This window comes from Ornithinibacillus caprae (assembly GCF_009728145.1).
GTDB lineage: Bacteria > Bacillota > Bacilli > Bacillales > Amphibacillaceae > Ornithinibacillus > Ornithinibacillus caprae.
The window spans coordinates 115,344-283,874 of the sequence record NZ_WOCA01000003.1 but is presented as its reverse complement, the minus strand read 5'-3'; the positions used below and the strand labels follow the sequence as shown (position 1 = coordinate 283,874).

Here is a 168,531-nt window from a genome sequence, read left to right as displayed (position 1 = left end):
CTTACGAAGTAAATGATCTTGGGGTACTAAGTCTTCTATACTTACAAATTCCACTTCATTTTGAGTATTATTTCTAGTATGAAACACAGTTACCACCGCCTTATATTGTTACTTATATTATAACAAATTAACGCGGTGAATTGTTAAAGTATTCTAAATAAAAAACAGGCTGTCGAGGGTTTTTCGACAGCCTGAGACCGCAAAATAGCGGTCTAATTAAGATCTTTTACCATCGTCACATGTGGAATTCCAGCGTCCATGAATTCTCCAGATATGGTTTGGTATCCAAGACGTTTATAGAAGTCCTCTGCATGTGTTTGGGCATTTAATTTTGCTTTGGAATAACCTTTATCGATAATAACCTCTTCCATCGCTTCAATTATTTGTTTTCCAAATGATTTTCCACGATGTTCTTTTAACACGCATATGCGTTCAAGTTTACCGTAGCTATCAACGAATCGAAGTCTGCTGGCAGCAATCGGTACATCGTCTTGATAGCCTATAAAATGAATAGCTTCTGCATCATGTTCATCTAGCTCTTCCTCTGGTGGTACATGTTGTTCATCTACAAATACAATGGTCCTTACTTGAAAAGCATGTTTCTTTTCTTCGTTTGTTTCTACGATTTTTGTGTTCACACGGATTCCTTCCCAAAAACAAATGAATCATGTACAGTCCAAGACCCATTATCTAGTTGATATAAAAGTTGGAAACGATCGATGGTATCTTCGATTCTGAAGTCCTTCATTTTCAAGCTTCCAAATACATCCGAATACTCATCATCCAATAATTTTTGACCAATTGTAATGTGAGGAACAAAAGTGTACCGTTTATTATCAGGGAATTTACCAGCATGCATCTTCTTATATAAAGCTGTTAACGTGTCGTGTGGTTCTACTTTAAGATAAATGGTGTTTGTTACTGGTACAAACGAGCTAACCTTATTAATTTGAATCGTAAATGGTTTTGTTTCGTTCGCAATATGCTTTAACTCGACAACTAACTCATCTAATGTATCTTCATCTACTTCAAATGCTTCTTTTAAGGTAATATGTGGTGGAATTAGCGCGTAATGCGGATCGTATCGTTTTCTATACGAATTGGCTTCATCCTGTACTTTCTTAGAAGGAAAAATTGCAATACCATATTTCATTTTAAAACCTCCTACTCGATTTTTTCACTATTCGCTTAGCACGTATTTTTTCGTGTTCTTTTCATTATAACAAAAACAGCTTTAAATGAAGAGACTATTTTATGATTAAATGGAAAATTCTTTAAGTTTTTAAAACATTGTAGTCAATACTTCTGGCATATCCTTTTGCCAATACTTCCACGTGTGGTCACCATCGGGGATTTCTTTATAGTAATAAGTCGCCCCTTTCTGATCTAATACTTCTTTCAATTTACGGTTTGGCGTAACAAAATCAACTTCTGGATCAACCGTTGTTTTTACATTTGTCTCAGCGGTGCCAATGGTATGATAGATTTCTACACTTTGCAGATCCTTGGCATTATCTACAATTTCGAGTACCTTATCATCGACTAATGGGGACTGCATAATTACTTTCCCAAATGTGTTTGGATATTTGCTAGCGACTACAAGTGCAAGTGTTCCAGCAAGTGAATCTCCCATTAATGCACGTGAGCCTCCCATATGATAGGTTGGTAAAAAGTCATCGAGAAGTGGTACAACCTCATGTACTAAAAATTTAACATAAGCCTCATGCTGCTCGCCGTTTGGATGATATTTTTTTAATCGATCATGACGGTCTTTGTAATGAATTCCAACAAAGATTGTGTTTTCAATTTCATGGTCATCATGTAGCCGGTCACTAAGGGTAGCTATTCGACCTAATTGAAAATAATCATTACCATCCTGCATGATGCAAATATGGTATTTATATAACGGTGAAAACGATTCTGGCTGATATGTTTTTAGTGTCATGTTTTCCTGTAAATAGGTGCTATTGATCTCTTGTTCAATCATTTTTCCTTTACGTCCCAAAACGAAACCCTCACTTTCAAACTGCCTAATAATCCTAGTGTACCATTTTTCTTAACTACCTACCTCTTGTAACTGACCTTTGTATAGATCAAAATAATTTCTTCTAAGTTGCAATAATTCCTCGTGACTGCCTTGCTCCATGATTTCGCCATGCTTTAACAAGATAATCTTATCTGCTTCTTGGATAGTATTCAAGCGGTGAGCAATAATAAAGCTCGTTCTACCGTCCATTAATTTTTTCAGTGCTTCTTGAATTTTTAATTCGGTAATGGTGTCGATATTACTAGTTGCTTCATCTAACACAAGGATAGAAGGTTCCGCAATAAATGCTCGAGCAATGGTTAACAATTGCTTTTGCCCTTGACTGATACCACTACCTTCTTGGTCTAATACCGTATCATATCCATCAGGCAATTGAGTAATAAATTCATGTGCATTAGCTTTTTTGGCTGCTTCTGTTACTTCTTCATCAGTTGCGTCCAATCTTCCATAACGAATATTTTCACGAATAGTATCATGGAATAGGAAGGAGTCTTGAAGTACAAATGCCATATGTTTTCGTAGGCTAGATCGTTTTATTTTCTTCAGTTCTTTTCCGTCTAATGTAATTTTCCCACCATCGTAATTATAAAAACGTGAAATTAGATTAATAATCGTTGTTTTCCCAGCACCAGTATGACCGACAAATGCAATGGATTCACCAGGCTTCGCTTCAAAGCTAATATCCTTTAAAATAGCTTCATCCTCATACCCAAAGGAAACGTGCCTAAATTGGAAATGTCCTTGTGTTTCCGGTAATTCAATCGCAGAATGCTCATCCGTTTCTTCTTTCTCTTCATCGATTACATGAAACACGCGTTCTGCACCTGCAACAGCAGACAAGAGTACGTTAAATTGGTTTGATAGCTCATTTAGTGGTCGAGTAAATTGTCTAGCATACTCCGTGAAAATCACAATTATCCCAACGGTAACTAGTCCAGTTCCGTTAATTGCTAAAATCCCACCAACGAGTGCGATTAAACCAAAGCTCATGAAGTTAAGCATATTCATTACTTTAGGGATAAAACCAGCGATTGTTAATGCCCAAAACCCTGAGCGATTAAGCTTTTTATTCTTCTCTTCAAATTCGGCAATAACACGTTGTTCTTGTGAGTACGTTTTTACAACATGCTGACCAGAAACAATTTCTTCCACATATCCATTTAAATCACCTAAATCGTTTTGTTGTAATTTATATAATGGACCAGTTCTTCTAGTAATCCAGCGAGTCGCAAAGAACATAACTGGAATAATTGTCATCGTAACAACCGTTAGAATCGGACTCAAATAAATCATTACGGCTAATGTTCCAAGAAGGGTAAGCACACTTGAGAAAATTTGAATCACCGATTGGTTCAATGTGTTATTTATATTATCGATATCATTCGTAATTCTACTCATTAACTCTCCATGCTGTCGCTTATCAAAATAAGAGATCGGTAAGCGATGGAATTGATGAAATAGATCAGATCGTAAGTCGTAAACAGTATTTTGGGCAATCCCAACCATCCAGTAATTCTGCATAAAAATGGAAAGGGAATGGAATAGGTACACAACTAATAATCCGACAACGAGTGTCCCTAGACCAGCTACTTCTTTCTCAACAATATAGTCATCGATAGCCATACCAACCATAAAAGGGCCAAGTAAGCTTAAGCCAGAGCTCATGACCACCATTAAGATTACTAGCCATAGCTTTGCTTTTTCTCTAGCTAAATAAGACCAAATTCGTTTGATTGTTCCAGCTGTATTTCTCGCCCGTTTTTGTTTAATCTCATCTGATATGTTTTCAATTGGAATTTTTTTATATTGAAAAGGTTCTTTTAACTGTTTAATCGACATGAGGATACTCCTTTCCAAACTGAGATTCAACAATTTTTCGATATAAATCAGAGCTACGTATGAGTTCATCATGTGTTCCGATTGCAAGTATGTTTCCATAATCCATTAGCAAAATTCGATCAGCCTTCATTGCTGTAGATATTTTTTGCGTGATGATTAGCATGGTATGAACATCTTCTTGGATGGCCTCAAGTAGACGGGACTCCGTAGCTAAGTCAAGTGCACTTGTACTGTCATCCAGCATGAGGATTTTCGGTTTACGGATCAGTGCTCTAGCAATTGAAATACGTTGTTTTTGCCCACCGGAAAGATTAACACCTTTTTGACCAACCTTTGTATGATATTGGTCTGGTAAGTCCATAATGGTTTCGTGGATTTGTGCATCCTGTGCTGCTTTTAAAATCTCATCATGTGTTGCATTGTCCTTCCCCCAAGCGATGTTTTCGATGATTGGACCACTAAATAGCAGTGGACTTTGAGGTGCATAACCAATACTTCTTCGTAACGTGTCCAATGTATAGGAGGTGATTGGTTTGTCATCAATATAAATTTCACCTTTTGTTGTATCGTAAAGGCGTGGGATTAACTGGAATAATGATGTTTTCCCAGCACCAGTTGCTCCAATAATTGCTAGTTTTTCACCAGCATGAACAGTGAATGAAATATGTTTTAAGATAGGTTCCTCTGCCGTTGGATACGTGAATGATACATCTTGAAACTCAATTTTCCCAGCTGTAACAGGTTGAGTTTGCTGGGCATCTTTACGGTCTGATAAATCTACTTCTTCATTTAATACGTCACTGAGACGATCGGCAGATGCTTTTGTACGCGAGAAAGCCATGATAATAAATGAGAACATAGAAATTGCCATTGCCACACGCATTGCATAATTAACGATTGCTACGACATCCCCAACTTCCGTAGTTCCTGCTAGAGATTGCGCATTGCCAAACCAAAGGATCGCGATTAAGCTAACGTTCATGATGAACAGTAAAACTGGCATGGATGCCTCAACAAAACGGAATGTTGTACGGGTATTATTTTTTAAACGTGTATTTGCAGTCATAAAGCGATTTTCTTCGTAATTACGACGGAAGAAAGCCTTAATCAAACGCATTCCAGCCAAATTTTCCTGCATAACACGGTTTACATAATCGACACTACGTTGTACACGATCAAACATTTTTGTAGCTTTTTTGAGGACCCATAATAAAAATCCGATGAGAAGCGGAACGGTTATGAGGAAAATAACGGCTAATCGTGGATTTACGATGAAAGCCATAATAACGCCACCCGCAACTAGTAATGGCGCTTTTACCATAATTCGAAGTGCCATAAAAATCGTGTTTTGTATTTGGCGTACATCGTTAGTGAAGCGCGTCATTAATCCAGACGTTGGATATTTATTTAAATTAGCAAATGAAAATGCCTGAACCTTACGGAATAGTCTTTCACGCATATCATGAGCAAATCCCCAGCTTACGTGTGAAGCAAAGAATGAATTAATAATTCCAGAAATAAAGGAAAAGATCGCAAGCCCGATCATGATACTTCCCCACATGATAATATTATTTAAGTCCTGTGCCATAACCCCATTATTAATCATTTTCCCTAAGAAGAAAGGAAGTAACAGCTCGACTGCTAATTCAATCAGCATGAGACTAAAGGCAACAAAAGCCGGTAGTTTGTAGTTCTTTAAGGATGATAAGACTGTTTTCACGAATAAACCCCCGTTGTCAAAATTCTTTGTTTAAATAAAAAATTATTATTGTTTAATTATAATGGATATACAACTATATTTCCAAATATTTATTTCTGAACTCGAAATAAATTGGTGGGTTGTTTGGAAGGTTGTGTTTTTCTTGCCTGATTAGTTGTTTGAGGAATGATCTTTATTATTAAAAATGAAGTTTATTTTGAAAGAATTGTACGACAAATTATTCAATGAGATGCTTTTTATTTCTTATTGACAGATATTACTAGACTACATATAATTAAATCAGTTATATATTATTATACGATTCCGTAGCTCAGCTGGGAGAGCGCCACCTTGACAGGGTGGAGGTCGTTGGTTCGAGCCCAATCGGAATCATACTCAGAACCATTGATAAAAAGCCATTCCTTGTTAGTTAGGAATTGGCGCTAGTATCTTTTTACATTGTTTTTGCCGACGAAATGGTAATTTTAAGTCTTTCTTTTTTACGCTGCACTTCCAATTTTTTTATTGGTTCGATTAAAGTTTGCGAAATAACAACATTTCGATGATTTGCTGATATATTCCCATTTCTAATTTCTGAACCTGGTATCCATCATCTTTTGAATATGTCAGAGCCTGTTCAACATGTACAATACTTTTTTTGTAATCGAAATGTTTAAATTCCAAACCATACAACTTAGAACGGCGCATACCAGTAGTAATAGCAAGCTTAATGATTATTTGCCAGTGTGGAACTCTGACTTCTGATTCTAAATATTCCAATAAGTGTGAAGCTTCTTCAGCTATCGGGGTTAATGGTAGCGGGATATCAAGGGAAATTAAGTAGTAAGATTGGGTTCAACTGAATTGGAAAAAAGGTAATGATATCAGCACTTGTAGCTGTACGCACGCAATAGACACAGTATTAGGAGATGGCCACATGGTAAGAGATGCGGTCATCTTCTTTTATTTAGCTAACGAGTTACTGTAAATCAGATTACTATAAAGAGTTGGAATTTGTAGAACGGAGAATGAAGTATACAGATTGCTTACACGTTGATTCGACTTACACAACGATTGCACACCTATGGTTGATTAAACGCCTTGTACAAGCCTCAGAATGGCGTTTTGTGGCCGATGAGGACCATTCCCTTATTACTTCTGTCAATCGAGTCTTTTCGAAGGAAATTAGGCAATCTGATGCTCATCATTTTCTATGTCAAACCGATAAGAGTAAAACAAGGAAACAGCCTCGTGAAGAATTTGTACAAGCAAGAGTTGATTTGATTAATTGGAGAACGATGCGAGGACTTGGAACAAGGTCTCTAAGAAAATTGGCATTCTTACAACTACAAGAATTGTTCGAGAACCATTCATTTCACAAAGAGGTAACAACTGCTTTAGGAACGCATTTAGAATATGCTGATAATCCAATACATCACCCTCTTGCGACAATTGATAGAGGCTTTCGTTCAGTAGATTGTACAACAAACCTATCATCTCTAGAACCAAAAGATGTTGCTTCCTTAATATTGAATGTAAATGATAATGCTACAAACACCTTTATTCAACAGATTCGAAGAAGGCTATCCATATTAGAAAGACCTCTAATAACTGCTCGTGGGGATGGGAAAAGTTATATTTATTCAAACTTCAAACCGAGGTATGCTCAGATGGCTATTACTATACTAAGTACCTATTATAATTTTTGTTTTGCCTATAAAACAAACGGAACAATTAAAACTCCTGTACAACGATTAGGTTTAACCGAGAAAGTATTTGATTTGAAAGATATAATTTATTTAAGATAGTTCACTTTATCAAGTGAACTTATTTTTTTAAAAGGTAAATAAGAAATTAATGTTAAAATAAATATATAGATTGTGAAATGATATTCTTAAACTAAAGAGGCAGGAAAGTGTAAGAAGAGTTAATTCTAAATAAGTAATTTTAGGAAGAGGAGATACAAAAAATGAAAAAGCGAAAGGTCGGAATTTTACTGTTTGACTATGTAGATGTTTTAGATTTTACTGGTCCCGCTGAGGTTTTATCATTAACTGCAAATAATAAAGCCGAACAAGCATTAACCCTTTACAAAAAGAATTTATTACCAAAGAGACCATTTGAGGTATTTACTCTTTCAGAAACAGGAATGGAAATAAAAACTCATTCAGGGATAAAAGTACAACCTGATTTTAGCATTAATGATAGTCCTGATTTAGATATTCTAATTGTTCCAGGTGGTCCCTTAAGAGCGGTGCAATCTATGGCTAAAAACCAAAAGATAATAGATTGGATTATTAAACATAAAATTATTGAATATATATGTTCTGTTTGTACTGGAGCGTACATATTAGGAGAAACTGGCTTGTTAGATGGAAAGAATGCAACTACTCACCATTTAGCATTGAAATTGCTACAAGAAAAGTATCCTGAGATTCAAGTTTTATCCGATAGAAAAGTTGTACAGGATGACAACATCATATCTTCTGGTGGAGTTTCTTCAGGAATAAACATGGCACTATATATTGTTGAGCAAATTTTGGGAAAATCTACTGCTGAAAGAACTGCTAAAACTATTGAATTTACAATATAAATTTTTCACTAAAAGGTGCGTTAGTTCAATTATGTTAGTAAAATATATCATCAAAAAACGCTCAGAAATAATCTGAGCGTTTTTACTTGCCATTTATATTACCAATTTACTGTTGAAATATATACTACTTAGCCTGTTATTTATAGGGTAATTAGTATTTTTCTCCCCATCAACCGAACCCATTAAGGTTTTTCTCCAGCCTTTTATTTATAAGCTTCTTATTGCTAACGCCCCACTTTACTTCAACAAGAAAAGGCAAAAGCCTTATTCAGAATTCACACCCAATTGTAAGGAATAACCAACCAAAACGGTTTAATAAGCTATACTTAATGTACATTGCCGACCCATTAGGTCGGCTTAACTTCATATTACAGGATGTTTATTTTAGCAACTAAAGCAAGTAAAACTTGTAATAGCACTTGCGCATTTACTGCTACATCTGTATCTGTTGTAGAGACTTTAACCCCACGAGAATTTTCAATATACGTTTGTTGTCTGTTTACTTGATTGGATGTTAATCTAGATAGTAAATCTTGTGTTACTCTCTCAGCCTTATCACTATCAGCGATTGATAAGCTTATTACTAATGAAATTGCTGCTTGAAGGGCAACTTGCAGGTTGATAGCCGCTTGGGTATCAGTGCTTGTTACTTCAACATCAGCTGAATCCTTAATTATAATAGATTCAAATGACTGTTGGATAGATTTTATTATTTGACCAGCATCTTGTGTTTCGTTTTCTAAAGGATGAACACTTGTTGGGTCAAGTGCATTCCAATTACTTACCTGTCTACCACTTACCATAGGTTTTTCTCCTTCCCATACTCTACTTTCCATCATTTATTCTCCTCCCTAAAATAATAAATTTACATTACACTGTATGTGAATAGTCTAGGAAAAGGAAAGGCTTAAGACTAGTGCGTAGAAAATGTGCTTTTATCTATTTAAAAGAAAAAAAGAATGGAACATGCTGTTACTTAGCGCCCATTCTTTTTCTTTAAGGAACAATCATTTTTTCGTTGTTCTTGTTAAGGAGTTTACACCCTTTTGTAAGTCTCTGACTAATTTTTTTAATTCCTGCTTTTCCTTTAGATTGAGCCTTTGGGGTTTATCTAGGCTTATTCCATGTCGCTTAAATGTTGAGTTAATAAGCATATCTATACTCTTTTTAGAAATGTTATCAAATTCTCTATTATTACCCATTTGTCCAACCCTCCATATTTAGATTCGATTTTCTTTAATAGGTTATGCAGTTATAGAAGCTAGAGTGTTATGGATAATTGCCCTTTTAATTTGGTTATCAAATGTATCGCTTCGGCTTTTATGCCAATCAACCGATTTTTTTAAGTAAAGAGGCGTGCCCTGGCAAAGAGTATACGTAAAGAATCAAAATCATGAAATAACTGATGAATTGATACATCAATATCATCATATTGTTCAATAAAAAGCCTCATCTGGCCATATATCATAAACTGACTTATTTAACCTCGGGCAACTTTATATGCTGTACTAAGTTTTGGTTCGGTACCGTTTATTAAATCGGTTATTGTGTTTGGTATAACACCAGCTTTTTCTGCAATCCAACCCTTTAAACAGCCTTGCTCTTTTCGAATCTTTTCTAAATTATTTTTCATAATTAACACCTCACAATTTAAATTCTTAATAGTGAGCCGTTAATCCTTCAATGAAAATGCGCTACTTTTGACATAAAACAACCCTTTTAGTCGAAGGGTAGAGATAGGCTATAAAAGCTGTATCGCTCGCCTGCGCTATGCTACAGCATATGAGTTGATTTTCCTCTCACTCAATATTAGAGATAAACTCCCTTCATAAATGAGTGAAGTTCTATCTCTTTTTATTTTACTTCATTTAATGTTAAATATAATAAATAAGGGAAACGTAAAAATGTATTTAATAAATGAAAGGTAATGATGTAATGACAAATAAAAAGAATATAGGGTGGAACTTTGACAATACGTATTCGCAACTACCAGAAGCCTATTTCACCAAACAAAATCCAACACCAGTTCGTTCGCCACAATTAAGAATATTTAATGAACCGCTGGCAAAATCGCTAGGATTAGAAGCCCAGACTCTTCAAAGTCAAGAGGGAATAGAAGTATTTTCGGGGAACAATATTCCTGATGGTGGTTTTCCACTAGCACAAGCATATGCAGGACATCAATTTGGTCACTTTACGATGTTAGGTGATGGTAGAGCGGTTCTAATCGGGGAGCAAAATACGCCAACAGGTGAACGCTTTGATATTCAACTCAAGGGAGCAGGTGCAACTCCGTATTCCCGTGGGGGAGATGGTCGTGCAACACTCGGACCGATGTTACGAGAATATATCATTAGTGAAGCAATGCATGCACTAGGAATACCTACAACGCGTAGTTTAGCGGTAGTGACAACTGGGGAAGAAGTCATGCGTGAAACAGCACTGCCTGGTGCGATTTTAACTCGAGTTGCAGCAAGTCATTTACGCGTTGGTACATTCGAATACTCGATTCGATGGGGAACCGATGAAGAACATCAGCAGCTAGCTGATTATGCAATAAAACGTCATTATCCAGCTGTTGAAGCGGATGAAAATAAATATCTTTCCTTGCTTCGTGAGGTTAGTAAGCGACAGGCAGCATTAATTGCAAAGTGGCAATTGGTCGGCTTTATTCATGGTGTGATGAACACGGACAATATGACAATAAGTGGGGAGACCATTGATTATGGTCCATGTGCCTTCATGGATGAGTATGATCCAGAAACGGTATTCAGTTCGATTGATCGCCAAGGTAGGTACGCGTATGGAAATCAACCAGGTATTGGTAGATGGAACCTAACGCGATTTGCTGAAACATTGGTACCGTTCATGCATGAAGATCAAGATCAGGCAGTCGAACTTGCAAAGAACGTGCTTTCTGAGTATGCGGATTTATATCAGCAGTATTGGCTAGACGGGATGAGAGCTAAACTAGGGTTAGTTAATGAAGAAAGACAGGATGAATCCTTAATAAAAGTTCTTCTCCAAGTAATGAAAAAATATAATGCAGACTACACTAATACTTTTCGTGCATTAACGATCGATCAGCTGGAAGGAATGACCCTGTTCGCCTCACAAGAATTTAAACAGTGGCATGAACAGTGGAAGGATCGATTAAGCAGACAGCAGGAGTCGAAAGAACAGGTTCAAGAATTAATGCGAAAAAATAACCCATCAGTAATACCTCGAAATCACCGAGTAGAAGAGGCATTGGAAGCGGCAGTTGAACATGGTGATTATAGTGTTTTGAAGAAACTACTTGATGTTCTTTCGAAACCATATGCTTATTCTCCTGACCAAAAAGAGTATTGTAAACTTCCCGCGCCATCAGATAGACCTTATCAAACGTTTTGTGGTACGTGATATAAGAGTATTTAAAAAAAATGCTACCTGTCTTGCAACAAGGTAGCATTTTTAGTCCATTTATTTCGTCAAAAACATCTCCGTATAGTATGGCTGTGAATCCTGATTAAAAGCAACTCCTACACCTAATGCTCTAAAATCAGTGTGTAAAATATTTTCCCGGTGACCTAAGGAATTCATCAGACCTTCGTGAGCGAAAATACTACTTGATTGACCTGCTGCAAGATTTTCTCCTGCCATTTGAAAGGCGATATCGTCTTCTTCCATACGGTCAAACGGGGATTGTCCAGCAGGATTAGTATGGCTAAAATAGTTATTGTCTGCCATATCCTTACTATGATTTCGAGCAGTTTTCCTAACCGAGTCATCCCAGGATAAAACAGGAAGCCCTCGTTCAACCCTTGCAGCATTCGTTAAATCGAATAATTGATATTCAAATCCTTCCTTCAATTCATCACTTGGCTCTCCGAAGAATTCTTCCTTTTGCTGTTCGAGCTTTTCACTAATAATTTGTATAGCTGTTACTGTATTTTCTTCATGCTTATCATAAAAGATCGTTACATAATTTTGATCAATAAGAAATGTATCATATTCTCCGTTGCTTTGAACTTGATAATTTACAAACCCTTTTCGAATGCTTTTAAGTGGTTTACCTAGCTCTTCTAGAACAGAATCTCTTGAGCTATTAAATGTTACATCATGTGTAGAATTCATCAGACCTTGATTTGTATACAACCCAACCACTTTATCCTGGTTATCATAGGCAACCATGAAAAAGTTTTGGAAGTTTTCATGATACGTAACCCAGTTAACCCCATATTCATTTAATGTTGAGCGCTCCGGCTCACCTGCCTCTTCTTCAACCGTTGAACGATCATCACCGAGCTCCACATTATGAACTGAAAAAGATTGTTCTACAGGAGTATCTAGATCAGGCTTTTTTACATTAGGATGAATAGGTTGTTGTTCTTGGTCTTGATCGTTTTCTATAAATTTCCCAAACAGTACCTGAATCTCTTGATTGATTGTTTCCAGTGTACTGATAACTTTAGGGTTTTCTTTTATTTCATTAACATCGGAGCGAATATCTTCTATAACTCCATGAACACCAGAGCGATTAAATGAATCTCCGTAAAAATGCCAAAAAACACCAGCAATTATTAGTAACAATATAATATTCCGTACTTTTGGCATAATCTCACTCCTGTCTTGTTTCTATTATTTACATGTAAGATTCATAGATAACTGAACCAATTTTTAATTACTCGTAGAGAATTTTATACATTAATAATTTTATAGTATTCACGTTTACATGGCGAGTATATACCAATGAAATTCAACTAACAATTTTTGGGCTTTATAATTACTTCGTGATTTTGAAAATGTCAATGCCAAGTGAAGTTGATTAATGGAGTGGTGTAATAAAAGATAAAAAGGATGAAATCAATGATCCACGATTTCATCCTTTACATTAAACTCTATTCAACTTCTCACAATTACTTATCTCCATCATTCAATTTTCTAGCTTCTTCAGGACTAGACATTTTGGTTGAACCTTTATAACGAAGACCTACATCACGGTCTGACTCTACGCGTCTGCTTTGTTTAAGCTTCTTTTCTTGACGATCTCTTCCCAATTTTAGCACCTCCTGTCTTTAACATGAGATATTTTGGGAATAATATTCACATGTAATTAGGTCAAAATAAAAGTCTATGCTAAAAATTTAAATATAAGATGTTATGAAAGAAGAGTCTTCATAATGAATTGAATTTAGGAGGACTTTAGATGTGGTATGCGATTATGTGGGGAACGATTGCAGCATCAGCAACCTTGCTAGGTGCTCTCCTTGTTTTAAAGTTCTCCATTCCTAAACGATTAATAGCTTATATTATGGCACTTGGTACAGGTGCATTAATTGGAGCAACAACATTTGAGTTATTAGAAGATGCGGTGAAGTGGAGTGGGTTTAAAGAAACTGCCATTGGATTTCTTGGTGGAGCATTACTTTTTACCTTTTTTAATATCCTTGTTTCCCGTCGTGGGGGTCATAAACGGAAAAAATATGATCGTCAGGAGCAGTCGGAGGATGACGCCAAGCCGGAATCAGGGTTAGCGATTTTTATTGGAACCGTAATGGATACACTACCAGAGTCTGCAATGATTGGGATGAGCCTTATCGGTGGAGGTAGTGTTAGTTTAGCATTGGTTATTTCTATATTTATCAGTAATTTACCTGAAGGAATTTCAAGTACCGTTGGAATGCAAAAGAGCGGATACTCAAAGAAGAAAATAGTAGTCCTTTGGGTCTTGGTTGTATTCTTCTCAGCATTAAGTTCCTGGGGTGGGGCATTGCTTGAATCTGCATCAGATAGTATTAAGGCAATTATGAGTGCGTTTGCTGGTGGTGCGATAATTTCTATGATTGCTTCTACCATGATGCCAGAAGCATTTAAACAGGGAGGGCCAACGGTAGGATTTGTTACTGCAATTGGCTTATTTATTTCTCTGTGGTTACATCATTTATAAGTATTGGCCCTTCTTCTAACTTAAAAGTTAATTGCCATTCATTTTTCTCTGTATTACAATTAATAATTGTGATTCAAAGATGAGAGGATTTTTACATGGATAGAAAAATTGGCTTTATAGGTAGTGGGAAGATGGCAGAAGCAATTATTGGAGGGATCATCGATTCGGAATTTGTTGATCCAGAAAATGTTTTTGCTTCCAATCGAACGATGCCAAAACTATTAAATCTAAAGGCAACTTACGGAATACAGATTGCTGAAAATAATGTCGATGTAGCTAAGAAATGTGACATCGTGTTTCTAGCGATCACTCCTGATAAATATGCTTCGGTTATATACGAAATAAAAGATGTCATTCAGGAGGATGCGATTGTTGTCCTTATTGCAGTTGGGCAATCTATTGCGCAAAATGAAGAACGTTTTTCGAAAAACACGAAGGTCGTAAAGGCAATGCCAAATACGCCTGTGCTTGTTGGCGAAGGATTAACGAGTATTAGATTTAATTCATTTGTTACGGATGAAGAAAAGGAAGAAATCAAAGCGTTATTTGAGAGCTTCGGAAAAGCGGAAGTAATGGATGAAAGCTTAATGGATGCAGCAAGCGCAGTTGGAGGTTCATCACCAGCTTTTGTATATATGTATATGGAAGCACTAGCTGATGCAGCAGTATTACATGGGATGCCTAGAGAACAAGCGTATCGAATAGCGGCACAATCTGTGTTAGGATCAGCAAAAATGATGCTAGAAACTGGACTTCACCCAGGTAAGTTGAAGGATGATGTTTGCTCTCCTGGTGGTTCAACTATCCAGTCTGTAGCAAGTCTTGAGGAAAGTGGATTTCGCTCAGCAGTGATCAAAGCAGTGCAGGCGAATGTAAGTAAGTTGGAGAAAAAATAATCTTTTCCAAGCGTGAATTCCTTATATGGAATTCACGCTTTTCTTATGCTGAAGTAAAGAAAATACGATTATCATATGAAATGTATCTGAGAGTCATTATTTCAACTACTAGCCATTCGGCAAAAGCTGTTTACAGAGTAATTTTAGGGAAATTGAATAGCGTCTTGATTTATGACCGATACTTTTAATTACGGATAGTTATTGTACTTGAAGGAGTGGCTTGCTTGTGGTGACTCGGATCAAAGTCTGGATGATAAGAATTAGAGATAGTTTTTGGTTTGTTCCAGCAATCTATAGTTTTATTTCTTTGATTTTAGCTGTTGTATTTCATCACGTTGATGAATGGATGGTAGGAGAGGGAAATTATAAATTGCCTCGTATGTTGGTCATTAGTGATGAGATTGCTAGGGGATTATACACCTCATTAGTTACTGCAATATTAACAATGACAACAATTAGCTTTTCGGTAATTATGGTAGTACTCACGACGTACTCCTCACAATTTTCACCACGTACCCTACAGGATTTTATGCAAAGTAAGGTAACCCACCATGTATTAGGGGTGTTTTGCTTTGGGTTTATGTTTGCTTTAATTAATCTCGTTTTAATTGGAACCCACGATACCATTATAGGACCAATCCTTATGGTTATCATTTCCATTTTTTGTTTAGCTTTTTTTATTTACTTTATCCATCATGCTGCAAGGTGGTTGCAGGTTAGTAGCTTGATTGAATATATCCATTATGATAGCTCTCGTGTTATTAAGGATTTTTTTAATAAAAAAGAGTTTGGTGAATTCGAGATGTGGGATGAGTCTGAGCTGAGAAGACTTAAAAGGTTACCACATCATGTTTTACAGGCAAAAAATGCTGGATACATTCAAAAGATAGAATGGCAGTCCTTAGTGAATTGGGCTAGATTAAATGATTGTGTGATTGATCTACGCCAACAGATTGGTGATTATGTTACCAAGGATTTACCAATAGTAACCGTATATTCCGCTTATGATTCACTAGAATTAGAGCCCATTCGAGAATATATTATTATTGGAAGTGAACGTACAGACTTGGAGGATATTGAATTTAACATTCAAAAGCTAGTGGAAATAGCAGTGAAAGCAGTTTCTCCTTCCATCAATGATCCAGATACAGCCACTGATTGTATTAATAGGATTGGTTCGGTACTAACTGATTTAGGAAATGGATTTAAGGAAATTCCGTATCTAACAGACAAAAAGAACGATTTAAGAGTTATAAGGAAGACAAAACCTTATGAGAATTATTTATACAAGAGCTTTTACCAAATTCTTTATTATGGGAAAGAGGATGTTTCGATCTGTTACAGTTTGTTGGAAGTTTTATATAAGATGTCCATTTCGAGTAAGGATTATGCAATTAGAAGAAAGATATGGGCGTTTCATTATTATATAGTAAATTCGATTGATTGGGACTCATTACAGGATTTAGATCGTCAGCATGTAGAGTCAATTTATCGAAAGTTAAAAGAGGTTTCTAGAAAAATATAAATTTGAAGGGGTTCTATGAATGATTTGGAGCGTCTTTTAAAAAGTGATTATATTGGTCTTCTGATGTTTACGAAAATATATTAAAGGATGCTCTCTTCCTGGAAAAGTCATAGAAGGCTATAACGTCATATAGGCATGATGACATGCTTTAGAACAGGAACATCCTTTTATTAGCAGACAGGAAAGCCTAGACTTTCCTAACCTGCTTAAGTACAACTAAGGCATTCACTATAAGGGTTTGGTGAATGCCTTGTATTCTTATGATTGCTTATTACTTTCCAATATATAGCTTAAGGAACCGATGGCGGTGCCAAGCGCTGCACCACCAACAACTTCAATAGGCATATGGCCAAGCATTTCTTTTAGTTCTCTTTCACGCTTTTTATACGAATAACCTGGATGATGATCTGCCAATTTTTCTAATTGCTCGTACATATCATTTACAGCAATAGCAGTTTGGCCAGCCTGCCAGCGTATCCCCATTGCGTCATACATGACAATTAAGCTAAAGATACTGCTGACTCCAAAATCAATAGAGGGAACACCTTTTTTTAATGCTACATACGTCGTTAATGATGTAACGGCAGAGGAGTGAGAACTTGGCATATCGCCAGAACCAACAATTTTTTTCCAATCCCACTCTCCGGTTTCAAGATAATGTATAGGTACCTTAAGTAACTGTGCTGCTCCAATCCCTACTAAAGCAGTAGTTATCGCTCGATTTAACATAACGTCACCTCAAACTTAAGATGAAACACAACCCACTCTTTTATACATCTAATCAACCGAGTAACGACAAATTCCGACAAGTGACAGGCACTTGACAGAAAATTTTCTATCCACTAGTACTTTTGACTCGCAATATATGAACACCTCTATTATAATTGGTTCTTGGATTAGACATATTGTTCGACAAAATACCCTAGAATCTGACAAGTGACAGGCACTTGTTACTTAAATATTAAAAAAGTATGTAAATTTTGTGGCTTTTGTTGAACTTTGTTGATTAATATTTTAATATTAAGTGTGGAAACTTAATAACTATTGGAAATAATCAAATAAGAAGGATATTTTTAGGAGGAAGTAACATTGAATTTATTATCTAAAGCAAGAAGAATTAATGCTACGTTACAGAATTCAACTGGTGATTCAGTTGATTATAAAGAGCTTGCACAAACCCTACGTGAGGTTATCGATGCAAACATTTTTATCGTAACTAAAGAAGGTGACTTACCTGGATTTTCTATCGTTGAGGAAATTGAAAATGACCGTATGAAGAAAATGCTTGAAGAACGTCATTTTCCGGAGTCGTATACTGATGGTTTAATAAGAATTTATGATACGACTGCTAATCTGGATATCGATAGTGAACTCACTGCTTTCCCAGTAGAGAATAAAGAACTATTTAAGAGTGGCTTAACTACTATCGTACCAATTATTGGTGGTGGAGAAAGATTAGGGACGTTAATTCTTTCTCGACTTGATCAGGAGTTCTCAAGTGATGATTTATTGTTAGCTGAATATGGTGCAACTGTTGTTGGAATGGAGATTCTACGTGATAAAGCAGAGGAAAAAGAACTTGAAGTGCGTAACAGTACGGTTGTACAAATGGCAATGAGTTCTCTTTCATTTAGTGAGTTAGAAGCGGTTGACCATATCTTTGAAGAATTAGATGGTAAAGAAGGATTACTTGTTGCATCTAAAGTTGCAGATCGTGTGGGTATTACACGCTCAGTAATCGTTAACGCATTAAGAAAACTAGAGAGTGCAGGTGTAATCGACTCTCGTTCATTAGGTATGAAAGGAACTTACATTAAAGTCCTTAATGATAAATTCCTTGTAGAACTAGATAAAATCAGAAATAACTAGTAAGTACGAAATCCCCAAGTGAGAATTCTCATTTGGGGATTTTTACATGCATACATCATTTACGTTAATTTAGTCACACTAATACCAAAGGATAAAGGAGGATTTTCATTGAGTAATAAAGGGAAAAAAGAAAAGAAAAAGAACTTAAATAAAGAAGAAATAAACGAAATAAAGGGCGGTAAAGAAAGACATCGTCGCAACCGTTCTTAGTGGTTTTTTCGAGGAGTGCCTGTCACCTGTCGATTTTCGACAGGTGACAGGCACTTGTCATTTTTTGTCGAAATAAGAATGTTTTCTATGGATATAATATAGGTGATTGTAACTTTTTTAATATGGGAGGTTCATATCGTGTCTGAGGAAAATAAGAACAAAAACAAAGACAAGGGTAGACAACGAAACGTGCTTAAATATAATACAGAGCCAGAGCGTGGGAAAGACGATGTAGAGCTTGCTGAGGATCGTGAGTTTTTAAATATTGATGGTAAGCGTAATAAAAGAAAGAGATAAGAAAAAGGAGGCATACTCACAAAGAGCATGCCTCTCTTTCTTCAATGAAGTACTCTCCTTATACATTGCTTTCTAAATGCAACAAAAAATGTGGTAAAATGAAGCATAGCTTTTAAAATAAGGGAGTACGTATGTATGGAAAATTACCTTAGCTTCGCTGAAATACAAAATAGATGTGAAAAGTTAAAAGATAATTATCAAATAGATGAAGATAAGTTTTACGAAATCGTGGAAAACTGGGCAGAAGAAACAGAAATATCAACGGAACAAAAACTAATAGCTAGCTTTTTCGAGCTTTTACAGCAAGTAAGTAATGAGATTACTAGTATGGAAGAAGAAGTAGAACTACAAGCAACCTGCAGAATGGGTTGTGCCTTTTGTTGTTACTTCCCAATTATTGTAAATGGTATGGAAGCAAAGTTCATGAAAAAAGCAATAGACAAATTCCCTGTATCTAGAAGAAATGAGATTCAACAACATTTAACTAGATATTATCAAAAATATGGGGAAAAGCTGGAAGAATTAACAGTGGTTGATTTTGAAGAGGACGAGGACTTTAAGTTGAATTATCGAAAAAGTCTTGTTCCATGTCCGTTGCTAGACACGGAAACCAACAAGTGCTTGGCCTATGAGATTAGACCAATTCCATGCCGGACATACATGAACTATACAGATCCAAACGTCTGTGAGCAACATTTAATGCCAAAAGAAACTATTAGCTTTGAGTTCTTATACGGAGAATACATGGGTGCACTGAATGAATTTCTTCAGTTTTTATATGAAGAAGGAGATACCGCGTTTATCGAATATCCAAATGATGTGTACACGCATGATTACTTAGTAAACTGGCTAAAAGAAGAACAGTAAAGCTTTAGGTGAACTGGATGGGGATTCAGTTCATTTTTTTAAGCAGAAAGAAAAGTACACTTATCCTGCATAAGTGTAACGAAGGCTTTCACTATAAAGGCTTGGCAAATGACAAGTTTTCTAATAAAAGGGGAGATAGTGATGCAACCATTATTACACGGAATTGTTCTTGCCTTTGGATTAATACTACCTTTAGGTGTTCAAAATGTATTTATATTTAATCAAGGAGCAATACATAAAAAATTTCGTTATGCTCTACCAGCTATACTGACGGCAGGTGTAAGTGATACGTTATTAATAACTTTAGCTGTTGCAGGTGTTTCCCTAATTGTACTAAATTTTACTTGGTTACAAAGTGTTATGTTACTTTTTGGGTTTTGTTTTCTTATCTATATGGGTGTGGTGATGTGGAGAAGTTCATCTGAAAAACAAGTAGAGCAAGCAGAAAGCTATTCTCCTAAGCGACAAATTATCTTTGCTGCATCTGTCTCTTTACTGAATCCACATGCGATCATGGATACAATTGGTGTGATTGGGACGAGTTCGATTGTATATGAGGGATTGGATAAGTGGATTTTTGCACTTGCTTGTATTGTTGTATCATGGATGTGGTTCTTTGCCCTAGCAGTGGTAGGAAAGAAGATTGGTCAGCTAGATATATCTGGACGATTTTTAACTCGACTGAACCAAGTTTCTGCAATCATCGTATGGGTTATGGCGATATTCATGGGCTATCAATTTATGAATCTTACATTCTTCTAAAAATTCTTGAAACCTTTCTTAAAAATGTAACGTATATATAACTGTACATTTTAATCAATAAGGGGTTGAATTTTTTTTATGAAGAAATGGATGATTTCCATAGCTATGGTAATGTTAGCAACAGGTCTTGTAGCATGTGGAAGTGAAAGTGCAGAAGAGGTTTACACGAATGCAATGGAAGCAGCAGAGAACATGCAGAGTGCAGAAGTGATCATTTCCATGAACCAGGAAATGAATCTACCTAGTGAGAATGCTACGGTTCTAATGGAAAGTGATATGGAAGGATCCATTATTACGGATCCGGTTTCAATGCATCAAAAGGGTACGATGGCTATGAGTATGGAAGGGGATGGAATGGAAAATGAAATCCCTATGGATGTGGAAACAGAATTTTATTTAGTAGATAATGAAATTTACATGTTTGAATCTTTCTCAGGTCAGTGGATGAAAGCAGATGAATCAATGGTTCCAATCGATACATTAACGAGTAATCAACCAGATGTTTCCGAGCAGTTAGAAATGATGGAAGAATATGTAGAGGAACTTGATTTTGAAGAGAGTGATGATGAATTTGTTTTTAAATTAACAGCAAATGGGGAAGACTTTACAGAATTAACGAAACAAATGCTGGATGAGTATATGCCAGAAGATATTACAGCAGAATTAGGTGACATTACGGAAGTTCTAGAAGATATGGAGATTCATAATCTTGATATAGAAATGTATATTGATAAAGAAAGCTATGATTTAACGAAGTATAATATTGATATGGAAATGTCAATGACGATCGAAGGAGAGGAAATGAATATCATCCAAAAGGTTGATACTGTATATAAAAATATCAATTCAATTGATTCGATTGAAGTTCCTCAAGAAGTTCTTGATGCCGTTTAACCAAATGAAATCCGTGCCTTTAAGGTGCGGATTTTTTTACCTTGGCAATAGCCACGTTTTCTAAAAAGAATTCGGTGAATTCTAAACATATTGTCGATCTTGCCGATAGTTAGTAGGAATGAAAATATAGATAGAAAGAGAAGGTACGTATGATTAAATTAACTCGGTCTTTTATTGTTATTATTTTTATTTTTTTAATTGGGTGTAGCCCAGGTGAACTACTATCATTGGCATCCTCTTTTTCAACCGATACGTTACAAGAGTATTATGATGCAAAAGAGTACGAACAAGCATTGGAATATGTAGAAGAACAATTGGAGCAACATCCAGATGACTATGTATTACTTGCAGAACAGGGATATCTATTAATGGAAACAGGTCATCCCAATGAAGCGCTTGATGCAATAAATGCATCACTTGAGATTGAAGATGAAAATGAAGGAGCTTATAATAACAAAGCATGGGCATTAATTGAACTAGAAAGATATGAAGAAGCAGTGGATGCTGCCAAAATAGCCATTGAAATGAAGCCTGATGAAGAAGAAGAATTCATAAACATGGGAAATGCACTTTCGGGGATGTATCGAGATCAAGAGGCATTAGTTTATTATGAAGAAGCTCTAGAGATTAATCCTGAAAGTACATATGCGTTAATTGGAAAAGGAATTGCACATTACTATTTAGGTGAGCCGGAAAAAGCGCTTGAATCATTGAATGTATACTTGGAGCTAATACCAGAAGACGTGGATGCACTTTGGTATGTTGTGTATGCACATGATGATTTAGGTAACTTAGATGAAGTATTAAAGTATAGTGAACAAATGATTCGTGATTACAATGATCAGGATGCATATTATTACAAAGCTTCTGTTTTAGAGGAGCTAGAGCAGTGGGATGAAGCTTTAGTTGCCTATGATCAACTTATTGATCAATATCCTCAAGACGCAACAGCGTATTACTGGAAAAGTCGTGTGTTGATTCAACAAGATCAAGTAGAAGATGCATTTTCAGTTCTGGAAAAATCCATTGAAATGGACCCATCTTTACGAGAATGGGCTCTTGAAGATGAAGTATTCCAAGCATTTCAGGATGACAAAGCATTTCAAAACATAATCATTGGGGAATAAGGGAATCATAACGAACAACTAAATCGTAAAGTTGTTCGTTTTTTTTTTCAGATAGGAAAGTATTACTTTTTTATCCTGCATAAGTGCAACGAAGGCATTCACCATAAAGGCTTGGCGAATGACAAGTTTTCTAATATTTTCGATGAAAAACAATATGATTATGGAAAAAGTAAGGGGAATCCACTACATGAAGGTTAGATTAGAAATAGTTTATCGAACGAAAAAGGGTACGGAAACATCATTTGTTTCAGATTACATGCAATCCAGCAAAGCATTATTAATCGTAGAAGACCTGGAAAAAACAGGACGTTTGAAGGAAATAACGTTGATTGATAGTCATGATACGTCATGGACAACAAAGGAATTGAAGAAACAGCTTGAAGGAATTCAAACGGAACCACATGATGTAACGATATATTTTGATGGTGGATTTGATTTGAAAACCAAAAAGTCTGGATTAGGGTGTGCCGTTTATTATCAACAAAATGGAAAGTCATTTCGACTACGAAAAAATGCACATGTAGATGAATTAGATACGAATAATGAAGCAGAATATGCGGCATTTCATCTTGGGTTACAGGAAATCGAACAATTAGGTGTTCACCATTTACCTGTAACATTTGTAGGGGATTCACAGGTTGTTATTAACCAATTAAATGGAGAATGGCCAGTCTATGAAGAGGAATTATCAAAATGGGCGGACCGAATTGAAGCAAAATTACAGGACTTAGGGATTCAGCCAGAGTATGAGCTGGTTTCTCGTAAGCAAAATCGAGAGGCAGATCATCTTGCATCGCAAGCATTAAAGGGAGTTGAAATTTCTAGTGTGATCGAGATGGAAGAGTAAATTACTACATACGGTTAGTTAGGTACTGCACCAAATGATTTTTTCAATTAATTGCAACTTTTTAAAATTTAATTCGTAGGAATTAGTAATAATCTTACGAGGGGGAGTTTCATGTATAAAGGTTATGAAGCAAAGCATATGTTTATGGCTGCTGCTATCGGAATATTATTTTTGTCGCCAATCCTTCTGTTATTAATTCCTTCCTTTGTTGCTAATAGCATCCATCATACGGATAGCTGGTTTGTTATCGTTCCTGGAAAAAGTTATGCGGTATATGCTTTAGGTTTTCTCTTTCTATTTTTAGCCGCATTAATTCCTTTTTTGTTAGATGTTCGGAAAAAGTCGATTCTTATTAGTGTGATCTTTTTTCTGTTAAGTTCGACCTCCTTTGTAATTGCTTCTCAAGCTTATACTTCCTTATCTGATCAGTCTATTTCTTATAATTACCTACTATCTAATGAGCCCTATACCTACTCCTGGGATGAAATTGATCAAATTGTTTATTACGAAATACCTCGTGAAGAAGGTTTTTCTATCTATGAATTTCATTTCTATGATGGAAATCGGATTGAAATAACGGAGAATGGAATTATCTGGGGATTACGAGGCCAAATCCGAAACAGACTAGAAATAGCAAATAAATTCGTAGAATATGTAGTAAGGTAGGTGCCTGTCACTTGTCGAATTTCGACAAGTGACAGCCACTAGTAGTGTAGTTGACCGCCTTGTATATGGGTGGTTGTTTTAATTGTTTCTTTTGGGAAGATAAATGTCCAGGGTAAGCTGGTCTTTGGTTTTAGTGTAAAGTGTTGGATCGTAAATGAATGGGTTGCTATTCGGTTATCTCCTACAGAATACGTAAGCGGTTGTTGATGAAACATATAGTCCGTATCCCCAGTATTATGTATGAGAACGGTTACTAGTAATTCCTCTCTATGGTTGGTGGCCACTTGTAATGGTGTAAACGATATCTCTTGCTCTTTGGCTATCGTTGTCAGTTTAAAGACTTCCTCAATGTGTCTTCGATCTTCAGGCGCTATAGTTTTTTCCCACTTAGGCTCAAAAATTAATGTTTGCATATCATACACTCATTTCTATTATTGTTTCATACATAAAATTATAAGCTGAATTCATTGTTTAAGCAAAGTAATTCATGTGTTGAAACTATTTTAGCAGATAGTATAGACTTCCCTATCCTGCTTAAATGCAACTAAGGCTTTTGCCATAAAGGCTTGGCAAAAGCCAAGTTTTCAAATCATTTAAAATCTCTCAGCATACTACCTATCCGTAAACTTTTATGCATAAAAGTTGTAGTTTATGGAAAAGAGAAAGAGAGAAACTATTTTAATTGATTGAGGGTATGAGATGACCAGATCTTCTCTTATTAGGCGGTTAAAATTAAAAAAACAACAACAAATGAAACAATCTTCGAAGACCAGTAGCAAGCAAATCGAGATTACGAAAAACCTAGATGAAAATATAAAAAACTTAAAAGAAGTTTTGGGTGACCCAGGTGATTTGATTGTTCGTGAGCTTATTATTGGTGGAATCGAATCGAGAGCTGCAATTATATACATAAGTGGATTAACGGATGAAAATCTGATAAACAATAATATCTTAAAAGCAATTCAATTGAATTTAAAGGAATTTGAAGGGGAGATACTAGAAAAAATTCATAAAGAGGTAATTGCAGTTACCGATGTAACAAAAGCTGAAGCAATGGATGAAATTTCTTTTGCAATATTAAATGGAAATACAGCTCTATATGTAGATGGATCGGAAACGGTTTTATTATTGGGGACGATTGGTGGAGAAAGTCGCCCCATTGAAGCCCCTGCATCGGAAACATTAATTCGCGGTCCCAGAGATGGATTTGTTGAAAGTATTGAAACGAATATGGCACTCGTTCGTCGAGATATTAAAGACCCGAATTTACGATTCAAAGCCCATGCAGTCGGAAAGCGCTCCAAGCAAAAATTAGTTGTGTGCTATCTGGAAGGAATAACAAATCCTGAAATTGTTAAGGAAGTCAATCGTAGACTTGAAACAATAGATATCGATTATCTTTCCGACTCGTCCTATGTTGAACAGTGGATAGAAGATAGTTTTTTATCTCCTTTTCCACAATTACTCAACACGGAACGCCCTGATAAAGTGTCTTCCGATTTAATGCAAGGGAAGGTTGCTATTTTAGTTGATGGAACTCCTTTTGCATTACTAGCACCTATTACGATAGGTGATTCATTACATTCCATGGAAGATTATACACAAAGATGGTTAACCGCTAGTTTACTTAGATTATTGCGGTACCTCTCCGCATTTTTCGCTTTGTTTCTACCAGCTCTATATATTGCACTAGTATCTTATCACCCTGGAATGCTCCCTAGTACATTAGCCTATTCGATAGCTGCAACAAGAGAAGGCGTTCCTTTTCCAGGAGCTGTTGAAGCGATTTTAATGGCGATTACATTTGAGATTTTACATGAAGCGGGAATTAGGTTACCTAAGGCTATTGGTCAAACAATTGGAATTGTTGGTGGTTTAGTTATTGGAGAAGCTGCAGTAAGTGCGGGGATCGTTAGCCCTATCATGGTTATAGTCACTGCTTTAACAGCAATAGCATCCTTTAGTGTACCTTCTTATAGTGTTGCTATAACATTTCGAACATTACGCTTTGCGTTTATGGTAGCAGCTGCTCTCTTAGGTTTATATGGGATTATCCTTGTTTACATTATGGTTAATATTCATATTGTAAATTTAAAAAGTATAGGAGTACCTTATTCCACTCCTTTTTCACCAACGTTTACAAAGGATTGGAAGGATTTAATTCTTCGTTCTCCAATTACATCTTTAACGGAGCGTACTACATACTTAAAGCCAAAGGATCATCGTTCAAAGGATATTAAACCAGAATAAAAGGAAGGAATAGTAAATGAGTACGTTTAAATATGGTGATGAAAAAATAACAAGCCGTGAAATTATGATCGCTATTCCTTCTATGATAATTGCAGTAGGAATTCTCACGTTTCCAAGGCATCTAGCTGAATTAACAGTTGCATCTGATGGATGGATTTCCATTATTATTGGAGGTCTGATCGCTATTTTACTTACTTGGTTGGTAGCAAAAATAGCCTCTAATTTTCCAAATCAATCGTTTCTTTCCTATGCTTCAACATTAGCTACTCGTCCAGTAGCGATCGTATTGACGTGTTTTTATGTTATTCAAGGAATTTTGATCACTGCATTTGAAGTTCGAGCAATTACAGATATTTCTCATCAATTCTTGTTTAATGAAACCCCTGTTGAAATTGTTGGATTAACATTTTTACTAGTTGTTGTATATGCAGTTTCAGGCACGAGAGCGGGTCTATTTCGTCTTAATGCTATGTTTTTACCAATTATTTTTTTTACTACTTTATTATTAATCATATTTTCTATCGCATTTATGAAAGGGAGCAATTTGCTTCCTGTATTAAAAACCGATCTTCAAGGACATTTGCAGGGAACGATGAAGAGTACACTATCTTATACAGGAATTGGTATCCTGTTTTTTTACATATCACTTGTCAAAAACCCTAAGAAGGCACCTAGTCGAGCTGCATTTGGAATGGGGTTGGTTGTGGTGGTTTATAGTGCCATTTATCTAACTACTATTGCAGTATTCGGAGAAACTGCGACAGCAAACATTCGCTTCCCATTAATCGAGTTATCAAAAACAATTGAGATTCCAGGTGGTTTTTTTGAGCGGTTAGAATCGATATTTTTTGTAATTTGGATCATGGCTATCTTTACGACAACAGCAATGGCACTTGATATTGCTGTGATGGCATTAAACTCTATTTTTCCAAATGCTAATAAGCTTAAAATTATATTTTTGTTGTCCCCAATAGTCTTCTTTATTTCAGTCCTCCCGCAGGACTTTATGGACTTAGGGACATTTGGGGACTATGTAAGCTATACTGGATGGGGATTAACTGGAACAACGGCAATATTATTAGGTATATTGTATAAAGTAAAAGGAGCGAAAAAACGTGGTAAATAAAGGGTATCATCAGCTTTTTATATTTCTTGTGCTCACACTTTTGCTTTCTGGATGCTGGGATGAAATAGAGCTAGAGGATAGGGCATTTGTTTCAGGAATTGGTATTGATTTAGTGGAATCACAGGGGCAAAATAATATATTTGAATTAACGGACCAACTTGTTGTTCCAGCTGGACTTGGTTCTCCAACAGAACTTAGTGGGGAAAAAGCCTACCGTAATTTAACTCAACGTGGGGATAGCTTATTTGAAATTAATGCAAAAATATCAAAACAGGCAAATCGAGTATTAAATCCAGATCATTTAGAGGTAATTATTTTTTCAAAGGAGGTTGTGGAAAAAGAAAATTTAGTTGCTGATCTTCTCGATGCTTTCCTCCGTCATCAAAATATGCGAAGAGGTGTTTTGTTAGCGATCGCTGAAGGGAAGGCTAAGGATTTACTATACGTAGAAACCGAGCATGCGAAGCTACCAGCACAATATCTTAGTGAACTTCTTGTGAATAGAGAAATACCAGAAACGATTGAACCAATACGAATTGGAGATGTCCATGAAAAAATACTTAACAATCGCAGCTTTATCCTTCCTGAGTTAGCCGTTTATGCTGATAATAGTGTTAACTATCAAGGAATAGCAATTTTTCAAGGAGTATCGAAAAAGTTGGTTGATACCATAACTGGTGATGAAGCTAAAGGATTGAATTTCATTCGTGGAGAAAATCAAGAAGGGAGCATAACAGCAGATGTAGAAGGAAAGAAAACAACTTTCTCCGTTTTGGAGGGGGGGAGTAAAATCAAACTTACCAATAAGGATAAGAATAACCTTTCTTTTCAAGTGGATATTGAGGCTACTGTGCAAATTGCCGAGTATTTTGGAGAGATAGATTTTTATAAGAAAGAAAACAAGGCTAAGTTCGATAAGGCCTTAAAAGACAAGCTTACCAAGGCAGCTGAAGATGCAGTAAAAAAGGTAAAGGATGAGTTACAAGTTGATGTGTTTAAATTTGATGAATATCTTCGGATGCATCATTACAAATTATGGGAAGTGATTAAAGAAGATTGGGACCATGGTGAAAATTACTTTGCCAACAGTGATCTAAACATAAATGTGAAAGCAACTGTCCGGGAGCCAGGTAATACCATTCGAATTAAACAAGATGGAGGAGGAAAATAGCGAATGTGGCAGATGATTGTGGAGCGAATGCCGTCTTTACTAGGATGGTTTTGTACATTACTAGCATTTCTCGTACCATATGTAACCTACAAAATTAATCAACATTTACATCGTACAGCTGATCCGCCGTGGAAAAGGGAGGAGAACAGTTCAGGGGGATCTTCTTGACGTTTATTTTCTTTATATTAGTAGTAAAGGGCGGTATCCCAAACTATCTTATCTATACAACAAGAGGATTCTGCAGATATTCATATCGGACACGAATGATTTAGTTGATAAATAGTCGAATGATTGCAGCGATTGCGGTGATAGTGCTTAGCCCTGTAGCGCACAGCCATTTTATGATTTTTACTTGGCTCGCATGAAGTGCAACTTCCATTTTCTTGTGAAAGTTTTCTAGTTCAACTTTGGTAACCAACTCTTTCTCTCTTATTAATTCATCAATTTTAACAATTACATCATTCGCATCCATTTTTGTCTGTATAGATTGCTCCAGCATATCTATTTTGGTTTCCAACTCCTTTATTCTTAATTCATAGACCTCCTGTTTAGATTTTGAATCTCGTATAGTTATCACTCCCCTATACTATCTGCAAAATCCTCATACTATAAGCTATTCTCAGTCAAGAACATTTGGAAAGGCTATCCTATTATTTTTAAATAAAATTCTCTCTTTCGACGAAAGTAAACATAGATTTTACTTTTGTGGGAGAATATAGGAAGGAGGATACCAGAAAACAAGGTGAAACATAGATTTTCATTTTGTACCAATGCTCTGTATATTACTTGAGTATCTCCCAACTTACCCCCAAACTTCCTTCAAGACATTGCGAAATAATTGATTCAAATCTTCCGTACGGTTGACAGACTTCTTTTCTACTGATGTTACTTCCTTATGAAGTTGTTGCCATTCCAGATTTATGTAAGTAAGTATACGATCCATATCTATATGATCTATTACTTTATTTTTGGTAATTTTATTATGTGCTAACAGATGAATGGCATCTCTCAAAGAACTATTAGGTATAAGGGTATGGACCAGTGTATGGAACTTAACCGGAGGGAATTGTTCATAATTGTTAATCCACCTTGCGGCAAGAACAGGTCGTACCATATTGAGATAGAGTTTGATGTTTTTTTGCTGATCTATTTTTTTCATATTTGTTTTCGTCATATTTAGGTAATGTAGAATACAGGCTTTCGCATTGAAATAAATGGGCTGTAATTCGTTTACATAGTCAATAGCGGAAAAAGCTTGATAGTAGATAATATCAGAATGTAACCATTCCAGTAATGATGGGTTAGATTTTCTGAAAAGCCTTAATGCTTTCGTGAGTTCCCAACCTGTAATATCCAATTGTTTATTTACCGTTTTTTCTATGACATCACGCTTATTGATAACAGGATCAATACTTAAATAGTAGCTAGTAGGATGGACATAGATAAAACGAACATCATAATCACTATCACTAGAAGCAAGTCCCCATGCTCTGCTACCAGCTTCACATGCAAATAGTATTTTTATCTCATAGTCTTTTTCTAATTGTTTCAGCGTTCTTAAAATGGTGTCTTTCATAAGGTTTCCCCCTATTCTTGTTATTCGTATATACCATCATTATAGAGCTTGGCGAATACCAAGTTTTCTAATAGTTTGAAACAACTGGTAGACACTTATACTAATTGTCTATTTTTGGGACTAGGCTGAAGGTATATAAATACTTCAAAATAGGGTTTCGGATTCTCCGTCAGTACCAATGAGATGGATCCTATGATTGTCATTTTTTAATGAAGCTTAATTGCTTGTCATAATTAAGGCTTAACGAGAAAATATATATATAAGGTTATCAATATTACATATGGAGTTGATAAAGATGGATTTAAGGATAAAATGGAACGATAAAATGGCATTTTCAAGTACCACCCCATCTGGTCATGAAATTAAAATGGATGCAGCAGAAGAGGTTGGTGGTCAAAACACTGGGGCAAGGCCAACAGAATTACTGCTAAATGCAGTTGCAGGATGTACTGGAATTGATATCATTTCTATTTTGAAAAAGATGCGTTTGGAGCCGACTAATTTTCAAATGGACGTTCAGGGTGAACGTGCAGATGATCATCCGAAAAAATTTACAACGATTCATATTCACTATGCTTTAGATGGAGAGCTTCCAGAAGATAAGGTGGTACGCGCAATCCAACTATCTAAAGATAAATATTGCTCTGTATCGCATTCTTTAAGTGCAGAAATCAACGTTAGCTATTCGATAAACGGAGTAGAAGGGGAACAAACGATATAATTATTTTCTAGGAACCCAGTTGAAAGAGTTCCTTCATTTTAAGAGGAAATGCCCTATCTTGCATTAGTTAAGGTATATCCAAATATACGGATGTACGTTTTTAAAATTTGCTTACCTGAAACTTTTCATTCATAAATTCGTATATCATGTATAATATACTTTGGGTTTAAAATTTTACATAGGAAAGAGGTGAAAAGAATGACAAATAGTGATGATCGATTATTTGCGATGTTAATTTATCTAGTTAGTTTTTTCTTTCCAATTTTGGGACCGCTAATTATTTGGTTGCTAAAACGGGATGAATCAGAGTTTGTGGATTATCATGGAAAAGAGTACTTGAATTTCTTTCTTTCCTTTACGATCTATTCCATTATCAGTGGGATCTTAGTTCTCATTTTAATTGGATTTGTATTATTATTCGTTATAGGAATTTTGGCATTTATCTTTACGATTATTGCACTTATTAAAGCTTATCAAGGTGAGAGATACCGAATTCCTCTAGTTATTCGAATGATTAAATAGTATGGAAGGGCTGTCCGAATTTATTGGGCAGTCTTTTCTTTTGGCAAAAAGAAAAGTATAAACTTTCCTATCCTGTCTAAGTACAACTAGGGCATTCACCATGAAGGCTTGGCGGTTGCCAAATTTTCTAAACTTGAACAAGGTGAAATGTTTGAGAATGTATCAAATGGGAGAAAATAAAGGTTGAAAGTCATAGGCAATGAGAAAGGAGCCATGCTATTGATGAAGGAATTTTTACAGGAAATTGGTCAGGATAAACATGCTCTTATGAGCATGTTTGATTCTATTGATGATTTAGTATTTCTTTTAAAAGTAGATGGTAACTCCTTTCGTTATGTATATATAAACAAAAAAGGGAAACGTATTCTGGATTACCCAGGAGAGATCATAGGTCGAAAAATAGAAGACATAGTCTCGCGAAGAATGGCTCATTCATTATTGGAAAAGTATCAGCAAGCATTTAACACCCAGAAAGCTGTTTACTTTGAAGAGACGATTACTGGTAAAAATGGTGTTCCGATGATAGGAGAAACATCAATAAATCCGATTATTACAGAACGCGATAAGTGTGAATATCTTTTATCTATTGTACGTGATGTTACGGATAGAAGGACTCATGAATTTCAACTAAAGACAACACAAAGAAGGTTAGTAAGAAATCAAAAGCGGATCGAATCACTGTTCAAACATAATCATGAAGCAGTGTTTGAACTAGATTTACAGGGGAACTTTATAAGTATTAATGATGCAGGCGAGAGATTGATTGGTTATAACGAAGATGAAATTATTGGAAGATCTTCGTTTAGTTTTGTTAAAGAAGAGGATAGAAATCGTGTAGAAACTAATTTTGCAAATGTACTAAATGGACAGACTAGGGATTATGAAATCCGTACGTATCATAAAAGTGGTCGACAGCTTCTTCTTCATATTAGAAATATCCCGATTATTGTTGATGAAAGTTTGGAAGGGATCTTTGGAATAGCATCTGATATTACAGTAAAAAGAGAAATGGAGAAGGAACTAGAACGTATTAAAAATGAATTACAATTGGTTTGGGATAATACGTCGGATGGAATTTTTTTATTAAGTCAGAAGGGAAGAATTCTCACCGCAAATCCAAGTTTTTTAAACATGTTTAGATATAGTGCGGAAGAATTAAGAAATATAGCTTCGCCTTTTATTTTTCCACCTCATGATATGACGAATCAACAGGTTTTTTTAGAAAGACTTCGATCTGAAAAAGAGATATTAGAAATAGAGGTTCAAAGGTTTACTAAGACTGGAAAGGTACTTGATATTCTTGCTTCCTATCGGCCAATTAATGAAGGAGATATTCTTGCAGTTGGTATGTACAAAGATATTACAGAGAGAAAGAAAATGGAAAGACAGCTTGAAGAAAGTGAAAAGCGTTACCGGAAAATTGTAGACCTTTCACCGGAGGCGATTATGATCCTCAAAAGGAGAAAAATTTTATATGTAAATCAAACCGGTGAGGAATTACTTCAACAATCTCATAAAGATTATATCGTTAACCATTTCATTACTGATTTTATCCATAAGGAGGATCAGGGAAAAGCGGAACAATTTTTATCTGATATTGAAGAGCAAATGGTTGAAGACAGTGAATCTGATACGATTACGATAAGATTTATACGGCATGATGGCAAAGCTATTCATACGGAATTGACCGCAGCTTTGGTTGAAAATGGTGGAGATAAGGTGATACAAACCATTATTAGAGATATTTCAGAGCGAATAGAACATGAAAAACACCTTTCCTATCTGGCATATCACGACCCATTAACCGGACTACTGAATAGAAGGGCATTTAATGATCAGTTTAAAGACTCCATCATGGAAGCTAATCGAAATAATCAGATATTAGCAGTGTTTTATTTAGACATGGACAATTTTAAAGAAATAAATGATAAGTTAGGTCATGATGTAGGGGATCAGTTATTAAAGGAATTTGCAAATAGGCTCGAACGTACTGTTCGAGGTAAAGATCTTCTTTGTCGAGTTGGAGGAGATGAATTTTTAATTCTACTGAAAAATATTACGGACAAAAAAGATGTTATTGATATTGCAAGTCGTCTACACGAAATTGTTCAAAAACCATACGAAATTAGTGGTAAGAAAATTCAAGTTACATCTAGTTTTGGAATCTCACTCTATCCAGATGACGGAACAACACCAAGACGACTAATCCATCACGCAGACGTCGCCTTATACCGAGCAAAAAAAGAACGAAATAACTATAGCTTTTATTAAAAAAGAGGTGCCTGTCACTTGTCGAATTTCGACAAGTGACAGGCACCTGTTAAAAAATGTTATTTTGCGAATACGTGGTTTCCAATTGTGATTGTATGGTCTCTTGATTCAATCCAGTTACTTTGTGCTGTTTTTGGGTTATAGAAGAATAATGATCCATTTCCTTGGCCACGGAATGCAATTGCTTCATTAACTGCTTTCATGTCCCCATCAGTATATCCACCATTGATTGCACCATCTTGAACTGGTGAAAATGCATAGTATCCATTTGACCGTTCATAAATGACACTCTTAATTGTATTTGGAAAATCTTCATGATCTACACGGTTTAATATAACCGTTCCGACTGCTACTTTACCTGCATATGGCTCCCCTTTTGCTTCAGCATGAATTAGCTTAGCCATTAATTCTTTATCTTCTTGAGAAACAGAAGCGTCAGGAATATTAATAGTTTCACCTGCATATAAAAGACTTCCAGTCCGATTGTTTGTGTTTAATAGATTCAATACGGATACACCATTTTCGTTAGCAATAGACCAGAATGAATCACCTTTTTGTACGGTATATGGAGCAGCACCAGCTGCTACTGGTAATGTAATTACACTAATAGTTAATGTTATAGTTAGTAAAAGTTTTTTTAGTTTATTCATGAAAAAACCTCCTAGTTGTTTTCTTGCTTAACTAAGAGATTACTAGATGTAACATAGTTTTCCAGTATCCAAAATATTCCTATTACATTATGAATCTACCAACCCTAGAAACGACAAGACCTACAAAAATAGGTGGAAATATTATCCTTCTCAAAAAAATTAACAAATTTTAGATCCAGTGGAAGCTAAAGGAAGAAGTATGACATAGATTGCAAAAATATTACTCGACAAAAAATGAGGAGTGCCTGTCACTTGTCGAAATTTGACAAGTGACAGGCGCGTTTAAAAAATATTTAAATTATTGAATAATTTGCCGAATAATTATATGTGAGCATTTTAACAAAAATTGGAGGTTGGAGAATGAATAGATTATTTCGTTCAATTTTGCTTGTGGGGATAGTATTAGCTTTTATAACGTCTAATTATAATTATCTTCAAGCAGAAGAAAAGAACACGTATGACAAATTAGTTTTAGTAGATGAAAAGATTGAAAATGGGAACTTAGTACAAATATTTCTAGATGAAAATGAGAAAGAGGTAATCAATAGTGTAGAGCTTTTGCCGGAAGTGTTAGAAGCGTTAGTAGATAGTAATGATCATTTGTTAATGGCAAAACAATTCATGCTTGCTCACAGTATGAAGTTTGGACTAGACAACAAAAAAAGTGAACTCTTATTGAAATCCGTACATAAATCAGCTATGGAAGTTAATTCAATTGAAATTTCATCTGAATATGAAAAAGAATTCAATAGTACACAAATTCCAGCAATCGAATATGCAGAAAAAGAACTAGTAAAATTTGAGCAATTAAGTTTTGAAGATCAAGAGGCTTTGAGAGGTTATACGGAGTTTTATTCGGATTATGGAGATTTCTGGAATGGAGAAAACATCGAATTTTTAAATCGTTTAAATATAGATCTCAAATCAGAGCCTGATTCACTTACAATAGATTGGTCCGTCTATAATAAAGATATACCAGAAGGAATTGCATATATGTACGTTGGTGTTGATTCCAAAGTAGAAAGCTGTTCTCTAGAAGATAAAGATACACCATGCCTTACAGAATTAGATGAAGGAAGGGTAGTAATAGAAGATTTGGAGCCTTCCACTACATACAAATTGATATTTGCTGTTTATGATAGTTCAGGTAATTTTAAATCAAGTCTGGAACGGAATGTGAATACGCCATCGAAAAGTAAGGAAGATAATTCGTTTACTAAATTTAAACGATTGATAGTTGATCCAGAGACAATAGATAATGAATTTAATATAGATGCAATAAACCACTATTTAATTGAAAAAGGGACTTTAACTTATAACTTGGAGCAATGGAAAGATAAAGATAATATAACTGCACATTTTAAGCATGAAATGATTGAGGCTTTAGGTAACATCGATGGTATGATTCATATTGATAGGAAAGATGTTGAGTTATTTATCCCAACAAGTATATTACCCAGTCTAACGGCTACTGATGTCATGTTTAATAGGGTAAGAGGAGTAGAAGGTGCGGTAGGAACAGTCTACGACTTCACAATCTCCCAGGATAGTGACCCAATAACTCAATTCGACGCACCGGTAAGGATGGTATTTTTAGTAGATAATGATTTAGTTACGGACCCAAATAAGCTTGCAGTCTACTATTTAAATGAAAAAAACAATACATGGGAGCTTGTTGGGGGGACATATAATGATGGTGAAATTTCAGTAGAAGTAAACCACTTTAGTACGTATGCAGTTTTTGAAGAATACTCTAGTCGGGAAAACACAGAAGACGTTGTTGCAAATGTAGAAGATAAGTCTGATCAAGAAAACGGTATCGTTGTAGATAATAATAATAATGTTGATGATGAACCAGTGGGTAAGCCACTTCCAAATACAGCAACAAGCGTTCATGATTTACTCATGATCGGTGCAATAATTATCCTAATTGGAATAACATTGTTATTTCATCAAAAGAGAAACATAGTTTAGCTGAGGAGTGCCTGTCACTTGTCGAAATTTGACAAGTGACAGGTATTTTTATGTATAAATTTGGTAGTTGTGCATCATAATGGTTAATGTTTATTTTTTGGCAGATAAGAATAAGAAAAATAAGCATTTTATGATGCATAAGGAAACGAAGGTTTTAGCCATAAATGCCATAACAAAGCTAATTTTTCCATAAAGTATTTATCTTTGAAGGAGGTGTATCTAAATGGTTTCTGGTCCTGGTTTAAAGCAAGTTGATAGTCATGCTGCCATACATGAGGCCGCTTTAAGTGAGGCAAGAGAGTTAAATGATATTCTAACTCAACTACTAAAGGATGAGCAAAAGGAAAAAGCATTGGAAATAGCTTACATAACGGTTGAACACTGGGAGACCCGTACATTAAGACATGCTGAAGCGGAAGAGAATGGACTCTATAAAGACTTAGTTGAGGAATCCCCAGAGCTAGAGAATGACGTAATAGCCTTAACTCGTGATCATAACACGATGCGGTATTTCGTTAAGAAGATAAAAGAAACACTTGAGAATGAAGGTATCAATGATGAAGTACTTCAACAATTTCATGCCTTAGTTCATGTTGATATGTTTCATAATTTAGAAGAAGAAAGAATTCTACCACATCATTAACTATCTTCCATGGAGGTGAAGAAGGTGAGCGTCTCAAAATCGGAAAATCGCGTTCAGTCTTTGGTAATAGTTTCGCCAAAGTTATATCGATATATCACGACCGAATTGGAACATCTCTACCATATACATTCTTATGACGTTCAAATAGGGGCGATAAAGAAAAAGGATGGAATTCAAGTTATTGTTCGTTTTGGAAAGCATTTTTCCAAAAAAGAAGAACAATTTTTTTTACATGAACAGGTAAAAGAATTAAGTAAGGAAGTAAAGGAATTTGTAGAATCGACGGGAGAAGCATGTAAAAAAGCTTTAATCGACGACTACTTTAAAATGATGGCACCATAGTTTGTACATAAGGAGGAAAATGATTTGTTTCAATATGAACATGAAGCTGACTACGTTCAGGACCGTGAAGATTTATTGCATGTGTTACGAATGCGATTTGGCGATATTGCACCAGGAATTGTGGAGAAAATATATGAAATCAATGATTTGGAGAATCTCGAACGTCTAATATTAGTTGCAGCAAACGCTCCCACATTACGAATTTTTCTAGAGGAGCTAGAGTCTGGTAATGCTAGCTTTAAATTGGTTGGAGAAAGATTTAATCCAATTGATCCCATACTTGAAGGGAGAACTCCGTATGGCCAAGAGAAGTAATAAATTACTGGAATCGTTTAAATACTTAAAGCGAGGAAAAGAGATTAATGATGGATGGACTGAGGAAAGCCCTAGACCAAGAGACTCTGAAGAAATCTATCGTCAAAGATGGCAGCATGATAAAATTGTTCGTTCCACTCATGGTGTAAACTGTACTGGTTCTTGTAGCTGGAAAATCTATGTGAAGGATGGAATTATTACATCGGAAACACAACAAACGGACTATCCATCAACCGGAGATGATTTTCCAGAATATGAACCTCGTGGTTGCCCACGGGGAGCAAGCTTTTCGTGGTATACATATAGTCCAGCTAGAGTGAAGTATCCATATGTACGTAGCGACTTATTTGAACTTTGGAAGGCAGAAAAAAAACAAGGATATAATCCAATCCAAGCTTGGGAAAATATTCAACAAGATCCCGAAAAAAGAAATAAAATCGTAAAAGCACGTGGTAGGGGTGGCTTTGTCCGTGCAGACTGGAGAGAAATTTGTGAGATTATAGCTAGCTCACTAATTTATACGATCAAAAAGTATGGACCAGATCGAATTGTTGGCTTTAGTCCAATCCCAGCTATGTCAATGATCAGCTATGCTGGTGGTGCACGTTTTCTTTCCTTGCTAGGAGGAACTTTATTAAGCTTTTACGATTGGTATGCTGATCTTCCACCAGCATCACCACAAGTGTGGGGAGATCAGACGGATGTTCCTGAAAGTGCAGATTGGTATAATACCAAGTATTTCATTATTTGGGGCACCAATTTACCACAGACGAGAACCCCCGATGCCCATTTTATGGTAGAGGCAAGATACAACGGAACGAAAGTAGTTGGAGTTAGTCCTGACTATGCCGAATATGAAAAATTTGCTGATGTTTGGTTGCCTGCCCGTGCAGGAACAGACGGAGCATTAGCGATGGCAATGACACACGTTATCTTAACGGAGTTCTATGTCAAACAACAAACATCATATTTTATTGACTATGTAAAGCGTTTTACCGACCTACCATTTCTAGTGATTTTAAGAGAACACGGGGATGAATATCGAACCGACCGATTCCTTCGAGCTTCAGATATTTATGACTCTCACAAGCTCGGAGAATGGAAAACTGCTGTCTGGGATGAAAACGCTAACCAAATCGAAATTCCAAATGGTAGCCAGGGATTCCGCTGGGATAACGGAAATAAGTGGAATCTAGAAATGAAAAAAGATGATGGATCTCCAATTGATCCGAAGCTAAGCTTTATTGATGCATCTGATGAAATTACTCAAGTTACTTTTCCGTATTTTGCTGATGAAGAAGGTGGAGCAGTGACTAGAGGAGTACCAGTAAAGCATTTGAAAGATCATATTGGCAACGAATTAAAAGTTACAACAGTTTACGATTTAATGATGGCACATGTTGGGGTAGATCGTCAGTTACCTGGTGATTATCCGAAAGATTACAACGATGAAAAGCCATATACACCAGCATGGCAGGAAAGCATAACTGGTGTAAATCGAAATCATGTAATTAAAATTGCAAAAGAATTTGCCGATAATGCTGCCCGTACCAAAGGAAAATCCATGATTGCTATGGGTGGTGGAACCAATCACTGGTATCATAGTGATCAAATTTATCGCTCGATACTTAATCTTATTCTCCTTACAGGTTCACAAGGAGTGAACGGAGGAGGTTGGGCTCATTATGTAGGTCAAGAAAAAGTGCGTCCGGTAGAGGGCTGGAATTTAGTTTCTTTTGTAAGTGATTGGGGGAACATCCCAAGACTACAAAATGGTACCTCATTTTTTTATTTTGCAACGGAACAGTTTCGCTATGAAACAGAAAGTAATCAAAAGAAATCTGCATGGAACGGGAAATACAATCACATGCATCCGGCAGATGTAAATGCACTTTCTGCAAGATTAGGATGGCTTCCATCATTTCCACAGTTCTCACAAAACTCCATTGATATAGTGAAGGAAAGCAGGGAACAAGGTGCAAAAGATGAGAAGGAAATCATTGAGGATGTTGTGAAAAAAATTAAAGCTGGTGAGATTGAGTGGTCGATTGAGAATCCCGACGATCCAAGAAATTTCCCAAGAGTGTTCTTTAACTGGCGTTCAAACTTGTTAGGGGATAGTGGAAAAGGTCATGAATATTTTGCGAAACACTTAATTGGTGGAGATAATCAGGTCATGACGGATACCGAGCATTCCTGGCAACCAGAGGCCGTAAATGTATCCGATGTACCACCAGAAGGGAAAACAGATTTATTTGTTAGTATCGATTTTCGTATGACTAGCTCAGGCCTGTTTTCGGATATCGTTCTTCCTACTGCAACCTGGTATGAAAAATTTGATATTAGCAGTACGGACATGCATCCATTTATCCACCCATTTAATGCTGCGATTTCTCCACCTTGGGAAGCAAAAAGTGATTGGGATTCATTTAGAGAAATTGCCAAGGTGTTTTCAGAACTGGCGGAAGACCATCTACCTGCCAAGGAAGAATTGTTAATGCGACCACTTGGACATGATTCGCCAGATGAAATTGCACAAGTTCATGGCAAGATCAAGGATTGGCGAACAGGAGAAGTAGAGGCAATACCAGGAAAAACGATGCCCAATCTAAAAATTGTTACTCGTGACTATCCAAACGTTTATCAAAAAATGACGACAATTGGACCGAATATGAAGAAGGGGTATGGAGGAAAAGGAGTAAAACTTCCTGGAGATAAGGTTTTTGAAGAGTTAAAAGATCGTCTAGGTACATCTAAACGAGATGGAATCGGGAAAGGAAATCCAGATTTACTTACTGATAAAAAGGCAATCGACGCAATTTTGCTGATGTCAGGTGCAACCAATGGAAAGCGGGCAGTTGAAGGTTGGAAATCGATGGAGGCAAAAACAGGGCAAAAACTAACCGAAATTGCTGAAAATCGAGAGGAAGAGGATTTTACTCTACGGTCTTTAACGATTCAACCACGAACTTCTATATCTACACCAATGTGGAGTGGTATGGAGAAGGATGGTAGAAGATATTCCCCATTTACTGTAAACACTGAATACAACATTCCATGGCGAACATTAACGGGTAGACAAAGTTTTTACCTGGATCATGAGATGATGTTGGACTTCGGTGAAGCATTGCCATTGTATTTGCCACCACTTACAAAAGGGCCATTTATGAAAAATGAAAAAGGTATAGAAGATGATGGTCAATCGTTAATAGTACGGTATTTAACCCCTCACCAAAAATGGGGAATTCATACGATGTTCACCGAAGCAACGCCGATGGTCCAATTATTTAGAGGTTGGCAGGTCGTATGGATGAATGAAGAGGATGGTAAGTCCATTGGAATTAAGGATAATGACTTTATTGAAGTATATAACCGTAATGGGGTTATTGCTGCTAGAGCTGTGTTAACCTACCGAATTCCTAAAGGGATGGTTTACATGTACCATGCACAAGACCGAACGATGGGAGTACCAGGGACAACCATTAATAAAAAACGTGGTGGTACGCATAACAGTGTTACACGTATTACGTTGAAACCAACGCATATGATTGGTGGTTATTCACAATTAAGTTATGGATTTAACTACTATGGCCCAACCGGTCATCAGCGAGACACGATGGCTGTTATCAGAAAGCTGAAGGAGGTTGATTGGCTTGAGAATTAAGGCACAGGTTGCCATGGTCATGCATTTAGATAAATGTATTGGCTGTCATACCTGCTCGGTAACATGCAAAAACACTTGGACTAACCGTCCTGGTACGGAATATATGTGGTTCAATAATGTTGAAACCAGACCAGGACCAGGATATCCAAAACGCTGGGAAGACACAGACCGCTATAAAGGTGGTTGGGAACTGAATAATGGAAAGTTAAAACTTAGAGCAGGTGGGCCAATATCGAAGCTGGCAAATATATTTTATAATCCGAACATGGCAGAAATGGAAGACTTTTATGAACCATGGACTTATGACTACGATCATCTGATTCATAGTCCAAAAAGCGACCATCTTCCAGTAGCAAGACCGAAATCACAAGTTACTGGTAAATACATGGATAAACCAGAATGGGGTTCCAACTGGGATGATGATTTGGCGGGTGGGAGTGAAATTGTTCCACTCGACCCAAACGTAGAAAAGATGCAAGAACATATTAAGATGGAATATGAAAAAACCTTCATGATGTATTTACCAAGGATTTGTGAACACTGTTTAAATCCATCCTGTGTAGCTTCTTGTCCATCGGGTGCCTTGTACAAGCGTGATGAAGATGGAATCGTCCTAGTAGATCATGATGCCTGTCGTGGTTGGCGTTTTTGCCAAAATGGCTGCCCATACCACAAGGTTTATTACAATTGGAATACTCACAAGGCAGAAAAATGTAATTTCTGTTATCCACGAACAGAAGCTGGGTTACCAACGATTTGTTCGGAGACCTGTGTCGGTCGAATTCGTTATATTGGGGTTGTACTGTATGATGCGGATAAAGTGAAAGAAGCGGCTTCTGTAGAAGACCCGCAAGATTTATATGAAGCACAGCTATCTTGCTTTTTAGATCCATTTGACCCTAAGGTACAATCTGAGGCAAGAGAAGCTGGAATTAATGACGCTTGGTTAGAGGCGGCAAAGGAATCACCTGTGTATAAGATGGCGATGAAATGGAAAATTGCACTACCATTGCATCCAGAGTATCGCACCATGCCAATGGTTTGGTATGTACCGCCACTAAGTCCAATTATGAATCATATTACAAATGAGGATGAATTAAACACAGATGGTTATATTCCTGCTGTTGATCAAATGCGGATCCCAGTAGAATACTTAGCTTCTATTTTAGCTGCAGACGATAAGGAGGTCGTACGTAAGGTGCTCTTGAAATTGTCTGCAATGCGGGTATACATGCGAGGAAAAACTGTTGGTGGCGTTGATGAATTTAAGCAAAGTGAATTGGTAAAACAAGCGAATACTAGCCCCGAGGAAATTGAAGAGATGGCTCGCTTATTAGGAATTGCCAAATATGATGAACGTTATGTGATTCCAACTGGTAGAAGAGAAATGGACGATGACTTACATTACAAGCAAGGCACGTGTAGTCTAGAAGATTTAGCTCCACAAGAAGGTCTGCACCCAACATTTGGTTATATGAAAGCGAGAGAAAAAAATTATGAATCGGGATAAACGAATTTTATTAATAAGTGTTTCTCGTTTATTAGGTTATCCTTCAGACCATTTTAAAAGTGATCTAAAAGAATTAAATGCACTTGTTTACGAATCATTAGAATCTGAAAAGGTGAGGGCGGAATGGAAGAAAACCTTTCTCTCTTTTAAGCTGCTCTCACAAAAGGAAATTCAAGAACTATATGTAAACACATTTGATTTGAAAACAAAGACAGGATTATATTTAACTGCACATGAACTAGGTGACAGTTCAAGAAGAGGGGCTGCTTTGATTCGATTGCAAAATATTATTAAACAGGCTGGTTTTGAAATAGAAAACAAGGAGCTAGGGGATTATATCCCGATGCTCCTAGAGTTTTTATCTGTTGCCCCTCCTTCCAAAGATAAAGAAAGACTAATAAGTCGTATGGGGGTTGGTATCAAACGGATTATAAAAAATCTTGACTTGGCAAATCCATACGCTGGTCTTTTTAGTTTACTTATGGATCATGTGTTTCCAAACCCGACGAAAGAAGAAATAGAAGAATTGGAGAACAACCGGGAAGATGCAGACTTAGAAGAATTACCTTGTCCGATTATGTATCAGTAAGGTATCCAATTATATTTCAAGAGGAGGGGTGTTTATGACCGGGATTTTCTGGTGGGTCATATTCCCGTATATAACAGTAACGATCATGATTTTAGGCCTTCTTTATCGTTATGCCTTTAGGCAACTAACGTGGGCAGCACCTTCTACAGAGTTTTTGGAGAAAAAATGGCTTCGGTTTGGTTCCCCGTTATTTCATTGGGGGATTATATTCGCATTTATTGGACATGTAATGGGGATGGTTATTCCAATCGAATTTTATCATGCTCTTGGGATTTCTGATCATGCGTATCATTTTGGAGCAATATATGGCGGAGGACTTGTCGGTTTAATGGTTGTAGCAGGGGTGGTTATATTGTTAATTCGAAAAATAACGATTGATCCTGTTCGTATAAAAGCAACTTTTTCAGACTTTTTCGCTGTGCTAGCTGTGCTTTTTGTGGCAGCGACTGGAACCTATATGACCATTATTTATAATACAACAGTTGTAGAATATGAATATCGTTTAACTATTGGTCCGTGGTTTCGTAGTTTGTTTATGTTTCAACCTAGATATGATTTAATGGAAAATGTTCCTATGATTTTTAAAATTCACGTGATAGCTGCATTTGCTTTGTTTGCGTCCATTCCCTTTACCAAATTAGTACACATATTTAGTATCCCTATTAAATATCCAACAAGACCACCTCAGCAATATCGATCCAGGTCTAATTATAAAAGACAGGGATTATAATGGAGAATAAATTGACCTGACAACTTGGTACGTCAGGTCTTTTCATGTCTTTACTATGGTCTATTTACTGAAGAAGTATCATTAAAAATACCAACATAATACTTCGTAACACCAACATTATTTTTTACTGGGCTAATTGTAAGTAGCTCAGAGTATATTTCTCCATTTTTTCGTTTATTGTGTATTTCTCCTTCCCAAAATCCTTGCTCTTCCACTGTCATCCACATATTCTTATAAAAACCAGCATCATGCTTACCTGATTGAAGTAGACTAGGCGTATTTCCAACGGCTTCTTCCTTCGAATAACCGGTGATACGTGTGAAGGCAGCGTTAACATTCTTAATAACTCCATTTTTGTCTGTAATCATAATTCCTTCTGCTGTTCCTTCAATGATTTGTCTTTCAATATTCATTTGGTCTTGATAGTACATGAATATGACAATTACAAAGCTTACTAACGCAAATTCAGATAGTAGCATAAAGGCGATAGCATGTTGACCAGTTATATTACTAACAGCCGTTAGGAGTAGAGGAGGGAAGAATCCTCCTAATCCTCCCATTGCTGAGACGATTCCGTTTACAATCCCTGCTTGTTTAGAAAAGTATAGTGGTACTAGCTTAAAGACGGTACCATTACCAATCCCAACCGTTATAGCAACAGCAAGAGATCCAACAGTGTACCAGATAATGTCTGGGGAAAAAGACAATAGTATTCCAGATAGCGCGACACCAATAAAAACAAACATTAAAATAATAAATGCATTAAATTTATCTGCTAAGAGTCCACCAACAGGACGAAGTAACGTCGCAATGATTATAAAGATAGCTGTACGGATTCCTGCATCTACTGGGGTTAATTCAAAGTTTTCAACGAGAAAACTTGGTAAAAACATCGTAAAAGCAACAAATGCCCCAAAGGTTATAAAATAGAATAAACAGAGAAACCATAATGTTGCATTTTGATAAACCCCTTTAACCTGCTCAACTAAAGAATTTTTTGTTGTCGATTCTCTTCTGTCTCCGAATATGAACACAAGTGCAGCAATAATTATTAACAATATGATGAATGAACGTACAGCGTTTTGCCATCCGAATACTTCTGCAATCATTGGTGCACCGAATGTAGTGATAGCGGTTCCGATATTTCCTACTCCGTAAACGCCATTAATAAAGCCATGTTTTTCTTTTGGATAATATTTAGGTAAGGAAGTAACACCAATTGAAAAAGTGGCTCCACCAACACCAAGTATTAATCCACCGATTACTAAATCAACAAACGAAGTTGCGATACTAATATAAAAGACAGGAAATAGAAGAATGAGAAAGCTGATTAGGAACATGTTTCTAGCACCTAATCTATCCGTATAGAAACCTATCGGGATACGGGCTAACGAACCCAGGATAACTGGAATCGCAGTTACTAAGGAGGCTTGCCCTGATGTTAACGCAATATCGGTTTGTATATAGGACATTAATGATGAAATTAACACCCATATCATAAAACCAATAAAGAGGCCAGAAGTTTGTAATCCGAGCTGTAGTCCTGGTTTTTTCATATCTATCACCCTTTCAAGCTTTGTTTATTAGTGGTTGATAAAATTTATTAAGGACCATGTAGAAATAGTTTTCCCCTCTATATCAAGCCTTTTGGTTCCAGTGCTTTTTCTATTTCAGGTGTAAGTAAGCCTTTTTGTTCTAGTGTTTGTTTGATTGTTATGTTTTTTTCATCTGCTTCTTTCCCAATTTGTGATGCACGATCATAGCCCATAATGGGACTAAGTGCAGTAACAAGGGCTAAGCTTGATTCCATAAACTGTTTACAAATATTCTCGTTACCCTGAATTCCGCTTATACACTTGGAAATAAGTGTTGATACAGCATGATACATAATATCAATTGATTCTAGTAGGGTATAGGCAATTAGTGGCATCATGACATTTATTTCTAATTGACTAGCTGTTCCCGCTGTTGCAACTGCTGTTTCATACCCAATCACCTGACAGCAAACCATATGTGTCATTTCTAGAATTGCTGGATTTACTTTTCCAGGCATAATTGTAGATCCAGGTTGAACAGATGGTAAGGTTATTTCAGCCAAACCAGTTCGTGGCCCAGAAGCTAATAATCTTAAATCACTAGTGATTTTGATAAGGTGGACTGAGATCTCCTTTAGTGTGGTCATGACACGAATCGGAGCACCAGTATTTTGCATGAATTCAAAAATTACTTTCGGTTGACGGAAAGGTAGATTGGTTCTTCTGTTAATTTCCTCTATTATTTTGGCATGATAATCTGGGTGCACATTTCCTTTTGTTCCAATTGCATTTCCACCTAAACCAACTTCATATAATTTATCTGCAGAATGCTGCAGCTGTTTAATGAGAGAATGAATGGTTTCTGCATAGCCAGAAAATTCTTGTCCTAATCGCATTGGAACTGCATCATGTAGATGGGTACGACCGGATTTAACTATTGGCATAAATTCAGTTGCCTTTCTATCCAATTCCTTATATAGATCCTGCAAAATCGGAAGGAGTTTTTCATTGATCATTTCAATAGCGGCAATTTGCATTGCTGCATGAAACGTGTCATTTGTGGATTGATTCTTATTTACGTGATCATTTGGATGGATTCGCTCCACACCTGAACGTGGGTCCATTAGCTCCGTAGCCCGATTAGCAATTACTTCATTTACATTCATATTCTGTGAAGTTCCAGCTCCAGCTTGGTAGACATCTAATACAAATTGATCATCCCATTTTCCGTTGACAACCTCCTCAGCAGCCTGGATTATTGCCTTCCCAATCGTTGGAGGCAATATTTCCAAATCCATATTTGTTGCAGCAGCGGAAGCTTTTATTAATCCCTGTGCACGAATAATAGAACGAGGAAATCGTTTATTACTAATTTGAAAGTTTTCAATCGCTCGTTGTGTTTGAGCACCATAATAAGCATCTTTAGGAACTTTTATTGTTCCTAACGTATCTTTTTCCGTGCGAAAATTTTCGGAAAGTGACATGTTCTCTCTCCTTATATGTCATAATGAATATGTGGTTATTGTTACCAAAGTTTAGTGGAATAAACATGAAACAATGAGGTGACACAAAATGAAATTATTTAATATTATAAAAGGTAAAAAAGAGTATTGGTTAGTAGATCAGATAGAAAAAAATGATAGTAATCAAGAAGACTATCTGAGGCAGATTCAATAATTAAGTCAATACTGGAAGATAGAGAATGTATGTTTCCTTTCTGTATTAATGGGGGAGGAGTATGAGGATTGGATGTACGAAAGAGCTTTTCACAAGATATAAACTATTGTTGAATATCCATCGTTGCTTGATCATTTACCTGAAATAAAAATGGATATACGTAGTTATTTATTGGATGAAGGTAGAATAAGTGACCAACAATTTGCTGATTTATCCCGCATATAACGGGCTGTAAAACCGCCACTTCAAACTTACGAAGTGAAACCAAGGAGGTTAAGCGGGGGATCAACTGCCCGTAAATGTCCGATTCACTTTATATAAGCTTTGTAGGAATGGCACTGCCAATAAAAACGAGCAGCAGTCCATGGATCAAGTAATGAATTCATTAGAAGTAGAGCTTGGTGAAAAAATGGTGCACGCATTGTTATTATTTTATAAAGGACAATGGTTGGTATAAGTATTCCTCATATTGAAATGGGAACAGAGGATGAAGGTAGGTTGTTTTATTTGGGAATAACTCTTCCTATGAGAGGCAAAGGTTTAGGTACTGATACCCATAAGATCTCCTTGAAGATTTAAAAAATCACTTTCATGCTCATTATTATGTTGGAAGTACGGATATTCATAATAAAGGAATGATCCATAATTTTGAGCAAAATGGTTGTGTACTACGTATGCAGAAAGGGATTTTTAACCAGAAAAGATAAATTTGGTTATGCCCCAACCCTTTTTCTTACTGAGCCCGCAGATAGAATGTGACTTTTGCGAAATGTACGAACTTTTTTTCGGTAATAGCAAAAGGCTACAATAGATTCATCTTTAATTTCGACAACGCGAATAATTCGCTGGGTCACATTATTATTGCGGTCCATATAAAAAATCATGATTTTTTTCTTTTGTTCCTTTGATTGGATTAACCATCTATTCATACTACTCACCACTTATTAAGAACAAACGTTCTAGAATATATGTTCTTATTTTATCATAACCTTATTTCTGATGCAATATTATTTATCCTCATCTTCTTTTGCTTCTTTTTCGTCCTCGTCCTCTGTGTTATCATTGGTTTCAACATCTTCTAAATCTAACCAGGAAAGCATTTCACGTACAAGAGCGTTTATTTTCTCATCAATTGTATCATCGCCATATTTCTTTTTGGCTAGCTCAATATTTTCGATTACTTCCTCGTTAAAATTAATGATTGGAACGTCATCTTCAAGATTGTTAAAAAGATCGAGAATATCATCTAATGCTTTATCAAATTTTTTTCTTTCCAAATCATTTGCTTTCATAAAAATCACCCTATTTAATAGAATGTCCAAATTAGAATAAAATAAAGCTTTGAAATAACTTGTTGGAGGAAAAAAGATGATGGAGGAAATTATCAGAAGTACTGCTCATCGAGAGTATTCATTACCGAAAGTGCCTTGGTTGGTTATGCAGAAATGGGAAAAGCTATTGTTTTTGCATTGGCCGCTATCAACAGAAAAAGTTAAACGACATCTTCCTACTGATCTTGAACTTGATACATATAATGGGGAGGCGTGGATGAGCATGGTGGCTTTTAAGGTGAATGATATGCGATTTCGGAGAATTCCCTTGCCTCCTTATTTTAAGTCTAGTTTGCAATTAAATGTGCGTACATATGTGAAAAGAAATGGTGTTCGTGGTGTCTATTTCTTTCAGATTGATACGAATCATTTGCCCACTGTAATTGGGGCGAGGCTAGCTACATTACCATATTCTTACGCTAAAATGTCGATGGTGGAGAAAGAAGGTGAAGTGACGTTTTCTAGTTCACGAAAAGAAGAGGAAAGTGGATGGAACATACAATATTCAGTAGCGGAAGAAAAGGAAACGCTTGAGAAAGGAAGTATATCTCATTGGTTATTAGAAAGGTATTTTTTGTGGACCTTTACGAACGGAAAATTATATGCAGGGGCTATTCATCATAAACAGTGGAAAGTGCAAGATGCCAATGTTCACATTGACAACCATTCCATGTCAGATTTTCTTGATACTAATGTAGTGAATAAGCCCGCAATCGTTCATTACGCAGATTCAAAAAAAACCCTGATCTATCCGATGAAAAGGGTGTAGGTGTAGGTGCCTGTCACTTGTCGAAATTCGACAAGTGACAGGCACCACTCGAATAATTCTAACCATCACAATGTGTACTAGGGGAAGGTTGGTGTTGTAGGAATGGAAGGAGAAAAGAGGCCGATTTATAAAAACGTATTTTTTTGGTTTCTTGTCGTGCTTATTGGAGTAGTAGTAATTGGTATCTTCATGAATTTGTGATCAAGCCTAGGAATCAAAAAAGAATCGTTTTCCCATGAATGTGGATAACGATTCTTTTTGTGTTTGGTTCGATACATCATATCTTTTTTATTTTTTGTCTTTCTTGTTCGTAAATCCAACTCAACGTATGGACTACGATTGATTTCTGGATTTAACCTTCCTTCTCGAATTAGTTTTTGACGTTTCTTTTGTGCTTTTGATTTAGCCAATGTCTTCACTCTCCTTATATTGTCGGTGATAGACACTTGTCGATTTTCGACAAGTGTCTGGCACCGTATGAATTCTTAACCTAGTTTTAAATAGGTTTCTTTATCACAAATAATGTATAGCTCAGCGTTGTCTGGAATCTTTTCATCTAATCTTCTATTAATGTCAAGACGATCTCGATCAGCAATGAGAGTTGCACCTTGAGTTAATAAATCATTAAAGGCATCTCGATAGGTTTCCCACTTATTATTATTCGAAACTTTATATAGGTCGTCACCATACTGCCTGCTAATTAACTGTGAATAAACCTTACTCACTCCCTGGTACATTGCAGAACGTACAGCTAAGCTAGAAATGGTTTCTTGAGATAGGATAAATTCATCCACCTGGACATGGGAAAAGTTTGAAATATGCTCTTCATTTAATATTTCAACGGTAGTATGAACAGAAGGTGCTAATCGTTCCACGATGATTGCAGTTGTTAATGTTTTTGCGTCTCGTAATGAAGGATCTTTAATATTATCATCTGAAAAAATAATAACTGCTTTAGATTTTGAGATATTTGCCTTTTCAAACGTTTCCTCTTCTGTGGTAGTACCTTGAATATAGTGTATACGGTTATTTGAAACATCTATAGGTGAAGTTGATAATGAGTCGATCAGAACAATTTCAATTGTTTGATTCGAATTTAGTAGCTCTTTAATGGCAGATTCAGTTTTCTTTCCCCAGCCTATAATAATAATATGGTTCTCTTTTGTATAATTCATCTTACCTTCCTCTCTCTTCTTTCTAAAGATTGAAAAAGCATCGATAATTTTCCCTATCACAATACCTAATAGCCCGATTCCAATTAAATACATAACAATTGAAAATAGCTTGCCTGCTGAAGTAATGGGAGAATAATCTCCATATCCAACTGTCGTAAATGTGGTCATCACAAAATAAAATGAATTTAATAGACTTTCGAAGTTATCAGGCTCAAGAAAATATACTGTAAACGTACACAGGATAACGAAAATAGTCGTTGCTAGAAACAATGTTAAATTCTTCATCTTAATTAGATTTAATCCGAGCCGAAGAAAAAAATGCAATACAAACTCCCCCCTAACAAATAAAAGAAACTCTAGTAAAAGTATATATTATTTTACAGGTGCCTGTCACTTGTCGAATTTCGACAAGTGACAGGCACCTGTCGGTAATGATATCATATAATTATTGTGAAAAGTAGAAAAATTTTTGTTAGTTTTGAGGGGATGCTATGAGAGATTATATTCAGCTTCCAGGTATAGTGGATGATTTTGGTGAAATTCACAGTGAGTTTATTAAGAAACTAGTAGAAAGCAGTATAACGGAAGAAAGAAGAGTTTCACTAGATTATGTATGGAATTTATTCAGACAAGATCGAAAACGATTCCGTCTACTAATCGATGAGCTATCACTACGTGGATTTAAGTTTTATACAGAAAAGCCAAATAATCTATTACCTAATGATGTACCAGTAACAAAACAATACATCACCGTAACAAACAACATGAATCGGTATAAGCAAATTGACTTTAGTCGTCTAGGTTTAGATAAATTAATACAACAATTTCACGTTACATCCGACCTATTTTTTCATAAAATCCCGTTAAAAGGGTTCAAATTATTACATGCGACCATAGACATAGAAATGCTCGAAGCGGAATTTCAACAAGCAGGATTTACTATTGTTTGTTCTAATCCGTCTCCGTATGTACACACTGAAATAGCTTCCACCATTGAAGCTACAAGCACACCAATACAACATAAGGGACACCCTGAGATTGCAAAAAGCGGTACTTATTTAGAAAAAGTACAAAGATTTCACGTTCTAACGCCGATTGATATCGTATTTGCTGAAAATAGATTTGCATCGTTTTTGAATTTTTGTAGGAAACATGACATTAAGAATGTAATTGATTTATCCATGAACCATATTTCCCAATTTGGCAATATGTCTGGAAATGGAAAAACGACAATAGATGATGTGATGGAGCGGACGTTGGAAATACTAACAACTAACGTTGAAGAACTAGTGAAAACATATCCATCGCCAAGACAACAGGAAACAAATGAACTACCAATCAAAGAAATTAGTCTATTAATGGTAGAGGATGTATTTCGTAAAAACAAATACAATCGTTTTCTTGATTATTGTAATAATAACTCCATAGCAACCATCGGAGAAATTAAACAAAACGATATTTTATCATTTTCTAAAACACATGGAGTAGGAATAAAAAAAGTTTCTGATGTTGTGGAAACATTTCATCAATTAGTAAGAGCCACATTCACTACATCGAAGCATGGAAATACAAACTTTAAGGAATTAGAAGAAAACTCGTTAGCTATAGAAACAGTTTTTCACTTAAATAAATTTAATTCGTTTAGACGTTTTTGCCTCAAACATGGAATAAAAAATATAAACGAGATAACCGAAAAAGAGATGAAAGATTTTTCTAAATTTCCTCAGGTTGGTACGAGAAGAGTTCAAGATGTATTGGAACGATTAAGAGAAATTAATTATTCCATTACCCTAAATGCATTTATGAAGGATGAAGTCCGATTCGAATCGGACATGTATATTACGGAGTTATTCTCTGATAGTAAATATATAAAATTTCGTAGCTTTTGCGAAAGTATTCGGCTAACGAAGGTAAAAGACATTCAGCCTAAGCACATAAGGGAGTTTGCAACCATTCGTGGTGTTGGAGAACAAAAGGTTACAGACATTATAGCTGTTTTAAATAATTTCTCTGGATCCGCTATGAAGTCACAGGAATTGGAACTAAAAGGTACGAATGTATATGAATACATAAAGCATATCCCTGTCAGAGAATTATTGACGATCTTTCATATAAGCGGGAACACAGATAGTTCGGTTACGATCGAGGATTTAGAAGGAAGAAAGATCAGTGACATAGACCATACACTGGATCAGCAGCATGTATTGAAGCTTTATCATAAACTGAAAAAAGTTAAACGGCCAGACCAAATAATAAATGAGATATTTACCTTATTAAAGGATAATGAACGATTAATTCTAAAATACAGATTTGAAGATCGACTAACACTACAAGAAACCGGGGAACATTTTGGAATTACGAGAGAACGAGTGCGACAAATTGCGAAAAAGGCAGAACTTAAACTAAAGTCTGAGCTGAAAAAGTTTAGCTTTTATGAAGTAGTTCAGCTATTCTCTACTTCAAAATCCTATATAACGTATGAAGACCTAATACAACTAATTGGGGTCGATAACCGATATATAGTTGAAATTTTAAAGGAACAAAAAAAGGGATTTGCATATTACGAAAAGCTAGACATTTTCTTCTTTAACTTAGACCAAAATATCCATATCGATGTATTAGACAGCGGTATAGAGGATTTGCCGAATATATTTCTTTTAAAAAAATTCGAATCTACTATTCGTGACTTGCTAGAAAGTTTTGGGGTAATGAGTCCGACACTCGGAACCATTCAAAAATTATTAGAAGAATATGGTTTTTCACGTTATGGTAAGTTTTATTCGAGGAAAAAGCTAAATGTGATCCGTGCACTAGAGATTTTATTTGAACATTTTATCCCAGACCAACTTAAGCTCGATGAAGAGGGCTATGAATACCTCAAAGAGTTAGCTAAAAAGCATCTAGATTATGAATTAAACTCGAGCTTACGAGCTGTGGATGCCAGATTAAGAGATTCTAGCAAATTAATTTTAGTGAATCGATCTACTTTTCAGCGATTTAACTATGAAGAATTTGATCAATCCATCATAGCAAAGGTTAAAGAATACTTGTTAAATCGCTTTACAGAAACTAATGTAGTCAATGTGGAGGAGATCTATCATACATTTGAACGTGAACTGAAAAATTTAAATATCTTCCATAAACTTCATCTATACTCACTTATTCACTATTACTTGGATGAAGAATTTATAATCGGTAAAGGAAATACCTTAAATATATTTAAAAATGACCAAGCTAAGCAAACCATTGAAGAAAGCTTAATGGACGTTGTCAATAAATTTGGTGGTTATTGTGATAAAAAACAAATAGAGGAAACATTAAATTGGCCACCTTTTAAAGTTGATTTAGGGATTTCCAGTTCCAAGCAATTGTTATCGTGGGGGAAAAACAAAGTAATTACATTAGATTACCTAGGTCTTTCTGATATAACAAAGACCAATCTAATTTCTCTTGTTGAGAAAACGATGGACAATGGTTTTACAACAGCTGCTCTTGTCTATCGTGAAGTCATGTTAGATCAAACGCTATCTTTATTAATGGAGGAAAAAGGAATTGATGATTACTGGAAAATGTCATCATTATTAAAAGCCATTTTTCCAACATTGAAGGGGCATATGAATTTTTTATATGTAGAAAACTGCCCATTTAGTAATTTTGAAGAAGTTATTACCTATCATTTTGACCGAGAAACTACTCGAAAAGAGATAAAAGATTTTGCCTTAAATTATGGCTATAAAAGTGTTATGGCAAGTCAAATTGTATATAAGCTTTTAGAGCAAGGTACTTATGTAGAAATAGATATGGATACATTATATCCGCGTGAAAAGTTTGCTATTCCATCTGAGGTGGTACAGCAGGTATATCAATTAGTAGACGAATTACAAGGTGATGCTGCATATATTGCACTTCATAAAATTGATGAAACAATGAATAGCAGGATACCTGATATCGGCTTTAGATGGAACCCATATTTGATAAAAACAATCCTGATCGATCATGGTTACCGTCAAATCACTAAGATCGTCAGTGATTATCGTTATGATCAGATATTATTGGTGAAAGAAAATAGCCCAATTCAAACTTTTGATGAGTTAGTTTATCATATCCTAAAGCACGAGTATGATGGCACAATGCAGGAAACATATGTATATGAATTTTTAACAGAAAAAGGAATCTTTAAAGAGCCAGAACGCGCTTACTATAAAGTACTTCCAAATGAATTGAAAAGTAACAGCAACCGAATTAAAGTCGACCACTCAGGCAATGTCACATTGAACTAAAATCCAGTGGTGCCTGTCACTTGTCGAAATTCGACAAGTGACAGGCACCGACATATTTTATTCTAGCTTTTTCATTTCTGGGTCTTCTTTTAGGTCGACGTTGTATGGGTTTTTGGGGTCTTTTTTGGTATCTGCTCGCACACCCATTCGCTTTCCTTCTGAATCATTGATAATTCCTTCTCTAATCCCGTCAAAGTGAGGATCCTGGATTCTATGATCACGATTTTCACGATTATCTGACATGTAGTCACCTCCTATTATTAGGTTGCTAATCATCAAGGAAAACATGCATGTTGTACTATGTAGTATGTTAAGATGAGTACATATTTTTTAATAGTTTGAAAAAAGAATATTTTAGAAATGAAAGTAAGGGAGCAAAATAGAATGAGTATGGAGCAAGCAATTACATTACGTAATGAAGGGAAGCTTAAAAAATCGAATAAAATGTTGTTGGAGTTACTAGAGGTTACTCCTAGCGACGCATATTTAAATTATCAGTGTGCATGGAGTTTTGATGTTTTAGGGGAAGAAGCAAATGCAGTTCCTTATTATGAAAAAGCAATTAAATTAGGGTTGTCTGAAAAGGATTTGGAAGGTGCGTTATTGGGATTAGGTAGTACTTACCGAACGTTAGGACTTTATGAAAATTCTAAACAGACTCTACTCCATGGAATGGAACGTTTCCCGAATAACCGAGCAATTCAGGTGTTTTTTGCGATGACCTTATACAACTTAAATGAACATAGTGCATCGATGGATTTATTACTTAAATGTCTTACGGAAACAACAGAAGATCAAGGGATATTAATGTATAAAAAAGCAATAGACTTTTATTCAGATAAATTGGATCAAGTTTGGAAGTAAGGGTGATGGAGATCCCATTTACAGGGATTAAGAGTGATTTAATAGTGTTAGGGAATTGAGGTGGAAAAATGAATAATAATAAACAGAAAATAATTAATCATTATGAAGAATCATTAAGGTGGGTTAAAAGCCTAGGAAACGTAACAGAAGAACAATGGAGGAGACAGATTGGTAAAGGGAAATGGACGGTTGCTGAAGTAATCGGACATCTCATTCCTTGGGATGAATTTGTGTTGAATAAGCGTATTCGATTCTTTTTCAAACAAACTGATTTGCCAAAAGGCCCACAGGTTCATGAGGTAAACAATCGAGCAGCTATAGAAAGCCAAAAACGGAGTAAAGAAGAAACGATTGAGTATTTTGTTAGGATGAGGAAACAGTTAATAGAAGAGATCCAACAAGTCGCTGATGAATTATGGTTAGAAGAATTAATTATTGGAACCACTACCTTAACCCTATTTGATTATTTTTCTGGATTAGTACAACACGATGAACACCATTTTCAACAGATAAAAGCTGTAGTGTGAATGGTGGTTTGTCGGTGCCTGTCACTTGTCGAATTTCGACAAGTGACAGGCACCGACAATTAAAGAGGGGAGAGACGATATGGATAATTTTGAGGAGTATGATGATCCGGTGTTGTATGATCTGGAAAATGATATGTATACAGAGGATATTAATTTTTTATCGAAATGGCTTGAACATACAAAAGGTCCAATCATTGATATAGCTTGTGGCACAGGGAGAGTAACCATTCCTTTGGCTAAAAAAGGTCATCGAATGGTTGGAATAGATGCTCATTCTGGCATGTTGGATGAAGCAAAGAGGAAGTCTAAGAATCTAAACTTATCTATAGAATGGCAGAAACAAGATTGTACGGATCTTAATTTGGATCTTAAAAGTAATTTAATTTTTACAGTTGGTAATTCGTTTCAACATTTTCTTACAAATGAAGCCCAGGATAGTTTGTTGAAATCAATACATAGGCATTTAGACGAGAAAGGAGTATTTATTTTAAATACGAGATTCCCTAGTAAAGATGAGTTATTACAAACTGAAGATGAAGAATTTTGGAGAAGCTATGAGGACCCAAAAACGAAACAAATAATTGATGTATATACACTTAGTAACTACGATTCTCTCAATCAAATCCAAAAATACACCACGATTAGAAGATCCAGAGGAGGAGATGAGGAAACAACAAACGAAAAAGTAACAAACATTCAGTTGCGATATGTATATCCCAAGGAAATGGAACGCTTGTTGAATCAGCATGGTTTTAACATAGTAGAAATTTATGAGGATTGGCATGGTACCCCTATCTCAAACCAAAGTAAACAAATGATCTACGTTTGTAAGAAAGGATAATGGTACTCTTGAGGAAAGAGATTAATGGGGGGAATGGATCTTGAAGATGAATGAAAAAGCTGTAGTTAGTAAAGGAAAAGAATTACGTTATACACATCTTGTAAACGACAGTGATACTGTATGTTTCATGTTTTCTGGATTTGGTTATAAGTTTGATAAACCATTATTCTACTATTCTACAATGGAAATGCTTGATAAGGGATATGACATTGTACATGTCCATTCCTCCTATACAAAAGATATTTTAAAGCTTTCCGTAAAAGACATATCTAATGTTATGCTTGAAGATGCATACCCAATCATAACGGAAGTTTTAAAAAGTAGGAAATATAGTCATACCATAATTTTCGGAAAATCACTTGGGACGCTTCCTATTATTAATTGCCTTATTAAAAATCAGTTATATAGCGATTCTAAGTTAGTATTATTAACACCATTACTCAAGTTTGATATAGTTTTTGAATCCTTAATGGAATCAAGTAATCCATCCCTAATTATCGTCGGAGAAAAGGATCCCCATTTTATTCCTAACAAAGTACAAGCCTTAGAATCGAAAACGAATTTTGTAATAGAAACAATACCTAATGCAAATCATTTCTTAGATGTTGAACCGAATGATACAATTGCATCCTTACGTGCTATGGAAAATATGGTTAGAAGTCTTCATGAGTTTATTAGTGGAGGGAAAAAGTATGATTAACGTAACATTAGTTCCTCATAATGTTAAATATGCAGAGTGCATGTCCGCCTTATCATCGGAAACTTCAGTTAAAGAAGCTTTAGGCTTAACAAATGAACAGACTTCAATTGAAGGAACGAAGGATTTTATTACCTTTATACTGGAAGAGGAAAAACAAGAAAAGCAGTTTTCACGAGTGATTTTAAATGAAGAAAATAAACTCATAGGTGTCATTACCTTAAAGGATATCGATCACAACTATAAAACCTGTCATATTGGGACTTGGATCGGTCAATCTTACTGGGGAAAAGGATATAATGAATTAGCAAAACGCTACATATTGCACACTGCATTTATGAAATTACAAATGGAATATGTATTTGCTGGAGCGAAAATAAAAAATATCCGATCGCAAAAATCTCAAGAAAGACTACCGTATGTCACAATCGGGGTAGAAGAGGAATTCCCAAACGAACTTGAAAAGTTAGAAGAACAAGTCGGAGAACCTTGTATATTGAATGTAATTAAAAAAAGTAGTTTTATGGAGTGGTATTCCACAACCAGTAGTTAAACTGAAGTCGGTGCCTGTCACTTGTCGAATTTCGACAAGTGACAGGCACTGACATTAAGTGTAGGTTTATTTGTACTTAGTCTTACTAGCTTCGAGTAAGAATTATTCGATTAATGTATTTACATTAAATATAAGTGATGGTAAGATATTTAAAATTGTAAGTGCGTTGAAGAGAAGAGTAGACTTAGGATGTCATTACAGAGAGCTCCAGTTGCTGTAAAGGAGTATGACTATTTGGTTGAAGCAAGGCTCTGAACATTACATCGGAACTTAGATGGGGATGGTGTAACGGGTGCTCCCGTTATAGAGCTAGGGTATAAATATGTACCTGATGAGGTTAATATGGTGACATATTAACAAACTGGGGTGGTACCACGATATAGGAATCTCGTCCCCAAGGCAAATTGTCTTGGAGGGCGGGATTTTTTGATGATTAAATTAGTACGTTGGAAGTATCCGATGATTTTATTAACTGGAGTTGGGATCTCTACAATTGGTGAATGGGTTTATTTTGTTGCGCTTAATCTAATTGTCTATGAAATGACGGGATCTCCACTGGCGGTTTCTGGACTTTATATTTTAAAGCCACTAGCTACGATTTGTACTAATTTTTGGGCGGGAAGTATGATTGATCGTTTAAATCAACGGAATGTCATGATTTTTCTAGACATCTTTCGAGCTTTGTTTATTGCAATCTTACCTTTCATGTCATCTATTGTGTTTATTTATATGATCGTATTTATAATAAATATGGCCAGTTCAATGTTTGCGCCAGCATCATTGACATACATAACAAAATTAATCCCACAAGAAAATCGGAAAACATTCAATGCACTCCATAGTTTAATAACATCTGGAGCATTTTTAGTCGGACCTGCAGTAGCTGGAGTATTGTTTTTGATTGGAACACCAACAGCAGCAATTTTTATAAATGCCTTAGCATTATTACTATCAGGACTTGTAACCTTTTTCATACCAAGTTTTAAAAACGCAAATGAAAATTCGAATACAAGATTATCAGTAGTGATGTTAAAACAAGACTTACAAGCTGTAATTGCGTTTAGTAAATCTTATCAATTCATTATAGTCATATATTTCCTATTTAGCTGCGTACTGGTCGTTATGGCTACAGCGGTAGATTCGCTAGAGGCAGCTTTTGCCAAGGATGTATTAATACTAACAAATAGTGAGTATGGATTCTTGGTATCAATAGCTGGTGCTGGCGTAATAATTGGTGCGCTCTTTAACACGTTAATCGTAAACATAGTTAAAACCTCTTTTTTAATTGGTGTGGGACCTGTACTTGTCTCCATCGGATACTTTATATATGCTTTCTCGAATACGTTCTTGGCTGCGAGTATTGGCTTCTTTACGCTAGCATTTTTTATTGCATTTGCTAATACAGGATTTCTCACATTTTTTCAAAATAATATTCCGGTTCATTTAATGGGGAGAATTAGGAGTGTATATCAATTAATAGAAGCAATGTTAATTATTATATTCACTTCAGTTATGGGTCTTTCGGCACAGTTTTATTCCATTCAACTTGTAGTTGTTCTTGGCGTTCTAGTAATGATGCTTTTTTCATTAGTATTATGTGGACTTTGCTTAATACCTTCTAAACGCTTATATTTTAATGGATAATTCAATGATTAAAACCAGTTAATGGAATTTAAAGTATGGTAAAATGTAAATACATTGAACTTCCATTTATATAGTAGGATCATAAGTATATATTAATTTGAAAATTTCCTGGGAAATATTCATCAGGATATTTTTACTAAATAGAGAGTATCGAAGTTGCAACTATTTGGCAGAAGAAATGCTTTTGCACCAACTAACGGTGCAAGAAACAAGAAAAAATGAAAAAGGAGGAATGGAATGAACTATTCTGCAAGAGGTCCACGAGAACTAATGCTGTTTTTGTTGTTAGGACTATTAATAGGGGGTTACCAAACAGACGGATTTCCTTACTATGTAATACTTTCCATACTAATTCTACTACTAGCATTTATTCGCTATACGTTAACTATAAACGATGATCAAATAGTTTATAAGATATTCTGTTTTTCGATCCCTGTTCACTATAAAATTGTAATTCCAAACGAGATTGAACGGATGATTTTCAAACGGTATGGATGGGCTACAAAAGGAGTTAGTATAAAATTACATAAAGGATTAAGTATTCGTGTTGCTAAGTTTACACCTAAGGGGATTTTTGATCAGTTGGAAAAGTTTTCAAGAGAAAAAGGTGTAGCAATAGAAAAAACTAAAGACTATTTGATTTTGGAAAAGATGGAGAGAAAATAAAAGTTGAATGTTGGATAACGTCTATTATGTTAATGGTTTCTCAAACGAGTATTTTTCGTAATAATCTAATATTGTAAGGGGGATATGATGTTAATTTCTACAATGATCATGGGCTGGATAGGAGTTTTAATATATATCATCATCGTTTTTACATTTCAAAAGATGGCTAAACATAATGAGTACGCTTTTATGCACATATTAATGGCTATTATGTATGCAATGTGGTTGCCTTTACCATTAGTTTTATACCGATTAGTAGATTCAGAAATTCTGCAAGTAGGAACTATATTTGGATTAGTTTATTTAATAATGATCGTGATAACAATGGCACTGCAAACAGGTCACATTACCTACACCGTAAAGCATAATGAAGATGGTTCAATCTCAGAAAAACATGGAAATTATATGATGGCAACATTATCTAATCCGTTTGAAGGATTTACGAATGTGTTTAAATCAATTTGGACGATTTTTTTAGCAATAGCTTTCTGGAATAATGGTGAAATGATAATGGCAAGCCTCATGACTTTGTACTCTCTATTACTCTTTTATTATTTATCTATGTTGCTTGATACAAGTTTGGTAAAAAGGGTCAATTTGTTTTCAAAGTTTAAACCTAACCCTTTTATCATAAATCTAGAGACATTATTCTTTTTCATAATTTTGATGAGTTATATATCTTTTTAACCAAAAAAGATGAATGTATCAGAAATTTAGGATCTTCCGTAAGATCCTTTTTTTTACTGGCAAATAGGAAACTTTCTTATCCTGCATAAGTGCAACTAAAAAGGCATTTATCTTAAAGACTTGGCAATGACAAGTTTTCTAAATTAAATGATCGATTATATGTTATAAGGATAAGCCTCTGAAAATAAGATAGTTAGAGACTATGTTGTTTTGGAGGTGGGGGAATGTCCCCAAAAAAAATGAAAGAAGCATATATACGGGCTCGTCCTCTAGATGGTAGGGCACAAATTTGTTACACACAAAAAGAATGGGAAGAAAGGAATCAAAAACGAATAACAGCTGCTTCGAGAGCTAAAGTTAAGGCGAATTTTGTTAGAATTCTCCAGGAGGCGGTCGATACCATTTTTCCTGGTGCAAAACAAGCTGGAGTTACTAAATACATTTTATTCTCTGTACGTACAGTCCATGAACAAGATATGGAAACATATAAAGATGGAATCGATCAATTAGATAGGTTAGCGAGATCAGAATATGGAAAGTCTTTTCTCCTTCTATCTTCAGAAAATAGAGGGAATATTCTTCAACGTGTTGAGGGTACCGAATTCTTTGAATTATTAAGGGAACATACGATGCAAGGAATGTTTGCAGATCCAAAGTATGGTGGGAATCAAAACATGATTGGATGGAAGTTGATTGACTATCCAGGTACTAGGTTTCACCCACTCGAACACACGACTCGCGGTTGGGTTACAGAGGACATTGTAAGTCTAAGAGGGAAGGTCAGGGGAAACAATGACAAAATATGATGCGGATGTTGTTATTGTGGGGTGTGGTTGTGCAGGTGGTATCCTGGCAAGAGAACTTACAGATGCTGGGATTCATGTGATTTCATTAGAACGGGGACCAGATATCAGTTCTGACGAATACGCCATGGATGAATTAAAGTTTCCAATTCGAAATAAAGTGTTGTGGGGGCCACAAGATGAACCGCGCTTTACATGGAGGCCAGATGATCGTTCATCTACAGAAAGAGTGATTACTGGCTGGAATGGCTGGGGACCTGGAGGAGATCATCTTCACTGGGGAGCACAATCCTGGAGGTTCCAACCAGCTACGTTTAAAGCCCAAACAGTTTTTGGGCAAGTAGAAAATGGAGCAATCATTGACTGGCCCATTTCTTATGATGATTTAGAACCTTTTTATCAAAAATTTGAAGAAAGAGTAGGAATCAGTGGCGACCATACGAAAGATCCATTCCATCCACCACGTCAAAAACCTTATCCAATGCCCCCAACTACACCAACCTATGCTACTCGTCATTTTGTTGAAGCTGTAAAAGAAATGGGTTACGACCCGTTTCCTGTACCAGGAGCGATTAACTCGGTTAATTATGATGGTCGCAAAGCTTGCGGTTATTGTGGTTTTTGTCAAAGTTATGGTTGTACAATTGAAGCCAAGGGTGATGTAGGTCTTACGGAAATTCGTAAGGCAAGGCAGAACCCAAATCTTGAAATTCGTTTTCATAGCCGTGCAATTGAAGTGACGGTTGATCAGTATGGTCGTGCTGAAGGAGTAAAATACGTTGATAAAAATAAGCGGATCCATCATGTGACAGGTAGGATTGTTATTATTGCTGCTAATTACCTTGAATCAACTCATTTAATGCTTTTGTCGAAATCGGATCAATTCCCTAATGGAATTGCAAACAACCGAGGTCAAGTAGGACGGTATTTTCATATGCGGGACATTACACAATTGATTGGGTTGTTTGACGAACCAATGAACTCTTTTATTGGTCCAACCCCAAGATGGGCGGTTAATCGATTTGCTGATGATAATTTTTCTCCAGAAGAATATGGGGAGGATTTTGTCATGGGCGGAAATATTACTGGAGCAGATCAACAAGGCTTGGCAGGTCAACCAATTGAGTTTACAGATGCTCCTACTCCTGAGGGAATACCGAACTGGGGGCAGGAATATAAGGACTTTATAGCCAGAGCGTACACACATCATTACAATTCTCGAATTTACTTAACAGAACCTCCACAGGATGAAAAACATATTGACTTGGATCCAAAGGTAAAGGATAGCTATGGGCTACCGGTACCTAGAGTCACTTTTGACTGGCATCCACAAACATCCAGACAGCTTGCTTTTCTACGGCAACGGGCATATGAGATCTATGAAAAAGCTGGTGCACTGAAAATTTGGGGTGGAGAATTGGGAGATCCATGGGTACTAAATAGTCACGCTGGAGGAACGACTAGGATGGGGGAAGATCCTAGTAATTCAGTCGTTAATCGATACTGTCAAACCCATGAGGTGGATAATCTCTTTGTTGTCGGAAGTTCATCATTTCCAACTATAGGTGCTTATAATCCTGGTGAAACCGTTGGGGCGTTAGCTTACTGGGTAGCAGATTTTATTAAACAAGAAGCGAAAAAAGGGGAAGTATTTAGTTGATAGGATTTAGTGTATTACTAGTGTAATGGTTGAGTTGAGGAAGTGTTTAGAAAGTACTCTAAATGAATGGAATTAGCGGAATGAGGATCCGCTCACATTAGTTCGTGAATCCTCATTCCGTTAAATGTAATGTTAGGATATTTCAACAGATTTTCGTATTTTTACCATATAGGACATTGCTTTAGCTAATGGAACCTGTTGATGATATTGCCATTTTTCATAATCCATTGCTCCACCTGGTTCGCAGTGTTCAATCTCTAAATCTATATTCTGTAACAATAGATGTAGAGATATTTTTCAGCAAGCTTCTTTGTATGTTCAACGCAAGAAGGAACGAGCTCAATAACTGTAATATCATATCCTCGTCTTGCAGCAGAAACTGCAAACTGACTATGGAAGAAAATTCAAGGTGCCTGTCACTTGTCGAAAATCGACAAGTGACAGGCACCGACATTTTTTTGTTATAATGATTTAATGAGAGGGGTGGTTTATTTGGCGGATACGCATATTTTTTCTAAGGGTGAGGAGATAGCGAATGCGATTACGCATGGGATTGGTGCGGTGCTTAGCTTGGCTGGATTGGTCATTTTAATTGTTTTTTCCTCTATCCATGGTACTGCTTGGCATGTGGTTAGTTTTACCATTTTCGGTGCAACGATGTTTATTCTTTACATGTCCTCGACACTGGTTCATGCCATGCCACCTGGAAAAGTGAAAGATTTATTTGAGATATTTGATCATTCATCCATTTACTTTTTTATTGCAGGAACGTATACACCGTTTACGTTTATTGTAATTCAAGGTGCGCTTGGTTGGACAATGTTTGGGATTGTATGGGGACTTGCGATCGCTGGCACCGTATTTAAATCGTACTTTGTAAAAAAATACTTGTTTACGTCAACCATTCTATATGTCGTTATGGGATGGATGGTTGTTATTGGCTGGAAGCAAATTATCGATAATTTAAACTTTAATGGAGTTGTTCTTTTTGTAATAGGTGGTTTATGCTACACAATTGGTGCAGTTTTTTACGTTTGGAGAGGCTTTAAATATCATCATATGGTGTGGCATTTATTTGTTATCGCTGGAACTACTGCTCACTTTTTCTGTGTGTTGTTTTATTTGTTACCATAATTTGAAATGTGTACAATTATAATTAAGAGAAATAATCATTGGAAAAGGAGTAGATCGCATTGTATCGTACAAAAGAAGATTTTTTAGCTGATTGGGAAATTGCTGCACAAGGAACGAAAAGAGTGTTAGAAGCTCTTACAGATGATAAATTAGATCAATCTATTGTAGAGGGACATAGTACTCTAGGTTGGCTAGGCTGGCATCTTGCTACAAGTCCAGCATTTTTTGGTGGTCAGGTTGGCCTAAATGTTACTCCAGCTGGTGGCAAAGATGATGTGCCAACGAAAGCAAATCAGATCGTTGAAGCATACAATCAAATTGCAGAGGATGTAAAAAAACAAGTAGCACAATCATTGTCGGATGAGCATATGGTTGAGACGGTGGATAGTTTTGGGCGACAAACACCTCGCGGGGCGTTACTTCGTATGATGATCGACCATCAGACCCACCACCGTGGGCAAATGACCGTTCTACTTCGCCAAGCTGGACTAACAGTTCCTGGAGTAATGGGTCCTACGAAAGAAGAACAGATGTAAGGCTGAAAAAAGTCTAAAATACATAAGATTAATAAAAAATGTTATAGCAATAACCCTAAACGAAAATGGGGTACAAATCGAACAATGATTTGTACCCCATTTTTATCTCTATTTATTTCAGCATGAAATTTAAATTTATTTTTGTGCATGTGCTTTTGTTCGCTGATTAAGAAAGCTTCCAGTCCAACTAAGGCTTGACTTAAGCCAAGTTTTCTAATACTAATATCTAAAAATTTAAATATTTTCATTTATGGTAGTATAAATATGTTAGAATTTACCCTAAGCGATTTAATAACAGAAATATAATTTAAAATCCGAGGAGTATACAATGGATAATTGGCTATATGAGATTATGGATCAATTTGGCTATATGGGAATTATGTTGTTAATTGCATTTGAAAATGTCTTTCCACCAATCCCCTCTGAAGTAATTTTAACGTTTGGTGGATTTTTAACAACAACAACTAGCGCAACCATCGCTTTAGTTGTTGCTTCTGCGACAGCTGGATCAGTTGTTGGGGCAATCATCCTATATATGGTTGGATTACTGCTGGATGCGGAAAGGATGGAAAAGATCGTTGGTAAGTGGGGACATATTTTACGAATTACAACAGAGGATATACATAAAGCGGATGCCTGGTTTGATAAATATGGACCTTGGACGATTTTCTTTTGCCGTTTTGTTCCATTATTACGAAGTTTAATTTCAATACCAGCGGGGATGTCCAAAATGAATATTGGTCTATTTCTTCTATTTACGACATTGGGAACATTAATTTGGAACGTTGTATTAGTTTATCTTGGGGCATCTTTAGGAGCGAATTGGGAACAGATTATAGACTATATGGAAGTATACTCTAAAGTCATCTATGTTCTATTGGCATTCTTCCTCATTTTACTTCTAATAGTTTTTGTAAAAAGAAGAAAGAAAGTTTAGAAGAGTTGCTAGAAGAGTGATAGAATGTAAAGAAATAAAAGTAACTAAATAAGGGGGCTACACGATGTTAAAAGTAGGAATTATTGGTGGGGGCTTTGGTCTAAACGTACAAGCACCTATTATCCATACACATCCAAATATGACTGTCACTGCAGTAAGTACGGTGAATCGTCATCAGTTACCAAAGGAAATAGAGGAATGGGACCATCCTCCTGTACACTATAAAAACTGGAATGAGATGATCGATAACGAAGAACTTGATCTTTTATTGGTTAGTTCTATGCCGATTTATCATTATGAAATGGTGAAATATGCGCTACAAAGTGGGATGAAAAATATTATTTGTGAAAAGCCTTTTACATGTAATCGTACAGAATCAGAGGAACTGGTAAAGCTATCAAAAGAAAAGAGTGCAAAACTATTACTAGATTTTGAATGGAGATACGTACCTGCTCGTCAAAAGGTAAAAGAATTAATTCAAAACAACCATATAGGAGAGATCCTGCATTTCGAATATCACGTGTCCAATCCACAATTCCAACGGCTACAAGAGAGTAAGAGAGGCTGGTTAGGTCAGAAGGGAAAGTCTGGTGGAATGCTTGGAGCGTTAGGTTCCCACATGATTGATACGATGAGATGGTTAATAGACGATAAGATTGAAGCGGTAAATGGGTTTGTACATACGCATGTGCCAGAAGGTGGAGGAGAGGTAAGAGATGCTGATGATGCATTTTTTATCAATGGAAAAATGAAACATAACTCCACATTTTCATTGCAACTCGTAACGGGAGTAAATCATGGGTTTGGCTCAAGTGTAAAGGTCTATGGAACGGAAGGGACTATAACATTAGATAATGATAAACAAGTTAACTTAGGAAAAGTGAATGAACAACTGAACGAAGTTACTGTCCCTAAACGGGCGGTAGCACCAGATTACGTCTCAGAAAGAGCTCAAGGTTATTTTCATGCGTTTTATCCATATTTGGAAAGTGTGTACGAGTATGTCGTACATGACAGCCTAGACCCTAGTTTAGCTACGGCTGAAGATGGACATGAGAGTCAAATCGTAATAGATCAAATTATTGGGAATTAGCTGGGGGAGAATAATATGGTTCCTCAACGAGTAAGTTTGATTACAATTGGGTGCTATGATTTAATGTTACTTCGTAAATTTTATACAGATCTTGGTTGGGAAGAAACAGACCACGGATATACAAACTATGCCGTATTTAATACAGCAGGAGTCATGCTATCCTTATATTCTGTTGAAAAATTAGCCCAAGATACAGGGCTAGAGATAATAAAGCCAAGTGAAAACCTTTTTAAGGGCGTAACATTTGCGATCAATGTTGATAAACCTGAGCAAGTAGATACGACGATTAAACAAGTAAAAAAAGCTAAAGGAAAAGTATTATGTGAACCAGAAACTGCTTTTGAAATTGGACGAGTAGCATCATTTGCCGATCCAGAAAATAATATTTGGGAAGTAGCCTACAATCCAGATTCTACCTTTGATGAAAGAGGAGCTATGCTGACACTTTAAGGTGATGAAAAAGATGAGTCTAAAAGGAGAGATTACATGGGATTGATAGATCCGTCTTCGCTTTCAGGCTGGTTGGTTCCTCATTCATTAGAATGGTACCAACAGTTAAGCAGAATACAAGATACATATACGTACCCCTGGGATTCAACAGTAACAATCCCAAATGGTGAAACCGTGTTTGATGACGAGGTTACTAAGACAATCCAACATAAAAAAGTGTTAGACGTAGGCTGCGGACATGGAGAATTTACGATTCAATGCAGTGATCATGCAAAAGAGATTGTTGGTTTAGATGTAACAGACAATTTTATAAAAAATGGCAATGAGAATTCCAAATCCAATGTCTCTTTCGTTGTTTGGAATACGAAACAAGGATTGCCGTTTCAAGAAAATGAATTCGACTGTGCCTATGTTCGAAAGGGACCTACATCTTCCTATTTAACGCTTAAAAAAGTAGTAAGAAGCGGTGGAGAAATCCTTGGGCTTCATCCAGGTGATAAATCTGGGAAGGAATTACCTTTTCTATTTCCGAACCTTTTTTCACCATCCCAAAGTACCCAAATATTAGATGCACTAAAGCAAAGGCTCGACGGAAGTGATTTTTTAACTTTTGATATAGAAGAAATAAATAGTATAGAGTACCTGCATGAGCCAATCGATGTACTACGTTTATGTTGTTTTGGGCAGTCTCCCGATATATTGGAGACGGTAAAACAGGAAAATTTTGCTGAGATAGAGAAAATTTTTGGTCGGCATACAACTAACGAAGGATTACCTATCACCTATGCACGGTATTTGGTTCGTGCAACAGTTTAGTTTTATTAGATTTTCGTCAAGGGGGAAGGACGATGGAAATAAAGCAATTAAAGGTTAGTGATTCGGAAAGTCTTGTCAAAATAAGATTGGAATCACTACGGAATAATCCAGAAGCATATTCTTCTAGCTATGAAGAGGTAAAAGTTCAACCATTAGAATTACATGAAAGTCGCTTGCAATCACAGGAGTCGTTTACCTTTGGTGCATTTGATGAAGAACAACTAATAGGCACAGTGGCACTAGTTAAGGAAAATAGACAAAAGCTGAGGCATAGAGCAAACATCGTGTCCATGTATGTTATCCCTACAAAACGTAGGCTTGGAGTAGGAATGAAATTGTTACAGGCAGCCATTGAAAAAGCAAGAATTCTAGATAATATTGAACAACTTCATTTAACGGTTGCTTCTGAAAATAAATCAGCTGTGCAATTATATGCTCAAGCAGGATTTGAGGAATATGGAACGGAGAAAAAAGCATTAAAAATTGATAATAATTATGTAGATGTGAAATATATGGTTTTGTATTTATAGGGGAGGAAAGGTTCCCTCCATCGGGATTTTCTGCTATTTGATTTTACGAAATGAGGTTGACAAATGAAAGATATATTGCGTGATATTAAATTAGAAGGCAGTTTTAATTTTCGAGATTTAGGCGGTTACCCGACTCAGGAAGGTCGCACGGTGAAATGGGGGATGCTTTATCGCTCTGGAAATTTAAGTAGATTAACAGATATAGACCAAGAAACAGTGAGTAGACTTGGGATTAGTAGAATTTGTGATTTGCGTAGTAAAGATGAAGTTGAAAAGTTTCCAGATCCTATTTTAAATGGAGCTACATGGCATCATACTCCAATTCTATCGGATGATAGGATATTGGGACAGGTGGAAGGACAATCAACCTTCGCAGATGTACTACGGAAAACGAAGCCAGGAGAGCTGTTATTAAATTTGAACAAAGACATGGTTTCGTATAAGCGTGCATTTCAGAATGTGTTTGAGATTTTGTTAAACGAACCACACACTCCAATGCTTTTCCACTGTATGGCTGGAAAGGATAGAACAGGTGCTGTTGCTGCACTTATTCTCAACATGCTTGGAGTTCCTCGGAAAATAATCTTGGATGATTATTTGTATACGAATCAATCGTTAGACCAAGCTACAGAAAACTTTGAAGCGATTGGCTATAATGATCTGCCAAATGTTGAACAAGCAGTTCTAGACGCCTTGTTTGAGGCACGGGCAGAGTATATTCATACCTTTTTAGATGAACTTGATGCTAGATATGGAGGTATCGATTTATATATGAAGGAAGTGCTTGGGTTATCTACTAATGATATAAAGACACTAAAGGAGCATTTGTTAGAATAAATCAGAACCATACTAATTGCGGTATGGCTTAGTCATCGAACTAAGCTATTTTTTGCGGGTGTTTAAAAAACGTGAATCTTATGACAAGATTTAGCCGTAATATAACTTAAAGATTTTCTACTTTATATGCGAACAGGAGAGTGGCTATATGTCTGGTGGAATGTTAATTATAAGTTTAGTGATCATATTTGCCGTCTATTGGGTAGTAAAAGGACCAAGGGGAACTATTCGATTAGATTTAGATGATCGATACACTAATCAAAAAGAACATGGACTGGCTGTTCAGGAAGAATTAACAAAGAGAGGGAAAGAAGCAACTTATCTAGGAAAAAGTGAGATTGAAATAGATGGAGAAACATATTTTTTACAGGAACAAACATGGCCAAGTTATGGCCCACCAGTTCAGCATACGTTGCTAAAAAAAGTTAAAAAGAATAAACAATAGTCCGTTACTTATTATGGAGTTTATCCTTGAGACGATGAGTCATATTGCTAGTTTCAGTATGATATTATTAACTTAAGTATACGAAAAAGTTAGACACCTTGGCTTCTTCCTAGCCTTTTTTGCAAAGCTTAGGTTAAACGAATGTAACATAAGAAGGTTTTGTTAAATGTAAATCAAAGTCCCCGATCCCACCCTCACGAAATGAAAATCAGTACATGGTTGTAAATTGTATGATTGAAGTGTACCCATGTAACAGTTATGGGTATAACTTGTTAAATGAGGACTCGAACCTCAAGGATTACCCCGAAATCCCTACCATATTCCAACTTTGCCCGTTGGCGGGTTTTGTACTCGCCTAATCATTTCGTTACCAACTTATTGATTTATCTCGCAAATAACGGGTAGTAAGCCTCCCACTCAAACCTACGAGGCGAAACCAAGGAGGTTAAGTGGGGGATCAACTATCCGTAAATGTCCAATTCATTCAAAGACCTTTAGGTCATACCATTAAGGTGCTAACAATCAGTGGGGGATGAAGAAACCTTAACTGATTAAAGATTCACTTTATTCAATTAAATTAGTTAACCAATTTAATTCTTGAATTCTTGTGTCTAGTACTCGATATTTTTGAGACAACTTATCAACATATTGCTGTGTTTCTCTAATATTGATGGGGGTTATAAATTTTATCTCCGACCTAGAATAACGGTCGTGGCGTGCAGAAGCTTGTTCCAGTAATTCACTGTATACGTTTCTTTCTTGTCCCAACAAATCACGTTCTGTTAACGCGTCTGCAAGTGATTGATTTTCATCAAATTTGGTTTCTAAATTCGTACGGTTTATACATTTTATAAGATGTTTTAACTGCCCCCATAAACTAGTAAGCTCTTTTTCTACTTCTTTCGGATCCTCATTTGGAGAGTCTCCTTCTTGTATTTTAGCATTTTGCAGTAGCCGCTGCTTCAATTGCTCGATTCGCTTTTGGTAATCGGCACGTAGTATTAATGCTTCTGCTAATTTCATGCTATACCCCCTTTTTAAAGATTAACATACAGATTATCTATTAAATTTTAACATAAATTCAAAATTATTCAATAAATTCAAATAAAAATAGCCACTTGATTATCCAAGTGGCTATCTAGACAGATAGGGAACCATAAGTATTCTTATTCTAGGGATATCACTAAGCTTAGCGCTAAAAACCAAGTTACCAATAAGGCCCGTATTATAGAAAGTTGCATTACTCTTCTTCTTTATATCTTAAAAATTCATAATTCGAGGTTGGTACACGTTCCACAACAACTCCATTTTCGTCCTCGTAAATTTCATATTCTCCATAAACTTCCACAATCTCTCCGTCTTCTTCACGACTTTCTTCAAGCACATATTGTGTAGAACTAGGGAGGTTAGGTTCCCCAGAAGCATTTACACTCTCTGTTTCATCCGTAAAGTTATAATGATTTGTTTTTTTCTCATTATCCATAATCGTTTGAGCTTCCAAAAAGCCAACTAAAATAAAAATAGCAACTAGTCCAAGTAAATAGACTGATGTTTTCATCATCAACCCCCTCTCATCCTTACCACATACTAATATATATGCATGTACAACAAAAAAATGAAAAACAAAGGAGCCTGTCACTTGTCGAATTTCGACAAGTGACAGGCACCTTTTAATATGCTTTCGTTGTCCAGTTTTCGCAGTTCCATTTGTCTGTGACGATGTCTTCGTAGAAGTCTGGCTCGTGCGAGATGAGGAGGACGCTTCCTTTATATTCTTTTAGTGCTCGTTTAAGTTCTTCTTTCGCATCTTGATCTAAGTGGTTTGTTGGCTCATCGAGTACAAGTAGATTTGTCTCTTGATTGATTAATTTACATAAGCGAACCTTTGCTTTTTCTCCACCACTTAATACTTGAACTTTACTTTCAATATGCTTTGTTGTTAGGCCACATTTAGCTAAGGATGCCCGGACCTCATATTGAGTCAGATGAGGGAAATCATCCCAAACTTCCTCGATACAAGTATTTTGGTTGGATACTTTTATTTCTTGTTCAAAGTATCCAATGTGAAGATGTTCTCCAAGATCAACTGTTCCAGATATAGCAGGAATCTCTCCTAAAATACTGCGAAGCAAGGTTGTTTTACCAATCCCGTTAGCACCATATAGAGCTATCTTCTGCCCACGTTCCATAGATAAGTTAAGTGGCTTCGATAGGGGTTCATTATAACCAATAACAAGGTCCGTCGTCTCAAACAAGTATTTACCTGGTGTTCGAGCTTGCTTAAAGCGGAACTCTGGTTTTGGTTTTTCAGCGTCAAGCTCAATGATATCCATTTTATCAAGCTTTTTCTGTCGGGACATCGCCATTTTACTTGTTGCAGCATTCGCTTTATTACGCGCAACGAAATCTTTTAAATTAGCGATTTCTTTTTGCTGCTTTTTATAGGCTGCAGCTATTTGCTGTTTTTTCATTTCATAAACCCGTTGAAACTCGTTGTAATCTCCAGGATATCTTGTAAGCTGTTGATTTTCCATATGGTAGATTAAGTTTACTACACTATTAAGAAACGGAATATCGTGCGAAACAAGAATAAATGCATGCTCATACTCGATGAGGTAATTTCTCAGCCATTCAATATGCTCAACGTCCAAATAGTTTGTTGGCTCATCGAGTAATAAAATATCTGGCTTCTCCAGTAATAATTTGGCAAGAAGCACTTTTGTTCGTTGCCCACCACTAAGGTCATGTACATCACGTTCTAGCCCAAAATCATCTAATCCTAGTCCATTTGCAACTTCTTCTACTTTTGCATCGATCGTATAAAAATCGTTATTTGTCAGTGAATCCTGCATGCGGCCAGTTTCTTCGAGTAATTTTTCTAACTCGTCTGGACCAACTTCACCCATTTTTGCAAAAAGAAGATTCATTTCTTCTTCCATATCGTATAAATATTGAAAGGCTGTCCGCAGTACATCACGAATGGACATTCCTTGTTTCAAGATCGCATGCTGATCAAGGTAACCAACCCTTACATGTTTTGACCAACTAATGTTTCCTGCATCAGGCTCCAATTTACCTGTAATAATGTTCATAAATGTAGACTTACCTTCGCCATTAGCACCAATAAGTCCAATATGCTCACCTTGTAATAATCGAAAAGACACATCATCAAAAATCGCTCGATCCCCAAATCCGTGACTTAAATTCTCAACTGTTAATAGACTCATGCTTTATACACCTTTTCCTTGAAAAATACATTCTTATATATTATAAAGGTCATTTTGTAAAAACGATAGGGGGTAATGAAAAGAAGTATCGGCTACATTATCTGAAGAAGGATTAACACTCTATTTGTCGAATATATATAAACAGAGTAGGAGACATATGGACCATATCAAATAAGGGGGATTAGTATGTTTTATCGAAGGAAGTATTATATTGTAAAAAGTGAGTTTATAGACATTTTTAATGATCATTTTAACGACACGAATTTACCTAATCAATTAAAGCATTGCTCTCGCTTAGTCGGTAGATGGATGAAGGAAAATAATGACGATACGGTTGAAGTTTTTGCTATATGGGAGTATGACAGTTATGAACAGTACATTGAAATCGAGAACAACATTCGAAGTGACAAAGCACATGTCAAGCGTGTTCAGGACTGGTACGAGAAAAACGGTGGTAGAGAACAGGTATATACGTATTTATTAGAAGTAAGGAACGAAGCTATAGAATCAACTGTGCGTGGAGAATAAATTGGAAGAAGGAAAAGAAATGAAAAATAAAAAATTGCTCTTGTCCATCATCACGCTTGGTTTTCTTGCTATACTTGCAATTTTTGGTACGCTTAAACAATCATCCATATATGATTTTCCTGTTCCAATAATTGCTAAAGTAGATGAGGAATACTCGGATGATAGTCTTTCATATCGTTTTAACGGAATAAATAGGGTGTATGTTCAGCACGTAAAGTTGTTTGGCTGGAAAGAAGTAGAACGATTAGGATCTCAAGGGATTTTTGAAAAGGACGGTAAAAGAATTGCCTTAACTACATATAAAGATGGATTTGATATCTCAGCAGTAAACGAGTAGTGTGGTTAAAGTAACGTGAGGTGATCTTATTTGATAGAGATGATATGAAATAATGAAGATATCTACATTATCATTTATTGTTTTATTATTTTATGGATAAATATCAGTTACTTAATAGAATATAAGAAAATTAAAAAAGGGCTTAGTGGAATTTCTTCTGAGCAAGAGTTACAGGTAGATCCAAGTGCAAGCTCTTGGTTATTTATCGCATTGATTTTTAATTTTTTTCGCAGATGGTTAATTTATTTACTTGCAGTGTTTATTACTGGCAATACAATTGTAATGATCATTTCACTTATGTTATTTGGAGTAGGCTTGTATGATACCGTGTTTAATTATAGCCTAGAAAAGGTGAAAAAATCGAATCTGGGATTGTACTTGGTAGTGATTGATACACTATATATATCAATCTTCGTTATTTACCTTTTTATTTAATAACATTTACTTATAGCACTGGGGAGTAGGTATTAAAAAAGAGAAGCCAATTCAGTGAATTTACTTCTCTACTTAGTCCAGCATTTGTACGATTCGTTTATCTAACAATCAGTGGTAGATGAAGAATCCCCCACTGATTGTTAGATTCACTTTATTTTATCGGGGTTATTAACCGCGTCTTCCGCCTCTTCCGCCCCGTTTTCCTTCTGTATTACGTTTAATGGTTGATAAGTTCTCTTCGCTATTTTTTAGAAATTTTGAGAGCTTATCTTCAAAGCTTTCCTTCGATTGGAATTTTCCTTTGGAACGAAATTCTTTTGAACGTTTATCGCCTTTATAAGATGGACGCTTCGAGTAAGAAGAAGTTTGACCTTCAGGTTTCTCAATTGCCTTTTTGATAGATAAAGCAATTTTTCCTTCCTGCGCACTGATAATCTTTACTTCTGTTTGGTCTCCAACTTTAAGGTGCTCGTTGACATCCTTAACATAGCTATCCGCTACCTCACTGATATGAACAAGTCCTGTTTCGCCTCCAGGCAATTCCACGAAAGCTCCAAAGTTAGTGATTCCTGTTACCTTACCTTTAACCTTACTACCTACTTCAATTGCCAAAAAAAGTTCCCCCTCAATAATTTTAAGAACACCTTATTATACCAAATCTAGAGACAAATTCAATTAGAGAATATTTCCTAGGGACAATTCAGTTCGACAAGTGCCTGTCACTTGTCGTAATTTGTCGAACGATTTGGTGTGCTTTGTTATGTAAATATTGTTAGTTTTTATCCCGCATATAATAGACAGTTAGCCACCAACCTAAAAAAATTAGGTAGAGGATCAATTTTCCGTAAATACCCAATTCGTTTAATGGTCTTTAGGTCATACCATTAAGATGCTAACAATCAGTGAGTGAAGAAGAAAACCCCAACTGATTGAAGTTTCACTTCACTATGTAGAAAACACTGGCCACCGATTTTGATCAGCGATTTTTTTCATATCCTGGTTTGGATTAACAACGACGGGGTTGTCCACATATTCTAAGAGTGGAATATCACTTTCGCTATCCGCATATGCCCAAACTGTGATCCCATCTCGATCAGGTAGTGTATTTTCATTTTCCAACCATGCTTGAACTTTTTTGACTTTTTCATTGCCATTAATTATTGGTCCAACTTCTCCAGTACATATCCCATATTGATCGAACATTAACTCAGTACTTAGAACATGTGCATCTAGCTGTAGCTCATGTGCGAAAGTAACTAGAAAAGGATGAAGAGCTCCAGATAGGAGAATAATAGTATCTCCATTTTCTTGGTGGGTTTTGATTTGCTTAACCAGGTCTTGATGAACCTCTTTCTTCCCAATATCAACCAGCTCTTGGAAAAACTCATCCATTTCAGACGTTGTTTTTCCTTTAAATGTTTTGGCGAAGGCTTTAAAAAATTGATGTCGAAAAGCATTTTTCCCTTTGAAGATTCCCGTTAATATGGCCTTCTGTAGTCCGAAAGAAACGATATACCATTGTTTAAAAGAAAAACGCTTTTTCCCTACTTGAAACATTACTTTAAAAGAATTTCCTTGATATAAGGTTCCATCAAAATCTACGGTTATAATTGCCATTGCATTCACCTCTTTGTTTATTAGTATAAATTAATTTGTAAAAATTGTATATTGATCGAATTATCACATTTTTAGAACCTAATATTAATACTTGGTATAATGTTTGTTTCCCTGTATAATTATAGTTAGTAAAAAGAACTGAATGAAAAGAGGGATCATATGGCAAAGAAGATAGCTTTTGTGACGGATAGTACAGCTTTTTTATCAGAAGAGTTGCGAAACCATCCTGATGTTTATGTAGTACCAATTGTGGTGATATCTGAAGGGAAAGAGTATGAGGACGGAGTGGATTTGTCTTCCGAACAATTATATGACATTATCCGAAATGAAAAAGAAGTACCTAAAACCTCGCAACCTAATGTTACTAAATTCAAAGAGTTATACGAACAGCTGAAAAAAGATTATAATTCTGCAATTGCCATTCATGTTTCAAATAAATTAAGTGGTACCATCGAAAGTTCAAGTGCTGCTAAAGATGAAGCTGATTTTGATGTAGAAGTGGTCGATTCTTGTTCATTATCCTTTGCAATTACAACTTTAATTCAAAAAGGGCTGAAGCTCGTAAACCAGGATGTTCAGGTAGAAGAGGTGGCCAATATACTTCGTGATACTGCTAAGCGATCCAAAAATTTAATTTTATTAGGTAGCTTAGAGCAGTTATATAAAGGTGGAAGAATGTCTGGAGCACAGTTTTTGTTAGGGAACTTTCTAAAAATTAAACCTATTTTATCGATTAAATCAGACGGAGAGCTCGGATTACTTGAGCGTATCCGTTCAGAGAAAAAAGCTACAACTAAAATCATTAATCTGTTTAAACAAGCTTGTGAAGAATATAAAGTAAAACAAGTAGGTATTATGCATGGTAATGTGTTAGAAAAGGCAAACGAATTAAAAGAGAGAATTAAAAATGAAATTCCCAACTTAGAAATTATAATGGGTGAAATAAGCTCATCCCTAGCCGTCCACGGTGGAGAAGGAACACTAGCCATATTTTGGAATGAAGAATAGTCTTAGAGGTGCCTGTCACTTGTCGAATTTCGACAAGTGACAGGCACCGTGTTTGAACTAAGCAAAAAATGCATTCTTTAACAGTCATGATGAATGGATTTTTTTTGAATTAATATCTTAATTTTTGAAAAAATGGTAATATAATTACAGGTCATCGTATAAATTTGGTCATAACTTCTAACTGTTCATAAGGAGGAGATCTATATCTTTTGGCTTTTATACGTTGTAATTCCGTTAGTTAGCATTGTATTGCTTAATCTACTCATAGGTAAACTCGTTCCCAAAGTACGATACATATTTTCTTTACTTCCTTTTTTAGTGACACTGTATTTCCTCATAGAGTTTGCAGATAGTCCGCACAGTATGGAAGGCATCTACGAGTTTTTTATGGGAGCTTTAGCTACGCTAGTTGGACTGCTTAGTATACTAGTGACTAAACTAGTACGTGGACGGATGTGAAAAAATTTTTTATAGGAGGAACATATGAAAATAGCAGTGGATACATTTCATCGGACAGGTTTATGGATTAAACGAAATGCTAGACCTTTAGAGGCAGCAAGATGGGGATACTACTTTGAAAACACATCTTCGGAACAAGTTATTCATTATTTATCGGCCTTTCAAAATGATGATGGTGGTTTCGGGCATGGTATTGAACCCGATTTTTGGTTGCCGCTTTCATCACCAATGGCAACATGGGCAGCTGGACAAGTTTTAATGGAAATTGGAGCTGACCCAGAGGAAGAAGTCGTACAATCAATGCTTACTTACTTAGCTAATTCAGTAGATGAAAAAACTGGTATGTGGAGTGCTGTACTTCCAGAAAATAATGATTATCCACATGCACCATGGTGGCATTGGCAAGAGGGAGTTCAACAGAATTGGTTATTTAATCCTGGAGCAGAATTAGCTGGATTTCTTGTGCACTGGTCACCAGAAGGAAGTGAGTATGCTTCCATTGGTTGGAGAGCTGCAGAAAAAGCAGTTGAACATGTAATGGAGAGTACCGAAATGGACTTTCATCAAGTTAGTAATTTTCAACAGCTACTCAAGATCATGCTTAATCATCAAGTGAAATTTGATACCACTATGCCAAATTCCTTTAATGAAGTGATGAATAAGGTTATGAATCTTACGGATGATTGTATTGAAAAAGATGAATCTGAGTGGGCTACGGGATATAAACCCTTACCGTTAGACCTCATTGATGACCAGGAACATCCTCTTTTTGAAAAATACCGTGATTTAATTGAGGAAAATATAGAGTTTTATGTAGAGCAAATGACAGAAGATGGTATTTGGAATATTCCTTGGGAATGGGGAACATATCCAGAGAAATTCCCTGTTGCAGAGAGATATTGGCAGGGGATACTCGCTGTAAATCGATATAAGGTTCTTAGAGCTTTTGGAAGTGTTTAAATGGTAGTGTTAATAGATTTAAATGAGAAACGTTCGTAGAGAGAGCGTTTTTCTTTGTTCATTATTCCGTATGTAACTTGTATTATGCCTCACGTAAACTATTTAAAAAAATCATTAAGAGGAATGCAGTACAGACTGATTACTTTATATACTTCTGTAAGGCAATAAAAGGAAGTTCGGATGCAGATGGATGCACAAAGACAAAAGTAGACAGCTTGATGAATTGTAACTTTTAATTTAATCATCAATGCAATAATTGCAATAATATCCTTTGCTTGATGTCCTATACATAAAACGCCAATAATTACTCCATGTTTGTCCCATAAAAGTTTTAGAAAACCTTCTCTTTTGTTGGTCATGAATGCTTTCATATTACGTGTCTGGTAGGGGATTTTCTTATAAAATACATCATATCCATCAGTTTTAACGTGACCCACAGTTGTTATTTGAGGATTTTCGTTAAATGATAGTGGTAACGTACTGATATCATCGCTGTCTACCTTCTGTCCTAGTGCGTGTAGGGTGACAATACGAGACCGCGCAATTGCTTGTACGGCAGTATAAGATAACGGGATTTGAGCGTCGCCTGTTAGATAAATAGATTCATTAGAAGTTTGGCCATAATTATTACAGTCTAGCGACCCATATTGATTTAATTCTAACTTCGCATTTTCAACCTTTAATAAATCTACATTGGGACAAAATCAATTATTAGATGACGAAATTATTGAATACGTCCATTCATATTAAAAAAGTAATCGATCAAAAGCTATTCGAGCTCGGTATCAAGCCTATGTAGAAAAGGATAAAGTTGTGAACTACGCGGAATATATCACTAGACCAGAATTTGAAATAAAGCATCAAACCAAAATATAAAATCAACAATATATGATAAAAATCGACAAGTGACAGGCACCGACATTTAAAAGGGGGAGTTAGATGTTATTTGTGATTGGGGGCGTCATTCTATTTTTCACGCTTCTTTCTATGGAGGCGATGCTACGGAAGATGACGAAGCAAAATGAGGAGATTATTCAGTTACTACGCGATATAAAAGAGAGGGAATAAGTTCACGTATGGAGGGGATTAGTGCAGAATTTAGTTAAGAGAGTAACGAATTAATCCACCAAAGGAGTTGTAAAAATGAGTAATTGGTTATATATTCTATATGCAATCGTTCTAGGGGTAGTTTCCATATTCACTGGGGAGATTATTACCTTCGTTATGCTAGGATTCATTTTACTTGCCCTAGTAAATATCAACTCAACACTAAAGAAAATTTACATAACTAACAAAGAAAATAATAGTTAATCATCTTAAATACGATTCCCATCCTGGGGAATCGTATTTTTACAAGAAGTACATAATTGAACATATTTCACCTAGATAAGAGACATACTAAACAAAAAAAGGAATCTTTCTAATTATGATCGGACTTTTAGTTGCCATTACAGTTTTTAATATTGTTGCATTCAAAACAAATAAAAAATTATCACACAAGCAAATAGCTCATATATGGGCATTTACGATTGCATTTCAAATGGGATTTGATCAATATCTCGACAATAAATATCAAGGTTATTGGTACTTTACTAAGGATATAGATTGGGAATCCTTACCTGCATTAATATTATTAATACCACCCGTAAATATGTTGTTTTTAAATTGGTTTCCGTTCTCCGAGTCGCTTCGTGTGCAGCTGCGATATATTTTACTGTGGGAAATCCCCTTGTTGATGTATGAATTAATTGCCCTACTTCCAGAACCATGGGGATATTTTAATTATGGCTGGTGGAATATTTGGTATTCTGCACTATTAAATCCTGTATTATTATCGTTCTTAGCAATGTATTATCGGAAATTCATCGCTTAAAGTAGAAAAAGGTCAGTTTGTGAGGTGTATAAAATGGCTGTACCTATCACTGTTGTATTAATGATTATCGTTTTATTTTTTGTTTTTTTTATGAAAAAACGGCTGAATTTTTTGCAAAATACGATTTTATATATGGTAATGGCAATTATTACGAAGAACTATTTTTCCATCATGGTAATGGAGTTAAAGCTATACAAAAATGCTGATGACTCATCACTATTCATCAGTTTGTTAATCGATCGAGAAATTATTATTCCTATTCTAATTGTAATATTTGTTAACTATTTTATTGAATTTAGAGCATGGTATAAAAAAATAGTTGTTTCTATTATTATAATAGGATGTTTACAATTATTGGATTTTTTTTCCGTTTTATTTGGGGTAATTGAATTTGTCAGGTGGAATATGTTTTACGAGTTACTCATTAATATGAGTTATTTATTGATTGGCTTAGGCATTTGTAAAACACTATTGGCGATTAGGTCACATTGGGAAGGACAACAATATGACAGTAATTTATGATACAACGTTTAATTGGAACGAGTGGTTTATAATTCTTACTCTACTAACGATGTCAGTTATGATATGGGTAATGCCCAAAATTTTTTCGGTAACAGAGGGAATTGCATTTTTCGTATTTGGGGTATTTGCTGGAATGCTCTTTGATCATACGATCAGTGTGGAACCTTGGGATTTATATGATGTAAATGACGATTCTTCTTATCAAGTTATGGACTTCCTTAGTTATGTCATGTATGGACCCTTTAGTTATTTTTTTGCTTATATATACAAACGGTTACATATACAAGGATTTTTCCATATTGGTTTTATTCTCGTGTGGAGTTTATTCGCCTTTTTACTGGAATGGATTGCGGTTAAAATTGGGCTGTTCCATTTCGATAAAGGCTATCCTATGTATTGGTCGATTCCTATCTATATGACCACACAAAGTTTGCTAGTAATTTATTACCACGTAATTCGAATTCAACGACTTAGCAATAGGCAAAGTGGGTGGAATTCTTGAAACCATTAATCATCCTGTTATTCATCATATTATTAGTGAGTTGCTCGCCAACTACGGAGGAAAGATTCTATGTAGTCGTGGTTGAGGGGAAAGAAAAGATATTCGATCAATTTGAAGATCTTGCTAGTGTTCGTAATCCTATAATAGAAATTGATTATTTTAGGAAAGTAGAGGATGCCAAGGAACGATTACCTGAATATGAAATGGAACAAACACCAGTTGTATTTATATTTATAATGAATGAAGGGAAGGAATTACAGTTAAAAACAACTGATATCGATGAATCGATTCGTTTTCTAAACCAACTAAAGACATCTTAATTGGAAATCGCCAACAGGCGGTTTTTTTCTAACTCTGAACCTGGACTAGAAATCTATGATATTACATTGACGGATGGGTCTATGTATAGCAATGACACAGAACCACCAACATTTGAACATACTCTACCAGAGATAGCTTATGAAGCAATGGCATTACATCTAAATGTAGATGTTCAAGATATCTGCTAATTGGTGATGCAGTCCTAAGTTATAAAGATGTAAATAATGAATGGCAAGAAATAGAAGCAACACGTGATTCAGGTGGCAAGGGGAATAAGTAAGCCGATAACTTTGAATTGCAAAAGGGTGTAGAGTTAGATCGGAAAAGTATTTATCTGTGATACTGATTTAGGAGTTTGGAAATCCAAGCTCCTTTTTTTATTAGTTTAAGTAACGGTTGTCATGGACGATATGTACTTGTGGGAGTCTGAAAATGTCCATGAGAAAGATAGTCACAGCTAAAATACTCACTAGGAAGTCAATAAACTTCCATGAAAAAGGTTTGTCACGAACAAAACACCAAACGTAATGTTTTTGTAATTATTCAACTCTTTAGAAACCTATGGTAACATAAGATAAGTGATATACAATTAAGCGAATCCGCTACCTTAACCAACTATAAGTAACAAGAGGAGGGAAAAGTGATGAAAGAATGGTACGGATCTGCGGCTATTTGTGTGAGTGAAGACAAAAAACTGTTAATGGTAAGAGGGGCTGGATCTGATGTATGGGCTGTTCCCTCAGGTGGAATAGAAAAAGGAGAAACCCCTGAAGAATGCTGTGTTCGAGAAGTAAAAGAAGAAACAGGTTATGATGTTGAAGTTATCAAAAGCTTATTTGTAAAAGAAACGGAAATAAAAGGGATTAACGTAAAGACATATTACTTTGAAGTAAAAAAGATAGGAACCAGTGCTGGGATTAAAGATCCTGACAATATTATTGTAGAAGTAGATTGGAAGTCTCATTCAGAACTTCAGAGAGTAAAGCATGTATATACAGAAGATAAATCGTTATTACTGAGAGTTTTAGGCTAGTAAAAGGAGCTACATATGACACATGTAACATTAGAGTACGTAGAACAGGGAAATAGAAAAAATTATATAGATTACTTGCTGTTAGCAGATGAAAGTGAGGAAGTTATTAACAAGTACATACAAATTGGTGATATGTTTTCAGTTTATTATAAAGATGAACTAGCAGGTGTCGTGTTGTTCACATTCGATTCGAATGAAGTAGTTGAATTAAAGAACATTGCATTAGCTCCTCCATTTCGCAGGTTAGGAATAGGCAAAAGAATTGTCGCTTGGTCACTAGAGCATTATAAAAGGGAAGGACAACAAAAAATGATTGTAGGTACAGCTAATTCTAGTATAGGAAATATAGCGTTTTACCAAAAAGTAGGATTCAGAATGGTTGGGATTAAAAAGGACTTTTTTAATGACTACCCTAATCCAATTTACGAAGATGGAATTCAAGCGTTAGATATGGTAATGTTTGAAAAACAGTTGAGAAACATACGACCTAAAAAATAATCATTGCATAGTATGTAAAATATTGTAAGATACTATTCCTAAACTACGAATAAAGGAATTTATATATGAGGAATATAGCTGCGTTCTTTTCTTTACTAATGCCTGGGTTTGGCCAAATTTATAATGGTCAACTTTTCAAAGGGATAATCTTTGTGTTTTTGGAGCATTTCGATAATATATTTGGAAAAATAAATCAGGCTATTCATCTCGATTTCAATGGATTTCATCAACAAGCGTTGGATATAACTGTTTATGACTTCATGCTGTTCTATCCTGGTTTTTATACTTATGCGGTTTGGGATGCTTGGTATTATGCTAAGGAAGGTGCAAACAAAGCAACAACAGCCATACCATTTATAATTGGAGGATTTTTAGGTGAAATGGGAGCTATCTTTGCACCTAAATTAGCTTTTCCGACGGTCACTGTTGGATTGTTGATGATCATTCCAATGTTGATTGGAATTTTCTTGTTTCGGAAACAATAATAACAATTCTTATACGTTTGGAGTTTGTTTTTATGGAACAACAGGATTATTTTGATCGAAACCTCGATTTATTTGAAAAACTATTCGATTTGCAAAAGCAACAATTGGACCTTTGGTTAGAAAACGTTCTATGGACACCCCTGTGGTGGGTAGGGGTTTGTTTATCAATAGTTCCGTGGATTTTATGGCTATTATTTGCTAACAAAGCAAGCAGAAATAGGATGCTCTATACTGGCTTTATTGTCATGTTAATAGCGAGCTTTTTAGACTTTTTAGGTTCTTCGCTAGGGCTTTGGCTATATAATTACCAGGTTTTTCCTTGGGTTCCTGCTTATGTTCCCTGGGATGTTACTCTCATACCAGTTGTAATTATGAGCTTGATCGAAATTAAACCGAAAGCTTCTCCCGTAGTAAAAGGATTCATTTTTGCAGTACTAACTTCTTCAGTTGGGGAAATAGTCTTTGAGTTCCTTGGTTTATATAAAAAAGTTCATTGGGAATCATATTATTCTTTCCCAATTTATTTTCTACTATTTTTAGTAGGATACTGGGCAAGTTTACGGAAGAATTATGCGGATTATCGAAAAAAAGATAGTTGAATGATAGGGGAAGTGTAATGGATGGTATCATTTGATGATTTAACCGACTATACAGAAAAAATAAAACAGGAACAATATGCATCTGGAACGGCATTAGTTATCATGCAGAACAACAAAATAGTTCATGAATATTATTCGGGTACACATCACTTTGAGCAAGGCGCAAGAAAAATAAATGCTAGTTCTCAATTTAATGTGTATTCGGTTCGAGTAACGTATATTGGGTTAGCTGTAGCGATAGCAATGGAAGAAGGTTATTTGGATATTGATGATAAGCTAACGGATCATCTGCCAGAGTTGGATAAAGAAGTACTAGGGGAAACGAAAATTCGCCATTTGGTAACGCGTTGTACAGGTCTTAAAATAAAGGAACAACATGTAACACGTGCATTTGCTTTGGGAACAGACATTGAAGGAAAAAGACCAGATTTACTTGCCAGCATACTGTATCAAGCTACTGGTAAAACAGTAGCTGAAATACTAAGAGAGAAAGTATTTTCCCCTTTAGATTGGACAAAAACGGAATGGATGACGAGTGGTAAAGAAACATTAGTCTGCGATATCCATTCTCCAAAAAGTTATCCCGCATTAAGAGTAGGTTCCAATGCTGGTGATGATAGAAATCTGTATGTAAGTGCTAGAGAACTAGCCTACTGGGGAAATCTACACCTAAATAAGGGATCATTTAACGGTAAACGAATTTTACCAGAAAAAATATTTACGAAAACAACAACCTCACAGAGCCCGATAACAGTCCCAAACTATCTGCCTAAATTTGGATTTCTTTGGTGGATCAAAGATAGTGAGGTTTCGTATCAATGGGACGAGTTAGGTTCGAATTTACCAGAGGGGTCCTATCAGATTCTAGGGGCATCTAGTTGTTCATGTACAGTCATTCCAAAATTAAATGCTGTTGCTGTACGAATGAACAATCGAATAGAATCTAGTAAAGAATTTGATTATCTAGCGGATATCCGTAGATTTGGAGATTTGGTTGTTACCTGTTTAAAATAGTATTGGAGGGGATTAGATGAATAAAACAATACGTCAGTTTAACCAAACAATGGATGACATAGTAAAGGTGAAAGACATTCAAGAATCACACATACTAGAACCTATTGCTGAGGGAAAGTGGTCGATACGAGAGATCATTGGTCATATGTATTATTGGGATAAGTTTAATTTAGAAAACATGGTGCCACAAATGTCAGAAGGGGCTAAATTACCCTCTTATCCAGATCATGATCAATTTAATGCTGAAGCAATTTCTGCACTTGAAGGGGAGTCCGTGGAATCTATCATCGATTATTTTGTAGCTACTAGAAAAGAGTTGATTCATGAACTAGAAACCATTAATGAGAATATTAGATTTACCATTGGAAAAGGAAAGCGACAGTTATCAGTGGAGAGTTTTACAAATATTTTTTTAAGGCATGATCAACATCATTTGGACCAAATTAAAATGAAATTAAACTACTAATTTGTTAGCATGTTAAATCAAATTTTTAAAAATAGCAATGCGTGTTGATTTTACCAATTTCAAAAAGACCAGTTAGATTTTTTCTAACTGGTCTAGTATTGTCAGACAGGAAAGTACGTCATAAAGGGCTTGGCGAATGCCAAGTTTTCTAATAAATGAAGATTTAACCGAATAACACTTCTGTTTTATCACTAATTATTTTTTTCTTTTACTGGCATCCAAATCTCGCTATATACATTTTCTGAAGAATCATTGTACTTTGTGAAAGAAATCCCAGGTATATCTTTAACTTCATAACTAGAAGAAGGCAACCATTCAGAATAAATTTTAGCGTGAGTTTCTTGAAGCGTAGCTGGAAATGGTCCTTGATTAGGGAAAATTGCCCATAAACTTTCTTCAATAGAAAGTTGTTCTAAATCATCGAATGGATTTTCTTTTGTAGTTGCAAAACCAATCATATGGGTTAAATAGCCTTTTTCTTCCAAGAAACCATCATCAAAATCATAAGATACATTCAAGACTTGATGAGGATATAAATCAGCTAATTGATGCATTTCATATCTTTGTTGTTCGGTAATTGTCTGGGCTAGCTCAATGATAGCGTTATTTTCACCTTCGAATTGAATTGGCACTCTTTTCGATACACCTACTATATTAAATTTCTCTTTCCTTTCAATTTTGAATTCCATTGATATTCCTCCTCTTATATCCATATAGAATGTAAATTTAGGAAATGATTTTTGAATTTTGTTTTTCGAAACTTCGGATGGTAAGAAACCACTCCACTCACGAAAGGCTCTTGAAAATCCTTCGATAGATTGAAACCCATATTTATAGGCAATATCTGTAACTTTTGCTCCGTTAATTAATTCAACATTGGCAACGGATAATCTCCTATTTTTAATATACTCTTTCAATGACATCCCTGCCATATACGAAAACATTCTTTTAAAGTGATAATCAGATATTCCTACAATTTTGGATATATCTTTTCCAGAGATTTCTTCCGTCAAATGTGTTTCAATGTAGTCCATTAAAAGATTGAATTCTTGTAGCATTCATTTCCCTCCTTTACAAATACATCTTAACGATAAATTTCATATTTTACTCGATATTTTAGATACGGAGTTTATCGGAATCTGTCTATCATGACTATTATATCGCTACTTAACAATCATTTCATACCATTCTATCCTAGTCATGTATGATGGTAGATAACGGTTATTGGTATTATAGAGTGTAAGTTCACATTTTTAAATATCAACATAGATCACTAACAGAGACAAAAATTAAAAAAAATATGTAACAATTTCAATACACATTACGTTACACAATCAGAGGGGGAGGGCTTCAATGGATGAACTAATTAGAGCTTGTAGGGATGGAGATACGAACGCATTTGAAGAACTGATCGAACATTACGGCACTACTATTGAACGGTTTGCCTACCAAATTGGTGTTCCATATGATGACATTCCCGACGTTTCTCAGGAAGTTTTTATAAGATTATATCGTTTCATAGATGAATTTGATGGAAGGTCTTTTACCTCTTGGTTATATAAAATCACATTAAATATTGCTCGTGATCACAGTAGAAAGCACATAAGTTGGATGAACAAGTTTTCAAGGTTAAGACAGGAGAATAAAAATACACTTCCAATTAATGTAGAAGAACAAGTATTGGAAAATGAAGATTCTCAAATTTTGCATGGTTATATTCAGCAACTAGATGAAAAGTATCGTATTCCGATTGTACTTTATTATTTTCATGATTTTACATATGAAGCGATTTCACAAATTACAAATGAAAAGCTGTCTACTGTAAAAGTAAGGTTAATGCGAGGGAAGAAACTGTTAGCAACAAAAATAGAAGGTGAAATCGCTAAGGGAGGGAATATTCATGGATGAGAAATATTTAGATTCTAAAATGAAGCAATTACGTGATTCGTATGATAATATCCCTCCACGAACTGATCGAGCAGCAATTATGAAAAAAATAAATAAATCATCGATTAAAAAAGGTCATGGTAAACTTTGGGCATATGTTGGAAGTTTCGCAGGACTGATTATTTTTTCTCTGTTAATTTTATCTTCTATTGAACCACTTGATCATAATGAAGAGAAGACGGGTATTCATAAGGAACAAACACTCGAGGACTATTTTTATAAAAAGATGGAGGAAATGCACGCGGATGAAGATTGGATTTCCTACTCTCTTATGCATACCGAACGTAATGTAGTAAAAGAGAATGACGGCATTACTATATTTACAGAGGGTAGTAATGAGGGCGAAAAAATTTTTATTGCTTATTTTGAAAAATTGAATGGAAAGTGGGAATGGAAGCAAACAAGAGGTGCAAGTTGGGATTCTCCGCTAAAATGGTCGGCTATGAATCAAGAACCGTATATCTATTCTGGGACAATTAATGACAATGGTGAAAATGATATTGCTTCTGTGTTTGCAGGGGAAGCTGCTGCAAAAATAATCGATATTAAGGTGAATAAACGGTTTTGGTATGCGATCAGTGAAGAAGAGAATGTGGAAGTAAAATTTGTAATGGAGGACGGTACAGAAGAAATTATGGATACAGATGATCGAACGGGAGATCCTAAAAAAAATGTTAAGCACCAGGGGTCCCTAGAATATGTTTCGATGCAAGATTGGATAGAAGATACAATAAAAATGTTGACTAATGTGAATGAGTCCTTGAACTTTTATTCTAGTCAAAGTTATGAAGAACATATGGCTTATATTATTAGTGACAACTCCATCTATTTCAAAGGGCAAGCCAAAGATAAATTTGTGAAGGATACATTAGATGAAATACATGACATATCTCTTAAAATCATTGAAAGTTCGGATGAGCAACAAAACGGCCAATTAACTACAGATTTAATAGAACGGCTTGATCAATTACTACTTCCGTCACCATACAATGAGATTAAGCGAATTATTGATGGGTATGAATTACCCAAAGATCATATTGTGGAGGAGACAAATTCAAGGATATTGTATGAAAATGGGTATGAGTTTTCAAAACAACAAAAGGGGGTTATTAGTAGGGCTTATTCCCCCGAAAGAGGACCAGAAGAGCCGACAGAAGAACAATATATAGGTGTTATTCTTGGATTTGTTAATGATGTGAATACCTACAATTATATAGATATAGAAAAAATGGCTACTTCTGAAGCTGTTGGATCTATCAATGGTATCTTACAAAGATTATATGATATCAAGAAATATGCTGAGGAATACCAACCTATCAAGGAATGGGCAGAGGAAACCATTTCCTATTTAGAAGAAGCTAAAGAAGAACTAGAGGGTGGATGGAATAGTGCAGCACCTTTTGGTAAAGCTGTAATAAATATTAGTAATTTTGCTGATTTGATCGAGACTGGTCATATTTCCGAGTGATTATATGCTTCATTGTAGTATGTATGTAAACATACGTAGCAGGAAAATCTAAGGAAGAATAATTAGAGATTTTCATGGAAAAAGAATGGAGGTTATTACTATGGAAAATGGGAATTTACATGATCAATTACAACATGCGAGCCGGCAAGTGAAAGATGCTCAAGCAGCTGTACTACAAGCAAAGGGTTCTAATCCTGAATTACTGGAACAAGCTGAACAACAATTGCAACAAGCAGAGCAAATTCTCGAGAAAGCTCAACAGGCTGGGACCGAAGCAACAGAGAATCCGCAGTTCCAACAAGCGTACGAAGAGCTTCACGACATTCGACAACAAGTGAAGGAAGCACAGCAAAATAATAATGATGTATTATAAGTGGAATTTTTAAGGGATATTTTATAAAGACTAGGTTGATATTCGCATATAAACTCGCACAGCATTTACATGCACAGTGTGAGTTTATTTTTTATAAGGATATAAGTGACGGCCTTGGCCTTTTAAAGATGCATGTCTTCTTTTCACCTTTTTGTTATTCATTACTTGACACGGAACTTATTTCAATGAATGATAATGTTAATAATTATGAGGAGAATAAAATGAGTGAATCAGTAAATATTTTAATAGTTGAAGATGATGAAGATATTAATCGATTACTTTGTAATATTATTAGCAAAAATGGCTATACACCGAAGCCTGCTTATTCGGGGACAGAAGCAATCATCTATCTAGAAAGTCACAAATGGGATATGGTCTTAATTGACTTAATGCTTCCAGGTTTGTCTGGTGAGAAGATTTTAAAGAAGGTAACAAAAGAGAGTGATGTACCTGTCATTGTTATTTCTGCTAAACTTGAAACTCAAACGAAAATTAGTGCCTTAAGGGCTGGTGCAGATGACTATATTACAAAACCTTTCGATATTGAAGAGGTCTCTGCTAGAATTGACTCTTGTCTAAGAAGGTATCGTCCTATTTCCTATGTTCCTTTAAATAATGAGATTTATCATAAAGATATTGTCATGGATACAGAAGCAAAAATAGTGAAGGTGAATGGAAATGAGCTCAAATTAACGGCGCGGGAATATGAGATATTATTCTTGATGATGTCATCCCCAAATAAGGTATTCACAAAGGCTAATTTATTTGAGAGTGTCTGGAATGAGAAGTTTTATGGAGATGACAATACAATTAATGTACATCTGAGTAATATCAGGAGTAAGCTCTCGAAGGAAAATCCAAATGAAGAGTATATTGAAACGATTTGGGGATTGGGATATAGACTTAAAACTTAAGGTTTTCTTAAGGTTTATCTTAAGACTTTCTTATGTTTCTCTTCTTATAGTAAAAAGAGTGTTAAAAAGGTTAATCCTTTTGTACATGCAGTAGATGATGATTTAGGGAGGGAAACCTTGATGAATGAGTATATTTTAAAAACCAACCGATTGTCTAAGAAATATCATAATAAAATGGCACTTAATAAAGTAAGTATGGCTATTAAAAAGGGGGCTATCTATGGTTTTATTGGACAAAATGGTGCTGGAAAATCAACGTTAATTCGTTTAATAACAGGTTTAGGGAATCCAACAACAGGTACATTTGAATTATTTGGAGAAAACAATGAACGAATGATTATCGAAGCAAGAAAACGAATCGGAACAATTATTGAAGGTCCTGCTTTATATCCGCAAATGACAGCTGCTGAAAATTTAGAAGCACATCGGCTTTTAAAGGGTATACCAGGGAAGGATTGTGTTGAAAATACGCTTGCACTAGTAGGATTACAGGATACAGGAAAAAAGAAAGCTAAAGATTTTTCTTTAGGAATGAAGCAGCGTTTAGGGCTTGCAATAGCTTTATTAGGAGATCCTGAATTCCTGATTCTTGATGAGCCCATAAATGGACTAGATCCTATGGGAGTAGTCGAAGTACGGGAATTATTAAAGAAGCTTAATAAAGAGTACGGTATTACAATTTTAGTCTCAAGCCATATTTTAAGTGAACTTCATTTACTAGCAACTCATTATGGAATTATTCATAATGGAGAATTATTAGAGCAATTATCAGCAAAAGAACTTAATGAAAAATGTCAGCAATACTTGCATATTAAAGTAGATAACCCAACCAAAGCGACAACTATTATCGAGAGTCACTTATCAACGCAAGAATTCGAAGTAATGCCAGATGGTATAATTAAGTTATTTGCCTATGTAGATGTACCAGGAAAAGTCTCTAAAGTATTAACGAATGAAGGATTAGTAATCGAAGAATTCATGCCAAAGGGTGAAGATTTGGAATCCTTCTTTAGTAATCGTATTGGAGGGGTACAGCATGGGTAATTTAATGAAAACGGAATGGTATAAATTAAGAAAGGATCGGTCATTTCGGTTCCTAACATGGATATTAATAGGTATTGCAGTTTTATTTCCTCTTTTGGAGTTTGATAATGGTAGCTCTGGTCTGCCTACTGTGAAGGCTTATTATTTGGATAATGTTCTAGGCGTTCATGCTAATATCGTAAAACTGCTTCCAAGTATTTTAGCGGGTTTCTTTATTTCAAGTGAATATTCCATGGGCACGATGAAAAGCATCGCTTCTTCTGGTAATAGTAGGTTACGTATATATTTTGCAAAACTTATGATATTTTCGATTGGAACCATTATCATATCATTAATATTACCGATTGTTATGACTGGTGTAAGTTCCATTTATTTTGGTTTTCAAGATATGCCGGAATGGACTTTTTATTTACAAACTACAGGGTTAATTATTTTGTATGGGGCAGCTTTTGCCTCCATCATGGCAGTTTTTTCTATCCTATTCACCGACAGTGGGAAAACGATTGGATTTCTTCTAATGTTTTTTATATTCGTTGATTGGCCACTGCAAGTTTTAGCAGCAAGAGTGCCTTTTTTTGAACCAATTCTTAATCATTCTATATTTAAGTTAGTATACGACATTATTATTGTTAACAGGTTAGAAAGTAGTGACGTACTATCGCTTGTGGTTGTTCCGATTGTAACTTTTATAGCATTTGGAGTAATAGGAAGCTTTATTTTTCAAAGAAAAGAAATTAAGTAACAAAGAAAGTGGGTGAGGTGTATGCTCTATCTATTGATAACTGTCTTAATAGTATTGGTATATGTCCTCACTCGTTTTTACCTACTCAAACAGGAAGTGAAAAGTGCAGCCCGGCAACTCAATCAATTAAACGATAATAAAACAGCAAAGAAAATACATATTAGCTATCTAGATAAAGATTTTGAGGAACTTGCTAAGGAAATAAATAACCAAATTGATTTAACTAAAAAAGTAAAAGCAGAGAAGCGCGCTACTGAAAACGAGTTAAAACAGGCAATATCTCATATTTCACATGATATTCGCACCCCAATGACCTCTATACTAGGATATATTCAATTTTTAGAATCAGATGAAATAAGTCCTGAAATGAGAAAAGAATACATAAAAACCATTAAACATGGAGCGGAAAGATTAAAGATTCTACTCGAGGATTTTTTCGAACTATCGATCATAGATCAAGTTGATTATCCATTGAAAATGGAAAGAGTTACAATTAACGATTTAGTATTAGAGGTGCTATTGGGTTTTTATGAAGAATTTAATAAAAGTAACCTAGAACCAACGATCGATATTCCAAAAAGCGATATAATAATGTTGGTCGACCCATCTGCAGTTAAACGAGTTATTGAAAATTTAGTGTTGAATGCAATTAGATATTCCAGTGGAGATATAACCATTCAACTTAAGAAACGTGATAGATCCATTCAACTGAAGATTAGTAATTCAGTTCATTCATTTAGTGAACAAGATGCAATTCATATGTTTGATCGGTTTTATAAAGCGGACCAGACTAGAATGGGGAAAGGAACTGGATTAGGCTTACCAATTGCTAAAGGATTGATGGAAAAAATGAACGGTAGTATTACTGCCGAGTTAAAAGAACAAGAATTAATGATGAAGTGTGAATGGGATATTAAGAATGAAACAATTAAAGAGTAGCGGTACTCGAGCTAATAAAGCTATACTTAAATTATTGGAAATTTAAGTAAAGAGGGGATCGCATGTTACATCTAACTAATCTCTACGACAAAATAAACCAAAACGTCAATTCGTATTGGATAAGCTTTGAGTTAGTTGCCATTGCGCTATATGATGCAGAAGGGATTTATCTGTATAATCATCCCAAGTTTCTAACTCAAAGTAGTAAGCCTTACTATTATTTAAAGCGGAATGAGCAATTCAATGGAGCTGATACGCTAATTTTATATGAAGATTATCCAACTGCCATAGTCAACTTAGATCATTATAGCGATATGGAAAGTATATATTCAATAGTAATTCATGAGTTATTTCATGGATTTCAACACCTTCAGGGAGAGAAAAGGTTTCCTAATGAAATGCTAGGAATGACCTATCCATTAATAAATGAAAATGTGGAACTTCGTAATCGAGAAAGAAGTTGTCTTTATAATGCTGTTATATCGTCCTCTGAAGAAGATAAAGTTAGTAATCTAAAAAGGTTTATTTGCCTAAGAGAAAATCGAAGGGGTTTCATCGATCAATTTTTGGATTATGAGCTTTCTATTGAAACAGTAGAAGGACCAGCTTATTATGTAGAATTACATGCATATACACATATTAGCACTTATACATACGATGACGTTTTAAGAAAATATAGTAAGAGTTTAATTGACCGTAGAGAATCTTCAAAGCTGCTTAGAAAAAGTTGTTATAGTTCTGGATTGTTTATCTGCTTATTATTAGATGAAGTTTCTCCTAACTGGAAAGAGACCTTTTTTGATTCTGACAAACCTCTATATGACATTTTAAAAGAAGAAGTCGAATGGGACTATGATGAAATCGATGATGTAGAAATTAGCACGGAGACATTATCCATTATTAATAGCATAAAAAAGGATAAATCAGATATTTTTAATCAATTCGAACATAAACAGGGTCATCACCTTTTTATTTTAGGTGATATAATTTCTAAAGGATTCGACCCAATGAATGTTATCGTAGAAAGGAATAAGCAATTACATAAAAAATTCCTTACTGTTCATATGAACAATAAGGAATACCATATTAGACAGCCTGTTATCGCTCATTATCATGAAAAATTTAATGTTATCAATAAATTACATTTGGTGTTAGATAAAAAGCCAATTATGCGAAATGCTTTCATCTATATTGAAGGTATGGGATACATACAAGGTGATTTATTGGAAGACGAGGGTGCTTTTTATATTACCTTGTAACAGGGCTAGTGGCGAGTTGAATGATTAAAGTAGAAGATCTCCACAGACTGTGGAGATCTTTTTACCATCTATAAGCACTTTCACATGTATTAGCCTGTGGTTCATAAAAGCAATGTTGTTTAAATGGTCCCGCAAATGGTTGGCCGTACCAGGTAGGTGGACACTCACCATATGGATTAAAATACCAAAGAGAGTATTTGGAAGGATGTTCTCTCCAAAAGTCTAAGGTTTGTTTGGCTAATCTTTTTTCTACACTTCTTGCTCTGTTATAAAAAACGTTGCCTTTTTGCACTGCTTCAAACGAATAATTTCCACCTTGCACTTGATAAATTACTTCCGGTATTGTCCTTACATCAACAAAATCTAAACAATCAGCTTTTGCTCGATTTACAATTACATTCCCAACCATAAGCATCCCTTGTTTACCTTCACCTTCTGCTTCTGCCCTCATCATCCTAGCCATTAACGCAACGTCACTGTCCGTATATTTTACTCTTGCCACTTTTCATCACCTCTACAAGAATTGTATGAAAAAAGTCTATAAAAATGTAGGCTTTGTGTAATTAACTATGTAAAATGTTTTATTTTTCAAATCATAATCGACTTAAACTATTTTAGTTCCTGTTTAACGGAATACATGCGCACTTTCTTAGGAATTTTTTTAATCATTAGATAACTTTTAGTTAGAATTATGTTACTATTTATAGGAAAATAATTGAAACTTAATGAGGTGGTGTGGTGGAATTTTCTGATCTTTTACCTTTTATTATTTTAGTCCTATTCTCAGTAGTCTTTATAGGATTTATTGGGTTTATCGGTATCGTTATTAAACGTAATCAGTCAAAAGGTGAGAATGTCTCCAATCATGATTTGCAAAAAAGGGTTGAACGATTGGAAGAAGAAGTTAGGGAATTAAAGGATAAGTAGTCATATGAAGATTTTCAAAGTTAGGTTATTCTAATGAGAGATATAGAAATTATTGGAGAGATCTATTGAAAAATATCATGGGAAGTGGAGTTGATAGTCATTGAAGTTAATGATTGAGAAGGAGAAATTGAATTTCAGACAAGCTACGTATGAAGATCTAGATCATGTTTTACAATTGTTACAGCAGGCAGCTAAATGGCTACAGACAAAAAATACGACACAGTGGGATTACTATATTCATGATTTGGATGGAAATAAAGCTGAGGTTATTGAGTCGATCGAAAACGGAACTACATACATTGTAGAAAAAGAAGGAAAGGTAATTGCGTCTGTTACACTTGAGGACAGTCCGAATGAATGGGATTGTGATATTTGGGGAGACAAAGCACATGACTCTGATGTGGTATATTTACATCGAATCGTTGTGCATCGTGATTTAAAAGGTAGAAATATAGGTGAAACATTAATGGAATGGGCAAAAGGATATGTGAAAGAACAGCAGAAGAAATATGTCCGTTTTGACTGTCTAGCGAGTAATAAGGGTTTAAATGATTATTATCAAAGAAATTATGAGCTAGTAGGAATTGCATCTATTTATGGACAGCATAGTAAATATCAGATTTCTGTGTGATTAGTAGAGGAGTATGTTATGAATCAAGCAGTAAAATATAAATTTTGGACCGTTGTCATGATCCAAGATGGAGATGAAGTGTTATTAATGAATAGACAGCATGATCATTTTAAGGGCTACCTTCCTCCAGGTGGGAAGGTGGAGTTTCCTGAAAGCTTTGTTGATGGGGCTATTCGTGAAGTGAAAGAAGAAACTGGGCTTGAAGTTAGAAATCTTATATTTAAGGGGATTTCGGAGTTTGTAAATCCCACTATTCGTGCTCGATACATCATGATGAATTACTGGACGAACCATTTTTCGGGGGAATTGCTGGACGATCCACCTGAAGGGGAGTTGCATTGGGTGAAAATTGAAGAAGCAAAAAATTTGCCGATGCAAGAAGATATTCGCAAGCGGTTTGAATTGTTCTTTGAGCCGGAAAGCTTTGAAGTTCAAACCGTATGGAGTGAACAAACAAATAGTCCACAAGCAACCTACATAAAGAAAACTTAGGTGGTGCCTGTCACTTGTCGAAATTCGACAAGTGACAGGCACCGTCATATTTTCGATAAGATTTGTGTATTCATGTAAGTAGGGTTCTTTTATGAAGAACGGGAGGGATTACATGAAGCATCGCTTTTTAGAACAGTTTTACACAATTGATCCAATAACAGGCGACTATATGATCGACATTTCTGTTCAAGGGTATCATGATGTTTTTACATCCTTAAAACCTTCTGTATATAATATAATTGATTTAAATGCTAATATTAAATCATTTCTAGAGGATTGTATGAATGACATTCCTTCTCATCAAAAAATTGCGTTAGAATTTAATATGGCAGATGAGATAAAAGACGTTAGGATGGAAAAGGAAATAGAAGAAGGAATAAGAAACTATTTTAGTTTTCAACTTTTTTTGCTGGATAATGAATTTATAACAAAACGAAAACGAATGGTTTTATATATATCCGTTTCTTTTTTATTCACTGTTCCATCAATTTTTTTTCAGACATTACAGCATGATGAAATCTTGTGGAAGCTTTTTATTTTAAGCTTAACTGTCGGTGGATGGATCTTTCTGTGGGAGGCTTTTTCACTACTTTTTATCGACCGTAGTAAGGTATTGAAGAAAAGAAAGCAATATAAACGAATTGTACATGCATCAATTTTATTTAATTATAAGAAACAGATAGGAAAGACAGGCAAAGGGGTCGTTATATCCTATCGAAAGAAAGGGGACCGTTTATGAGCTCTAATCCAAAATTACCATTAACTGATGAAGAAAAACTAAAATTACGTAAAGCTAAAATTAAATTGAGAGATGTTGCAGCGCTGAGTATAGAGCAACTGGTTCAAGTGTTGGAGGTTTCAAGGGAGAGAGCAAGGAGCATAAAGGGACTTGCTGAATTTCAATCAGTTCCATCTATTGGAAATAAATTAGCGGAAAAATTAGTGGATCACCTGCATATGTATTCTTTAGAGGATATTAAATATAAAGATGGAGCAGCATTGCTGGACGAGTTAGAGCAGCAATTAGGTGTATGGACAGACAGTTGTGTAGAAGATCAAATCCGTTGTGTTATTCACTATGCTAATGATCCTAGTTGCACAAAGCAATGGTTTGATTTCACAGAAGAAAGAAAGCAATATCGAGAAACCGTAGGATACCCAGCCAACCGCCCTCAGAAAGCGTGGTATGAATGATGATGGATCATCAAAAGAAAAATCGGGGAGTGCCTGTCACTTGTCGAAATTCGACAAGTGACAGGCACCTGGAAATAATTTCCGATTTATCAGAGTACAATCCGGTCCTTTGTGGGACGTTTCCGATTGGGATTGATGTGGATGGATCGGATATGGATATTATTTTAGAAGTTTATGATTTTAATGGATTTGAAGAGAAGGTTAAAGTACTTTATGGGGACCTTGAGGGTTTTCGAATTAAACGTAAAACGATAAGAAATCAACCAATTATTAAAGCAAATTTTACAGATCTAGGAATGGAATATGAATTATTTGGACAGAGGCAGCCGGTAGAAAAACAATATGCATACTTGCATATGGTCATTGAAAAGGTACTACTAGAAGAGGTGCCTGGTTTAAGAAAAAAAGTAATTCAATTAAAGAAGCAAGGTATCAAGACGGAACCAGCTTTTTGTGAGGTTCTTGGAATAGTCGGAGATCCTTATGAAGGGTTAATAGAATTTGGAAAGAAAAAGGGGATCATTTAGTAAGGCTAAAAGGAGGGAGGTAGGGATTATGAATATTAATTTTGCGGATCAACCAAGATGGGATAAAATTGGCTACATATGGTTACTGCTGGCTGTTTTATTTTTATTAAATGTATCACTTGGTGGCTCTTTCTTATCTTTACTTTTAGCAGTAATTAACACGGTATTAGGTGTCACTTACATTCGAATTACGAAGGTGCCATATCTAGTGGTAAGTAATAAAACGATAACTATCTTTAGAAGATTAATTGGTAAGAAGGAAATATCATTAGAGCAAATTGAAAAGCATGAAGTAAAAGAAAGATTTACAGATTTAATTTTAAAAAATGGACAGAAATCAAGAATCAAACACAGCTGGATAACCAAAGAAGAGCTTACCCAGCTTCATAAACGCTTTGAAGAATATGTTTAATTCGATAGGTGCCTGTCACTTGTCGAATTTCGACAAGTGACAGGCACCTTTCAAAACAAAAAAGGGTGTTGACTTTTTTATTTTATCGTTTTATTATAGTAAACAATAAAAATTGTTCGAAAAATGAATATTGGGTGTTGAAGAAGAAGAGTAGCTTTTATGGAAGCTTTAGAGAGCTGGTGGTTGGTGCAAATCAGTGCTAACATGAGAGTGAATGGCCTTCGGAGCCTCTAAACCGAACACAAGCAATTGATAGTAGGCTTTGGCGAATATCTCATCGTTACAAGAGACGTATATTAAAGCTACTATAGTGTAGATATACGTAAAGTGAATTGCAATTTGCAATTAATGAAGGTGGCACCACGGGTTCCTCGTCCTTTGGATGAGGAACCCTTTTTGTATTTTTTACCAACACAACTTCATATCAAAATCGTTAAATAAGAGTAGTACGTATGTCTGATTCATTACAGAGAGCTAGGCGTAGGTGAGAGCTTAGCATGATAGGACGTACCGAATGGACTTATGAGAGGCTTTTTGAACAACTAATAAGTAGGGAAGCTCGGAATTCCACCGTTAAAAGGATAGGGTATCAGAAATTTTCTAAGCAGATCAGGAATTATCCCCTGCCAAAGATAACTACTATTCTCGTCCCGAAGAAGAGAGATTGATTGTTTCAATCTAATGTGAGATGGCACCGCGGCGACTCCGTTCTCCAATTACACGTTTTCTGTGTAGTTGGGGGATTTTTTATTTGTAGGTAACTTTGTATTTTACTTAGGGAATCCAAGGATTCCACCATAAAAAATAAGGAGGGAAAATGACATGGATCCAAGGGCAGTTAAATCCAATCCATTAAAAGTAAAGGAAATGGAAGGTGATACGTTAACACCAATTTCCATTTTTCATCGACTGTCAGGCAAGCGCAAATTTTTATTAGAAAGCTCATTAAAGCATGAGAAATCTGGTCGATATTCCTTTATTGGAAGCGATCCTTACCTAGAGTTAAAAGCAGTTGGAGGCGAATGTGAGATTCATCGTATTCAAGAAGGAGTAAGGTGTACACAAAAACTCACGATCATAGATGCTATTCACCAACATTTGAGTAGTTTTGATAGGTCATTACCCTTTCCATTTTATGGAGGAGGTGTTGGCTATATAGGGTACGATGCCATTCGCCAGTATGAAAATATTGGTGGGACTCCTGCTGATGATATGGAAATGCCGGATGCACATCTGATGTTTTACGAGCAAGTGGTTGTCATGGATCACCAATTACAAAAAATATATCTTGTTTTCCTTGACCTATCTGGAAATGGAACCGAAGAGCAAATGGCAAAGAAGCTTCACCAAATGGAAGAAGACCTCAAGACACCGTCTAAGCAGGAATTTTCCAGGGAAATTGCAAATACAAGCTCTTTCCATTCGACTATTAAAAAAGCAGTATTTGAGGAGAAGGTAAAGAAGGCACAAGAACATATAAAAAGAGGTGATATTTTTCAAGTCGTTCTTTCCCAACGCCTACAAGCAGAATTTAAAGGTAGTCCTTTTTCCTTCTATCGCAAACTAAGAAGGACGAACCCTTCTCCATATATGTTTTATATCGATTTTGATGATTATTTGGTATTAGGAGCTTCTCCTGAAAGTCTGGTATCAGTTAAAGGAGAACACGTGTTAACGAATCCAATTGCGGGAACTCGTAGACGTGGGATGACAGAGGAAGAAGACCAACAGTTAGAAAAAGATTTACTTTCTGATGAAAAAGAACTTGCTGAGCATCGGATGTTAGTAGATTTGGGAAGAAATGATTTAGGGCGAGTTTGTGAGATTGGAAGTGTGGAGCTTACCAAGTTTTTAACGGTGGAGCGGTATAAACATGTTATGCACATCGTTTCCGAAGTAAAAGGAAAGCTACGCAAAAATGTATCTCGGTTAGATGCGTTACTATCTTGTTTACCAGCGGGAACAGTATCTGGTGCTCCGAAAATTCGTGCCATGCAAATCATCAATGAATTAGAAGTATCGAAAAGAGGGGTGTATGCAGGGGCAGTTGGTTACATCAATGTTACAGGTGAATTTGATTTTGCGTTAGCGATTCGAACCATGGTCATTAAAGCAAATACAGCTTATGTTCAAGCTGGAGCGGGGATTGTGCTTGATTCTGTTCCACAGAATGAATACGAGGAAACGATTCATAAAGCGAAGGCACTGTTGGAGGTGAAAGGATGATTTTATTAATCGATAATTATGATTCGTTTACGTATAACCTGTATCAATATTTGGGGGAGTTAGGAGCAGAGATCACTGTAAAGCGAAATGATGATATTACGGTGGAGGAAATCAAACGAATGAGTCCGCATGCAATTGTTTTATCACCAGGTCCTGGTCATCCTTTAGATGCTGGTATTTGTGTCGAGGTTATTCAATCCTTTTATCAGGTGACCCCTATTTTAGGTATTTGTTTAGGACATCAAGCAATTGGGGCTGCGTTTGAAGCGCCAATTCAACAAGCGAAGAAGATTAAGCACGGGAAAGCTTCACAAATAAAACATAACGGGGAAGGACTTTTTGAATATATGCCTGTTCCACTGGTGGTCATGCGCTATCATTCCTTAACGATAGATAAACATCATGTACCTCCTCCGTTTGAGGTTACAGCGATATCGATGGATGATGGGGAAGTTATGGCGATTCAGCATCGAACCTATCCATTGTTTGGGTTACAGTTCCATCCAGAATCAATTGGCACCCCAACTGGAAAAATGATGTTAAAAAACTTTTTACAATGTATACGAGAGGAGACGGTAAGTCATGGAAACATATCTACAGAAATTAGCTAGTGGAGAAGATTTAACAAGTATAGAAATGAAACAAGCAGCCGAATTACTTTTCCATGAATCTACGACAGATAGTGAAATAGCTGCTGTGTTAATGGGGCTGTCATTAAAAGGAGAAACACCAGAGGAAATAGCTAGTCTTGTAGAAGTACTGAGGGATCACGCCTTGTCATTTCAAAAGAAATTTCCAGGAGTAATGGATAATTGTGGAACAGGTGGAGACCGGTCCTACAGTTTTAATATAAGCTCCACTTCTGCCTTTGTTATTGCTGGGGCAGGGGTACCTATAGCGAAGCATGGGAATCGAAGTGTATCGAGTAAAACAGGGAGTGCAGATGTACTAGAAACATTAGGTGTATCACTCGATTTTTCCGCAGACGAAGTAGAGGAGTTATTAGCGGAGAATGGGATTGCATTTTTGTTTGCTCCACATGTTCATCCGAACCTAAAGCAAATCATGAAGGTACGTAAGGAATTGCGGATTCCTACCATTTTCAACTTAATTGGACCATTAACCAATCCAGTTGAATTAGAAACACAAATGCTAGGAATCTATCAACGAAAAGGACTTCACATGATGGCAAAAGCTCTCCATCAACTAGGAAGAAAACGTGCCATTGTTGTTAATGGAGCTGGTTATATGGATGAAGCTTCTCTAGCCGGCGATAATCACATTGTTTTATTGGATCAAGGTAACATTACTGAGTTTACACTTGCTCCAGAAGAAGTGGGGCTTACTAGGTATCCGCTTGAAGCGATTAGAGGTGGAAATGTAAAGGACAATGCCAGGATTTTAATGGATGTATTGCATGGAGAAAAAGGCCCATATTTTGAGACGGTATTATTGAATGCGGGGCTTGCAGTCTTTGCACATGGAAAAGCGAATTCGATTCAGGCTGGCATAGATCTTGCACGTGAAAGTATTTTATCAGGATCTGCTTTGGAAAAACTAAATTATTTAGTTGCGTATAGCAATCAACGGAAAGTGGGGTAAAGAAAGATGACGATATTAGATGATATTTTGAAAGAAAAAAAGAAAGAAGTAGCTCGACTAAATGCAGAGGGAGTGCTGTTCGAGAGAAGGTACCATAAACCGCGATCATTATACGATACATTCGTAAAAAACAAGCATTTACATGTGATTGCAGAGATAAAACGAGCCTCCCCATCGAAGGGAGATATTCAAACTGAAGTTAATCCAGTTGAACAGGCAAAAAAATATGTGGAGGCTGGTGCGGGTGCCATTTCTGTACTAACAGATACTCCGTTTTTCAAAGGTTCAATGAATGATTTACAAGCTGTCCGAGAGGTAGTAGATGTGCCCCTTTTATGTAAGGATTTTATCATTGATCCAATTCAAATCGATCGAGCAAAAGAATGTGGAGCAGATGTTATTTTACTAATTGTAGCTGCACTCCCTAAGCATAAATTAGTAGAATTATATTTTTATGCTAAATATCAGGAGTTAGATGTATTACTAGAAGTTCATAATGAGGAAGAATTGCAGGTTGCCCTAGAAATGGAGGCTGGCATTATCGGGATTAATAATCGGGATTTGAAAACATTTGATGTTAGTTTAGCGGTTACGGAAAGGTTGGCAAAGCGGATAAACACGGAGGAGGTTCTTGTAATCAGTGAGAGTGGAATCGTTACAGGGAATGATGCTTCAAGAGCTCTGCGTGCAGGTGTAAAGGGAATTTTAGTAGGAGAAACGTTGATGCGGGCTGAAAATATTCAAACAAAAATGAACGAATTTATGGTCCCATGGGAAGGTGAAAAAGCATGAGGGTAAAAATTTGTGGTGTAAAGGATAGTGAAACCGTTCAAGGTGCAGTTGCAGCAGGAGTAGATTATCTTGGATTCATGTTTGCAGAGAGTAAGCGGAAAATATCGATGGAAACAGCAAAAGAGCTTGCAGCTTATGTACCAAAATATGTGCAGAAAGTGGGGGTTTTTGTTAATCCGACATTAGATGAGGTGTTATCTGTTATGGAAAATGTGGGATTAGATATGGTTCAGCTACATGGGGATGAGACACCGGAATTTTGTAACATGATCCCGGTTCCCGTGATTAAAGCTTTTCCAATCAGATCTGCGGAGGATATTCATCGACCAAAAACGTATGAGGTTGATTACTATTTATTCGATAGTCCAGGTGGAAAATATCGAGGAGGAAGCGGAATGACGTTTGATTGGGGACTCTTAGCAGGAATTGAGATTCCGAGGGAAAAAGTGATTGTAGCTGGGGGTCTGACCCCAAATAACATTTTAGCTGCAAAGAGGGAAATAAACCCAGCGATTGTTGATGTTTCGAGTGGTGTGGAGACAGATGGGGTAAAGGATAAAGAGAAGATAAGGGCATTTATTAGGGCAGCAAAAAATGAGGAGTTGACGTATGATGTATAATTTTCCAGATCAACTTGGACAATTCGGAATGTATGGTGGTCGCTATGTTCCAGAAACATTGATGCAAGCAGTGATCGAATTAGAAGAGGCCTATGACAGTGCAAGACAGGATCCGGAATTTATGAATAGCTTAAACTATTATTTAAAGCAGTATATTGGACGGGAAAATCCATTATATTATGCGGGAAATTTAACCAATCATTTAGGTGGTCCAAAGATTTATTTGAAAAGAGAGGATTTGAATCATACAGGTGCACATAAAATTAACAACACCATTGGGCAGGCACTACTAGCAGTACGAATGGGGAAAAAGAAAATTGTTGCCGAAACGGGAGCTGGACAGCATGGAGTTGCTACAGCAACAGTGTGTGCATTGTTAAATCTGGAATGTGTTATTTTTATGGGCGAAGAAGATATTCGCCGCCAAAAGCTTAATGTTTTTCGAATGGAATTATTAGGAGCAAAGGTTGTTGGAGTAAGCCAAGGAAGTGCAACATTGAAGGATGCGGTAAATGAAGCACTTCGATATTGGGTTACCAATGTCGAGGATACCCATTACATTATTGGCTCCGTATTAGGACCACATCCATTCCCTAAGATGGTACGTGACTTCCAAAGTGTGATTGGCAAAGAAACTAAGGAACAGTTTTATTTAGCGGAAGGTCGATTACCAGATGCAGTTGTCGCATGTATTGGCGGTGGAAGTAATGCGATGGGTATGTTCTATCCGTTTGTGAAGAATGAGGAAGTAAAGTTGTACGGGGTAGAAGCAGCTGGCAATGGGCTAGATACGGAAGAAAATGCTGCATCCCTTACGAAAGGTACTGTTGGTGTGCTTCACGGGGCGATGATGTATGTGCTACAGGATAATAATGGGCAAATACAAGAAGCACATTCAATCTCAGCAGGGCTAGATTATCCTGGAGTAGGACCAGAACATAGCTACTTAAAGGATATCGGTCGCGTGGAGTATACATCTGTTACAGATGATGAAGCATTACAGGGTTTCCAGCTATTATGCCATACAGAAGGGATTATTCCCGCATTGGAAAGCTCGCATGCCATTGCTCATACCATGAAACTAGCTGAAAAAATGAATCGAGATCGAGCATTGGTTATTTGCTTGTCTGGACGAGGGGATAAGGATGTGGAAACGATAAAAGCTGCATTAGGAGGGGAAAGAGATGAGTAAACAGAGATTAGATGCTGCCTTTGAGCTGGTGAAAACAGCAGGGAGAAAAGCATTTATTCCATACTTGATGGCTGGGGATGGCGGGATGGAATCACTAGAGGAAAAAATATTATTTTTACAGGAGGCAGGTGTAACGGCAATTGAACTCGGTATTCCTTTTTCGGATCCGGTAGCAGACGGTCCAACGATTCAAGAAGCGGGGAAACGTGCGTTGGAAAATGGCACTACATTACGAGTCGTTTTGGATTATTTAGCGGAAATTAAGGATAAAGTCGAGGTGCCCTTGATTTTAATGACCTATTTAAATCCAGTTTATAAATATGGAATTGAGAAATTCACTAGCGATGCTCGAACTGCTGGAGTTAGTGGGATTATTGTACCGGATTTACCACTCGAACAGTCGGGGATATTATTGGGGCAGCTAAAGGAAAACTCGCTAGCGTTTATTCAATTAGTCACCTTAACAAGTCCAAAAGAACGGATTAGGAAGATTGCCGAAGCTTCGGAGGGTTTCTTATATGCGGTAACAGTCAATGGGATCACTGGAGAGCGGACGAATGTTGGGGAGGATTTGGATTCGTATATTAAACGGATCATGATGTATAGCCATACACCAGTGTTAGCAGGTTTCGGGGTCTCAACACCAGAACAAGTAAAAGAAATTGGTGCAATATGTGATGGCGTGATTGTGGGCAGTAAAATTATTTCATTATGGGAAGCAGGGAGATTGGATGAAATTAGAGAATTAGTGCGATCCGCACTGTGATTGATGTTAGGACAGGAGGATAGATACATCGATTTCGTACAAAATAAAGGAAAATGGAATGGAGGTATCCATATGACTGATGGTAATAATCGTACCGTTGCAGGGACGGACATTGAGGAAGTAAAGCGTCTCAATCAAAACTCAGGACTTTCTTATAATGAAGCAAAAGAACTGCTAGCAAAACAAATGGAGGCCACGGCACAAACATCTACAGCGCAACAGACCCAGAAGAAGTGAAGCGGAAACGCGGTGCCTGTCACTTGTCGAAATTCGACAAGTGACAGGCACCTGTCTATTTTTCTACTGCTACGGTTTCCTTAGTTTTCTGCCATTCTTGTTTAGTGATGCCATACAGGATCCATGGGGATGGTAATGTAAATGGATGATTAGCTGGAAGTAATTCGACTTCTTCTTTCGTTAAATCCATCCATATGTATGTTTCCACTTCATTATCATCTGCTGTTTGCTGAACTAGATCCTGGTAATCAGCAGAAATGGTTTCCCATAGTCCTGGTTGTTCGGTTTTGTCATTCCATGGATATACCGCATGTAGATAACGGTATTTTTTCTGATCGGGTTTTGTTATCAGAAATCTAGTTTTGTCTTCATTTTCATAAAAGGACCATTCCAGCAGGTTTTCAACCGAAAATAGCGCTTCTGAAGCAGGGAAAGGATAATAACATTCAAAAGGAAAAACAGCCGCTTGCTGCACATAGACTTTGTCTACCCATTCTTTTTTTCTCTCTAAATTATGAATTGGGGTCCAAAGCTTTCCACCTGTTTGAAGTATACTTGTATCTTCTGTTAGTGCGCCATGAGTCATCGTATATGCTGATAAGCCAATTTTGTCCATCACACGTCTAGCTGGAATATTTTCTTCTTGCGTATTGGCTCCAACCCACTGAATTCCTTCTATTTGAAAGGCTTCATTCATCATAAAAGCCATTAGTTTCGTTGCAAAATCATTTCCTCTATATCTACGGTCACTACGCAATCTCCCTAGCATGGCATAACGATTCATATAGATCGAAATTCCACCTAAACTAACTAATTGATCTTCTATAAATAAACCATAAAGACGATTGGGTTCTGTTGATAGTCTATCAAAAATCCGGATGACATAATCATCTTCTATTCCAGTATTCATTTCCTTTAAATAGGGAAAGTCTTTACTAGTTAATACTCGGATTGTTTTCTCCATATTGCACTCACTCCCCATGTTCTTAAAAAATTCTGCACATTCATTATAAACGTATTAAAAGGTGCCTGTCACTTGTCGAAATTCGACAAGTGACAGGCACCGACAAAGGACATTTACCCAGCTTTATTCCAACGCCGATAAATTGGGATGACTAGGAGGATGAAGCCGACATAGATTAGGATTCCCATGAAGAATGCCCAAAGCGAAGTAAATAGTTGATTCCCTAAATAAGCATACACAATCATTCCGGGGATTTGTCCGAGTGCTGTTGCAGCAATATATTGTCGGAACAGCATCGAGCTAATTCCGGAATATATATTTACGACTGGTGTTGGGATGATTGGGATCATTCGTGTAAATAAAATAGCAATAAAAGCGTTTTGGCTAATAATCCGATCAAATTTTTGAACTTTATCATACTTGGATATATATTTCTGAAACTGTTCCACAAAAAAGTATCGTGCTAGGACGAAAAATATGACAGCAGCTCCAACCGATCCGGTCCAATTAATCGCAGCTCCAATCCATACAAAATATTTTGCCCCCATTAATCCTGCGAAGACTGTAAAAGGAACGATGGGAATGGTACTAAATAAAATGGCCAAAAGAAACATGATTGGAAGCTGTGCAAGACTACTTTGATTCAACCATAGCAGTAATGGCTCTCGATACAAGAAAGCAATAAATAATATGCTGCCATAAACTAAGCCAATAAAAATAATTCGATAGATCATAATACCTACTCACTCAACTCTCTAATCGATCATTAACACAAACAGTTTTTATATAGCATATCCAAACAACCAAAAATGTTGCAGGTGCCTGTCACTTGTCGATATTCGACAAGTGACAGGCACCGACAAATTAGAAAAGAGGGAATTTATAGTTAGTTGTCGAATTAGATATGCATATTGAAGTGATTGTAAACTTAGGGGGGATTTTGATGAGTATTGGATTAGTAGTGGTGCTAAGTATTGTATTAATGGGGGGTATGGCTTTTCTCACCTATCTGTTAGGAAGAAGGGTATCGAGTAGATTAGTTAAATATATACCAGCGTTTGCTTCTTTATTAGGACTTGTATTTTTTATAATCAAACTAAATTTTATACCATATCAAGTCCATGCATTTGAAGGGATTTTTGATATGGTAGCAATTATTATACTTGCTATTACATTTTCCTGTTCATTGATCGTAGCAATTATCGTAGAGTTTATTCAATATAAACGGAGAATATAAAGGTGGTGATGGTTTGAGTAATTTAGAAAATGAATATCTTCATCTAATTAATCAGCAATTTAGACATTTTAAAAAGCGTGCAGAAATGGGTATAGAACAGCTTACAGAGAAGAGATACATGTTAAACCGAGCGAGGAATCTAATTCTGTAGCAATAATTATAAAGCACTTAAGTGGTAATATGTCCTCAAGATGGGTTGATTTTTTAACTACAGATGGAGAAAAATCCTATAGAAATAGAGATAATGAATTTATCGATGAATATGAGACAAAGGAAGAATTGATGAAACGGTGGGACAAGGGGTGGGCATTACTTTTTAATACGATTGAAAGCCTTCAACCGGAGGATTTGCAAAAAGTTGTAACATTAAGGCAACAGCCAATGAATGTTATGCAAGCAATCCAAACAGAAATAGCACATATCAGTTACCATCTAGGACAAATCTTATACATCGGCAAGCAAATTAAAAATGAGGATTGGACGATCTTAAGTATTCCTAAAAATGGTTCAGAAGAATTTAATAGAAAAATAGCAACAAATAAAAAAAGAGATTAGGAAAGAAGTGTAGAATATGGAACCAGCAGTAGAACAACTTTTATCGAAAGAAATTATGGAGGAAGCACTATCACATTTCACATTACGACCCGAGTATCGAAAACTAGGGGATTTTGAGAATTATGTATTTGAGGTTTATCGAAACGATATGCCATATATTTTACGGATTACCCATAGCACTCACCGAAGTGAGGATGAAATAAAAGCTGAGTTAGATTGGATTAATTTTTTACATTTTGAACAGGTTAACGTTCCAAAAGCATATGAATCCAAAAATGGAAGAATGGTGGAAGCAATCAACGCTGCGGATGGGAGTGTTTTTTACTGTAGTCTGTTTTCTAAAGTAATAGGTGAGCCAGTAAAGATCACTAGTAAACTGTTTAATGAGAAGTTATTTTTTGCATGGGGAAAAACTATTGGGAGGATGCATCATGCAACCAAAAAATATACACTAACTGAAAACATAAAAAGAAGAGCTTCCTGGGATGAAGATGATTTACTGGAGATTGAGAATTATGTACCAGCACAGGATACAGTGATTATTCAACATACCAAAGAATTAGTTAATCAACTAACTACTCTTCCGAAAAACAGCGATAATTTTGGGTTGATTCATTCAGATATACATTCAGGAAACTTCTTTTTTGACGGTGAGGAAATTCATGTTTTTGACTTTGATGACAGTTGTTACCTATGGTTTAGCTCAGATATCGCAATTCCTGTATACTATTCGGCTTTGTATCGCTATCCACAAGGAAATAAGAATGAGAGAAATGCGTTTGCCAATATGTTTATGAAATCCTTTATGGAAGGATATAAAACGGAAAGTCAACCGCCTAAGCAATGGAAGGAACAATTACCATTATTTTTACGATTGCGAGATATGACACTGTATTCTGTTCTGTATAAGAAGATTCCTCTTGAAGAACGCAATGAAGAAATCAATAAGCTATTAGAGGAAATTAAAAAACGGATCGAAAGTAACGAAGCAATTGTTGATATTCATTAAAAAGTAGATGAGAAGGCACCTGTCACCAGTCCGTATTCGACAAATGACAGGCACCCCTTTTTTATTCGACAAATTTCGAGGAGTGACAGGCACCGACAAAGGGCAGTCCAATATCTTTGATTAGTTGGAAGTATGTCTGCTGTTTTGTGGGCTTGGGTGAGATAGGCTGCGTTTATTTTTCCATACACGATCATTATTTGAGGTTTCTGGGAATTTTTCACCTGCATGCATGGTTACTTGTTGTGGTTTTTTAACACCACTTCCAGTTTCGCCTACTTCAATGTAAACTCCATTATTTGGTGCCTTTTCCCCACCTTTAAATTGACTAATTTCTCCCATTCTGATTCCTCCTTTTTTAATCATTATTAGTATGAGGAATTCATAAGTGTCTATGAATGGAAAGAATAGGGAAGAATCTGTCAGTTCCTTCCTGTCGGTGCCTGTCACTTGTCGAATTTCGACAAGTGACAGGCACCGTGGCATCGCGGGGCTAACTCTTCAATCAATTTCTAATCACTCTTTGTTTCCTTTTCCTTTGGCTTTTTCCTTTGAGTTGGCTGCTTGGGAAGGGGCGTCCACATTCCCTTTGTTTTTTTCGTTTGCAGGCGTATCTTGATTATTTGTATTTTCCTGTTTAGCTTCTTTCTTCGCATTTGTGTTTGGGACTGGTGGTTTTGTTTCAGGCTGCTTATTTTGCCTTACTTCTTGACTAGTTTGTTTCCCTTGTGTTGCTTTTTCTTGTGCTTTTTGTTGCACCGATTGCGCCATTTCTGTATCTTGTTTGGCCAGAGAAGGCACATAAGTGGATTTCTCTTGAAATTTCTTTCCCACAGCGGTATTATCTTCTGCGTCTTTTTCTTCTATTTCATCCATCCCAGCATCAAATTCAACCTGATCTGATTCTATAACACTTCTTAATTCCTCCACATCATCATCGACGATTACATCACTAGCTAGCTGTTCTTCAATACTACGCATCTTTTCTAATTTATTTTCCATCCTAGCAAAGGCTTTTTCCACATTCTTTGCGAGAGCCGCTTTCGCTGTAGGGTTTTCTACTTTTTCCATTGCAAGTAAAAGAGCAGTAACATTCTTGCTGAATTGGACTTGTAACTCTTCACGTACATCTTCAACAGGTTCTTCAGCTTTATCCACATCTTCTTCTGTTACTTCATCTTCCTCGGGAGTAATACCTTCTAATTCTTCTGGTATCGGATCTTCTTCATCTGATCCAGTCGTACCCTCTGTTTCCGCTTCATCAGCTACATAATCAAGGGCCAATTGCTGACTTTCCAGTGCTCTATTTAGTAGAACAATGGCTCCGTCTGTATCACCTTGGCTAAATAATTCGTTTGCCTCTGCAATTCGTTCATTAGCAAACTTGGACATCAACTCTGCTTTAGCTGTATCTCCAAAGGTAAGTGCTAATTGGACTTTTTCTGCAATAATTTCCACAAAGTAGAAGAAATCACCTGGGATGAGTCCTGGTTCATCGAATGGAACCTCTTCTTCAGCTGTTGTACCTTCATCGATAGGAGGATCCTCTGGAACAGGTTCACCTTCTAGGTCTTCAATATCCGTGTCATCCTCTGTAATGGTAATTCCAAATTCATCTGCAGCAGGTGTTTCAGTTTCAAGAGTTATATCATTATCTTCTTCTGCAAAAGCATGAGTCACTCCGCCAAACATAATTGTTGTAACTAATGCGCCACCCATCATGACTTTTATAGCTTTCACTGGTAATGTCGGAAACGTATTTTTAACATATCCAATTGCAATGCGATTGATATCTTCTTCCGCTTTCATGGATAGACCAAATTCTTCTGCATATTCCTCAAGTGATTGATGAGGCTCTAAGTATAAAATAACCTCATACGCATCACCCTTTGGATTAAGCTCATGTCTATGAAAATACACGCAATCTACCTCCAGTTCTATTCGAGTGGTGCCTGTCACTTGTCGACTTTCGACAAGTGACAGGCACCTCCCTTATTTTTCCATTTTCTATATCCCATTTCTTAGTTCTCATTTCCCCATTGTCAAAGGTACCTATTTTGCTTTATCTTCCTTTAGTTTTTCTTTTAGTAGTGCTTTGTGGAAGGAGAAAATCATGATGATCATGATGAACGAGAATGGTAGTGCTGCTACGATTAATGCGTTTTGTAGCGCAGTTAGTCCACCAGTGAAAAGTAGGACTGCTGCAATTGCCGATTGAAAGAATCCCCAAACAAATTTTACTGATGTCGCTGGTGATAAGGATCCATTAGTTGTTTGCATTCCCAAAACAAAAGTTGCAGAATCGGCAGAGGTTATAAAGAACGTACTAATCAGAATTACAGCAAGCACTGATAACAAAACACTAAATGGGAACGTATCAAATAATCCAAATAAAGCTTGTTCATCAGGTAGACCAGCAATATCTACCCCGTTATTTTGCGCCTCAATTCCAGATATACCAAAGGTTGAAAACCATAGAAAACCTACAACAGAAGGGACAATCAACACACCTAATAAAAATTCACGAATCGTACGTCCTCTAGATATCCGGGCAATAAATATTCCAACAAATGGCGCCCAAGCAATCCACCAAGCCCAAAAAAAGACTGTCCAATCGATCACCCACTGATTTTCTGCTTCGTTATTAGGCGATAGGCGGAGGCTCTCCGTTGGGAGACTTTGAATATAGGCACCTAATGAATCCGTTAACGAGTCTAAAATGTATTGAGTGGGTCCTAACAGCAGCGTAATAACAAATAGCGTCGTAGCTAAAATCATGTTGACATTACTCAAATATTTAATCCCTTTACTAAGTCCTGTGTATGCTGAAATCATAAATAAAACAGTTACTATTAAAATGATTAGGAGCTGGACAAAGAATGTACTTTCGATGCCAAGCAGATAGGTAAATCCTCCATTAATTTGTGCGGCACCAAATCCCAATGTAGTAGCTACGCCAACAATAGTTGCAAAAACTGCAAGTATGTCAACCGTTTTTCCCCAGACTCCATCCATTTTGTCACCAAATAGCGGTTCAAGTGTCACACTTATTAAGCCACGTTTTCCGTGACGAAATGTAAAGTAAGCTAGAATTAAAGCAATGATTGCGTAAATTGCCCATGCATGAATACCATAATGGAAGAAGGTAACACGCAATGAATCCTCCAACGCTTCTCTCGTGCCTGGTTCGGCAATAGGAGGAGTTTTTAAATAGTGGGATACTGGCGAAGCGACTCCATAAAACACAAGTCCAATCCCCATACCAGCACTAAAAAGCATAGCAAACCAAGATGTATAGCTAAAATCAGGCCTATCGTTTGGCTTTCCTAGCCTAATTTTGCCGAAAGGACTGATGATTAAATATAAGCAAAATATGACAAACAGTGTCACAATTAATAAATAATACCAACCAAAGTGAGTAGAAATATACCCCATTAACTCACTAGAGATACGTTCAAAATTTTCTGGAGCAAATACTCCCCAAATGGATATGGATAAAGTAATTGCCAGTGTAATCCAAAATACGGAAGTAACCCTTTTCATGGTATTCCCCTTTCTAAAAAAAATTACTAACAACCCACAGACATTGATGTTAGTATTGCTTAAATGGAACAGTCTATACAGTAGTAAGAAATTGAGAAATGAACTAGAGAAGCGTATACTTAAAAGCAAGAACTAGGGCTTAGGAGGGGACAATGAACATAGATCAAAAAGAAGCGTTATTGGTAAAGGCTTTAAAAACTCAATACTCTATTTTAAAGCTATTGGATCACACACTCTACGACACTTATCACTATCAAAAAGGATTATCTAAGGAAGAACAAAATGAAGAAGTAATAAACTTATCCTATAATGCAAGAAGCATTATTGCGAAGAAACCAAAGTTAAAGGAAATATATAGAATACTGGAAAAGGATTATGGAGTGGATATCACAAATTAAATCCTGTAATCACCCTACAGATGATTACAGGTAAATGAATTAATTTTCTGATGGTTTATTAACCTGTTGTTTTTGGGCTTTAAAAATTAATTTGTCTAATTGCTGGCTAATTAAAAGGGTTTCATCATGTTGTAATCCTTTTTCAAGTCCAATTTCAATCATTTCTTTCTTTTTCTTTTGAACTTGATTTAACAACTCATCCTTATTTTTGTTTACCATTTTGTAACGCTCCTATCATTATGGCACTATTTTGCCAATTCAACTTAAAAAGTCATGCGAATTTAATTTTAATAAAATAATTTAATAAAGTCTTAATATGTGGCAATTAGCCACTAATTTTTTAAAACTTTTTAAACATATAGGGACTAAACTCTCTTGTTTTTTCCCAAATAAAGGAAATAAACCAACATTATTTAAATATAGGATGAGGCTATATGCTTAATTTTTCCCCATTATAATCATATACCAAACTAAATACCTATAAGTTGTGGCAACTAGCCACACTCAATGACATGAATAACTGATAAACTATTAAAATATGAACGAAAAATGATTTATGAATGGTAACAATAGTAAATAATTACCATATCGCGACATCAACTACTTATGTTTAAATCAATATAAAAAGGAATGGTAACGTTTTATTATTTTCACGGTGGATTGGAGGGGGGAGTTATGAAACGAGAATGGTTGATTCAATTTAGAGTAACTAAGAAGTTAACGCAAGCTCAAGTTGCTAATTTTGCTTTTATAGATCGAGGCTATTATTCACAAATCGAAACTGGAAAGCGGAATCCCAGTCACACAGTTGCAACCAATATAGCTAAGGTGCTAGATTTTGATCCAATTCTGTTCTTTCAGAATGACACTAATGAAAGCTCCTTTCAATCTAACCTATCCAATGGTGAAATACCTGAATTCTTTCGAAATAATGAGTTTAGTGAGGTATTATATCTATACAATAATTTTAAATTATACTACCAACACGTTATTTCATTTATCTTAACAGGTGTACAAAAAAGCAGCTTTTGCATCGTTATCGATTACTTTATGAATTTGAATCATATTCGTCAAAGCCTTCAACCTATCTTAAAAGATAAAGAACTAGAGAATTTTATATGTTTTATTGATATGGAAGAGCTTATGAACGATGAACCAGAACATTTAGCCAAGTATTTCCATGAATTATTATGGAAAATGAAGCCGGAAAGATCTATTCGTATCTGGTTAAATGAAAAACAATATTGTGATAATGACTGGTTGTGTAACATACAAAAACATATGAAAGACAGTAAAAATCTACTCGAAATGAAAAAGATTCTATTTGTTCGATCGTATAATGCATCCCTAGTTTCAGCAGTTTCGCATATTAAGATGATGAGAAAATACCCTTATTTAATGACTGATTTTGAAATTGCTGATTCACCATTTTACCAATTCTCTAATAGTTCAAATATACTTCCTTCCTTTGATTTGCAAGAGGAAGTCTAATCATCTGAGTTAAGACAAAAAAAGAAAGAGTGGTTTAATGTCAAAAACGATACCATTAACTAGATATATAGAGGTATCTAGTTCTTCGCATATCGTCTATTTTTTTGAAAATGAAAGGATCTATTTGGAAAACTTAATGGCTTATATTAAAACAGGACTGGAACAGGGCCAACATCTTATTATTATTGAACAAGCGGAAGTGTTAAATAAGGCACTCCAAAAAATGAATGTTTCAGAAGCGGGTAAAAAATACATTCACCATTATGATAATTCCTCGTTTTACAGGAGTTACGGTGATTTCAATATCGAAAGTATTTTGAATCATGCTATGGATCTGATTCAACCATTTTTGGATGAAGATGTTGATTTTCGTACATGGTCACATGTCAAATGGAAGGACCAAAAAGACATTGCGAATAAGCTTGATCAATATGAAGGACTAGCTGATGGTTGTATTGGAGAAGTTGGCTATATGTGTGTCTGTGCTTATGATGCTACTAATGTTTCAGCAGAGATTCAAACTAATTTGATGAGAAGCCATGAATATATCATGACCGACGAAGAATTCGTCCATTCCTCTCTCTACAACAAAAAAAGAATACAATCCAAAAAATAAAGCATATCTCCTTTTGGGGAGGTATGCTTATTTTATCTATAAGACCTGACAAGTGCCAGTCACCAGTCGACTTTCGACAAGTGACTGGCACTTGTCGAATAGGAGGTTAGTTGGTGTACCACCTGTAGATTTTTAAGTGTTGGACTAAAACCCATAGTAGGATTGGGTAGGTTAGTGCAGAATGCCAATATTTCCAGCCGTTGTGATAAAAGTAACCGGATTGAACAGATAAAAACTCAAAGAAAAGACAAAAGATGGACCAATAAAAGGTATATAACAATTTATACGATAGCCCTCGATCATATGGAAAGAAATTCATATACACAATACCAGCTGTTGGAAATAAAGTTAACGAAGGTATAAAGCCAACGAATTGGACCCCAGGTAAAAAATAACCATAAACATGATATTTAAGGTCCAGTACAATGTCCGTTACAAGTCCTAACACAATTGAAAATAAAGCTACTGCATATTGTTCGGAACGGGTTAATCGTTTTGGAACCAAAATTGCTACTATAATGAAAACAACTGCTGATATAAGTAAAAATGCCATGCAACACTTCCTTTATATACATAGTCGATTGGATTTTGTTATTGATATATTCTCCAGGAGACTATAAAATTATTACGGAATTCGAAATTAATTAGAGTAGGTGATCGTATGGAATGGATAGAAGTAAATGCGGAAGAAGATATAGATGGACTATTGAATAAATTTAATTATTTTCATGATAGTTGTCTAAAGGAATTAATAATGCACACCGATAGCTATGTTAATAAGGAATTATCCATGGGAATATCAACGGGGCTTGATACCACGATTCGGATGCTCTTTCAAAGGCAGGGTGAAAAACCATCAGCAATAGAGTTGCTATTTGAAGGTGTAACGCAATTCCAACTTCGTCCAAGTTCTGAAAATCATGACTCGATTATTTTAGATGCTGTTATTTTCTTGCAGGATGGAAGCTATTATTGGACAGACTACCCGGATTGGAAACCGGGAGAGGTTAATCAAGAAGTAACATACATATCAGCTAAACATCTGAAATGGCGCGATGTAAGCCCTTGGATGGGAGCTAAGAAAAGGTTCGGTGTACTCCATGAAGATTAATATACCGATGTCACGGAAACCATTTTACATAAAGCCACCTAACCCCTATTAAAGTGGTCAAAAGTAGAAAAGCAAAGTAAAAAGGGTTCCAATAGGATGCAAGCTCTATTACTCCTATCCCAATAAGTGTATAGTCCATCACGATTTCTATGATGAGAATAAATAAAATCCAGATCCAACTAAATTGTAATACAACTACTGTAACAGGAACTGAATAAATGAACAGCAGTAGTGCGTTCCCAGCAATATGGTCTCTAATTGGATCTTCAAACCAGCCCATTTTATATAAATGAGTAGAGAATAGTAAAAGCATAAAAAAACGTAACGTATTGGTGTAAACAATTAATGTCATATATATTGTAATAAATTTTGTCGTAGCAGACGGATTTGCTAATAATTGGTACCAAACCTTTGCGAACGAAAACGCAATAAGCAAAAGAATACCAGTATACCATGTTTTCCACCAGTGATGTTCATAAATACCTAAGAAACGAAATAATTCTTCTATTCCCATAAATCCAAATGCAGTCAAAAGCATAGTAATAAATCCTAAATTAAATCCTGCTATTATAGTGGCGGCAATTGGTACAGAAATTCCTTGAGAAAAAATTGATCCAAATGTCGTATCTAGCCATGGATGTTCAGCTAGGTTTGGGTGATAATCATATGCATTGAATATCACTAGTATATTGTAATCAACGAAGTAGGCTAGTCCAGTAATAAAAAAATAGGTTTGAAATAATCTTTTCTTGGTAGGATGCTTTATTACAGCAATAACTAAGGCAATAAGACTGATGGTCAGTAAAGCAACATACCAAAAGTAGTTTGGAAACATGATCTCAACCCACCTCTCACTAACTAAAACTAAACTAAAAATAGTTTCACCCATTTTCTTAAAACTAACCCACAAAGCCCTGTCGGTGCCTGTCACTTGTCGAATTTCGACAAGTGACAGGCACCGACAATACCGCTATGATAAACAGAGTATCTTATGGTATTCTACATTTGGATGATGAGAAGAGGTAGGGGAGAAATATTCTTCTTCAAACAGTTAAACCTCAGATTAAAAGGTGCGTGAAACAGATGAATTCAGAAAAATTATATTATCAAGACCAATACATTACATCATTTACAGCAAATGTATTGAAATCAGAAATAGATGATCAAGGGCGCTATTATGTCGTACTAGATCAAACAGCTTTTTATCCAACGGGTGGCGGACAGCCTCATGACTTAGGGATGTTAAACGATATAAATGTATACGGAGTAGAGGAAATTGAGGGGGAAATTAGGCACTTTACCGAAGAACCAATCGAAATTGATACAATGTGTACGGGAGAAATAGAGTGGGAGCGGCGTTTTGACCATATGCAACAACATGCTGGACAGCATATATTGTCTGCAGCATTTGTTGAGGAATTTGATTATAAGACGGCTAGTTTCCATTTAGGAAAAGAAATATGTTCCATTGATCTGGATGTAGCGAACCTTTCAGAAGGAGAAGCAACTCGTGTCGAGAACCTAGCAAATGATATGATATTGGATAATCGTCCAATCGAAACCAAATGGGTTACAGAAGAGGAGCTTTCCAATTATAAACTGAGAAAAGAATTGTCTGTATCGGAAAATATTCGTCTCGTTATTATTCCTGAGTTTGATTATAATGGTTGCGGAGGCACACACCCGAGTACAACTGGACAAGTAAGCGCAATTAAAGTCTTGCATTGGGAAAAACAGAAGAAAAAAACTCGAGTATATTTCGTTTGCGGGAAAAGAGTTATGAAACAACTTTCTGAAAAACACCAAGTAATCCAAGGTTTAACCTCATTATTAAGTGCTCCACAAGAAAACTTGGAGAAAGCAGCAAACCAAGTATTACAGCAATCAAAGCAGTATGAAAAAGAAATTACAGATTTAAAGATGCATTTGATCAAGTACGAGGCAAAAGCATTGCTTGAACAAGCACAGCTTATTAATGGTCAAAAAATGGTTCAAGCGGTCTTTCAAAATCGACCAGTTCCAGAGCTTCAGCACCTAGCAAAGGTGATCGTTGCCAATACGAATGATACTGTCGTGTTATTCGTAAATGAAAATGTTCAAAAGCTACAAATGGTTTGTGCGAAAGGATCAGATCTGTCTTTATCCATGAATCAGTTAGTGAAACAAGTTCTACCTATAATTAACGGTAAAGGCGGAGGAACAGATTCGATTGCACAAGGTGGCGGAGATAAATTAGTATCTGCTGAAGGGTTAATGGAGAAGTTAGTGAAGAGTATCTAGAAATAAACACCAAAAGGTGATAGCAGGTCTAGGTCTATAACACACAAAAAGACTACTAAATACGCAATTAGTAGTCTTTTTACTAAGTAAACACAGGCACTTTTCACCAAAAAGAGATCACCCTTTCCTTGCTTATATTGTCGGAATGTTATGTTATTATTGAAATATGTAATTATTAAACTATTTTTATAAGTTTTTTAGATTTGGAGGGATCTTACTTGTATGATAATAGTATTTATTTTGACTTGATTAATAGAAAAGAAGGATTTATAGAGAGTAAAAACTACAAGACTTACTATGAAATTCATTCACCTAGATCTCCACAATTAGATGATACTCCAATTATTCTTTTGGCAGGGGGACCTGGGCTCTCATTTAAGACATTAACTCCATTATTAAAACTAGCTGAAACAAGACTAGTCATTGCTTATGATCAAATAGGTAGTGGAAACTCGACAAGGTCCAACTATTTCCATTCATTAAACATAAAAGATTTTTTGGAACAATTTAATTCGGTTGTCACGGAATTAGGAATAACTAAATTTCATATTTTGGGTCATTCTTGGGGGACGATTTTGGGAGTCCATATTGCTTTAGAATATCCGGAAAGCATACGAAGTTTAATTTTACACAGCGGGATTGCTGATTGGGAGCACTGTCTTAAGGAAAGAGAAAAGTTTAAAAAAGAATACTTTCCGGATGACTTAAAACAGTTTGACAAGAGAATGAATGAAGGGATAAAAATTTCTCAAGATGAAATGGAAGGATTCATCAATAAATATAACAGCCTTTATTATTGTAGAGTTGAGTATCCAAAGTATTTATCGGAATCACTAAAAGATAAAGACACACGAACAAATCAATTAATATGGGATCCAGAGAGAAATAAAGAAATGTCTAACTATAATATTTGTGAAAGATTGAAGGAAATAAATTGTCCAACACTTATTTTAAGTGGAAAGTATGATGGAATTTCAGTAGGACAAGCGGAATTGTTTATGTCTAATATAAAAAATAGTAAATACATAGAGTTTCCAAATTCTTCTCACTACGCACATATCGAAGAGGAAGAGAATTTTCTGGAACAGGTGAAAGCCTTCCTGTAATAAGTAATAGGAGAATTGAACAAAGCAGCCTCTTTTTTATATACAAGGTGTCCACAGCTGACCGATAAAAAATGATCAAAAATGTACTATCATAAATTATAGATATAATGAAAAGATATTTTACAACTATTGAAACAGTTTAATGGAGGTATAGTTTTGTAGATATTCTTATTTATATTTGGACTAATAATATTTGCACTTTATTTTATTTGTATTGAATTTCTTGGGAGATTTTGATGGAATGGGGTTAGTCTGGACATTGTTTGGATGCTCAATGCTAGTATTGCAATGGCAGTTTCTGAGATCTTACGTATAGTGAAAGGAAAAGAAAGAATAATCACTTTGTGAGATAAAAGTAACAGGTATTCTGCTTCTTCTATTGAAGAAGAAAAATACCTATATCTATTTTTATTCATGCAACATGAGATAATCGCATTCAAATTGAAAACCAAATTTATTATAGAAACGGGTGTGCCTCATAAAAAAATACGGAGTTCTGCTTTTACTGTTGGTGGTGCCGAGTTGAACCTTCTTGTTTACGAATGGAATGATGTTAATAAGGCTTTATCTAAACTGTAAGTAATCAACAACTAGAACTATCGAATTGATAGATACTGATATACAGAGTTACATAAAAAAACTGTAAGTAATTATTCGAAGTTATTAATTATGATAACGCCAATTTTTAGGGGGATTCTATGTTTATAGTAAATGTGGAAGGTGCAATTTATCGAGATGGCAAATGGCTCTTAATACGAAGAAGTAAAAAAGAGGAGCACGCGGGTGGTTCCCTTTCTCTTGTAGGTGGAAAATGTGAAATTGAGGGTGTATCGGCTGATATATTGGAAAGGACGTTACACCGAGAAATAGCTGAAGAAGTAGGAATAGAAGTGACAGGTTTAAAGTATGTTAATAGTTCTTCATTTGTTACGGATTCAGGACTTCATGTCATTGACATAGTGTTTCTATGTCACCCTAAATTAGGTGATCCTTATGCTAAGAGCACGGATGAAGTGGATGCTGTCTTATGGATGACAACTCCTGATATTTTAAACGATACAGATTTACCTGACTATTTAATAGAAAATATAAAACAAGCAAATATGTTGTTAAAAGAAGATACATAATGAATATATTAACCTTGTTAAGCTCACTTGTGAGTTTTTAGAAAATAGGGCAGATACTCCTTTCCTAAAGGAAGAATTGAAAAGCATTTTTTGATGATATTATAGTTATTACTTGGAAGTAATGCTCCTGAAGAGAATACACTTTGACTCAAATAGGGGGGACCGGATTGAAAAACAATAAAAAAACAATTCTCTTCATTACATCCATAATCTCCTTCGTAATTATAGCGAATTATTTTGTAGAACCTGTTGAAAGAGACGAGGTAGGTACAAATCTAGTTGTTTCATCAAAAGAAGAAGGCTATATAAAAAGCCTGTCAATTGGTTCTTTAGATCCAGTTGAAGGAATTAACTGGTATGGAGGGACTGATCCGGATCACTATTCTCTAGGTGGCGTGATTAGAAATATTGATATTAAAACAGTACAAGTATTTGTAAATGAGCAAATGCATGAAACGAATATGATCAAAATCAATGATGATATGTCTGTGTGGTACTGTATATTTGAATATAAAAGGAAATCAATTTTAGAAGAACCAGATAAAATGAAAATTGAAGCGTTTGATGAAAAAGGCACTATATTATGGGAAGAAGCGTTTGATAGTATCTTAGGTGGCTGATTACAAACTATTGAGGTTCAATAAAAGAACTAAAATGTAGTTGTTTTTTCAAAGTGATTTTATTTTTTGTATGGGTAAAAGGCTAAATAAAGCAAGAAAGTGGACCACACGTATAGTTATTAACTGTGTGGTCTTCTTTATTACGAAGAAAGAGTTATAGGTTAATAAAATATAAAATTCACTGTAACTTTTCAAGAACATCATACGAATTATAATTGAATACATAAATGAGGGGGGAGATTTATGCTTGATATAGATAACCTAGAAGAGTGTATACGAAGTATTTATAACGATTATTATTTAGATGTATATAGATTTCTAATTAGTTTTACTGGTGATCGAAACGATGCGGAAGATTTAACACAAGAAGTATTTATTCGCGTTTTAAATAGTTTAGAAAATTATAATACGGATACTAAATTAAAAACCTGGATTTTTTCAATAGCTAAACATGTAGCTATTGATCATTATCGAAAGAAAAATTCACCTCTATTCTTAAGGATGCTTTCTTTAAACAATTGCCATCAAATGATAAGGAACCAAATGAACTTATGGTACAAAATGAACTGAAAGAACTTGTCCATGATGCTATTTCAAAGTTAAAACCTACTTATAGGGTTGTAGTAATACTGAGGGGGATAAACGAATTATCCATTAAAGAAACAGCAGAAATCCTTCAGTATAGTGAATCTAAGGTGAAAGTAAATTATCATAGGGCTTTGAAGGATCTTAGAAGAAGAATAAATATTGATGTTAGGGAGGTTGTGAAAAATGCTAACTGATAAGGAAATCTTTGAACTGATCAAAGAAACGTACCCTTTAGAGCCAAACCAAGAATTCGTTTCTGAAACTGAAAAAAAACTAATGAAAAAGGCAAAAAGAATCAACAAAAAAAAGGTTGTAAAGCGATCATCGTTTGCAGCTAGTGGCATTGTTTTATTTGCGATCACGCTATCATGGTTGTTCTTATTTGGTGGAAAGGAATCGGCAATCCATACGATAAATTCCTTTGGAGAAAACAACATACAAGCCCCGTTTTCAGGTTCAGAGTCTTCAATATATATATACCATACACACAGTAAAGAATCGTTTATTCCTGAGATTAATGCAGATGCCCCTCAAGATGCTAACCACAATACCCTAAATATAACATTAATTGGAGATAGACTAAGCCAGGAATTAGAAAAAAGAAATATCAGCACCATCCATAATTCAAGTGATTTTCAAAATGAATTAGTGGAACGTGGATTACCCTATGAACAATCATATTCCATATCAAGAGAAGTACTAGAACAAACTTTACAAGATAATAATGTAAATATTGCTTTTGATATACACAGGGATTCAAATGAGAGGATGGTAACAACCCAGGAAATTAGTGGAGTAGATTATGCAAAAATTACATTCATGGTTTCAAGTGCAAATGAAAACTTTGAGGAAAACCAGAGGTTTGCAGAAATCCTGCATGAGAAAACAGAAGAGATGTATCCAGGATTATCAAGTGGGATTTCAATATTTTCGTCAGTAAATAAAGATGAGCAAAATAACTATAATCAAGACCTATTAGATCAATCCGTTTTATTATTAATTGGAGGTGTAGAAAATACATTAGAAGAAGGCTATAGAACTGCAGAAGCTTTTGCTGAGGTAATTGAACAAGTAGTAAAAAAATAGATAAGGATATTCTCAAATAAATACCAGGGTAAAACAAGGCGATCACCAGCTCGATCGTCTTTTATTTTGGGGAGATACAAAAGTATAAGCTCCCTCTTCTGCATAAGTGTAACAAAGGCATTCATCGTAAGTATTTGACGTATACCAACTTTTCTGAAAAAATATAATAATATTTTTGGAATATTATGTTAGTATGGAAGTACGTTGATTTAACAGAAATGCAGGGGCTAGTTTTAGTCCTCCATCTATATCAATGGATAAGGAACTGACCATAATATGCGGATTAGTATGAAGAGTGGATTAGGTGAGTTTCTTATAGGATTTGTTTCGTGCTCTTTCTTTCAACTAATATAAAGTAGGTGGAGGTGATAGTGATATGAAGCCATTTCATCATTTAGCAAGAGGAATATTATCTAAAGAAAATAAAATATTAGTCGCTCACGCTATTGGCTATAAAAATACGTTTCTTCCAGGTGGACACATTGAATTTGGAGAGAGTGCGAAGGATGCGCTAATAAGAGAAGTTAGGGAAGAGCTTGGAGTTAGTTGTGTGGTAAGTGATTTCCTTGGATTGGTAGAACATAAATGGATGAAACGAGGGGTATTAAATTGTGAAATAAACCAGATATTTAGTATAAATAGTGAAATTTTACAAGTAAGTACAAGTCCGAAATCAATGGAGCCCCATATAGAGTTTTTTTGGTGTAGTGAGGATGAATTAGGAGAATTACAACCATATCCCTTGAGAAAGATAATCAATAATTTACTGAAAGGTAATAAAGAACCTTGTTGGGAAAGTACGTTAAACAATAAATTAGATGACCCAAATATTAACTAGTATTCTAATTCAATAATGATGAATGATAAAGATATAATAATTTGTATTGCAGTTACAATTTAAATAGATTTATGTATGTTTACAAGGAGGACCTCAATTGAGTGAATGGAAGGAACTAACACAGGATTCGAAAACGAGATGGGAACAAAATGCATACTATTGGGATGAGTATATGGGAGAAGGAAGTAATAGATTTCACCGAGAACTAATAAGGCCATCCACGGAAAAATTATTAAAGGCTAAAGAAGGCGATACAATACTAGATATCGCCTGTGGTAATGGGAATTTTTCAAGGAGACTTGCGGAGTTAGGAGCAGATGTGGTCGCGTTTGATTATAGTTCAAAGATGATAGAGCGAGCAGAAAATAGATCGAAGGATTATTTTAATCAAATTAACTATAAAGTCGTCGATGCAACTAATTATGACGATTTGTTAGAACTCGGAAACGAAAGATTTGATAGCGCTGTAGCTAATATGGCTTTAATGGATATAGCGGATATCACCCCATTAATAAAGGCACTCCATAAGTTATTAAAACCAAACGGAAAGATGGTCTTCTCAATCACACATCCTTGCTTTCAGACACCTGGCGTTAAAAAAATTCATGAAACGGAAGATATCAATGGAAATTTGATTACTAAAGACAGTATTCAATTATCACAATATCTGTCTCCTGAACCCTATAAAGCTATTGGAATAAAAGGGCAACCTCAGCCACATTTTATGTTTCATCGCTCCTTATCGTATTATATGAACCTATTTTTTGAATCATGTTTCGTTCTAGACGGGATAGAAGAACCTAGTTTCAAAAAGGAGCAGGATAATAGTAAATTTGAATGGTCTGAGATCCCTCCAGTTATAATTTTTCGATTTAGAAAGATTTAAAAGTTGTAACGGGTTTAAAGTATAAATAACAAGGTAGAACGTTATTTTGTGGAGATCATATTTGTTTCTTTGGCGAACCATTGGATGGTAATCGTGCTGTAGAAGATGGAACACTGAACGATGAAAAGTTTAAGAAGTTTGTATCTGAATGGTCTCAAAGTGAGGAAATAAAAAGTCACATATTGTATTGTGGTAAAAAATTAACTTCAAAGGAGAATAGACATGATTTTTTCCCAGGAAGATTATAGTGTTACGTGTGACGAGGAGAAGGTGGTGTTACTGCGGAAGGAATATTTATTACTGTTATTTTTATATAAAAACAAGGGGATTGCTTTTTCCAGGGAGGATATCTTAAATGCAGTTTGGCCATTGGAGGATCCGACTGACAGAACCGTGGATGACCATATTTATCGTCTGAGAAAAAAACTTTCCCCGTTTTGTGAAAAAGTTTCTATTAAGACGGTAAAAGGGTTTGGTTACTTATTAGCGGTGGATGAGAAGAGACAACCATCCCCAGTTCCCATGCCAGAAGAACTTTTCGAGCAAGCAAATCATTTATTTAATATGTACTACAAATATGGCCATGGCAAGGCTTTAAAAGAGTTAATCACTAATAAAGAGCTTGGTTTTTCATTAAATGAAAAGTATGAGACGGTCCTATATCTTTTGCAAAGTGACTTTACATCTCTCCTTCAAAAAATGGATTCTTCTAATAATAAATTTATTCCATTATACTTATATGCCAATATAGAAGAAGATACAGAACAAGTAATCTCCATTTATGAAAAAGTTATTAGAAGTAAGGTCCTGGTGGAAGAACAACAAATGGATATCGAATATTTTAGTCTTCCTATGCTGTATATGAAAGTGGATAAACCAAATGAATCAATGAAGATTGTTCATAAGGGTCTTAACGAAATCAAATTTGATGATAAACACGGATTTTTCCCGCTATTAAATATCATGAAAACAATCATCTTATTATTCACGTATGAAATAGCAAAAACAAAAGATGAGATTGCTGCTATAGAGAACCTTTTAGCACTCCACCCCTACCAACGCGAACAGGGGGTTCTTCATGTTATTAAAGGATTGATTCTGATTGCAGAAGGGAAGTCGGCTAAGGGAAAAGACTTGATCGAAGAAGGGCGAACGATCATTATCCAATCAGGACATTCTTATTACTTTTTATTTATTTATCAAGTCCTTGATTTAGTATTAGCTAAATTAGGTGTAGATGTGGACACCATAAATTTTTACGAAAGGGAGAAAAGTAAGTACTATAAGAAAGCGAATTTGTGGAATCTAAAAGAAGTTATTTCTGATCAAGTTCGTAAATTTCTCTGATACTCCTCTGACATTCATCACCTACATTGGTAAAAAGGAAGGTGATGAATATGAACAATAAAGCAAATGATAACCATACCATTTGGAAAAATCATACGTATGTTAAATTGTTTATTTCTTATACAATTTCTACGATGGGAAGCTTTTTCGATATGATAGCGGTTATGTTATTGTTCAGTTATGTTTGGCAATCAGAGCCTTGGATTATTGCTCTTATTCCAGTTGTGTACGCATTCCCACATGCATTATTCAGTCAGTTTGCCGGAATATACGTTGATAAAAACAATAAGGTTAAGATTATGCTCATTGCAGATATCTTAACCGCTGTATTAACTATAATTCTATTTTTAATTTCAAGCCCATGGATGGTGTTGGTGATTCTACTAATTAGATCCACATGTACCATCGTTCATTTTCCATCTCAACAGGCATTAATTCGAAAAGTAGTGGATCCTGATCTGATCACTAAAGCTGTTACGTTAAACGGAGCAGTAAATCAACTTTCTAAGATCATTGGACCTTTTTTGGGGGCATCTATAGCAACAGCTTTTTCACCAAAGATTATTTTTGTCGTATATGTAGTAGCTCTTTTAATTTCCGCATGTATCCTGCTAACGCTTGGTAATGTGGACAGTCAATCTGACTCAAACAAGAATGGGAGCGGGGAAAAAGTAGATTCTATTTGGAAAACATGGAGAGAAGGCTGGTATCTGTTATTTCATACGAAGGTTCTTTTCATAAGCTTTTGTTTCGCTTTGATCGCATTTACTGCCATTCAGTTTGTCGACGCCCAATATGCGGTGTTGTTTCGAGAAGTTTATCCAAATAACCCGTCTGTTTTAGGGTGGGCCATGTCGTCAGCAGGTTTAGGTGCACTACTTATCATACTATTTTTAAACAGGTTACAACAGGTGAGGAAATATGGTTGGTATTTAGGGAGCTCAATTGTTCTAATAGGTTGTGGATTTACCATAAATGGTTTGTTAGAGGTGGGTTTCAATATTCTATGGCCGATTATCGCTTCCTTAATTGTCGGCATTGGTGTCGGAATATTTAGTGTTGTGCATAGCTATATTTTGCAAATGGAAAGTCCCAAAGGAAAAGTAGGGCAAATGTCAGGTATGTATAATTCTTTAACTGGGATCATCTTACTCGCTGCACCAATAACAGGGGGAATTCTTGTCCAGTGGTTTAATGTATTTATTATTTTTCAGGTGATAGGAGTTACGATCGTTTTAATTGGAGTAATTGGGATTACCTTAGAGAAGAAGTTATGGAAATCCGAAACAATACACATTTCTAGCGACCATGAAGAGTTATCCCAGGTTGATGTAGGATAAGGGGGCTAGAGAAGTTGATTATCTGTAAATTCTCGGGTGGAAGAGTTAACAAGATGATTAAAAGGTCTCTTTTGGCAGATAGGAAAGTATAAATTTCCTATCCTGCATAAGTGCAATTATGGCCTTTTTCATAAAGGCTTAGCAAAAGCCAAGTTTTCTATGCAGACAAAAAAGCTTTCTTATGCTGCATAAGTGAAAATGATAAGGAATTAAGAAGTAAAATTTGAAAGGAGGATGTTCATGGTCTATATAGCTCTTCTTCGGGGGATTAATGTGGGTGGAAAAAATAAAATTGACATGAAGTTGCTTAAACAAACATTTGAACGAGTTGGGATGAATGATGTGATGACATACATCAATACAGGTAATATTATTTTTTCATATAATGGTAAATCAAAAATTGAACTATCACGCTTATTAGAAGAAGCGATACAAAATGATTTCGGATTACAAATTAAAGTAGTAGTTCGAAGTATCGATAATGTCAGAGAAGTCGTTAATGAGATTCCAGACACATGGAAAAATGACAAAGACATGAAAAGTGATGTCATGTTTTTATGGGAAGAAATTGATGATGAGTCTGTACTTAGAAACTTGGTAATTAAACCAAATATTGACAAAGTAAAATACGTCCCTGGTGCGATCCTATGGTCGGTTGATAAGAAAAATGTAACAAAAAGCGGTATGTCAAGGGTCGTTGGATCAAAGATTTATAAACAAGTTACGGTAAGAAATGTCAACACCGTTCGTAAGGTATATGAACTAATGCAAGCTCAAATTGGTTAGTTCCCCTAATAATAATTGAATTAGGATGTAAGAGTTAAGAAGGTGTTATTAGTTTAATCGTGTATTATGTAACAATTTGTGCTAATGAGGTAGATTAAGATGAAACCATAAATTCCATGTGGAGGACAAATAATGGACGTAGTAAAACAAAACAGTAATGCTTGGGATAAGAAGGTAGAAGAAGGAGTAGTTTACACCCAAGCTGTATCAAAAGACGTCATTGAAAAAGCCAAAAATGGGGAATGGAGTATTACAGTAACAACATGTAAACCAGTACCAAGAGAGTGGTTTCCTAAGTCACTGAAGGGACTAAAAATATTGTGCTTAGCATCTGGTGGTGGACAACAAGCTCCTGTTCTTGCTTCATTAGGAGCTGATGTAACTGTTATGGATATATCGAGAAAACAGTTAGAAAAAGACGAATTGGTTGCGAGAAGAGATGCACTAACTCTTATAACCGTGCAGGGTGATATGTCTGACTTGTCTAATTTTGAGGATGAAAAGTTTGATATGATCATAAATCCAGTGTCAAATTTATTTGTTGAAGACGTTAGACCCGTATGGAAGGAAGCAGCAAGAGTGTTAAAAACCAATGGAATCCTAATTTCAGGTTATACGAATCCACTTTTATTTATTTTTGATGATGAAGAAGACAAGAAAGGTAATTTAGTTGTAAAAAACTCTATTCCGACAAGCTCAATAGACAATTTATCCGAAGAAGAAGTAAACAAATATATGGAAGGTCAAGATACCATTGAATTCGGGCATACATTAGAGGATCAAATTCAAGGACAAATTGATGCAGGATTTGTAATTGCTGGATTATACGAAGATGACTTTGGGGGAAGTAGACCGTTAGACAAATTTATAAAATGTTTTATTGCAACTAAGGCGATTAAAATATAATCAGTGTAATGATTCTTTTTAGCTAGCGGGACATGATTGAATAAGGAATCGAATTCTTTTATTAAAATAAATAGCAAGTTGTTGGAATAGTAGCTTATATCTCATAAGAAAGAGAGGAGATACCTAGTTGAAAAAGACTGTTCTATTTATTCATAGTGCTGGTCCCCAAAGACGGGATCAAGGAAGTAACAACCTGTCATCGTATTTAGAAAAAGAACTTGGAAATAAATATCAATTTGTTTTTCCTATGATGCCTAACCCAGAAAATCCAGAGTATATACTATGGAAGAATCAGCTTGATAAAGAACTTAATTTGCTAAACGGAGAAGTGGTTTTAGTTGGTCATTCGTTAGGTGGTTCTGTTCTTTTAAAGTACCTTTCTGAAGAATCATGTGACCTAACTTTCAGTGGCTTATTTATTATAGCATCACCATATTGGGGGATAGATGAAGATTGGCAGTCGAAAGATTTTCAGCTTCAAAGTAATTTTGAAAAAAAACTACCCTCAATACCCAATTTGTTCCTTTATCACAGTCATGACGAAGAAATCGTGCCTTTTACACATCATAAAACCTATGCAGAAAAACTTCCACAAGCATCCTTACGGGAACTTGAAGGCAGGCGACACTTGTTTCACAATGGATTACCTATACTGGTGGACGATATCGCAAAATTAGGTTCAGATGAGATTATACAATAACAATGAGAGGACAAAAAGATGGAAAAAACGGATTGCATAACATTAAAACATTTTTCAAATGAATATGTAGATGTATTACATACTTTTGAACTTCCAGAAGAACAAGGACAGTTTACTTCATTACCCATAAACTTTAAGGACGTAAAAAAAGGGCAGCATCGGATTGTTCTTCTACATGAAACTGAACCTGTGGGTTTCTTTTTATTGCATGAAACGGAACGGGTGAAAGATTATACGGATAATCCTAATGCTATGTTGCTCACATCGTTATCAATTAATCACTCACATCAGGGAAAGGGTTATGCCAAACAAGCTATGAAAATACTAGAGGAGTTTGTTTCAGTAGAATTTCCTCAATGTAATGAAATCGTTTTAGCTGTTAATCACAAAAATATTGCTGCTCAGCAATTGTATAAAAAAGTAGGTTTTCAAGATACAGGTAAGAAAAAAAATGGACCGATTGGTGAGCAGTATATATTGAATTTGCAATTGATTTAGGTGAATAACAGGAATAAAACTAGGCGATCATCAACATTGATCGTCTTTTACTTTGATATAAAATTAAATATTAATTTTGGAATATTATGTTAGTATTGAATTAGATGACGTAACAGTTGGTGTTTCTTTAACCATTAAGTGATTAGTTAATGAGAGGGTTCAATTCTGATGGTGTAGCAACTTAATGAATTAAAAAAAATAAGTTGGGGGGATTGTTTTGAATTCCAATAAAAAATCATACATGCAATTGTATTTTGAACAACTTGAATGTCAGAGAAATGAATTTTATTATCAAATAGTTAAGAGGGTGGAAAATCCATGGAAACGACCTTTACCGGATAAGTGGTCAGTTGGTGAAACAATCTTTCATCTTTATCTGATGATAAGGCTAGTAAAACGATTTTCTGTAATTTATCTTCCTATTGTACTGCCATACGCTCATTTAAGAAAGGAGCGTCCCTACAAAACGGAAATACATAATATTTATGAGGAATACAGTAAAACAAAGAAACGCCCAATGAAAGCACCTTTCGTATTAACTCCGCGAGATAAATTATCCACGAAATATGATTTCAAAAATGTACAGCATCTACTCAATATGGAAACTAACAAATTGAAAGAAAAACTCGCTAATATGGAAGACCATGTTGCAGGACAAATTCGATATCCTGATCCTGTTGCCAACTATCCAAACATTATCCAAAGTATTCAACTATTAGCTATTCATGAACAACACCATTTTGATTTGACAAAGAGGTATTATCGTTAATCAAATAATGAAAAAGGGATACAAGTTACAGAAAAAAATGTTGCCATCTTTAGTTTAAAGCTTGAAATAAAATGGAGGTATTTCAATGTTGATGTTGTGGTGTATGGTTATTGTTTTAATATTGTTCAATTTATATATCATCTATAGTCTTTCAACAATTAAGTATGAATTACAATTGATTTGTAAACATCTACATATTTTGGATGATGAAGATAAAGAAAAAATAAGCAATGAAGAAATTGAAAATGAGCTAGAAGATAAACTTAATATTTGACCAAGGAATGAACTTTAACTACAAGAAGGAGAGCGAAAGTGGGATAAGAACTCTTAAAGGATTAAATTAAGGTTAAGGAAACGAATGGAGCAGGAGGTTTACCATCATGCAAAAGGTAATTGAAAAATTAAAGGAAATAAAAATAGGTGAAGTTGGAGTTATAATCTATTCTGATTTAAAAAGGGAGAAAGTGTGTTCAGTAAATGAAAGATTATCTGTACCATTAGCATCTTCTGCTAAGGTTGTAATTGCTTTTTGTATAGTAAAGTTAGTAGAGGAAGGACATTATAATTGGAGTGATAAGGTAGAAGAAATAAGTTTTGATCCAAATGAAGATAGCATAGAGTTATACCCTCACTTTCAAGGTAGAGAGTCTTTACTTTTACAAGATGCTGTAGAAGTCATGATAGCTTGTCATGATAATGTTATTGCGAATAGTATTATTCAGTTTTGTGGTGGTTGGGAAAAGCTTATTCACATAACAAACTCATATTTTGAAAATGTAGATATTACGAGGAATCCAAGTAGTTTAAAAAACAATGGAGAACTTAGTCAGGTTTTTGAACTTCTGTATTTCATATTTGAGGGATATAAATCAAATCCGGAGTTATGGACTCCTGTAATTAATGGTTTAGTTAGGCAACAAGGTGAGGTGGAAGGCATTCCATCTTATTTTTTAAACCATATGACAGGTGGTCTTACTAATAGTCTAGTTAACATTGGAATACTAGGGGAATTTTCTCGAAATCCACTATTGTATGTTTTAGGAGCAAAGAATTTGCCTAACAGGTATGAAAATACATTCGCAGATGAGAAAATTATAAATGCGATAAAATTACTTTACACTGAATACTTTAATAAGGAATACATATCTGAAAGATAAATAGGATTTTTAAATTTAGCGTTTTGTTACTTATAGGTACATTACTATACTAAACAGTAGTCGCAACTTTAATAGATATTTTTTGTATCCACTAACAAGCCCAGTTGTCCAAGCCATTTAACCTTAAAATTACAATATAGAGATGATAGGAGAATTAATTGTGTTAGAAACTTTATCCGTTATAGGTAAAAGCATGAATGAGAAGAATATTACGTGGGGGGTTGGTGGATCACTTCTACTTAGTTTTTATCAATTGATTGATAAACCTAATGATATTGATGTTTTGGTGGATGAAAATGATGTAAATCAATTGAATCAATTGATAGCATCCATTGGTAATGCGAAAGAAGCAAAACGTTTATCCCCTTTTCGAACAAAGTATTTCAATAAATATAGTGTTAATGATATTGATATAGATATAATGGGTGGATTTGCAATTCAACATAATGAAGGGGCTTATCAATTATCGTTTACAGAGAAATCAATTGTCGATTATAAGAAAATAAATGGGGTGGACATTCCTTTATGTTCACTAGAAGATTGGTACATCTTGTATTGGTTGATACCTGGGAAAAGAGAAAAAGCAACTATGATTGAAACGTATTTAAAAGCTTTAGGGGTAAAGTACCCAAAATTGTTAGAGGAAGCGCTGAATCAATCATTACCAACAGAATTGATAGAAAGAATACTAAGACTATTAAACTAACACATAATTTATTTCCGGATTGAAATGAATAGCTGCTAATCCTACAGTAGGATTGATTATAAATAAGTGAAAAATATTTACAAATTAAATGTGTTTGTGGAACAAATAAGTATAATTAGAGTTTGATAGAGGGGAAACTATGGAGAATTTTAATAGGATAGAACCAATTGCAGCTTCTAGGCAGTTTATAATGAAATACTTTCCGAAGTGTGATGGGGCTTTATTGGCTGGAAGTGTTGTTCGGGGAGAAGCGACAGAAACATCTGACCTGGATATTGTAATTTTTGATAAGGCAATTGACTCAGCTTACAGGGAATCACTCATAGATTTTGATTGGCGGATAGAAGTCTTCGTTCATAATTTAAGTTCGTACCAATCCTTTTTTGAAAGTGATTGTAAACGAGCTAGACCTTCCTTGCCCCGAATGATATCAGAAGGATTCATTCTTAAAGATAATGGGTTCATTGAGTCTATTAAAGATGAGGCGAATGAATTATTATCAAAAGGGCCAGAAAAATGGTCAATAGAAACGATCCATACGAAGCGATACTTTATCACGGATACCCTAGATGATTTCATTAGTTGTAATGATAGGGCTGAGGGTATATTTATTGCAAATTCTCTAGCTGAACTTGTTTGTGAATTTGTATTAAGGACTAATAATAGGTGGATTGGTGCCTCTAAATGGGTCATTCGCTCACTTAGAAACTATGACGTTATGTTTGCAGAGCAATATGTGGAAGCCTTTGAACTGTATTATAAAAGTGGTGAAAAACATAAAGTTATCAAATTAGTTGATGAAATATTACAACCATATGGCGGACGATTATTTGAAGGTTTTTCATTAGGGAAAAAGTAATTTTGAAATCTATAAAAACGTAAACAAGATAATATTTATGAAAGGAAGAAAATAAATGCCTATCGAACAGGAAGTATCAAGTGAAGTCTATAAGATGATGGACTTACATCAGAAATTTTCAGAGGGTCTTTTTGAGGAAGTGAATAGTTTTATTTCTGATGATTTTCAAGGAATGCTTTACATGCCATGGAATGGGGAAGTAAAACAATTTAATTCAGAAAGTATAAGAGAAGGTAATAGATTAGCATCTCAATATTATAAAGGGAAAGATATTCAATTTGTTTTTACTGGACTTAATATTATTCCACAATCAACTAATCAAGCCACGGTATCCTATGAAGTGGTCCACCAAAATAAAGAAGATTTTGTTATGGTTAGATCATTAGTGCTAGAGGTTTGGCGTAAAGAATCAGACGGTAAATGGAAAGTTATTCGTTGGTACGAAGAGAAAGGTATGCATACGTAATATGCCTCATTTAAATATGAATACTTTTCAACTAGGAAACTTATTTTCTGAGCTTAATAGAAGTAAAGCGTTAAATATTTATGCTATCAAATTAGAAAATTTTTTAGGTGGGGACAAATTGGAGAAACCGATAGTTAGACTATGTAGTTACGATCCCAATTGGGAAAAACAATATGAATATGAGAGAAGAAGAATTCTTGATGTAATAGGTAACTATGCTGTTAGGATCGAACATATTGGAAGTACTGCTATAAAAGGGTTAGAAGCGAAACCAATAATTGATATTATGGTAGGTATACATGATTTAGAAATAGTACCTAACCTTGTACGTCCGTTAAGTGTAATTGAATTTGAATATGTTCATAAACCAGAATTTAAAGACAGAAGGTTCTTCAGAAAGGGATTATGGGGACAAGGGACATGTCATCTGCATATCTGTAAAATTAACAGCAAAGAGTGGAAGGAAAAGATATTGTTTCGCGATTATCTTAGATTACATCCCCAGATAGCAGAAGAGTATGCTACATTAAAAAAATCACTTGCTACGACATATAAGTTAGATAGGCAAGCTTATACAAAGAAAAAAGAACCATTTATTAAGGCAATTATCGAAAAGGCTAAGTTGGAAAACATGATAAATAAACACTACTGAAAAGAGGAATTCAATGAACGATAAAGTAATCATTAATATGGCAATTGCTAATCACGAAGTACCAGAATTAAGAGAGCTTGTTGGATGGGGAAGACGGGATCAGGATTATCCTGCATTATTTGAACGTTGTAATTTTTGGGCTGGGGTTAGAAATGAGAATGATAGACTGATCGCTTTTGGTTATGTGTGTGGAATGGGATTAGAGCATGGATATATGGAAGATATAATGGTACACCCACAGTACCAAGGGCAAGGAATTGGAGTTAAGCTGGTTAAGGAACTATTACGAGAGTCTAAGCGTTTTGGGTTAGGTATTGTAACAGTAACTTATGATGAAGAAAATACTAACTTTTACAAGACAAGTGGCTTTACACCTGGTTTTGGAGGGGTATGGCAATCAGATTGCTAATAAATTAATATCCCAAAGGCTTCAACAATAATCCTTAAAACTTCGGGGCAGTTTAGTTTAGATAAGAGAGAGAGGAAAGGTATGGCGAGAAAGGTAGAAGTGTGTGCATATAATCCAGATTGGGATTTAATGTTTAAGGAAGAAGTAGATAAACTGAAACGTATTTTTGGAAATGAGATTGTAGACATACATCACATTGGTAGTACATCTGTTTCAGGATTACATGCCAAACCAATAATAGACATAATGCCTGTTGTTCAGAACATTAACCATATCGACAAGTACAATGAAGAGATGAAGAACATTGGATATGAACCTAGAGGGGAGAATGGTTTACCTGGACGGAGATACTATCGAAAAGGTGGAGATCATCGCTCTCATCATGTACATATTTATCAGGATGGCAGCTTTGAAATCACACGACATATAGCTTTTCGGGAGTATCTACGTAGTCATCTAGATGCTAAAAAGGAATACGGCGAATTAAAAAAGAGATTAGCACAACAATTCCCATATGATATTGATTCTTACATAACTGGTAAGGAACAGCTTGTTAGAGAAATAGAAGTAAAAGCAATGAAATGGTATCAATTGTAATACGATAAATTTCTTTGACCCTAATTGACTATACAAGGTTCGACAATTTATATGAATGATTGATTCTTGTGTTGTGGGCTAATTTTATATTGCAAGAAATCGCTTAACAACATATGGATAATAAGAAAACGAGGTGATCATGGATCGCTTCTTTTTTTTTAGTAAAACAAGTAATATATTTGGAATATTATGTTATTATTGAAGGTAGAGATAATAAGTAAAAGTAGGGAGGTATTATATGGTAAACCCTAAAAAAGTAACGTTAGTCTTTGTTACAATGATTATTTTTATATATGCATTTCTTGCAATTATTGAAACAATACATATAAGTTCAAGCACTGTAGATGAGGCATTTGAAAAATTCATTAACAGTGAGTTCAAAACTGAAAGTGCTAGGGATAAAATTGGTGATAAAGCGTCTTATCGATATGATGATTATGCAATAATTCCATTTGAGGTAGGTAATGATGTTTCATTAGTGCAGTTTAAGAAAGGGTTATTTGGCTGGAAAATAGATTTTTATTCTCACAATAGTAATAAAGGATATTCATATTCAAGTATGGTCGATGAGTCAAGTGGTGAAATTCTTTTACACGGAGTTATACCAAGAGATATAGTTACTTCAACCAAGAACATAAAAGTTAATGGAATCGATGCAGACATTTTTATGCTTAATGATAAAGCTGGAATTTGGCTAATGACAAACAATAAAAACAAAGAAAACTTCGATAACATAAAAATAGACTTCATAGATGAAGTTGATAATGTAATTGGTGAGATGTGAGTATAGTTTTTCTAATAAGTAACTACTAATGTGCATATTGAAGAAACGGAAGTATCTTTTCCGTTTACATAGAGAGGGATAATAATGATGAAGTACGTAGAATTTAAAGTATCCTTAGAACCTTATCAGGCTTTTAATAAACTTATGTCTGACATTGAATTAAAGTCTTGTTTAGTTTTTAATGATCGCAAATCTATAAAATTCAGTAATGAAGAAATGTTTATTTTAGTTTATGAGAAATATTATTTGAGAATTAATAGCACTGCTTCGTTAACTGTCACACTAGATAATTTAAACGGAGAAACCATTGTGAAATGTATTTCTACTGGAAACAGTGAGGGATTATTAAATATAAGCTGGGGTGCTGATAAACAATTTATTAAAATTGTGGAGAAAATTCTAGAACCTAATCTGGAGGAAGTTATAAAGGAAACATGATAAAAATTCTCTAAATTAGTTAGACAAATGCATTATTCAACAAAAGAACTGTAAACGAAATAGGAAATAACATTGATCTACAACGAGGTGATTTATACATGAAAAGTAATATTGATATATATGAAAGCATGTATCAAGAATTTAATCCTATTAAACACATTAATTCGCGTATAAAAGAAATGGAAATTAAGTCTGAATATGGGGCTGTAGTAGCCTCGAAGTGGACCGAATTTGTTCATCAATCCCTCATTAATGAAGCTTATCCGGTGGTGCATCCAATTGGGCAAGAGACTTTCTCATTATTCGTAGAGTTTCCAACAGGGGTGTTTGAGTATGCTTTAGATATAGATGGTGCTACTTCACTTATTAACGAAAAAAAGATTGTACCACTAACGTTCTCTCCATTAGAAATCTTTATGTCTGTTGATCAAGGTAATATAAATACCGATCCCAATCGAATAAAACCAAATCACAAAAATCCTGTAATGGTTCTTCAGAGTGAATATTTGACTAATAATAAACCATACTGCATTAATGGAAATCATAGGATATTTGAAGCATATCGAAATAACAATGAACAAATAGAAGTATTTGTATTTAAAGATATGGAGTTTGTTCCTTTCATTTATGACGATCTAAGTAAAGCCATGTACTTCTTTGAGATTGATTATGACAATGTAATGAATAATAAAAGAAATTACATACGCAATGAAAAAGGTTCATTCGCAAACGAATTTTATGAGTTTTGATGGGTTTTATTCCATTAATAGTAAACTAGATGATCAGGACATTGAGAGCCTTTCTGTTGTTATTGGAATTATTCAAAGTATAGAAGTGAACCAACTTGGGAACTTTTTCTACAAGAGTCACGTCTTAATAGAGGGGGTACTCTGAAGAGAGTTATTTTGAAAAATAAAAGGAAGGAATAATAGGGAGATGAGAAGTGAATGGTTCACGCTAGAACGGTTTTATTAGGGCAATTGTTGTCCAATGCAAATGACCGAAGCTGGTATGCCTCGTTCCAGGAATCGGTTGATGGAATATCAAATGAAAATGCCTTTTGGAAGCCTGATGAGGAGAGTCATAGTATCGCAGAAATTGTACAACATCTTATTTACTGGAATGAAGTGTGGCAAGTGAGGTATGAAAAATCAAATTTTAATGCTTTACAGTCGTTAGAGGATAATGCAGAAAGCTTTGTTACTCCAAAAAATTGTAGCTTTCCAGAGCTTAAAGAGAAATTATTGGATATATTGCTACGGTGGCAAGAGTTGCTTACAGAAGAAAAGCTGGAATCAAATGTTTTTGGGTTTCCAGTAGAAGCAGAGTGGTGGGCATTAATAGGAAATGCAACTACACATAATGCTTACCATATCGGTCAAATAAACTATATACGCAAAATGAATAAGAACAAATCCTAAGTTTATTAATTTTTAGTTCAAGAGGGTAACATGGCGATCAGAAATTTTAGTTGTCTTTTTTCATAAAAACAATTTAATTTTTCGGAATATTGCACTAAAATATGGTGTGAGGTTATTAATCTAAGGAGAGGTTAGTTGTAATTCCGAATGGAGCTACAACAGTATAATAAATTAAATAATATGAAATGGAGGAAAGAAAATGAGCTATGAAATTGTAACATTACCAGCCTATCGGGCAGTAGGATTAAAATGGGAGGGGACTTTCTCTGAAATTGTACCGAATTTAAAAAATGTTATTCAACAAATGGAAGACCGTGCTTCTGAGTTAGAGAAAAAGGTGAACCCAAATATTCAGCTAGGTCTATCTTATCATGTTGTTGAAAATGGATTTGCCCATTATGCTGTGTATGAAGTGAGCGAAGAGCAAGAAATTCCTGAAGGGATGCTCGAAATAAAGGTTCCTGAATGGACATATGTGAAGACGACACATAACAAAGGAGAGGATATATCGAAGACATATACGGATTTACATCAATGGTTATTTGATAGTGACTATACCGCTTTGAGAGAACCTGGTGTAGATTACTCTGATCCTTATATGCCGATAAAACATGAGCATTATCCAGTTGATCGTGATCCGAACGATCCACATTTTGATATTTATATACCGGTTGTAAAAAAATAATGCTTCCTTTTTTATCAACTAAATGTAAGTATTTCCTTGAAATTAATGAGTAAAATTATTTTTTATTAGGAGATGAGTTAAATGAGTGAACAAATGGTTGGAAAATTTGTTAAACGTATTGATTCTGTATTTCTTCCTGTAAAAAATCTTCAGGAATCTCTATCATGGTATCAAGAAATATTTGGTTTTGAACTAATATGGAAAAACGAAAGAATGTGCGGTCTTTCGATTGCTCCCAATTGTGGATTTCACCTTGTCCAAATACCAGACTACCAGCCAATTGATACTTATACTCCGTTTAATTATGCAGTTGACAATGTTGAAGAAGTAAGAAATAAGCTAATTGAAAAAGGAGTAACTGTTTCAGAATTAAGAGAGGGTATGCCTAAACGTTTTGATATGACTGATTTAAATGGAAATATGATCAGTGTTATCGAAGAATAAAAGTTATTATTTATATTGAGTGGAGGAGTTTATTATCTTAGTCGGTTCAGCAATTAGTGGATTTAGTGTTGGAGATATGATAATTCAACTTATTTTTTTAGTCTTTTTAATCGCAATTGTGGTAGGAACGATTTTATTTATAGTTAAATTTAATAAAAGGAATAGCCGATTAAATGAAATCGAGGAAAAATTAGATGGATTACTATCGGATAAAGAAAATAAAGACCTTTAGCTTTATTTGATAATAGGGTGTTAGAGTTAGCAAGGTGATCATTAAGTTGGATCACCTTTTTTTTGCAGATAGGAAAGCAAAAACATTTCTTTCCTGCATAAGTGCAACAAAGACATTCACCATAAAGGCTTGGCTTTTGAGTTATTATGGTAGTAAGTATATAAATTGTAAACTAGTAGACAGATCAGAAATGTAATAGATTTTAATAAAACGTTTGAAGGATAGGGGTTCAATATATGAATAGAATAGTAGTTTTCATATTTGTTTTGTTACTTCTAGTTTTAGGTGGTTGTGGACAATCGGAACCTATAATTTCTCAAGAAGAAGCAAAATCAATCGTAATTGAAAGCCGCTCTGGAGAAATAGGAGAAATTACTATAATATCTGTGAATCATAAACGGGGTAAGTATATAATTGAATGGGAAAATGAAGATAACTGTGAAAGTGGTACGGAGCATATTGATGATCAGAACGGTGAGGTCATAAAAGGAGAAGTGACAATTTGTTAATAGATAGAAAACCTATAAAAATTGCCTTTGTTACTATCTTATCACTGGCCACTTTTGTATTGTTAGAAGATTGGAATGAATGAGATAGGTCCTGAATTGGATGGGAAAGTTGTTAGAATAAAAGGTAACCTGTAATAAATGAGAACATGTAAGTGAGAATGGAGTGTGAAAAAAATGGTATATTTAGGTCATAAACCCATAATAGATGGAGAGAAAGTTGTACTCAGACCTTTTAAAGATGAAGACTTTCCCTATATTGAGGAATGCCTTAAGGATTCTGAAGTTATTAAACTTACAGGGAGTAGTGAGGGATTTGATAGGGAATTGGTCATGGCTTGGTATAATACAAGAAATGAACAAACTGATCGGTTGGACCTTGCTATAATTGATAAATCGCAAGATATCTTAGTGGGAGAAGTAGTTGTCAATTTATATGATGAAAAAGCCCATGGTATGAATTTTAGGATACTAATTGGCCCAAGAGGAAGGAATCGTGGATTAGGAACGGAATCAACAGAACTCATCATTGAATATATGTTTAAAAATACTACATTGAACCAATTAACTTTAAGTGTTTTTGAATTTAATCCAAGGGCAAAGAATGTTTATGAAAAGGTTGGCTTTGTTATAGATAGCATTAATGAAAACGAACTAGAACATGATGGAGAATGGATCGATTCTATTAATATGATTCTGACAAGAGAAAATTGGCTTGTAAGGAATAAGTGATTAAAAGATACTATTGAACTATGTTGGCGTTGATCCAAGAAGGGGAGCTCTTTTTTGTTGAACTAATTCATCAGATTTAATCAGTTAAAATAAAAAAGCATTATTGATCATTTTAACATAATCAATAATGCTGTACGTAAAAACTCTATTTTTTAGTGGCTTTGATCAATCCATCAATTACATCCCAAATTAATCCTATGACAAGGAGAACTAGAATCCATGTTGTTGATTGATTCCAAATCATACTTACTGTTCCATATGCCTCGCTGCCTTCCGTGATTAATCCGGCTTGTGTAAGCTCGAGAAGAAAATTTGGATTCCAAAATGCAGGCCCATTGATCAACATAAATACTGCGATAAATGAAATCAAATTGACTAACGCAGTATAAACGACTAGTTTATATGTCCATTTACCATAAGCGAGCTTTAAACATTCTTTTATAATACCGATGCCCATAATAACGATAATGAAAAGTAAAGAAGTACGATATGTTTCTTCATTTAAAAATGGAACTACACCAGAGAATTCATCATGGAAAATCCAAACCCCAAAATATTCATTTGAAAAACCAAACATAATCATTACTATTATATAAAATGCTATACCTATAATCGGTTCATAATATTTGATTTGCCTTTTTTTATCTGGAATTAGAGGTAAATCCGATGGTTTCCATTCATTTCCTATTTCTAAGTCTTTAGCTTTAATTTCCCCATAATAGTCCGCAATTGCAAATCCAAATGTTGTCCAGCCAAAAGCTGTTGGAAGTGCGGTTACAAGTGAAACAATATACTCAATAAAATGATCAAGAATTGTAACAGGATCTATTATTGTTTGAATAATAAAACCAAGAGTAAAGACAGAAAAGGTTGAGATTAAAGCAATTTTTAAAACCAACATGTAAGAATCAAAAAAGTCTGGACCGATTAGATATCTTTTGTTTCCTCTGTATTTCTGAGCTAAATGCCTTGGATTTCCCAGCTCCATTAATACTTCTTCCACGTCGTCATCGGTAATGTTCTCACCTTGAACACGTTCATCAAGCATATCCCCAATTAAACTCCGAAGTTCTTCAGCAATATCCTCCCTTTGTGATTGTGGTAACTTCTGTGTTACTGCATAAATATAACGATCAATCATTTCCATCTTTTTCTCCTCCTTGAACGTTAATAACGTTATTCATACTTTCTACAATCTGTTGCCATTCATTGATCAACAGTTCATACACTTCTTTTCCTGTGTCACTCAATAGATAATATTTCCGTGGTCTAGCTTCATTTGTGTCCCACTTACTATTGAGTAACCCTTGTTTTTCTAGTCTTCTTAAAAGTGGATACAGTGTGCCTGGTTCTACATGAATTCCTTTTTCTCCTAACATAGTAACAAGTGAATAACCATATTGCGGTTCAGCTAGTTGGCTCAACACGCCAATAGTAATGGTCCCGCGTCGCAATTCTTGCATTAATTTATCCATATATTCTTTAGCATCGTTCATGTTATCAACTCCTAAGATCAGTATAGTGTATGACGCACACTATTGTAAAGTGAATATTATTGTTTTAGGTAAAATATTATTTTTTAACGGTGATTTAGTTTTTTTGCATGGGGAAAATAGGATGTGATTAGCAAATTCCATCTGAACATTTTTAAAAATCTAATAATATTATTGGAATATTATGTTAGTATTAAAGTATAAACTTTTCCTGAACTATTTCAGATGGATTTGTAAGCAAGGCATTGGAAAAGATGTGGGATCTAATTTGATGATTGAAAGGGTGAGAAATTAAATGATTATAAAGTTGATAGTATTTATTTCCGTTTTAATTATTTTAATAGGCTGTTTCCCAAATAATAATTCAGAGGATCAATTAGAAAGTGGAAATTCTTCAGCAGATAAATCTCTAAGTACAATCTCTGAGGAGAACGATGATCACAACTTGGAAATAAGTCCAATATTTGAAGTTGCTTCCTATACAATGATAGGAGAAAAAGGCAGAATTGGATTTATTTATGATGATGAAGATACTCGTTTTAAGCCTAATCAAGAACAGAAATATATGTGGCATTTTTGGGGAGAACCAGAGGAACTAGAAGGAGAGTTTAAAGTTATAGGAAAGAACATAGATACTGGCGAAGAAGTAACGGTATTTGAAACAGAAAATTTAGGAGGACCTAACAACGGTGCAGACGCACATATTCCATCATCAATGTCATTACCTTCCAGTGGAGTATGGAAATTGACTGCTTTTGTTGGAGGAGAATTATTTGGAACTGTTGTTATTGAATGTCGAGAATGATAAATTTACCCTCTTATCTATATGGGAAAAGAGATAAGCAGATATCGATTAATTACGTTTATAGGTAGTATAAATTTCAAATTTAGGAGGCGATATAATGATAAATTTTTTAGGAACACCTAAAATAGAAACGGATCGATTAACTCTGCGAAAGTTAGAACTTAGGGATGTACAAAGTGTTTTTAATCATTGGTTGTCAGATGAGCGGGTATCTGACAATAGAATTAATCCAGCACACAAGACAGTTTCGGAAACATTTGACAGGTTGGATAAGATTGTTAGCCAGTATGGATGTAAAGAATTCTGTTATTGGGGTATTGAATTGAAGGAAACGAGTGAACTAATTGGAGAGATTGATTTATATGATTTTGAGCTTGCCACTGGAAACTGCGAAGTTAGTTACTCAGTTGGATCCAATTGGTGGAATCAAGGCTATGGAACTGAATCGTTAAAAGCAGTTGTGGAATTTGGCTTTAGAAAAATGAATATACATAAAATTTCTGCGGCACATAATGTCGATAATCCTGCTTCTGGAAAAATTATGAGAAAAGTTGGAATGAAGCAAGAAGGAGTAATCAGACACATGATACGTAATTCCAAGAATCAATACAAGGACTGTGCTGTATGTGGAATAATTCAAGAAGATTATCTTGAAGAATATGATACTACTGAGTCTTGTATCTTAAGTTATTGTGAATAAAATATAGGAAATCTTAAAAAGGTAAAAAGTAGACAAGGTTTATTAGAAGGATAGAAATTGGTAACTTATTAAATTAAATTTTTGATTAAATGAAGTATTCGATAGAGATTAATATGGTGTAGTGAAGTACCCATCTATAACAGTAGTTTAGTTAAACTGATTAACTGGTCTGATTTGCTAATGGGCTAGATTTATATAATGAGGGTGGGATTTGTTATAAAAGTTCAAAAGGAATTTTATATTCGTAATTTAAGATATTTCATTCGGACTGCCAAAGAGGAAGATGCAAAAATTTTGTCAGAAGTAAGATTGGAAATTGATGGTGAAACAGAAAATATGGATAGAGAAAAAGGTGAGGCATACATAGATGAAATAGGATTCAAAAAGATAATTAAAGATGATACCAAAAGTGAGAATAACTTATTTTTGGTCGCTATGGTAAATGATAATATTGTTGGATTTTCAAGGTGTGAAAGCAATAATCTGAAGAGAACTTCTCACAAAGTGGAATTTGGAGTCTGTGTGTTACAAGAATATTGGGGGTATAGAATTGGAAGAAATCTTTTAAACGAATCTATTCTCTGGGCAGACTCAAAAGATATTAAGAAAATCACTTTAAATGTACTAGAATCTAATAGTAAAGCAATAGAGCTTTATGAAAAATTTGGATTTGAAGTGGAAGGTGTATTAAAAAAAGACAAAATATTATCTGATGGAAATTATTATAATACGATATTAATGGGAAGATTTAGGAATGAATAGAAGTAATTAGCGTTAAGAATTCAATCAAAGGGTGAGCAGTAGTTAACACATATCTATGTTTAGGGGGAGAAATATAGTGGAATTAGTAGAATTGGTGGAATTAGAGGAAAATAACTTAGATGGTAAGGGTTGTTATTGTCTTCGGAGTAAGCCAAATTCAAGCGGGTACATAAACAAAAATGATTGGTTGAAAAATAGATTTAATGAGGGATTAAAATACATAAAAATTATGGAAAATAGTAAACCAGCAGGTTTTATTGAATATACACCTATTGAATATTCTTCTAGAGTTGTTTATGGTGAAAACTATATAGTTATTCATTGTCTTTGGGTTAATATTACTGGAAAAGGGTATGCATCAAAATTAATCAAAAAATGTATTCAAGATGCCAGGGAACAGAATAAAGATGGTGTTATTGTAGTTACAAATCCCAATACCTCTTGGACACCAAGTAAAGATGTTTTTATAAAAAATAATTTCATTGAAGTAGAAAATGGTCCTTATGGCTTTGAATTACTTGTTCATAAATTTGGTAATTCACCCGATCCATATTTCCCTAATGATTGGGACGACAGACTTAAACCTTTCAAGGAACTAACAATCCTACGAACACAGCAGTGCCCATTTGTAGACATAGCAACTGATAATGTTGTTAAGGGGGCAAGCAAATTGGGTATACATGTAGAAATTATTGACATAAATAGTAGAGAAGAATTGCTGAGACTTTCGCCTACTCCTTATGGCATTTATGGAGTCATTTACAAAAGTAAATTAATTTCATTTCATAGGCTTACAGTTCATTCTGCAACGAAACGATTAAAAGAATTGGTAAACAAGTAGCCATTATAAAATCCCCAAAAGAAGTTCAACAATTTTTGGAAAAAGTAATTTAACGTTATTTTTGTTTTCAATTATATAGTTAAACAAGGTGATCAAATTGGTCACCTTTTCTTGTGTGAAAACCAATATTTTTGGAATATTATGTTATTATTTAAGTATAAAGATATTGAAATAAGAGTGCAGGATTATTGAAGAACTTATGATAATTGGAAAGGAAGTAATTAGATGAAACAAATAATTGCTCTAGGGGGTGGCGGATTCTCTATGGAACCAGAAATTCGCTGTTAGACTTATATATACTTAATCAATCAACTAATAAAAATCCCGACATTTGTTTCATTCCAACTGCAAGCGGAGATTCAGATAACTACATATCGAGATTTTATAACTTCTTTGAAAAGCAAAATTGTAAACCATCACACCTTTCATTATTTAAGCCACAAACAACAGACTTTGAAAGCTTTCTATTAGAGAAAAATATAATTTATGTTGGTGGTGGTAACACCAAAAATTTATTAATTTTATGGAAAGAATGAGGGTTAGACGCTATTTTAAAAAGGGCTTGGGAACAAGGGATAATATTAGCTGGCATTAGTGCAGGTTCAATTTGTTGGTTTGAAGAAGGTGTTACTGATTCATATGGACATGATCTCGAACCCTTAAAATGTTTAGGATTCTTAAAAGGTAGTAATTGTCCACATTATGATGGAGAAGCAAACAGGAGACCTTCCTATCAGAGACTTGTATCAAATGGTGAAATCAAATCTGGTATCGCAACTGATGATGGCGTAGCTCTTCATTATATTGATGAAGAAATAAGTGAAATCGTTAGTTCAAGACCCAATGCAAAGGCTTATAAAATATATAAAGAGAAAACAGTAAAAGAGATTGAATTAGAGACAAAATTCTTAGGTGCTTATTGAATTAACGAAATGATTGAAACATATTTATCTCGCATGTAATGAGACTTTAGAAATTCGGTACACAAAAAGTTTAGGTGGGGAATAAACCTTCCGTATATGTCCGATTCTGTTCAGCTAACAATCAGTGGGGGATGAAAACCCTCGACTGATTGTTGCTTCACTTTATTTATAAGGGGGAGGATTACATGAGAAAGAATCTACTTTTGGTCATGTTGTTTATATTGTTAGTCGGTTGTAAACAAGGTTCTGTTGATTCTGAAGATATTAAAGATAGAATAAACGAAGAGTTAGGGATAAGTCCATATATTCCAAAAACGGATTTCCCAATAGGCACAGTCATACTTAGTTACGACGTGAATGGGAATCCATGGAGTGTAGATATAGAATATGTTGCTTCAAAAGAAGAACCATTGGATGATGAAGCGGTAAAACAATGGGAAGAAAATGAATTAAAGAAAATTATCTATGGGGATTTGTATTATGACGAATCAGTGATCCAGGTGTCTATTTATAAAGAAGGCAGCGGTACACTTGCTGATGCAGAGCTTATCGAAATAGATGATCGTGAAGTCCAATATCAGTTAGTCCAAGAAGATTTAGTAGTAATGGCAGTGGATGTTGAAGACTATGGTTACAGTATTAGATATCACTTACCAGGTAGTGAGTCAGAAGAAGATGCAAAATCAATTGTGGAAGATATAATTCGAAATGCTCAATGATTTTGGAGAGAAGTTCGAGTAATCTAAGAGTATTTATGACATTTCATAGTAAGGTGGTTTTGTTGTGCAAAAATGTAAAAACTGTAATGAACAATTTAGTTGGACTAAAATCTATCATTCTCTGTGGTGGAATTATAAACCTATTCATTGCAATCAATGTGGCGCTACACATAAGGTAACAATCCCTAGTAGATTCATTTTTGTCTCGTTGACGATTCTTCCAATGGTGATATTTGCTAATTTTCTTTCGCCTTTTAACAATCCTTTTGGAACAATTGGTATAGCATTATTTATTTTAGTTATTGGTTCAATGTTGACCCCGTTTTGCGTAAGGTATAAAAAGTCTGAGTGAGCGATAGTTAATAAAACATCTGCATCAGTAAAGTATTGAATATAGAAATCATATCTGGGAGAGAATAGGATGGTACATAAACCAAAACTATTAACAGTTCTTCATAATAAGCCATTTGCTCTCCTGTGGTCTGGGCAAAGCATATCTTTTTTCGGAATAGCAATCTATTATACTTGTTTACCTTTCTTAGTTTTTCATGCAAGAGTGGGAGCTATTGAACTTGGAGATTTATTGTCTATGAGCCTAGCAGGTATAAGTATTATAATCGTTTCATTGCTAGGTTTAACAAATAAAAAAATTAGAGAGCTTAACTAGATTTAGTTACTATAAATGACTTGGGGGAATGAAAGATGAGTGAAATTGCAAAAACTCCTCAACCACCGTACTATGCTGTGATATTTGCTTCTCAGCGAACGGAAAGGGATAGAGATTATAGAAAGATGGCAGATAAAATGGTAGAGTTGGCATCTGAACAGAACGGTTTTTTAGGCATAGAAAGTGCTCATGATCATAAGTTAGGAATTACAGTTTCGTATTGGGAATCTTTAGACGCAATAAAAAATTGGAAAGAAAATGCCGCCCATAAAGTTGCACAAGAACGAGGCAAAAAAGAATGGTATAAAACGTTCGCACTGAGAGTTTGCAAAGTAGAGAGGGATACCTTTTTTGAAATCTAATGTTTATATAGTAATCTATAGTTAATTGGTGCTTTTTGAATAATTCTTTAACGTTGTGATTTCGGTCTTTACAGTGATCCCCGTTTATATGCAACTTGTTGAGTCATCATAGGAATAATATTATTGTGGTACAATTTGACCTCTAATCTCTCCGCCTGGATTTTGTTCAGTATGAGCATTAACATAGGTTAATTTTTGTTCCATAAATGCTAATAAATCTTTTACATTTTCTATCCCTACGTCATTTTCTACAATATCGTCATCTTTGATAACTCCTGTAACAATACCTCTTCTTGTCGTTATACCATTTTGTTCCTCAAGGGTTTCTAAGTCAGCACCAAAAAGGAACGCTACTACAGGTCCATTTTCCCCACGTCTACCAAAGTGGATGTGTGCCTGAATAAAGTTTTCAATGTTTTTAACTTCTAGTGTAAATTTTATCTTATTTCTTTTTTTATTAGCTGCAAACTTAGCAGAACCAAACGCATTAGTATTTACAGGAGGGACCTCATTTTCCCCTCTTAATCTTGCCTTGAAAAATCTTCGCATGTGTCCACCTCCTTTTCATAGATTTTGTATATTCTATGTAAAGAGATGTTGAATGTATAGGTTAGGTAACTGTTTTAATACAAATAGAATATAATTGGAGTTTTAACTAGTTTATAATAATTGTTACAGTTTTATGGTTCTCCATTAAGTTAGTAAAAGTAATTAAATAAAGGGTGATATTGACCTGAATAGATAAAGAGTAGTAATTAAACTATTAGAATGACATACCGATATATAAATAGTAATTATAAAAATAATTACTATTTTCGATAGAAAAGAGGATTTAAACTTGACACCAAAAAAACTATTGATTAGATGCTATGTTATTGGAATGTCGATTTCAATAATTATAGGATTTTGGATTGGATTAAAATACAGTTCCAATCCGTTAGTTATCCTAGGATTAAAAAACCCTAGTGAATCTGATTTTTCCAATATCGGTAATCCCTCACAAGTACCGTGGGAAGCAAGCTCAGTGTTTTGGCAAGTAATTGGCGCAGGAATATTGTTCTCAGGAATTGCTTTCGTCATTACACTATTTATGAAGTTAAAATCTATTGAAAGAATAAAAAACTTTTTTAATAACAAGTTGTAAAACTTAAAGGGCTGCAAACATTTCACTATATATACTGAGTTTAAAATAATATCAAATTAGTTATTATTCATTCAGTCGATTCCAAGACTAAATCAAGGTGATCATCTTCTTCAATTTGGAAACTTCATTCTGGTGTTTTTTCAGTGAATTTGGAGGATACAAACTGATATCTAACTTATACCTATGAAGATTTAGAGAGCAAAGTATGTGGGAAGGAATCTAATGATTCCTGGTTTGATCGTCTGTATATTATGTGACACAAAATACAAACAGGGACGATTTTCTAAAAAAAGCGTCCCTGTTTAGTTTATTCACACTAATCCGGCCTGCGGGCAATAAAGACGAATTCTAGCCCAGGACGATCTGGAGCATCTCGAATATCCTCCACAATTAAGTTAGCTTTGTCTAAGGAATTAATGACCTCAGTCTTACTCCGAAATCTTAATGTGGATTCTGAAGTAAGGATTTTACCGTCGTTGTGAAATACAAATGTATGGCGAAATGTAACGAACGGTAATTGTACATCAAGAAGATCATGCCACCTCTCTACTTTCCCGATTTCAGGTGCTTCTATTACACAATGCGTCTTACTACGTACCCAGTTCTTCCATGCTTCTTTTGCAGGGTCACGAACTTCAAAAATCAGTTTGCCACCAGGTTTAATATGACTTCTACATTCCTTAAGTGTTGAATTCCATTCATCGTCGGTTACAAAAACTTGAGCGACATTTCCAGTCATCGTAATTAGATCAGCTTGAAGATCAGGTAGCATTTCTATAGTTCCGTTATACCATTGAACCTTGTCTGCGAAACGTTTACGCTTTGCTATATCAAGCGAGGCTGCGGCAGGGTCAACTCCGATCACTTCCTTCTCACTTGCAGCAAGCTTACACGCAAGGTTACCGGTTCCACAACCAAGATCAATTATTTTTTGTGCATTGAATTCCTCCACCATTGCAATGTATGGGTCAAGGTCTGGACGTTCTGCAGAATCAAATAAATCATAAACATCTGCTAGCCTTTTATTTTCAAATATTTTATCAGCCAAATTTATATTTCCTCCTTAATTTTTGTTTATCCCATCGATCATCGCGTATATAATTATTAGTTTTCATAATAATCACTCCATTCTATAATTATGTTTATAATAACGGAGGGGTCTGATATTATCAATATAATTTCAAACTTCATTTTAACTAGTTGGTGCAATCATAAAGAGTGGTCGTTATAATAGAGTTATATTTTTGGAATATTATGTTAGTATTGATGTATAAAGATTTTAAACTTGGGAAGTTCCAACATGATAGCTGGATTTATATTGACGAAGCTTGATCATGGGAACACCAAACTCTTGAGAACAAGATAATTTTTCGTTCTTTTTACAATGAATTCATAAACTTTTAAGAAAATTGCGCTAACATTAAAACCGTTGAGGGGGATTAACTTTGACTTATGACAATCAAAATAAAACAATTGCTACTAATAGATTATTGCTAAGACTATTTGAAACCTCAGATGCATTGGAGGTTACTAGACTTTGTAATAATTATAATATTTATAGGAACACATTATATCTTCCATACCCGTACTCCAATGAGGATGCGTTATCCTGGATAGAAAATCATTTAAGTAATTTTAATAATAATAAATCCTATGAATTAGCTATTACAGATAAGGCAACAGGAAAATTATATGGTGCAATTGCATTATCGAATAATCAAAACTTTAATAATGGAGAAATGGCGTATTGGATTGGCGAAGAATATTGGGGGAATGGCTATGCTACAGAGGCTAGTAAAGCTATGCTAGATTTTGCCTTTCATGAAAAGGAATATCATAAGGTGTTTGCTCGTCATTTCAACTCAAACCCTGCTTCAGGTAGAGTGCTGCAGAAAATAGGTATGAATCAGGAAGGGATCTTAAAAGATCACATAACCAAGGAAAACCAATATGAAGACCTTGTTTATTATGGGATTATAAAACAATAAAATAAGCGATTAGAATTTTCCTAAGGATCTCGTTCAACTAAACGAATCTAGTAAAATGGAGAATGAATAGGAGATTAAACATGGAGAACGAAAAGTATGTGTATCACATAGTAACGAGGAAAAAAATGAGTCTTGGCCAACTCATAAACTTTGATAAGAACCAAAAAAATACCTTATATAGATTCTTTTTTGAGAGGGAACAACGGAATACTAAAGGAGAAGACTTTACTCAAATTTTAAATAGTAGCTTTACAAGTGAAGGATTGAACATGAATAAAGAAAATGCTGAAGTAGCTTCTAAGTATATGAATCAAACAATTAGAGCTATTAGAGAAGTGGTCGTAGAAATGGTTAGACTACATGACTACCCTGCATATCCTTCCAGATTATCTTGTTTATATGCTGCAAAAAGCTATGAAGACGGACTGAAATGGAAAGAAATATTTGATTCTTATAATCGTAATGTTTTACAGATTGTAAAACTTCGAGTAGATGGGAATTCGTTTGAGGGGGATGGCAACTTATTGCCCAAAGAGGATGGAGCTCCTTTCAGTCAAAAAATAGAACAAGCCAGAGAATATTGGAAGGGTAATGTTAAAAACGAACTTCCAGAACTTTTGATTAATGGAAACATCGAAGTAGTAGAAATAATTGATGACTTCTCAGTTTAAATGGGAAATGGAACACTAATATAGGGTACAGGAGTATCGACATGCTCATGTTACCAATACAACAGGTAAATACAAAAAGAAATTGTAATTACATTTCTGGAGGGATTCGTTGTGAAAAGGGATATTCGCTTTTCCGAGAAGCTACTATTGGCTGGATTTAGTTTTATATTATTATTCATGATTGTACAAGATTGGGTACCATTAGGTTCATTAAATGATGTTCAAGCGATTGCTGAAGACCGATCCTTTAACGAACTTTTCCTAGTAACACTGATCGGTGTAGTCCAAATTTTATTATTAATGACGTTTGTTGTGATTTTTATAGGGAAGAGGTATCCGATTTGGATAAAGCTCTGGCTAGTTATCCATCAGATATGTATCTTTGCAGGTGTGTTAATAGATTGGTGGATCCCTTATTTCTTTGGGTATGGTGCTGAACAAAGAGTTGAGAGGTATAACCAAATGTTTGGAGATACACATTCTTTTCTCCCCGAATTAAATGGTATTGTTCCAAATACGCTACATACCATGTTTCATACCACTCTATTAATCTGTATTATCCTTACTATCTATATTATGGTTACTGATTCTAGAAAAACTAGGTAGGATATTGGACGGGGATTTTAACCGTCCATTTCTTATATGATCAATGGGTAATGGAGCCATTAGATGAAGGAACTAAAAATGTTGTTAAAAATGGATTTAAGATTTTAACTGAAAAAGCAATTATTTTTTACGGGATAACAAAGTATCTAAATCAACATTAATTATGGAGATTTCATATATTAGAAATATTTCTTCTTACTTGGGGAATTGATGTATGAATTTTAAAGAACTGTCGGTACGATATTAATGAACTAAAGAAGGTGGATTATTATTTTACTATTAGTTGGTCTCTTAATTTCATTCATTACGGTTATATTATTTTTGATTTTATGCACTAACATAATAATTTCTTTCATTAAAAAGAAGGCTTTTCCCAAAAAAATGCTGATTGTAACGTTATTAGGAGTTATTCTGGCTTCCTCAATCTATATATATGAAGTGTATTTCTTTACATTTAGTGAGATTGATAGAGAATTTACCCAAAAGGGACCTGGTCCTGTAACATCCCCCACTGAAAAATACACGGCTAATGCTTATTATGAACTATATGGTGGTGCAGCAGGCGGTGTTAATGTAAGGGTTGAAATCACTAACAATAATGAGAATAATAATGTTCAAATGGTATATTATAGTGATGCAAAAAGTAATTTTTCTATGGAATGGTTGGATGAAGATACACTGTACATTCTAAATAATGAACCGGATTATCCGAATTCAAATAGAAGTATCAAGTTAGAAGTTGGTAAAGAGATTTATCACGAAAATGGTTTAGCTTGTAAAAGTTTGATAATGAAAGACGAATATGAGACATGCTACCAAAACTAATATCTCTTTTACTTTTACACGTTTGTTATTTCAAAAGGGAAGATGAATCCGTTATTCAACTGAACTATTAGTTATACTAGGAAATCTTAATTAATTGTCTTTTGGTATCTTATAAATTAAGATGACTTTCGACATATTATCATTATGGAGGGTAGGGTGTAGATTTGATTTATGCTATAATTTTACTTTCTTTATTTATTTCAACGGTTGTATCTGTTCTGTACTTAAAAAAGAAAAGTAATAAAATGGTGAGTATGTTATCAGCTTTTTGTTTAAACACACTAATTTTATTAATAGCAACGTGGGTTCTATACAGTATGAATGATGAAACAAGAACTTTTGGTTTCGGGCATTCAGGTCTGTATTTCTTAATATTTGCTATCCCAATAATAACTTGGTTAAACTTTATCATTCTTCAATTTGTGAAAATAAGTAAATAAAAGCTCCATCCCATAATAATGTTTTTTTTAAGAAAAATTTGTGCTTGACAAGTGATGGTATTCTGCATTACTATATAGTGGTAATCGGTATTACTTAATACCTGTGATACAGAGTACTGAAAAATATAATTAAATACAAATGGGTGATTAATTTGGAAAATATCACAGAAATGCTCAAAGGGGTGCTTGAGGGGTGTGTGCTTGAGATCATCAGTCGTGGCGAAACTTACGGCTATGAAATCACACAGCACCTACGAGAACTTGGTTTCACTGATGTGGTTGAAGGCACAGTTTATACAATTACCATGCGCCTTGAGAAAAACAATTTGGTGGACATCGAGAAAAAGCGATCTACTGTGGGACCACCAAGAAAATTTTACACACTCAACGCAGCAGGTCAAAAGCAACTTGAAATTTTTTGGGAAAAATGGGATTTCATCTCAAGTAAAATGAACGAACTCAAAACTAAAGAAATCAAAAGGAGAAGGTAATATGGGTTTTATTGAAAAAATTATCGGAAGTATGGAGGAAAAGCGGGAATGGAAGGCGATGGAGGCGCGTGCGAAGGCACTTCCAAGTGAGTACCATAACGCTTACAAAGCGATCCAAAAATATATGTGGACTGCTGGTGGCCTTACCGACTGGAAGGACATTAGCCGTATTTTTGGTGGCATTCTCGACCTTTTTGAGGAAGGTGTAGCGTCAGGTAAGAAAGTCACTGAGCTTACGGGTGAGGACGTTGCCTCTTTCTGTGAAGAACTAGTAAAGGATGCGAAGACTTGGAAGGACAAACATCGCACGAAGTTGAACGATACAATTGGTCGTGACTAATGACGAAATTCTAGTATCATGTAGATTTGAATTAGGTTACCATATAGCATATTTAATAGAGCATCTCGACTGAATAGCTGAATACAAATGAAAATAGTCACTTCACTATTCAGTTCAATTTTAATATGGTAGTAAGTAATACAGAATATCAGTCAGACTAAGTAGATAGATTTAGACAATTTACATGCACAAGAAGCTCGACCGGATCATGACCATGCTTTGTTTGCAGGCAAATAACTCGATCACTTATCAGACAAAGCGCCTAAATTCCGGATCTAGCAAGTCTTGATGCGCTTATTATAAGGAGGAAAAAGTATGAGTAATACAGCGATCTCTGTAAAAGGGTTAACAAAATCCTTTAAAGACAAAGAAGTTTTAAAAGGGGTGGATTTTGAGGTGCAGCGTGGCGAAATTTTCGCACTGCTGGGCTCAAACGGAGCAGGCAAGACCACTGCAGTCAATATCTTTTCGACGCTGCTGAAGCCAGATGGTGGGGAGGTAAGTATTTGTGGTTTTGACGTTCAGCGGAACCCGGAACATGTTCGCCAAAGCATCAGCCTAACAGGACAATTTGCAGCTTTAGATGATATGCAAACCGGTCGGGAAAATCTGATGATGATTGCCAAGTTGCGGGGAGTTTCCAATCCCGCTCAAGTCACCGACAATCTACTTGCAAAATTCAATTTAACCGATGCTGCGAACCGCCGTGCTGACAAATATTCTGGCGGAATGAAGCGTAGGCTAGACATCGCGATGAGCCTGATCGGAACTCCTGCAGTCATTTTTCTTGACGAACCCACCACAGGGCTTGACCCTGAAGCACGGATTGAAGTCTGGGATACCGTTAAGGAGCTCTCCGAGGGTGGCACAACCATATTGCTTACAACCCAGTACCTGGAGGAAGCCGAACAACTTGCGGATCGTATTGCCATCCTGCATGGAGGAAAAATCATCACGACTGGAACCCTTACCGAACTAAAGGAGATGTTCCCGCCAACGAAAGTGGAGTACATCGAGAAACAGCCGACATTGGAGGAAATTTTCCTCGCGATCACCGGCAAAAAGGAGGAGAAGTAAATGAAAAGTAAAACTGGTGTATTACTAGGGCGATTAATGCGTAATATTATGCGTAGTCCGGATACGATAATAACGGTGGCGATTACGCCGATTATGATGATGTTGCTGTTTGTCTACGTATTTGGTGGTGCTATAGAAACTGGAACGGACAATTATGTCAATTATTTATTACCAGGAATTCTGTTGATCACTATTGCATCAGGCGTTGCATACACTTCTTTGAGGCTATTTACGGATGTAAAGAGTGGACTGATGGCACGTTTCATTACCATGCCAATAAAACGCTCGTCGATATTGTGGGCTCACGTGTTGACCTCACTTGTTTCTAATGGGCTTACCGTCTTAGTGGTTATTCTCGTTGCTCTCTTAATGGGGTTCCGATCAAACGCTGATATCCTGGCTTGGCTAGCGGTAGTTGGGATTCTAGGGCTGTTTACACTGGCGCTGACATGGCTGGCGGTCATTCCCGGATTGACAGCAGGGTCTATGGAAGGGGCAACAGCATACTCGTATCCGCTGATTTTCCTGCCGTTTATCAGTTCGGCCTTTGTGCCCACGGAAACCATGCCTAAAATTGTTCGTGCGTTCGCTGAGAACCAACCCGTGACTTCAATCGTGAATTCAATTCGTGCCCTCTTATATGAGGGGACTGTCGGTAATGATATCTGGATTGCGCTCGCCTGGTGTGTGGGGATCATGGTTATCGCTTACTTGATCGCAAGTAAAGCATTTAAACGCCAATTAGGGTAAAAATAATAGTTAATGTTGAGAGCAAAATCGTGAGATGAAAAGCAACATCATAAACTCAATGATGCGATTATTTTATAGAACTTTGCTGAACAGCTTAGTATCTTAAAGGAGGAGACGACAATGAACTTTTTAGAAAAAATAACCGGCAGCGATATGACTAAAGAAATGAAAGGTTTTGAAGAGCGAGCAAAAGTCTTGCCAGCTGAATTTCAAACTGCTTGGAAAGAAATAATAAGCAATCTTTGGATTCATGGAGATTTCACGGGTCGTAATCTGATGCCAATTCTTGAAAGTGCTCTTGAACTGCTTGAAGTGACATCAGCAGACGGTCAGAGCATCGAAGAAGTACTAGGAGATGATATCAAAGGTTTCTGCGCAGCACTTGTAGGTGATGAAGGCGCAAAAAAGTATAGAGATAAATGGCGTGAACAACTCAACAAGAACGTAGCAAGAAAATTAGGAGGTTTGAAATGAGTATCAAAAAAATAATCGAAGGTAAAAAAGAATGGAGAGCTCATGTTTCGCGTGTCAAAGCACTTCCACAAGATTACCAAATTGTTTATAAAGAGGTCCAAAAATATCTCTTCAAAGTCGGTCCAGTTGAGCTAAACGAAGGTATCGGACTGCTCTCGGAAATTCTCAGCTTCTTTGAAGAGGGCGCAGCAGCTGGAAAAGATGTGCTTGAAGTCACAGGAACAGACGTTGCTGATTTCTGCGACGCGCTGATTAAAGATTCTAAAACGTACGCTGATCTTTATCAGGAATCAGTCAATAAAAAATAGATAGAGATATCAAAAAATAGAAGGAACGTAGGACTTAGGCAAAATCTATTCAATTTTTGCCTAAGTATTGCTCCAAACTCTCAAACTCGAAAGGATCGTTTAGATCGATCTATTAATTTAAGTGACGGGGTGATAGTTTGAGAAGGCGATCATAGTTGATCGTCTTTTTCTATTGTAAAATCTCGGTATTATTTTGGGAATATTATGTTAGTATTTATATATAGGAATATTGAACTAAACCAGTAGATTGTTTAATAAGAAAATAGAGAGATTATGGCAGATTTTAAAACTAGAGATTCTCGGAAATAATGGTGTACTGAAGATAGTATTTTGTATTAAATAACATTCATTTAACTTATGGTCATTGAAACTATATGCTGGGATCTTCGTATATAAAGTTACAAAAGTATTAGTAAATAGCTCTTCAGCAAACGGGGCAAGAGTTGAACAATAAGGTAATCACTTAAACTAAAAGGAAAATGTTAACCAAATTATTAGGGAAGGAGGAAATTGAGATGTTAGAAATTAAAGTAATTGATAAGAAGATGTAGAAAAAGTATCGAGATTAATCTCACAGTTAAATAGGATTGAAGAATCGCATATTGGTTATTGTGGCAAAGATCAGAAAGAAATTGAAAAATGCATGATAGATGATATTTCGGAAGTTAAATATTTTGATAGTTTTGTTGGAGCATATGAAAATAATGAATTGATAGGTGTTGTGGGATTTGATGCTGACCTTGATGATAGTAGTGTCGAAATATGGGGACCATTTATTGTTCCAGATAACTGGTATATTGTTTTTGATTTGTGGAAGAAAATGATTAATTTACTACCAGATGAGATAGATTCACTGGAGATGTTTCCTAACTTGAAAAATATTCGAGTATGCCAATTGGCAAAGAATCTTTCATTTAAAAAGTATAGTGATGAAACAATATTGATTTTTCAGCGTAAAAATAGCCATGAGTTAAAGAATGTTTCCATTGAAGAATTGACTCCAGAGTATTACTTAATGATGAAGCAACTTCATGATAAAGCATTTCCAGGTACTTATTATAGTGGTCAACAAATTATTAACCGTATAGATGACCATAGAAAAGTATTTATGATAATTAATAAAGGTATTTTTTGTGGGTATATTTATGTCGAGGCAGAACCTGAATTTGGTGAAGCAAATATTGATTTTTTTGCTGTTGAGAAGTCTGAGAGAGGTAATGGAATTGGAGGACAGTTACTGACGGGTGCCTTAAAATGGTTATTTACATTTAAGAACATTGAATCTATTAGACTCTGTGTCAACTCCACCAATAGTAGTGCGATTAACTTATATAAGAAGATTGGCTTTCAACATCTACATGATTTGATTGTATTCACTAAGAAATTATGAAAAAAGTAGTAAGTAATAAAAGTATGAAACTGATAAGTGAAGTATTACTCTTACACACACAAAATAGTTAATCAAAGGGTATAATTATTATGGACAAAAAACTAATTGGTATTTATGATAATTGGCAAGATAAACTTGATGCAGAAGAATGGTATTTTAGTAATGCATTTGAATTAATTTCAAAAGATATGTCCTCAGAGAGTGCTTTTAACTATATTCCAGAAGTTATAGATATGCTTTTAAAATTAGATGAGGATTATTTGATTTGGGAGACACTTTATTTTTTAATAGAAATATATAGTATTGCGGAGACGACTCAAATACACCCAATCCTTGAAAAGAATTGGTCTGTATTAAGAGAGCATATCCAAAAATATGAGGATTCATATTCTACTCCATATCAAGAATTGAAAAGGTTTCTAAGGGTCAAAAACTAAATTCATATCATTCCAACAAACTATAAAATATCGATTATATTTTCGGAATATTATGTTAGTATATAGGTGTGAGTTATTAAATTTACAGAATAGGACCATTGAAAAAGGTGAGGAGATTAAGTGGGAAGGCATACTAAAGTTGTGTATCGAGAAATACAACGACCAAGATCCATATTGTGGTGGGTGTTTAACTTATTGCCTGCTACTTTCATGTGGTACTGGTTTATTCAGCAAACTATTTTTGGTGTGCCAATGGGGAATAAACCTGCTCCAGATATAGTCGCAATCATTTTTTGGGTGATTTTTGGAATTGTTTTCCCAGTATTTATGCTTTGGTTATTAAAGTTGATAATAGAAGTTCGAAAGGATGGAATATATTTACGTTTTGTTCCTTTTCATTTTAAATATAAGCAGTTTCTTTTTGAAGACATAAATGATTTTAAAAGTATCACGTACAGCCCGCTTGAACGTTTTGGTGGTTGGGGAGTTCGTATAAACTCTAAAGATGAAACCGCTTATATCATGAATGGTAAGGAAGGAATAGAATTAAGGTTGAGATACAATACAGTGGTAATTGGGACTCAAAAACCTGCTGAATTAAAAAATGCATTGAATTTGGCACAAAGAATAAATTAGTCTTCATCAAATGTTATAAAGAATCGGATACGCTTTTGTGCTTATTAACAACAAAGCAGGATAATTGAATTAAAAGGGGGTATAAAATAATGGAGTCCTGCAAGAAAGGAGGCAAAATGAATAAATTCATCAAATGGCTAATCCCGTCAATATCATTAGCACTTATAAGTTTAATAGTTGTCCTTAATCTGGAAGATTGGGCGAGGTTATCTGGAGAATTAAATAGAAACGTTATTTTAATTGGAACTGTATTAACATTTGCCTTGGTGGTAAGTTCAATTGTTTGCTTATTCAAAGCAAACGTTGAACGTAAAAAGAATCATATAATTATTTCATTGTTCACTTCATTAGTTCCATTATGTGTATTTCTAATGAATGGCGTACTTTTAACTGTTTGGTTTGTAGGAAAATAATTTCAAAATCAAAATTGACATGCTCTCTACTTCCTGTTATTAATCTCATTCTATATAAAAAACATGAACATAAAAATTGGTTTTCTTTTTTCTATTATAATGCTCGTTGGTGGAAAAGGTTTGAATTTAGGGGAATTGTCAAAAATTCAAGGAATTTACGTACCAGAAGGTAAGGGTGGTGATTGAAATAAAAAATTTAAAAGCAGGTTATGGTTTAGACCCTAATGGGTATATTGTAAGTGATGTTCACAAAGACAAAATTGATGACATCTACGTGCCTTGCATTCAAGAATCTGTCGAGAGTCTTAAAAAATTATTTCATCAGCAATTGCATAGTGTTTATGTGTACGGTAGTGTAGCGAGAGGAGATGCGATTGCAATACAATCAGATTTAGATCTTATCGCTATGTTCGATACTAAACTGAGTTCCGTTAAGTTGGCTGAATTAAAGAAACTTGCTGGAGAATTGACTTTGAAGTATCGTTCTCTAGTTCGTGATGTAGGTATAGCTGTTGCATATTACGACTATACGATTGACCCTTCAAATTATTACGAAAATGCATTTCTTAAGGAACTCTGTGTCTGTGTTTACGGAGAAGATGCAGGAGAACAATTTGGCCCGTATAAACTTACATCAGAGATAGCGATTCGTTTTAATGGTGATATTAATAAGTCACTTAATCGGACGTTAACAAGGTTAGAAACAGCTTCTAATGAAGATTTTAAAACATATACTCAAGGATTCGCTCGTAAACTTATTCGAACATATTATTCAATGGTGATGGAGCGTTCTCAGATTTGGACGACACGACTTCACGAGCAGTCTGAAGTTTTTATCCACTACTTCCCAGAGAAAGAATCAATTATTCGTACTCTGCTAAATTGGATAGATGAACCACCAAAGGACCATGAAGCTGTATATACATTGTTTAAGCGTGAAGGTGAGTGGGCTAGTTCAAACTTTATTCGTGAAGCAAAAATATCTACTTAAAATTACGGCTGAAGCTGAACAAGGAGTTGTCGATGCGGCAACTCCTATGTTTATTGAATAAGGAGGAATTGATTTTATCGAACTTGGGCGAGAAGACTCCTTCCTCAAAACGCGACAGCGTTTAGGTGGGAGATGAATCGCCTATTTTTTTGTAGATAAATTAAAATCTAAAACCAAGACAAACATATGTTCTATTTGGTAAAATATAACTAACAATGAGGGGGTGAATTCAATATGCCAACACTATCAATCAAAATGCCATTGTTTGAACCAACAAATATTAAACAAGAAATGTATGAAACAATGCAACATCGTTTTTCCGAATCTAGTAACTTGGCGATTAACATTAAAAAAGAAACTCCGAAATTAAAAGCTTCTGAAATCGATGCTAAAATAAGCCATACTGGATTGCCTACCACATTAATTCAAGAAGCAAGAAAACTAGCTGTTTCAAGGTATCAAGATTGGAATAAAAACAAGAAAATCAAAGGTTTTCCAAGGTTTCGGAAGAGAATCGCTATTCCATTCAATAATCAAAACTGGAGATTTCGTTTTGACAATGGGTACTTAAAGTTAGGAATCCCAACTCTAGAAGAAGGTAACCTTTGATAAATATGTTCCGTTGAAGGTGAACGATTACAATCTTTTTTGGGTGAACTATCTATTGAATGGATATATGGATAAGGCTTCAAAATACTATCTACCCTCCTATGAGAATATTTCTAAACCTAGAAAAGGAAACGGACAACTGTTTTTCAAGAATGGAAAATGGTGTTTTTCGTTCGCTATTACATTTGAATTAAAGAACGAAGTTTCTTCAGAAGAAAAAGAAGTTGGCGTGGACCGTGGGCTTAAATACATTGCGGTTGCCGGAGATAAAGAAGTCGGTAAATATATACACTTCTCTGGAAAACACATTGGACATATACGTAGAAAATACTCTCGTTTGAGAAGAATTTTTATGAAAAATAAAAATATGAAGGCTTTAAAACGTCTTGAAAACAAAGAACAGCGCATCATTCAATACTGGAATCATGTGATTTCAAAAGAAATTGTACGCTTCGCCAAAAAACAAGGCGCCTCTATTATTAAAATCGAAGATTTGAAGAGTATCCGCTCTATGAAAAAGTTTTGGAAACGTAGCGACCGAAATATTAACTCTTGGGCTTTTTTTGACTTGGAAGAAAAACTTACTTACAAAGCACAACTAGCCGAGCTAGAAGTGGTTAAAGTAAATCCGTTCAAAACTAGCCAAGAATGTTCAAACTGCGGTAACGTAGTTAAAAAGAACCGTCGAGGTTCGCTGTATACATGCTCTTGTGGGTATAAGAAAGACGCTGACGTTAATGCCAGCTTTGTCATTTCCACAAGACCATCTAACGAAGAAAAAGCAATAACTGCGACTTAACAGTCGTTGCAGGAAACCTAATGTTTTCTGTAAGGCGCCTGACTGAGCTGTACACCTAGCTAATGACGCTCTACCCGAAATTCGCATAAATGAAAAACGGGACTGAGCTGAGGTAACGGTAACCACCCAATAGTCTTTTGGTCTATTGGAATCCCCTTCCTCAAAAATCCTTTCGGATTTTAGGTGGGGGAGGATGTCAAATTAAGGCAAATAGTCAATAGATGAGAGTTTTTTTGTTTTGAAAAGAGAATAGTGGAGATGACATGAAACTATAGTTGTATTATGGAAAAATTTGCTATACTTTTTATTAGTAAACTGGAAAAGAGAGGGATAACACATGGAAAAGAAGTTGCTTCCAATTTACAACTATAGTAATAAAAACACTTCAGGTTACACAATTTTTATTGATATTAAAACTATGAGGGTTTATAAAGTATTCAATGAAAATGTTAACTTAATGAGTAATTGGAAATACTGGATATCGATTCCTCTTGTCTCAGCATTATTAAGTAGTTTAAGTACAGACTCGTTAAGTGTAGGTGCTCATATTATTATAGCGATAGCTGGGTCAATTGCTGCTGGCACACTAGGCTATCTTATACAAAGAAGGATTCTACATAACTATAAATTACAAGAAATCTTTTTAACAAAAGAAATGATAGAAGACTATATTGAGAGAGGAAAAGGACGAATTAAGTTAGAAGTTTCATTAATCGTAGCTTTTACATTCATATCTATCTTTTTATTGACTATCTATGTAGCTCTTTTACGAATTGAACTATTGATTGTATTCTTTATATTTCTATTTATATTAGGATTATTAGTACCTAGCGTATCTATTACACGTTTCAAGGTGCTTAAACAAGGGTTAAACTACTTAGAGAAGAAAAATGGGTAAAATATTAGTTGAAACTAATGATGGTACATAATGTAACGGGCGCATTAACTAAGAAAAAGGTTTATAATTAACTGTAAGTATGTTGTAATTAATCTAATCTTTCAAATGGAGTGAATGGAATGTCTTACTGGATTGTTCGAAGTATCTAGGTTTTCGGGCTAGAAAAAACGCGTACTAACCACCAAGGGTGAAGTATGCCCTTTTTAAAAACCTATACCTTAAACAGTGTTGGTAGTCATTTATATACTAAGAAAAACAAGACACTGTATGATGGTGTCTTGTTTTTTACATTTGAAAGGTGGTAAACAATGAGAAACATTGATTATGAAAAATTTTATGATAAGGTCGGTAAAATAAACGGTTGGGATTTTAGTAATATAAAATCCTTCTCTGAAGGTGTTAAGTGGGAGTTTTATGATGAAGTAATCAAAAGATGCGAAAAATCAGACGTTCTTTTAGATATTGGTACTGGTGGCGGTGAAAATATATTAAGAATAGCACCCTCACTATTATTCTTGATTGGAATTGATCTATCCAAAGGTATGTTGGAAACAGCTCAATCTAACTTAAAAACATCTAAAGTATTAAATGTTAAGTTTTTTCAAATGTCATCTGATGATTTGCAATTTCCCAATGCATTTTTTGATGTAGTTTCAAGTTGTCACGCACCATTTTCTTCAATAGAAATAATTAAGGTATTAAAAAGTGGTGGGTGGTTTCTCACACAACAGGTAAGTGAAGCAGATAAATTAAATATAAAAAAAGCATTTGGTCGAGGTCAAGCTTTTGATAAAACGGATGGTGCATTAAAAGAACGATATATTCGTGAACTTAAACAGGCAGGTTTTTCTGAAATTCAATCCTTTGAATATGATGCAATCGAATATTTTGAAAGACCAGAAGATATTATTTTTTTGCTTACACATACCCCAATTATTCCTGATTTTGGTGAAGATAAAAAGGACTTTGAATTATTGAATGGTTTCATTGAAAACAATAGAAAAGAAAAAGGAATCGAAACAAACTCTAAAAGGTTTCTTATAATAGCAAAAAAGTAAGCGTGAAATGGTATATCAAGGAAGCTGCATCGTGCAGCTTTTTACTTATGGTTAAAACTCTAATATATATTTGGAATATTATGTTAGTATTTAGGTAGTAGTTATTCAAAAACGGATGGGCATATTGGTCAGTATATATGAAATAAAGTTAAACTTGGGTTTATCGTAGATTGATAATGTTAAAGAGTGACGGGGGGTAAAAACATGGAGCATGTGTATATTAGAGATATTGATGATACCAATGAATGCATAGTTAGAGATATAAAATTAAAGCCGGGGCAGGTGAGATTTATTGAATCTGTAGATGAATGTCTACAAGAAGCTGATATTTACAAAGAATGGCATCCAGTAGCTATATACCATGATGAGGATATTATTGGATTTGCTATGTACGGTTCTTTTGGGCCAAACAAAGATACATGGTTCGATAGAATAATGATAGATGAAAGATATCAAGGTAAAGGCTTAGGAAGAAAGTCAATGATGAAACTTATTGATGTCGTTTCAAAAGAATATGGGGTAAAGGAAATATATTTAAGTATCATTGAAGAGAATAAAGCAGCTTATAATTTATATAAAAGTATCGGATTTGAGTCCATGAATGAAAGAGACCCAAATGGAGAACTTTTATTTAAGTATACGTTTAAGTAGTATTACACTAATGAGAGCAGACTTTTACCTGCAATTATTTTACGTTTAGAAAATTAAAATCATTCTTTAATCGATTGGAAGTGTGTTGTTACTAAGAACTATCAAAAGAAGTTACAACCTCTTAGATCATTCTTTATCATAATGAGAGGTGTATCTTCAATCAGGGAGATCGCACGGTTATCGAAGCAAAGTCGTAAGTTTGTGGAACAAGGGTGGTTGTTGGCAACCTTTATATATATCAAGGTAATGAAGTAATTTTGAGTTGTAAAAGAAATCATATGTATTGCTAACAATGGTTAATGTTTAGTAGTGGGGGGGTACATTGTATGAAAAAGTTAGTTCTAGGATATCTTGTTCTATCAGTATTTTTAATAGGTTGTAATGCAGAAAATGAATATGAAACTCCGGTATACGAGGGTAGTGATTTGGACATCGGTGTCATAGGTGAAAAGCCTGACGTAAGAGAGGAAAATGTCCATTTTCAAAGTATAACTTTTGATGAATTAGAATCTAATGTCAAAGATATTTCTGTCGAATTAGATGCTGTTTTCATTATGAAGGAATATCTAGAACAAGCAGGAGAAAATAAATATGCAAAAGTGTATAGCGAATCAAATATTCCTTTCTTTTTTATAGAATCAAAGAAAGCATATGTGCCATTTATAAATGACGATATAACCTATGAAGAATTTCCAGATGTTGATGACCAAATGTATGCAACAGGCATTATAAGCAAAGGAGAAGATGAATTTCAGGGGTGGGGATTTGGATTATACAATGATACAGAAAATGAAACCAATATCAGAAGTACTTATTCTAATATATTTGAAAAGATCGAGTCAGGAGGAAGATAATTATTTTTGTATGGTACTACTTTAAACAAGGCGATGTGTGAAGTTATTTAGCTACGTAGCAGTTTAGTGTAAGAAGAATCATTCTATTGATAACAATCTTCTTTATTATAGGGTGATTAGTTTGAGGCTAAAAGTGTGTAAAAATGATTGTTTTGTTTTTTAGTTTTAGTGATGGTTACTTTTTCAGCAGGATGCTCAGTTAAAGAGCTAGAAGGAGATGCACCACCAATACCAATTATTCCAGTTGGTGATGAAGGTATTGAAGTGGTACGCGCTTCCTATTGTTGGAATACTGGTTGTGTTGAATATACTGGACCACCTGAAATACTAGAGGGAAAAGTACCTTTCCAAGTTCAAAAAGGTGAAAATTTAAAATCCAATTTATTTATGAACCAAAGCCGTCTAGTATTTCTGTATCAAGAATGCTCGACATAGACCAAGAATGGGTAAAAGATGAATATTTAGATGGTGTACTCACTGTTCCAAGTGAGGCAGGTATATATTATTATGATTTTTTAGCAAATTGGAACTCAGTAAATGGGAATTACTCATCCGGGGATTCCTATTATGCTTTTGTCATTGAAGTAAAATAACCCTAGCAACTGTTCTTAAGCTAAGGGGGCGATCATTCAATTAGACTCAGATTGTAGTTTTATCGGGAAAGAATACTTAAAAATCATGTTTTACTTTTTCTGGTACCCATATATAATTATATTCAAACAAACAT

The 168,531-nt window shown here is 35.2% G+C and carries 205 protein-coding genes, 1 tRNA gene, 1 pseudogene and 3 other annotated features; of the genes and pseudogenes, 165 read left to right on the top strand and 42 right to left on the bottom strand.

Features of this window, described 5'->3' with window-relative positions; genetic code table 11:
* Positions 1 to 212: 212 nt before the first annotated feature.
* The 5 genes from GMD78_RS06545 to GMD78_RS06525 all read right to left on the bottom strand — a co-directional run bounded on the left by GMD78_RS06545 (position 213) and on the right by GMD78_RS06525 (position 5,606).
* The gene (locus GMD78_RS06545; protein ID WP_343042155.1) at positions 213 to 638 is read right to left on the bottom strand and encodes a GNAT family N-acetyltransferase; all 426 of its coding nucleotides are present in this window, start codon (positions 636 to 638) and stop codon (positions 213 to 215) included.
* Positions 635 to 1,153, bottom strand: a complete 519-nt coding sequence (locus tag GMD78_RS06540; RefSeq protein ID WP_155668026.1) for a YjcG family protein — start codon at positions 1,151 to 1,153, stop codon at positions 635 to 637. The genes GMD78_RS06545 and GMD78_RS06540 overlap by 4 nt, the downstream gene beginning before the upstream one ends.
* 129 nt (positions 1,154 to 1,282) lie before the next feature.
* Positions 1,283 to 2,005, bottom strand: a complete 723-nt coding sequence (locus GMD78_RS06535) for an alpha/beta hydrolase (RefSeq protein WP_155668025.1) — start codon at positions 2,003 to 2,005, stop codon at positions 1,283 to 1,285.
* 51 nt (positions 2,006 to 2,056) lie between these two features.
* On the bottom strand, positions 2,057 to 3,886 hold the full coding sequence (locus GMD78_RS06530; RefSeq protein ID WP_155668024.1) for an ABC transporter ATP-binding protein: 1,830 nt from the start codon (positions 3,884 to 3,886) through the stop codon (positions 2,057 to 2,059).
* Entirely contained in the window at positions 3,876 to 5,606 is a 1,731-nt protein-coding gene (locus GMD78_RS06525) for an ABC transporter ATP-binding protein (protein WP_343042154.1), read from the bottom strand. The genes GMD78_RS06530 and GMD78_RS06525 overlap by 11 nt, the downstream gene beginning before the upstream one ends.
* Before the next feature lie 299 nt (positions 5,607 to 5,905).
* Between GMD78_RS06525 and GMD78_RS06520 the strand changes: the two genes are divergently transcribed.
* The 4 genes from GMD78_RS06520 to GMD78_RS06505 all read left to right on the top strand — a co-directional run bounded on the left by GMD78_RS06520 (position 5,906) and on the right by GMD78_RS06505 (position 8,178).
* Positions 5,906 to 5,978: transfer RNA gene (locus GMD78_RS06520), tRNA-Val, on the top strand.
* A gap of 466 nt (positions 5,979 to 6,444) precedes the next feature.
* Positions 6,445 to 6,573 (top strand): phage holin family protein, encoded by a 129-nt coding sequence (locus GMD78_RS22010; RefSeq protein WP_484549345.1) that lies wholly within the window; start codon positions 6,445 to 6,447, stop codon positions 6,571 to 6,573.
* A gap of 40 nt (positions 6,574 to 6,613) precedes the next feature.
* Positions 6,614 to 7,393: a hypothetical protein gene (locus GMD78_RS06510; protein ID WP_246187581.1), complete on the top strand. Its 780-nt coding sequence runs from the start codon at positions 6,614 to 6,616 to the stop codon at positions 7,391 to 7,393.
* Positions 7,394 to 7,554: 161 nt separating this feature from the next.
* Positions 7,555 to 8,178 (top strand): DJ-1/PfpI family protein, encoded by a 624-nt coding sequence (locus GMD78_RS06505; protein ID WP_155668022.1) that lies wholly within the window; start codon positions 7,555 to 7,557, stop codon positions 8,176 to 8,178.
* A gap of 368 nt (positions 8,179 to 8,546) precedes the next feature.
* Here the strand turns inward: GMD78_RS06505 and GMD78_RS06500 are convergent, their stop codons facing one another.
* The 3 genes from GMD78_RS06500 to GMD78_RS06490 form a co-directional block, all read right to left on the bottom strand.
* On the bottom strand, positions 8,547 to 9,014 hold the full coding sequence (locus tag GMD78_RS06500) for a spore coat protein (protein ID WP_246187590.1): 468 nt from the start codon (positions 9,012 to 9,014) through the stop codon (positions 8,547 to 8,549).
* A gap of 171 nt (positions 9,015 to 9,185) precedes the next feature.
* Positions 9,186 to 9,380, bottom strand: a complete 195-nt coding sequence (locus GMD78_RS06495; protein ID WP_155668021.1) for a hypothetical protein — start codon at positions 9,378 to 9,380, stop codon at positions 9,186 to 9,188.
* 278 nt (positions 9,381 to 9,658) lie between these two features.
* Positions 9,659 to 9,811 carry a helix-turn-helix domain-containing protein gene (locus tag GMD78_RS06490; protein WP_155668020.1) on the bottom strand — a complete coding sequence of 51 codons (153 nt, stop codon included), beginning with the start codon at positions 9,809 to 9,811 and terminating at the stop codon, positions 9,659 to 9,661.
* A 302-nt stretch (positions 9,812 to 10,113) separates the two neighbouring features.
* On the opposite strand from GMD78_RS06490, the gene GMD78_RS06485 reads away from it, so the two are divergent.
* Entirely contained in the window at positions 10,114 to 11,580 is a 1,467-nt protein-coding gene (locus GMD78_RS06485) for a protein adenylyltransferase SelO (protein ID WP_155668045.1), read from the top strand.
* 60 nt (positions 11,581 to 11,640) lie between these two features.
* Here GMD78_RS06485 and GMD78_RS06480 read toward each other — a convergent pair whose 3' ends face one another.
* Together GMD78_RS06480 and GMD78_RS06475 are read right to left on the bottom strand one after the other, a co-directional pair.
* On the bottom strand, positions 11,641 to 12,774 hold the full coding sequence (locus tag GMD78_RS06480) for a CAP domain-containing protein (protein ID WP_155668019.1): 1,134 nt from the start codon (positions 12,772 to 12,774) through the stop codon (positions 11,641 to 11,643).
* A 302-nt stretch (positions 12,775 to 13,076) separates the two neighbouring features.
* Positions 13,077 to 13,217 (bottom strand): YpzI family protein, encoded by a 141-nt coding sequence (locus GMD78_RS06475; RefSeq protein ID WP_155668018.1) that lies wholly within the window; start codon positions 13,215 to 13,217, stop codon positions 13,077 to 13,079.
* A gap of 149 nt (positions 13,218 to 13,366) precedes the next feature.
* Here GMD78_RS06475 and GMD78_RS06470 point away from each other — a divergent pair, with 149 nt between their 5' ends.
* From GMD78_RS06470 to GMD78_RS06460, 3 genes are all read left to right on the top strand, one after another.
* Positions 13,367 to 14,107, top strand: a complete 741-nt coding sequence (locus tag GMD78_RS06470) for a ZIP family metal transporter (protein ID WP_155668017.1) — start codon at positions 13,367 to 13,369, stop codon at positions 14,105 to 14,107.
* A gap of 95 nt (positions 14,108 to 14,202) precedes the next feature.
* Positions 14,203 to 15,003 carry a pyrroline-5-carboxylate reductase gene (gene proC, locus GMD78_RS06465; RefSeq protein ID WP_155668016.1) on the top strand — a complete coding sequence of 267 codons (801 nt, stop codon included), beginning with the start codon at positions 14,203 to 14,205 and terminating at the stop codon, positions 15,001 to 15,003.
* A 226-nt stretch (positions 15,004 to 15,229) separates the two neighbouring features.
* Positions 15,230 to 16,528 (top strand): DUF2254 domain-containing protein, encoded by a 1,299-nt coding sequence (locus tag GMD78_RS06460; RefSeq protein ID WP_343042153.1) that lies wholly within the window; start codon positions 15,230 to 15,232, stop codon positions 16,526 to 16,528.
* Positions 16,529 to 16,786: 258 nt separating this feature from the next.
* On the opposite strand, the gene GMD78_RS06455 is transcribed toward GMD78_RS06460, so the two are convergent.
* Entirely contained in the window at positions 16,787 to 17,257 is a 471-nt protein-coding gene (locus GMD78_RS06455) for a divergent PAP2 family protein (RefSeq protein WP_155668014.1), read from the bottom strand.
* 360 nt (positions 17,258 to 17,617) lie between these two features.
* Between GMD78_RS06455 and codY the strand changes: the two genes are divergently transcribed.
* The 8 genes from codY to GMD78_RS06420 all read left to right on the top strand — a co-directional run bounded on the left by codY (position 17,618) and on the right by GMD78_RS06420 (position 24,067).
* Positions 17,618 to 18,397: a GTP-sensing pleiotropic transcriptional regulator CodY gene (gene codY, locus GMD78_RS06450; RefSeq protein WP_155668013.1), complete on the top strand. Its 780-nt coding sequence runs from the start codon at positions 17,618 to 17,620 to the stop codon at positions 18,395 to 18,397.
* A gap of 348 nt (positions 18,398 to 18,745) precedes the next feature.
* Positions 18,746 to 18,904, top strand: a complete 159-nt coding sequence (locus GMD78_RS21310; protein ID WP_246187580.1) for a hypothetical protein — start codon at positions 18,746 to 18,748, stop codon at positions 18,902 to 18,904.
* 135 nt (positions 18,905 to 19,039) lie between these two features.
* Entirely contained in the window at positions 19,040 to 19,771 is a 732-nt protein-coding gene (locus GMD78_RS06445) for a YkgJ family cysteine cluster protein (RefSeq protein ID WP_155668012.1), read from the top strand.
* 141 nt (positions 19,772 to 19,912) lie between these two features.
* On the top strand, positions 19,913 to 20,533 hold the full coding sequence (locus GMD78_RS06440; RefSeq protein WP_155668011.1) for a LysE/ArgO family amino acid transporter: 621 nt from the start codon (positions 19,913 to 19,915) through the stop codon (positions 20,531 to 20,533).
* 78 nt (positions 20,534 to 20,611) lie between these two features.
* A complete protein-coding gene (locus GMD78_RS06435; RefSeq protein ID WP_155668010.1) occupies positions 20,612 to 21,427 on the top strand; it encodes a DUF6612 family protein in 816 nt (271 codons plus the stop codon).
* A 149-nt stretch (positions 21,428 to 21,576) separates the two neighbouring features.
* Positions 21,577 to 22,554, top strand: a complete 978-nt coding sequence (locus tag GMD78_RS06430; RefSeq protein ID WP_155668009.1) for a tetratricopeptide repeat protein — start codon at positions 21,577 to 21,579, stop codon at positions 22,552 to 22,554.
* Positions 22,555 to 22,741: 187 nt separating this feature from the next.
* Positions 22,742 to 23,401 carry a ribonuclease H family protein gene (locus tag GMD78_RS06425; RefSeq protein ID WP_155668008.1) on the top strand — a complete coding sequence of 220 codons (660 nt, stop codon included), beginning with the start codon at positions 22,742 to 22,744 and terminating at the stop codon, positions 23,399 to 23,401.
* Positions 23,402 to 23,512: 111 nt separating this feature from the next.
* Positions 23,513 to 24,067, top strand: a complete 555-nt coding sequence (locus GMD78_RS06420; RefSeq protein ID WP_155668007.1) for a hypothetical protein — start codon at positions 23,513 to 23,515, stop codon at positions 24,065 to 24,067.
* A gap of 38 nt (positions 24,068 to 24,105) precedes the next feature.
* Here the strand turns inward: GMD78_RS06420 and GMD78_RS06415 are convergent, their stop codons facing one another.
* Positions 24,106 to 24,480 carry an SLAP domain-containing protein gene (locus GMD78_RS06415; protein WP_155668006.1) on the bottom strand — a complete coding sequence of 125 codons (375 nt, stop codon included), beginning with the start codon at positions 24,478 to 24,480 and terminating at the stop codon, positions 24,106 to 24,108.
* 286 nt (positions 24,481 to 24,766) lie between these two features.
* On the opposite strand from GMD78_RS06415, the gene GMD78_RS06410 reads away from it, so the two are divergent.
* Genes GMD78_RS06410 through GMD78_RS21305 form a run of 4 tightly spaced genes read left to right on the top strand, consistent with a single transcriptional unit; the run spans position 24,767 to position 28,782 of the window.
* On the top strand, positions 24,767 to 26,317 hold the full coding sequence (locus GMD78_RS06410; RefSeq protein ID WP_155668005.1) for a spore germination protein: 1,551 nt from the start codon (positions 24,767 to 24,769) through the stop codon (positions 26,315 to 26,317).
* 16 nt (positions 26,318 to 26,333) lie between these two features.
* Positions 26,334 to 27,443: a GerAB/ArcD/ProY family transporter gene (locus GMD78_RS06405; RefSeq protein ID WP_155668004.1), complete on the top strand. Its 1,110-nt coding sequence runs from the start codon at positions 26,334 to 26,336 to the stop codon at positions 27,441 to 27,443.
* Positions 27,433 to 28,614 (top strand): Ger(x)C family spore germination protein, encoded by a 1,182-nt coding sequence (locus GMD78_RS06400; RefSeq protein ID WP_155668003.1) that lies wholly within the window; start codon positions 27,433 to 27,435, stop codon positions 28,612 to 28,614. The genes GMD78_RS06405 and GMD78_RS06400 overlap by 11 nt, the downstream gene beginning before the upstream one ends.
* Before the next feature lie 3 nt (positions 28,615 to 28,617).
* Positions 28,618 to 28,782 (top strand): hypothetical protein, encoded by a 165-nt coding sequence (locus tag GMD78_RS21305; protein ID WP_196493746.1) that lies wholly within the window; start codon positions 28,618 to 28,620, stop codon positions 28,780 to 28,782.
* A gap of 100 nt (positions 28,783 to 28,882) precedes the next feature.
* Here GMD78_RS21305 and GMD78_RS06395 read toward each other — a convergent pair whose 3' ends face one another.
* Both GMD78_RS06395 and GMD78_RS06390 read right to left on the bottom strand, forming a co-directional pair.
* Positions 28,883 to 29,191 (bottom strand): hypothetical protein, encoded by a 309-nt coding sequence (locus GMD78_RS06395; RefSeq protein WP_155668002.1) that lies wholly within the window; start codon positions 29,189 to 29,191, stop codon positions 28,883 to 28,885.
* A gap of 225 nt (positions 29,192 to 29,416) precedes the next feature.
* Positions 29,417 to 30,190, bottom strand: a complete 774-nt coding sequence (locus GMD78_RS06390) for a nucleotidyltransferase domain-containing protein (RefSeq protein ID WP_155668001.1) — start codon at positions 30,188 to 30,190, stop codon at positions 29,417 to 29,419.
* A gap of 295 nt (positions 30,191 to 30,485) precedes the next feature.
* Here GMD78_RS06390 and GMD78_RS06385 point away from each other — a divergent pair, with 295 nt between their 5' ends.
* From GMD78_RS06385 to GMD78_RS06375, 3 genes are all read left to right on the top strand, one after another.
* Entirely contained in the window at positions 30,486 to 30,911 is a 426-nt protein-coding gene (locus GMD78_RS06385) for an OsmC family protein (RefSeq protein ID WP_155668000.1), read from the top strand.
* 198 nt (positions 30,912 to 31,109) lie between these two features.
* The gene (locus tag GMD78_RS06380) at positions 31,110 to 31,433 is read left to right on the top strand and encodes a DUF4870 domain-containing protein (RefSeq protein ID WP_155667999.1); all 324 of its coding nucleotides are present in this window, start codon (positions 31,110 to 31,112) and stop codon (positions 31,431 to 31,433) included.
* 222 nt (positions 31,434 to 31,655) lie between these two features.
* A complete protein-coding gene (locus tag GMD78_RS06375) occupies positions 31,656 to 33,704 on the top strand; it encodes a PAS domain S-box protein (RefSeq protein ID WP_246187588.1) in 2,049 nt (682 codons plus the stop codon).
* A 59-nt stretch (positions 33,705 to 33,763) separates the two neighbouring features.
* On the opposite strand, the gene GMD78_RS06370 is transcribed toward GMD78_RS06375, so the two are convergent.
* Positions 33,764 to 34,354 (bottom strand): cell wall hydrolase, encoded by a 591-nt coding sequence (locus GMD78_RS06370; protein WP_155667997.1) that lies wholly within the window; start codon positions 34,352 to 34,354, stop codon positions 33,764 to 33,766.
* A 360-nt stretch (positions 34,355 to 34,714) separates the two neighbouring features.
* Between GMD78_RS06370 and GMD78_RS06365 the strand changes: the two genes are divergently transcribed.
* The 8 genes from GMD78_RS06365 to narI all read left to right on the top strand — a co-directional run bounded on the left by GMD78_RS06365 (position 34,715) and on the right by narI (position 44,121).
* Complete coding sequence (locus GMD78_RS06365; protein ID WP_155667996.1) at positions 34,715 to 36,328, top strand: hypothetical protein; 1,614 nt, start codon at positions 34,715 to 34,717, stop codon at positions 36,326 to 36,328.
* Between the two features lie 223 nt (positions 36,329 to 36,551).
* Positions 36,552 to 36,971 (top strand): hemerythrin domain-containing protein, encoded by a 420-nt coding sequence (locus tag GMD78_RS06360; RefSeq protein ID WP_155667995.1) that lies wholly within the window; start codon positions 36,552 to 36,554, stop codon positions 36,969 to 36,971.
* Between the two features lie 24 nt (positions 36,972 to 36,995).
* A complete protein-coding gene (locus GMD78_RS06355; RefSeq protein WP_155667994.1) occupies positions 36,996 to 37,313 on the top strand; it encodes a hypothetical protein in 318 nt (105 codons plus the stop codon).
* A gap of 24 nt (positions 37,314 to 37,337) precedes the next feature.
* Complete coding sequence (locus tag GMD78_RS06350; RefSeq protein ID WP_155667993.1) at positions 37,338 to 37,628, top strand: hypothetical protein; 291 nt, start codon at positions 37,338 to 37,340, stop codon at positions 37,626 to 37,628.
* The gene (locus tag GMD78_RS06345; protein WP_155667992.1) at positions 37,612 to 41,292 is read left to right on the top strand and encodes a nitrate reductase subunit alpha; all 3,681 of its coding nucleotides are present in this window, start codon (positions 37,612 to 37,614) and stop codon (positions 41,290 to 41,292) included. Before GMD78_RS06350 ends, GMD78_RS06345 begins: the two co-directional genes overlap by 17 nt.
* Complete coding sequence (gene narH / locus GMD78_RS06340; protein WP_155667991.1) at positions 41,282 to 42,802, top strand: nitrate reductase subunit beta; 1,521 nt, start codon at positions 41,282 to 41,284, stop codon at positions 42,800 to 42,802. The genes GMD78_RS06345 and narH overlap by 11 nt, the downstream gene beginning before the upstream one ends.
* Positions 42,789 to 43,391 (top strand): nitrate reductase molybdenum cofactor assembly chaperone, encoded by a 603-nt coding sequence (gene narJ / locus GMD78_RS06335; RefSeq protein ID WP_155667990.1) that lies wholly within the window; start codon positions 42,789 to 42,791, stop codon positions 43,389 to 43,391. Before narH ends, narJ begins: the two co-directional genes overlap by 14 nt.
* A 34-nt stretch (positions 43,392 to 43,425) precedes the next feature.
* A complete protein-coding gene (gene narI / locus GMD78_RS06330; RefSeq protein ID WP_155667989.1) occupies positions 43,426 to 44,121 on the top strand; it encodes a respiratory nitrate reductase subunit gamma in 696 nt (231 codons plus the stop codon).
* A 53-nt stretch (positions 44,122 to 44,174) separates the two neighbouring features.
* On the opposite strand, the gene GMD78_RS06325 is transcribed toward narI, so the two are convergent.
* The 4 genes from GMD78_RS06325 to GMD78_RS06310 all read right to left on the bottom strand — a co-directional run bounded on the left by GMD78_RS06325 (position 44,175) and on the right by GMD78_RS06310 (position 48,625).
* The gene (locus tag GMD78_RS06325) at positions 44,175 to 45,677 is read right to left on the bottom strand and encodes a nitrate/nitrite transporter (RefSeq protein ID WP_155667988.1); all 1,503 of its coding nucleotides are present in this window, start codon (positions 45,675 to 45,677) and stop codon (positions 44,175 to 44,177) included.
* A gap of 77 nt (positions 45,678 to 45,754) precedes the next feature.
* Positions 45,755 to 47,140: a class II fumarate hydratase gene (locus tag GMD78_RS06320; protein ID WP_155667987.1), complete on the bottom strand. Its 1,386-nt coding sequence runs from the start codon at positions 47,138 to 47,140 to the stop codon at positions 45,755 to 45,757.
* Between the two features lie 906 nt (positions 47,141 to 48,046).
* Positions 48,047 to 48,262 (bottom strand): hypothetical protein, encoded by a 216-nt coding sequence (locus tag GMD78_RS06315; protein ID WP_155667986.1) that lies wholly within the window; start codon positions 48,260 to 48,262, stop codon positions 48,047 to 48,049.
* A 78-nt stretch (positions 48,263 to 48,340) separates the two neighbouring features.
* Positions 48,341 to 48,625 (bottom strand): hypothetical protein, encoded by a 285-nt coding sequence (locus tag GMD78_RS06310; RefSeq protein WP_155667985.1) that lies wholly within the window; start codon positions 48,623 to 48,625, stop codon positions 48,341 to 48,343.
* A 76-nt stretch (positions 48,626 to 48,701) separates the two neighbouring features.
* On the opposite strand from GMD78_RS06310, the gene GMD78_RS06305 reads away from it, so the two are divergent.
* A complete protein-coding gene (locus GMD78_RS06305; RefSeq protein ID WP_155667984.1) occupies positions 48,702 to 49,433 on the top strand; it encodes a YqjF family protein in 732 nt (243 codons plus the stop codon).
* 125 nt (positions 49,434 to 49,558) lie between these two features.
* Here GMD78_RS06305 and GMD78_RS06300 read toward each other — a convergent pair whose 3' ends face one another.
* Positions 49,559 to 49,843 carry a hypothetical protein gene (locus GMD78_RS06300; RefSeq protein ID WP_155667983.1) on the bottom strand — a complete coding sequence of 95 codons (285 nt, stop codon included), beginning with the start codon at positions 49,841 to 49,843 and terminating at the stop codon, positions 49,559 to 49,561.
* 75 nt (positions 49,844 to 49,918) lie between these two features.
* Positions 49,919 to 50,932: a potassium channel family protein gene (locus GMD78_RS06295; protein ID WP_155667982.1), complete on the bottom strand. Its 1,014-nt coding sequence runs from the start codon at positions 50,930 to 50,932 to the stop codon at positions 49,919 to 49,921.
* A gap of 167 nt (positions 50,933 to 51,099) precedes the next feature.
* Between GMD78_RS06295 and GMD78_RS06290 the strand changes: the two genes are divergently transcribed.
* Complete coding sequence (locus GMD78_RS06290) at positions 51,100 to 54,888, top strand: sigma factor-like helix-turn-helix DNA-binding protein (RefSeq protein WP_246187579.1); 3,789 nt, start codon at positions 51,100 to 51,102, stop codon at positions 54,886 to 54,888.
* Between the two features lie 57 nt (positions 54,889 to 54,945).
* Here the strand turns inward: GMD78_RS06290 and GMD78_RS06285 are convergent, their stop codons facing one another.
* The gene (locus GMD78_RS06285) at positions 54,946 to 55,131 is read right to left on the bottom strand and encodes a hypothetical protein (RefSeq protein ID WP_155667981.1); all 186 of its coding nucleotides are present in this window, start codon (positions 55,129 to 55,131) and stop codon (positions 54,946 to 54,948) included.
* 141 nt (positions 55,132 to 55,272) lie between these two features.
* Between GMD78_RS06285 and GMD78_RS06280 the strand changes: the two genes are divergently transcribed.
* The 19 genes from GMD78_RS06280 (at position 55,273) to GMD78_RS06180 (ending at position 70,608) form a co-directional block, all read left to right on the top strand.
* Positions 55,273 to 55,752, top strand: a complete 480-nt coding sequence (locus GMD78_RS06280; RefSeq protein WP_155667980.1) for a tetratricopeptide repeat protein — start codon at positions 55,273 to 55,275, stop codon at positions 55,750 to 55,752.
* A 68-nt stretch (positions 55,753 to 55,820) separates the two neighbouring features.
* Positions 55,821 to 56,279 carry a DinB family protein gene (locus GMD78_RS06275; protein WP_155667979.1) on the top strand — a complete coding sequence of 153 codons (459 nt, stop codon included), beginning with the start codon at positions 55,821 to 55,823 and terminating at the stop codon, positions 56,277 to 56,279.
* 79 nt (positions 56,280 to 56,358) lie between these two features.
* Positions 56,359 to 57,120 (top strand): class I SAM-dependent methyltransferase, encoded by a 762-nt coding sequence (locus tag GMD78_RS06270; RefSeq protein WP_155667978.1) that lies wholly within the window; start codon positions 56,359 to 56,361, stop codon positions 57,118 to 57,120.
* Between the two features lie 46 nt (positions 57,121 to 57,166).
* Positions 57,167 to 57,820: an alpha/beta hydrolase gene (locus GMD78_RS06265; protein WP_155668043.1), complete on the top strand. Its 654-nt coding sequence runs from the start codon at positions 57,167 to 57,169 to the stop codon at positions 57,818 to 57,820.
* Entirely contained in the window at positions 57,813 to 58,370 is a 558-nt protein-coding gene (locus GMD78_RS06260) for a GNAT family N-acetyltransferase (RefSeq protein ID WP_155667977.1), read from the top strand. Before GMD78_RS06265 ends, GMD78_RS06260 begins: the two co-directional genes overlap by 8 nt.
* A 157-nt stretch (positions 58,371 to 58,527) precedes the next feature.
* Positions 58,528 to 58,769 (top strand) — a binding site (T-box leader).
* 30 nt (positions 58,770 to 58,799) lie between these two features.
* A complete protein-coding gene (locus tag GMD78_RS06255) occupies positions 58,800 to 60,014 on the top strand; it encodes an MFS transporter (protein ID WP_155667976.1) in 1,215 nt (404 codons plus the stop codon).
* 237 nt (positions 60,015 to 60,251) lie between these two features.
* Positions 60,252 to 60,680: a hypothetical protein gene (locus GMD78_RS06250; RefSeq protein WP_155667975.1), complete on the top strand. Its 429-nt coding sequence runs from the start codon at positions 60,252 to 60,254 to the stop codon at positions 60,678 to 60,680.
* 87 nt (positions 60,681 to 60,767) lie between these two features.
* A complete protein-coding gene (locus GMD78_RS06245) occupies positions 60,768 to 61,367 on the top strand; it encodes a hypothetical protein (protein WP_155667974.1) in 600 nt (199 codons plus the stop codon).
* Between the two features lie 224 nt (positions 61,368 to 61,591).
* Positions 61,592 to 62,173, top strand: a complete 582-nt coding sequence (locus GMD78_RS06240; protein ID WP_155667973.1) for a gluconate 2-dehydrogenase subunit 3 family protein — start codon at positions 61,592 to 61,594, stop codon at positions 62,171 to 62,173.
* Positions 62,160 to 63,830, top strand: coding sequence for a GMC family oxidoreductase (locus tag GMD78_RS06235; protein ID WP_155667972.1), 1,671 nt, complete (start codon positions 62,160 to 62,162; stop codon positions 63,828 to 63,830). Before GMD78_RS06240 ends, GMD78_RS06235 begins: the two co-directional genes overlap by 14 nt.
* Positions 63,831 to 64,322: 492 nt before the next feature.
* Positions 64,323 to 64,964, top strand: a complete 642-nt coding sequence (trhA, locus tag GMD78_RS06225) for a PAQR family membrane homeostasis protein TrhA (protein ID WP_155667970.1) — start codon at positions 64,323 to 64,325, stop codon at positions 64,962 to 64,964.
* 59 nt (positions 64,965 to 65,023) lie between these two features.
* Positions 65,024 to 65,500, top strand: a complete 477-nt coding sequence (locus GMD78_RS06220) for a DinB family protein (protein ID WP_155667969.1) — start codon at positions 65,024 to 65,026, stop codon at positions 65,498 to 65,500.
* Between the two features lie 328 nt (positions 65,501 to 65,828).
* A complete protein-coding gene (locus tag GMD78_RS06210; RefSeq protein WP_155667967.1) occupies positions 65,829 to 66,437 on the top strand; it encodes a DedA family protein in 609 nt (202 codons plus the stop codon).
* Positions 66,438 to 66,501: 64 nt separating this feature from the next.
* A complete protein-coding gene (locus GMD78_RS06205; protein ID WP_155667966.1) occupies positions 66,502 to 67,530 on the top strand; it encodes a Gfo/Idh/MocA family protein in 1,029 nt (342 codons plus the stop codon).
* 15 nt (positions 67,531 to 67,545) lie between these two features.
* The gene (locus tag GMD78_RS06200; RefSeq protein WP_155667965.1) at positions 67,546 to 67,980 is read left to right on the top strand and encodes a VOC family protein; all 435 of its coding nucleotides are present in this window, start codon (positions 67,546 to 67,548) and stop codon (positions 67,978 to 67,980) included.
* 36 nt (positions 67,981 to 68,016) lie between these two features.
* Positions 68,017 to 68,796, top strand: coding sequence for a methyltransferase domain-containing protein (locus GMD78_RS06195; protein ID WP_155667964.1), 780 nt, complete (start codon positions 68,017 to 68,019; stop codon positions 68,794 to 68,796).
* A 32-nt stretch (positions 68,797 to 68,828) separates the two neighbouring features.
* Complete coding sequence (locus GMD78_RS06190; RefSeq protein WP_155667963.1) at positions 68,829 to 69,326, top strand: GNAT family N-acetyltransferase; 498 nt, start codon at positions 68,829 to 68,831, stop codon at positions 69,324 to 69,326.
* A 63-nt stretch (positions 69,327 to 69,389) separates the two neighbouring features.
* Positions 69,390 to 70,163 carry a tyrosine-protein phosphatase gene (locus GMD78_RS06185; protein WP_155667962.1) on the top strand — a complete coding sequence of 258 codons (774 nt, stop codon included), beginning with the start codon at positions 69,390 to 69,392 and terminating at the stop codon, positions 70,161 to 70,163.
* 148 nt (positions 70,164 to 70,311) lie between these two features.
* Complete coding sequence (locus GMD78_RS06180) at positions 70,312 to 70,608, top strand: hypothetical protein (protein ID WP_155667961.1); 297 nt, start codon at positions 70,312 to 70,314, stop codon at positions 70,606 to 70,608.
* Positions 70,609 to 71,172: 564 nt separating this feature from the next.
* Here the strand turns inward: GMD78_RS06180 and GMD78_RS06175 are convergent.
* The 3 genes from GMD78_RS06175 to GMD78_RS06165 all read right to left on the bottom strand — a co-directional run bounded on the left by GMD78_RS06175 (position 71,173) and on the right by GMD78_RS06165 (position 73,835).
* Positions 71,173 to 71,631, bottom strand: coding sequence for a DIP1984 family protein (locus GMD78_RS06175; protein ID WP_155667960.1), 459 nt, complete (start codon positions 71,629 to 71,631; stop codon positions 71,173 to 71,175).
* Positions 71,632 to 71,848: 217 nt separating this feature from the next.
* On the bottom strand, positions 71,849 to 72,166 hold the full coding sequence (locus GMD78_RS06170; RefSeq protein ID WP_155667959.1) for a hypothetical protein: 318 nt from the start codon (positions 72,164 to 72,166) through the stop codon (positions 71,849 to 71,851).
* Between the two features lie 112 nt (positions 72,167 to 72,278).
* Positions 72,279 to 73,835 (bottom strand): ABC-F family ATP-binding cassette domain-containing protein, encoded by a 1,557-nt coding sequence (locus GMD78_RS06165; RefSeq protein ID WP_155667958.1) that lies wholly within the window; start codon positions 73,833 to 73,835, stop codon positions 72,279 to 72,281.
* A gap of 186 nt (positions 73,836 to 74,021) precedes the next feature.
* Here GMD78_RS06165 and GMD78_RS06160 point away from each other — a divergent pair, with 186 nt between their 5' ends.
* Together GMD78_RS06160 and GMD78_RS06155 are read left to right on the top strand one after the other, a co-directional pair.
* Entirely contained in the window at positions 74,022 to 74,363 is a 342-nt protein-coding gene (locus tag GMD78_RS06160; RefSeq protein ID WP_155667957.1) for an NIPSNAP family protein, read from the top strand.
* A gap of 19 nt (positions 74,364 to 74,382) precedes the next feature.
* On the top strand, positions 74,383 to 74,700 hold the full coding sequence (locus tag GMD78_RS06155) for a hypothetical protein (RefSeq protein WP_155668042.1): 318 nt from the start codon (positions 74,383 to 74,385) through the stop codon (positions 74,698 to 74,700).
* Between the two features lie 603 nt (positions 74,701 to 75,303).
* Here the strand turns inward: GMD78_RS06155 and GMD78_RS06150 are convergent.
* Entirely contained in the window at positions 75,304 to 75,747 is a 444-nt protein-coding gene (locus tag GMD78_RS06150; protein ID WP_155667956.1) for a S1 domain-containing RNA-binding protein, read from the bottom strand.
* Between the two features lie 333 nt (positions 75,748 to 76,080).
* Positions 76,081 to 76,752, bottom strand: coding sequence for an HAD family hydrolase (locus tag GMD78_RS06145; RefSeq protein ID WP_155667955.1), 672 nt, complete (start codon positions 76,750 to 76,752; stop codon positions 76,081 to 76,083).
* A gap of 159 nt (positions 76,753 to 76,911) precedes the next feature.
* Here GMD78_RS06145 and GMD78_RS06140 point away from each other — a divergent pair, with 159 nt between their 5' ends.
* Complete coding sequence (locus GMD78_RS06140) at positions 76,912 to 77,760, top strand: DegV family protein (protein WP_155667954.1); 849 nt, start codon at positions 76,912 to 76,914, stop codon at positions 77,758 to 77,760.
* A gap of 483 nt (positions 77,761 to 78,243) precedes the next feature.
* Positions 78,244 to 79,179 carry a hypothetical protein gene (locus GMD78_RS06135; RefSeq protein WP_155667953.1) on the top strand — a complete coding sequence of 312 codons (936 nt, stop codon included), beginning with the start codon at positions 78,244 to 78,246 and terminating at the stop codon, positions 79,177 to 79,179.
* A gap of 98 nt (positions 79,180 to 79,277) precedes the next feature.
* Here the strand turns inward: GMD78_RS06135 and GMD78_RS21935 are convergent, their stop codons facing one another.
* On the bottom strand, positions 79,278 to 79,616 hold the full coding sequence (locus GMD78_RS21935) for a hypothetical protein (RefSeq protein ID WP_155667952.1): 339 nt from the start codon (positions 79,614 to 79,616) through the stop codon (positions 79,278 to 79,280).
* 502 nt (positions 79,617 to 80,118) lie between these two features.
* On the opposite strand from GMD78_RS21935, the gene GMD78_RS21730 reads away from it, so the two are divergent.
* From GMD78_RS21730 to GMD78_RS06075, 13 genes are all read left to right on the top strand, one after another.
* On the top strand, positions 80,119 to 80,247 hold the full coding sequence (locus GMD78_RS21730; protein ID WP_281349684.1) for a hypothetical protein: 129 nt from the start codon (positions 80,119 to 80,121) through the stop codon (positions 80,245 to 80,247).
* A gap of 75 nt (positions 80,248 to 80,322) precedes the next feature.
* Complete coding sequence (locus GMD78_RS21300) at positions 80,323 to 80,490, top strand: hypothetical protein (protein ID WP_196493744.1); 168 nt, start codon at positions 80,323 to 80,325, stop codon at positions 80,488 to 80,490.
* 115 nt (positions 80,491 to 80,605) lie between these two features.
* Positions 80,606 to 81,052, top strand: coding sequence for a hypothetical protein (locus GMD78_RS06125; protein WP_155667951.1), 447 nt, complete (start codon positions 80,606 to 80,608; stop codon positions 81,050 to 81,052).
* 33 nt (positions 81,053 to 81,085) lie between these two features.
* Positions 81,086 to 81,574, top strand: a complete 489-nt coding sequence (locus GMD78_RS06120; protein ID WP_155667950.1) for a hypothetical protein — start codon at positions 81,086 to 81,088, stop codon at positions 81,572 to 81,574.
* Positions 81,558 to 82,076: a hypothetical protein gene (locus tag GMD78_RS06115; protein WP_155667949.1), complete on the top strand. Its 519-nt coding sequence runs from the start codon at positions 81,558 to 81,560 to the stop codon at positions 82,074 to 82,076. Before GMD78_RS06120 ends, GMD78_RS06115 begins: the two co-directional genes overlap by 17 nt.
* A complete protein-coding gene (locus GMD78_RS06110) occupies positions 82,073 to 82,396 on the top strand; it encodes a hypothetical protein (protein ID WP_155667948.1) in 324 nt (107 codons plus the stop codon). The genes GMD78_RS06115 and GMD78_RS06110 overlap by 4 nt, the downstream gene beginning before the upstream one ends.
* Complete coding sequence (locus GMD78_RS06105) at positions 82,397 to 82,585, top strand: hypothetical protein (RefSeq protein ID WP_155667947.1); 189 nt, start codon at positions 82,397 to 82,399, stop codon at positions 82,583 to 82,585.
* A 455-nt stretch (positions 82,586 to 83,040) separates the two neighbouring features.
* Positions 83,041 to 83,430, top strand: coding sequence for an NUDIX hydrolase (locus tag GMD78_RS06100; RefSeq protein WP_155667946.1), 390 nt, complete (start codon positions 83,041 to 83,043; stop codon positions 83,428 to 83,430).
* A 15-nt stretch (positions 83,431 to 83,445) separates the two neighbouring features.
* The gene (locus GMD78_RS06095) at positions 83,446 to 83,928 is read left to right on the top strand and encodes a GNAT family N-acetyltransferase (RefSeq protein WP_155667945.1); all 483 of its coding nucleotides are present in this window, start codon (positions 83,446 to 83,448) and stop codon (positions 83,926 to 83,928) included.
* Positions 83,929 to 83,993: 65 nt separating this feature from the next.
* Positions 83,994 to 84,413, top strand: coding sequence for a hypothetical protein (locus GMD78_RS06090; protein WP_155667944.1), 420 nt, complete (start codon positions 83,994 to 83,996; stop codon positions 84,411 to 84,413).
* Between the two features lie 32 nt (positions 84,414 to 84,445).
* Entirely contained in the window at positions 84,446 to 85,012 is a 567-nt protein-coding gene (locus GMD78_RS06085) for a CBO0543 family protein (protein ID WP_155667943.1), read from the top strand.
* A gap of 21 nt (positions 85,013 to 85,033) precedes the next feature.
* Positions 85,034 to 86,026, top strand: a complete 993-nt coding sequence (locus GMD78_RS06080) for a serine hydrolase domain-containing protein (protein WP_155667942.1) — start codon at positions 85,034 to 85,036, stop codon at positions 86,024 to 86,026.
* A 16-nt stretch (positions 86,027 to 86,042) separates the two neighbouring features.
* Positions 86,043 to 86,492, top strand: coding sequence for a DinB family protein (locus GMD78_RS06075; RefSeq protein WP_155667941.1), 450 nt, complete (start codon positions 86,043 to 86,045; stop codon positions 86,490 to 86,492).
* 191 nt (positions 86,493 to 86,683) lie between these two features.
* Here GMD78_RS06075 and GMD78_RS06070 read toward each other — a convergent pair whose 3' ends face one another.
* Entirely contained in the window at positions 86,684 to 87,550 is an 867-nt protein-coding gene (locus GMD78_RS06070; RefSeq protein WP_155667940.1) for an AraC family transcriptional regulator, read from the bottom strand.
* A gap of 295 nt (positions 87,551 to 87,845) precedes the next feature.
* On the opposite strand from GMD78_RS06070, the gene GMD78_RS06065 reads away from it, so the two are divergent.
* From GMD78_RS06065 to GMD78_RS06030, 8 genes are all read left to right on the top strand, one after another.
* A complete protein-coding gene (locus GMD78_RS06065) occupies positions 87,846 to 88,400 on the top strand; it encodes an RNA polymerase sigma factor (protein ID WP_155667939.1) in 555 nt (184 codons plus the stop codon).
* Complete coding sequence (locus GMD78_RS21545; RefSeq protein ID WP_246187578.1) at positions 88,393 to 89,907, top strand: hypothetical protein; 1,515 nt, start codon at positions 88,393 to 88,395, stop codon at positions 89,905 to 89,907. Before GMD78_RS06065 ends, GMD78_RS21545 begins: the two co-directional genes overlap by 8 nt.
* A gap of 100 nt (positions 89,908 to 90,007) precedes the next feature.
* Complete coding sequence (locus tag GMD78_RS06055; protein WP_155667938.1) at positions 90,008 to 90,280, top strand: hypothetical protein; 273 nt, start codon at positions 90,008 to 90,010, stop codon at positions 90,278 to 90,280.
* A gap of 221 nt (positions 90,281 to 90,501) precedes the next feature.
* The gene (locus GMD78_RS06050; RefSeq protein WP_155667937.1) at positions 90,502 to 91,194 is read left to right on the top strand and encodes a response regulator transcription factor; all 693 of its coding nucleotides are present in this window, start codon (positions 90,502 to 90,504) and stop codon (positions 91,192 to 91,194) included.
* A gap of 120 nt (positions 91,195 to 91,314) precedes the next feature.
* Entirely contained in the window at positions 91,315 to 92,238 is a 924-nt protein-coding gene (locus GMD78_RS06045) for an ATP-binding cassette domain-containing protein (protein WP_155667936.1), read from the top strand.
* Positions 92,231 to 92,980, top strand: coding sequence for an ABC transporter permease (locus GMD78_RS06040; protein WP_155667935.1), 750 nt, complete (start codon positions 92,231 to 92,233; stop codon positions 92,978 to 92,980). The genes GMD78_RS06045 and GMD78_RS06040 overlap by 8 nt, the downstream gene beginning before the upstream one ends.
* A 21-nt stretch (positions 92,981 to 93,001) precedes the next feature.
* Positions 93,002 to 93,919, top strand: a complete 918-nt coding sequence (locus tag GMD78_RS06035) for a sensor histidine kinase (protein WP_155667934.1) — start codon at positions 93,002 to 93,004, stop codon at positions 93,917 to 93,919.
* Between the two features lie 62 nt (positions 93,920 to 93,981).
* Positions 93,982 to 95,178 carry a hypothetical protein gene (locus tag GMD78_RS06030; RefSeq protein WP_155667933.1) on the top strand — a complete coding sequence of 399 codons (1,197 nt, stop codon included), beginning with the start codon at positions 93,982 to 93,984 and terminating at the stop codon, positions 95,176 to 95,178.
* 61 nt (positions 95,179 to 95,239) lie between these two features.
* Here the strand turns inward: GMD78_RS06030 and GMD78_RS06025 are convergent, their stop codons facing one another.
* The gene (locus tag GMD78_RS06025) at positions 95,240 to 95,680 is read right to left on the bottom strand and encodes a cell wall hydrolase (protein ID WP_343042150.1); all 441 of its coding nucleotides are present in this window, start codon (positions 95,678 to 95,680) and stop codon (positions 95,240 to 95,242) included.
* 236 nt (positions 95,681 to 95,916) lie between these two features.
* On the opposite strand from GMD78_RS06025, the gene GMD78_RS06020 reads away from it, so the two are divergent.
* The 15 genes from GMD78_RS06020 to GMD78_RS05950 all read left to right on the top strand — a co-directional run bounded on the left by GMD78_RS06020 (position 95,917) and on the right by GMD78_RS05950 (position 106,796).
* Entirely contained in the window at positions 95,917 to 96,105 is a 189-nt protein-coding gene (locus GMD78_RS06020) for a hypothetical protein (RefSeq protein WP_155667932.1), read from the top strand.
* Positions 96,106 to 96,214: 109 nt separating this feature from the next.
* The gene (locus GMD78_RS06015; RefSeq protein WP_246187587.1) at positions 96,215 to 96,736 is read left to right on the top strand and encodes a GNAT family N-acetyltransferase; all 522 of its coding nucleotides are present in this window, start codon (positions 96,215 to 96,217) and stop codon (positions 96,734 to 96,736) included.
* A gap of 18 nt (positions 96,737 to 96,754) precedes the next feature.
* Complete coding sequence (locus tag GMD78_RS06010) at positions 96,755 to 97,228, top strand: 8-oxo-dGTP diphosphatase (protein WP_155667930.1); 474 nt, start codon at positions 96,755 to 96,757, stop codon at positions 97,226 to 97,228.
* Positions 97,229 to 97,340: 112 nt separating this feature from the next.
* Positions 97,341 to 97,967, top strand: a complete 627-nt coding sequence (locus GMD78_RS06005; protein WP_155667928.1) for a hypothetical protein — start codon at positions 97,341 to 97,343, stop codon at positions 97,965 to 97,967.
* Positions 97,964 to 98,422 (top strand): helix-hairpin-helix domain-containing protein, encoded by a 459-nt coding sequence (locus GMD78_RS06000; RefSeq protein ID WP_155667926.1) that lies wholly within the window; start codon positions 97,964 to 97,966, stop codon positions 98,420 to 98,422. The genes GMD78_RS06005 and GMD78_RS06000 overlap by 4 nt, the downstream gene beginning before the upstream one ends.
* Complete coding sequence (locus GMD78_RS05995) at positions 98,422 to 98,949, top strand: DUF4269 domain-containing protein (protein ID WP_246187577.1); 528 nt, start codon at positions 98,422 to 98,424, stop codon at positions 98,947 to 98,949. Before GMD78_RS06000 ends, GMD78_RS05995 begins: the two co-directional genes overlap by 1 nt.
* 28 nt (positions 98,950 to 98,977) lie before the next feature.
* Positions 98,978 to 99,361 (top strand): hypothetical protein, encoded by a 384-nt coding sequence (locus tag GMD78_RS05990; protein WP_155667924.1) that lies wholly within the window; start codon positions 98,978 to 98,980, stop codon positions 99,359 to 99,361.
* A 128-nt stretch (positions 99,362 to 99,489) separates the two neighbouring features.
* Positions 99,490 to 99,743: a binding site (T-box leader), on the top strand.
* A gap of 42 nt (positions 99,744 to 99,785) precedes the next feature.
* Positions 99,786 to 100,077: a binding site (T-box leader), on the top strand.
* A 106-nt stretch (positions 100,078 to 100,183) separates the two neighbouring features.
* Positions 100,184 to 101,587, top strand: a complete 1,404-nt coding sequence (gene trpE, locus GMD78_RS05985) for an anthranilate synthase component I (protein WP_155667922.1) — start codon at positions 100,184 to 100,186, stop codon at positions 101,585 to 101,587.
* The gene (locus GMD78_RS05980) at positions 101,584 to 102,198 is read left to right on the top strand and encodes an anthranilate synthase component II (RefSeq protein ID WP_155667920.1); all 615 of its coding nucleotides are present in this window, start codon (positions 101,584 to 101,586) and stop codon (positions 102,196 to 102,198) included. Before trpE ends, GMD78_RS05980 begins: the two co-directional genes overlap by 4 nt.
* Positions 102,170 to 103,189 carry an anthranilate phosphoribosyltransferase gene (trpD, locus tag GMD78_RS05975; RefSeq protein ID WP_155667918.1) on the top strand — a complete coding sequence of 340 codons (1,020 nt, stop codon included), beginning with the start codon at positions 102,170 to 102,172 and terminating at the stop codon, positions 103,187 to 103,189. The genes GMD78_RS05980 and trpD overlap by 29 nt, the downstream gene beginning before the upstream one ends.
* Positions 103,190 to 103,195: 6 nt before the next feature.
* Positions 103,196 to 103,981: an indole-3-glycerol phosphate synthase TrpC gene (trpC, locus tag GMD78_RS05970; RefSeq protein WP_155667916.1), complete on the top strand. Its 786-nt coding sequence runs from the start codon at positions 103,196 to 103,198 to the stop codon at positions 103,979 to 103,981.
* Positions 103,978 to 104,601, top strand: coding sequence for a phosphoribosylanthranilate isomerase (locus GMD78_RS05965; RefSeq protein ID WP_155667915.1), 624 nt, complete (start codon positions 103,978 to 103,980; stop codon positions 104,599 to 104,601). The genes trpC and GMD78_RS05965 overlap by 4 nt, the downstream gene beginning before the upstream one ends.
* Entirely contained in the window at positions 104,591 to 105,793 is a 1,203-nt protein-coding gene (gene trpB, locus GMD78_RS05960; RefSeq protein WP_155667913.1) for a tryptophan synthase subunit beta, read from the top strand. Before GMD78_RS05965 ends, trpB begins: the two co-directional genes overlap by 11 nt.
* On the top strand, positions 105,786 to 106,559 hold the full coding sequence (trpA, locus tag GMD78_RS05955; protein WP_155667911.1) for a tryptophan synthase subunit alpha: 774 nt from the start codon (positions 105,786 to 105,788) through the stop codon (positions 106,557 to 106,559). The genes trpB and trpA overlap by 8 nt, the downstream gene beginning before the upstream one ends.
* Before the next feature lie 72 nt (positions 106,560 to 106,631).
* On the top strand, positions 106,632 to 106,796 hold the full coding sequence (locus GMD78_RS05950) for a hypothetical protein (protein WP_196493743.1): 165 nt from the start codon (positions 106,632 to 106,634) through the stop codon (positions 106,794 to 106,796).
* A gap of 55 nt (positions 106,797 to 106,851) precedes the next feature.
* Here GMD78_RS05950 and GMD78_RS05945 read toward each other — a convergent pair whose 3' ends face one another.
* A complete protein-coding gene (locus GMD78_RS05945) occupies positions 106,852 to 107,760 on the bottom strand; it encodes a GNAT family N-acetyltransferase (RefSeq protein WP_155667907.1) in 909 nt (302 codons plus the stop codon).
* Positions 107,761 to 107,873: 113 nt separating this feature from the next.
* Positions 107,874 to 108,494 (bottom strand): TVP38/TMEM64 family protein, encoded by a 621-nt coding sequence (locus tag GMD78_RS05940; protein WP_155667905.1) that lies wholly within the window; start codon positions 108,492 to 108,494, stop codon positions 107,874 to 107,876.
* Positions 108,495 to 108,703: 209 nt separating this feature from the next.
* Here GMD78_RS05940 and GMD78_RS05935 point away from each other — a divergent pair, with 209 nt between their 5' ends.
* Genes GMD78_RS05935 through GMD78_RS05925 form a run of 4 tightly spaced genes read left to right on the top strand, consistent with a single transcriptional unit; the run spans position 108,704 to position 110,561 of the window.
* Positions 108,704 to 108,997: a hypothetical protein gene (locus GMD78_RS05935; protein ID WP_155667903.1), complete on the top strand. Its 294-nt coding sequence runs from the start codon at positions 108,704 to 108,706 to the stop codon at positions 108,995 to 108,997.
* 13 nt (positions 108,998 to 109,010) lie between these two features.
* Entirely contained in the window at positions 109,011 to 109,148 is a 138-nt protein-coding gene (locus GMD78_RS21830) for a hypothetical protein (RefSeq protein ID WP_343042148.1), read from the top strand.
* A complete protein-coding gene (locus GMD78_RS05930; protein WP_343042161.1) occupies positions 109,112 to 109,552 on the top strand; it encodes a DUF1572 family protein in 441 nt (146 codons plus the stop codon). The genes GMD78_RS21830 and GMD78_RS05930 overlap by 37 nt, the downstream gene beginning before the upstream one ends.
* 16 nt (positions 109,553 to 109,568) lie before the next feature.
* Positions 109,569 to 110,561: a phosphotransferase enzyme family protein gene (locus GMD78_RS05925; protein WP_155667902.1), complete on the top strand. Its 993-nt coding sequence runs from the start codon at positions 109,569 to 109,571 to the stop codon at positions 110,559 to 110,561.
* A 120-nt stretch (positions 110,562 to 110,681) separates the two neighbouring features.
* Here the strand turns inward: GMD78_RS05925 and GMD78_RS05920 are convergent, their stop codons facing one another.
* The 3 genes from GMD78_RS05920 to GMD78_RS05910 form a co-directional block, all read right to left on the bottom strand.
* On the bottom strand, positions 110,682 to 110,900 hold the full coding sequence (locus tag GMD78_RS05920) for a YjzC family protein (RefSeq protein WP_155667900.1): 219 nt from the start codon (positions 110,898 to 110,900) through the stop codon (positions 110,682 to 110,684).
* Between the two features lie 174 nt (positions 110,901 to 111,074).
* The gene (locus GMD78_RS05915) at positions 111,075 to 112,478 is read right to left on the bottom strand and encodes a DUF5667 domain-containing protein (protein WP_155667898.1); all 1,404 of its coding nucleotides are present in this window, start codon (positions 112,476 to 112,478) and stop codon (positions 111,075 to 111,077) included.
* Between the two features lie 132 nt (positions 112,479 to 112,610).
* Positions 112,611 to 114,101, bottom strand: a complete 1,491-nt coding sequence (locus GMD78_RS05910) for a glycine betaine uptake BCCT transporter (RefSeq protein WP_155667896.1) — start codon at positions 114,099 to 114,101, stop codon at positions 112,611 to 112,613.
* Positions 114,102 to 114,253: 152 nt separating this feature from the next.
* Here GMD78_RS05910 and GMD78_RS05905 point away from each other — a divergent pair, with 152 nt between their 5' ends.
* Positions 114,254 to 114,499: a hypothetical protein gene (locus tag GMD78_RS05905; RefSeq protein ID WP_155667895.1), complete on the top strand. Its 246-nt coding sequence runs from the start codon at positions 114,254 to 114,256 to the stop codon at positions 114,497 to 114,499.
* Positions 114,500 to 114,538: 39 nt separating this feature from the next.
* On the opposite strand, the gene GMD78_RS05900 is transcribed toward GMD78_RS05905, so the two are convergent.
* Positions 114,539 to 114,718, bottom strand: a complete 180-nt coding sequence (locus GMD78_RS05900; protein WP_155667893.1) for an aspartyl-phosphate phosphatase Spo0E family protein — start codon at positions 114,716 to 114,718, stop codon at positions 114,539 to 114,541.
* A 456-nt stretch (positions 114,719 to 115,174) separates the two neighbouring features.
* Between GMD78_RS05900 and GMD78_RS05895 the strand changes: the two genes are divergently transcribed.
* Both GMD78_RS05895 and GMD78_RS05890 read left to right on the top strand, forming a co-directional pair.
* A complete protein-coding gene (locus GMD78_RS05895; protein WP_155667890.1) occupies positions 115,175 to 115,990 on the top strand; it encodes a helix-turn-helix transcriptional regulator in 816 nt (271 codons plus the stop codon).
* Positions 115,991 to 116,027: 37 nt separating this feature from the next.
* Positions 116,028 to 116,606, top strand: coding sequence for an MEDS domain-containing protein (locus GMD78_RS05890; RefSeq protein ID WP_155667888.1), 579 nt, complete (start codon positions 116,028 to 116,030; stop codon positions 116,604 to 116,606).
* Between the two features lie 106 nt (positions 116,607 to 116,712).
* On the opposite strand, the gene GMD78_RS05885 is transcribed toward GMD78_RS05890, so the two are convergent.
* Positions 116,713 to 117,159: a CBO0543 family protein gene (locus GMD78_RS05885; RefSeq protein ID WP_155667886.1), complete on the bottom strand. Its 447-nt coding sequence runs from the start codon at positions 117,157 to 117,159 to the stop codon at positions 116,713 to 116,715.
* A gap of 108 nt (positions 117,160 to 117,267) precedes the next feature.
* Here GMD78_RS05885 and GMD78_RS05880 point away from each other — a divergent pair, with 108 nt between their 5' ends.
* Positions 117,268 to 117,717: a hypothetical protein gene (locus GMD78_RS05880; protein WP_155667884.1), complete on the top strand. Its 450-nt coding sequence runs from the start codon at positions 117,268 to 117,270 to the stop codon at positions 117,715 to 117,717.
* Between the two features lie 10 nt (positions 117,718 to 117,727).
* Here the strand turns inward: GMD78_RS05880 and GMD78_RS05875 are convergent, their stop codons facing one another.
* Positions 117,728 to 118,552 (bottom strand): hypothetical protein, encoded by an 825-nt coding sequence (locus GMD78_RS05875; RefSeq protein WP_155667882.1) that lies wholly within the window; start codon positions 118,550 to 118,552, stop codon positions 117,728 to 117,730.
* Between the two features lie 248 nt (positions 118,553 to 118,800).
* On the opposite strand from GMD78_RS05875, the gene GMD78_RS05870 reads away from it, so the two are divergent.
* The 33 genes from GMD78_RS05870 to GMD78_RS05700 all read left to right on the top strand — a co-directional run bounded on the left by GMD78_RS05870 (position 118,801) and on the right by GMD78_RS05700 (position 142,682).
* Positions 118,801 to 119,997, top strand: coding sequence for an alanyl-tRNA editing protein (locus GMD78_RS05870; RefSeq protein ID WP_155667880.1), 1,197 nt, complete (start codon positions 118,801 to 118,803; stop codon positions 119,995 to 119,997).
* Between the two features lie 218 nt (positions 119,998 to 120,215).
* A complete protein-coding gene (locus GMD78_RS05865; RefSeq protein ID WP_196493742.1) occupies positions 120,216 to 121,103 on the top strand; it encodes an alpha/beta fold hydrolase in 888 nt (295 codons plus the stop codon).
* A gap of 698 nt (positions 121,104 to 121,801) precedes the next feature.
* Positions 121,802 to 122,230 carry an NUDIX domain-containing protein gene (locus tag GMD78_RS05855; protein WP_155667873.1) on the top strand — a complete coding sequence of 143 codons (429 nt, stop codon included), beginning with the start codon at positions 121,802 to 121,804 and terminating at the stop codon, positions 122,228 to 122,230.
* A 167-nt stretch (positions 122,231 to 122,397) separates the two neighbouring features.
* Complete coding sequence (locus GMD78_RS05850) at positions 122,398 to 122,850, top strand: hypothetical protein (RefSeq protein WP_155667871.1); 453 nt, start codon at positions 122,398 to 122,400, stop codon at positions 122,848 to 122,850.
* Between the two features lie 243 nt (positions 122,851 to 123,093).
* A complete protein-coding gene (locus GMD78_RS21725; protein WP_281349683.1) occupies positions 123,094 to 123,420 on the top strand; it encodes an RNA polymerase sigma factor in 327 nt (108 codons plus the stop codon).
* The gene (locus tag GMD78_RS21720; RefSeq protein WP_281349682.1) at positions 123,369 to 123,632 is read left to right on the top strand and encodes an RNA polymerase sigma factor; all 264 of its coding nucleotides are present in this window, start codon (positions 123,369 to 123,371) and stop codon (positions 123,630 to 123,632) included. The genes GMD78_RS21725 and GMD78_RS21720 overlap by 52 nt, the downstream gene beginning before the upstream one ends.
* The gene (gene spoIIP / locus GMD78_RS05840; RefSeq protein WP_155667869.1) at positions 123,622 to 124,524 is read left to right on the top strand and encodes a stage II sporulation protein P; all 903 of its coding nucleotides are present in this window, start codon (positions 123,622 to 123,624) and stop codon (positions 124,522 to 124,524) included. The genes GMD78_RS21720 and spoIIP overlap by 11 nt, the downstream gene beginning before the upstream one ends.
* 376 nt (positions 124,525 to 124,900) lie before the next feature.
* Positions 124,901 to 125,362: an NUDIX domain-containing protein gene (locus GMD78_RS05835; protein ID WP_155667868.1), complete on the top strand. Its 462-nt coding sequence runs from the start codon at positions 124,901 to 124,903 to the stop codon at positions 125,360 to 125,362.
* A gap of 97 nt (positions 125,363 to 125,459) precedes the next feature.
* A complete protein-coding gene (locus GMD78_RS05830) occupies positions 125,460 to 126,248 on the top strand; it encodes a class I SAM-dependent methyltransferase (RefSeq protein ID WP_196493741.1) in 789 nt (262 codons plus the stop codon).
* A gap of 222 nt (positions 126,249 to 126,470) precedes the next feature.
* Positions 126,471 to 127,595: a winged helix-turn-helix domain-containing protein gene (locus tag GMD78_RS05820; protein WP_155667864.1), complete on the top strand. Its 1,125-nt coding sequence runs from the start codon at positions 126,471 to 126,473 to the stop codon at positions 127,593 to 127,595.
* 50 nt (positions 127,596 to 127,645) lie between these two features.
* Complete coding sequence (locus GMD78_RS05815) at positions 127,646 to 128,935, top strand: MFS transporter (RefSeq protein ID WP_196493740.1); 1,290 nt, start codon at positions 127,646 to 127,648, stop codon at positions 128,933 to 128,935.
* A gap of 240 nt (positions 128,936 to 129,175) precedes the next feature.
* Positions 129,176 to 129,721 (top strand): DUF1697 domain-containing protein, encoded by a 546-nt coding sequence (locus tag GMD78_RS05810; RefSeq protein WP_155667860.1) that lies wholly within the window; start codon positions 129,176 to 129,178, stop codon positions 129,719 to 129,721.
* Positions 129,722 to 129,853: 132 nt separating this feature from the next.
* A complete protein-coding gene (locus tag GMD78_RS05805; RefSeq protein ID WP_155667858.1) occupies positions 129,854 to 130,627 on the top strand; it encodes a class I SAM-dependent methyltransferase in 774 nt (257 codons plus the stop codon).
* 127 nt (positions 130,628 to 130,754) lie between these two features.
* Complete coding sequence (locus GMD78_RS05800; protein WP_155667857.1) at positions 130,755 to 131,327, top strand: alpha/beta hydrolase; 573 nt, start codon at positions 130,755 to 130,757, stop codon at positions 131,325 to 131,327.
* Between the two features lie 18 nt (positions 131,328 to 131,345).
* Positions 131,346 to 131,825 (top strand): GNAT family N-acetyltransferase, encoded by a 480-nt coding sequence (locus GMD78_RS05795; RefSeq protein WP_155667855.1) that lies wholly within the window; start codon positions 131,346 to 131,348, stop codon positions 131,823 to 131,825.
* Between the two features lie 217 nt (positions 131,826 to 132,042).
* Positions 132,043 to 132,594, top strand: coding sequence for a DinB family protein (locus tag GMD78_RS05790; RefSeq protein WP_155667853.1), 552 nt, complete (start codon positions 132,043 to 132,045; stop codon positions 132,592 to 132,594).
* Between the two features lie 85 nt (positions 132,595 to 132,679).
* Entirely contained in the window at positions 132,680 to 132,868 is a 189-nt protein-coding gene (locus tag GMD78_RS05785; protein WP_155667851.1) for a hypothetical protein, read from the top strand.
* 106 nt (positions 132,869 to 132,974) lie between these two features.
* Positions 132,975 to 133,751 carry a serine hydrolase gene (locus tag GMD78_RS05780; protein ID WP_155667849.1) on the top strand — a complete coding sequence of 259 codons (777 nt, stop codon included), beginning with the start codon at positions 132,975 to 132,977 and terminating at the stop codon, positions 133,749 to 133,751.
* A gap of 160 nt (positions 133,752 to 133,911) precedes the next feature.
* Positions 133,912 to 134,457: a nucleotidyltransferase family protein gene (locus tag GMD78_RS05775; RefSeq protein ID WP_343042145.1), complete on the top strand. Its 546-nt coding sequence runs from the start codon at positions 133,912 to 133,914 to the stop codon at positions 134,455 to 134,457.
* Positions 134,458 to 134,596: 139 nt separating this feature from the next.
* Positions 134,597 to 135,316 (top strand): nucleotidyltransferase domain-containing protein, encoded by a 720-nt coding sequence (locus GMD78_RS05770; RefSeq protein ID WP_155667845.1) that lies wholly within the window; start codon positions 134,597 to 134,599, stop codon positions 135,314 to 135,316.
* Positions 135,317 to 135,371: 55 nt separating this feature from the next.
* A complete protein-coding gene (locus GMD78_RS05765) occupies positions 135,372 to 135,782 on the top strand; it encodes a hypothetical protein (protein ID WP_155667844.1) in 411 nt (136 codons plus the stop codon).
* Between the two features lie 118 nt (positions 135,783 to 135,900).
* Positions 135,901 to 136,434, top strand: coding sequence for a GrpB family protein (locus GMD78_RS05760; RefSeq protein WP_155668038.1), 534 nt, complete (start codon positions 135,901 to 135,903; stop codon positions 136,432 to 136,434).
* 13 nt (positions 136,435 to 136,447) lie between these two features.
* Positions 136,448 to 136,843: a GNAT family N-acetyltransferase gene (locus tag GMD78_RS05755; RefSeq protein WP_155667841.1), complete on the top strand. Its 396-nt coding sequence runs from the start codon at positions 136,448 to 136,450 to the stop codon at positions 136,841 to 136,843.
* An 81-nt stretch (positions 136,844 to 136,924) separates the two neighbouring features.
* Positions 136,925 to 137,440, top strand: a complete 516-nt coding sequence (locus GMD78_RS05750; protein ID WP_155667839.1) for a GrpB family protein — start codon at positions 136,925 to 136,927, stop codon at positions 137,438 to 137,440.
* A 238-nt stretch (positions 137,441 to 137,678) separates the two neighbouring features.
* Positions 137,679 to 138,224 carry a hypothetical protein gene (locus GMD78_RS05745; RefSeq protein ID WP_155667837.1) on the top strand — a complete coding sequence of 182 codons (546 nt, stop codon included), beginning with the start codon at positions 137,679 to 137,681 and terminating at the stop codon, positions 138,222 to 138,224.
* Positions 138,225 to 138,308: 84 nt separating this feature from the next.
* Positions 138,309 to 138,662: a DUF6054 family protein gene (locus tag GMD78_RS05740; RefSeq protein WP_155667836.1), complete on the top strand. Its 354-nt coding sequence runs from the start codon at positions 138,309 to 138,311 to the stop codon at positions 138,660 to 138,662.
* Positions 138,663 to 138,760: 98 nt separating this feature from the next.
* Complete coding sequence (locus tag GMD78_RS05735) at positions 138,761 to 139,411, top strand: hypothetical protein (RefSeq protein WP_155667834.1); 651 nt, start codon at positions 138,761 to 138,763, stop codon at positions 139,409 to 139,411.
* Positions 139,412 to 139,609: 198 nt separating this feature from the next.
* The gene (locus GMD78_RS05725) at positions 139,610 to 140,083 is read left to right on the top strand and encodes a DinB family protein (RefSeq protein ID WP_155667830.1); all 474 of its coding nucleotides are present in this window, start codon (positions 139,610 to 139,612) and stop codon (positions 140,081 to 140,083) included.
* 199 nt (positions 140,084 to 140,282) lie between these two features.
* On the top strand, positions 140,283 to 140,768 hold the full coding sequence (locus tag GMD78_RS05720) for a GyrI-like domain-containing protein (RefSeq protein WP_155667828.1): 486 nt from the start codon (positions 140,283 to 140,285) through the stop codon (positions 140,766 to 140,768).
* A gap of 81 nt (positions 140,769 to 140,849) precedes the next feature.
* Positions 140,850 to 141,212 carry a VOC family protein gene (locus tag GMD78_RS05715; RefSeq protein ID WP_155667826.1) on the top strand — a complete coding sequence of 121 codons (363 nt, stop codon included), beginning with the start codon at positions 140,850 to 140,852 and terminating at the stop codon, positions 141,210 to 141,212.
* Between the two features lie 19 nt (positions 141,213 to 141,231).
* Complete coding sequence (locus GMD78_RS05710) at positions 141,232 to 141,444, top strand: DUF4083 family protein (protein ID WP_155667823.1); 213 nt, start codon at positions 141,232 to 141,234, stop codon at positions 141,442 to 141,444.
* Between the two features lie 236 nt (positions 141,445 to 141,680).
* Entirely contained in the window at positions 141,681 to 141,953 is a 273-nt protein-coding gene (locus GMD78_RS05705; protein WP_155667821.1) for a hypothetical protein, read from the top strand.
* Between the two features lie 174 nt (positions 141,954 to 142,127).
* Positions 142,128 to 142,682 carry a GNAT family N-acetyltransferase gene (locus tag GMD78_RS05700; protein ID WP_155668037.1) on the top strand — a complete coding sequence of 185 codons (555 nt, stop codon included), beginning with the start codon at positions 142,128 to 142,130 and terminating at the stop codon, positions 142,680 to 142,682.
* 145 nt (positions 142,683 to 142,827) lie between these two features.
* On the opposite strand, the gene GMD78_RS05695 is transcribed toward GMD78_RS05700, so the two are convergent.
* Together GMD78_RS05695 and GMD78_RS05690 are read right to left on the bottom strand one after the other, a co-directional pair.
* On the bottom strand, positions 142,828 to 143,829 hold the full coding sequence (locus tag GMD78_RS05695; RefSeq protein WP_155667819.1) for an HAAS signaling domain-containing protein: 1,002 nt from the start codon (positions 143,827 to 143,829) through the stop codon (positions 142,828 to 142,830).
* Positions 143,816 to 144,178, bottom strand: a complete 363-nt coding sequence (locus tag GMD78_RS05690) for a PadR family transcriptional regulator (RefSeq protein WP_155667817.1) — start codon at positions 144,176 to 144,178, stop codon at positions 143,816 to 143,818. The genes GMD78_RS05695 and GMD78_RS05690 overlap by 14 nt, the downstream gene beginning before the upstream one ends.
* Before the next feature lie 292 nt (positions 144,179 to 144,470).
* Between GMD78_RS05690 and GMD78_RS05685 the strand changes: the two genes are divergently transcribed.
* The 9 genes and pseudogenes from GMD78_RS05685 (at position 144,471) to GMD78_RS05645 (ending at position 149,954) form a co-directional block, all read left to right on the top strand.
* Positions 144,471 to 144,980, top strand: coding sequence for a hypothetical protein (locus GMD78_RS05685; protein WP_155667815.1), 510 nt, complete (start codon positions 144,471 to 144,473; stop codon positions 144,978 to 144,980).
* 97 nt (positions 144,981 to 145,077) lie between these two features.
* Positions 145,078 to 145,680 carry a GNAT family N-acetyltransferase gene (locus tag GMD78_RS05680; protein ID WP_155667813.1) on the top strand — a complete coding sequence of 201 codons (603 nt, stop codon included), beginning with the start codon at positions 145,078 to 145,080 and terminating at the stop codon, positions 145,678 to 145,680.
* Between the two features lie 204 nt (positions 145,681 to 145,884).
* Positions 145,885 to 146,442 (top strand): GNAT family N-acetyltransferase, encoded by a 558-nt coding sequence (locus GMD78_RS05675; protein ID WP_343042143.1) that lies wholly within the window; start codon positions 145,885 to 145,887, stop codon positions 146,440 to 146,442.
* 76 nt (positions 146,443 to 146,518) lie between these two features.
* Positions 146,519 to 147,283 carry a GNAT family N-acetyltransferase gene (locus GMD78_RS05670; RefSeq protein ID WP_343042142.1) on the top strand — a complete coding sequence of 255 codons (765 nt, stop codon included), beginning with the start codon at positions 146,519 to 146,521 and terminating at the stop codon, positions 147,281 to 147,283.
* 225 nt (positions 147,284 to 147,508) lie between these two features.
* A pseudogene (locus tag GMD78_RS05665) lies at positions 147,509 to 148,206 on the top strand (Type 1 glutamine amidotransferase-like domain-containing protein).
* Between the two features lie 185 nt (positions 148,207 to 148,391).
* Positions 148,392 to 148,925: a hypothetical protein gene (locus GMD78_RS05660; RefSeq protein ID WP_155667807.1), complete on the top strand. Its 534-nt coding sequence runs from the start codon at positions 148,392 to 148,394 to the stop codon at positions 148,923 to 148,925.
* A 64-nt stretch (positions 148,926 to 148,989) separates the two neighbouring features.
* Positions 148,990 to 149,277, top strand: a complete 288-nt coding sequence (locus GMD78_RS21930; protein WP_155667805.1) for a TIGR04104 family putative zinc finger protein — start codon at positions 148,990 to 148,992, stop codon at positions 149,275 to 149,277.
* A gap of 69 nt (positions 149,278 to 149,346) precedes the next feature.
* The gene (locus GMD78_RS05650) at positions 149,347 to 149,592 is read left to right on the top strand and encodes a hypothetical protein (protein WP_155667804.1); all 246 of its coding nucleotides are present in this window, start codon (positions 149,347 to 149,349) and stop codon (positions 149,590 to 149,592) included.
* A 35-nt stretch (positions 149,593 to 149,627) separates the two neighbouring features.
* Positions 149,628 to 149,954, top strand: a complete 327-nt coding sequence (locus GMD78_RS05645; RefSeq protein ID WP_155667802.1) for an antibiotic biosynthesis monooxygenase family protein — start codon at positions 149,628 to 149,630, stop codon at positions 149,952 to 149,954.
* Positions 149,955 to 150,074: 120 nt separating this feature from the next.
* Here the strand turns inward: GMD78_RS05645 and GMD78_RS05640 are convergent, their stop codons facing one another.
* Entirely contained in the window at positions 150,075 to 150,503 is a 429-nt protein-coding gene (locus GMD78_RS05640) for a CHRD domain-containing protein (protein WP_155667800.1), read from the bottom strand.
* Between the two features lie 289 nt (positions 150,504 to 150,792).
* Here GMD78_RS05640 and GMD78_RS05635 point away from each other — a divergent pair, with 289 nt between their 5' ends.
* Positions 150,793 to 151,098 carry a hypothetical protein gene (locus GMD78_RS05635; RefSeq protein ID WP_155667798.1) on the top strand — a complete coding sequence of 102 codons (306 nt, stop codon included), beginning with the start codon at positions 150,793 to 150,795 and terminating at the stop codon, positions 151,096 to 151,098.
* A gap of 316 nt (positions 151,099 to 151,414) precedes the next feature.
* Here GMD78_RS05635 and GMD78_RS05630 read toward each other — a convergent pair whose 3' ends face one another.
* A complete protein-coding gene (locus GMD78_RS05630; protein WP_155667796.1) occupies positions 151,415 to 152,146 on the bottom strand; it encodes a class I SAM-dependent methyltransferase in 732 nt (243 codons plus the stop codon).
* Positions 152,147 to 152,543: 397 nt separating this feature from the next.
* On the opposite strand from GMD78_RS05630, the gene GMD78_RS05625 reads away from it, so the two are divergent.
* From GMD78_RS05625 to GMD78_RS05520, 22 genes are all read left to right on the top strand, one after another.
* Positions 152,544 to 153,086, top strand: coding sequence for a GNAT family N-acetyltransferase (locus tag GMD78_RS05625; protein ID WP_155667793.1), 543 nt, complete (start codon positions 152,544 to 152,546; stop codon positions 153,084 to 153,086).
* 80 nt (positions 153,087 to 153,166) lie between these two features.
* Positions 153,167 to 153,757 (top strand): DUF2441 domain-containing protein, encoded by a 591-nt coding sequence (locus tag GMD78_RS05620; protein ID WP_155667791.1) that lies wholly within the window; start codon positions 153,167 to 153,169, stop codon positions 153,755 to 153,757.
* Between the two features lie 111 nt (positions 153,758 to 153,868).
* Positions 153,869 to 154,363 (top strand): hypothetical protein, encoded by a 495-nt coding sequence (locus tag GMD78_RS05615; RefSeq protein ID WP_343042141.1) that lies wholly within the window; start codon positions 153,869 to 153,871, stop codon positions 154,361 to 154,363.
* Between the two features lie 381 nt (positions 154,364 to 154,744).
* Positions 154,745 to 155,188 (top strand): DUF5412 family protein, encoded by a 444-nt coding sequence (locus GMD78_RS05610; RefSeq protein WP_246187576.1) that lies wholly within the window; start codon positions 154,745 to 154,747, stop codon positions 155,186 to 155,188.
* A 592-nt stretch (positions 155,189 to 155,780) separates the two neighbouring features.
* A complete protein-coding gene (locus GMD78_RS05605) occupies positions 155,781 to 156,119 on the top strand; it encodes a PadR family transcriptional regulator (RefSeq protein ID WP_155667784.1) in 339 nt (112 codons plus the stop codon).
* A gap of 1 nt (position 156,120) precedes the next feature.
* The gene (locus GMD78_RS05600; protein WP_155667782.1) at positions 156,121 to 156,459 is read left to right on the top strand and encodes a DUF1048 domain-containing protein; all 339 of its coding nucleotides are present in this window, start codon (positions 156,121 to 156,123) and stop codon (positions 156,457 to 156,459) included.
* Between the two features lie 315 nt (positions 156,460 to 156,774).
* On the top strand, positions 156,775 to 157,536 hold the full coding sequence (locus GMD78_RS05595; protein WP_155667780.1) for an ABC transporter ATP-binding protein: 762 nt from the start codon (positions 156,775 to 156,777) through the stop codon (positions 157,534 to 157,536).
* A complete protein-coding gene (locus GMD78_RS05590) occupies positions 157,537 to 158,286 on the top strand; it encodes an ABC transporter permease (RefSeq protein WP_155667778.1) in 750 nt (249 codons plus the stop codon).
* Between the two features lie 120 nt (positions 158,287 to 158,406).
* Entirely contained in the window at positions 158,407 to 158,760 is a 354-nt protein-coding gene (locus GMD78_RS05585; protein ID WP_155667777.1) for a DUF1048 domain-containing protein, read from the top strand.
* Entirely contained in the window at positions 158,757 to 159,068 is a 312-nt protein-coding gene (locus GMD78_RS05580; protein WP_155667775.1) for a DUF1048 domain-containing protein, read from the top strand. The genes GMD78_RS05585 and GMD78_RS05580 overlap by 4 nt, the downstream gene beginning before the upstream one ends.
* A gap of 643 nt (positions 159,069 to 159,711) precedes the next feature.
* A complete protein-coding gene (locus tag GMD78_RS05575) occupies positions 159,712 to 160,458 on the top strand; it encodes a GNAT family N-acetyltransferase (protein WP_155667773.1) in 747 nt (248 codons plus the stop codon).
* 89 nt (positions 160,459 to 160,547) lie between these two features.
* A complete protein-coding gene (locus GMD78_RS05570) occupies positions 160,548 to 160,895 on the top strand; it encodes an ABC transporter (RefSeq protein WP_155667771.1) in 348 nt (115 codons plus the stop codon).
* A 120-nt stretch (positions 160,896 to 161,015) separates the two neighbouring features.
* Complete coding sequence (locus tag GMD78_RS05565) at positions 161,016 to 161,531, top strand: DUF6141 family protein (RefSeq protein ID WP_343042139.1); 516 nt, start codon at positions 161,016 to 161,018, stop codon at positions 161,529 to 161,531.
* A gap of 116 nt (positions 161,532 to 161,647) precedes the next feature.
* Positions 161,648 to 161,944: a hypothetical protein gene (locus GMD78_RS05560; RefSeq protein WP_155667769.1), complete on the top strand. Its 297-nt coding sequence runs from the start codon at positions 161,648 to 161,650 to the stop codon at positions 161,942 to 161,944.
* A gap of 178 nt (positions 161,945 to 162,122) precedes the next feature.
* Complete coding sequence (locus GMD78_RS05555) at positions 162,123 to 162,935, top strand: nucleotidyltransferase domain-containing protein (protein ID WP_246187575.1); 813 nt, start codon at positions 162,123 to 162,125, stop codon at positions 162,933 to 162,935.
* Positions 162,936 to 163,169: 234 nt separating this feature from the next.
* Positions 163,170 to 163,544 (top strand): hypothetical protein, encoded by a 375-nt coding sequence (locus GMD78_RS05550; RefSeq protein ID WP_155667767.1) that lies wholly within the window; start codon positions 163,170 to 163,172, stop codon positions 163,542 to 163,544.
* Positions 163,545 to 163,563: 19 nt separating this feature from the next.
* Positions 163,564 to 164,343 (top strand): RNA-guided endonuclease InsQ/TnpB family protein, encoded by a 780-nt coding sequence (locus tag GMD78_RS05545; RefSeq protein WP_343042138.1) that lies wholly within the window; start codon positions 163,564 to 163,566, stop codon positions 164,341 to 164,343.
* A 337-nt stretch (positions 164,344 to 164,680) separates the two neighbouring features.
* Positions 164,681 to 165,241 carry a hypothetical protein gene (locus GMD78_RS05540; protein WP_155667763.1) on the top strand — a complete coding sequence of 187 codons (561 nt, stop codon included), beginning with the start codon at positions 164,681 to 164,683 and terminating at the stop codon, positions 165,239 to 165,241.
* Positions 165,242 to 165,549: 308 nt separating this feature from the next.
* Positions 165,550 to 166,299 carry a class I SAM-dependent methyltransferase gene (locus GMD78_RS05535; protein ID WP_155667761.1) on the top strand — a complete coding sequence of 250 codons (750 nt, stop codon included), beginning with the start codon at positions 165,550 to 165,552 and terminating at the stop codon, positions 166,297 to 166,299.
* 204 nt (positions 166,300 to 166,503) lie between these two features.
* Positions 166,504 to 166,950, top strand: a complete 447-nt coding sequence (locus GMD78_RS05530) for a GNAT family N-acetyltransferase (RefSeq protein WP_155667759.1) — start codon at positions 166,504 to 166,506, stop codon at positions 166,948 to 166,950.
* A 326-nt stretch (positions 166,951 to 167,276) separates the two neighbouring features.
* Positions 167,277 to 167,804: a hypothetical protein gene (locus tag GMD78_RS05525; RefSeq protein ID WP_155667757.1), complete on the top strand. Its 528-nt coding sequence runs from the start codon at positions 167,277 to 167,279 to the stop codon at positions 167,802 to 167,804.
* A gap of 147 nt (positions 167,805 to 167,951) precedes the next feature.
* Positions 167,952 to 168,239, top strand: a complete 288-nt coding sequence (locus GMD78_RS05520) for a hypothetical protein (protein WP_155667755.1) — start codon at positions 167,952 to 167,954, stop codon at positions 168,237 to 168,239.
* The last annotated feature ends 292 nt before the right edge of the window (positions 168,240 to 168,531 follow it).

Bases quoted from the DNA above. Each gene is read 5' to 3' on its own strand.
- GMD78_RS06540 (WP_155668026.1), bottom strand. From the start codon at position 1,153: ATGAAATATGGTATTGCAATTTTTCCTTCTAAGAAAGTACAGGATGAA.
- GMD78_RS06530 (WP_155668024.1), bottom strand. From the start codon at position 3,886: ATGTCGATTAAACAGTTAAAAGAACCTTTTCAATATAAAAAAATTCCA.
- GMD78_RS06510 (WP_246187581.1), top strand. From the start codon at position 6,614: ATGAAGTATACAGATTGCTTACACGTTGATTCGACTTACACAACGATT.
- GMD78_RS06505 (WP_155668022.1), top strand. From the start codon at position 7,555: ATGAAAAAGCGAAAGGTCGGAATTTTACTGTTTGACTATGTAGATGTT.
- GMD78_RS06500 (WP_246187590.1), bottom strand. From the start codon at position 9,014: ATGGAAAGTAGAGTATGGGAAGGAGAAAAACCTATGGTAAGTGGTAGA.
- GMD78_RS06495 (WP_155668021.1), bottom strand. From the start codon at position 9,380: ATGGGTAATAATAGAGAATTTGATAACATTTCTAAAAAGAGTATAGAT.
- GMD78_RS06490 (WP_155668020.1), bottom strand. From the start codon at position 9,811: ATGAAAAATAATTTAGAAAAGATTCGAAAAGAGCAAGGCTGTTTAAAG.
- GMD78_RS06485 (WP_155668045.1), top strand. From the start codon at position 10,114: ATGACAAATAAAAAGAATATAGGGTGGAACTTTGACAATACGTATTCG.
- GMD78_RS06480 (WP_155668019.1), bottom strand. From the start codon at position 12,774: ATGCCAAAAGTACGGAATATTATATTGTTACTAATAATTGCTGGTGTT.
- GMD78_RS06470 (WP_155668017.1), top strand. From the start codon at position 13,367: ATGTGGTATGCGATTATGTGGGGAACGATTGCAGCATCAGCAACCTTG.
- proC (WP_155668016.1), top strand. From the start codon at position 14,203: ATGGATAGAAAAATTGGCTTTATAGGTAGTGGGAAGATGGCAGAAGCA.
- GMD78_RS06455 (WP_155668014.1), bottom strand. From the start codon at position 17,257: ATGTTAAATCGAGCGATAACTACTGCTTTAGTAGGGATTGGAGCAGCA.
- GMD78_RS06445 (WP_155668012.1), top strand. From the start codon at position 19,040: ATGGAAAATTACCTTAGCTTCGCTGAAATACAAAATAGATGTGAAAAG.
- GMD78_RS06440 (WP_155668011.1), top strand. From the start codon at position 19,913: ATGCAACCATTATTACACGGAATTGTTCTTGCCTTTGGATTAATACTA.
- GMD78_RS06435 (WP_155668010.1), top strand. From the start codon at position 20,612: ATGAAGAAATGGATGATTTCCATAGCTATGGTAATGTTAGCAACAGGT.
- GMD78_RS06430 (WP_155668009.1), top strand. From the start codon at position 21,577: ATGATTAAATTAACTCGGTCTTTTATTGTTATTATTTTTATTTTTTTA.
- GMD78_RS06425 (WP_155668008.1), top strand. From the start codon at position 22,742: ATGAAGGTTAGATTAGAAATAGTTTATCGAACGAAAAAGGGTACGGAA.
- GMD78_RS06420 (WP_155668007.1), top strand. From the start codon at position 23,513: ATGTATAAAGGTTATGAAGCAAAGCATATGTTTATGGCTGCTGCTATC.
- GMD78_RS06415 (WP_155668006.1), bottom strand. From the start codon at position 24,480: ATGCAAACATTAATTTTTGAGCCTAAGTGGGAAAAAACTATAGCGCCT.
- GMD78_RS06410 (WP_155668005.1), top strand. From the start codon at position 24,767: ATGACCAGATCTTCTCTTATTAGGCGGTTAAAATTAAAAAAACAACAA.
- GMD78_RS06405 (WP_155668004.1), top strand. From the start codon at position 26,334: ATGAGTACGTTTAAATATGGTGATGAAAAAATAACAAGCCGTGAAATT.
- GMD78_RS21305 (WP_196493746.1), top strand. From the start codon at position 28,618: ATGTGGCAGATGATTGTGGAGCGAATGCCGTCTTTACTAGGATGGTTT.
- GMD78_RS06390 (WP_155668001.1), bottom strand. From the start codon at position 30,190: ATGAAAGACACCATTTTAAGAACGCTGAAACAATTAGAAAAAGACTAT.
- GMD78_RS06385 (WP_155668000.1), top strand. From the start codon at position 30,486: ATGGATTTAAGGATAAAATGGAACGATAAAATGGCATTTTCAAGTACC.
- GMD78_RS06380 (WP_155667999.1), top strand. From the start codon at position 31,110: ATGACAAATAGTGATGATCGATTATTTGCGATGTTAATTTATCTAGTT.
- GMD78_RS06375 (WP_246187588.1), top strand. From the start codon at position 31,656: ATGAAGGAATTTTTACAGGAAATTGGTCAGGATAAACATGCTCTTATG.
- GMD78_RS06370 (WP_155667997.1), bottom strand. From the start codon at position 34,354: ATGAATAAACTAAAAAAACTTTTACTAACTATAACATTAACTATTAGT.
- GMD78_RS06365 (WP_155667996.1), top strand. From the start codon at position 34,715: ATGAATAGATTATTTCGTTCAATTTTGCTTGTGGGGATAGTATTAGCT.
- GMD78_RS06360 (WP_155667995.1), top strand. From the start codon at position 36,552: ATGGTTTCTGGTCCTGGTTTAAAGCAAGTTGATAGTCATGCTGCCATA.
- GMD78_RS06345 (WP_155667992.1), top strand. From the start codon at position 37,612: ATGGCCAAGAGAAGTAATAAATTACTGGAATCGTTTAAATACTTAAAG.
- narJ (WP_155667990.1), top strand. From the start codon at position 42,789: ATGAATCGGGATAAACGAATTTTATTAATAAGTGTTTCTCGTTTATTA.
- narI (WP_155667989.1), top strand. From the start codon at position 43,426: ATGACCGGGATTTTCTGGTGGGTCATATTCCCGTATATAACAGTAACG.
- GMD78_RS06325 (WP_155667988.1), bottom strand. From the start codon at position 45,677: ATGAAAAAACCAGGACTACAGCTCGGATTACAAACTTCTGGCCTCTTT.
- GMD78_RS06320 (WP_155667987.1), bottom strand. From the start codon at position 47,140: ATGTCACTTTCCGAAAATTTTCGCACGGAAAAAGATACGTTAGGAACA.
- GMD78_RS06315 (WP_155667986.1), bottom strand. From the start codon at position 48,262: ATGAATAGATGGTTAATCCAATCAAAGGAACAAAAGAAAAAAATCATG.
- GMD78_RS06310 (WP_155667985.1), bottom strand. From the start codon at position 48,625: ATGAAAGCAAATGATTTGGAAAGAAAAAAATTTGATAAAGCATTAGAT.
- GMD78_RS06305 (WP_155667984.1), top strand. From the start codon at position 48,702: ATGATGGAGGAAATTATCAGAAGTACTGCTCATCGAGAGTATTCATTA.
- GMD78_RS06290 (WP_246187579.1), top strand. From the start codon at position 51,100: ATGAGAGATTATATTCAGCTTCCAGGTATAGTGGATGATTTTGGTGAA.
- GMD78_RS06285 (WP_155667981.1), bottom strand. From the start codon at position 55,131: ATGTCAGATAATCGTGAAAATCGTGATCATAGAATCCAGGATCCTCAC.
- GMD78_RS06280 (WP_155667980.1), top strand. From the start codon at position 55,273: ATGAGTATGGAGCAAGCAATTACATTACGTAATGAAGGGAAGCTTAAA.
- GMD78_RS06275 (WP_155667979.1), top strand. From the start codon at position 55,821: ATGAATAATAATAAACAGAAAATAATTAATCATTATGAAGAATCATTA.
- GMD78_RS06270 (WP_155667978.1), top strand. From the start codon at position 56,359: ATGGATAATTTTGAGGAGTATGATGATCCGGTGTTGTATGATCTGGAA.
- GMD78_RS06265 (WP_155668043.1), top strand. From the start codon at position 57,167: ATGAATGAAAAAGCTGTAGTTAGTAAAGGAAAAGAATTACGTTATACA.
- GMD78_RS06260 (WP_155667977.1), top strand. From the start codon at position 57,813: ATGATTAACGTAACATTAGTTCCTCATAATGTTAAATATGCAGAGTGC.
- GMD78_RS06255 (WP_155667976.1), top strand. From the start codon at position 58,800: ATGATTAAATTAGTACGTTGGAAGTATCCGATGATTTTATTAACTGGA.
- GMD78_RS06250 (WP_155667975.1), top strand. From the start codon at position 60,252: ATGAACTATTCTGCAAGAGGTCCACGAGAACTAATGCTGTTTTTGTTG.
- GMD78_RS06245 (WP_155667974.1), top strand. From the start codon at position 60,768: ATGTTAATTTCTACAATGATCATGGGCTGGATAGGAGTTTTAATATAT.
- GMD78_RS06240 (WP_155667973.1), top strand. From the start codon at position 61,592: ATGTCCCCAAAAAAAATGAAAGAAGCATATATACGGGCTCGTCCTCTA.
- GMD78_RS06235 (WP_155667972.1), top strand. From the start codon at position 62,160: ATGACAAAATATGATGCGGATGTTGTTATTGTGGGGTGTGGTTGTGCA.
- GMD78_RS06210 (WP_155667967.1), top strand. From the start codon at position 65,829: ATGGATAATTGGCTATATGAGATTATGGATCAATTTGGCTATATGGGA.
- GMD78_RS06205 (WP_155667966.1), top strand. From the start codon at position 66,502: ATGTTAAAAGTAGGAATTATTGGTGGGGGCTTTGGTCTAAACGTACAA.
- GMD78_RS06200 (WP_155667965.1), top strand. From the start codon at position 67,546: ATGGTTCCTCAACGAGTAAGTTTGATTACAATTGGGTGCTATGATTTA.
- GMD78_RS06195 (WP_155667964.1), top strand. From the start codon at position 68,017: ATGGGATTGATAGATCCGTCTTCGCTTTCAGGCTGGTTGGTTCCTCAT.
- GMD78_RS06190 (WP_155667963.1), top strand. From the start codon at position 68,829: ATGGAAATAAAGCAATTAAAGGTTAGTGATTCGGAAAGTCTTGTCAAA.
- GMD78_RS06185 (WP_155667962.1), top strand. From the start codon at position 69,390: ATGAAAGATATATTGCGTGATATTAAATTAGAAGGCAGTTTTAATTTT.
- GMD78_RS06180 (WP_155667961.1), top strand. From the start codon at position 70,312: ATGTCTGGTGGAATGTTAATTATAAGTTTAGTGATCATATTTGCCGTC.
- GMD78_RS06175 (WP_155667960.1), bottom strand. From the start codon at position 71,631: ATGAAATTAGCAGAAGCATTAATACTACGTGCCGATTACCAAAAGCGA.
- GMD78_RS06170 (WP_155667959.1), bottom strand. From the start codon at position 72,166: ATGAAAACATCAGTCTATTTACTTGGACTAGTTGCTATTTTTATTTTA.
- GMD78_RS06165 (WP_155667958.1), bottom strand. From the start codon at position 73,835: ATGAGTCTATTAACAGTTGAGAATTTAAGTCACGGATTTGGGGATCGA.
- GMD78_RS06160 (WP_155667957.1), top strand. From the start codon at position 74,022: ATGTTTTATCGAAGGAAGTATTATATTGTAAAAAGTGAGTTTATAGAC.
- GMD78_RS06155 (WP_155668042.1), top strand. From the start codon at position 74,383: ATGAAAAATAAAAAATTGCTCTTGTCCATCATCACGCTTGGTTTTCTT.
- GMD78_RS06145 (WP_155667955.1), bottom strand. From the start codon at position 76,752: ATGGCAATTATAACCGTAGATTTTGATGGAACCTTATATCAAGGAAAT.
- GMD78_RS06140 (WP_155667954.1), top strand. From the start codon at position 76,912: ATGGCAAAGAAGATAGCTTTTGTGACGGATAGTACAGCTTTTTTATCA.
- GMD78_RS06135 (WP_155667953.1), top strand. From the start codon at position 78,244: ATGAAAATAGCAGTGGATACATTTCATCGGACAGGTTTATGGATTAAA.
- GMD78_RS21730 (WP_281349684.1), top strand. From the start codon at position 80,119: ATGTTATTTGTGATTGGGGGCGTCATTCTATTTTTCACGCTTCTTTCT.
- GMD78_RS21300 (WP_196493744.1), top strand. From the start codon at position 80,323: ATGAGTAATTGGTTATATATTCTATATGCAATCGTTCTAGGGGTAGTT.
- GMD78_RS06125 (WP_155667951.1), top strand. From the start codon at position 80,606: ATGATCGGACTTTTAGTTGCCATTACAGTTTTTAATATTGTTGCATTC.
- GMD78_RS06120 (WP_155667950.1), top strand. From the start codon at position 81,086: ATGGCTGTACCTATCACTGTTGTATTAATGATTATCGTTTTATTTTTT.
- GMD78_RS06115 (WP_155667949.1), top strand. From the start codon at position 81,558: ATGACAGTAATTTATGATACAACGTTTAATTGGAACGAGTGGTTTATA.
- GMD78_RS06100 (WP_155667946.1), top strand. From the start codon at position 83,041: ATGAAAGAATGGTACGGATCTGCGGCTATTTGTGTGAGTGAAGACAAA.
- GMD78_RS06095 (WP_155667945.1), top strand. From the start codon at position 83,446: ATGACACATGTAACATTAGAGTACGTAGAACAGGGAAATAGAAAAAAT.
- GMD78_RS06090 (WP_155667944.1), top strand. From the start codon at position 83,994: ATGAGGAATATAGCTGCGTTCTTTTCTTTACTAATGCCTGGGTTTGGC.
- GMD78_RS06085 (WP_155667943.1), top strand. From the start codon at position 84,446: ATGGAACAACAGGATTATTTTGATCGAAACCTCGATTTATTTGAAAAA.
- GMD78_RS06080 (WP_155667942.1), top strand. From the start codon at position 85,034: ATGGTATCATTTGATGATTTAACCGACTATACAGAAAAAATAAAACAG.
- GMD78_RS06075 (WP_155667941.1), top strand. From the start codon at position 86,043: ATGAATAAAACAATACGTCAGTTTAACCAAACAATGGATGACATAGTA.
- GMD78_RS06070 (WP_155667940.1), bottom strand. From the start codon at position 87,550: ATGCTACAAGAATTCAATCTTTTAATGGACTACATTGAAACACATTTG.
- GMD78_RS06065 (WP_155667939.1), top strand. From the start codon at position 87,846: ATGGATGAACTAATTAGAGCTTGTAGGGATGGAGATACGAACGCATTT.
- GMD78_RS21545 (WP_246187578.1), top strand. From the start codon at position 88,393: ATGGATGAGAAATATTTAGATTCTAAAATGAAGCAATTACGTGATTCG.
- GMD78_RS06055 (WP_155667938.1), top strand. From the start codon at position 90,008: ATGGAAAATGGGAATTTACATGATCAATTACAACATGCGAGCCGGCAA.
- GMD78_RS06050 (WP_155667937.1), top strand. From the start codon at position 90,502: ATGAGTGAATCAGTAAATATTTTAATAGTTGAAGATGATGAAGATATT.
- GMD78_RS06045 (WP_155667936.1), top strand. From the start codon at position 91,315: ATGAATGAGTATATTTTAAAAACCAACCGATTGTCTAAGAAATATCAT.
- GMD78_RS06040 (WP_155667935.1), top strand. From the start codon at position 92,231: ATGGGTAATTTAATGAAAACGGAATGGTATAAATTAAGAAAGGATCGG.
- GMD78_RS06035 (WP_155667934.1), top strand. From the start codon at position 93,002: ATGCTCTATCTATTGATAACTGTCTTAATAGTATTGGTATATGTCCTC.
- GMD78_RS06030 (WP_155667933.1), top strand. From the start codon at position 93,982: ATGTTACATCTAACTAATCTCTACGACAAAATAAACCAAAACGTCAAT.
- GMD78_RS06015 (WP_246187587.1), top strand. From the start codon at position 96,215: ATGATTGAGAAGGAGAAATTGAATTTCAGACAAGCTACGTATGAAGAT.
- GMD78_RS06010 (WP_155667930.1), top strand. From the start codon at position 96,755: ATGAATCAAGCAGTAAAATATAAATTTTGGACCGTTGTCATGATCCAA.
- GMD78_RS06005 (WP_155667928.1), top strand. From the start codon at position 97,341: ATGAAGCATCGCTTTTTAGAACAGTTTTACACAATTGATCCAATAACA.
- GMD78_RS06000 (WP_155667926.1), top strand. From the start codon at position 97,964: ATGAGCTCTAATCCAAAATTACCATTAACTGATGAAGAAAAACTAAAA.
- GMD78_RS05995 (WP_246187577.1), top strand. From the start codon at position 98,422: ATGATGGATCATCAAAAGAAAAATCGGGGAGTGCCTGTCACTTGTCGA.
- GMD78_RS05990 (WP_155667924.1), top strand. From the start codon at position 98,978: ATGAATATTAATTTTGCGGATCAACCAAGATGGGATAAAATTGGCTAC.
- trpE (WP_155667922.1), top strand. From the start codon at position 100,184: ATGGATCCAAGGGCAGTTAAATCCAATCCATTAAAAGTAAAGGAAATG.
- GMD78_RS05980 (WP_155667920.1), top strand. From the start codon at position 101,584: ATGATTTTATTAATCGATAATTATGATTCGTTTACGTATAACCTGTAT.
- trpD (WP_155667918.1), top strand. From the start codon at position 102,170: ATGGAAACATATCTACAGAAATTAGCTAGTGGAGAAGATTTAACAAGT.
- trpC (WP_155667916.1), top strand. From the start codon at position 103,196: ATGACGATATTAGATGATATTTTGAAAGAAAAAAAGAAAGAAGTAGCT.
- GMD78_RS05965 (WP_155667915.1), top strand. From the start codon at position 103,978: ATGAGGGTAAAAATTTGTGGTGTAAAGGATAGTGAAACCGTTCAAGGT.
- trpB (WP_155667913.1), top strand. From the start codon at position 104,591: ATGATGTATAATTTTCCAGATCAACTTGGACAATTCGGAATGTATGGT.
- trpA (WP_155667911.1), top strand. From the start codon at position 105,786: ATGAGTAAACAGAGATTAGATGCTGCCTTTGAGCTGGTGAAAACAGCA.
- GMD78_RS05950 (WP_196493743.1), top strand. From the start codon at position 106,632: ATGACTGATGGTAATAATCGTACCGTTGCAGGGACGGACATTGAGGAA.
- GMD78_RS05945 (WP_155667907.1), bottom strand. From the start codon at position 107,760: ATGGAGAAAACAATCCGAGTATTAACTAGTAAAGACTTTCCCTATTTA.
- GMD78_RS05940 (WP_155667905.1), bottom strand. From the start codon at position 108,494: ATGATCTATCGAATTATTTTTATTGGCTTAGTTTATGGCAGCATATTA.
- GMD78_RS05935 (WP_155667903.1), top strand. From the start codon at position 108,704: ATGAGTATTGGATTAGTAGTGGTGCTAAGTATTGTATTAATGGGGGGT.
- GMD78_RS05925 (WP_155667902.1), top strand. From the start codon at position 109,569: ATGGAACCAGCAGTAGAACAACTTTTATCGAAAGAAATTATGGAGGAA.
- GMD78_RS05920 (WP_155667900.1), bottom strand. From the start codon at position 110,900: ATGGGAGAAATTAGTCAATTTAAAGGTGGGGAAAAGGCACCAAATAAT.
- GMD78_RS05910 (WP_155667896.1), bottom strand. From the start codon at position 114,101: ATGAAAAGGGTTACTTCCGTATTTTGGATTACACTGGCAATTACTTTA.
- GMD78_RS05905 (WP_155667895.1), top strand. From the start codon at position 114,254: ATGAACATAGATCAAAAAGAAGCGTTATTGGTAAAGGCTTTAAAAACT.
- GMD78_RS05900 (WP_155667893.1), bottom strand. From the start codon at position 114,718: ATGGTAAACAAAAATAAGGATGAGTTGTTAAATCAAGTTCAAAAGAAA.
- GMD78_RS05895 (WP_155667890.1), top strand. From the start codon at position 115,175: ATGAAACGAGAATGGTTGATTCAATTTAGAGTAACTAAGAAGTTAACG.
- GMD78_RS05890 (WP_155667888.1), top strand. From the start codon at position 116,028: ATGTCAAAAACGATACCATTAACTAGATATATAGAGGTATCTAGTTCT.
- GMD78_RS05885 (WP_155667886.1), bottom strand. From the start codon at position 117,159: ATGGCATTTTTACTTATATCAGCAGTTGTTTTCATTATAGTAGCAATT.
- GMD78_RS05880 (WP_155667884.1), top strand. From the start codon at position 117,268: ATGGAATGGATAGAAGTAAATGCGGAAGAAGATATAGATGGACTATTG.
- GMD78_RS05875 (WP_155667882.1), bottom strand. From the start codon at position 118,552: ATGTTTCCAAACTACTTTTGGTATGTTGCTTTACTGACCATCAGTCTT.
- GMD78_RS05870 (WP_155667880.1), top strand. From the start codon at position 118,801: ATGAATTCAGAAAAATTATATTATCAAGACCAATACATTACATCATTT.
- GMD78_RS05855 (WP_155667873.1), top strand. From the start codon at position 121,802: ATGTTTATAGTAAATGTGGAAGGTGCAATTTATCGAGATGGCAAATGG.
- GMD78_RS21725 (WP_281349683.1), top strand. From the start codon at position 123,094: ATGCTTGATATAGATAACCTAGAAGAGTGTATACGAAGTATTTATAAC.
- spoIIP (WP_155667869.1), top strand. From the start codon at position 123,622: ATGCTAACTGATAAGGAAATCTTTGAACTGATCAAAGAAACGTACCCT.
- GMD78_RS05835 (WP_155667868.1), top strand. From the start codon at position 124,901: ATGAAGCCATTTCATCATTTAGCAAGAGGAATATTATCTAAAGAAAAT.
- GMD78_RS05820 (WP_155667864.1), top strand. From the start codon at position 126,471: ATGATTTTTTCCCAGGAAGATTATAGTGTTACGTGTGACGAGGAGAAG.
- GMD78_RS05815 (WP_196493740.1), top strand. From the start codon at position 127,646: ATGAACAATAAAGCAAATGATAACCATACCATTTGGAAAAATCATACG.
- GMD78_RS05810 (WP_155667860.1), top strand. From the start codon at position 129,176: ATGGTCTATATAGCTCTTCTTCGGGGGATTAATGTGGGTGGAAAAAAT.
- GMD78_RS05805 (WP_155667858.1), top strand. From the start codon at position 129,854: ATGGACGTAGTAAAACAAAACAGTAATGCTTGGGATAAGAAGGTAGAA.
- GMD78_RS05795 (WP_155667855.1), top strand. From the start codon at position 131,346: ATGGAAAAAACGGATTGCATAACATTAAAACATTTTTCAAATGAATAT.
- GMD78_RS05785 (WP_155667851.1), top strand. From the start codon at position 132,680: ATGTTGATGTTGTGGTGTATGGTTATTGTTTTAATATTGTTCAATTTA.
- GMD78_RS05780 (WP_155667849.1), top strand. From the start codon at position 132,975: ATGCAAAAGGTAATTGAAAAATTAAAGGAAATAAAAATAGGTGAAGTT.
- GMD78_RS05770 (WP_155667845.1), top strand. From the start codon at position 134,597: ATGGAGAATTTTAATAGGATAGAACCAATTGCAGCTTCTAGGCAGTTT.
- GMD78_RS05765 (WP_155667844.1), top strand. From the start codon at position 135,372: ATGCCTATCGAACAGGAAGTATCAAGTGAAGTCTATAAGATGATGGAC.
- GMD78_RS05755 (WP_155667841.1), top strand. From the start codon at position 136,448: ATGAACGATAAAGTAATCATTAATATGGCAATTGCTAATCACGAAGTA.
- GMD78_RS05750 (WP_155667839.1), top strand. From the start codon at position 136,925: ATGGCGAGAAAGGTAGAAGTGTGTGCATATAATCCAGATTGGGATTTA.
- GMD78_RS05745 (WP_155667837.1), top strand. From the start codon at position 137,679: ATGGTAAACCCTAAAAAAGTAACGTTAGTCTTTGTTACAATGATTATT.
- GMD78_RS05740 (WP_155667836.1), top strand. From the start codon at position 138,309: ATGATGAAGTACGTAGAATTTAAAGTATCCTTAGAACCTTATCAGGCT.
- GMD78_RS05735 (WP_155667834.1), top strand. From the start codon at position 138,761: ATGAAAAGTAATATTGATATATATGAAAGCATGTATCAAGAATTTAAT.
- GMD78_RS05725 (WP_155667830.1), top strand. From the start codon at position 139,610: ATGGTTCACGCTAGAACGGTTTTATTAGGGCAATTGTTGTCCAATGCA.
- GMD78_RS05720 (WP_155667828.1), top strand. From the start codon at position 140,283: ATGAGCTATGAAATTGTAACATTACCAGCCTATCGGGCAGTAGGATTA.
- GMD78_RS05715 (WP_155667826.1), top strand. From the start codon at position 140,850: ATGAGTGAACAAATGGTTGGAAAATTTGTTAAACGTATTGATTCTGTA.
- GMD78_RS05705 (WP_155667821.1), top strand. From the start codon at position 141,681: ATGAATAGAATAGTAGTTTTCATATTTGTTTTGTTACTTCTAGTTTTA.
- GMD78_RS05700 (WP_155668037.1), top strand. From the start codon at position 142,128: ATGGTATATTTAGGTCATAAACCCATAATAGATGGAGAGAAAGTTGTA.
- GMD78_RS05695 (WP_155667819.1), bottom strand. From the start codon at position 143,829: ATGGAAATGATTGATCGTTATATTTATGCAGTAACACAGAAGTTACCA.
- GMD78_RS05690 (WP_155667817.1), bottom strand. From the start codon at position 144,178: ATGAACGATGCTAAAGAATATATGGATAAATTAATGCAAGAATTGCGA.
- GMD78_RS05685 (WP_155667815.1), top strand. From the start codon at position 144,471: ATGATTATAAAGTTGATAGTATTTATTTCCGTTTTAATTATTTTAATA.
- GMD78_RS05680 (WP_155667813.1), top strand. From the start codon at position 145,078: ATGATAAATTTTTTAGGAACACCTAAAATAGAAACGGATCGATTAACT.
- GMD78_RS05660 (WP_155667807.1), top strand. From the start codon at position 148,392: ATGAGAAAGAATCTACTTTTGGTCATGTTGTTTATATTGTTAGTCGGT.
- GMD78_RS05650 (WP_155667804.1), top strand. From the start codon at position 149,347: ATGGTACATAAACCAAAACTATTAACAGTTCTTCATAATAAGCCATTT.
- GMD78_RS05645 (WP_155667802.1), top strand. From the start codon at position 149,628: ATGAGTGAAATTGCAAAAACTCCTCAACCACCGTACTATGCTGTGATA.
- GMD78_RS05640 (WP_155667800.1), bottom strand. From the start codon at position 150,503: ATGCGAAGATTTTTCAAGGCAAGATTAAGAGGGGAAAATGAGGTCCCT.
- GMD78_RS05620 (WP_155667791.1), top strand. From the start codon at position 153,167: ATGGAGAACGAAAAGTATGTGTATCACATAGTAACGAGGAAAAAAATG.
- GMD78_RS05610 (WP_246187576.1), top strand. From the start codon at position 154,745: ATGCTGATTGTAACGTTATTAGGAGTTATTCTGGCTTCCTCAATCTAT.
- GMD78_RS05600 (WP_155667782.1), top strand. From the start codon at position 156,121: ATGGGTTTTATTGAAAAAATTATCGGAAGTATGGAGGAAAAGCGGGAA.
- GMD78_RS05595 (WP_155667780.1), top strand. From the start codon at position 156,775: ATGAGTAATACAGCGATCTCTGTAAAAGGGTTAACAAAATCCTTTAAA.
- GMD78_RS05590 (WP_155667778.1), top strand. From the start codon at position 157,537: ATGAAAAGTAAAACTGGTGTATTACTAGGGCGATTAATGCGTAATATT.
- GMD78_RS05585 (WP_155667777.1), top strand. From the start codon at position 158,407: ATGAACTTTTTAGAAAAAATAACCGGCAGCGATATGACTAAAGAAATG.
- GMD78_RS05580 (WP_155667775.1), top strand. From the start codon at position 158,757: ATGAGTATCAAAAAAATAATCGAAGGTAAAAAAGAATGGAGAGCTCAT.
- GMD78_RS05575 (WP_155667773.1), top strand. From the start codon at position 159,712: ATGATAGATGATATTTCGGAAGTTAAATATTTTGATAGTTTTGTTGGA.
- GMD78_RS05570 (WP_155667771.1), top strand. From the start codon at position 160,548: ATGGACAAAAAACTAATTGGTATTTATGATAATTGGCAAGATAAACTT.
- GMD78_RS05560 (WP_155667769.1), top strand. From the start codon at position 161,648: ATGAATAAATTCATCAAATGGCTAATCCCGTCAATATCATTAGCACTT.
- GMD78_RS05550 (WP_155667767.1), top strand. From the start codon at position 163,170: ATGCCAACACTATCAATCAAAATGCCATTGTTTGAACCAACAAATATT.
- GMD78_RS05540 (WP_155667763.1), top strand. From the start codon at position 164,681: ATGGAAAAGAAGTTGCTTCCAATTTACAACTATAGTAATAAAAACACT.
- GMD78_RS05535 (WP_155667761.1), top strand. From the start codon at position 165,550: ATGAGAAACATTGATTATGAAAAATTTTATGATAAGGTCGGTAAAATA.
- GMD78_RS05530 (WP_155667759.1), top strand. From the start codon at position 166,504: ATGGAGCATGTGTATATTAGAGATATTGATGATACCAATGAATGCATA.
- GMD78_RS05525 (WP_155667757.1), top strand. From the start codon at position 167,277: ATGAAAAAGTTAGTTCTAGGATATCTTGTTCTATCAGTATTTTTAATA.